Annotated in this window: 198 protein-coding genes and 2 pseudogenes (2 of these 200 running past the window's edge); 112 read left to right on the top strand and 88 right to left on the bottom strand. The window is 63.3% G+C overall.

Annotated features, from left to right (window positions below; genetic code table 11):
- Positions 1–1,155, top strand: the 3' portion of a protein-coding gene (acs, locus tag EBB56_RS05960; protein ID WP_045992824.1) for an acetate--CoA ligase. It extends 795 nt beyond the left edge of the window; 1,155 of the gene's 1,950 nt are visible here — the last part of the coding sequence; its start codon lies beyond the left edge, outside the window; it ends in the stop codon at positions 1,153–1,155.
- Positions 1,156–1,389: 234 nt separating this feature from the next.
- Positions 1,390–2,052, top strand: coding sequence for a response regulator transcription factor (locus EBB56_RS05955; RefSeq protein WP_045992823.1), 663 nt, complete (start codon positions 1,390–1,392; stop codon positions 2,050–2,052).
- A gap of 108 nt (positions 2,053–2,160) precedes the next feature.
- On the opposite strand, the gene EBB56_RS05950 is transcribed toward EBB56_RS05955, so the two are convergent.
- Positions 2,161–3,108: a LysR family transcriptional regulator gene (locus EBB56_RS05950; protein WP_108448215.1), complete on the bottom strand. Its 948-nt coding sequence runs from the start codon at positions 3,106–3,108 to the stop codon at positions 2,161–2,163.
- A gap of 248 nt (positions 3,109–3,356) precedes the next feature.
- On the opposite strand from EBB56_RS05950, the gene EBB56_RS05945 reads away from it, so the two are divergent.
- A complete protein-coding gene (locus tag EBB56_RS05945; protein ID WP_124803350.1) occupies positions 3,357–4,856 on the top strand; it encodes a CoA-acylating methylmalonate-semialdehyde dehydrogenase in 1,500 nt (499 codons plus the stop codon).
- A gap of 227 nt (positions 4,857–5,083) precedes the next feature.
- Positions 5,084–5,683, top strand: coding sequence for a peroxidase-related enzyme (locus EBB56_RS05940; protein ID WP_108448217.1), 600 nt, complete (start codon positions 5,084–5,086; stop codon positions 5,681–5,683).
- A gap of 2 nt (positions 5,684–5,685) precedes the next feature.
- Here the strand turns inward: EBB56_RS05940 and EBB56_RS05935 are convergent, their stop codons facing one another.
- From EBB56_RS05935 to EBB56_RS05920, 4 genes are all read right to left on the bottom strand, one after another.
- Complete coding sequence (locus tag EBB56_RS05935) at positions 5,686–6,357, bottom strand: hypothetical protein (RefSeq protein ID WP_045992819.1); 672 nt, start codon at positions 6,355–6,357, stop codon at positions 5,686–5,688.
- A gap of 179 nt (positions 6,358–6,536) precedes the next feature.
- Complete coding sequence (locus EBB56_RS05930) at positions 6,537–7,688, bottom strand: diguanylate cyclase (RefSeq protein WP_181248598.1); 1,152 nt, start codon at positions 7,686–7,688, stop codon at positions 6,537–6,539.
- 240 nt (positions 7,689–7,928) lie between these two features.
- Complete coding sequence (locus EBB56_RS05925) at positions 7,929–8,594, bottom strand: hypothetical protein (protein WP_124803348.1); 666 nt, start codon at positions 8,592–8,594, stop codon at positions 7,929–7,931.
- 114 nt (positions 8,595–8,708) lie between these two features.
- Entirely contained in the window at positions 8,709–8,993 is a 285-nt protein-coding gene (locus EBB56_RS05920; protein WP_071211119.1) for an XRE family transcriptional regulator, read from the bottom strand.
- Positions 8,994–9,316: 323 nt separating this feature from the next.
- On the opposite strand from EBB56_RS05920, the gene EBB56_RS05915 reads away from it, so the two are divergent.
- The 6 genes from EBB56_RS05915 (at position 9,317) to EBB56_RS05890 (ending at position 17,196) form a co-directional block, all read left to right on the top strand.
- Entirely contained in the window at positions 9,317–10,738 is a 1,422-nt protein-coding gene (locus EBB56_RS05915) for an APC family permease (protein WP_124803346.1), read from the top strand.
- Positions 10,739–10,904: 166 nt separating this feature from the next.
- Positions 10,905–11,900: a glutarate dioxygenase GlaH gene (gene glaH, locus EBB56_RS05910; RefSeq protein WP_124803344.1), complete on the top strand. Its 996-nt coding sequence runs from the start codon at positions 10,905–10,907 to the stop codon at positions 11,898–11,900.
- A gap of 142 nt (positions 11,901–12,042) precedes the next feature.
- Positions 12,043–13,245 carry an L-2-hydroxyglutarate oxidase gene (gene lhgO / locus EBB56_RS05905; protein WP_124803342.1) on the top strand — a complete coding sequence of 401 codons (1,203 nt, stop codon included), beginning with the start codon at positions 12,043–12,045 and terminating at the stop codon, positions 13,243–13,245.
- Between the two features lie 245 nt (positions 13,246–13,490).
- A complete protein-coding gene (locus EBB56_RS05900) occupies positions 13,491–14,453 on the top strand; it encodes a TAXI family TRAP transporter solute-binding subunit (protein ID WP_108132391.1) in 963 nt (320 codons plus the stop codon).
- Positions 14,453–15,052: a DUF1850 domain-containing protein gene (locus tag EBB56_RS05895; protein ID WP_124803340.1), complete on the top strand. Its 600-nt coding sequence runs from the start codon at positions 14,453–14,455 to the stop codon at positions 15,050–15,052. The genes EBB56_RS05900 and EBB56_RS05895 overlap by 1 nt, the downstream gene beginning before the upstream one ends.
- A gap of 140 nt (positions 15,053–15,192) precedes the next feature.
- On the top strand, positions 15,193–17,196 hold the full coding sequence (locus EBB56_RS05890) for a TRAP transporter permease (protein WP_108448224.1): 2,004 nt from the start codon (positions 15,193–15,195) through the stop codon (positions 17,194–17,196).
- A gap of 92 nt (positions 17,197–17,288) precedes the next feature.
- Here EBB56_RS05890 and EBB56_RS05885 read toward each other — a convergent pair whose 3' ends face one another.
- Positions 17,289–17,987 carry a YbaY family lipoprotein gene (locus tag EBB56_RS05885; RefSeq protein ID WP_108448225.1) on the bottom strand — a complete coding sequence of 233 codons (699 nt, stop codon included), beginning with the start codon at positions 17,985–17,987 and terminating at the stop codon, positions 17,289–17,291.
- A 249-nt stretch (positions 17,988–18,236) separates the two neighbouring features.
- Here EBB56_RS05885 and purE point away from each other — a divergent pair, with 249 nt between their 5' ends.
- The 3 genes from purE to EBB56_RS05870 all read left to right on the top strand — a co-directional run bounded on the left by purE (position 18,237) and on the right by EBB56_RS05870 (position 21,036).
- Entirely contained in the window at positions 18,237–18,758 is a 522-nt protein-coding gene (gene purE, locus EBB56_RS05880; RefSeq protein WP_045992811.1) for a 5-(carboxyamino)imidazole ribonucleotide mutase, read from the top strand.
- A 37-nt stretch (positions 18,759–18,795) separates the two neighbouring features.
- Positions 18,796–19,911, top strand: coding sequence for a 5-(carboxyamino)imidazole ribonucleotide synthase (locus tag EBB56_RS05875; RefSeq protein ID WP_124803338.1), 1,116 nt, complete (start codon positions 18,796–18,798; stop codon positions 19,909–19,911).
- Between the two features lie 135 nt (positions 19,912–20,046).
- Entirely contained in the window at positions 20,047–21,036 is a 990-nt protein-coding gene (locus EBB56_RS05870) for a BMP family protein (RefSeq protein ID WP_221621151.1), read from the top strand.
- A 110-nt stretch (positions 21,037–21,146) separates the two neighbouring features.
- Here EBB56_RS05870 and EBB56_RS05865 read toward each other — a convergent pair whose 3' ends face one another.
- Positions 21,147–22,157 carry a YeiH family protein gene (locus EBB56_RS05865; protein WP_124803336.1) on the bottom strand — a complete coding sequence of 337 codons (1,011 nt, stop codon included), beginning with the start codon at positions 22,155–22,157 and terminating at the stop codon, positions 21,147–21,149.
- Between the two features lie 201 nt (positions 22,158–22,358).
- On the opposite strand from EBB56_RS05865, the gene EBB56_RS05860 reads away from it, so the two are divergent.
- Positions 22,359–23,303 carry a LysR substrate-binding domain-containing protein gene (locus EBB56_RS05860; RefSeq protein ID WP_124803334.1) on the top strand — a complete coding sequence of 315 codons (945 nt, stop codon included), beginning with the start codon at positions 22,359–22,361 and terminating at the stop codon, positions 23,301–23,303.
- A gap of 258 nt (positions 23,304–23,561) precedes the next feature.
- Here the strand turns inward: EBB56_RS05860 and EBB56_RS05855 are convergent, their stop codons facing one another.
- Positions 23,562–24,362, bottom strand: a complete 801-nt coding sequence (locus tag EBB56_RS05855) for a TraX family protein (protein ID WP_124803332.1) — start codon at positions 24,360–24,362, stop codon at positions 23,562–23,564.
- Positions 24,363–24,545: 183 nt separating this feature from the next.
- On the opposite strand from EBB56_RS05855, the gene EBB56_RS05850 reads away from it, so the two are divergent.
- The 11 genes from EBB56_RS05850 (at position 24,546) to EBB56_RS05800 (ending at position 35,042) form a co-directional block, all read left to right on the top strand.
- Positions 24,546–25,505, top strand: a complete 960-nt coding sequence (locus EBB56_RS05850) for a LysR family transcriptional regulator (protein WP_045992806.1) — start codon at positions 24,546–24,548, stop codon at positions 25,503–25,505.
- Positions 25,506–25,760: 255 nt separating this feature from the next.
- A complete protein-coding gene (locus EBB56_RS05845; protein ID WP_124803330.1) occupies positions 25,761–26,336 on the top strand; it encodes a TRAP transporter small permease subunit in 576 nt (191 codons plus the stop codon).
- Positions 26,337–26,426: 90 nt separating this feature from the next.
- On the top strand, positions 26,427–27,749 hold the full coding sequence (locus EBB56_RS05840) for a TRAP transporter large permease subunit (RefSeq protein ID WP_045992804.1): 1,323 nt from the start codon (positions 26,427–26,429) through the stop codon (positions 27,747–27,749).
- 136 nt (positions 27,750–27,885) lie between these two features.
- The gene (locus EBB56_RS05835; RefSeq protein WP_045992803.1) at positions 27,886–28,944 is read left to right on the top strand and encodes a twin-arginine translocation signal domain-containing protein; all 1,059 of its coding nucleotides are present in this window, start codon (positions 27,886–27,888) and stop codon (positions 28,942–28,944) included.
- A 99-nt stretch (positions 28,945–29,043) separates the two neighbouring features.
- Entirely contained in the window at positions 29,044–30,423 is a 1,380-nt protein-coding gene (locus EBB56_RS05830) for a glutamine synthetase family protein (protein ID WP_124803328.1), read from the top strand.
- A 73-nt stretch (positions 30,424–30,496) separates the two neighbouring features.
- Positions 30,497–31,882 (top strand): aldehyde dehydrogenase family protein, encoded by a 1,386-nt coding sequence (locus tag EBB56_RS05825; RefSeq protein ID WP_124803326.1) that lies wholly within the window; start codon positions 30,497–30,499, stop codon positions 31,880–31,882.
- Between the two features lie 7 nt (positions 31,883–31,889).
- Entirely contained in the window at positions 31,890–33,068 is a 1,179-nt protein-coding gene (locus EBB56_RS05820; RefSeq protein ID WP_185696393.1) for an iron-containing alcohol dehydrogenase, read from the top strand.
- A 122-nt stretch (positions 33,069–33,190) separates the two neighbouring features.
- On the top strand, positions 33,191–33,925 hold the full coding sequence (locus EBB56_RS05815; protein ID WP_045992838.1) for a glutamine amidotransferase-related protein: 735 nt from the start codon (positions 33,191–33,193) through the stop codon (positions 33,923–33,925).
- Positions 33,926–34,053: 128 nt separating this feature from the next.
- Positions 34,054–34,338 carry a BrnT family toxin gene (locus EBB56_RS05810; RefSeq protein ID WP_124803324.1) on the top strand — a complete coding sequence of 95 codons (285 nt, stop codon included), beginning with the start codon at positions 34,054–34,056 and terminating at the stop codon, positions 34,336–34,338.
- Positions 34,307–34,576: a BrnA antitoxin family protein gene (locus EBB56_RS05805; protein WP_108132401.1), complete on the top strand. Its 270-nt coding sequence runs from the start codon at positions 34,307–34,309 to the stop codon at positions 34,574–34,576. Before EBB56_RS05810 ends, EBB56_RS05805 begins: the two co-directional genes overlap by 32 nt.
- A 211-nt stretch (positions 34,577–34,787) precedes the next feature.
- The gene (locus EBB56_RS05800) at positions 34,788–35,042 is read left to right on the top strand and encodes a type II toxin-antitoxin system Phd/YefM family antitoxin (protein ID WP_124803322.1); all 255 of its coding nucleotides are present in this window, start codon (positions 34,788–34,790) and stop codon (positions 35,040–35,042) included.
- 12 nt (positions 35,043–35,054) lie between these two features.
- On the opposite strand, the gene EBB56_RS05795 is transcribed toward EBB56_RS05800, so the two are convergent.
- Positions 35,055–35,306 (bottom strand): FitA-like ribbon-helix-helix domain-containing protein, encoded by a 252-nt coding sequence (locus EBB56_RS05795; protein ID WP_124803320.1) that lies wholly within the window; start codon positions 35,304–35,306, stop codon positions 35,055–35,057.
- A 140-nt stretch (positions 35,307–35,446) separates the two neighbouring features.
- Positions 35,447–37,783, bottom strand: a complete 2,337-nt coding sequence (locus EBB56_RS05790; RefSeq protein ID WP_260425298.1) for a cation-translocating P-type ATPase — start codon at positions 37,781–37,783, stop codon at positions 35,447–35,449.
- Positions 37,784–37,908: 125 nt separating this feature from the next.
- Between EBB56_RS05790 and cadR the strand changes: the two genes are divergently transcribed.
- Entirely contained in the window at positions 37,909–38,358 is a 450-nt protein-coding gene (cadR, locus tag EBB56_RS05785; RefSeq protein WP_124803318.1) for a Cd(II)/Pb(II)-responsive transcriptional regulator, read from the top strand.
- Between the two features lie 144 nt (positions 38,359–38,502).
- Here cadR and msrA read toward each other — a convergent pair whose 3' ends face one another.
- From msrA to EBB56_RS05730, 11 genes are all read right to left on the bottom strand, one after another.
- On the bottom strand, positions 38,503–39,012 hold the full coding sequence (msrA, locus tag EBB56_RS05780) for a peptide-methionine (S)-S-oxide reductase MsrA (RefSeq protein ID WP_045992797.1): 510 nt from the start codon (positions 39,010–39,012) through the stop codon (positions 38,503–38,505).
- Between the two features lie 2 nt (positions 39,013–39,014).
- Positions 39,015–39,461 (bottom strand): peptide-methionine (R)-S-oxide reductase MsrB, encoded by a 447-nt coding sequence (gene msrB, locus EBB56_RS05775; protein ID WP_045992796.1) that lies wholly within the window; start codon positions 39,459–39,461, stop codon positions 39,015–39,017.
- 115 nt (positions 39,462–39,576) lie between these two features.
- Positions 39,577–40,734 carry a beta-aspartyl-peptidase gene (gene iadA / locus EBB56_RS05770; RefSeq protein WP_108132403.1) on the bottom strand — a complete coding sequence of 386 codons (1,158 nt, stop codon included), beginning with the start codon at positions 40,732–40,734 and terminating at the stop codon, positions 39,577–39,579.
- Positions 40,735–40,795: 61 nt separating this feature from the next.
- Positions 40,796–41,578: a transporter substrate-binding domain-containing protein gene (locus EBB56_RS05765; RefSeq protein ID WP_083970403.1), complete on the bottom strand. Its 783-nt coding sequence runs from the start codon at positions 41,576–41,578 to the stop codon at positions 40,796–40,798.
- A 427-nt stretch (positions 41,579–42,005) separates the two neighbouring features.
- Positions 42,006–42,773, bottom strand: coding sequence for a transporter substrate-binding domain-containing protein (locus EBB56_RS05760; RefSeq protein WP_371931862.1), 768 nt, complete (start codon positions 42,771–42,773; stop codon positions 42,006–42,008).
- Positions 42,774–42,966: 193 nt separating this feature from the next.
- The gene (locus EBB56_RS05755; protein ID WP_108132404.1) at positions 42,967–43,698 is read right to left on the bottom strand and encodes an ABC transporter permease; all 732 of its coding nucleotides are present in this window, start codon (positions 43,696–43,698) and stop codon (positions 42,967–42,969) included.
- Positions 43,698–44,402 (bottom strand): ABC transporter permease, encoded by a 705-nt coding sequence (locus EBB56_RS05750; RefSeq protein ID WP_045992793.1) that lies wholly within the window; start codon positions 44,400–44,402, stop codon positions 43,698–43,700. Before EBB56_RS05750 ends, EBB56_RS05755 begins: the two co-directional genes overlap by 1 nt.
- Before the next feature lie 18 nt (positions 44,403–44,420).
- The gene (locus EBB56_RS05745) at positions 44,421–45,191 is read right to left on the bottom strand and encodes an ABC transporter ATP-binding protein (protein WP_045992792.1); all 771 of its coding nucleotides are present in this window, start codon (positions 45,189–45,191) and stop codon (positions 44,421–44,423) included.
- A 223-nt stretch (positions 45,192–45,414) separates the two neighbouring features.
- Positions 45,415–46,422 carry a succinylglutamate desuccinylase gene (locus tag EBB56_RS05740; protein ID WP_045992791.1) on the bottom strand — a complete coding sequence of 336 codons (1,008 nt, stop codon included), beginning with the start codon at positions 46,420–46,422 and terminating at the stop codon, positions 45,415–45,417.
- A 428-nt stretch (positions 46,423–46,850) separates the two neighbouring features.
- Positions 46,851–47,873, bottom strand: coding sequence for an SMP-30/gluconolactonase/LRE family protein (locus EBB56_RS05735; protein ID WP_045992790.1), 1,023 nt, complete (start codon positions 47,871–47,873; stop codon positions 46,851–46,853).
- Positions 47,874–48,001: 128 nt separating this feature from the next.
- Positions 48,002–48,598, bottom strand: coding sequence for a lipocalin family protein (locus tag EBB56_RS05730; protein ID WP_108448237.1), 597 nt, complete (start codon positions 48,596–48,598; stop codon positions 48,002–48,004).
- 155 nt (positions 48,599–48,753) lie between these two features.
- On the opposite strand from EBB56_RS05730, the gene EBB56_RS05725 reads away from it, so the two are divergent.
- The 4 genes from EBB56_RS05725 to EBB56_RS05710 all read left to right on the top strand — a co-directional run bounded on the left by EBB56_RS05725 (position 48,754) and on the right by EBB56_RS05710 (position 53,394).
- Positions 48,754–49,803 carry a class I SAM-dependent methyltransferase gene (locus tag EBB56_RS05725; RefSeq protein WP_124803316.1) on the top strand — a complete coding sequence of 350 codons (1,050 nt, stop codon included), beginning with the start codon at positions 48,754–48,756 and terminating at the stop codon, positions 49,801–49,803.
- Between the two features lie 663 nt (positions 49,804–50,466).
- On the top strand, positions 50,467–51,516 hold the full coding sequence (dctP, locus tag EBB56_RS05720) for a TRAP transporter substrate-binding protein DctP (RefSeq protein ID WP_045991706.1): 1,050 nt from the start codon (positions 50,467–50,469) through the stop codon (positions 51,514–51,516).
- Positions 51,517–51,571: 55 nt separating this feature from the next.
- Positions 51,572–52,081, top strand: coding sequence for a TRAP transporter small permease subunit (locus EBB56_RS05715; RefSeq protein WP_045991707.1), 510 nt, complete (start codon positions 51,572–51,574; stop codon positions 52,079–52,081).
- On the top strand, positions 52,081–53,394 hold the full coding sequence (locus EBB56_RS05710) for a TRAP transporter large permease subunit (RefSeq protein ID WP_045991708.1): 1,314 nt from the start codon (positions 52,081–52,083) through the stop codon (positions 53,392–53,394). The genes EBB56_RS05715 and EBB56_RS05710 overlap by 1 nt, the downstream gene beginning before the upstream one ends.
- A gap of 39 nt (positions 53,395–53,433) precedes the next feature.
- Here EBB56_RS05710 and EBB56_RS05705 read toward each other — a convergent pair whose 3' ends face one another.
- Positions 53,434–54,510 carry a tartrate dehydrogenase gene (locus EBB56_RS05705; RefSeq protein WP_045991709.1) on the bottom strand — a complete coding sequence of 359 codons (1,077 nt, stop codon included), beginning with the start codon at positions 54,508–54,510 and terminating at the stop codon, positions 53,434–53,436.
- Positions 54,511–54,683: 173 nt separating this feature from the next.
- Between EBB56_RS05705 and EBB56_RS05700 the strand changes: the two genes are divergently transcribed.
- Entirely contained in the window at positions 54,684–55,589 is a 906-nt protein-coding gene (locus EBB56_RS05700) for a LysR family transcriptional regulator (protein WP_108132410.1), read from the top strand.
- Between the two features lie 16 nt (positions 55,590–55,605).
- Here the strand turns inward: EBB56_RS05700 and EBB56_RS05695 are convergent, their stop codons facing one another.
- Positions 55,606–56,784, bottom strand: coding sequence for a TauD/TfdA family dioxygenase (locus EBB56_RS05695; RefSeq protein WP_260425297.1), 1,179 nt, complete (start codon positions 56,782–56,784; stop codon positions 55,606–55,608).
- 164 nt (positions 56,785–56,948) lie between these two features.
- On the opposite strand from EBB56_RS05695, the gene EBB56_RS05690 reads away from it, so the two are divergent.
- The 3 genes from EBB56_RS05690 (at position 56,949) to EBB56_RS05680 (ending at position 60,642) form a co-directional block, all read left to right on the top strand.
- The gene (locus EBB56_RS05690) at positions 56,949–57,827 is read left to right on the top strand and encodes a LysR substrate-binding domain-containing protein (protein ID WP_124803314.1); all 879 of its coding nucleotides are present in this window, start codon (positions 56,949–56,951) and stop codon (positions 57,825–57,827) included.
- A 236-nt stretch (positions 57,828–58,063) separates the two neighbouring features.
- Positions 58,064–59,401: a glycosyltransferase gene (locus EBB56_RS05685; RefSeq protein WP_124803312.1), complete on the top strand. Its 1,338-nt coding sequence runs from the start codon at positions 58,064–58,066 to the stop codon at positions 59,399–59,401.
- A 167-nt stretch (positions 59,402–59,568) separates the two neighbouring features.
- Positions 59,569–60,642, top strand: a complete 1,074-nt coding sequence (locus EBB56_RS05680; protein WP_124803310.1) for a sensor domain-containing diguanylate cyclase — start codon at positions 59,569–59,571, stop codon at positions 60,640–60,642.
- Between the two features lie 22 nt (positions 60,643–60,664).
- Here the strand turns inward: EBB56_RS05680 and EBB56_RS05675 are convergent, their stop codons facing one another.
- The 11 genes from EBB56_RS05675 to glcD form a co-directional block, all read right to left on the bottom strand.
- Positions 60,665–63,592 carry a hypothetical protein gene (locus EBB56_RS05675; protein WP_124803308.1) on the bottom strand — a complete coding sequence of 976 codons (2,928 nt, stop codon included), beginning with the start codon at positions 63,590–63,592 and terminating at the stop codon, positions 60,665–60,667.
- 279 nt (positions 63,593–63,871) lie between these two features.
- Positions 63,872–64,579 carry a TVP38/TMEM64 family protein gene (locus EBB56_RS05670; protein ID WP_124803306.1) on the bottom strand — a complete coding sequence of 236 codons (708 nt, stop codon included), beginning with the start codon at positions 64,577–64,579 and terminating at the stop codon, positions 63,872–63,874.
- Entirely contained in the window at positions 64,576–65,421 is an 846-nt protein-coding gene (locus EBB56_RS05665; protein WP_124803304.1) for a zinc-dependent peptidase, read from the bottom strand. Before EBB56_RS05665 ends, EBB56_RS05670 begins: the two co-directional genes overlap by 4 nt.
- A gap of 3 nt (positions 65,422–65,424) precedes the next feature.
- Complete coding sequence (locus tag EBB56_RS05660; protein WP_045991713.1) at positions 65,425–66,999, bottom strand: bifunctional GNAT family N-acetyltransferase/carbon-nitrogen hydrolase family protein; 1,575 nt, start codon at positions 66,997–66,999, stop codon at positions 65,425–65,427.
- A gap of 274 nt (positions 67,000–67,273) precedes the next feature.
- The gene (locus tag EBB56_RS05655; RefSeq protein WP_108132416.1) at positions 67,274–67,624 is read right to left on the bottom strand and encodes a hypothetical protein; all 351 of its coding nucleotides are present in this window, start codon (positions 67,622–67,624) and stop codon (positions 67,274–67,276) included.
- 533 nt (positions 67,625–68,157) lie between these two features.
- Positions 68,158–68,472 (bottom strand): hypothetical protein, encoded by a 315-nt coding sequence (locus EBB56_RS05650; protein WP_045991716.1) that lies wholly within the window; start codon positions 68,470–68,472, stop codon positions 68,158–68,160.
- Positions 68,473–68,654: 182 nt separating this feature from the next.
- The gene (locus EBB56_RS05645; RefSeq protein ID WP_108448247.1) at positions 68,655–69,551 is read right to left on the bottom strand and encodes a DMT family transporter; all 897 of its coding nucleotides are present in this window, start codon (positions 69,549–69,551) and stop codon (positions 68,655–68,657) included.
- Positions 69,552–69,692: 141 nt separating this feature from the next.
- On the bottom strand, positions 69,693–70,094 hold the full coding sequence (locus EBB56_RS05640; protein WP_045991718.1) for a heme-binding protein: 402 nt from the start codon (positions 70,092–70,094) through the stop codon (positions 69,693–69,695).
- A 57-nt stretch (positions 70,095–70,151) separates the two neighbouring features.
- The gene (gene glcF, locus EBB56_RS05635; protein WP_124803302.1) at positions 70,152–71,402 is read right to left on the bottom strand and encodes a glycolate oxidase subunit GlcF; all 1,251 of its coding nucleotides are present in this window, start codon (positions 71,400–71,402) and stop codon (positions 70,152–70,154) included.
- A 128-nt stretch (positions 71,403–71,530) separates the two neighbouring features.
- Complete coding sequence (glcE, locus tag EBB56_RS05630; protein WP_124803300.1) at positions 71,531–72,616, bottom strand: glycolate oxidase subunit GlcE; 1,086 nt, start codon at positions 72,614–72,616, stop codon at positions 71,531–71,533.
- A gap of 392 nt (positions 72,617–73,008) precedes the next feature.
- Positions 73,009–74,508 carry a glycolate oxidase subunit GlcD gene (glcD, locus tag EBB56_RS05625; protein ID WP_124803298.1) on the bottom strand — a complete coding sequence of 500 codons (1,500 nt, stop codon included), beginning with the start codon at positions 74,506–74,508 and terminating at the stop codon, positions 73,009–73,011.
- Positions 74,509–74,694: 186 nt separating this feature from the next.
- On the opposite strand from glcD, the gene glcC reads away from it, so the two are divergent.
- Positions 74,695–75,468 (top strand): transcriptional regulator GlcC, encoded by a 774-nt coding sequence (gene glcC / locus EBB56_RS05620; RefSeq protein ID WP_108132421.1) that lies wholly within the window; start codon positions 74,695–74,697, stop codon positions 75,466–75,468.
- A 46-nt stretch (positions 75,469–75,514) separates the two neighbouring features.
- On the opposite strand, the gene EBB56_RS05615 is transcribed toward glcC, so the two are convergent.
- A complete protein-coding gene (locus EBB56_RS05615; protein WP_045991723.1) occupies positions 75,515–76,174 on the bottom strand; it encodes a GntR family transcriptional regulator in 660 nt (219 codons plus the stop codon).
- A gap of 234 nt (positions 76,175–76,408) precedes the next feature.
- On the opposite strand from EBB56_RS05615, the gene EBB56_RS05610 reads away from it, so the two are divergent.
- The 10 genes from EBB56_RS05610 to EBB56_RS05565 all read left to right on the top strand — a co-directional run bounded on the left by EBB56_RS05610 (position 76,409) and on the right by EBB56_RS05565 (position 88,480).
- Positions 76,409–76,885, top strand: a complete 477-nt coding sequence (locus tag EBB56_RS05610; RefSeq protein WP_045991724.1) for a heme-binding protein — start codon at positions 76,409–76,411, stop codon at positions 76,883–76,885.
- A gap of 436 nt (positions 76,886–77,321) precedes the next feature.
- Positions 77,322–78,296, top strand: coding sequence for a TRAP transporter substrate-binding protein (locus tag EBB56_RS05605; RefSeq protein ID WP_045991725.1), 975 nt, complete (start codon positions 77,322–77,324; stop codon positions 78,294–78,296).
- Between the two features lie 62 nt (positions 78,297–78,358).
- Positions 78,359–78,925 carry a TRAP transporter small permease gene (locus EBB56_RS05600; protein WP_071211091.1) on the top strand — a complete coding sequence of 189 codons (567 nt, stop codon included), beginning with the start codon at positions 78,359–78,361 and terminating at the stop codon, positions 78,923–78,925.
- A gap of 13 nt (positions 78,926–78,938) precedes the next feature.
- Complete coding sequence (locus EBB56_RS05595; RefSeq protein WP_045991726.1) at positions 78,939–80,225, top strand: TRAP transporter large permease; 1,287 nt, start codon at positions 78,939–78,941, stop codon at positions 80,223–80,225.
- 28 nt (positions 80,226–80,253) lie between these two features.
- Positions 80,254–81,048 (top strand): enoyl-CoA hydratase, encoded by a 795-nt coding sequence (locus EBB56_RS05590; protein ID WP_045991727.1) that lies wholly within the window; start codon positions 80,254–80,256, stop codon positions 81,046–81,048.
- Positions 81,049–81,073: 25 nt separating this feature from the next.
- Positions 81,074–82,261: a CaiB/BaiF CoA-transferase family protein gene (locus EBB56_RS05585; protein ID WP_045991728.1), complete on the top strand. Its 1,188-nt coding sequence runs from the start codon at positions 81,074–81,076 to the stop codon at positions 82,259–82,261.
- Positions 82,262–82,439: 178 nt separating this feature from the next.
- Positions 82,440–83,663, top strand: a complete 1,224-nt coding sequence (locus EBB56_RS05580; protein WP_108448249.1) for an alanine--glyoxylate aminotransferase family protein — start codon at positions 82,440–82,442, stop codon at positions 83,661–83,663.
- Between the two features lie 65 nt (positions 83,664–83,728).
- Positions 83,729–86,737 (top strand): FAD-binding and (Fe-S)-binding domain-containing protein, encoded by a 3,009-nt coding sequence (locus EBB56_RS05575; RefSeq protein WP_124803296.1) that lies wholly within the window; start codon positions 83,729–83,731, stop codon positions 86,735–86,737.
- 101 nt (positions 86,738–86,838) lie between these two features.
- A complete protein-coding gene (ltaE, locus tag EBB56_RS05570; protein ID WP_045991731.1) occupies positions 86,839–87,867 on the top strand; it encodes a low-specificity L-threonine aldolase in 1,029 nt (342 codons plus the stop codon).
- A gap of 88 nt (positions 87,868–87,955) precedes the next feature.
- Entirely contained in the window at positions 87,956–88,480 is a 525-nt protein-coding gene (locus tag EBB56_RS05565; protein WP_045991732.1) for a gamma carbonic anhydrase family protein, read from the top strand.
- Between the two features lie 617 nt (positions 88,481–89,097).
- Here EBB56_RS05565 and EBB56_RS05560 read toward each other — a convergent pair.
- Positions 89,098–90,801, bottom strand: a complete 1,704-nt coding sequence (locus tag EBB56_RS05560; protein ID WP_124803294.1) for an L-lactate permease — start codon at positions 90,799–90,801, stop codon at positions 89,098–89,100.
- A gap of 357 nt (positions 90,802–91,158) precedes the next feature.
- Between EBB56_RS05560 and EBB56_RS05555 the strand changes: the two genes are divergently transcribed.
- The 3 genes from EBB56_RS05555 to EBB56_RS05545 all read left to right on the top strand — a co-directional run bounded on the left by EBB56_RS05555 (position 91,159) and on the right by EBB56_RS05545 (position 93,050).
- The gene (locus EBB56_RS05555) at positions 91,159–91,872 is read left to right on the top strand and encodes a glutathione S-transferase N-terminal domain-containing protein (RefSeq protein ID WP_108132429.1); all 714 of its coding nucleotides are present in this window, start codon (positions 91,159–91,161) and stop codon (positions 91,870–91,872) included.
- A gap of 390 nt (positions 91,873–92,262) precedes the next feature.
- Positions 92,263–92,466 (top strand): hypothetical protein, encoded by a 204-nt coding sequence (locus tag EBB56_RS05550; protein ID WP_124803292.1) that lies wholly within the window; start codon positions 92,263–92,265, stop codon positions 92,464–92,466.
- 227 nt (positions 92,467–92,693) lie between these two features.
- On the top strand, positions 92,694–93,050 hold the full coding sequence (locus tag EBB56_RS05545; protein WP_045991735.1) for a hypothetical protein: 357 nt from the start codon (positions 92,694–92,696) through the stop codon (positions 93,048–93,050).
- A gap of 185 nt (positions 93,051–93,235) precedes the next feature.
- On the opposite strand, the gene EBB56_RS05540 is transcribed toward EBB56_RS05545, so the two are convergent.
- Entirely contained in the window at positions 93,236–93,421 is a 186-nt protein-coding gene (locus EBB56_RS05540) for a hypothetical protein (protein ID WP_124803290.1), read from the bottom strand.
- Between the two features lie 345 nt (positions 93,422–93,766).
- A complete protein-coding gene (uraD, locus tag EBB56_RS05535) occupies positions 93,767–94,285 on the bottom strand; it encodes a 2-oxo-4-hydroxy-4-carboxy-5-ureidoimidazoline decarboxylase (RefSeq protein WP_045991736.1) in 519 nt (172 codons plus the stop codon).
- 438 nt (positions 94,286–94,723) lie between these two features.
- On the opposite strand from uraD, the gene uraH reads away from it, so the two are divergent.
- The 3 genes from uraH to EBB56_RS05520 all read left to right on the top strand — a co-directional run bounded on the left by uraH (position 94,724) and on the right by EBB56_RS05520 (position 97,232).
- The gene (gene uraH, locus EBB56_RS05530) at positions 94,724–95,077 is read left to right on the top strand and encodes a hydroxyisourate hydrolase (protein WP_045991737.1); all 354 of its coding nucleotides are present in this window, start codon (positions 94,724–94,726) and stop codon (positions 95,075–95,077) included.
- A gap of 77 nt (positions 95,078–95,154) precedes the next feature.
- Positions 95,155–96,387: a urate hydroxylase PuuD gene (locus EBB56_RS05525; protein ID WP_045991738.1), complete on the top strand. Its 1,233-nt coding sequence runs from the start codon at positions 95,155–95,157 to the stop codon at positions 96,385–96,387.
- A 110-nt stretch (positions 96,388–96,497) separates the two neighbouring features.
- Positions 96,498–97,232 carry a GntR family transcriptional regulator gene (locus EBB56_RS05520; RefSeq protein ID WP_083970245.1) on the top strand — a complete coding sequence of 245 codons (735 nt, stop codon included), beginning with the start codon at positions 96,498–96,500 and terminating at the stop codon, positions 97,230–97,232.
- Positions 97,233–97,550: 318 nt separating this feature from the next.
- On the opposite strand, the gene EBB56_RS05515 is transcribed toward EBB56_RS05520, so the two are convergent.
- The 5 genes from EBB56_RS05515 to EBB56_RS05495 form a co-directional block, all read right to left on the bottom strand.
- Positions 97,551–99,149 (bottom strand): inorganic phosphate transporter, encoded by a 1,599-nt coding sequence (locus tag EBB56_RS05515; RefSeq protein WP_045995036.1) that lies wholly within the window; start codon positions 99,147–99,149, stop codon positions 97,551–97,553.
- 377 nt (positions 99,150–99,526) lie between these two features.
- Positions 99,527–100,978, bottom strand: a complete 1,452-nt coding sequence (locus EBB56_RS05510; protein ID WP_045995181.1) for an NCS1 family nucleobase:cation symporter-1 — start codon at positions 100,976–100,978, stop codon at positions 99,527–99,529.
- A gap of 66 nt (positions 100,979–101,044) precedes the next feature.
- A complete protein-coding gene (locus tag EBB56_RS05505) occupies positions 101,045–101,818 on the bottom strand; it encodes an aspartate/glutamate racemase family protein (protein ID WP_221621150.1) in 774 nt (257 codons plus the stop codon).
- A 66-nt stretch (positions 101,819–101,884) separates the two neighbouring features.
- A complete protein-coding gene (locus EBB56_RS05500; RefSeq protein WP_108132433.1) occupies positions 101,885–103,246 on the bottom strand; it encodes an NCS1 family transporter in 1,362 nt (453 codons plus the stop codon).
- Between the two features lie 71 nt (positions 103,247–103,317).
- A complete protein-coding gene (locus tag EBB56_RS05495) occupies positions 103,318–104,076 on the bottom strand; it encodes an aspartate/glutamate racemase family protein (protein WP_045995183.1) in 759 nt (252 codons plus the stop codon).
- A 759-nt stretch (positions 104,077–104,835) separates the two neighbouring features.
- On the opposite strand from EBB56_RS05495, the gene puuE reads away from it, so the two are divergent.
- The 3 genes from puuE to EBB56_RS05480 all read left to right on the top strand — a co-directional run bounded on the left by puuE (position 104,836) and on the right by EBB56_RS05480 (position 107,268).
- A complete protein-coding gene (gene puuE, locus EBB56_RS05490; protein WP_045995184.1) occupies positions 104,836–105,777 on the top strand; it encodes an allantoinase PuuE in 942 nt (313 codons plus the stop codon).
- Between the two features lie 77 nt (positions 105,778–105,854).
- Positions 105,855–106,346: an ureidoglycolate lyase gene (locus tag EBB56_RS05485; RefSeq protein WP_045995185.1), complete on the top strand. Its 492-nt coding sequence runs from the start codon at positions 105,855–105,857 to the stop codon at positions 106,344–106,346.
- A gap of 79 nt (positions 106,347–106,425) precedes the next feature.
- A complete protein-coding gene (locus EBB56_RS05480; RefSeq protein WP_045995186.1) occupies positions 106,426–107,268 on the top strand; it encodes a bifunctional allantoicase/(S)-ureidoglycine aminohydrolase in 843 nt (280 codons plus the stop codon).
- 67 nt (positions 107,269–107,335) lie between these two features.
- On the opposite strand, the gene EBB56_RS05475 is transcribed toward EBB56_RS05480, so the two are convergent.
- Complete coding sequence (locus EBB56_RS05475) at positions 107,336–109,390, bottom strand: EAL domain-containing protein (protein ID WP_124803288.1); 2,055 nt, start codon at positions 109,388–109,390, stop codon at positions 107,336–107,338.
- Positions 109,391–109,971: 581 nt separating this feature from the next.
- Here EBB56_RS05475 and gcl point away from each other — a divergent pair.
- The 9 genes from gcl (at position 109,972) to EBB56_RS05430 (ending at position 119,692) form a co-directional block, all read left to right on the top strand.
- Positions 109,972–111,747 (top strand): glyoxylate carboligase, encoded by a 1,776-nt coding sequence (gcl, locus tag EBB56_RS05470; RefSeq protein ID WP_045994099.1) that lies wholly within the window; start codon positions 109,972–109,974, stop codon positions 111,745–111,747.
- 83 nt (positions 111,748–111,830) lie between these two features.
- Positions 111,831–112,610, top strand: coding sequence for a hydroxypyruvate isomerase (gene hyi, locus EBB56_RS05465; protein ID WP_045994098.1), 780 nt, complete (start codon positions 111,831–111,833; stop codon positions 112,608–112,610).
- Between the two features lie 19 nt (positions 112,611–112,629).
- Positions 112,630–113,541, top strand: coding sequence for a 2-hydroxy-3-oxopropionate reductase (locus EBB56_RS05460; protein ID WP_331281210.1), 912 nt, complete (start codon positions 112,630–112,632; stop codon positions 113,539–113,541).
- A gap of 582 nt (positions 113,542–114,123) precedes the next feature.
- Positions 114,124–115,599 carry a pyruvate kinase gene (pyk, locus tag EBB56_RS05455; RefSeq protein WP_045994096.1) on the top strand — a complete coding sequence of 492 codons (1,476 nt, stop codon included), beginning with the start codon at positions 114,124–114,126 and terminating at the stop codon, positions 115,597–115,599.
- Positions 115,600–115,761: 162 nt separating this feature from the next.
- On the top strand, positions 115,762–116,484 hold the full coding sequence (locus EBB56_RS05450) for a GntR family transcriptional regulator (protein ID WP_045994095.1): 723 nt from the start codon (positions 115,762–115,764) through the stop codon (positions 116,482–116,484).
- Between the two features lie 100 nt (positions 116,485–116,584).
- Complete coding sequence (gene modA / locus EBB56_RS05445; RefSeq protein WP_239452589.1) at positions 116,585–117,346, top strand: molybdate ABC transporter substrate-binding protein; 762 nt, start codon at positions 116,585–116,587, stop codon at positions 117,344–117,346.
- Positions 117,347–117,353: 7 nt separating this feature from the next.
- Positions 117,354–118,022: a molybdate ABC transporter permease subunit gene (modB, locus tag EBB56_RS05440; protein WP_045994094.1), complete on the top strand. Its 669-nt coding sequence runs from the start codon at positions 117,354–117,356 to the stop codon at positions 118,020–118,022.
- 2 nt (positions 118,023–118,024) lie between these two features.
- Positions 118,025–119,173 carry an ABC transporter ATP-binding protein gene (locus EBB56_RS05435; RefSeq protein ID WP_108448254.1) on the top strand — a complete coding sequence of 383 codons (1,149 nt, stop codon included), beginning with the start codon at positions 118,025–118,027 and terminating at the stop codon, positions 119,171–119,173.
- Between the two features lie 9 nt (positions 119,174–119,182).
- Entirely contained in the window at positions 119,183–119,692 is a 510-nt protein-coding gene (locus EBB56_RS05430; protein WP_045994092.1) for a DUF192 domain-containing protein, read from the top strand.
- On the opposite strand, the gene EBB56_RS05425 is transcribed toward EBB56_RS05430, so the two are convergent.
- Positions 119,689–120,585, bottom strand: a complete 897-nt coding sequence (locus tag EBB56_RS05425) for a DMT family transporter (protein ID WP_045994091.1) — start codon at positions 120,583–120,585, stop codon at positions 119,689–119,691. The two genes, EBB56_RS05430 and EBB56_RS05425, sit on opposite strands and share 4 nt — an antisense overlap.
- Positions 120,586–120,999: 414 nt before the next feature.
- Here EBB56_RS05425 and EBB56_RS05420 point away from each other — a divergent pair, with 414 nt between their 5' ends.
- From EBB56_RS05420 to EBB56_RS05410, 3 genes are all read left to right on the top strand, one after another.
- Positions 121,000–122,031 carry a DctP family TRAP transporter solute-binding subunit gene (locus EBB56_RS05420; RefSeq protein ID WP_045994090.1) on the top strand — a complete coding sequence of 344 codons (1,032 nt, stop codon included), beginning with the start codon at positions 121,000–121,002 and terminating at the stop codon, positions 122,029–122,031.
- A gap of 89 nt (positions 122,032–122,120) precedes the next feature.
- Positions 122,121–122,597, top strand: coding sequence for a TRAP transporter small permease (locus tag EBB56_RS05415; protein ID WP_045994089.1), 477 nt, complete (start codon positions 122,121–122,123; stop codon positions 122,595–122,597).
- Positions 122,587–123,882 (top strand): TRAP transporter large permease, encoded by a 1,296-nt coding sequence (locus EBB56_RS05410; protein ID WP_045994088.1) that lies wholly within the window; start codon positions 122,587–122,589, stop codon positions 123,880–123,882. The genes EBB56_RS05415 and EBB56_RS05410 overlap by 11 nt, the downstream gene beginning before the upstream one ends.
- A gap of 76 nt (positions 123,883–123,958) precedes the next feature.
- On the opposite strand, the gene EBB56_RS05405 is transcribed toward EBB56_RS05410, so the two are convergent.
- The gene (locus EBB56_RS05405; RefSeq protein WP_204248980.1) at positions 123,959–124,486 is read right to left on the bottom strand and encodes a macro domain-containing protein; all 528 of its coding nucleotides are present in this window, start codon (positions 124,484–124,486) and stop codon (positions 123,959–123,961) included.
- 11 nt (positions 124,487–124,497) lie between these two features.
- On the bottom strand, positions 124,498–125,364 hold the full coding sequence (locus tag EBB56_RS05400; RefSeq protein ID WP_052704464.1) for a carbon-nitrogen hydrolase family protein: 867 nt from the start codon (positions 125,362–125,364) through the stop codon (positions 124,498–124,500).
- A gap of 419 nt (positions 125,365–125,783) precedes the next feature.
- Here EBB56_RS05400 and EBB56_RS05395 point away from each other — a divergent pair, with 419 nt between their 5' ends.
- From EBB56_RS05395 to EBB56_RS05370, 6 genes are all read left to right on the top strand, one after another.
- Positions 125,784–126,767 (top strand): TAXI family TRAP transporter solute-binding subunit, encoded by a 984-nt coding sequence (locus tag EBB56_RS05395; protein ID WP_045994086.1) that lies wholly within the window; start codon positions 125,784–125,786, stop codon positions 126,765–126,767.
- Positions 126,768–126,980: 213 nt separating this feature from the next.
- A complete protein-coding gene (locus tag EBB56_RS05390; RefSeq protein WP_045994085.1) occupies positions 126,981–129,575 on the top strand; it encodes a TRAP transporter permease in 2,595 nt (864 codons plus the stop codon).
- A gap of 11 nt (positions 129,576–129,586) precedes the next feature.
- Positions 129,587–130,015, top strand: a complete 429-nt coding sequence (locus EBB56_RS05385; RefSeq protein WP_045994084.1) for a universal stress protein — start codon at positions 129,587–129,589, stop codon at positions 130,013–130,015.
- A 221-nt stretch (positions 130,016–130,236) separates the two neighbouring features.
- Positions 130,237–131,055, top strand: coding sequence for a DUF2189 domain-containing protein (locus tag EBB56_RS05380; RefSeq protein WP_045994083.1), 819 nt, complete (start codon positions 130,237–130,239; stop codon positions 131,053–131,055).
- A 242-nt stretch (positions 131,056–131,297) separates the two neighbouring features.
- On the top strand, positions 131,298–131,711 hold the full coding sequence (locus tag EBB56_RS05375; RefSeq protein WP_231498610.1) for a molybdopterin-dependent oxidoreductase: 414 nt from the start codon (positions 131,298–131,300) through the stop codon (positions 131,709–131,711).
- Between the two features lie 166 nt (positions 131,712–131,877).
- Positions 131,878–134,052 carry an ATP-binding protein gene (locus EBB56_RS05370; RefSeq protein ID WP_045994081.1) on the top strand — a complete coding sequence of 725 codons (2,175 nt, stop codon included), beginning with the start codon at positions 131,878–131,880 and terminating at the stop codon, positions 134,050–134,052.
- A gap of 66 nt (positions 134,053–134,118) precedes the next feature.
- Here EBB56_RS05370 and cra read toward each other — a convergent pair whose 3' ends face one another.
- On the bottom strand, positions 134,119–135,117 hold the full coding sequence (gene cra, locus EBB56_RS05365) for a catabolite repressor/activator (protein ID WP_045994080.1): 999 nt from the start codon (positions 135,115–135,117) through the stop codon (positions 134,119–134,121).
- 331 nt (positions 135,118–135,448) lie between these two features.
- On the opposite strand from cra, the gene ptsP reads away from it, so the two are divergent.
- The 5 genes and pseudogenes from ptsP to drt4 all read left to right on the top strand — a co-directional run bounded on the left by ptsP (position 135,449) and on the right by drt4 (position 143,862).
- Positions 135,449–138,337, top strand: coding sequence for a phosphoenolpyruvate--protein phosphotransferase (ptsP, locus tag EBB56_RS05360; protein ID WP_045994079.1), 2,889 nt, complete (start codon positions 135,449–135,451; stop codon positions 138,335–138,337).
- Positions 138,334–139,335, top strand: a complete 1,002-nt coding sequence (locus tag EBB56_RS05355) for a 1-phosphofructokinase family hexose kinase (protein ID WP_045994078.1) — start codon at positions 138,334–138,336, stop codon at positions 139,333–139,335. The genes ptsP and EBB56_RS05355 overlap by 4 nt, the downstream gene beginning before the upstream one ends.
- Positions 139,332–141,095: a PTS fructose-like transporter subunit IIB gene (locus EBB56_RS05350; protein ID WP_124803286.1), complete on the top strand. Its 1,764-nt coding sequence runs from the start codon at positions 139,332–139,334 to the stop codon at positions 141,093–141,095. The genes EBB56_RS05355 and EBB56_RS05350 overlap by 4 nt, the downstream gene beginning before the upstream one ends.
- 410 nt (positions 141,096–141,505) lie before the next feature.
- A pseudogene (locus EBB56_RS05345) lies at positions 141,506–141,676 on the top strand (antibiotic biosynthesis monooxygenase); the annotation flags it as partial.
- Between the two features lie 386 nt (positions 141,677–142,062).
- A complete protein-coding gene (gene drt4, locus EBB56_RS05340) occupies positions 142,063–143,862 on the top strand; it encodes an antiviral reverse transcriptase Drt4 (protein WP_221621149.1) in 1,800 nt (599 codons plus the stop codon).
- A 174-nt stretch (positions 143,863–144,036) separates the two neighbouring features.
- Here the strand turns inward: drt4 and EBB56_RS05335 are convergent, their stop codons facing one another.
- The 8 genes from EBB56_RS05335 to EBB56_RS05300 form a co-directional block, all read right to left on the bottom strand.
- On the bottom strand, positions 144,037–145,224 hold the full coding sequence (locus EBB56_RS05335) for a restriction endonuclease (protein WP_124803284.1): 1,188 nt from the start codon (positions 145,222–145,224) through the stop codon (positions 144,037–144,039).
- A 140-nt stretch (positions 145,225–145,364) separates the two neighbouring features.
- On the bottom strand, positions 145,365–145,826 hold the full coding sequence (locus EBB56_RS05330) for a hypothetical protein (protein WP_124803282.1): 462 nt from the start codon (positions 145,824–145,826) through the stop codon (positions 145,365–145,367).
- 66 nt (positions 145,827–145,892) lie between these two features.
- On the bottom strand, positions 145,893–146,720 hold the full coding sequence (locus EBB56_RS05325; RefSeq protein WP_124803280.1) for a TIR domain-containing protein: 828 nt from the start codon (positions 146,718–146,720) through the stop codon (positions 145,893–145,895).
- A gap of 1,268 nt (positions 146,721–147,988) precedes the next feature.
- On the bottom strand, positions 147,989–148,663 hold the full coding sequence (locus tag EBB56_RS05320) for an MAE_28990/MAE_18760 family HEPN-like nuclease (RefSeq protein WP_124803278.1): 675 nt from the start codon (positions 148,661–148,663) through the stop codon (positions 147,989–147,991).
- Entirely contained in the window at positions 148,656–149,762 is a 1,107-nt protein-coding gene (locus EBB56_RS05315; protein ID WP_221621148.1) for a DUF262 domain-containing protein, read from the bottom strand. Before EBB56_RS05315 ends, EBB56_RS05320 begins: the two co-directional genes overlap by 8 nt.
- 195 nt (positions 149,763–149,957) lie before the next feature.
- Positions 149,958–150,233 carry a hypothetical protein gene (locus tag EBB56_RS22315; protein ID WP_221621147.1) on the bottom strand — a complete coding sequence of 92 codons (276 nt, stop codon included), beginning with the start codon at positions 150,231–150,233 and terminating at the stop codon, positions 149,958–149,960.
- A complete protein-coding gene (locus EBB56_RS22310; RefSeq protein ID WP_409360201.1) occupies positions 150,170–150,385 on the bottom strand; it encodes a type I restriction-modification system subunit M N-terminal domain-containing protein in 216 nt (71 codons plus the stop codon). Before EBB56_RS22310 ends, EBB56_RS22315 begins: the two co-directional genes overlap by 64 nt.
- A 219-nt stretch (positions 150,386–150,604) precedes the next feature.
- Positions 150,605–150,835: a helix-turn-helix domain-containing protein gene (locus EBB56_RS05300; RefSeq protein WP_124803276.1), complete on the bottom strand. Its 231-nt coding sequence runs from the start codon at positions 150,833–150,835 to the stop codon at positions 150,605–150,607.
- A 101-nt stretch (positions 150,836–150,936) separates the two neighbouring features.
- Between EBB56_RS05300 and EBB56_RS05295 the strand changes: the two genes are divergently transcribed.
- Both EBB56_RS05295 and EBB56_RS05290 read left to right on the top strand, forming a co-directional pair.
- Entirely contained in the window at positions 150,937–151,527 is a 591-nt protein-coding gene (locus EBB56_RS05295; protein WP_124803274.1) for a hypothetical protein, read from the top strand.
- Positions 151,524–152,915 carry a DEAD/DEAH box helicase gene (locus EBB56_RS05290; RefSeq protein ID WP_124803272.1) on the top strand — a complete coding sequence of 464 codons (1,392 nt, stop codon included), beginning with the start codon at positions 151,524–151,526 and terminating at the stop codon, positions 152,913–152,915. The genes EBB56_RS05295 and EBB56_RS05290 overlap by 4 nt, the downstream gene beginning before the upstream one ends.
- A 236-nt stretch (positions 152,916–153,151) precedes the next feature.
- Here the strand turns inward: EBB56_RS05290 and EBB56_RS05285 are convergent, their stop codons facing one another.
- Genes EBB56_RS05285 through EBB56_RS05270 form a run of 4 tightly spaced genes read right to left on the bottom strand, consistent with a single transcriptional unit; the run spans position 153,152 to position 158,183 of the window.
- Positions 153,152–153,586, bottom strand: coding sequence for a hypothetical protein (locus EBB56_RS05285; protein ID WP_124803270.1), 435 nt, complete (start codon positions 153,584–153,586; stop codon positions 153,152–153,154).
- Positions 153,573–155,420, bottom strand: a complete 1,848-nt coding sequence (locus EBB56_RS05280) for a tyrosine-type recombinase/integrase (RefSeq protein WP_124803268.1) — start codon at positions 155,418–155,420, stop codon at positions 153,573–153,575. The genes EBB56_RS05285 and EBB56_RS05280 overlap by 14 nt, the downstream gene beginning before the upstream one ends.
- Positions 155,417–157,066, bottom strand: a complete 1,650-nt coding sequence (locus EBB56_RS05275) for a phage integrase SAM-like domain-containing protein (protein WP_260425296.1) — start codon at positions 157,064–157,066, stop codon at positions 155,417–155,419. The genes EBB56_RS05280 and EBB56_RS05275 overlap by 4 nt, the downstream gene beginning before the upstream one ends.
- Positions 157,026–158,183, bottom strand: a complete 1,158-nt coding sequence (locus EBB56_RS05270; protein WP_124803266.1) for a site-specific integrase — start codon at positions 158,181–158,183, stop codon at positions 157,026–157,028. The genes EBB56_RS05275 and EBB56_RS05270 overlap by 41 nt, the downstream gene beginning before the upstream one ends.
- A gap of 42 nt (positions 158,184–158,225) precedes the next feature.
- Between EBB56_RS05270 and EBB56_RS05265 the strand changes: the two are divergent.
- From EBB56_RS05265 to EBB56_RS05255, 3 genes and pseudogenes are all read left to right on the top strand, one after another.
- A pseudogene (locus EBB56_RS05265) lies at positions 158,226–158,636 on the top strand (antibiotic biosynthesis monooxygenase); the annotation flags it as partial.
- Between the two features lie 97 nt (positions 158,637–158,733).
- Complete coding sequence (gene nosP / locus EBB56_RS05260; protein WP_124803262.1) at positions 158,734–159,939, top strand: nitric oxide-sensing protein NosP; 1,206 nt, start codon at positions 158,734–158,736, stop codon at positions 159,937–159,939.
- Positions 159,923–161,335 (top strand): hybrid sensor histidine kinase/response regulator, encoded by a 1,413-nt coding sequence (locus EBB56_RS05255; RefSeq protein ID WP_231498611.1) that lies wholly within the window; start codon positions 159,923–159,925, stop codon positions 161,333–161,335. Before nosP ends, EBB56_RS05255 begins: the two co-directional genes overlap by 17 nt.
- 35 nt (positions 161,336–161,370) lie before the next feature.
- Here EBB56_RS05255 and EBB56_RS05250 read toward each other — a convergent pair whose 3' ends face one another.
- Positions 161,371–162,069 carry a response regulator transcription factor gene (locus tag EBB56_RS05250; protein ID WP_108132455.1) on the bottom strand — a complete coding sequence of 233 codons (699 nt, stop codon included), beginning with the start codon at positions 162,067–162,069 and terminating at the stop codon, positions 161,371–161,373.
- Positions 162,070–162,216: 147 nt separating this feature from the next.
- On the opposite strand from EBB56_RS05250, the gene EBB56_RS05245 reads away from it, so the two are divergent.
- From EBB56_RS05245 to phnX, 3 genes are all read left to right on the top strand, one after another.
- Positions 162,217–163,737: an aldehyde dehydrogenase family protein gene (locus tag EBB56_RS05245; protein WP_124803260.1), complete on the top strand. Its 1,521-nt coding sequence runs from the start codon at positions 162,217–162,219 to the stop codon at positions 163,735–163,737.
- A gap of 189 nt (positions 163,738–163,926) precedes the next feature.
- Positions 163,927–164,955, top strand: coding sequence for an alcohol dehydrogenase AdhP (adhP, locus tag EBB56_RS05240; protein WP_124803258.1), 1,029 nt, complete (start codon positions 163,927–163,929; stop codon positions 164,953–164,955).
- A gap of 148 nt (positions 164,956–165,103) precedes the next feature.
- On the top strand, positions 165,104–165,937 hold the full coding sequence (gene phnX, locus EBB56_RS05235; RefSeq protein WP_124803256.1) for a phosphonoacetaldehyde hydrolase: 834 nt from the start codon (positions 165,104–165,106) through the stop codon (positions 165,935–165,937).
- A gap of 3 nt (positions 165,938–165,940) precedes the next feature.
- On the opposite strand, the gene EBB56_RS05230 is transcribed toward phnX, so the two are convergent.
- The 3 genes from EBB56_RS05230 to EBB56_RS05220 form a co-directional block, all read right to left on the bottom strand.
- A complete protein-coding gene (locus tag EBB56_RS05230; protein WP_124803254.1) occupies positions 165,941–166,288 on the bottom strand; it encodes a DOPA 4,5-dioxygenase family protein in 348 nt (115 codons plus the stop codon).
- A gap of 176 nt (positions 166,289–166,464) precedes the next feature.
- Positions 166,465–168,510 (bottom strand): choline BCCT transporter BetT, encoded by a 2,046-nt coding sequence (gene betT / locus EBB56_RS05225; protein ID WP_124803252.1) that lies wholly within the window; start codon positions 168,508–168,510, stop codon positions 166,465–166,467.
- 416 nt (positions 168,511–168,926) lie between these two features.
- The gene (locus EBB56_RS05220; protein WP_124803250.1) at positions 168,927–169,553 is read right to left on the bottom strand and encodes a hypothetical protein; all 627 of its coding nucleotides are present in this window, start codon (positions 169,551–169,553) and stop codon (positions 168,927–168,929) included.
- Between the two features lie 279 nt (positions 169,554–169,832).
- On the opposite strand from EBB56_RS05220, the gene EBB56_RS05215 reads away from it, so the two are divergent.
- Entirely contained in the window at positions 169,833–170,429 is a 597-nt protein-coding gene (locus EBB56_RS05215; protein WP_124803248.1) for a LysE family translocator, read from the top strand.
- A gap of 27 nt (positions 170,430–170,456) precedes the next feature.
- On the opposite strand, the gene EBB56_RS05210 is transcribed toward EBB56_RS05215, so the two are convergent.
- On the bottom strand, positions 170,457–171,368 hold the full coding sequence (locus EBB56_RS05210) for an AraC family transcriptional regulator (protein ID WP_185696392.1): 912 nt from the start codon (positions 171,366–171,368) through the stop codon (positions 170,457–170,459).
- A 291-nt stretch (positions 171,369–171,659) separates the two neighbouring features.
- On the opposite strand from EBB56_RS05210, the gene EBB56_RS05205 reads away from it, so the two are divergent.
- Positions 171,660–173,183: a DUF3360 family protein gene (locus EBB56_RS05205; RefSeq protein ID WP_124803244.1), complete on the top strand. Its 1,524-nt coding sequence runs from the start codon at positions 171,660–171,662 to the stop codon at positions 173,181–173,183.
- Between the two features lie 280 nt (positions 173,184–173,463).
- Here EBB56_RS05205 and EBB56_RS05200 read toward each other — a convergent pair whose 3' ends face one another.
- The 7 genes from EBB56_RS05200 to EBB56_RS05170 form a co-directional block, all read right to left on the bottom strand.
- Positions 173,464–173,784, bottom strand: a complete 321-nt coding sequence (locus tag EBB56_RS05200) for a DNA-binding transcriptional regulator (protein WP_108132465.1) — start codon at positions 173,782–173,784, stop codon at positions 173,464–173,466.
- The gene (locus tag EBB56_RS05195) at positions 173,765–174,151 is read right to left on the bottom strand and encodes a type II toxin-antitoxin system RelE/ParE family toxin (RefSeq protein ID WP_124803242.1); all 387 of its coding nucleotides are present in this window, start codon (positions 174,149–174,151) and stop codon (positions 173,765–173,767) included. Before EBB56_RS05195 ends, EBB56_RS05200 begins: the two co-directional genes overlap by 20 nt.
- A gap of 265 nt (positions 174,152–174,416) precedes the next feature.
- Complete coding sequence (locus EBB56_RS05190; protein WP_045994066.1) at positions 174,417–175,124, bottom strand: response regulator; 708 nt, start codon at positions 175,122–175,124, stop codon at positions 174,417–174,419.
- Positions 175,121–176,560, bottom strand: coding sequence for an ATP-binding protein (locus EBB56_RS05185; protein WP_045994065.1), 1,440 nt, complete (start codon positions 176,558–176,560; stop codon positions 175,121–175,123). The genes EBB56_RS05190 and EBB56_RS05185 overlap by 4 nt, the downstream gene beginning before the upstream one ends.
- 148 nt (positions 176,561–176,708) lie before the next feature.
- A complete protein-coding gene (locus EBB56_RS05180; protein ID WP_260425295.1) occupies positions 176,709–177,836 on the bottom strand; it encodes a LacI family DNA-binding transcriptional regulator in 1,128 nt (375 codons plus the stop codon).
- A 182-nt stretch (positions 177,837–178,018) separates the two neighbouring features.
- Positions 178,019–178,945, bottom strand: coding sequence for a lysine exporter LysO family protein (locus EBB56_RS05175; RefSeq protein WP_124803240.1), 927 nt, complete (start codon positions 178,943–178,945; stop codon positions 178,019–178,021).
- 348 nt (positions 178,946–179,293) lie between these two features.
- Positions 179,294–179,983 carry a hypothetical protein gene (locus EBB56_RS05170; protein WP_124803238.1) on the bottom strand — a complete coding sequence of 230 codons (690 nt, stop codon included), beginning with the start codon at positions 179,981–179,983 and terminating at the stop codon, positions 179,294–179,296.
- 175 nt (positions 179,984–180,158) lie between these two features.
- Between EBB56_RS05170 and EBB56_RS05165 the strand changes: the two genes are divergently transcribed.
- From EBB56_RS05165 to yghU, 5 genes are all read left to right on the top strand, one after another.
- Entirely contained in the window at positions 180,159–180,716 is a 558-nt protein-coding gene (locus EBB56_RS05165; RefSeq protein WP_124803236.1) for a DJ-1/PfpI family protein, read from the top strand.
- Positions 180,717–180,853: 137 nt separating this feature from the next.
- Positions 180,854–181,438: a TetR/AcrR family transcriptional regulator gene (locus EBB56_RS05160; RefSeq protein WP_124803234.1), complete on the top strand. Its 585-nt coding sequence runs from the start codon at positions 180,854–180,856 to the stop codon at positions 181,436–181,438.
- Positions 181,439–181,722: 284 nt separating this feature from the next.
- Entirely contained in the window at positions 181,723–182,829 is a 1,107-nt protein-coding gene (locus EBB56_RS05155; RefSeq protein WP_045992035.1) for an alkene reductase, read from the top strand.
- A gap of 123 nt (positions 182,830–182,952) precedes the next feature.
- The gene (locus EBB56_RS05150) at positions 182,953–183,711 is read left to right on the top strand and encodes an SDR family oxidoreductase (RefSeq protein WP_045992034.1); all 759 of its coding nucleotides are present in this window, start codon (positions 182,953–182,955) and stop codon (positions 183,709–183,711) included.
- A gap of 178 nt (positions 183,712–183,889) precedes the next feature.
- Entirely contained in the window at positions 183,890–184,765 is an 876-nt protein-coding gene (yghU, locus tag EBB56_RS05145; protein ID WP_124803232.1) for a glutathione-dependent disulfide-bond oxidoreductase, read from the top strand.
- Between the two features lie 165 nt (positions 184,766–184,930).
- Here yghU and EBB56_RS05140 read toward each other — a convergent pair whose 3' ends face one another.
- Both EBB56_RS05140 and EBB56_RS05135 read right to left on the bottom strand, forming a co-directional pair.
- The gene (locus tag EBB56_RS05140; protein WP_124803230.1) at positions 184,931–185,875 is read right to left on the bottom strand and encodes a glyoxylate/hydroxypyruvate reductase A; all 945 of its coding nucleotides are present in this window, start codon (positions 185,873–185,875) and stop codon (positions 184,931–184,933) included.
- Between the two features lie 31 nt (positions 185,876–185,906).
- A complete protein-coding gene (locus tag EBB56_RS05135) occupies positions 185,907–187,313 on the bottom strand; it encodes a PLP-dependent aminotransferase family protein (RefSeq protein ID WP_108132471.1) in 1,407 nt (468 codons plus the stop codon).
- Positions 187,314–187,523: 210 nt separating this feature from the next.
- Here EBB56_RS05135 and doeA point away from each other — a divergent pair, with 210 nt between their 5' ends.
- The 8 genes from doeA to EBB56_RS05095 all read left to right on the top strand — a co-directional run bounded on the left by doeA (position 187,524) and on the right by EBB56_RS05095 (position 196,901).
- A complete protein-coding gene (gene doeA / locus EBB56_RS05130) occupies positions 187,524–188,723 on the top strand; it encodes an ectoine hydrolase DoeA (protein WP_108132472.1) in 1,200 nt (399 codons plus the stop codon).
- Positions 188,724–188,895: 172 nt separating this feature from the next.
- Positions 188,896–189,909: a N(2)-acetyl-L-2,4-diaminobutanoate deacetylase DoeB gene (gene doeB, locus EBB56_RS05125; RefSeq protein ID WP_124803228.1), complete on the top strand. Its 1,014-nt coding sequence runs from the start codon at positions 188,896–188,898 to the stop codon at positions 189,907–189,909.
- A 114-nt stretch (positions 189,910–190,023) separates the two neighbouring features.
- Entirely contained in the window at positions 190,024–190,509 is a 486-nt protein-coding gene (locus EBB56_RS05120; protein WP_045992028.1) for an Lrp/AsnC family transcriptional regulator, read from the top strand.
- 246 nt (positions 190,510–190,755) lie between these two features.
- Positions 190,756–192,225, top strand: a complete 1,470-nt coding sequence (locus EBB56_RS05115) for an NAD-dependent succinate-semialdehyde dehydrogenase (RefSeq protein WP_124803226.1) — start codon at positions 190,756–190,758, stop codon at positions 192,223–192,225.
- A gap of 109 nt (positions 192,226–192,334) precedes the next feature.
- On the top strand, positions 192,335–193,744 hold the full coding sequence (locus EBB56_RS05110) for an aminotransferase (protein WP_045992026.1): 1,410 nt from the start codon (positions 192,335–192,337) through the stop codon (positions 193,742–193,744).
- A 232-nt stretch (positions 193,745–193,976) separates the two neighbouring features.
- Positions 193,977–195,011 carry a hydroxyectoine utilization dehydratase EutB gene (gene eutB, locus EBB56_RS05105; protein WP_124803224.1) on the top strand — a complete coding sequence of 345 codons (1,035 nt, stop codon included), beginning with the start codon at positions 193,977–193,979 and terminating at the stop codon, positions 195,009–195,011.
- 56 nt (positions 195,012–195,067) lie between these two features.
- Complete coding sequence (locus EBB56_RS05100) at positions 195,068–196,027, top strand: cyclodeaminase (protein ID WP_124803222.1); 960 nt, start codon at positions 195,068–195,070, stop codon at positions 196,025–196,027.
- Positions 196,028–196,088: 61 nt separating this feature from the next.
- Positions 196,089–196,901 carry a DUF1206 domain-containing protein gene (locus EBB56_RS05095; RefSeq protein ID WP_045992023.1) on the top strand — a complete coding sequence of 271 codons (813 nt, stop codon included), beginning with the start codon at positions 196,089–196,091 and terminating at the stop codon, positions 196,899–196,901.
- A gap of 16 nt (positions 196,902–196,917) precedes the next feature.
- On the opposite strand, the gene EBB56_RS05090 is transcribed toward EBB56_RS05095, so the two are convergent.
- A complete protein-coding gene (locus tag EBB56_RS05090) occupies positions 196,918–197,790 on the bottom strand; it encodes a DMT family transporter (protein ID WP_045992043.1) in 873 nt (290 codons plus the stop codon).
- A 701-nt stretch (positions 197,791–198,491) separates the two neighbouring features.
- On the opposite strand from EBB56_RS05090, the gene dctP (EBB56_RS05085) reads away from it, so the two are divergent.
- The 5 genes from dctP (EBB56_RS05085) to EBB56_RS05065 all read left to right on the top strand — a co-directional run bounded on the left by dctP (EBB56_RS05085) (position 198,492) and on the right by EBB56_RS05065 (position 205,621).
- Positions 198,492–199,661, top strand: coding sequence for a TRAP transporter substrate-binding protein DctP (gene dctP, locus EBB56_RS05085; RefSeq protein WP_083970293.1), 1,170 nt, complete (start codon positions 198,492–198,494; stop codon positions 199,659–199,661).
- Between the two features lie 93 nt (positions 199,662–199,754).
- On the top strand, positions 199,755–201,950 hold the full coding sequence (locus EBB56_RS05080) for a TRAP transporter large permease subunit (RefSeq protein WP_124803220.1): 2,196 nt from the start codon (positions 199,755–199,757) through the stop codon (positions 201,948–201,950).
- A 292-nt stretch (positions 201,951–202,242) separates the two neighbouring features.
- Complete coding sequence (locus EBB56_RS05075; RefSeq protein WP_108132478.1) at positions 202,243–202,632, top strand: DUF4168 domain-containing protein; 390 nt, start codon at positions 202,243–202,245, stop codon at positions 202,630–202,632.
- A 362-nt stretch (positions 202,633–202,994) separates the two neighbouring features.
- Positions 202,995–204,893 (top strand): DUF294 nucleotidyltransferase-like domain-containing protein, encoded by a 1,899-nt coding sequence (locus EBB56_RS05070; RefSeq protein WP_124803218.1) that lies wholly within the window; start codon positions 202,995–202,997, stop codon positions 204,891–204,893.
- Positions 204,894–204,898: 5 nt separating this feature from the next.
- A complete protein-coding gene (locus tag EBB56_RS05065; RefSeq protein WP_045992020.1) occupies positions 204,899–205,621 on the top strand; it encodes a 3'-5' exonuclease in 723 nt (240 codons plus the stop codon).
- A 109-nt stretch (positions 205,622–205,730) separates the two neighbouring features.
- Here the strand turns inward: EBB56_RS05065 and EBB56_RS05060 are convergent, their stop codons facing one another.
- From EBB56_RS05060 to EBB56_RS05015, 10 genes are all read right to left on the bottom strand, one after another.
- Entirely contained in the window at positions 205,731–207,401 is a 1,671-nt protein-coding gene (locus EBB56_RS05060) for a BCCT family transporter (RefSeq protein ID WP_124803216.1), read from the bottom strand.
- 345 nt (positions 207,402–207,746) lie between these two features.
- Complete coding sequence (locus tag EBB56_RS05055) at positions 207,747–208,601, bottom strand: glycine betaine ABC transporter substrate-binding protein (protein ID WP_124803214.1); 855 nt, start codon at positions 208,599–208,601, stop codon at positions 207,747–207,749.
- Positions 208,602–208,707: 106 nt separating this feature from the next.
- Positions 208,708–209,541, bottom strand: coding sequence for a proline/glycine betaine ABC transporter permease (locus EBB56_RS05050; protein ID WP_045992040.1), 834 nt, complete (start codon positions 209,539–209,541; stop codon positions 208,708–208,710).
- A 5-nt stretch (positions 209,542–209,546) separates the two neighbouring features.
- Positions 209,547–210,749 carry a glycine betaine/L-proline ABC transporter ATP-binding protein gene (locus tag EBB56_RS05045; RefSeq protein ID WP_045992017.1) on the bottom strand — a complete coding sequence of 401 codons (1,203 nt, stop codon included), beginning with the start codon at positions 210,747–210,749 and terminating at the stop codon, positions 209,547–209,549.
- Positions 210,750–211,110: 361 nt separating this feature from the next.
- A complete protein-coding gene (locus tag EBB56_RS05040; RefSeq protein WP_124803212.1) occupies positions 211,111–212,241 on the bottom strand; it encodes a PQQ-dependent sugar dehydrogenase in 1,131 nt (376 codons plus the stop codon).
- A gap of 121 nt (positions 212,242–212,362) precedes the next feature.
- Positions 212,363–213,238, bottom strand: coding sequence for an AEC family transporter (locus EBB56_RS05035; protein ID WP_045992015.1), 876 nt, complete (start codon positions 213,236–213,238; stop codon positions 212,363–212,365).
- A gap of 16 nt (positions 213,239–213,254) precedes the next feature.
- Positions 213,255–215,516 carry an FUSC family protein gene (locus EBB56_RS05030; protein ID WP_124803210.1) on the bottom strand — a complete coding sequence of 754 codons (2,262 nt, stop codon included), beginning with the start codon at positions 215,514–215,516 and terminating at the stop codon, positions 213,255–213,257.
- Positions 215,516–216,379 carry an efflux RND transporter periplasmic adaptor subunit gene (locus EBB56_RS05025; protein WP_124803208.1) on the bottom strand — a complete coding sequence of 288 codons (864 nt, stop codon included), beginning with the start codon at positions 216,377–216,379 and terminating at the stop codon, positions 215,516–215,518. Before EBB56_RS05025 ends, EBB56_RS05030 begins: the two co-directional genes overlap by 1 nt.
- Entirely contained in the window at positions 216,380–216,598 is a 219-nt protein-coding gene (locus EBB56_RS05020; protein ID WP_108132484.1) for a DUF1656 domain-containing protein, read from the bottom strand. It lies immediately after the preceding gene.
- A gap of 88 nt (positions 216,599–216,686) precedes the next feature.
- On the bottom strand, positions 216,687–217,622 hold the full coding sequence (locus EBB56_RS05015; RefSeq protein WP_124803206.1) for a LysR family transcriptional regulator: 936 nt from the start codon (positions 217,620–217,622) through the stop codon (positions 216,687–216,689).
- 695 nt (positions 217,623–218,317) lie between these two features.
- Between EBB56_RS05015 and EBB56_RS05005 the strand changes: the two genes are divergently transcribed.
- From EBB56_RS05005 to EBB56_RS04985, 5 genes are all read left to right on the top strand, one after another.
- Entirely contained in the window at positions 218,318–220,195 is a 1,878-nt protein-coding gene (locus EBB56_RS05005; RefSeq protein ID WP_124803634.1) for a ligand-gated channel protein, read from the top strand.
- Positions 220,196–220,363: 168 nt separating this feature from the next.
- A complete protein-coding gene (locus tag EBB56_RS05000; protein ID WP_260425294.1) occupies positions 220,364–221,347 on the top strand; it encodes an ABC transporter substrate-binding protein in 984 nt (327 codons plus the stop codon).
- Between the two features lie 29 nt (positions 221,348–221,376).
- On the top strand, positions 221,377–222,345 hold the full coding sequence (locus EBB56_RS04995; RefSeq protein WP_260425305.1) for an iron ABC transporter permease: 969 nt from the start codon (positions 221,377–221,379) through the stop codon (positions 222,343–222,345).
- A gap of 2 nt (positions 222,346–222,347) precedes the next feature.
- Positions 222,348–223,463 (top strand): iron chelate uptake ABC transporter family permease subunit, encoded by a 1,116-nt coding sequence (locus EBB56_RS04990; protein WP_124803202.1) that lies wholly within the window; start codon positions 222,348–222,350, stop codon positions 223,461–223,463.
- 61 nt (positions 223,464–223,524) lie between these two features.
- Positions 223,525–224,400 (top strand): ABC transporter ATP-binding protein, encoded by an 876-nt coding sequence (locus tag EBB56_RS04985; protein ID WP_083970345.1) that lies wholly within the window; start codon positions 223,525–223,527, stop codon positions 224,398–224,400.
- 267 nt (positions 224,401–224,667) lie between these two features.
- On the opposite strand, the gene EBB56_RS04980 is transcribed toward EBB56_RS04985, so the two are convergent.
- A complete protein-coding gene (locus tag EBB56_RS04980) occupies positions 224,668–225,270 on the bottom strand; it encodes a hypothetical protein (protein WP_052704314.1) in 603 nt (200 codons plus the stop codon).
- A 384-nt stretch (positions 225,271–225,654) separates the two neighbouring features.
- On the opposite strand from EBB56_RS04980, the gene EBB56_RS04975 reads away from it, so the two are divergent.
- Both EBB56_RS04975 and EBB56_RS04970 read left to right on the top strand, forming a co-directional pair.
- Positions 225,655–227,358 (top strand): multidrug ABC transporter permease/ATP-binding protein, encoded by a 1,704-nt coding sequence (locus tag EBB56_RS04975; RefSeq protein ID WP_124803200.1) that lies wholly within the window; start codon positions 225,655–225,657, stop codon positions 227,356–227,358.
- A 314-nt stretch (positions 227,359–227,672) separates the two neighbouring features.
- Positions 227,673–229,781 (top strand): TonB-dependent siderophore receptor, encoded by a 2,109-nt coding sequence (locus EBB56_RS04970; protein WP_260425293.1) that lies wholly within the window; start codon positions 227,673–227,675, stop codon positions 229,779–229,781.
- 182 nt (positions 229,782–229,963) lie between these two features.
- Here the strand turns inward: EBB56_RS04970 and EBB56_RS04965 are convergent, their stop codons facing one another.
- Positions 229,964–230,530, bottom strand: a complete 567-nt coding sequence (locus EBB56_RS04965; protein ID WP_124803198.1) for a peptide-methionine (S)-S-oxide reductase — start codon at positions 230,528–230,530, stop codon at positions 229,964–229,966.
- Positions 230,531–230,580: 50 nt separating this feature from the next.
- Positions 230,581–230,686 carry the end of a Fe(3+)-hydroxamate ABC transporter permease FhuB gene (gene fhuB, locus EBB56_RS04960; RefSeq protein WP_124803196.1) on the bottom strand. It continues 1,901 nt past the right edge of the window, so only the last 106 of its 2,007 coding nucleotides appear in the window; its start codon lies off the right edge, out of view; its stop codon occupies positions 230,581–230,583.

The following is a 230,686-nucleotide window of genomic DNA, read 5'->3' as shown; positions in this document are numbered from 1 at the left end:
TCCGGCTCCACCGGCACCCCCAAGGGGCTCAAGCACACCACCGGCGGCTACCTGACCTACGCCAGCCTCACCCACCAGTACGTGTTCGACTATCACGAGGACGAGGTCTACTGGTGCACCGCGGACGTGGGCTGGGTCACCGGCCACAGCTACATCGTCTATGGGCCCCTGGCCAACGGTGCGGTGACCCTGATGTTCGAGGGGGTGCCGAGCTATCCGACCCACGGGCGGATGGGTGAGATCGTCGACAAGCACAAGGTCAGTATCCTTTACACCGCCCCCACCGCAGTGCGCGCCCTGATGGCCCACGGCGACAAGGTGATGGACTCCAGCTCTCGGGATAGCCTGCGCCTGCTTGGCTCGGTGGGCGAGCCGATCAACCCCGAGGCCTGGGAGTGGTTCTACCGGGTGATCGGCAACAGCAAATGCCCGATCGTCGATACCTGGTGGCAGACCGAGACCGGCGGCATCATGATCACCCCGTTGCCCGGTGCCATCGACCAGAAGCCGGGCTCCGCGACCCTGCCGTTCTTCGGTGTGCAGCCGGCGCTGGTGGACAACGAAGGCAAGCGCCTCGAGGGCGCCACCGACGGCAACCTGGTCATCCTCGATTCCTGGCCGGGACAGGCGCGCTCCATCTGGAACAATCACGAGCGCTTCATCCAGACCTACTTCTCCACCTACGAGGGGACTTACTTCACCGGTGACGGCTGTCGCCGTGACGAGGACGGCTACTACTGGATCACCGGCCGGGTGGACGACGTCCTCAACGTGTCCGGTCACCGCATGGGCACCGCCGAGATCGAGTCCTCGCTGGTGGCACACTCAGCGGTGGCCGAGGCCGCCGTGGTGGGCTTCCCCCATGACATCAAGGGGCAGGGTATCTATATCTACGTGACCCTCAACGACGAGGCCGAACCCACCGACGAGCTCAAGAAGGAACTGACCCAGTGGGTGCGCAAGGACATCGGCCCGATCGCCTCGCCGGATCATATCCAGTGGGCACCGGGACTGCCCAAGACCCGCTCGGGCAAGATCATGCGCCGGATTCTGCGCAAGATTGCCGCCAATGAGTGTGATGGCCTCGGCGACACCAGTACCCTGGCCGATCCTTCGGTGGTCGAGGATCTGATCGAGCACCGCGCCGCCAAGTAAGGCTCATGGCGTAACAGCAGGTCCCGCGGGCCGGCTGCCGGAAACTTCCGGCGCCGGCCCGTTTTTGCATAGTGACGGAGGCCGCAGAGTCGGCACCACGGGTAGCCGTTGAGGATGCTTGCGTCAGGGCGCTTGGGAAAGCCGGCAACCATGGGGTAACATGCTGTGCAAACAAGCGTCTTGCGTTGCGGCGTCCAGGCCTGACACGCTGCATCGGAATCCGGAGGAGAGTCCATGGCCTTTGCCCAGAAATTCATCGTAGCCGATGATCATCCGCTGTTCCGTGCCGCCCTGACGCAGGCGCTTCGCCAGCTCGCGCCCCAGGCCGAAATCATCGAGGCCGACACCATGGAGGCCACCTCGGACGTGGTCATTCGCCACCCCGACGCGGACCTGATCCTGCTCGATCTGCACATGCCTGGAGCCCACGGCTTCTCCGGGCTGATCCAGCTGCGTGGTCAGACCCCGGATGTGCCGGTGGCGGTGGTATCCGGCAGCGATGAAGTGCACGTCGTGCGCCGCGCCATCGACTACGGTGCCTCGGGGTTCATTCCCAAGTCCTCGTCGCTGGCGTTGATCGCCGAGGCGGTGGGCGAGATCCTCGACGGCGAAGTGTGGCTGCCGGAAGAGATGGCCGACGCCCTGGGTGAGGCCAACGAGGAAGAGGCGCGCTTTGCCGAGGCCATCGCCTCGCTGACGCCTCAGCAGTTCCGCGTACTCAACATGTTGACCGAAGGCCTGCTCAACAAGCAGATCGCCTACGAGCTGAACGTCTCCGAGGCCACCATCAAGGCCCACGTGACCGCCATCCTCAGAAAGCTGGGCGTGCACTCGCGCACCCAGGCGGTGATCGCCGCCCAGAAGCTCGAGGTCGAGCCACCCAAGGTCGAATCCTGACGCGGTTGCTTGCGCATCGACGACACCCCGCCCAGGCGGGGTGTCGTGGTTCTGGAGCGGGGGCCCAGTCCTATGCTGGCGCCGGCCCTGGTGGCAGCCAGCCGGTGTTCATTCGACGTCGTCCGGCAGCACCAGCCGGTCATGGCGTCCCATCAGAAAATCCTGATTCATTGCCAGCGCCTCGCGCAGGAAGTCCCACAGCAGACGCACCCGGGCAAGCTGGCGCTGCTCCTGCCGGGCGGTGATCCAGAACTGACGCACCACCGACACTTCGTCCTCCAGCAGCGGCATCAGCCCGTCTCGTCCCGCCGTCATGAAGCACGGCAGAATGCCCAGGCCTGCGCCGCTCTCGGTGGCCATCATCTGGGTCGTCACGCTGGTGCTGCGAAGCGCAAAGTGGGTCTGCTGCGCCTGTTGCACCTGCGGCGACAGCAACGGATCCAGGTAGTTGAGTTGCTCGCTGAACAACAGGTCGTCCACGTAGCCGATCAGCGGATGTGTGCCCAGCTGGGCAAGCTGCTGCGGTGCCCCGTGGCGTTCGACGTAGTGCCTCGCCGCGTAGAGCTTGAGCCGGTAGTCGCACAGTCGTGAGGTGACCAGGCCGGGATTGCCCGGTCGTTCGATGGTGATCGCCAGGTCTGCCTCATGGCGGCTGAGATTGACCACGCGAGGCAGCGCCAGCAGGTCCAGGGTGAGGCCGGGATGACGCCGGCAGAAGGCGCTGAGCAGCGGGGCCACCACCCAGGTCCCGAAGCCTTCGGTCACGCCAAGTCGGATCTGGCCCTCCAGGCGCAGGTTCTGATCGGTCAGGCTGTCGGCGGCCTCGTCGGCGTGTCGGGCCATCTGTTCCGCGTGGCTCTTCAGGCGTTCGCCGGCGGGAGTCAGGCGGTAGCCATGGGTGCTGCGTTCGAACAACTGGGTGTTGAGTCGCTGTTCGAAGCGGCGGGTTCGCCGCGACAGGGTCGAGTGGTCAACGCCCAGCCGTCGGGCGGCGTCGGACAGGCGGGCATGCCTGGCCACCTCGAGAAAGACCTGAAGGTCCTGCCAGTCGAGCAAAAATCACCTCCGCTGAGCGACGACGTCGTGGACTTCGATGTGTTTGTGGTTGTGCATCAGTGCACAAGCAATGTGCCTGGCTGGCCGTTGTTTGGCCATCCTACCTGTGTCTAGACTGGTCAGCATGGATAGCCGTGCCGTGGTGCACACCGCCACAGCGATCAAGGCGGCTGCTGGCATGGCAGTACGCCCAGTCCATCTCATACGACGCCACGCTCATGCACAACGACAACAGCCGGAGCACGCCCATGTCAGTCCGCGAAATTCCCATGATCATCGATGGCCAGGCCGTCCCCTCGCAGTCCAGCGAATGGCGCGATGTGATCAATCCGGCGACCCAGCAAGTGGTCGCGCGGGTGCCGTTCTGTACCCTGGAGGAGGTCGACCGGGCCGTTGCCAGCGCCCATCAGGCCTTTGCCACCTGGCGCAAGGTGCCGCTGGCCAAGCGCATGCGCATCATGCTCAAGCTGCAGGCGCTGATTCGCGAGCATACCCCGGAGCTTGCCGCCCTGATCACCGAGGAGCACGGCAAGACCCTGCCCGACGCCGAAGGTGAAGTCGGTCGTGGTCTCGAGGTGGTCGAACACGCCTGCTCGATCACCTCGCTGCAACTGGGGGAGCTTGCCGAGAACGCCGCCAACGAGGTGGATGTCTATACCCTCAACCAGCCGCTGGGGGTAGGTGCCGGCATCACCGCCTTCAACTTCCCCATCATGTTGCCCTGCTTCATGTTCCCGCTGGCCATCGCCACCGGCAACACCTTCGTGCTGAAGCCCTCCGAACAGGACCCGAGCTCCACCCTGCGCCTGGTGGAACTGGCGCTCGAGGCCGGTGTCCCCGCCGGTGTGCTCAACGTGGTGCATGGCGGCCCTGATGTCGCCAATCACCTGTGCGAGCACCCGGATATCAAGGCCATGTCGTTTATCGGGTCCACCCATGTCGGCACCCAGCTTTATCGCCGTGCCAGCGAGTCCGGCAAGCGCGCTCAAGCCATGATGGGCGCCAAGAACCACTGTGTCGTGATGCCGGACGCCAACCGCTCTCAGGCCATCAACAACCTGCTGGGGTCGGCCTTCGGCGCCGCCGGCCAGCGCTGCATGGCCAACTCGGTGGTGGTGCTGGTCGGCCAGGCCCGGGAGTGGCTCGATGATATCGTCGAGGGGGCTCGCAACATGAAGGTGGGGCCTGGCACCGACCGCGAGGCGGATCTCGGGCCTCTGGTGTCACCGGCGGCCAAGGATCGTGTCGAAGGCTTGATCGCCAAGGGCGAACAGGAAGGCGCTCGGCTGCTGGTCGACGGACGTGGCTGCCAGGTCGAGGGCTACCCCGACGGCAACTTCGTCGGCCCAACCCTGTTCGCCGGCGTGACGGCGGACATGAGCATCTATCGTGAAGAGGTGTTCGGTCCGGTGCTGTGCGTGGTCGAGGTGGACACGCTGGACGAGGCCATCGCCTTCGTCAACGCCAACCCCAACGGCAATGGTACTTCCATCTTCACCAATTCCGGCTGGGTGGCGCGTCGCTTCGAGAGCGATATCGATGTCGGTCAGGTGGGCATCAATGTGCCGATCCCGGTGCCGGTGGCCTACTTCAGTTTTACCGGCTCGCGCGCCTCCAAGTTGGGTGACCTTGGCCCCAATGGCAAGCAGGCCATCAGCTTCTGGACCCAGACCAAGACGGTGACCGCGCGCTGGTTCGAGCCGGAAAACGTCTCGAGCGGCATCAACAGCACCATCTCGCTCGGCTGATCCAGGGCCGAGCAGGCATGCTGACGCAGCGGCCACGTCCTGTCTGACTCGAGCTCTCGGGCCTGGCCCGGCTGCAGGCTGCGATGCCCCCATCAAGGGGGCATCGTCGTTTTCGGCAGCGGCGACCCGGCATTCGATCAAAGTACCAGAGCACTAAATTGACCTTTACGTTAACGTCAATGTATTGCCTGGCCCTTCTTCCATGCCCACGTCAGCCCGGAGCCCCCATGAGCCCCTCGATCAGCCCATCTCTCAGCCGCTTTCCCGTCCCCGAATCACTGAACGATCTGCCCGATGATATCCGTGACAGCATCCTGGCGGTTCAGGAGAAGGCGGGCTTCGTGCCTAATGTCTTCTTGATGCTGGCCCATCGGCCGGCGGAGTTTCGTGCCTTCTTCGCCTATCACGATGCGCTGATGGAGCGTGAGTCCGATAGCCTGACCAAGGCCGAGAAGGAGATGATCGTGGTCGCCACCAGCGCCCGCAACCACTGCCTCTACTGCGTGGTGGCTCATGGAGCGCTGGTCAGGATCTACAGCAAGGATCCTCTGCTCGCCGACCAGGTGGCGGTCAACCATCGCAGTTCTGGCTTGAGCGAGCGACATCGCGTCATGCTGGACTTCGCGCTGCACTGCGCAATCGATCTGGGCGAGCTGACCGATGAGTGGGAGCAACGTCTGCAGGCGGTGGGGTTCAGCCGCGACGATATCTGGGATATCGGTGCGATCTGCGCCTTCTTTGGGCTGTCCAACCGCCTGGTGACCTTGACCGGTACGCCACCCAACCCGGAATTCTACTTGATGGGCAGGGTGCCCAGAGACGTCTGAACTCAGCCCATCAGCTTCGACAGTGGTTGCTCTGCCAGATCGGCAAGCCAGTGGGTGAGGGCGGAGCGCTGGGCCGCATGAAGGACCAGGCCCACGGTGTCATCGCTGTCGGCGGGGGAGTCATCGTGGGGCAGGCTGACGGCGAAGTCGCCTTCTTCGAGGTGGAACTCGTGAATCTCGCGCAGGCCTACCGGGGTCTCGCAGCGAATCGAGCGGTAGCTGTCGTCTTCGCCATAGATGAGGCGATGGCAGACCTTGTAGCGTGTGTAGAGCGAGAGTCCGCCGGGGAAGGCCGGCCACTTCGCCGGGTGAAGGCGAATATCGCTATCCAGCCCCATGGCATTGGCCTCGGCGCTGGACAACGCCTCTTCCAGGGCCGGGGCGAGCAGTGGGTGTGACTGGGTGTGTGGTGCGGCGTTGATGAGGTCATGAGGGCGGTGGATGTCGGCGTCCCGGAAGTTCAGGGTGTGCTGTTCGCAGTCGCCGTTTTCCCAGCCATCGAGCAGTCGTAACGTCAGTCGGCCCTGGCGCATCGGCGCGAAGACCAGCAGATTGAGGGCCAGCAGTAGATGCAGGCGTCGCTCGCTGGTCTGGTTGTCGAAGGCGGTATAGGGCGAACTGAATAGCCGATGCAGGCGACCGGGCGCGTGTTCCTTGGCTTCATGGTAGGACATGGGGCATTTTCCTCGAGACCGTACGACAACCAGCACATGCCACCATCAGGACCTGGTTGAAGCAGGGGCGTCTGCCGAGCTTCCCGCATGCCCTGATCGAGGCTTTTTATTTTAGACCCAACTTTATTAGCAGAAATTTAAATTTTTATCGAGACAATGCCGAGCCAGGCGAGTGGAAGTCAGTGATCGTCACTCTGGGCGGCCGTTGAGCTGGTTGTCTTCTCTGCTGCCTGGGCGGGGGCTGGCAACGTCCTGGCTGAGGTCTTCGAGGCGGCCTCTGCGGCACTGCGCTTTCTGGCTTCCTTGTTGCGATACATCATGGCGTCGGCGGCGCGCAGCAGTTCTTCCTCGCGCAGGTAGTCTCGATCCCCGGTCTCGGCGACGCCCAGGCTGATCGAGAAGTTCGGGTACTTGCTCTGGAAGGCCAGTTCAATCTTGCTGCCGATGGTCTTGGCGCTCTTGGCGTCACAGTCTGGCAGGATACAGCAGAATTCATCCCCCCCGAGGCGGCAGCAGATGTCGCTGCTGCGGACCGTTTCACGCATGATCTGGCCGAAGGTGACAAGGATTTCATCACCCTTGTGGTGGCCGTGGGTATCGTTGATCTGCTTGAAGTCATCGATATCGCAGTAGATCAGGCTGACCAGCGAGTGACGTCGCTCGGCCATGCGGATCTCCCTGTTCAGGGCCTCGCTCATGCCTCGCTTGTTGAACAGCCCGGTAAGGGCGTCCTTTTCTGCGTAGGCGGCCAGCTCCTTGGTCTTCTCTTCCAGGTTGCGAGCGTAGAGCTCCATTCGGCGCTTGGCGCTGTGGACCTCGTTGAGCAGGGTATCGATATAGGTATCGAAGACCAGGGTGATATCGAAGTACATCAATTTGTCGAGGTTGTTCTTCGCCGACTTGGTCGCCTGCACGTCCTCGAGGTTCTCGTCGATGACGCGAAACAGGATTTCCTTGAGCGTGCGCATGGCGGCCAGAAACAGCTTGGGTTCGACGCCGATACGCTTGTGCACCAGACCGATGCGCAGCCGACTGTTGACGTATTCCGCGTCGTAGTAGCCGGTGAAGATGTCGAGGACGTACTGGCGCTGGGCCGAGCGCAGTCGCTGCAGGGTCTCGGAGTCGCCGATCAGCAGGCTGATCTCGTCGATCTCGGTCTGCCGCTCGTAGAACTCTTCGACGATGATCTCGATATGCTCGTTGATGAGGGGTTTGAGCGCTGCCAGATCGGCCAGGTCGGCTTCGTCGAGGCTCAGGAATTCCTTGCGACGCTGGATCTCGACCTCGCTGATGTGCATCTGTTCCAGCAGGGACTTGTCGATTGGCCTCATGGCAACTCTCACTGGATGGGTGCGACCACTGCGGAACGACATCGAGCCGTGCGGCCGCACCATGTCTTGAAGGCTACCTTCAAGATATATCGTGGATTGGAGACTCCTGCATCGCATTTTCGCGGTTTTACACGCAATTGACACACACCTATTCCACGCGGTGCGCGATCAAGTACACCATCCTAGGTATGCTGTGGATCTAGTGCTGGAGAGGGGGAAAGTTGGCGCCTGGCCCTAAGTCTATTGAATGACCGAACGCAACAGCTCACCAACGTTGCCACTCTGGGACGGCAATGCCAGCAGGGCAGGATCGGGCGACGTCGCCGTCAGGCTGGCCACCTGAAACTTGTCGCCAAAACGCAGAAGTCCGAGCCCCTGTTGCTCGAGCCTTGCCGCCACCGGGTCCGGTTGCCCCGACAGAATGCTCTGATAGCGGTCGACGACCCGTAAAAGCTCGATGACCTCCGGTCGCTGGCTGAGTACCAGTTCATCCTCTCGGCGATCGCCCTCCTGGGTAATCCAGTCAAGACGATAGACCTCGCCCTCGATGCCGGCGACGCTTTCCCGCGTGCCGACAGGCTCCAGCGACAGCACCTGCTGGGCCTGGTAACTGCCGAGGTCGGACAGGTCCGGGCCACCGAGTTGCCCGGCGATGGATTGAACATCGCGGATGCCCAGCACCACCGTCTGACCACCGAAGTTGGTGACCACGTGGCCCTTGCCGTCTCTCAACAGCAGATAGCCCTTGGCCGCGTGGCGGGGAAAGTCCAGGCGCAGTTGATCACCGATCCAGCGTGCGGTGACGGCGCTCTCGGGGTCGCCACTGCCATCGACCAGGGTGGCCTGGCCATCGGCCAGGGCGCTTGCAGACACACATAGCAGACAAGCCGCTAGCAGACGGCGCATCGATGATTCCTCATGGCATGAAGATCAAGGGGAAGGGCGGGGCAATGGCTCGCGCCAACAAGACGCGGCGCCCTGGCAGAATTGCCTTCCGGGGCGCCGTCCAGCACGGGCCAATCAGGAGAGTGACAGATGGCCATCGTCGATGATGCGGCGAATGGCCTGCAGCTCGTCGCAGGTGAAGTGTTCCAGTCGTCCCGACAGCAGATCACTGATCTTCTGCATGGGGAGACCCGCGCGGCGTGCGATCTCGCGGCTTCCGAGATCAGATACGGCGATAAGCCGCGTAACAATGCGCATCAGTCGTGTGCGCTGTTCCAGGTCCCTGACATCGAGGTCAGGGCATCGTCGAGGAGGCGGTTCGGAAGCGTCTGCTCGAGACAAGGAATCTGCGGTGCTCATGGTACTCCAATGGGCGTTTTCGACCCCTACAGCATGCAACCTTTTTTGCCCTCTTGCCAGTCCAATTTGGTGTCCGTTCTGGACGTGGCGCAGCGACGAAAACTCCTCATTCCGCAGACGCCGCGGGAGACTGCGGCTGACGGCGATGGCGCCATCTGCAGGCCCTACAAACTTAGACCAAAGAGGTATAAACGAAGGCTGCGGACGGCAAACATCCTCATGATAAGTTGCACGCGCGATTGATAAATTCAACGGTGCGTCCTGTCCCCGGTCAACAATCACTGTTCTGCGGGAACGCACCACTGCGGCGAGAGGTTTATCTCATGGACAATAACAGCAATGGCGGAGCCCAGCTGAGCCGAGTGCTGGCCCGCAAGGACGTCCTGGCGCTGGCCTTCGGTGCCATGGTCGGCTGGGGCTGGATCGTATTGACGGGTGGCTTCATCACCTCGGCAGGAAGCCTTGGCGCTATACTGGCATTCGTGCTGGGCGGCATGGTGATCGTGCTGGTGGGGCTGACCTACTCTGAGCTCGCTTCGGCGATGCCTCAGGTCGGTGGTGAGCACGTCTACAGCTACCGTGCCCTGGGCCATTTTGCCTCCTTCCTGTGTACCTGGGCGATCGTGCTGGGTTATCTCAGCGTGGTGGCCTTCGAGGCGGTAGCGCTGCCCACCGTGGTCGAGCATCTGTTCCCCGGCTACGCCGTCGGTCACCTGTGGACCCTGGCGGGCTGGGACGTCAAGGCCACCTGGGTGGCCGTCGGTGTGGCCGGCTCGGTGGTCATGATGGCCATCAACTATGTCGGCGTACGCACTGCGGCGCTGGTCCAGAAGGTGGTGACGCTGCTGATTCTGGCCGTCGGTGTGATGTTCATCACCGGCGCACTGTTCGAGGGTAGCAGCGCTTCGCTGACGCCGTTGTTCAACACCGAAGAGGGTGTGCTGGGCGGGATCACCATGGTGCTGATCATGGTTCCTTTCCTGTTTGTCGGCTTCGACGTCATCCCGCAGGCGGCGGAAGAGATCGACCTGCCGTTTCGCGAGATCGGTCGGGTTTTGATGCTGTCGGTGGTCCTGGCGGTGTTCTGGTACGCCTTCATCGTGCTGGGAACGGCCTTGATGCTGCCCAAGGCGGAGCTCGAGAACAGCTCCCTGGCGGTACCTGACGCCATGGGGGCGGTGTTCAATACCCCCTGGGCGGCCAACCTGATGGTACTGGCGGGTATCGCCGGCATCCTGACCAGCTGGAACGCCTTCTACGTCGGTGGCTCTCGCGCCATCTATGCACTGGCCCACTGTGGCATGCTGCCGGCCTTTCTGGCCAAGCTGCATCCTCGTCACAGGACGCCGGTCAACGCCATTCTGTTGATGGGAGCCTTGTCGAGCCTGGCGCCTCTGCTGGGACGCCAGGCCATGGTGTGGCTGGTGGTGGCCGGTGGTCTCGGCATCGTCATCGCCTACCTGTTCGTATCCATTTCGTTTCTGGTGCTTCGGCGCAAGGAGCCGGAACTCGAAAGACCGTTCAAGGTCAGCCATCCTCGCCTGGTCGGCTGGCTGGCGGTGGTGCTGTCGCTGGGACTGATCGGGCTCTACCTGCCCGGCAGCCCCTCGGCGCTGTCACCCATCGAGTGGGGGCTGTTCGCCGGCTGGATGGGTGCCGGGCTTTGCCTGTACCTGTGGTCCCGCCGCCGCTACGGCACGGCCTACAGCCAGCGACAGATGCGTCGTGAGCTGGAAGGCACCTGACGCCTTGACCGCAACGCCGGTCGGCGGCTTTGCCGGCCGGCGGACGCTTTTAGAACTCTGGACCTTGTCCCGAAAATCAGCACCCGGCGGCAGCCGGGTTTTTGTTGACTAAAAATAAAAATGTAGATATTTTGACAAAACGTCAAAACAAATACGGAGCCCTGCCATGTCCATCCTTGCCTCTGCCCAGCTTCAGGATCGTGATGATCAGACCACCGCCCCTGGCGCACGCGATCCGCGCGGGTTCACCCTGGTCCCGTCGACGTCTTCCGAGCGTCTGCAGGAGCTGCGTGTCGAGCGGTCGGTCGTCGCTGCCTTCCTCGACGCCTGTGCCGAATGGCCGATTCAAGCGCTGGAGTACAAGTCGATGCTGCGTTTTCGTGTCGCGGGGATACTCGATGAGCTGTGCGAGGGGACGCTCAGGCCGCGGCTGGCGAATATCCTGCTGGACCGTCACCAGGGAGCGCTGCAGGTCGTGCCGGAAGGGCTGGACCGGGTCGAGCAGGCCGAGGACATGGTCAAGTTTGCCACCGCCGTTGCCCACCTGATCGGACGATCCAACTTCGATGCCATGAGTGGTCAGTACTATGCCCGCTTCGTGGTCGAGAATGTCGACTCCTCCGACAGCTATCTGCGGGCGCCGCATCGGGTGATGGAGCTTCACAACGACGGCACCTTCGTCGAGCAGGTCACCGACTACGTGCTGATGATGAAGATCGACGAGCAGCACATGGAAGGCGGCAACTCGCGGCTGCTGCATCTGGACGACTGGCACGAGCTGGAGCGGTTCTGCCGTCACCCGCTGGCGTTCAGTGAGATGCGCTGGTCGGCTCCGCCCAGCAAGAATGTGGTGCGCGACGTCTTTCACCCGGTATTCGACGTCGACCGTGATGGCCGCCCGGTGATGGCCTACATCGATCAGTTTGTCCAGCCACGTGATCTGGAGGAGGGCAACTGGCTCTGCGAGCTGTCCGACTCGCTGGAGTCGAGCGACGGCGTCATCTCCCTGCCCAACCCGGTCGGAAGCTTCCTGCTGATCAACAACCACTTCTGGCTGCACGGTCGCGACAAGTTCAAGGCCCACCCGCAGCTCAGGCGCGAGCTGATGCGCCAGCGCGGTGTCTTCACCTGTGGCAGCACCCTGCGAGCGCGCCAGGGCTGAGGTGTCCTCCGGGGAAGAGGGGGGCAGCGGGGCCCGGCCCGACGCGGTACTCTAGGGTGATGGGCCCCGCGATACCCGGCCGCCCACGATGTATCCGGCCCCGTCCCGGCGGCGGGGCAAGACCAAGGACAACGAGACCCCCATGTACGACTTCATCATCATCGGCGGTGGCATTCTGGGCATGTCCACCGCCATGCAGCTCAAGGACGCCTATCCTGAAAAGCGCATGCTGTTGCTGGAAAAGGAGGACGGTCCGGCTCGCCATCAGACCGGTCACAACAGTGGCGTGATACACGCCGGGGTCTACTACACACCGGGCAGCCTCAAGGCGCGCTTCTGTCTGGAAGGCAACCGTGCCACCAAGGCGTTCTGCGAGACCCACGACATCGCCTACGACAGCTGCGGCAAGCTGCTGGTCGCCACCAACGAGGTGGAGTTGGGGCGGATGAAGGCCCTGTGGGAACGCACCGAAGCCAATGGGCTCGAGCGTGAATGGCTCGACGCCGGTGCCCTGGCAGAGCGTGAGCCCAACATCACCGGCGTCGGCGGCATCTTCGTGCCGTCCAGCGGTATTGTCGACTATGCCGAGGTCACTCGCGCCATGGCCGCCGAGTTCGAGCGACGCGGTGGCGAGATCCGCTACTCACGGGAGGTCACCGGGCTCGACGAACGTCGCCAGGAAGTGGTGGTGACCACCACCACCGAGACCTTCAGCAGTCGCTACCTGGTAAGTTGCTCGGGGCTGATGGCCGACCGGGTGGTGCGCATGCTGGGGCAGACCCCGAGCTTCACCATCTGTCCCTTCCGCGGGGAGTACTTTCAGTTGCCCGAGCACCGCAACGCCATCGTCAATCACCTGATCTACCCGATTCCGGACCCCAGCATGCCGTTTCTCGGCGTCCACCTTACCCGCATGATCGATGGCAGCGTGACGGTGGGGCCCAACGCCGTGCTGGCATTGGCCCGCGAGGGCTATCGCAAGCGTGATGTCTCGGCAGCAGATCTGGTCGGCATGGTCAGCCATCCGGGTATTCTCAAGGTGCTGTGGCGTCATCTGGGCCCTGGCATGCGCGAGATGAAGAACTCGCTGTCACGGCGTGGCTATCTGGAAGAGGTGCGCAAGTACTGCCCGAGTCTCACCCTCGATGACCTGAAGCCCTACCCGGCCGGGGTGCGTGCCCAAGCGGTGACACGAGACGGCAAGCTGGTCGACGACTTTCTGTTCGTCAACACGCCGCGCACCATCAACGTAGGCAATGCGCCATCGCCGGCGGCGACCTCGGCGTTGCCGATCGGTGCCCATATCGTCGCCAAGGTACGCGAGCAGGTCGACAGTCAACGCTGAGGCGTGAAAAGCCGGCGCGACGCCGGCTCCCTGAGAAGCGCGCCCTTCGGGGGTTCGACGGGCAGGATGGCGGGCCAGTGTCTCTAAGACCTTGTGAGAATTGCAGACAAAGATAAAAAACGTCGAAATGTCTGCAGTGGCAAGCGAGGCCGGCTCTTGCTAGCTTGCCTAGGCGATTGCTGTATCGACACTTCAATTCCGCACAATAAATTCTAAGCGGTTCCCACGAGGAACGGAGGAAGACCATGCGAGCACTGACCCTTGCCCTGACGGCATCCCTGCTGGTTGCCAGCCACAGCGCCGTGGCCCAGAGCCAGCTGTCGATCGCCACCGGTGGAACCGGCGGCACCTACTACCCCTACGGTGGAGGCCTGGCCGAGCTGATCAAGAAGCACGTCGACGGCTACGACGCCGTGGCTGAAGTGACCGGCGCCTCGGTGGAGAACATGGGACTGGTCTGGCGTGGTGACTCCGATCTGGCGCTGGCGCTGGCCGACACCGTCCACCAGGGGGCTACCGGTACCGGTGACTTCGAGGGGCGCAAGCTCGAGAACATTCGTGCCATCGCCTCCATCTATCCCAATGCGGTGCAGATCGTGACCATGGCCGACTCCGACATCGACTCGCTGGAGGACCTGGAAGGCAAGGTCGTGTCCGTGGGTGCGCCCGGCAGCGGCACCGAGCTCAACGCCCGCGCCATCCTCGAAGCCAACGGCATCAGCTATGACGACTTCGACCCGCGCCGCTTGAACTTCAACGAGACCGCCGACGCCCTGCGTGATGGCGATATCGATGCCGGTTTCTGGAGCGTGGGGCCGCCCACCAGCTCGATTCTGAACCTGGCCACCACCAGCGATGTTCGGCTGATCGGCCTCAGCGACGAGGAAGTCGCCAAGGCGCGCGAGGACGAACCGGTGTTTGCCCCGTATGAGCTCAAGGCCGGTCTCTACGAAGGCATGGAAGAAGCGGTGCAGACCCTTGGCGTACCCAACGTGCTGATCGCCAGCAGCGAGATGGACGAGGAACTGGCCTACCAGATCACCAAGACCCTGTTCGAGCAGACCGACGAGCTGATCGCCATCCATCCGGCGGCCAATGACACCACCGTCGAGTTCTCGGTGAACTCCACACCCATCGCCTTCCACCCGGGCGCACTGCGCTACTACGAGGAAGTCGGTGCCGAGGTGCAGGACAAGCAGCGTCCCTGATGGCGGGGCGTCGATTCATGGCAGGGCGGGCCTCCGGGCTCGCCCTGCCTGCGCTTGGGCTGGTCACGCTGATGACCGTGGCGGACGCTGGCCAGGCAAGTGATGCCGACTGCGATGCTCTTTTCACCTTGAGCGTGCGCGACGCCGAGGGCGCCGCGCTGGTGGAACTGCCGATGCCCGATGGCGCCGGCTGGTGCCTGGCCTGGAACCACTCGGTAGAAGGCTTCGAGGTGCTCGACTGCTATCGCAACCTCGGCGGTGCCATGGTGCTTGAACGCAGTCACCTGCCGGACTTTGCCGCGGGCCTCGACCATGTGCCCGGGCGCGGACGCCAGGTCAGCGACGGTCAGGGCGGCTACTGGATCGAGGACATCGACGAGCCCGTCCCCGGCAATCGCTATCGGCTGCGGGTCGGCGCCAAGCGCGTCGATCATCGCCTGGTCAGCCGTGGTGAGCCGACCCTGGAGACGTTGATCAAGGCGCGGGCCGACTGTCCGGACGGGGACTCCCTGGCCGTGCCGGCGGCCTCCACGCCCATCAGCCTGAGCGATCTGGCGGCGGGGCGTTTGGTCAGCGTTGGACTCGAGCGGCGCGACTAGCCTGTCGTTGGCCCAGGCTATCGAATAACGCCACCAACCGCGTGGGCACTTCGGCCCCTCGAGGGGCCTGCGACCTGCGACAGCATTCCGAATTATGCCGACCGGCCAAGCGCCGGCAAGGCCTGACGAGAATCACGACAATGAGCGAAACGGCAGCTTCACCGGTGGTGCCTGGCAGCCAGGCCAACCACCCCAAGACCATCCTATGGCTGATCACCCTGGTGGCGGTCGGCCTGTCGCTGTTCCAGCTCTACTCGGCGGGGATTCAGCCGCTGGGGCTGTTCTATCAGCGCAGCATCCACCTTGCGCTGGTGATGATGCTGGCGTTCCTGATGTTTCCGGTGTTCGGTCCCAAGCGTGACAGGGGCGTGCTGGGTGGGGCGATCGACCTTGTGTTCTTTACCGGAGCGATGATCACCGGCGGCTACATGGCGCTGTTTCTGGACGAGATCATCAATCGCGCCGGTTTCTGGAGCCAGACCGACATCACCGTCGGCATCATCGCCACCATCACGGTGCTTGAGGCCAGCCGTCGCGCGGTGGGTCTGGGCATGACCATCATCGGCCTGATCGCCATCCTCTACGCCTTTGCCGGGCCTCGTGGCGAGTTACCCTGGCTCGGCCAGTTCCTGCCCGGCATCCTCGAGCATCGCGGCTACAATCTCGATCGCCTGGTGGGCCAGCTTTACCTGGGGCAGGAAGGCATCTTCGGCCTGCCCATGGGGGTGGCCGCGACCTATATCTTCATCTTTGTGTTGTTCGGTGCCTTTCTCGAGATCACCGGGGCGGGCAAGTTCTTTATCGATCTTGCCTACGCTGCCACCGGCCGCCAGCGTGGCGGGCCCGCCAAGGCCGCGGTCATCGCCTCCGCCGGCATGGGCTCGATCTCCGGCAGCGCCATCGCCAACGTGGTCACCACCGGCGCCTTTACCATCCCGCTGATGAAGCGCCTGGGCTACAAGCCCCACCAGGCTGGTGGCATCGAGGCGGCGGCGTCGACCGGTGGCCAGATCATGCCACCGCTGATGGGGGCCGGTGCCTTCCTGATCGCCGAGTACACCCGGCTGCCGTATCTCGAGGTGGTCAAGGTCAGCATCCTGCCGGCCTTCATGTACTTCGCCACCGTCTATCTGTTCGTGCATATCATCGCCCTCAAGGAGGGCATGCAGGGCATGGCCAAGGACGAGCTGCCGCAGATGAGCGACGTGCTCAAGCACGGCTGGCACTTCCTGCTGCCGCTGGCGGTGCTGGTGTGGCTGTTGATGATGAACATGTCGCCGATGCGAGTGGGCTACTACGCCATCGTCTGCATGCTGCTGGTGGCGGTGCTGCGTTTTGCGGTGTGGTTCTTGTTCGTGGCGCCAGGCGAGGGGCAGCCGGTGACCGCCGAGCGTCTGGGGCTGGCCTGTCGCAACGGTCTGCTCAAGCTGATTGAAGGCCTCGAACTCGGTGCGCGCAACGCCGTGGCGGTGACCATGGCCTGTGCGGTGGCAGGGATCATCGTCGGGGTAGTGGGGCTGACCGGTCTCGGCCTCAAGTTCTCGGCCATGATGCTGGCTTTCTCGGGCGGTAACCTGCTGCTGGCGCTGATCATGGTGCTGCTGGCGAGTCTCGTGCTGGGCATGGGGCTGCCGGTGACGGCCAGCTATATCGTGCTGATCGTGCTGGTGGGACCGGCGCTGGCCAATGAGTTCGGGGTGCCGTTGCTGATCGCCCACCTGGTGGTGTTCTGGTATTCCCAGGACTCCAACGTGACGCCGCCGATCGCGCTGGCCGGCTTCGCCGGGGCCGCCATCGCCGGGGCCAAGCCCATGGAGACCAGCTTCCAGTCGTGGAAGTTTGCCAAGGGCCTCTACCTGGTGCCGCTGTTCATGGTCTACAACCCCGAGATCATCGTCGGCGGGCCGGTCTGGCTGCTGATCTGGAAGGGCTTCACCGGGCTTCTGGCGCTGGGCGCCTTCGCCGCCACCCTGGAAGGCTATCTGTTCACCCGCATGGCGATCTGGCAGCGCGTGCTGCTGCTGCCGGCGATCGTCGGGGTGTTCCTGCCGTCGCTGGTGTTCGACGTCGCCGGTGCCGCCGTCATGCTGGCGATCATCAGCCTCAACTTCTGGCAGGCTCGCCGCTCGCCGGCAACAGCTTAGCGGCGCCAGGGCAGCCGCCAGCAGCGACAACGCCGTGCCCTTGGGCACGGCGTTGTCGTATCGGGAGGAGCCGGTCCGTCGAGGGCGCTCGCTTACTGCGGCTGGCTGGACGACGTCTCGGTATTGGCACCGGTGTCGGCATTTTCGCCGCTCGCCGCGGCGGCGCCCTGGCTGGGCTCCTGCATGCCGGCGGCCTGTTCGGCCACGGCGTCGGCCTCTTCCACGGCCTGCTTCTCGGCGGCGGTGGGTTCATCACCGCTGGACAGCAGCGCCTCCTGGGCCTTCTGCATGCTGTCGCTCTGGGCATTGCCGTCGGCACCCACCGGGCGCAGCACCACCGACACCGGCGGCTGGTCGGCGTCGGCACCGACTTCCACCGGAGTGGCTTCGGTACTGGTCCACACCAACTGACCTTCGTCGTTGCGGATCTCGCCACGCAGGCTGTGGGTGTGGCGCGGGTTCACCGCGTCGCTTGCGTAGCTCAGCGAGAAGTCGGTCGGCGCCTGGCGCTCGATGGTCACCGTGGTTTCGGCGATGGTCCTGGCCGGGGCGTCGGCGAGGGCAACGTCGTTGAGCAACACCGTGGCCTCGGCATTGTCGGGCAGGCTCTGGCCGGCCTCGGCGAAGCTCAGGGTACCGTCAAGCGTCATTTTCTGCGCCTGTTCGGTGGTGCTCTGCTGGCTGGCGTTCGAGCCCTCCTGCGCGGTGCTGGCGGTGCTCTGTCCCTCATCGCAACCGGCCAGCGCCAGGCCGGAGGTCAGGGCGGCAATAAGCAGCAGGGTCGGTTTCATGGCTCTCTCCTTGGGTGAGCGGGTCGTCCTGTCAGGCGGCGTGGAGTGTCGGCGATGGCCGCGACAGCAGCGTTACCCTAGCAGGCCAATGCGCAGTCAGGGTGAAAGGCGCTGTCGCTGGCTGGCGACGTCTCCGCATAGGGAGAGGTACTGCTCCCCCGGCTCTGCTAGACTATGCCGCTTCCCGATTGTTCCCTTGTCGTGGCGATTTCTTTGCCGCGGCGCCGTCGTTTCTTCGAGGAGTTGCCGATGTCATCCACTTCCCCAGCGCCCCGGGTCGGCGTGATCATGGGTTCCAAGTCCGACTGGCCGGTCATGGAACACGCCGTGACCATGCTCGAGCGCCTCGGCGTGAGCTACGAGACCCAGGTGGTCTCCGCCCACCGCACCCCGGATCTGCTGTTCGACTACGCCAAGGGTGCCGCCGAGCGTGGTATTCAGGTGATCATCGCCGGGGCCGGCGGTGCAGCGCACCTGCCCGGCATGGTCGCCTCCCAGACCGCGCTGCCGGTGCTCGGCGTGCCGGTGGAGTCCAAGGCGCTCAAGGGACTGGATTCACTGCTGTCGATCGCCCAGATGCCAGGCGGCGTCGCCGTCGGCACCCTGGCCATCGGCAAGGCTGGTGCTACCAATGCTGGCCTCCTGGCAGCCCAGATCGTGGGGCTCGGGGACAGCCAGGTTCGCGAGGCCGTCGAGGCCTTCCGCGCCGAGCAGACCCAGACCGTGCTCGACAATCCCGATCCTCGTCCGCCCGAGTCTCGTCAGGGCTGAACGGCGTCGTGTACCCGCAGGAAAACAGGAGCAAGTCATGAAGATTGGCGTTCTCGGGGCCGGACAGCTCGGCCGTATGCTGGCGCTGGCCGGCTATCCGCTGGCCAACCGGTTCCGCTTTCTCGATACCACCGGCCACCCCAGCGCCGGGATCGGCGAGGTGATGATTGACACCGACCAGAAGCACGTCCAGAGCTTCCTCGAAGACGTCGACCTGGTCACCTACGAGTTTGAGCACCTGCCGGTGTCGCTGGTCCAGGCGATCGAAGCCGAGAAACCGGTCTACCCCGGCAGTGAGGCGATCCGGGTGTGTCAGAATCGTGCCGAGGAGAAGGCGCTGTTCGATCGACTGGGTATTCCGACGCCGGCCTATCGCCTGGTGGACAGCGCCGAGTCGCTGGAAGCCGCCGCTCGTGAGCTGGGCACGCCGGTGGTGGCCAAGTCGATCACCGAGGGCTATGACGGCAAGGGGCAGGCGGTGCTGAAGGACCCGGCGGAAGCTGCCGATGCCTGGAAGCTCATCAATCACCCGCGGTTGATCGTCGAGTCCTTTGTCGACTTCGTGCGCGAGGTGTCGATCATCGCCGTGCGCGGACGCGACGGAGAGGTGGTGTTCTACCCCATGGCGGAAAACGTCCATGTCGATGGCATCCTGCGTTACTCGCTGGCGCCGATGCCGGATCTCGACGATAGCGTCCAGCACACCGCCGATGAATACATCCGGGCGCTGCTGGATGAGCTGGACTATGTCGGTGTGCTGACCCTGGAGCTGTTCCAGTGCGCCGACGGCAGCCTGCTGGCCAACGAGATGGCACCGCGAGTGCACAACTCCGGCCACTGGACCATGGATGGCGCGGTGACCAGCCAGTTCGAGAATCATCTGCGTGCCATCCAGGGCCTGCCGCTGGGGGACACCAGTGCCCGGGCGCCGACCTGCATGGTCAACGTGATCGGACGCGAGCCCGAGCCGAGCCAGGTGCTGGCCATGCGCGACGCTCATCTTCATCGCTACGACAAGAGCGAGCGCGCCGGTCGCAAGCTTGGTCACATCAACCTGGTCGCCGACGATCACGCGAGCCTGCTTGAGCGGGTGCGCGAATGCGCCGCCCTGGTGCCGGACGCGCCCGAGGTGCGCTTCAGCTTCGAAGACTGAGCCAGGCGCTGTTTTGCTCCCTCCAGGACGGGCCCCAACACGGGGCCCGTCGTCGTTTCGGGGTGGCGATGACGCCACCGCGGCGCTAGAGTAGTTGATGCGTTCTGTATACAAAAATAAGTAATGAGGTGTTCGATGATTCGCAAAGTTGGATACATGGCGGCGCTGTGTGGTCTCTCGCTTTCGCCTTCCCTGGCCGTGGCGGATGCCTTCGAGGTGGCCATGCTATTGCCGGGGCAGAAGGATGACGGCGGCTTCATGGAGGCGGGTTACCGTGGACTCGAGCGCATCGAGGCCGAACTTGGCGCCGAGATCAGCTACGAGGACGGGATAGCGCCGGAGCCCGACGCGCTTGAGGCCGCCCTGCGGAGATTGGCGGATGCCGGGCCGGACCTGATCATCGCCCACGGCGGTCAGAATTCCGAGGCGGTGATGACGGTGGCCGCGGACTATCCCGAGGTGCTGTTCTCCGTTACCCAGGGGGATGTCACCGGCGACAATGTGTCGAGCTATGAGGTCCTTCAGGAGCAGTCCGCCTGGCTCGCCGGTGCAGCGGCGGGTCTGCTGACCCAAAGCGGCGTGGTGGGCCATATCTCGGGGATTCGCGTCACTCCGGGTCTCAAGGGTCGCGGGGGCTTCTACCACGGTCTGCAGCATACCCGGCCGGACGCCGACTTCCTCACCATCTTCGCCGGCGATCAGGACGATGTGTCACTGGCCCATGACGTGGCCAGCGCCCAGATCGAGGCCGGTGCCGATATCATCTTCACCATGTTGAATGCAGGTCGCCAAGGGGCCATCGAGGCGATGCAGGAGGCCGAAGGCGTTTGGCAGTTCGGCAATGTGCGCGAGTGGCATGAGGACTACCCGGAGGTGTTCGCCGGCTCCGCCATCGCCAACGTGTCCATGGCGGGTTTTGTTGCTGCCGAGGCGGTCAAGCAGGGCAGCTGGAGCTCGGGTGAGGTGGTGCGTATCGGCCTGGAGAACCCGGAGGCGGTGAGTCTGTCGCTGGCGCCCTGGGTCGAGGACGACATCGTCGCCGAACTCGATCGCCTCGCCGCCGAGATCGTCGAAGGAAGCATCGAGGTACAGACGTCCTACGACGGCGAGGAATTCTCTCTGTAGCAGGGGCAAGTCTCTCGCTGCTCAATGATGGATCAGCTCCACGCAAGAAGGCGGCCGCAAGGCCGCCTTCTTGGCTGTGAATCGGGTTCCTGCCCGTTACGTCGATCCGGTCAGCCCATCAGCAGGGCACTGGCCATTCCGCCACCGACCACCAGCAGCACAAACAGGATCAGGGCGAGCAGAAAGGGCTTCACGCCGAGCGCCTTGAGGCGCGACATCCGGGTGTTGATGCCAAGCGCGGCCATGGCCATGGTCAGGGCGATCTGGCCGGCCAGCACCAGGCCCGAGTGCAGCGGTGCGGGCAGGGTGATGACGCTGTTGACGCCGACCATGGCGATAAAGCCGAGGGCAAACCAGGGGATCACCAGCTTGGCCTTGTGTGCGCCCTGACCGCCTGCCTCGGCGCCTTCCTGGGTCGGCTGACGCAGCCACCATTGGCCGACCACCAGCAGGAAGGGCACCAGCAGCATCACCCGCACCAGCTTGACGATGACCGCGTTGGCCAGGGCATCCGGGCCGACGGCGTCGCCGGCGGCGACCACCTGGGCCACCTCATGCACGGTAGCGCCGATATAGACCCCGAACAGTCCCTCGTCCATGCCCAGCCACGGATACAGCAGCGGGTAGGTCAGCATGGCCAGGGAGCCGAACAGCACCACCGTGGCCACCGCCATGGACGCTGCTGCCGGCTTCGAGCGAATGGTCGACTCGGTGGCGAGCACCGCAGCGGCGCCGCAGATGGCGCTGCCGGCACTGGTCAGCAGGGTGGTCTCGCGATCCATGCCGAGCACCCGGGTGCCGATCTGGTAGCCGACCAGCAGTACCGCGGTGATGATCAGCGCGTCCAGCAGCAGCACCTTGGGCCCGAGCCCGACCACCTGAGCAAAGGTCAGCGACAGGCCGAACAGCACGATGCCGCCGCGCAGCAGCCAGCGGGTAGCGAAGGCGAGCCCCGGCTGGGCGCCCTCGACGGTGCGCTTGAGCGGCAGATTGCCGACCACGATGCCCAGCAGCAGGGCGAACACCAGCGGACTCACGCCTGCGTCGGCGATACCGGGCAGTCGGCTGATGGCCTGCCCGGCCAGCGTCAATAGTGCGCATAGCGCAAGTCCTTGCCACATGGGCGGATCTCCTCTTCGTGTCAGGGTATCGCCGCTACCGGCTCGTCTGGGTGGAGCCTGAGGCGTCGCTTCGATAGGGAGATTCTAGGCGTGGATATATCAGATGATTATCGTGTAATAACGAAACCTGTTATAAGCTGAGCCGATATAGGAGCCATTGTCGTTTCCCCGCCATCTTCCCTGCAACCGTCGAGCACCGTGATGAGTTTCTCGCCAGACAGTCCCACCCGCTCCCATATCACCCTGCGCCAGCTCGAGGTCTTCGTGGCGGTGGCCCGGCTGGGAACCGTCAGCGCCGCGGCCAGGCAACTGAGCCTGTCCCAGTCGGCGACCAGCCAGGCGCTGGCGGACCTGGAGCGTCAACTTGGTGTCACCCTGTTCGAACGCCCGGGGCGGCGGCTTGGCCTGAACGACATGGGCCATCGGCTGCTGCCGCGCGCCGAACAGCTGCTGGATGATCTGGGCGAGCTGATCGCCGCCGCCGAGGAACCGGGAGACGAGCTCCACGGCAGCCTGGCGATCTCCGCCAGCGCCACCATCGGTACCTATCTGTTGCCGCCGCTGGCTGGGGAGTTCGGCGGACTGCATCCGGGGGTCGACCTGCGCCTGCGACTGCGCAATACCGGCGAGGTGATCTCCGAGGTACAGCGCTTCGACGCCGACCTGGGGATGATCGAGGGGCGCTGTCACGAGCCGGGACTCGCCAGCGAAGTGTGGTGCGAAGACCATATGGTGATCGTCTGCGCGCCCGGGCATCCGCTGGTGGCCAAGGGCCGGGTCGAGGATGCTGATCTGGTCGAGCAGTCGTGGATCCTGCGCGAGATCGGCTCCGGCAGCCGGGAGGTGCTCGAGGCGGCGGTGCTGCCCCGGGTGCCGAGGCTCAAGGTACGCATGGAGCTGGGGCAGCACGAGGCGATCAAGCAGGCTGTGGCGGCGGGCCTGGGACTGGGTTGCCTGTCGCACCTGAGCGTGCGGGGAGAGCTCGAGCGAGGGGAGTTGCTGGCGCTGTTACATGACTTGCCGCTGACCCGCCACTTCTCGCTGGTGTGGCATCCGGACCGCTACCGCAGCCCGGCCTGGCAGGCCTTCAAGGTCTTCTTGATGGAACAGAGAAGCCGCTTCGCGCTGCCGGCGCAGGGCGCCTAGCGAGTCAAGGCGATCCCGATCTGCCATGTGGCCGGTGTTGTCACATTATCTGGGCGTTACCGGTCCACAGCAGAATGGCGGCGATCACCGCGAAGTGGGCCTGGGGGTACCAAGAGCAGGCGAGCCACCTTGGCGGGTTCACATTATCTGGGCGTTGCCGGTCCACAGCAGGATGGCGGCGATCACCGCGAAGTGGGCCTGGGGGTATCAAGAGCAGGCGAGCCACCTTGGCGGGTTCTTTGACCGTTGCCGGTGCCGTTACATGACCTGGGCGTTGCCGGTCCACAACAGAATGGCGGCGATCACCGCGAAGTGGGCCGGATACCACGCGAGCCACATCCGCCGCGGCATGACGATGCCGGGCGCGCGGCATAGCCGGTGAGCACCAGCGGCCAGCAGCAGCACCGCCAGGACCGTGGCCACGGTCACCGACTTGGCCATGTCGGAGCTGTTCATCATGCCTGCCACCAGCAGCAGCGGCAGGCAGCCGACCACCGCCAGCAGGCGCGAGAGCAGGGCGTCGTCGGTACGATGGAGTTGGCCCATGCCAAGCATGAAAAACGGCACCAGCAACAGGCCATGGTGGCCGTATTCGACCCAGAAGCCGGCAAAGTACCAGCCGGTTGCCACGCCGAGGGTCTCCAGCGCCAGGCGTACATGGCCGAGCTCTCCGGCCTCCTGTCGCCGGGTCAGTTGCTCAAGCCAGTGGCCGGCCATCAGCCCGAGCGCCAGGGTAAAGCAGATGTTGAGCTGAAACAGCGCCTCGCGGGGCATCAGTTGGTAGGGTAACTGGGCCAGCAGACCGATGATCATCACCCGGCGCGCGTAGCGCAGCGGATCACGGGTATTGAACAGCCCGTGCCAGGCGACCATGCCGGCGAACAGCGGAAAGGCGATACGGCCCACGCTCGAGTCGACCCAGCCAAGGTGCCAGGCATCGGTGGCCAGGTAGCGTGCCAGGTGGTCCAGGGTCATGGTGACAAGCGCGATCCACTGGCCCCAGCCGGTCCAGTGGGAGGACGGTCGTTCGTGGTAGCTGGCGCTGGCGACGTAGGTCATCGGACTTCCCTGTTGTTCGGCTTGCCAGGGTAGACTTGTGCCGGGCCGACAAGTTCCGCAGGAGTCAGAGTAGAGCTTCGACACCGACCAGGATCAGCACCGGGTCAAGGATCTCTGCGACAGCCCCTGCAAGAGCCGACAACAGCGCCGAGACAATAACAACATCACCACCGAGGAGACGCCATGAAGAATGGCTTCGGCTTCGACCTGCGCAGTATGGAAATCTTCGTCGAGACCCTGGAACGCGGTAGCCAGAGCGCCGCCGCCGAGGCGCTCGGCCTGACCCAGTCGTCGGTGTCGCATTGTCTGGCGACCCTCGAAGAGAGCCTGGGGCTGGCGCTGTTCGAGCGCCGCTCGCGGCCGCTGGAACCCACCAGCGCCGGACGCTTCTTTTATGACCGTGCCCGCCGTCTGCTGGGCGAGGCCCGGGATACCCGCCGCGAACTGATCACCGGCGCCTTCGGTCAATTGCATCAGATGCGCCTGGCGCTGGTGGATTCGCTGGCCACCGCCGTGGGCAAGCCGCTGATCGATGTCATCCGCCGCCACACCCGTGACTACACCCTGACCACCGGGCTTTCGCACATGCACGGCCACTCGCTGCTGACCCGGCACGTGGACGTGATCATCTCCGACGATCGGCTGGAAAACTACGACGGCCTGGAGCGTCACAGGGTGCTGGACGAGCCCTTTGTGCTGGTGTTGCCGGCGAGTTGGACGGGGCCTGCTGACAATCTGCGCTGGCTATCGCGTCAGCTCGACTTCGTGCGCTACGTGCCACAGTCGCTGATCGGCCAGAGTATCGAGCGCCACCTGCGCCTGGCCGGTGTGGAGCTGCCGGCGCGGCTGCACCTGGACAACACCTGCGCCTTGCTCAAGGCGGTGAGCGACGGCGTCGGCTTTACCGTGACGACCCCGTTGTGCCTGTATCAGGCGGGGCTCGATCAGCTAAGGGTGCGCATCGAAGCGCTGCCGCTGGCGCCGCTCAAGCGCTCGTTGACGCTGGTCGCCAGGCGCGACGAACTCGGTGGCTTGCCCGGGCAGCTGGCGCGGGACGCCCGCCGCCTGCTGGACGGCGACTTTCGTGCCACGCTCACCGAGGAGCTGCCCTGGGTCGAGGAGCAGATCGTCACTTCCGTCTGAGAACCTTCTCGGCGATGGCCAGTTTCGCTGCTGTCGCCGCCGTTCTCGTCCTCGGGTGAGCAGCAGATCGCCACTGCTGCCCACCGGTCGTTCCGGTGACGGCCCGTTTCGGTGCAGTGGCTGCTTTTCTCTGCACTTTGCTTGAGCAGTATCGAAAGCTTCGATAGTCATCACGTCGTTGAAGTCGATGCAACTGGCACGTCCGGCCAGGCTGGGCCAAGACTCAGGAGATTCCTCTTGTGTCCGGGAGCGCCCATGCCGGCAGCCATTCGTCTCTACGTCCGCTACGTGGACCGATTCAATCGGCGTATCGGTCGTATCGTCATGTACCTGATCTTCGTGATGATCGGGGTCCTGCTCTACGCCTCGCTCTCGCGCACCCTGTTTGATCGGCCGTTGATCTGGGGCGTCGAGGTCTCTCAGTTCCTGATGGTCGCCTACTTTCTGTTGGGCGGCGCCTACTCCATGCAGCTCGACGACCATGTGCGCATGGATCTCTTCTATACCCGACTGTCGCCACGGGCCAAGGCCATGAGCGACGTCCTGACCATGCTGCTGTTGCTGGTGTTCCTCGCCACCCTGCTGGCCGGCGGCATCTCCAGCACCAGCTACGCGATCAAGTACGGCGAGACCAACTACAGCTCCTGGGCGCCGCCGCTGGCGCCGATCAAGATCATCATGACCCTGGGGGTGGCGCTGATGCTCGCCCAGTGCCTCTCGACCCTGTTCAAGGATATCGCCGTGCTGAGAGGACACCCGCTCGAGCAGACCGAGGGGGAGAAGGACGGCAGGGAAGGGAAGGAACGGAAGGACGGGGAGGGCGATCGATGAGCTATGAAATGATCGCGCTTATGCTGCCCTTGTCGAGAGCGTCGATGATGTTGCTGTTTCTAAGCCAGAGCCAGGGACGGAGGGCGATCGATGAGCTATGAAATGATCGCGCTGACGATGTTCTCTTCGATGATGTTGCTGCTGTTGACCGGACAGCGGGTGTTCGGCGTCATCGGCTTCGTCGGCGCGGCGGCGGCGCTTTTGCTGTGGGGCGATGGCGGCATGGAGATGCCGTTCAGCGCTGCCATCCAGTTGATGAACTGGTATCCGCTGTTGACCCTGCCTTTGTTCATCTTCATGGGCTACATGCTGTCGGAGTCGGGCATCGCCTCCGAACTCTACGAGATGTTCCACGTATGGATGGGCGGGCTCAAGGGCGGGCTCGCCGTGGGTACCATCGGCCTGATGGTGGTGGTCTCGGCGATGAATGGACTGAGTGTGGCCGGCATGGCCATCGGTGCCACCATCGCCCTGCCGGAACTGCTGCGCCGGGGCTATGACAAGATCATGGTCACCGGGGTGATTCAGGCCGGAAGCTCGCTTGGCATCCTGGTGCCGCCCAGCGTGGTGCTGGTGCTCTACGGCATGATCGCGCGACAGCCGGTCAGCCAGCTGTGGCTGGCCGGCGCCATCCCCGGGTTGATCCTGGCGGCGATGTTCGTCATCTACATCGTGGTGCGTTGTCGCCTGCAGCCGAGCCTGGGCCCGGCGCTGCCGCCGGAGGAGCGCAACCTGTCCACCGCCGACAAGCTGAAGCTTCTGCGCGCGGGCATCATGCCGCTGGCGATCTTCTTCTTCATGACCGGGCTGTTCGTGATGGGCGTCACCAGCCTGGTCGAGAGCGCCGCGGTGGGGGCGCTGTCGGCAACCCTGGCGGCGGCGTTCAAGCGCCGTCTGACGCTGGCGGTGATCGAGACCACGGTGCGCCGCTCGCTCGGCATCACCTGCATGTTCATGTGGATCATCCTGGCGGCGCTGTGCTTTGGCGCGGTGTTCGACGGTCTCGGCGCGGTGCGCGCCATCGAGTCGGTATTCCTCGACCAGTTCGGCCTCACCCCCTGGCAGATCCTGGTGATGATGCAGCTGTCCTACATTCTGCTCGGCATGTTCCTCGACGACACCGCCATGCTGGTGATCGTGGCGCCGCTGTACGTGCCGCTGGTGATCACCCTGGGCTTCGACCCGATCTGGTACGGGGTGCTCTACACCATCACCGTGCAGATCGCCTACATGACCCCACCGTTTGGCTACAACCTCTTTCTGATGCGCGCCATGGCCCCGCCGGAGATCAGTCTCGGCGACATCTACCGCAGCGTCTGGCCGTTCGTCGCCATCATGCTGGCGGGGCTTGCGCTGATCACCGCCTTTCCCGAGCTGGCGCTATGGCTGCCGGGTCTGTTCAGGGACTACTGAGGCAAGACTGTCGCGGTCTTGGCCCGGCAGGCAGGGATGTGAAGCAAGGAGCTTTAAAGAAGGCAGGAGAAGACGACCACAGGCGTCCTTTACGGACGCAACGTCAGGCAACAACAACGAAAACGGGAGAGAACGGATGACCAATCGTCGCGACTTCCTCAAGAAGGCCGGTGTCGCCACCGCCGCCACCGTGGGGGCGGGCACCCTGGCCGCCCCCTACGTCCACGCCCAGTCGAAGACGCCGATCCGCTGGCGACTGCAGACCTACGCAGGACCAGCCCTGGCGGAGCACGTGATCAAGCCCTCCATCGAGGCCTTCAACAAGGCCGCCAACGGCGAGATGGAGATCGAGCTGTACTTCTCCGACCAGCTGGTGCCCACCGGCGAGCTGTTTCGGGCGATGCAGCGGGGCACCATCGATGCGGTACAGAGCGACGACGACTCGATCAATGCTCCGGTCGATGTCTCGGTGTTCGGCGGCTACTTCCCGTTCGCCTCGCGCTACAGCCTGGACGTGCCGACCCTGTTCAACCACTACGGCCTCAAGGAAATCTGGGAGGAGGCCTACGGCGAGATCGAGGGAGTGACCTGGCTCGGCTCCGGCAGCTGGGACCCCTGCAACTTTGTCACCCGGGAGCCGATCCGCAGCATCAAGGACCTGGAGGGCAAACGGGTCTTCACCTTCCCCACCGCCGGGCGCTTCCTGACCCGCTTCGGGGTGGTGCCGGTGACCCTGCCGTGGGAGGACATCGAGGTCGCCATGCAGACCCGCGAACTCGACGGCATCGCCTGGGCCGGCATCACCGAGGCCTACACCGTGGGCTGGGCGGACGTCTCCAGCTACTACCTGACCAACAATATTTCCGGCGCTTGGGCCGGCTCCTACTTCGCCAACAGCGAGCGCTGGAACGAGCTGCCGGATCACCTGAAGACGCTGTTCAGAATGTGCATGGACAGCTCTCACTACTATCGTCAGCACTGGTACTGGTGGGGCGAGGCCCACTACCGCACCCAGGGCGGCAAGCTGGAGCTGACCTCGATCCCGGAAAGCGAGTGGCAGACCATCGAGGACGAGGCGCTGAGCTTCTGGGACGAGATCGCAGGCCAGAGCGAGCGCAACGCCAAGGTGGTGCAGATCCTCAAGGACTATCGTCAGACCATGCAGCAGGCGGGACCTCCCTACCGCTACAGCTGACACTCTCGGTAGATATCGGGCGTTGCGGGCCGGCCCGGCAATCAAGGTCGGCCCGTTGTTTCTTCGCCCTTGTTCCTTCGCCCATGAGGAGGGTGATCGATGTCAGGACTCAATCCCAGGGACGTGCGCACGGCGGATGACGCCCGCCGGGTGGTCGAGGCGCGCAACCTCTCCCACGTCAAGATCGGCTTTCTCGATCTGGACGGGGTGATGGTCGGCAAGTACATGCACCGCGACAAGTTCTTTGCCGCCCTCGACGGCGGCTTCGCCTTCTGCGACGTGGTGCTGGGCTGGGACAGCAAGGACGAGCTGTACGACAACACGCGCTACACCGGCTGGCACACCGGCTATCCCGACGCCCAGTTGCGCGTGCTGCCGGAGAGCTGTCGCGAGGTACCCTTCGAAGGCGACATGCTGCTGTTCATGGCCGAATTCACCGAGCGGGCCGAGGCGATCTGTCCGCGTGGCCTGCTACGGCGGGTGCTGGGCCGGGCCGCCGAGATGGGCTTCTCGGTTCACGGCTCGCTGGAGTATGAATTCTTCATGTTCCAGGAGACGCCGGAATCGGTGCGCGAGAAGGGCTTTCGCAACCTGCGCCCGCTGACCCCGGACATGATGGGCTACTCCATGCTCAGGAGTTCGGTGCATGCCGAGCTCTACCACGAGCTGCTGGAGCTGTCCCAGCGCATGGACTTCCCCATCGAGGGGCTGCACACCGAGACCGGGCCAGGCGTGCTCGAGGCCGCCATCGGCGTCGACGAGGCGCTGGCCGCCGGCGACAAGGCGGCGCTGTTCAAGACCTTCACCAAGGTGTGGGCCCAGCGACGCGGCCTGATGGCCACCTTCATGGCCAAGTGGTCGCCGGACTATCCCGGCCAGAGCGGCCATATCCACCTGTCGATGAAGCACCTCGAGAGCGGCGAGTCGGCCTTCTACGACTCCGACGCCGAGCACTCCATGAGCGCCATCCAGCGTCACTTCGTCGCCGGCCAGCAGCGGCTGATGCCGGAGTTTCTGGCCATGTTCGCCCCCACCATCAACAGCTACACCCGGCTGATTCCCGGCTTCTGGGCGCCGACGGACGCCACCTGGGGCGTCGAGAATCGCACCACCGCCCTGCGCGTGATCCCCGGCAGCGCCAAGTCCCAGCGGGTCGAATACCGGCTCGGCAGCGCCGACGCCAATCCCTACCTGGCGCTGGCCGCGGCCATCGGTGCCGGCCTTTATGGCATCGAGCAGGGGCTCGAGCCCGATACCGCGGTTACCGGCAACGCCTACGAGCTCGACCATCCCGAGCACCAGGCGCTGCCGCGAACCCTGTGGGAGGCGGCCCAGCGGCTCAAGGCATCGACGCCTGCGCGCGGGCTTTTCGGCGACGACTTCGTCGAGCACTTTGCCGCCACCCGGGAGTGGGAGGAGCGCGAATTCCGTCGGCATATCACCGACTGGGAGCTCGATCGCTATTTCGAGATTATCTGACGCGGATGCCCGGTATCGAGATCATCTGACGCGGATGCCCGGCATCCCGCCAACCGACAGACGAGAGAACTGCATGGCCATTCAACAGACGATATCGCCGGTGGACGGCTCGGTGTACGTGGAGCGCGAGCAGGCCGGCGCGGCCGAGATCGAAACGGCCCTGGTCCGCGCGGTCGAGGCCCAGCAGGACTGGCGCGAGCGTGACGTCGCCGAGCGCTGCCGCCTGTGCAGCGCAATGGTGGACGCCTTCGTCGCCCGGCGCGATCAGCACGCCGAGGAGCTGTGCTGGCAGATGGGCCGGCCCATTTCTCAGGGCAGCGGGGAAATCGGCGGCTTCGAGGAGCGCGCCCGGGCAATGATCGCCATGGCGCCTGAGGCGCTCGCGCCGCTGCGCCTGGCCGACAAGCCCGGCTTTACCCGCTATATCCGCCACGAACCGCTGGGCGTCTCGCTGATCGTCGCGCCCTGGAACTTCCCCTACATGACCGCGGTGAACGCCGCATTGCCGGCGATCCTCGCCGGCAATGCGGTGATTCTCAAGCACTCCGCCCAGACCCCGCTGTGTGCCGAGCGCATGGTCGAGGCCGCCCGAGAGGCGGGTATCCCCGAGGGGGTGTTCCAGTACCTGCATCTGAGCCACCAGGCCACCGAGACCCTGATGGGTGACCCTCGCATCGACCATGTGTCCTTCACCGGCTCGGTGGGCGGTGGTCGCACCGTCGAAGCCGCCACCGCCGGGCGCTTTATCGCCACGGCGCTGGAACTCGGCGGCAAGGACGCCGCCTATGTGCGTGCCGACGTCGACCTGGACAGCGCGGTGGAAGGGGTGATGGACGGCGCCTTCTTCAACTCGGGCCAGAGCTGCTGTGGCATCGAGCGGATCTACGTCGAGCGCGCCATCTTCGATGACTTCGTCGAAAGGGCGGTGGCCTGGCTGAAGCAGCTCAGGCTCGGCAACCCCTGCGACCCGTCTACCAGCCTGGGGCCGGTGGTCAAGCCCGCCGCCGCCGACTTCGTACGGGGCCAGGTGGAGGCGGCAGTGGCCGCCGGCGCCCGCGCCTGGATCGACCCCGGCGACTATCCGCTGTCGCGCCCCGGCAGCGCCTATCTGGCGCCACAGCTGTTGACCGGGGTCGACCACAGCATGGCGGTGATGCGCGAGGAGAGCTTCGGCCCGGTGGTCGGGGTGATGGCGGTGGACGGCGATGACGAGGCCATCGCCTTGATGAATGACTCCGAGTTCGGCCTGACCGGGGCGGTCTTCACCCGCGACCTGGCCACCGGCGAAGCGCTGGCCGCACGGCTTCAGGTCGGCACCGCCTTCGTCAACCGCTGCGACTATCTGGACCCGGAGCTGGCCTGGACCGGCGTCAAGCATTCGGGGCGCGGCTGCTCGCTGTCGCGGCTCGGCTTCGACAGCCTGACCCGGCCCAAGTCCTTCCACCTGAAACACGCCTGAGGCAACCATGAGCGATATCAGCCGCTACACCACCAGCTGGAACTACCCCTCGGCCATCCTCACCGGCGCCGGTCGAATTCGTGATCTGCCAGCGCAGTGCCGAGAGCTTGGCATGACGGCGCCGTTGTTGATCACCGATCCGGGGCTCGCGGCGCTGCCGATGGTGCGCGAAGTGCTCGATCACTGCGCCGGCGAAGGACTCAGGGCGGGGCTGTTTGCCGAGATCAAGGGCAATCCCACCGGTGCCAACGTCATCGCCGGCGTCGATGCCTTCCGCCAGGGGGAACACGACGGCGTGATCGCCTTCGGCGGAGGCTCCGGACTCGACGCGGCCAAGGCGGTGGCGCTGATGGCCAATCAGCGCGACGGCCTGTCGCTGTGGTCGCTGGAGGATGTCGGCGACAACTGGAAGAACGCCGACGGCGACGCCATCGTGCCGCTGGTGGCGGTGCCGACCACCGCCGGTACCGGCTCGGAGGTGGGACGCGCCTCGGTGATCACCGACGAGGCCGAGCGGGTCAAGCGCATCATCTTCCACCCCGGCATGGTGCCGGCCCGGGTGATCCTGGACCCGACCCTGACCGTGGGCCTGCCCCCTGCGGTCACCGCCGCCACCGGTATGGATGCCCTGTCCCACTGTCTGGAGGCCTGGTGCGCGCCGGGCTATCACCCCATGGCCGAGGGTATCGCGGTGGAGGGCATGCGCCGGGTCCGTGACTATCTGCCCCGGGCCTACGCCCATGGCGACGACCTGGAGGCCCGGCTCAACATGCTGGTGGCATCGAGCATGGGCGCCACCGCCTTCCAGCGGGGGCTCGGCGCCATGCATGCCCTGGCCCATCCACTGGGGGCGCTGTACGACGCCCACCATGGCACCTTGAACGCCATCCTGATGCCCTATGTGCTCAAGGCCAACGAGCGCGCCATCGGTGAGCCCATGGTGCGCCTGTGTCGCTATCTCGATATTCGCCAGCCGGGCACCTCAAGTGCCATCGACTGGGTGCTCGAGCTGCGCGAGCGGCTCGCGATCCCCCACGACCTGGCGGCCATCGGCATCGACGACGCCGAGGCGGTGAAGATCGGCGAAATGGCGGTGGTCGACCCGTCCGCGGCCAGCAATCCCATCGCCTTTACGGCCGAGGATTATCAACGCATCTTCCTGGCGGCCCAGCAGGGCCGGCTATAGCGCTTGGTATAGCGTTGGTATAGCGCCCGGCCCCGCCCGATGACGTAGCCCTGGCGGCGCCCGGGTCGTCTCTGGCAAGGTGGCCGGCCAGCGTCAAGGGAGTACTGGTGATGGAGAACATCATGCGAATCGGTCTACTGCAGTGCGACGACGTGGCGCCGGAGCTGATCGACGCCCACGGCAACTATCCGGCCATGTTCGAGGCGCTGCTGGCGCCGGCGGCCTTTTCCCTGGGGGTCAGCCTCGAGTGGCAGGTCTACCGTTGCCTGGACGGCGAGATTCCCGATGACGTCGAGGCAGTGGACGCCTGGCTGACCACCGGCTCGAAGTTCGGGGTCAACGACGGCCACGCCTGGATCGCCCGGCTCGAGGACTTCGTGCGCGCGCTCTATCGCGCCGAGAAGCCGCTGGTGGGGGTGTGCTTCGGCCATCAGTTGATCGTCAAGGCGTTGGGCGGCGAGGTGATCAAGAGTCCCAAGGGCTGGGGCGTGGGGCTTTCCAACAATCGGGTCGGCGAGCGCGAGCCCTGGATGACCCCCTGGCAGCATGACCTCGACCTGCTGGTCAGCCACCAGGATCAGGTCGAGGCGCTGCCCGAAGGCGCCTCGACCCTGGGCGGCAGCGGCTTCTGCCCCCACTACCTGATCCGCGTCGGCCGCTGCTTTCTTGGCGTCCAGGGCCACCCCGAGTTTCGCCCCGACTACTCCCGCGACCTGATGCGACTGCGCCAGGGCCTGGTCGGGGAAGAACGGGTACGCCAGGGCCAGGCCTCGCTGGCCGGACGCATCGACGACGGCGTGATGGCCGAGTGGATACTGCGCTTCATGCGCGAGGCGATGGCGGTCAGGGAGGGGTGACGAGACGCAAGATGGAGGCCATTATTTGGTGGTGGCAGCCAAGGCACCTGGCAAGCATTAGTTTCGGCAACGAGTGCGTAGTGGGAGAACGAACCTTCTTGGCCTTTTTTTGTCCATACATTTAAAGCATGATCATCGACTTCAATCCGGGGAAGAGCGCTTGGAATGCCAGAGAGCGCGGCCTGCCCTTCAGCGAGGTGTCTCATTTCGATTGGGAAGGGGCGCTACTGACCGAAGACAAGCGCAACGATTACCCGGAGCGTCGGTTTGTTGCCATCGGGATGATCGGTCAGCGGGCCCACGTGGTGTGCTTCACGCCGATTGAAGGTGGAATTCGCGTCATCAGCTTGAGAAAGGCCAACGCTCGGGAGGTGCGGCGCTATGACAAGGCGACTCACGGACAGGACAGGTGAGGTCCGGGAACTCACCGATGAGGATATCGAACGTATGCGCCCCATGGATGAGGTGTTGCCTGCAAACCTCAAACGGGCCATCGGACAGCGGGGGGCGCAACGAACGCCGACGAAGGTGAAGACGTCGATCCGTCTGTCTCGGGACGTCATTGACCACTTCAAGCAGGGCGGTGATGGCTGGCAGCGCCGCATCGACCAGGCCCTGAAACAGTATATTCGAGAACATGGTAGCGATTGAGGTCTGGCCGCCAAATAGCTGGCGGACACGCCAGGCCAGGCCTCGCTAGCCGGACGCATCGACGACGGCGTGATGGCCGAGTGGATACTGCGCTTCATGCGCGAGGCGATGGCGGTCAGGGAGGAGTGACGATGACTGCAGCAAGCTGAATACGGCTATACGCTTGTCTCATGTCGCAGGCAGTTTGTCGTGACCAGGCGGGGGGAAGAGCATGCGATCCTTTGACATCGAAGAAGCCAGCACGCAATTGGTACAGCTCGTCGAGCGAGTCCGTCAGGGAGAAGGATGCTTCATTGCAATGGCGGGCAAGCCGGTGGTTCGGGTTACCTCCATCGAAAGACCAGAGCCCGAGCACCAGAGGCGGCTTGGCTTTCTTGATGGCCAGTTCAGCGTGCCGGAGGACTTTGATCGTATGTCGGTATGGGACACCTTCTCCCAGTTCGACTCGTCGCAAGGGATACCGTGATGGCGCGTCGGGTTATGGACTCACCGGTCGAGCAGGCGTCTTGTCGCGGGCCTGCTCGAACACGGCAAATTCGCTGTCGCTCAGCCTGGCCTGCTTGCCAAGATCGGCCAGCAACGAACCCAGCTTGACCTTGCCCTCGGGCGATACCGCCGTCTCGAGGATCTCGCGTACCTCCGCCTCCATGCTATGACCGTGTCGAGCCGCACGGATGCGCAGGGCGCGATGTACCTCGTCGGGAAGGTTGCGAACCGTCAGCATGGCCATAGGTAGTGTCTCCCACTGCATTCAGTGCATTCATCGTAGTCACCTGATTGCATGGCAACTAGGCGCGCTGTGGTGTTGGTCGGGAGTATGGGAGCTGCCTTCGCCAGAAGAGCCAGGCTCAGGTGCTCCCTCTTTGCCTATCAACCATCAAACCGCTGTCTGAGTATCCTCAGTCCGTTGCCGACGACCAGCAGGCTCGAGCCCAGGTCGGCAAACACCGCCATCCACAGGGTGGCGTGGCCGGTCAGCGCCAGGGCCAGGAATACCGCCTTGATGCCGAGCGCCAGGGCGATGTTCTGCACCAGCAGGCGGCGGGTGCTGCGGGCCAGGTCGATCAGCCTTGGCAGGCTGGCCGGGTCGTCGTTCATCAGCGCGATATCGGCGGTTTCGATAGCTACGTCGCTGCCTGCCGCGCCCATGGCGATGCCGATGTCGGCCCGGGCCAGCGCCGGGGCGTCGTTGATGCCGTCGCCGACCATGGCGCACACACCGCGGCGGGACAGCGCGTCCAGGCGCGCCAGCTTGTCCTCCGGCAACAGTTCACCGTAGGCCTCGTCGATGCCGGCTTCACGAGCGATGGCATCGACCCTGGCCTGGGCGTCGCCGCTGAGCATGCTGACGCTCACCCCCTGGCGATGCAGGCGCTCGATGGCTTGGCGGCTGGTGCTGCGCAGGGCGTCCCTGACCGCGAAGTAGGCCAGCAGCCGATCGTCGCGCCCCAGCCAGACGATACCGGCGTCGTCGTTGTCGGCGTCACTGTCCTCACTGTTCAGCTGGGCCTGGCTGACCCCCATCTCGCCGGCCAGGCGGGCGTTGCCGAGCCACACTGTCGCACCGCTATCGGCCTCGCTTGCCACCAGACCACGACCGCCGCGCTCCTCGACACCTTCCAGTGAGACCGCGGGCTGAGAAGCAGGCTGAGAGCCCAGCCCCTGCACCAGGGCGCGGGACACCGGATGGTTGGAGCGCTCCGCCAGGGCGAGGGCCAGGCGCTGTCCCTCGGCGTCGCTGCTGTCACCGAGCGCAGCTGAGCGCACCAGCCGTGGCTTGCCCTCGGTCAGGGTGCCGGTCTTGTCCAGCGCCAGGTGGGTGAGTCGGGTGGCCTGCTCGAGAAAGACCCCGCCCTTGATCAGGATACCCTGGCGTGCGGCGGCACCGAGGCCGCTGACCACCGTTACCGGGGTGGAGATCACCAGCGCGCAGGGGCAGGCGATGACCAGCAGCACCAGGGCGCGGTAGACCCCGTCGAGCCAGGGGCCGAGGCCGAGCAGTGGCCAGCCCAGCGCGACCAGCCCGGCCAGCACGAACACCACCGGGGTGTAGATGGCGGCGAAGCGATCGATGATGCGCTGCGTAGGCGCGCGACGGGACTGGGCTTCTTCCACCGCGTGGATGATGCGCGCCAGGGTGGTGTCATTGGCCCGCCGGGTGACGCGGTAATCGAAGTCGCCGGCCAGGTTGATGGAGCCGGCGTAGACGCTCTCGCCGAGGGAGCGATCACGCGGCAGGCTCTCGCCGGTGATCGGCGCCTCATCCAGGCTAGGGTCACCGCGCACGATCTCGCCGTCCAGCGCCAGACGCTCGCCGGCGTGTACCCTGACCAGATCACCGATGGCGACGTCGTCAGCGTCGATCTCGCGCCACTCGCCGGTGCCAGACTCTCCTTCATCCAGCACCCGTGCCCTGGGTGGGGCCAGGTCGAGCAGTCCTGAGATGGCCTGGCGCGCGCGTGCAAGCGACCTGGCCTCGAGGTGCTCGGCCAGGGTGAACAGCACGATCACCATGGCCGCCTCGGCCCAGTGGCCGATCAGCATGGCGCCGGTTACCGCCACGCTCATCAGCGCATTGATGTTGAGGGTGCCGTGGCGCAGCGCCACAAGGCCCTTTTTCCAGGTGGGAATGCCGACCAGGGCGATGGCGACCATGGCCAGCAGCGGCGTAAGCAAGCCTGCGGTCAGCCCGAGCCAGCCGATGGCCTCGGCGCCCAGGGCCAGAATGCCGGCCAGCGCGAGGCGCCCCCAGGGCGTCGTCGTGGTGCTGCGGGAATCATCGGCTTGGTCATCCTCGAAGCGAGGCGTCATGCCGGTGTCGCGGACACGGGCGGCCAAGGCGTCGCGATCGACACCGTGGTGATGGACGACCAGACGACGCTGCATCAGCTGGAAGCTCAGTGCCTCGACCCCGGGAAGATCGGCCAGCGCCTTTCTGAGCACGCCTTCTTCGGTGGGGCAGCACATCTCGTCGATGGTCAGCGCAAGACGACTGGCCGAAGGGGACGCTTCGCTGCTCTGTGGGGTGTCGGCAGTCTCGGCTGCCCCGCAGCAGGTGCTGGCCGCCGGCCTGGTCTCGCTTCTGGTTTCGGATTTGGCCTGGGGCTCAGTTCGGGATACTGCATCGAAAGCGCAGCAGCCGGCCTTGCTCGTACTTTTCGCGCTGCGCTCTTCAGGGGAATCTGCCATCTTGGGGGAATCTACCATCCTGGGAACTCCACTCGGGTCTCTGAGTCAGAGTTGACACCCTGTAGTCACTATAGGGTCAAGGGCTGGCACGAGACAGTCGATGCCTGGCCAGAATGGACGGACGTTTGGCGAGAGGAAAACCCATGAAGATCGGCGAGCTGGCAAGACGCAGCGGGGTCAAGGTGGAGACGGTGCGCTACTACGAGCGCGAGGGCCTACTGCCCGAGCCTGCGCGCAGCGAGGGCAACTATCGACTCTATCGTGAGGCCCACGCCGAGCGCCTGGACTTTATCCGTCACTGCCGCGCCCTGGACATGACGCTGGACGAGATCCGCGCGCTGCTGGTCTGTCAGGACGATCCCGAGCAGCCCTGCGATGAGGCCGACGCCCTGATCGAGGCGCACCTGGGGCACGTCGAGCAGAGGATCGCTCAGCTCTCCAGGCTCAAGGTCGAACTGGAAGGCCTGCGCCGTCGCTGCGCAGGTCAGGGCAAGGTCGGCGAGTGCGGCATCCTCAATGAACTGTCCCAGCCGGTCGATCCCCCCGAGACGCTGGAGCATGCCCACGTCGGTGGCGTCCATCCGCGGCGTTGAGCCCGGCTGGCGCAAGCCCGCGTCTCCCCTTGCAGAGAGCCCGGACAGGACACCAGGAGCCGGACACGACAGCGCCGCCCCGAGGGGCGGCGCTGGTGGGTGCCGTGATGCGATGGCCTGGTTGACGTTGTCAGACGACGCGCATCAGGCCTCTTCGGTGCGCCTGGGCAGTACCCAGTCCTTGCGCGGGAAGTGGCAGGTGTAGCCGTGGGGAATGCGCTGCAGGTAGTCCTGGTGCTCGGGTTCGGCCTCCCAGAAATCCCCCACCGGCTCGACCTCGGTGACCACCTTGCCGGGCCACAGACCCGAGGCTTCCACGTCGGCGATGGTGTCGAGCGCTTCACGCTTCTGCTCTTCATCCACGTAGTAGATGGCCGAGCGGTAGGACATGCCACGGTCGTTGCCCTGACGATTGGGCGTGGTCGGATCATGGATCTGGAAGAAGTACTCCAGCAGCTTGCGATAGCTGATCACGTCGGGATCGAACAGGATCTCGATACCCTCGGCGTGGGTGCCGTGGTTACGATAGGTGGCGTTCTGCACGTCGCCACCGGTGTAGCCGACCCGGGTGTACTCGACCCCTGGCAACTGGCGAATCAGATCCTGCATGCCCCAGAAGCATCCGCCTGCGAGAACTGCGCGTTGTTGTGCCATGTTCAGACCTCCTCGACTTGATTCAGATATTCGCCGTAGCCCTCGGCTTCCATGTCATCGCGATGGATGAACCTGAGCGACGCCGAGTTGATGCAGTAGCGCATGCCTCCCTTGTCCCTGGGGCCGTCGTTGAAGACGTGACCCAGGTGGCTGTCACCGTGGGATGAGCGCACCTCGGTGCGGATCATGCCATGAGACGAATCCACCAGCTCGTTGACGTAGGCCGGCTCGATCGGCTTGGTGAAGCTGGGCCAGCCACAGCCGGACTCGTACTTGTCCGACGAGGCGAACAGCGGCTCGCCAGAGACGATGTCCACGTAGATGCCGGGCTCCTGGTTGTGCAGGTGCTCCCCGGTGCCGGGACGCTCGGTGCCGCTTTCCTGGGTGACCCGATACTGCTCGCGGTTCAGTCGGGCGATGGCCTCGGGTGACTTTTCATAGGTTTTCATGGGCTCTCCTCGTGGGTGGGGGAGACGCAGGCTCGGCGCGATGGCTTGCCCTCAAGGTTACACGCCAGCTTGCGGGACCGTAATCAGTCGTGGTGATGGAGAGATCCTTACACGCCTAACGATTCGTGTCACGCCGATGCAGGCATTGGCCCAGCGCCCAGACCTGGTCGATGGCCCAGTCATCGTCGCCGAGCACCAGCAGGTCGGCGTCCTGACCGACCGCCAGACGTCCCTTGCGCTTGAGCCCGAGGGCGTCTGCGGCGTGGGTGCTGGCGAGGCCCACGGCGACCTCCAGGGCGATGCCGTGGTCGTTGACGCACTCGCCCAGTACCTCGAACAGGCTGTCCAGGCGGCCAGCCTCGAGGCCGACGAATCGCCCCTCGGCGTCAAAGCGGGGCAGGGAAGCGTTGGCGTCGGAGGACAGGCTGATGCGCGAAGGGTCGACGCGGGCCTTGAGCGCCCTGGCGGCGGCTTCTGACGCAGGCACCTCGCCGTCGGCCAGAAGCTCCTGCGTGGTGCTGGTGGTGAAGTCGATCCGCCCGCCGTCCCGGGCGAAGCGCAGGCCATCCTCGAACAGCGCCGCGGTGCGGTTGATGTGGGTCGGCATGAACTGGGCGATGGGCAAGGCCGTGGTGCGTGCTACCTCACGCAGGATCTCCAGGCCACCTTCGGCGTCGCCGGTGTGGATGAAGACGATCCCGGACTTGCCGGCGAGCATTCCTGCGGTGCGGCTCTCGGAGGCCAGCCGAGCAAGCTCATGGGCGCTGGGCTGGGAGCCGCGATGGTCGCTGATGGCGACCTCACCGACGCCGATGAACTCGGGGATATGGACGATATCCTCGGCCACCGAGCCGGTCAGGGTCACCGGCGGCAGCTGGTAGGAGCCGGTGTAGGCGTAGCAGCTCAGGCCGCCGGCGGCGAGCTCGCGTACCTTGCCGAGCAGGTTGGCCGGCGTGCGGGTCAGAGCGTCGGTGCCGAGCGCCCCCACCAGGGTGGTGACGCCGGAGGCGATGGCATCCTCGAGGCGGAGCTCGGGGGTGCGGGTGCCAAAGCCGCCTTCGCCACCACCGCCGGTCATGTGCACCAGCGGATCGACCAGGCCAGGGATGACCCGCCGGCCCTCGAGGTCGTGTACCTCGAGGCCGGGAAAGTGTTCATCGACGCTGGCCTCGGGCTCCAGCACCGCCGCGATGCGGCGGTCGGTGATCAGCAGGTGCTTCAGGCCCATCGCGGCAGGGGCGTAGAGGCGGGCATTCTTCAGAAGGGTCAGCATGGCGGCTCCCGAGACAGGGCCGGCCCTGGGGCAGGCCGGCCTGAACGATAAAGGGCAACGTTCACAGTTTGACGTCGTAGCTGAAGTACTCGTTCATGATCTCGTCGTAGGTGCCGTCTGACTTGAGCTCGGCCAGGGCCTCGTTGAAACGCTCGGCGAGTTCACGGTCGCGCTTGCGGAAGGCCACGCCGACGCCCTGGCCGAAGTAGGTCTCGGGCTCCTTGATGAAGTCGCTGATGCGCACGAAGTCGCTCTGTTCGGTATCGATGTCGATCATCGCCTCGGCGATCGGATAGTCCATGAAGGTCAGGTCCAGGCGGCCGGCACGCAGGTCGGCGACCACGTCGTCGGCACTGGCGTAGCGGCGCACTTCGAGCACATCGCCGTACAGGTCGGTGACGTAGCGATCCTGCAGGGTGGCGCGCTGCACGCCGACGCTCAGGCCTTCGAGGCTGGCCTTGTCGGCGATGTCGATGTCGCGGCCGCGCGGCGTGATCCAGGCGCTCGGGGTGGTGTAGTAGGGCTCGGAAAACAGCACCTGGCGGCTGCGTTCCTCGGTGATCGCCATGGACGACATGATGGCGTCGAACTTGCGCGCCATCAGCGCCGGGATCATGCCGTCCCAGGGCTGCTCGACCCAGGTGCACTGGATCTCGAGGCGCTCGCAGACGGCGTTGCCCAGGTCGATCTCGAAGCCGGTCAGGGTACCGTCGGCGGTCTTGTACTCGAAGGGTTCGTAGGGCACATCGACGGCCAGGCGAAGCGGCTCATCGGCGAGTGCTGGGCCTGCGCCGATCATCAGCGCGGACAGGGCGGAGGCGAGCAGCAGGGGAGAACGATTCATGGGGACTTCCTTGGACAAGAGTGAATAACCACAGCATATGACCCCTGCAGCGATGCATCAGCAGGGAGCTGCCTACACACAGGGGAATGTCGCCAGGGGAGGGCGAACAAGCAGAACTTTCAAGGCGTTGGAGTATACGCCGGGGACGCTATTCGTCGAACCATTCACTCAGGGCAAAGCCATCCAGCCAGGGCGGCCGGGGAAGGGACTCTGCGAAGATGGGGAGCCGGGTCAGGGGCACGAAGATGTCCTGTCGCTTCAAGGTGCTATCGAGTGTTCTAGCGAGTGCTACAGCAAGATTGCCAGCAAGTGTTCCAGCGAGTGCCGGTGGTGACACCGGACCCAAGAGGGTCCGGCGCGGTGCCTGCTCGAGGCGTTGGCTCGGGCAGGACTTGTTGCTTCAGCAAGATGCTTATTCAGCAAAGACTTATTCAGCAAAGTACTTGGCATGAATCTCTTCGTAGGTGCCGTTGTCCTTCAGGGTGGCGAGCGCCTCGTTGAAGGCCTTGGCCAGGTCCTCGTCACGCTGACGGAAGGCGATGCCGAAGCCGTCACCGAAGTACTCCTTGGGCTCGGTGATCTGCTCACCGACCACCTTGTAGTCGCCTGCCTCGCTGTCCAGCAGGGTCGACTTGCCGACCGGATAGTCGAGGAAGCCGATGTCGACGCGGCCGGAGTCCATGTCCAGCACCAGGTCGTCGGCGGTGGCGTAGCGGCTGACATCGGCCACGTCGCCGTACAGGTCGGTGACGTAGTTGTCCTGCAGGGTGCCACGCTGCACGCCGATGGTCAGACCCTCGAGGGACTCGACGTCAGGGTTGCCCATCTCCAGGTCGGTCGGGGCGAACCAGGCGGACGGCGGGGTGAAGTAGGGGTCGGAGAACAGCACCTGCTCACGACGCTCGTCGTTGATGGTCATGGAGGACATGATGGCGTCGTACTTGCGCGCCATCAGGCCGGGGATGATGCCGTCCCAGCCCTGAACCACCCACTCGCACTGGATGCCGACTTCAGCACAAAGAGCGTTACCCAGATCGATGTCGAAGCCGGTCAGCTCGCCGTCGGGGGTGCGGTATTCCATCGGCTCGTAGGGCACATCGACGCCGATGCGGATGTCACGAACCTCGGCCTGGGCGGTAGAAGCGAGAACCGCGGTGCCGATCAGGCCAGCGGTAAAGAGCTTGCGCAGTGTCATATAGGAAAACCTTGTTATTGATAAGCGGGTGTTGATGCGATGGGAGGGCGTCTTGTGGACGCATACCATCACCTTAGCGAATCGGGGCCCTCTCAGGAAGGGCAGGGCGGCAGAAATGAAACGCCAGTTCCCAACGCTTGTTTGACGATAGCGCGACGGCGCCGGAGGCGGTGGCCTCCGGCGTCACGACGGCTTAACCGGAGGCCGGCTTCAAGTGGGCCAGCAGGCGCTTTTCCAGATAGCGGAACAGGTACAGGATGGCGAAGGTCAGGCACAGGTAGATCGCCGCCACGAACAGGAAGGCGTCAAAGGGCGCGTAGTAGCGGGCATAGACGAAGCGAGCCGCACCGGTCAGGTCCATGATGGTCACTACGCTGGCGATGGCGCTGGCGTGGAGCATGAAGATCACCTCGTTGCCGTAGGCCGGCAGCGCCCGGCGGAAGGCGCTGGGCAGCACGATGCGGCGCATCATCAGCGAGTAGCGCATGCCGTAGGCCCTGGCCGCCTCGATCTCGCCACGCGGGGTGGCCTTGATCGCACCATGGAAGATCTCGGTGGTGTAGGCCGCGGTGTTCAACGAGAACGCCACCAGCGCCGGGAAGAACGGCTTCTCCAGCAGTACCCATAGCCAGGTGTCCTGGATGCCCTCGACGAACACCACGCCGTAGTAGATCAGGTAGAGCTGCACCAGCAGCGGCGTGCCGCGGAATACATAGGTGTAGAAGAAGATCGGCATCTTGATCCAGCGGCGCTTGGAACCTCGGCCAATGGCCAGTGGCACCGCGGCGATCAGGCCGACGATCAATGACAGGAACACCAGCTGGACCGTGGTGGTCAGGCCCTCACCGTAGTACGACAGGGTGTCGAGGGTGAAGATGGTGTTGTCGGCCAGCAGTGCTTCGATTGAGGCAAGCAGTGAATCCATCAGTCATGCCCTCCGAAGCCGACGTCGTAGCGCTTCTGCAGTCTGGCGAAGAACCACTCCGAGACGCTGGCGATCAGCAGATAGATGACCGCCACGATGATCATGAACAGGAAGGGCTCGCGGGTGGCCTTGGAGGCCTCCGCGGCGACCCGCACCATGTCGGACAGGCCGATTACCGAGACCAGGGCAGTGGTCTTCAACAGCACCATCCAGTTGTTGGACAGGCCCGGCAGGGCATGGCGCATCATCTGCGGGAAGCGAATACGGCGGAACACCAGGGCGTGGCTCATGCCGTAGGCGCGGCCTGCCTCGATCTGGCCGCTGTCCACCGCCAGAAAGGCGCCACGGAAGGTCTCGCCCATATAGGCACCGAAGATCAGGCCGATGGTCAGGACGCCGGCGACGAACTCGTTGACGTTGATGAAGATGTCGATACCGAAGCGGGCATACAGCCAGTCGGTGACCATGTTGATGCCGATCTGGCCGCCGAAGAACAGCAGCATCATCAGCACCAGGTCCGGTACGCCGCGGATGATGGTGGTATAGAGGGTGCCCAGGCGGTGGGCCACCCAGTTGCGCGACATCTTGGCGCTGGCGGTGACAAGGCCAAGCCCGATGGCCAGGATCAGTGACAGCACCGCCAGTTCGATGGTGACCAGCGCCCCCTCGAGAAGGCGTGGCCCGTAACCGTGAAGGTCAATCATGGGTCTCTCCTGGCCGCCTCAGCGCTTGGGTGCAAGGAATTGCTTGAGTCGCTCGGAGCTGGGGTTGCCCAGCACCTGGTCGGGCGGACCCGCTTCCTCGACCTGACCCTGGTGCAGGTAGATCACCTGACTGGAGACGTCGCGGGCGAAGGCCATTTCGTGGGTTACCACAATCATGGTGCGGCCTTCCTCGGCCAGGTCACGCATGACCTTGAGCACGTCGCCGACAAGCTCCGGGTCCAGCGCCGAGGTCGGCTCGTCGAACAGCATGACCTCCGGGTCCATGGCGAGTGCCCGGGCGATGGCACCACGCTGCTGCTGGCCACCGGAAAGCTGGGCCGGATAGTAGTCGGCGCGTTCGGCCAGGCCGACCCGCTTTAGCAGGGCGCGGGCGTGTTCGATGGCCTCCTTCTTCGACTTCTTGAGCACGTGGACAGGCGCTTCGATGACGTTCTCCAGAAGCGTCATGTGGGCCCAGAGGTTGAAGCTCTGGAACACCATCGACAGCTTGGCGCGCATCTGTACCACCTGGTTCCAGTCGGCAGGCTCGCGGCCGTGCTTGGTTTCCTTGAAGCGGATCTGTTCGCCGTGGACAAACAGCTCGCCCTCGTTGGGCTGTTCAAGCAGGTTCATGCAGCGCAGGAAGGTGCTCTTGCCGGAGCCGGAGGCGCCGATCAGGGTGATGACGTCCCCCTTGCGGGCCTCGAGAGACAGCCCCTTGAGCACTTCGGTGTTGCCAAAGCGCTTCTTGATATTGCGCACTTCCAGCGGAATTGGTGTATCAGCCATGAATCGGGCTCCAGATAGAATCGGCCGTGCCGGGTGGGCCGGCCGGATGGCGCGGGCTGGCGCGAAAAAAACGGGGGATTCTAACAGGCTTGGAACGGCGCAGCAGACGAAGCTGATCCGAGGGGGTATAGACCTTCGTCGAGTATAGGGGCGGGAGTTGTCATGCGTCTATCTCCAGGTTGTTGTTATGTATATATTTATTGTAAGTAAAAGAGGTGCGATCTCACGCTGATGTCAGCCTCACCGGGCGCACCAGCAGCGCCGCTCGAGCGCCGAGTTCTACCCTGGCGTTGGGGAACACCACCTTGAGCGGCTCGTCACCGATACGGGTATCGCCGGCCTGGGCGTCACGCGCCACCACGGTACCGGGGGCGAACTCGGTGAAGTTGGGAATGTCATCGGCAAAGCACAGCGCGAAGTCCTCGCTTTCACGGAACACTTCGACAGCCACCGCAAAGCCATCCAGCTGCTGGATCTCGCCCGACTCGGGCAATTGTCCGGCGATCAGCGACTGAATCAGCCGGCCCATGGGTTCAAGTGGCTCGAGATCATTGTGGCCGAACGGCAACGCCTTGCCGAGTTCCAGGGTAAACGCCTGGGCGCCGTGGTAGTGCTTGCTGTAGTGGGAGAAGGTCCAGCTATGCTGATGCTGCTTGAGCGCCGCCTGGATGCCCGCGCCGGCCATCCAGTGCCACTGCTCGCTATCGGTACGAGTCTCGGCGAAAGGGTCCACCACGAAGCGTGGGTAGTGGCTGTCGCGGATCGCGGTGTGCAGGTCGTAGTGCAGCCTTGGCAGCTGGCTGTGGTCGGCGAAGAAGGCATCCACCGCGGCCATCAGCTCACGCGCGCGGACGGCCTCGTCGCCTGGCTGGTCGAGTTCCCGCCGGAACAGCCGATTAAGGTTGGTCTCGACGAAGCGGGTGTTGCGACGAATCGCCTCGAGGTTGCCGAGGATCACCAATACCGGAGCACCGACAGAGGCAAGCCCTGCCTCCAGGCGCGCCAGGCAATCACCCAGCAGCTCGATCGGCGCGGTCTCGTTGCCGTGGATGCCGACGGACAGCACGCAGGCGCGTGCATCTGCGCCGACGGTGTCCGGGATCAGGCGCAGCAGGCCTGGCCCCTCGATCCGATAGCGGCCGCCTTTTAGCGAGCCTTCCCGGCCCTTGATCGGCCGGTCGGGGGACGACGCATCGGCCTCAAGACTTGCCGTCAGCCACTCAGCCAGCATGGCGACCTCCCGCCAGAGGCGAGGAACAAAGGGAACCTGAGTCGGGTGTCAGAACAAACGTCATCGGGAGTCTTCTTGTTGCCAAGGCATTTATCGAATTCTTGTCGCCGCACCATTGCGAGCCCCCAGGAGGACCCCGTTGCCTCTTATCGGCCCAGAGCTGGCCCACTACCTACCCACTAGCGACCCTCCGGGCCGACTCGCCAGCCGAGCTGGGGCGAACGGAAACAGGGCAGGGCGTGGCCTGTCAGCGGCCGATGGTCGGGCATTCGATCATCGCTGGAGGCGCGGATGCCGCTTCACCTTCTTAGGCAGCGAGGGACCTCGCAAGAGCGAGCGTCGATCTGGTGAAAACCGGGGGTGCGATAATGAAAGGCCCGGCAGCATTCGCCGCCGGGTTGGAGATGAGCGGCCACAGCGGCAGGCGCCTAGAGACCGCGAGCGCCGGTATAGAGGGTATACAGCGATTGACTGGCGGCCATCAGCAGACGGTTGCGCTTCTCTCCGACGAAGCAGACGTTGGCGCAGACTTCTGGCAGCAGGACGCGACCGATCAGGGTGCCATCCGGAGCAAACACGCTGACCCCATCCTTGCCCTCGCCCCCTGAGGTGCCGACCCAGAGGTTGCCGTCCTCATCACAGCACATGCCGTCGTAGCCCTCGCTGGTGCTTTCCACCAGCCTCTCGGCACCAGCCAGCGTCCTGTTCTCGGCGCTGAAGGTGAATCGCGTGATGGTAGCGGGCTGATCGGGATGGTGCGAAGGGGCGGTATCGGTGACATACAGCGAGCTGCCGTCCGGCCCCAGGGCGATACCATTGGGCTTGTAGAGCTCTGTGGTCAGACGGGTCGGCTCCTGCATGCCGTCCTCCCAGTAGTAGATGGCGGTCTCGAGTTCGAGCGAGCGCTGCTTGCCCTCGTAGTCGGAGTGCGCGCCGTAGCCGGGGTCGGTGAAGATGATGGCGCCGCCGGGCAGGGTGACCAGATCGTTGGGGGCATTGAGTGGCTTGCCGTCGAAGGTGCTGGTCAGCACATGGCGACTGCCGTCCCACTCGTAGCGAACCACCTGGGCCGGCGAGTGTTCGCAGGCGATCAGGCGACCACGATCGTCGAAAGCGTTGCCGTTGGAATGGCCGATATGATCACGCAGCACGCTGACCTGGCCGCTGGCCTCGTCCCAGCGCATCTGCCGGGCCCTGGGGATGTCGCTGAACACTGCGTAGCGACCCACGGCGTTCCAGGCAGGCCCCTCGAGCCAGAGTCCGCCCGTCCATTCCCGTTCCAGCGGGGCGTTGAACAGCATGTACTGCTTGAAGCGATCATCCACCACCTGCCAGGCGTCGATCGGATAGCGCTCGGGCGTGCCGCCGGCGTGGGCAAATAGCGACGGCGCCGCAGCGGTGGCGCCGATGGCCGCCGTGGCGGCAAGAAACTCTCGTCTTCCCAGTGACATTGCTTGACCTCCATGCAGTGAAAGGGCGACCGAGGTGGTCGCCCTTTCAGCGTATGAGGTGTTCACTGGTCTGTATGTTATACATTCTGACGAGGTCAGGCGGCCCTGCGGCAGCGCCTGACTATTGCTCAGCCCTGGCGATAGGGCTCGCACTCCTCGCCCTGTTCGACCTCTATCAGCTCCTCGACCGGGTAGTCCAGATCCTGTGCGCGCTGGACCAGCGAGCGGTAGGTCGCATCGTCAAGCTGGGGACTTCTGGCGAGGATCCACAGATAGTCGCGGTCCGGTCCGGTGACCAGCGACCATTGTCCGGCGTCATCCAGCGCCAGAATGTTGTAGCTTGCATAGAAGGGGCCGAAGAAGCTCACCTTCAGGCGGCCGACGTTGTCTTCCTCCAGCAGGTAGGCCTTGCCTTCGGCCACGTCGGGCTCGCCCTTGGACAGGTCGACGCCACGGTTGATCACCTGGACGCCACCGTCATCCCGGGTGGCGTAGTCGGCGGTGACGCAGTCGAGCCCTTCCTCGAAGCTGTGATCGAAGCGCGCGATCTCGTACCAGCGACCCAGATAGTCCTCCAGGGCGAAGTCATCGATGGGCTGGGTGCCAGAGGGCAGGCCTGTGCAGGCCGACAGCACCAGCGGGGCGCCAACGGCTGCGAGCAGGGTGGAGAGGCGCGTCGGCTTTCGAGCCGGGGCCGACGAAGGCCGGCGTCCTTGCGTATCCATGAGGGCTCCTGAAGGGTGGCAGGCGGGTGGAAGACGAGTCACCGCTGAATGTGTTGCATAATTTTCGTACAAGAAGTGTATGTCTTTTTTGCTGCTGTTGTCCAAGAGGCTTCCCGCTTGAGGTCGAGCAGCCATAAACGTGCAAGGAGCGCCGCATGACGCTAAAGGGGACACCCGGAGAGGCCGCGCAGGGAACGGCAGGTAGCCAGCTGGGCCAGCACTATGATGCCAAAGGAAGCCTGCTGGCACGGCTCGAGCGTGCCTTCGTCGAGGCGGGATGCGACCCCGACCATCTGAGTCACGACGAGATGGCCGGTATCGATCAACTGCATCTGGGGGGCAGGGCGGCCAGCCGGCGATTGATGGCCCTGGCGGGGGGAGATGCCGGCCAGTCCCCGAACAAGGGGGACGGTCCTCGCTTGGACGCGGTCGCGGGTGCGGGCACGGGTTCCAGCGGCGCAGCGCGCCTTCTCGATCTGGGGTGCGGTACCGGCGGCGCCAGTCGTCTGCTGGCCCGCGAGCTTGGCTACGAAGTGGTGGGGGTGGATATCACGCCGGGTTTCATCGAGGTCGCGACCTGGCTGAGTCGGGCCTGTGGACTGGAGGACAGTACCCGTTTCGTGTGCGCCGATGCTGCCGAGTTGCCGCTGGGGGATGCCAGTGTCGAGGCGGTGTGGTGCCAGCATGCCCTGCTCAATATGCCGGACATCGCCGCTGTGCTGAGCGAGTGTCGCAGGGTGCTCGCCCCGGGCGGCAGGTTGCTGCTCCACGAGGTGGTTCGAGGCGACAATCCTGCGCCGTTATCGCTGCCGGTGCCCTGGGCGAGAACGCCCGAGCATAGCCGACTGTTGTCCCTGAAGGATCTCGAGCAACACCTCCAGGCCGCCGGGTTTCAGCGCCAGGCACTGGAGGATGTCAGCGCCGAGGCGCTGGCCTGGCGCAGCCATCACCGGCGTCGCGAGCAGGGCGGGACCGACCGCCGAGCCCATGGGGGCAGCAACACGGACCAGGCGCAGCCGCCCAGGCAGGAGGGGGGCGAGTCGTCACCTCAGGCGTCAGGACCTGCTGCCCGTCCTCCCATTCGTCCCCGCTTGCCCGGGCCTGCGCTGATCTTTGGTGAGGTCTTCGTGGAGATGGGCCGTAACCTGCTCGATAACCTCAGCGACGACCGGGTACGGGTGGTCCAGGGGGTGTGGCAACACTAGGGCTTTTCTGAAAAGTGTCTGCACTCGGTAATACGGCGTTAAAAATCGCCTTAGAATGCTCATTTACACCCCGTAAACTGCGCTTTCTCGACGATTTTTGCCTTGTCTAACCTTCGCTCGTCGACTTTTCTGTGAAAGCCCAGCCATTGCCGCGAACCTGACAGTTTCTCCCTCCACTGCCGCTGTATGTCGTGCAGCGGAGTGCCTCCTCAAGGAGGCTCCCTCTCCCATGGTTGCCTCCTCAGGGGGCACGGGCTTGCCAAGCCTGCTGATGCTCTGTGCTCTGTGCTCTGTGCTCTGTGCTCTCTGGTCGTCTCTCTGCATTCTTCTCTCGGCATCCTTCTCTGTTTCCTGCCTTCCCTCCGTGCTTTTTTTTCTGTCTCTCTCGGCCGACGTGCGACGCCTTGGTACAGGGTGGCCTGGTGCGGTTGTGTCACGTCGAGTTGGCATGCGCCACCTGACCGGGTTCTGGGCTGACCGTTGTCGTGATGGATCACAGGGGCGGGCTTTCACGGCGCTCTTGCATTTGGGTATCCTGTAAATATATTTTATACAATCTACGTTTTGGCGGTGTTGCCTGAGTCTGGGCGTATCGGCCTGTCGAAGCGTTGGGGAATGTGGAATCTGGCGATGGGCGCTGGATACACCGATGGAGTCAATACAATGAACAACAAGGCCTTGAGTGCAGCAGCGATCGGAAGTCTGGTGATGGGGCTGGTGGCGCCTGCCCTGGCGGCTGACGTCGAGTGGAAGGTGCCGACCTCGGTACCGGCGGGCTCCCCTTTTTACGAGAACTTTCTGGAGCGGTTTGCCGACAACGCCGACACCCTCAGCCAGGGTCGGGTGGAGATCAAACCCTTCGGCGCAGGGGTGATCGTACCTGCGTTGCAGGTATACGAGGCCGTGCTGGAAGGCACCGTGGAGGCGGGGCACTCCACGCCCAGCTACCTGGTAAACCAGAAGCCCATCAACGCCATCTTTGCCGGCTTCCCCGGTGGCATGGGGCCGGAGACCTATATCAACTGGATCTACGAAGGGGGCGGTCAAGAGGCCTTGCAGGAGCTGCGCGCCAGCGAGGGGCTGCATTCCTTGATCGTCGGTATCGGCTCCACCGAAGTCTTCGCTCACGCCAACGTCAGGATCGATGGTGCCGACGATCTCGAAGGCTTGAAGTATCGTACGTCGGGCCCCTGGGCGGAGGTGATGCGTGAATACTACGGCGCAGTGCCGACCGTGGTGCCGCCGGGGGACACCTACACCCTGCTTCAGCGCAAGGGTGTCGACGCGGTGGAGTGGGCAACCCCATCGAGCAACCAGCCAGAAGGGTTCCATGAAGCCGCCAAGTACATCGTGGTTCCCGGCGTGCATCAGCCCACCTTCCTTTGGGAGGTTGTCGTGACCGAGGACACCTGGGCGGCCGTCCCAGACGACCTCAAGCCGCTGATCGAAGCCGCCGCCAAGCTCACGACCTATGAAGGCCTGAGCCAGTTCTATCACCAGGACATGCTGGCAATGGAGGCTTACCGTTCGGGCCGCAATGAAGTGGTGAGCCTGGACCCCGAGTTTGTCGAGGATCTGGCCCAGAGCGGTCGGGCCTGGATGGAGGCCACGGTTGAAGCGTCAGACGATCCTGCAATGCGGGCGCTGCTGGAAGACTACCGCACCTACCAGCAGCGCTGGAGCGAGCAGAACGACTACCTGATCCGCGACTGACCCCTCAACCGATCCTGGAGGAACGTCACCTCGGCCTGCGGGGTGACGCCTATTCATGAATACACTGATGAACCTCATCGACAGGGCGTCGACGCTGCTGGCGTGGGGCAGTCGCCTGGCGCTTGTCGCCCTGACCGGCGCCATGCTCTACGAAGTCATTGCACGCTATGCCTTTAATGCCTCGACCATCTGGGCCTTCGATCTGTCCTACATGGCCACGGGAACAGCCTTTGTTCTCGGCATCGCCTGGACCGCCAAGGTGGATGGCCACGTCAGGGTCGATGCCTTCAGTCGCCTGCTTCCGCCGCGTCTGGTCCAGCGCCTGCACGGTGCCGTCTATCTACTGCTGATGGTGCCGGTGGTGGCGCTGATGGCGCATCACGGATGGCTGCGCACCCTGCGGGCCTGGCACACCAATGAGGTGGAAATGGTCAGCGTATGGGCACCAAGGATGTGGCCGCTCTACGCCCTTATCGCCATCGGGCTTTCCCTCTTCGCCTGCCAGCTTGCGGTGGACGGAGTGCGGCAGCTTTGTACAGCACGCACCACCGAGGAGAGTCGCTGATGGATGCCCTCGTTGCCGGTCTGATGTTTCCCGGCTTATTTCTGCTTATCTTCCTGGGCATCCCCATCGCCTATTCGTTGACGTTGGTCTCGGTTGCCGCTGGCTGGTACGCCTTCGGACCGATGATCTTTCAGCAGCTGTACGGTAGCGTCTACAGCGCCGCCACCCACTATGTGCTGTCTTCCATCCCGCTGTTTGTGCTGATGGGAGGAATCCTCGAGAAGTCGGGAATCGCGCGTCAACTGTTCGATGCCATCCAGCTCTGGATCGGCCGACTGCCTGGGGGGCTGGCGCTGACGACGATCGCCATGGCGGCCATCTTTGCCGCCGCCTCTGGAGTGGTCGGTGCTGTCGAGATCATGATCGGTCTGATGGCGATACCCGCGATGCGGGCCTATGGCTATCGCAATAGCCTGATGAGCGGGACCATCTGCGCTGGGGGCTCCCTGGGCACGATCATTCCGCCGACCGTGATCGTGGTGGTGTATGCGGCCCTTGCCCAGCTTTCCATCGGCGAACTCTTTGCCGCCATCATTCTGCCAGGCGGATTGATGGTCTCGCTGTTTGCTCTCTACATTCTGGTGCGCTGCGCCCTGCGCCCCCAGGACGGCCCTCCGGCCGTGGAGGCGACACCCTTGCCGCTGGGCCAGAAGCTCGCGATCACCGCTAAGGCCCTGGTACCCCCGCTGTTGTTGATGTTTGCGGTGCTGGGCTCGCTGCTGATGGGCATTGCCTCACCGACAGAGGCGGCGGCGGTCGGCGTGGGCGGCGCCTTGCTGCTGGCTGTGATGAATGGCGGTATCAGCGTCCAGGCGCTAGGGGAGTCGCTGTCCCTGACGGTGCGCATCACCGCCATGATTCTGCTGATCGTGGCGGGGGGCACCATGTTTACCGGGATCTTTGCGGTCAACGGCGGCGGCGAGATGGTGGCCGAGATCGCTGAGCAGCTCGGCGGCCCCACCGGTGTCATACTGTTCTTCCTCGGCGTGACCTTCCTGCTCGGCTTCGTGCTCGACTGGACCTCCATCGTGCTGATCTGCGTTCCGATCTTCACGCCGGTGGTCAAGCAACTGGGCATCGATCCGGTCTGGTTCGCCACCCTGGTGCTGGTGACCATCCAGACCAGCTATCTCACCCCACCGATGGCATCGTCGATCTTCTATCTGAAGTCCATCGCCCCGGATGACATCACCTACGGTCAGATGTGCCGAGGGGTGCTGCCCTTCATCGCGATCCAGCTGGTGACACTACTGGCGGTGGCACTGGTGCCGAGTCTGGCGACATGGTTGCCAGAGCAGATCGTGGGGTTCTGAAGACCGGCCCGGCTCGAGGATGCCGGGCCGGCAGGGTGATCAGCCCTGGGCGATACGCTCGCTGATCGCGGCGCCCAGACGCTCGGTGGTGCCGTTGCCGCCCAGGTCCGGGGTCAGCACTTCGCTGTCGCCGTCTTCCAGCACCGCCTCGATGGCGGCCAGGATGGCGTCACCGGCGTCCTTGTGACCCAGGTGTTCGAGCATCATGGCGCCGGACCAGATCTGGCCGATGGGGTTGGCGATGCCCTTGCCGGCGATATCCGGGGCGCTGCCGTGAACCGGCTCGAACAGGCTCGGGAAGGTGCCTTCGGGATTGATGTTGGCCGAGGGCGCCACGCCGATGGTGCCGGTACAGGCGGGCCCCAGGTCGGAAAGAATATCGCCGAACAGGTTGGAGGCCACCACCACGTCGAACCAGTCCGGATGCATGACGAAGTTGGCGGTCAGGATATCGATGTGGAACTTGTCCACCTCGACGTCGCCGTACTGCTTGGCCATCTCGGCCACACGGCTGTCCCACCAGGGCATGGTGATGGCGATGCCGTTGGACTTGGTGGCCGAGGTCAGCTTCTTGCGCGGGCGGCTCTGGGCCAGGTCGAAGGCGTACTTGAGCACCCGGTCGACGCCGTGGCGGGTCATCACCGTTTCCTGGATCACCACCTCCCGGTCGGTGCCCTCGAACATGGTGCCACCGACGCTCGAGTATTCGCCTTCGGTGTTCTCGCGGACCACGTAGAAGTCGATGTCGCCGGGCTCGCGACCGGCCAGCGGGCTCTTGATACCCGGCAGCAGGCGGCAGGGGCGCAGGTTGACGTACTGGTCGAACTCGCGGCGGAACTTGAGCAGCGAGCCCCACAGCGAGATGTGATCCGGTACCTTTTCGGGCCAGCCGATGGCGCCGTAGAAGATCGCATCGAAGTCGATCAGCGTCTCGCGCCAGTCGTCCGGCAGCATCTTGCCGTGCTCGAGGTAGTAGTCGCAGCAGGCGAAGTCGAAGGTCTGGGTATCCAGGTCGATAGCGAAGCGCTTGGCGGCGGCCTCGAGGGCGCGCACGCCCTCGGGCATGACTTCGGTGCCGATACCGTCACCGGCGATGATGGCGATGCGATGGGCCATGAAAGCTCCTTGATCCTGTCTGCTGGCGTGTAGAGGGTGCCTCGCGCAGCGGCCACGATTGTGCTTGGTGTGAAGGGTGGCGGCGGCAAGGTGTAAGGTCAGTCTAGCTCTTTACAGCGAGGCGATAATGGGGCTCGATGGCAATTCATTGTTGACCTCAAGTGGAGAAAAGGGTGGCGTCACTCGATGATCTGGCGTTCTTTCGTCAATTGGCCCAGGCCGGCAACCTGACCGCCACCGCACGCGAGCTGGGACTGTCGCTGTCGGCGGTCAGCAAGCGCCTGAAGCAGCTGGAGGCGCGGCTCGGGGTGGAACTCGCCACGCGTACCACCCGGCGGCTTACCCTGACCGCCGAAGGTGAGCGTTACCTGGCAAGGGGAGTCGCGCTACTGGATGAGTTGGCCGAACTGGAAGAGAGCCTGGGCGAGGATCGCGAGGCGCTGGCGGGACCGCTGCGGCTCAACGCGACCTTCGGTTTCGGTCGCCGCCATGTGGCGCCCTTGCTGTCCGAGTTCTGTGCCTTGCATCCGGGCATCGAGGCGTCACTGGAACTCTCGAACTTTCCCGCGCCCTTGGTGGAGGGCGTGGATCTGGGCATCCGGATTGGCGAGCCCCCCGACTCGCGCCTGGTGGCCCGCCGTCTGGTGGCCAGCCGACGTGTTGCCTGCGCCTCTCCCGACTATATCGAGCGCTGTGGTCGGGCCGAGACTCCCCAGGCGCTGCAGCGCCACGCCTGTCTGGTACTGCGAGAGAATGACAGCGATTTTGCGCTGTGGCGATTCGTCGACGCCGACGGTGTCGAGACGTCGGTCAAGGTCGGCGGGCGCCTTACCAGCAATGACGGTGAGGTCATCAAGCGACTGGCGCTCGATGGTCACGGGGTGATGCTGCGCTCCTGGTGGGACGTTCACGATGAACTGAAGGAGGGGCGCCTTGTCAGCCTGCTGCCGGGCTGGCAGGGGGTGCGTGCCGACTTCTTCGCGGTCTACGCCCAGCGCCGGCACGTCCCCGCGCGCTTGCGTGCACTGGTCGACTTCCTCGCTCGGCGCCTGGCGGCCAGGATCCCGTCACTCGATTGAACGACTGCCGGCCCCGTCAGCCCTTGCGTGCCAGCACTCGCAGCCGGGATTCCAGCATGTCGCGGTCCAGGTAGGTGCCCTGGAGGTGACGCTCCCCGGTGGTGGGATCGAAGGCCTCACGTCCATGCAGTACCCGGCGGTTGTCGAAGGCCACCATCTGCCCGGGACGTAGGTCGAGGGCAATCTGATGCTGTGGTGCATGCAGCAGGGTCCAGAAGTGGTGGTAGGCCTCGTACCAGGGGGTGATCAGGTCGGCAGGCAGGTGCAGGGTGTCACGAATCCAGTTGTTGAAGCGAATCTCGCGGATGCGCCCATCCGTGCCGACGTCGATGACCGGCTCGCGGACGCTGATATCGTGTTCCTCGTCCTGGAAGCGAAAGTCGATGGCGGTCTCGGCCAGAAGCTGGAAGTGATCGGGGTTGGCCGCGCGCAGCGCCTCGGCGACCTGGATGCCGTCGGCGAAGATCGAGCCGCCGCCTTCGGCATCGTTCTTCAGGCAATACAGCAACTGCATGTCCGGCGGTTGGCGCCAGTTGGGCAGGTCCGTGTGCAGCGCCAGGGCAATCGAGGTGTAGGCCGCGTTGTTGGGCTTGGGCTTTGAAATGACGTCGAAGCGAGCCCCGAAGTTGGTGGCCTTGAGCGGGCCAATGCGCCGTGCCAGGCGACTGACCTCCTCGAGTTCCAGCGGCCCCTCGTCGAGCAGCACCAGGCCGTCGCGCAGCAACGCCGTGATCCAGGCCTTTTCGCCGTTGCCACCGGCTACCAGATCGGCATGCCGCATATGCTGGGGGGAAAACGGCGTCTGCCAGGCGACAGGCCGCGGCAGGCTGTCGATGGCGGCCTCGCCGGGGCGACGCTGGTGCAGCCAGCCGGCGGCGAAGCGGCTGTGGTGTCCGTCCTGCCAGTCAAGGTGGAGCTGACCGTGCTCGATGCGGGCCTCGTCGAGCCCTGGAACGGCGGCCATCGGTGTGACCAGGCGTTCCCGGGTCAGCGGGTGGCGGCACTGATCACAGGCGCAGTGATCGCGCAGCCACAACAGAGGAAATTGTCCTCGGTCGCCGTTGTTCCAGACCAGCGAGAGACGCAAGCCTTCAGCGGCCACGTCGGTCAGCGTCAGGTGCTGGGGCCAGGGGGCCAGTTCGTGCATATCGATGTGGCCGGCGTCGGCGGTCGAGGTCAACGAGGTGGTGCTCATGGATGGCTCCCAGGTGACGAGTGTTGACGAAATAGGTGACGAGTGTTGACGCCGATGGTGGGGGCTCGAGGCGATGGCGACAAACGACTAATATGACGCCTTAGGCCAAGCCTGGCTTATGACCGTCTTTTTCATCGTCGCTAAACCACAGGGCCAGAAACCACATGCACCGACTTCCTCCTCTGCATTGGCTGCAGGCCTTCGAGGCCTCGGCAAGAACCCTGAGCTTTACCGCGGCGGGCCAGGAACTGTCGGTAACCCAGGCTGCCATCAGTCAACGTATTCGGCTGCTGGAGGACCGCCTGGGGCAGCCACTGTTCGTGCGCCACCCGCGCAGCCTGACGCTGACGCCAGCGGGCCAGGCCTGGTTGCCGAGCGTCCAGGAAGCCTTTGCGCGGCTCGATGAGGGCACCCTGGAGGTGTTCGGCGTGACTCCGGATCGTTCAGTGACGCTGCGCACTACGCCGGCGCTTCAGAGCCAATGGCTGGCGCCTCGTCTGGCACGATTTCACCTTACCCACCCCGAGGTGACCGTGCGTGTGGTCAGCGCCGTCTGGAGTTCGGATTTCGGTGCCGAAGGGGCCGATATCGAACTGCGCTACGGCCAGGGAGAGTGGCGCGGCATGGAGTCGATCTCTCTGGGGGCGTCGTCGTTGTTGCCGGTCTGTACGCCGCCGATGGCAGAGCAGCTCGTCTCGCTGGATGCCCTGGCCGGGCAGACCTTGCTCCACGCGGCGGGCTTCGCGGCCGGCTGGCCGGCCTGGCTGGAGCATGCCGGGCGCAAGGATCTGTCGAGCCACTGTCACAGTCTGATCTGCGACAACCTGTCCATGGTGATGGCCCTGGCCCGGCAAGGGGCGGGGGTGGCGCTGGTGCACCGCTGCCTGCTGGAAGATCCCCAGGGGCTGGTTGCCCCGTTTGACATCGAGGTGCCCACCCGCGAAGGATTCTGGTTGTGTCGCCCGCGCAGTGCGCAGGGCAGTATCGAAAGCGAACGGCTATGGCGCTGGCTGGCGGGCGAAGTGGCGCCTGGGCCATCGTGACAAGTTTGTCGGCAAGAGGTCAGGCCTCGGCACTTTGCTCCAGGAGGGCTGGGGCTGAGCCGCTCGAGTCGGTATGATCGTGCCCGCCGATCGAGCGCTATCGCTGGCGGGCGCTGGCGCTCGTAAGAGCATAGAATTGAGAATGAGGGTGCCGTCCGGCTCCCGCCTGCACCGCACCCTGGGATTGTCGCCGCCGGGGTGCGGTCCATCATCTGTTTCGGGAGACTGCTGCCGCCGTGAATGTGTTGATGTTCACCAACACCTATGCGCCGATCGTCGGTGGTGTCAGCGAGTCCGTGCAGCGCCTGAAGCACCAGTTGCAGCGGGCGGGGCATCGTGTACTGGTGGTGGCGCCTCGGCTGGAGGGACAGCCGGAACACGAGCCGGACGTGGTGCGTGTCGTCGCGGTGCAGCATTTCAACGGCAGCGACTTCTCGCTGCCGGTGCCAATCCCCGGACAACTGTTCGACGCCATCGAGGCTTTCGAGCCAGACATCGTTCATTCACACCATCCCTTCCTGCTGGGCGACACCGCAGCGCGCGCGGCGGAAACCTACGGCCTGCCACTGGTGTTCACCCACCACACGCTGTACGAGCACTACACCCACTACGTGCCGGGGGATTCCTCGCGGATGCAGCGCTTTGCGGTGGCGCTGGCGACCCAGTACACCTGGCTGTGCGACGAGGTGATTGCTCCCAGCGAGAGCGTCAAGCAACTGCTGGTCCAGCGCGCCGGCAACCCGGACATGACGGTGGTGCCCAGCGGAGTGGACACTTCACGCTTTGCGACGGGCAAGCGTGATCGCTGGCGGGACCACTTCGCGATCCCCGCTGATGCCCGGGTGATCGGCCATCTTGGTCGGCTGGCCAAGGAGAAGAATCTGGCATTTCTGGCGGGCGCGGTGTGCCAGGCGCTGGTCGAGGATGCCGAGGCCTGGTGGCTGGTGGTAGGAGACGGTGATGCCCGAGAAGCGGTGGAAGCCGCCGCCGATCGTCATGGGGTGAGCGAGCGTGTCTGTTTTACCGGCTGCCTGCACGGGCAGGCGCTGATCGACGCCTACCACGCCATGGACGTCTTTGCCTTTGCATCACACAGCGAGACCCAGGGCATGGTGGTGGCCGAAGCAATGGCAGCGGGGCTGCCGGTGGTGGCCCTCGATGCCCCTGGCGTTCGCGAAGTCGTGCGAAATGGCGAGAATGGACGGCTGCTGGCGCATGAGGATGAGCAGGCCTTCGCCCTGGCCCTGGCCGAATGTACCGACGCACGATACTGGCCGGCCCTGCACGAGACCGCCCTGAGCACGGCCCAGGCCTACGACGAGGCTCGCTGCGCCGAGCGCTGCCTGCGGGTCTACCGCCTGGCGATCGCCCGCGGCGGCCCCTTCACCCACGCCGATGACGGCGGCTGGGAGCGTGTACGCAGCCGACTGGGCGCGGAGTGGCAGATGCTACGCTACCGTGGGAGGGTACTACGCCACCTGGTCCAGGAGGAGTGGCGTGAAGAGTGGCGTGAGGAGCGGCCATCCTGGTGGCCCGGCCAACACGAAGACGAACCCGAACTGCCGTCGAGGTGACGCCGCTTGGTGATTCAAGACACCTAGGTTTAAACGCACAAGATTTTCCGAATAGTGCGTTCATTCATTTTATGCTCATGTGACTCGGCTTCACCAGGAGAGCACGATAGAATCTCCAAAGGCTTCGTTTCTTCGGTTGGATAGAGCGACCAGCGCTCGGTGAGGGTATGACGTTGGAACAGACACGGCAGGACAGCAAGCGATCATCGTCGGCGCAGCGTGATGACGACGCCGTGTCCCTGCGCGCGGATCTGACCATCGAGTTACCGATACGCTTCGTGCATGAGCTGTCCGCGGCCGAATCGCTCCAGGACGTGCTGGATACGGTGGCACGCTGGTCAAGTACGGTGTTTGGCGCCAACCGCGCTTCCATCACTCTGGCGCAGTCCGAGACCGAGCTGACCCTGATCGCCATGGAAGGTAACAACGCCATCCCGATGGATCAGCCTGTGCCGATCTACGGCACCATGGTCGGACGTGTCTATCGCACTCGCCAGGCGGAGTACGCCGAGCGTTTTGACGGGAGTCCCGATCTCGACTGCCAGATGCTCAGTGCCAAGGGGCTGGGGTGCTGTCTCGATGTCCCGATGATCAGCGGCAGTCGCTGCGTGGGCACCATGAACATCGCCCACGAGAGCCCGAATGCCTTCACCGATGAAGATCGTGAGCGCCTGCAGGCCATGGCCCACTGGGTCGCCGCCAGCATACGCATCCATCATCAGATCGAGGAGATGGAAGTGCTGTCCGAGACCGACCCCCTGACCGGGGTGTGCAATCGTCGCGCCTTTGCTACCCGTTTTGCCACCCTGGCCAAGCGCTGGCAGCGCGGCAAGGGAGCGCTGGGTGTCGCGCTGGTCGATCTCGATCACTTTAAGTCGATCAACGATACCTACGGCCATGAATCCGGGGACAGGGTGCTGGTCGCCGTGGCCAAGGCGCTCGACGCAAGCTTTCGCAAGTCGGACCTGATCGCCCGCATGGGGGGAGAGGAGTTTTGCGTGGTCATGGCGGACGTCGACAAGCCTGCCTTGATGTCTGCCCTCGAGCGTTTCAACCTTGCCCTGTCCGAGCTGGAGATACCCGTCGCCGACAGCGTGATACGCGTCACCGCCAGTATCGGTGCGTTGCTGATCGACAGTGACAGCGCTGACCTCGACAGCCTGGTCAACCAGGCCGATCAGGCGATGTACAAGGCCAAGACCAATGGTCGAAACCGAGTCGAGTTCGTGCACGTGATCTAGTTGTCGAGGCTGCATTATTACCTCAACAGTCGCTTTCGTTCACCTCCTTCTCCACGACCAAATGGAAGTCTGATGGCTCCCCAAAGGGGACTACCTCGATTTCGAAGATATCATCGACTTCTGCGCAGAAAGTTGCACGCTCTTCCTCGTTATCCGCGTTGGTGCTCTCGGCAGCAATGTCGCCATCTTTTCGAATATACAAGTCAAGATCGGCTGTCATGTTGTCAAGTCTCACGTGATAGGTACCAGCCGTTTCGGCTTTATAGAAAAAGTTTCCCTGGGACTCCAAGGGGGCATCCGATTGAAAGGTCAGGTCGAGCGGCAGATATATTGGCTCTGTGGCGAGTAGTCTTATGGACACGTCACTTTCGTCGAAGCTATCCAAGTAGGGGCGGATAAGCAGTTGGTACGGTCCACCTTTCTGCAGGGGGGCGCTGGCCGTTTCTACTGCTGGGTCTTTAGCTGTTCCAGCACTTGCATCGTCAATATTGTCGTCGAAAATTTCCTCACTCTTAGAATTTAGCAAGTTAAGGGTGACGTCTGCGGAACTGCTGACAGTTGCGGTAAATAAACTAAAGGAATCGATGTTAAACTGGCAGGAGATTTCCTGGGAAGACTTTCCATCTATAGTCGCTGCTGCACCTATCTTTCCAGGTGTGAGAAGAGGTGGCACAGACTGAGCTGAAAGATATTGGGTTTGACCATCAATAGAACAGTATAGTGCCCAAGGCTTTTTGGTATCCAAGCTCAACCCAAGGGTATCGCTCTGGTCGCCAGTCCCTGTTGAAATTTTCGGTTCGAATAGGGTAAGGTCAAGTTGGTAGTCTCCTTGAGGGAGTCGTTGGGTCGTCCATTCTTGATGTCCTTCATCTCCGCTACCTATTTCTGCATTATCTCTCGTTCCGAGCCTGGTGTCCGGTACGCGAATGAGTTCGTCATCATCGCCTACCTGATATAAGCTCAGGCAGCCAAGGTCATCGGCTGAAAGGCTGGAAAATCTAATGCTGCCTTCTTCATCGAGTTGAATTCTTCGACTGAAAATGGCTGAGTTTTCCATATCCAGAGACCAGTCAAGCGGGGTGTCAATAGACAATTTCCCATCATGCGTTGAAGTCTCCTCTGAATTCTCATCTTTCCATATATAAAATCTGCTAACAGAAGGACTGATGGAGAGTGGGTGGTTGGCTGGATGATCAATAGTCGTCCATGTCCCATCGTCAGTATCCGGGGTCCAGTTGTACGCATGAAAATATGGAAGATTGCGGTTTTGAACGTTTTGTAGCGTTACTAGTCGTGTGCTGTTTGGCTGGATGCCATTTCTGGAAGTTTCGTCAATGTCATTGTCAGTGTCATTCAGACGTTGCATAATGATAGTTGTTGCTGGATCGGGCTCTGATATATTGGTTTGTTGGTTATCAAGTAGTGAAAGTTTACCAGAGGTTGTGTTTATTGTGATGAGTGTCTCTTGGTCGTCTGGAAGTGGATAGGTGTTGCTATAATGGCTTGTGTAGGAAATTCCATAGTCTTCTACTTTGCAAGAGTCAGGCAGCATGGTTACTCGGCGTGCTCTATCAGGAAGGGAATCAAGCTTCGTTGAATTCGCTGTGGTGCTGTTGGAATCCTGTCTGCAGCCTTCTGGTATTTCATATTCCACCAGATTTCTGAACTCTAGTCCGGAGTGGCATAGGGATTCGTGAATCGGTTTTGCCTCTTCCTTTGTCCACTGTCCTCCCTCTCTCATGGTTTCTGCCGCAATGGCCAGGTGTGGGTCGAGGGTAGCTACTATATGGGTCTGCAACGTTGTTTCAGACTGTGGTTGATCCCATGCATCCTGGCGAACAGTTGACTCAGCCATTGTATATGGAAAGTAGCTCATTAATGGATTTATACCACAGCGTTCTATCAAGGACCGCATCAGTGCTTCATTTCCATTTAAAATCGCATGGCTAAGGAGAGGTAACGAAGTAAACTTCTGATTAAGGTTTTGTGATAGAGATATTTCATCATGAAATAGTGCGCAGTTCGTAGGCTGATTATCTGAGAAAAAGTTTGGGTCAAGCGTTTCTAGAAATTTTCGGACGCGCAGACATTCGGTGGAGCCTTGCATATTCTCGTCGTCACAATAGATATCCCCTGTATCAATGCGCCTTAGGACCATGTTGATGAGAGGTTCGTTATTACTCCCTTCGACTGGTTGACCAAGAGAGAAGAAAATATCCTCGTTGTCAATATTTGCTCTTCTGAATAGCTCTATGGATCTGGGTGAAAGCAAATAGATGGCACTTTGTAGTGATGCCATGGAAAAGCTGAGACCAGCCTGACGAAGTTCTTCCTGTGCGATATCAGATTCGCGAATATCTTGACTTCGCCCAAGCGAGACAAGGAGAGCCATGAGGCCTACGATAAATAGCGGGACCAATACGCGAGAGGACAAGAAAAATGGCATGTGTTCATCAGTCGAGGGCCCGCTCTTGTTCGAAAATTCGCTGTCGGTCTCTTTCTGACAAAGTACAAGTAAGCAGTATATGGCTGCTAGAGAAAGTAACAGCATGAGAATGAAATAAAAAATCCATAGTAAAGGAGAGTTTACTGGAGGAAAATCTTTTGAAACATATAGAAGGTCGAATATTATTGCTAGAAGTAAAGAAATAAGTGGAAGAATGGAAAAAAAGTAAAGTGTCCCCCTGCTCGGATTTTTTTTGCAGTTTTCATTATTTTTTTTAGCTTGTGTTTTTGGTATGAATGTTGAAATGTAGGTATATATAAGTCCGGCGACAGCCATCGCCATAAGGCCGATCCCGAGGGAGAAAGCGTGCTTTAGATAGACCAAAAAAAATGGGTCTATTCGAAGAAAGATTTCAATGATCCCCCAGAGCGCCGCTACCGAAGCAGCGGAGTAAGCCGCCGTGGTGAAGATGGGATGGTTGTCAATGACGGGAGGGGAAGCCATGACTGTCTCCTTGCCACTGCTGAATTTGCCACCATGCTGTTCTATCGACGTCAAAGGCGCGTCAAAGGCTTGCTCGAGAGCGCATGGAACACCCTGATGCTCTAGAGCAAGGCCCGGGCGTAGGCCGAGCGGCAAAGAGCACAGATATTGTTCTCTTGAGTACAGTTTAGACAGGAGAGGGTAAAGTGTTGCTTTTTTTGTGCGGAACTCGGCGTAGGTTCGAGGTGCTCCACTTTATTCTTTTTATGATGCAAGTCTTATTTGGTGTGCGGAAGGACGCTAGCGACCGGGTTTTGGTTGATCGTCAGTCCGACCGGCCTTTCTCCCGTCGGCCCAGCGCTTGAGTCCGACCAGCAGGCCGACACCCAGCGCCAGGCCACCCAGCGCATAGAAGATCTCGCTGCGACTGTCAGCGGTGATCAACTCGCCCAACTGGCTGCCGAGCAGGGTGACCCCGGCCAGGCCCGGGGCGATGCCCAGGGTGGAACCGATCAGGTAGTCGCGAAAGCGCAGATGGAAGGCCCCGGCCATCATGTTGGTCAGGGTAAAGGGGGCCAGCGGCAGCAGGTTGACCAGCGTCATGGTGCGGATGCCGCGTCCCGACAGGTAGCGTGACAGGCCGTTCAAGCGCTTTCCCCCGTAGCGCAACAGCGCATCGCGGCCAAGCTTGCGACCGACCCACCAGGTCAGGCAGGAGGCCGACAGGGTACCGATCAGGGCGTAGCCGAAGCCCCACCAGGGGCCAAATACCAGCCCGGTCGCTGCCACCAGCAGACTCAGCGGAAACATCACAAGCGATAGCCCCGCATAGACCGCAGCCACCACGACGATGGCCCAGGGGCTGTCGCGCCACGCCGTGCCACCCTGGGAAAGCTTCATCAGGGTGTCGACGGTAAGCAGGTCATGCATGGCCAGCCACTGCCAGGTCAGTCCCAGCGCTGCCAGCACGGTGATGGCCAGGGTCGGCAGTAGCCAGCGCCTCGTCATCGGGGGGATTCCTGAGTGGCGGGTGAGGGTGCGGGATGGTCGTTATCGGCAGTCAGCGCCCATTTGAGGGGCTGCTGCTGAAAGTAGCGACAGAGCAGATCGTAGAGTCCCGGGTAGGCCTCCATCAGACGGTTGGGGGCGCTGAAGAATGTCTCGCAGCAGACGGCAAAGCACTCGCCGGGATGGCTCGCGGCGTAGTCATCGATGGGCGTGGGGTCGCCCGCTTCGATGTACCTTTGCAGGTCCTGCCAGACCGCCGTGAACTCGCGATGCCACTCCCTGGAGGCGATGGTGACCGGCAGTGGTGGAAATCCGTCGACGTCCTGAGAATTGCCCATGTCGAGCTTGTGGGCGAATTCATGGATGACCACGTTGAAGCCATCCAGGCCACCGCTCTCGACCAGATCGGGAAAGGCGATCACCACCGGCCCCTGGTAGAAGGTCTCGCCGGCGCGCTCGTCCTCGTAGACGTGTATCACCCCGGCCTCGTCCATCTCTTCGACCTTGCGACGAAAGGCGTCGGGCAACACCAGTACTTCGTGCACGTTGGCAAAGGCTTCCTGGTGCTCGTGCTCGCTCCAGCCGAGCGTCAACAGGCAGGCCTGGGCCGCCAGGGCCAGGCGTTCCTCGCTATCCAGTGCCGCAGGGTCCAGGTCCGGGTGCAGGCTCAGACGCTTGTCGTGAAGAAACCGCCAGGCGCGCTGACCCAGGCGCTGGGCCGAAGCCTCGGGCACCCGGGCCAGCAGGGGCAGCCGCGCCCGCGCGCCTGCCCAGGTGTCAGCGGGGAAGGGATGGCGGGCATCGAAGCGGGCCGCTCGCCAGCGCTTGAGTCGTGACAACACAGCCTAGCTGTCGTCCTGGTCCCTGGCGCCGGACTTCCACGACCAGTCGCGCAGGCGCAGGTCGAACAGGTCCTTGCGGCGGTCCTTGAGGTTGGTCACCGAGCCCTCGGCACGCACCACGGTCAACCGCGACAGATCCAGGTCGGAGAACATGATCATCTCGGTGTTGGGGGTGGTCTCTGCCATCACTGCGTCGTGGGGGAAGGCGAAGTCGGAAGGCGAGAACACCGAGGACTGGGCGTACTGGATGTCCAGGTTCTCGATGGACGGCACATTGCCGACGCTACCGCACAGCACCACGTAGCATTCGTTCTCGATGGCTCGGGCCTGGGCGCAGTGACGTACCCGCAGATAGCCGTTCTTGGTATCGGTCCAGAAGGGCACGAACAGCAGGTCCATGTCCTGATCGGCGAGCAGTCGGCCCAGCTCCGGGAACTCCACGTCATAGCAGATCAGGATACCGATGCGTCCGGCATCCGTCTGGAATACGCACAGATCCTCGCCGCCCTCGATCACCCAGTCGCGGCGCTCCTGGGGGGTGATATGCAGCTTGGCCTGGCGCTCGATGGAGCCGTCGCGGTGGCACAGGTAGGCCACGTTGTAGAGGCGTCCGTCGTCACCTTCCTCGATCATCGATCCGGCGATGATGTTGATGTTATAGGCCACCGCCATGCGCGACATTTCGGTCTTGAAGCGCTCGGTGAAGCCGGCCAGAAAGCGGATGGCCGCCATCTGGTCCTGCTGGGCGGCGCGGTCCTGAAGGCCCATCAGCGGTGCATTGAACAGCTCCGGGAAGACCGCAAAGTCGCTCTGGTAGTCGGACAAGGCATCGACGAAGTACTCGACCTGCTGCAGCACCGCCTCCACCGAGGCGAACTCGCGCATCTGCCACTGCACGGCGCCGACTCGAACCTGGGTCGGACGACTTTCCAGCATGCGTTCGGCCGGCTCGAACAGGATGTTGTTCCACTCGAGCAGGGTCGCGTAGCCCTGGGACTTCTCGTCTTCCGGCAGATACTTGCGCAGCAGGCGCTTGACCTGGAAGTCGTTGGACAACTGGAACGACAGGATCGGGTCATGCAGCTCCTTGCGCGAGACCTTGTCGATGTACTCGCTCGCCGACATGCTGTCGGCCACCCGGTGATACTCGGGGATGCGTCCGCCGGCCAGGATGGCCTTGAGGTTGAGCTGGCGACAGACCTCCTTGCGCGCCTCGTAGAGGCGACGGCCAAGGCGATAGCCGCGGTAGTCGGGGTCGATCAGCACGTCGATGCCGTACATGGCATCGCCGTCCTTGGCGTTCTGGATCGTCTCGCGCTTGCCGATCAGGTCGTCGTACTTGTGCGGGTTGGAGAACTCCTCGTAGTCGACCAGGGCGGTAAGCGCCACGCCGATGACCCGGCCGTCGTCCTCGATGACGATCTGGCCGTCAGGAAACTCCGCCACCAGCCTGTCGATGGTGATCCTGGGCCAGGCTCCGCCGATGTCGTGGTAGACCTTGTCCATCAGCCCCTTGAGCTGAGGGTAGTCGTCACAGGTGAGGTTGCGGAGATTGAGCTGAAGATCATCGAGGGACATGAAGCGTTCCTCCGGAAATGGACCGCATAGTCTAACATGCCGCCCTGGGCAAGGCGGAACGAGGTGTGCAGCATAGCGCAAAAGCATAAAGGCGATGCATCTAATGTTCGGAGGCGGCAGTGCACGTCAGGGGAAGCATGAAGCGCTGGAGAGAGCGCTGGAAAGAACGCGTCCAACAAACAGCGGGCCTTGCCACGACAAAGGCCCCGCCGTAGCGGAGCCTTGGGATGCTGCGTGCAAGCTCTGCAGCGCAGGTGTCCTGCAATCTGGAGGCTTAGACGTCGTTTTCCGGCTCGTTGGCCGAATCGACACCGCTGTCTTCCACCAGGTCGCCCTCGTCCAGCGCCGACTGGCTGTCGCTGGCGGAAGCGTCGTCGCTGGGCGCGTGGTTGGAGTCGACACCGCCATCCTTGACGATCTCGCCTCCGGGAATGGCGCCATCTTCGCCCTCGGCCTTCGCTGAATCGTTGGAGGAGTCGACGCCGCTATCTTCAGGCATGACCTGCTCCTGCTTCATCTCTTCGTCTCCCTCGGCGTGGTGATCGGCCAGGGCGGCGCTGGAGAACAGGCCGATCAAGCCGGCCAGGGCGAGGCGCTTCAGCAGTGTGGTCTGGTAGGTGTTCATCGTAGTACCTCCGGGTTGTAGCTGTTGATGATGCTCTGATGACGGCCCAACGGCATTCCCGTCGTCGACCTTTCATTGTCCGTCGCTTCATGCGGGGACTGAAGGGTGGGGGGCGGGGTGTGGGGCGGGTCGTGAGCAGGCCTGCTCGCGACATATTGCGTCACCTTCCTGGTGACGCCATCGAGTGGGTGGCCTGAGCCCTTCCGTGGGCCCTGTGTTCTTCCCTGTCGGTGTCGGGCACTGAGCCTGTCCGCTGGCTCTGTTGGGCTTCCTGCCCAGCGGTTCCTTCCGGGAACCTCTTGCGGCCATCCTGGCCGCTATCACGCGGCGATGACTGCCACGCGGCTGTTCGGGTCAAGGCCTGGGCCCTTCCGTGGGCCCCGATATCGTCCATGGGGATATCGGGCGCGAGCCTGTCCATCGCTCAGTCGTGGGCGTCCTGCCCTGCGGTTCCTTCCTGGAACCACCAGCGGCCATCCTGGCCGCCATGCCGTGGCGAGTCCCTGCCACTGTGACCATCCGTGGCCTGGCGATTATTCGGTGTCGTTGGCGGAGTCGACGCCGCTATCCTCTGCCAGCTCACCCTTCGGCTGGGTCTCGGACATGCTGTCGTCGGCTTGCTCGGCGCTGTTGGAAGAGTCGACGCCACCGTCTTCGACGAGGGGCTTGTCGGCATTCATGGCGCTGTCATCGGCCATGCTGGAAGAGTCTTGCTGTTCGGTCACATTGTTTGAGGTATCGACGCCGCTTTCCTGGGCTTCGTTTTCCTCATGGTGAGCGGCCATGGCCATGCTGGAGAACAGTGCCATCGTGCTCATGAGTGCTGCGGCCTTGACGATGTGTTTCATGCGGAACCTCTCGTCGCTGGATTTGCAGAGGCCGTTGGCGTCCTGTGCTCAACGGTTGTACTAAACCTATACAACGCATGGTGGTTTTGCAAATACGGACGTTATTCTTGTCTAATTATGGTTAGCCGTTTCAGCGACATCTTGACGTCCTCGGCCCTTGTGACGGGGCCGCGGGACGAAAGTCAGCGGGCCTCGCCGTGACGGCGGATCGGCTGCCGGAAGGTCTGGGCCGTCAGCACGCCGGCAAGCACCAGAGCGCCGCCGCTGAGGTGGTACCAGCCAAGCCGTTCGCCGAGCCAGAGCATGGCGATCAGGGCGCTGAACAGCGGCATCAGGTTGATGAAGATGCTGGCGCGGCTGGCGCCGATGTGGCGAATCGCGAACATCCACAGATAGGTGGTGATGATAGAGGCGGGGATGCCGGCGTACAGGATCAGGCCGGCGTTGCTTGTGTCGATCGGTGTCATTGGGCCCAGCAGGTAGGCCGGCAGCAACAGCAGGACGGCGAACACCGCTTGAACGTAGAGCATGACCCAGGGCGATATGGCAAGCGGCCAACGCTTGAGCATGACCCCGTAAAGGGCGTAGCAGGTCGCGGCCACCACCATCAGCGCATCGCCAGGAGCCACTTCCAGGTTGGCCAGGACGGCGATGTCACCTCTGCCGAGTAGCCACAGCACGCCCGCGAGAGCCATCACGCCGCCCAGGCAGCCGCCCCAGCTAGGTGGCTCACGCAGCACCAGGGCGCTGAGCAGAATCGTCAACAGCGGCACCATGGCCGCCAGAATGCCCATGTTGGTGGCGCTGGTAGAGGCCGCCGCGACGTAGGCCAATCCTTGCCACAGAGCCATGCCCAGCAGTCCCAGAAGCGCAAGCTTGGGCCAATGCGTGGCGATGGCGTGTCGCTCGCGCCAGCTCTGGCGCCAGACGAAGGGCGTCAACACGGCCACCGCCAGTACCCAGCGCAGGAAGGCGATGCTGCTGGGGGCGATGGTGCCGACGGTCAGCTGGTTGATGGTCATGTTGCCGGACCAGATCAAGACGGCGCCCAGGGGGGCCAGAAAGGGCAGGAGGGGCATCGGGACGGGTCCATGTCATCGAGAAGGTCTGGCGGAAAAGGCACCGCCGCCAGTCAAGGCGGCGGTCGATAACGCAATACCAGTTGTACAGCAGGCTTGTACAGGATTCGAGTGACGTATCACTGTGTCCTGCCCAGGCGTTTAGCCGATAGCGGCGGCACCGGCCTTGGCGACCTGGATGTCCTGGTCCGGCTTGACGCCGGAGATGCCAACGGCACCGGCCACCTGGCCGTCGATGATCACCGGCACGCCACCGGACATCAGGCCCTCCATGGGCGCCGACAGGAAGGCGTTGCGGCCGCCGTTGATCATGTCTTCGAAGACCTGGGTCTCCTTGCGACCGATGGCGGCGGAGCGGGCCTTGGCCATCGCGACGTCGGCACTGAACGGTGCTGCGCCGTCGAGGCGGCGCAGGCCTAGCGGGTAGCCGCCATCATCGCTGACGACGATGGTCACGGCGAAGCCATTGGCCTCGGCTTCCTTCTGGGCAGCGTCGAGGATGGCGTTGACCTGGGACTGGTCGAGGTAAGGCTTGGTCGGCATGGGGAGTCCTTGTGATTGAGGGTTGTGGTTAATATGGAAAATATTTTCGTTTTTAGTCTAGGCGCTCTGGGCCTGTCTGACCAGAGCCTCGTCGACGATCTCGATCCAGTGGCGCACCGGGGTGCGGTTGGTGGCGGCGAGATGGGTCTGGCAGCCAATGTTCGCGGTGACAACCACCTCCGGCTTGCCTTCCTCCAGCGCGTCCATCTTGTTGTCACGCAACTGGCGTGACAGTTCGGGCTGGGTGATCGAGTAGGTACCGGCGGAGCCACAGCAAAGGTGACCATCTCGCACCGGCGTCAGGGTGAAGCCCATCCTGGTCAGTACCGTTTCCACCGCGCCGTTGAGCTTCTGGGCGTGCTGCAGGGTGCAGGGGCAATGGAAGGCCAGGCGCTGGTCGGCGCGCACGTCGAGGGTTGTCAGGTCTTCCTGCCCCAGCACCTCGACCAGGTCCTTGGCGGCCTCGCTGACCCGGCGCGCCTTCTCGGCATAGTCGGGGTCGTCGGCCAGCACTTCGACATACTCCTTGACGAAGGCGCCGCAGCCGCTGGCGGTCTGGATGATGGCCTCGCAACCGGCGTCCAGGTGAGGCAGCCAGGCGTCGATGTTGCGTCTGGCTCGCTCGCGTCCGGCTTCCTGGGCGTTCAGGTGGAAGTCGATGGCGCCGCAGCAGCCGACCTCGGGGGCGGGCGTCAGGCCGACCCCCAGACGGTCCAGCACGCGGGCAGTGGCGGCATTGGTGTTGGGCGACAGGCCGGGCTGCACGCAGCCTTCGAGAATCAGCATCTGGCGCGGATGACGCTTGCCGTCGGGGCGTTTGCCAGCGTCGACCGGGGCCGGGGGCATCTTGCTCTTGAGCGCCCCGGGGACCAGCGGCTTGAAGGTCTGGCCCAGCGCCAGCAGGGCCTTGAACCGGCCGGGCTCGACCAGTGCCTTGCGCAGGCCGAAGCGAAGCGCCTTGTCGGAGGTGCTGCGCGGCACACGCCGCTCGATCTCGGCGCGGCCGATATCCAGAAGCTTGTGGTACTCGACGCCTGAGGGGCAGGTCGTCTCGCAGTTGCGACAAGTGAGGCAGCGGTCGAGGTGAAGACGGGTTTCCTCGGTGATCTGGTCGTCGTCTTCAGGGCTTTCGAGCATCTCCTTCATCAGGTAGATGCGGCCGCGCGGACCGTCGCGCTCATCGCCAAGCAACTGGTACGTCGGGCAGGTGGCATTGCAGAAGCCGCAGTGAACGCAGCTTCTCAGGACTCTGTCGGCCTCGCGAATGTGCGGTTTCTCGAGGTCTTTTTCGCTGAAATGGGTCTGCATGTTGTTATCCGCTAGTCATGGTCGAGGCCCGGACCGTCGCCGGGGCCAAACGTGGGATCAGGTCGTCTGTCGATGGCTGTCCGATCATGCCGCCTTCGCCGGGCGGCTGTGATCGTTCAGCGCCCGGTCTACCAGTCCGGATACAGTCGGCGCGGATTGAAGATGCCGTCGGGATCGAGCTTACGTTTCACCCGCTCGTGGTACTTGGCGACCACCGGCTGCAGTGGCGTGAAGGGCTCGGCGGTGCCCGGTGTGAAGCAGGTGGCGTGGCCACCTGCCTGGGCGACGGCGTCGCGCAGCGACTCGGCGTCGACTTGCCCCTTGAGCCAGCGCTGATTGCCGGCCCAGTCGAGCAGCAGTTGATGTGGCTCGACGCCGGCGATGTCCAGGCTCGGCGTGTTGGTCGGCAGGCTGATCCGCCACAGCGGCGTGCTTGCGTCGCTGAAGAAGGGCAGCGACAGCTCTCGGAGCTCGCGCCAGAAGTCGGCCTCGAGGGCGTCCCCGCCGATCGCCTCGCGGGTGGCGGCCACCGAGCTTGCACCGCCTTCGAGACGCAGATGCAGGGCGCCACTGTGCCAGGCCGCTGCGCTCAAGGGGAGCGGCTTGCGTCCCCATTCGGCCAGACGACTCAGAGCCTCTGACTGGGACATTTCCAGACGCAGGCTGGCGCTGGCGGTGGGTAGCGGCAGCACCTTGAGGGTGACTTCGGTGATCAGTCCCAGGGTGCCCTGGGCGCCGACCATCAAGCGTGACAGGTCGTAACCTGCCACGTTCTTCATGACTTCGCCGCCGAAGCGCTGTTCACGCCCATGGTGATCGAGTACCCGCAGGCCCAGCACGAAGTCTCGCACCGAGCCGGCCCAGGGGCGGCGGGGGCCGGACAGTCCGGCGGCGATGGTGCCGCCGACGGTGGCCTCGGCACCAAAGTGCGGGGGTTCGAAGGGCAGCATCTGGCCCTGGTCGGCCAGCGCCTCCTCGAGTTCGGAGAGAAGGGTGCCGGCACGCACCGAGACGATCAGCTCGACTGGATCGTAGCTGGTGATACCGCGGTGTTCGCGGGTGGATACCGGCGTACCTTCCACCGGGCGGCCATAGAAGGCCTTGGTGTTGCCGCCGACGATGCGAAGCGGACGTTCGGCACTTGCCGACTGGATCGCTTCGGACAGAGCCGCCAGGCCGTCGAAGGCGGAAGGGGAAACGTCATTGTTGGACATGGTGGTACCTGAATTCCGACAAAGAGGGACAAACGTCGACAAGGCGCGACACACGGAGCACGGCAGCGCTGCAAGGCGTCACGGTCGACGGCAGGAGACGAGGCTTGCCGCCTTCCTGTCTGAACCGTGACCCTTTCCTGCGGCGCCTGGAAGCGTGGCGGCTCCGGCTAGAACCTCGGCAGTTCCGGGTGCGGCAGCTCGTTGTTGTGCACCATGCATGGCACTGAACCTTGATCGCGCGCAGCGCGCCAGCGTCGGGACGCTCTCGTGGCTGTCATGGCTAGAACCTCGGCAGTTCCGGGTGCGGCAGTTCGTTGTTGTGCACGTGCATCGCACTGAACCTTGATCGCGCGCAGCGCGCCAGCGTCGGGACGCTCTCGTGGCTGTCATGGCTAGAACCTTGGCAGTTCCGGGTGCGGCAGCTCGTTGTTGTGCACGTGCATCGCGCCGAACTCGGCGCACCGGGCCAGCGTCGGGATGTTCTTGCCTGGGTTGAGCAGTCCTTCTGGGTCGAAGGCGGCCTTGACCGCGTGGAAGGCGGTGATCTCCAGGCTGTCGAACTGGGCACACATCTGGTTGATCTTCTCGCGGCCGACGCCGTGTTCACCGGTGATCGAACCGCCGGCTTCCACGCATAGCTCGAGAATCTTGCCGCCCAGTGCCTCGGCGGTTTCGAGCTCCCCTTCGCGGTTGGCATCGAACAGGATCAAGGGGTGCATGTTGCCGTCGCCGGCGTGGAAGACGTTGGCCACCTTGAGCCCGTACTGCTCTGACAGATCGCTGATGCCCTTGAGCACCCTCGGCAGCTCGCGGCGAGGAATGGTGCCGTCCATGCAGTAGTAGTCCGGCGACATGCGGCCGACCGCAGGGAAGGCGTTCTTGCGACCGGCCCAGAACTTGGCGCGTTCGGCCTCGTCGCGGGCGAGCTGAACGTCGCTGGCGCCAGCCTTGGCCAGCACCTCACGCACGGTCACGATATCGTCGTCCACGTCGGCCTCGACGCCGTCGAGCTCGCACAGCAGGATCGCCTCGGCGTCCACCGGGTAGCCGGCTCGGATGAAGTCTTCGGCGGCGCGGATGGCCAGGTTGTCCATCATCTCGAGGCCCCCGGGGATGATACCGGCGGCGATGATGTCACCGACCGCGGCGCCGGCCTTTTCCACGTCATCGAAACTGGCCATCAGCACCTTGGCGGTCTCGGGCTTTGGCAGCAGCTTGACGGTGATCTCGGTGACCACGCCGAGCATGCCCTCGGAGCCCATCATCAGCGCCAGCAGGTCGAAACCGGGGCTGTCGAGCGCCTCGGAACCGATGGTCATGCGCTCGCCCTCGATGGTCATCACCTCGAGCCTCAGCACGTTGTGTACGGTGAGGCCGTACTTGAGGCAGTGCACGCCGCCGGCGTTCTCGGCCACGTTGCCGCCGATCGAGCAGGCGATCTGGGAGGAGGGGTCCGGTGCATAGTAGAGCCCGTAGGGCGACGCCGCCTCGGAAATGGCCAGGTTGCGCACCCCTGGCTGGACCCGGGCGATGCGGGCGTCGGCGTCGATGTCGATAATCCGATTGAAGCGCGACATGACCAGCAGCACGCCTTGTTCCAGCGGCAGGGCCCCACCGGAAAGTCCGGTGCCAGCGCCGCGGGTCACCACCGGCACGCCGAGTTCACGACACTGCTTGAGCAGCGCCTCGACCTGGTCCAGGCGCTCTGGCAGGGCCACCAGCATGGGCAGTACGCGGTAGGCCGACAGGCCGTCGCATTCGAAGGGGCGCAGGTCTTCCTCGCGGTGCAGCAGGGTGAGGTCGGGGACCACGCGGGTGAGTTCGGCGAGCACCTCGTTCTTGTCGCGGCGTGGCAAGGCGCCGTCCAGGCGTTCGTCATAGAGGATGTTCATGACGCTTCCTCGGTTGAGCTAGCACGGTCGTGCGGCTAATGATGGTTATTGTCTGCACTACAATCTGCGTTGTCTTGACCTCGGTGTCCAGATTTTGGTTTGCTGGTCTGACCAGTTATTGGCAGATGTGCTCGGTTCAGGGCATCAATACGGACGACGAACCACGCACGCTGCGGGAGGCAGGACATGTGGGACAACGAAGAACGACTGGCACCGAGCAGCACCTCCCAGGCCATCGCCTCGAAGCTGGAGACGCTGATCCTTGACGGTGTCTTTCGCCCAGGCCAGCTGTTGCCCTCGGAACGGCGGCTGTGTGAGCGGCTGGGGGTGGGGCGTTCCTCGCTGCGCGAGGCGCTTGGCAGCCTGCGAAGCAAAGGCGTGATCGTGACTCGCCAGGGGCGTGGCTCCGAGGTGGCGCCACTGGTGGAGGCGCCCCATGCCACGCCCTTGATGCACCTGTTTCGCGAGCACCCGCGCACCCTGTACGACCTGCTCGAGGTGCGTGCGCTGCTGGAAGGGGAGTCGGCGAGCCTGGCCGCGAGCCGCGGCACCGCCTCGGACAGGGTGCTGATCACCCGACGCTATCGCGAGATGGCGGACTACGTGGAAAAGGCGGACCCCCTCGAGGTGGAGCGTCTGGCGCGACTCGACCATGCCTTTCACCTGGCGATCTGCCAGGCGTCGCATAACCCGGTGCTGGCGCATACGCTGCAGAGCCTGACCGATCTGCTGCTGAGCTCGGTGTTCGCCTCGGTCAAGCACCTCTATCATCGCCCTGACGCCAGGGACATGATCAACCGCCAGCACGCCCGCCTGCACCGAGCCGTGGTAGAGGGCAAGCCACAACTGGCGCGGCGGGTGGCGCTGGAGCACCTGTCCACCATCGGTGACATGCTGCGCGAGATCGAGGCCGAGGATCAGCGTCTGGAGCGCTCGGCCATGCGCCTGGAAGAGTGGTAAGTGCCGGGACGACGGCAGAGACTTCTGCGCGCCGTCCCGGGACCTGCTATTCCTCGTCGATGATGCCGCTGACGGCGGCTACCTCGAGCTTGTGGCCGAGGTGCGCGCGCAGGATGTCGCCCAGGCGCTTGCCATCGCGGGCCTCGATCGCCTCCAGCATGGCCTCGTGATCGTCGACGGCCTTGGCCCAGTTGGCCGAGCCCATCTCGACGCTGTAGCGAATGCGCTTCACCCGTTGGCTCAGGTTGTTGTACATCTCGATCAGCACGTCGTTGTTCGACGCGGCCAGGATGCACTCGTGGATCTGCTGGTTGACCTCGAAGTAGGGGGCCAGCTCCTGGCGCTGGTAATGGCCCAGCATCAGCTGATGCAGACGACGGATCTCCTCGACGTCGGTATCTGTCAGGTGCTGACAGGCCAGCTCACCGGACAGGCCTTCCAGGGCGCCCATGACGTCGTAGGTATTCTTGACCCCACGCCGGGTCAGGCGCACCACGCGGGAACCTCGGTTGGGCAGGTTCTCGACCAGCCCTTCCGAGGTCAGCACCTTGAGGGCTTCTCTGAGCGGGGTGCGTGACACACCGAAGGTTTCACACAGGGCCTTTTCGGCGATCTTCTCGCCGGGCAGCAGGCTGCCTTGCTCGATCAGGTCGCGGATCCTGTCGGCCACTTCCAGGTACAGGCTACGCGGCTGAATCTTTTCCATAGCGGATTTCCCGGGCTCATCATCGTTTGACGGTCGAACGCTTGACGGTTCAACTTTTCCGTATTATGAATTCATTATTCAAATTATGCGAGTGTTGGCGAGCGTATTTGGCCAGGCACTCGGGTAACCCTGTGAGGCAGCGGAGGGTGGGGCCGAATGGCATCGATCGGATTCCGGCCGCTGTCTTGCTGCCTGCCTTTTCTGTCTTCTCTCATATCTTGCGCTGGAGTTGCTATGGCCGGAAACGTATTTCTTGCACAGGTACAATTGTCGCGTCAGTCGGCGCGGCAATTGCTCGACGCCGCCTTCGCCTTTGCCCGCAAGGGCGAACTGCCTCCTCTGACCGCGGTGGTGCTGGACGCCGGCGGCAATCCGGTGGCGGCCGAGCGTGAAGACGGCTGCAGCCCGCTGCGCTGGCCGGTGGCCAACGGCAAGGCCTACGCGGCGCTGGGTATCGGGGTATCCAGTGGTACCACCGGCGAGCGTAACCGCGAGCGTCCCGCCTTCCTGGCGGCGGTGGCCGAGGCCTCCGGGGGCCGCTTCGTGCCGGTGGCGGGGGGCGTGCTGATCCTCGATGACGACCAGCGCATTCTGGGGGCGGTCGGTATCAGTGGCGCCTCTTCGGCCGACGATCAGGCCGCCGCCATCGCTGGCATCGAGGCGGCAGGCTGGCAAGCCGGGCTGGAGCCCGAGACGGTCTCAGATCCCTGATTTCGGTCTGGCAACTGTCTGGCAAAAGGGACGGGTGCTGGACCGGCCAGCAAGCGACAGAGCGAGCCTTCGAGCTCGCTTTTTTTGTGTATGTCTCCAGGGATGCAGCAAGGGAGCGAGTGGCTTGGATAGCTCGTTGTTTCGATATAAGACACTGAAAGTTAAGAAATAAATATTCTCTAAGGCGAGTTTGCGAAAGACAAAAGTATAATACCTAATTTTGAATTATGTATCCATATTGACCCTGACCCAGCGGGAAGCGACTCCTGTCCCCAGGCCCTGAACGCCCTGGAAACGGAAAGCTCAAGTGACGGAATCCGCGACTGACGGAACCGTTACGTGAAGAGCACGCCAGCTCCCGTTGAGGCTTCCTCCAGGGTGCCAGTCGGCGCCCACCGCCAGACCACGATGGACAACAACAATCGGAGTGAGGGTTATGAAACTGCTGAAGACCGTACTGGCCGCATCCGTACTGGCGCTTGGCGTCGGTGCCGCTCAGGCCGACGAGGTGCAGATCAAGTTCGGCCACGTCGGTGGCCCGGGATCGCTGTTCGAGAAGACCGCCAACGAGTTCGCCCGTCTGGCCAACGAGCGCCTGGAAGGCGAGGCCGAGGTGGTGACCTATGGCTCCAGCCAGCTGGGTTCCGACGAGCAGATGCTCAACAAGCTCAAGCTCGGCACCATCGATCTGTCGCTGCCGTCCTCGATCATGAGCAGCGTGGCGCCGGAATTCTCGCTGTTCGAGATGCCCTACCTGATCGAGGACCGGGAGCACCTCGCCCGAGTCCGCGACGAGGTACTGCGCGATGTCCTGTATCCGGTCGCCGAAGACAAGCGCTACCGCATCATCGGCATCTGGGAGAACGGCTTCCGCCAGATCACCAACAACGTCCGCCCGATCGTGGTCCCTGAGGATCTGGACGGCATCAAGCTGCGTACCCCCAACGGTGTGTGGCGGGTCGAGATGTTCAAGAGCTACGGCGCATCGCCGGCGCCCATGGCGCTGTCCGAGGCCTTCGTCGCGCTGCAGACCGGCGCCATGGACGGTCAGGAAAACCCGCTGGTACAGATCTATTCCCAGCGCTTCCAGGAGGTCCAGGACTACCTGTCGCTGTCCAATCACGTCTATTCCCCGGCCTATGTGCTGGCAGGTGCCAGTTGGACCCGCCTGCCCGAGCACGTCCGCGAGGTGCTGATCGAGACCGCCGAAGAGGTCGAGGCCTTCGCACTGGAGCAGGGCGCCTCGCTTGACGAAAGCCTGGTCAGCACCATGGAAGAGGAAGGCATGGAGGTGAACGAGGTCGACACCGACGCCTTCGTCGAGGGTTCCCGCGGGATCTACGAGAAGTTCGCCGCCGAGGTGGAAGGTGGTGAGGAACTGTTGTCGCGGGTGGAAGCACTGCGCGAATAACGCCTGTCCACTGCGGCCTCTCCACTTTCGGTGAGGCCGCATCCACCTTCGGAGGATGCTCTGTGCTTACCACCATTTCCGCGGCCTACCAGAAGATTCTGGAGGTCATCGTCTTTCTCAATGTGCTGGCGCTGACCCTGGTGGTGACCATCGGGTTCGCGTCACGCCTGTTGGGCTCTCCTTTCAGCTGGTACGACGAGGTCGCCTCGATCGGACTGGCCTGGCTGACCTACTACGGCGCCGCCCTGGCCGCCCTCAAGGGCGCCCATATCGCCTGTCCCAGCGTGATCAACATGGTTTCGCCGTCCATTCGCCTGCCCATCGCGCTGCTCGCCGAGGCGATCACCATCGGCTTCTTCGTGCTGCTCGGCGTCACCGGTTTTCAGGTGGTGCAGATTCTTGAAGGCTCCACCCTGGTGAGCCTGCCCAGCATCTCGGTGCAGTTCACCCAGTCGGTGATTCCGATCGGTGCCGCGATGTTCATTCTCGCCCAGCTGCTCAGGCTCCCCGAGGTCATCCGGGCGGCCAAGGGAGCCGGCTTCGTCGATCACGAGCTCGAAGAGGCCGGTGTGCTGGCCGACGACGTGCGTACCGACGATTCACCCACCGGTCCGCAGCGCGCCAGCTGACGAGGAGAACCCCATGATCATTGCTTCCATGTTCTTCGGCCTGATCGGGCTGATACTGATCAACGTGCCGGTGGCCATCGCCCTCGGCCTCGTCGGCGCCCTGGCCACCGTGGCCAGCTACGGCACCCTGGCCCTGCCCAATGTCGGCATGGTGATGTTCGACGGTGCTACCAAGTTCCCGCTGATCGCGATACCGCTGTTCATCCTGGCCGGCGCCATCATGAACGCCTCGAGCATCTCGCGCCGTCTGATCGATCTGGCCTCGGCCATGGTCGGCTTCATCAAGGGCGGTCTCGCCATGGTGACCATCGGCGCCTCGATCTTCTTTGCCGAGATCTCTGGCTCCGCCGTCGCAGGTGTCTCGGCGATCGGCTCGATCCTGATTCCGGCCATGCGCAAGAAGGGCTACTCTAAGGAGTTCGCCGCAGCCATCTCGTCCTCGGCGGCGAGCCTGGCGATCATCCTGCCGCCGTCGATCCCGATGATCCTCTACGCGGTCATGTCCGGCGAATCGGTGGTCAAGATGTTCGTCGCCGGCATCTTCCCTGGGCTGCTCGGCGCCCTGGGGCTGGCGGCCATGTGCTACTTCCTGGCGCGTCGTCACAACCTGCCGGCGGAGCAGAGCTTCCAGGCCTCGCGTCTGTGGGAGGCCTTCAAGGGCGCCATCTGGGCGCTGCTGATTCCGGTGATCATCCTCGGCGGCATCTTCGGCGGCATCGTCACCGCCACCGAGGGCGCGGCGCTGGCGGTGGTCGTGGCGATCTTCATCAGCGCGGTGATCTATCGCGAGTTCAGCCTCAAGATCTTCTACAAGGCCTGTCTCGATGCTGGCGTGCAGACGGCGGTGGTGATGCTGCTGGTGGCTTCCTCTGCGGTGGTCGGTCTGTATCTGACCGAGACCCAGATTCCCCAGCAGCTGGCCAACTCGATCGCCGAGATGACCGACAACAAGTACGTGGTACTGGCGCTTCTGAACGTCATCTTCCTGGTGCTGGGCATCTTCCTGCACTCGGCGGCGGCGATCATCCTGGTGGTGCCCATCGTGCTGCCGCTGGTGACCGCGGTGGGCATCGATCCGCTGCACTTCGGTCTGATCGTGACGCTGAACCTGGCCATCGGCCAGCAGACCCCGCCGGTCGCCAGCGTACTGATCGCTTCCTGCTCCATCGCCAAGGCCGACATCTGGGCCACCACGCGCACCAATCTGTGGTTCCTGGCGGTGCTGTTCGTGATCCTGCTGATCAACACCTACGTGCCCGCCGTAGCCCTGGCGCTGGTCAACCTGATCTACGGCGTGTGATCGCGACCACCACAAGGAGAACAACGACATGAGCGACAACGATCAGGGCCAGGTGCACTACCACAGCGAAGATGGCGTCGCCTGGCTGACCTTCGATCGCACCGCAAGCCGCAACGCCATGACCTGGCAGATGTACGACCAGCTCGAGGCCCACTGCGAGACCATCGAGAACGACCCGGAGCTAGTGGCGGTAGTCATGCGTGGCGCCGGCGGAGAAGCCTTCGTCGCCGGCACTGACATCAAGCAGTTCGCTGCCTTCGACAAGGGCGAAGACGCCATCGCCTACGAGCGTCGCATCGACCGGGTGGTCGGGCGGGTGGAGACCCTGCCGCTGCCGACGCTGGCGCTGCTGGAAGGCTTCTGTGTCGGCGGTGGCGCGGCCATCGCTCTGGCCTGTGACTTCCGCCTGGCGACACCGAGTCTCAAGTTCGGTATCCCCATCGCCAGGACGTTGGGCAACTGCCTGTCGATCACCAACGTCTCGCGGCTGGTCGAGCACGCCGGTATCGCCCGGGCCAAGCAGGTACTGATGGCGGGCGAACTGGTACGTGCCGAGGAGGCCCTGGCCCTGGGGCTGGTCGGCGAGATCGTCGACGCCGAGGCCATCGAGGCGACGGTGGTCGAGCGGGCGCAGGCGTTCAAGGAGCGTGCCCCCTTGACCGTGCGGGCGGCCAAGGAGGTGATCCAGCGGGTCATCGAACAGCGCCGCCCGGCCTTCGACGCCAGCGACGACTGGATCGCCACCTGCTACACCAGCCGCGACTTCAAGGCCGCGGTGGACAAGTTCGTCAACAAGACACCCTTCCGCTGGCAGGGTCAGTAAAGGCCCTGAGGCAAGGAGAACCACAATGCTGCCACTCGATGGGATCAAGGTACTCGACGTTTCGCAGATCATGGCCGGCCCCTACTGCACCATGGTGCTGGGAGACATGGGCGCCGAGGTGATCAAGGTCGAGAAGGCCAACGGCGGCGACGACAGCCGCCAGATGGGCCCCTACGTCGAGGATGAATCGACCTGTTTCGCCCAGATCAACCGCAACAAGAAGAGCATTTCGCTCAACCTGAAAGAAGAGAAGGGCCGCGAGGTGTTCTATCGCCTCGCCAAGGAAGCCGACGTGGTGGTCGAGAACTATCGACCCGGCGTCACCCAGTCGCTGAAGATCGACTACGACAGCCTCAAGGCGATCAACCCGGGGCTGATCTACTGCTCGATCTCGGGCTACGGCCAGACCGGTCCGTCGCGTCACAAGGGCGGCTTCGACCTGGTGGCCCAGGGCATGAGCGGGCTGATGTCGATGACCGGCGAACCGGGCCGGCGTCCGCTCAAGACCGGGGTCGCCGTCTACGATATCGGCGCCGGCCTGACCGCCATCTACTCGATCCTGGCGGCCTATATCCACCGTCAGCGTAGTGGCGAAGGCCAGCACCTGGACATCGCCATCGCCGAGTGTGGCCTGCCCTGGTTCACCTGGGAGGCGGGTGCCTACTTCTCCGAAGGCCGAGTGCCCGAGGCCACCGGCTGGCGCCATCGGGTGTCCGCGCCCTACCAGGCGATGCGGGTACGCGACGGTTACATGATGCTCGGCTGCGCCAACCAGCGTACCTGGGAGCGCTTCTGCGAGGACGTCATCGAGCGCCCCGAGCTGATGGTCGACGAGCGCTTCAAGACCAACCTCGACCGCGGGGCTAACGTCGAGGCGCTGGAAGCCATCCTCGAGGACATCCTCGGGCAACAGGATCGCGCCTACTGGCTCGATCGCTGTGACGCCGCCGGGGTGCCGGCAGGGCCGATCAACGACTTCGACCAGGCCATGCATGACGAACACTACCTGGCCCGCGAGATGGTGCTGGAGGTCGATCATCCGACCATGGGGCGGATGAAGACCCTGGGCTTTCCCAGCAAGTTCTCGGCGACCCCGTTGGCGATTCGCCAGCCGGCGCCGCTGTTCGCCCAGCACACCGACGAGGTGCTTGGGGAGATCGGGCTGGCAGCGGACGAGATCGACGCGCTGCGTCAGCAGGGTGCCGTGCGCTGACACCGGCACCACCGTGATCGGCAGCTAGCGTCTGGCATGTCGCCGAATCGGTGGGGCGGTGTCACCATAAAAATTGCATTCATTATTACAGATTATTACAAGAGGGGCGTGGCAGCGCTTGGCGCCCGAACAGCTACCCAGGCGTCGCCCAGTGCGACGTCTGGCCAGGAGGCCTTACATGCTGAATCTCGACTTTCATCCCACCGGACGTCACTTCCTCCAGATCCCCGGCCCCTCGCCGGTGCCGGATCGTATCCTGCGGGCCATGAGCCTGCCGACCATCGATCACCGTGGCCCGGAGTTCGGCGCCCTCGGACGTGAATTGCTCGGCAAGGTCGGCAAGATCTTCAAGACCGACAAGCCGGTGATCATCTATCCGGCTTCCGGTACCGGGGCCTGGGAGGCCGCCCTGGCCAATACCCTGTCGCCGGGGGATCAGGTGTTGATGTTCGAGACCGGCCACTTCGCCTCGCTGTGGCATCGTCTGGCCCTGCGTCTTGGACTCGAGCCCGAGTTTCTGGGCCTGCCGGGGGCCGAGGGCTGGCGCCACGGTGTCCAGGCCGACATGATCGAGGCACGCCTCAAGCAAGACACCGAGCAGCGGATCAAGGCGGTGTGCGTGGTCCACAACGAGACCTCCACCGGTGTTACCAGCGACATCGCCGCGGTGCGCCGCGCGATCGACGCCGCCGGTCATCCGGCGCTGTTGCTGGTCGATACTATCTCGGGGCTTGCCAGCGCCGACTATCGCCACGACGAGTGGGGTGTCGACGTCACTATTTCCGGCTCCCAGAAGGGACTGATGCTGCCGCCGGGGATCAGCTTTAACGCGATCTCCGACAAGGCCCTGGCCGCCAGTCGCGAGTCGCGGTTGCCCAAGAGCTTCTGGGCCTGGGACGAGATCCTCGAGGCCAACCAGGGGGGCTACTGGCCCTATACCCCCAATACCAATCTGCTCTACGGCCTCAACGAGGCCATCGACATGCTGCTGGACGAGGGGCTGGATAACGTCCTGGCCCGCCATCAGCGCTGGGCGGCGGGTGTGCGCGCGGCGGTGAACGCCTGGGGACTCGAGATCCAGTGCCAGGACCCCGAGGTCTACTCGCCGGTGCTGACCGGCGTGGTGATGCCGGAGGGCGTCGACGCCGATGCCGTGCGCAAGCTGATCTACGAGCGCTTCGACCTGTCGCTCGGCACCGGGCTTGGCAAGGCCAAGGGGCGCATGTTCCGTATCGGCCACCTGGGCGACTGCAACGACCTGACGCTGATGGCGACCCTGGCCGGCTGCGAGATGGGGCTGAAGCTTTCCGGGGTGAGCCTTGCCGGCAGTGGCGTCGAGGCTGCCATGGCGTACTTCTCCGAGAACCCGGCGCCCCACGTGGCCCGCCTTGCTCGCGATTGAACCACCGCCCGCCCGTCGGCGGCGCTGTCGCCGACGGTCTACCCAGGGTTATCAAGGAGAGGGTGATGAACTCGTTGACGTCTGCCGCCAAGGGGCGGGATGCACGGATCCAGCCGCTGCCGGACTTTGCCGCGCGCCTGGCCAGGGAAATCCAGGGCGAGGTGCTGTTCGACGCCGCCAGTCGCGGCCGTTATTCCACCGACGCCTCGATCTATCAGATCACCCCGGTGGGCGTGGTGATCCCGCGCCATCAGGATGATCTGGCCACGGCCCTGGAGATCGCTCGTGGGGAAGGCATTCCGGTGCTGCCTCGGGGTGGCGGCACCAGTCAGTGCGGCCAGACGGTGGGAGAGGCGCTGGTGATCGACGCCAGCCGCCATCTGAACGGTGTGGTGTCCTTCGACAAGGAAGCGCGTACGGTGGTGGTCGAGCCCGGCATCGTGCTCGATCACCTCAACGCCTGGCTCAAGCCCCATGGCCTGTGGTTCCCGGTGGATGTATCCACCAGCGCCCAGTGCACCCTGGGCGGCATGGCCGGCAACAACTCCTGCGGCTCGCGCTCGATCCACTACGGCAACATGGTGCATAACGTCCAGGCACTGGACGTCCTGCTGGCCGACGGCGAGAAGGTGCACCTCGGTCTGGTCGACGAGCTGGCAGCCGGTTCCCGGGCGGCGCGGCTGGCCGAGCAGGTCGAGGCCATCGCCCGGCGTGAAGGCGAGTGCATCCGCGAGCATTATCCCAAGGTGCTCAGGCGGGTGGCGGGCTACAACCTCGATCTGTTCGACTGTCAGAACCCGCTGCCCTACGAGGCCGACGGTCGTGCCAACCTGGCCCATCTGCTGGTGGGGTCCGAGGGCACCCTGGCGCTGACCCGCCAGTTGACCCTGAAGCTGTCACCTCTGCCGCAGCACAAGGTGCTGGGGGTGGTGAACTTCCCCACCTTCTATCAGGCCATGGACCTGACCCAGCACATCGTGACCCTGTCACCGACGGCGGTGGAACTGGTCGATCAGACCATGATCGCGCTGTCGCTGGAGAATCCGTCCTTCCGTCCGGTGATCGAGAAGGCCCTGATCGGCAAGCCCGAGGCGGTGCTGCTGGTGGAATTCGCCGGCGAGAATCGCGACGAGCTGCTGGCGAGCCTGGCCCGGTTGAACGAGCTGATGGCCGACCTGGGGCTTCCGGACTGTGTCGTCGACATGCCCGAACCCAAGGCCCAGAAGGCGCTGTGGGACGTGCGCAAGGCGGGACTCAACATCATGATGAGCATGAAGGGCGACGGCAAGCCGGTGTCCTTCATCGAGGACTGTGCGGTGCCGCTCGAGCATCTGGCCGAGTACACCGACAAGCTCACCGAGGTGTTCCATCGTCACGGCACTGAGGGCACCTGGTACGCCCACGCCAGCGTCGGCACCCTGCACGTGCGCCCGATTCTCGACATGCGCCGGGACGGCGCCGAGAAGATGCGCGCCATCGCCGAGGAGGCCTCGGCACTGGTCAAGGCCTACAAGGGGGCCTACTCCGGTGAGCACGGCGACGGCATCTGTCGCGGCGAGTGGGTGGCCTGGCAGTTTGGCGAGACACTCAACGACGCCTTCCGCGAGGTCAAGGGGCTGTTCGACCCGGACAACCTGCTCAACCCCGGCAAGATCGTCGACACCCCGAAGATGGACGACTCGCGGCTTTTCCGCTTTCCCGGGGAGTACCAGCGCATCGAACTGACGCCGGTGCTGGACTGGTCGCCCTGGAACGTCGAGCGAGATCCCTTGAACGGCGAGCAGACCCCACCGGGTAGCGGCCGCGATGTCACCGGCGGCCTCGCCAGCGCAGTGGAGATGTGCAACAACAACGGCCACTGCCGCAAGTTCGATGCCGGCACCATGTGTCCTAGCTACCGCATCACCCGCGACGAGAAGCACCTGACCCGCGGCCGCGCCAATACCCTGCGCCTGGTGTTGTCCGGCCAGCTCGGTCGCGACGGCTTGGCCAGCGACGAGGTCAAGGAGGCGCTCGATCTGTGCGTTTCCTGCAAGGGCTGCAAGCGTGACTGTCCCACCGGCGTCGATATGGCGCGGATCAAGATCGAGGCCCGGGCGGCACGGGTCGCCAAGGAAGGGGTGTCGCTGCGCGAGCGACTGATCGGTGACCTGCCCAGGCGCGCACCGGTGCTGCGACGCCTGTCACCCTTGGTGAAGGCCATCGACGGCATGCCCTGGCTGGCCTCACCGCTGAAGCGGGCGCTGGGGCTGGCCGAGGAGCGCGCGCTGCCACGCGTCACCGACGACTACCTGGGGCGGGCCCGACAGGGCGAGCGACCGGCCGTTGCCGACCAGGCGATGAAGGAGGTGGTGCTGTTCGTCGACACCTTCAACAACTATATGGAAGCCGACAACGCCGAGGCCGCCATGCGCGTGCTTCAAGCCGCGGGTTACCGGGTGATCCTGGCGAGCGCTGCGGATCGTCGTCCGCTGTGCTGTGGGCGTACCTACCTGGCCAGCGGTCAGGTCGATCGGGCCCGGGCGGAGGCCGAGCGGACCCTGGCGGCGCTGACCCCCCACGTGGAGAAAGGGCTTGCCGTGGTCGGGCTCGAGCCATCCTGCCTGCTGACCCTGCGCGACGAGTTCCTGGGCTTCGGCCTGGGCGAGCCCGCCAAGCGACTGGCCGAGGCGAGCCTGTTGTTCGAGGAATTTCTGGTGCGCGAGAAGGATGCCGGCAGGCTGGAGCTTTCGCTCGAGGCGCTACCGGTGTCGCGGGCGCTGCTCCACGGCCACTGTCACCAGAAGGCGTTCGATGCCCTGACGCCGGTGCAGCAGGTGCTGTCCTGGATTCCCGAGCTCGAGGTGGAGACCATCCAGTCGTCGTGCTGCGGCATGGCCGGTAGTTTCGGCTACGAGCGTGAGCACTATGAGGCCTCCATGCAGATGGCGGAACTCTCGTTGCTGCCGGCGGTGCGCGACGCCGAGGATGCGCTGATCGTGGCCGACGGCACCAGCTGTCGTCACCAGATTCGTGACGGTGCCGCACGTGAGGCGCGTCATGTCGCCAGGGTGCTGGCCGAGGCGCTGGCCTGAGTCGTCGGGAGGGCAGGGGGCCAATGCGCGTGAGGGCAGTCCTCAGGTGAAGGCCGAACTGGCATACTCGGGGAAAGGGCAGCGCGAACAAGGAGAGCGCCATGATCGACCTACGCAGCGATACCGTGACCCAACCGACCGAGGCCATGCGTGATGCCATGGCCATCGCTCCGGTGGGCGATGACGTCTGGGGTGATGACCCCAGCGTCGCCGCCTTCGAGGCTGAGGTGGCCGATCGCGCGGGCTTCGCCGCGGCGGCCTTCTTTCCCTCCGGCACCCAGAGCAATCTGACCGCCATGCTGGTCCACTGCGCGCGTGGCGACGAAGTGATCGCCGGGCAACGCTCGCACATCTATCGCGATGAAGGCGGCGGTGCCGCTGTCCTTGGCGGCATCCAGCCCCAGCCCCTGGCCCAGCAGGCAGATGGACGCATGGCGCTGGAGGATATCGCCGAGGCCATCAAGGGAGACGATATCCATCATGCGCGAACCCGACTGATCGCACTGGAAAATACCTTTCAGGGCCGGGTATTGCCCCAGGACTATGTGCAGGAGGTGACCGGCCTTGCCGCCGAGAGAGGCCTGGCCTGTCACCTCGATGGCGCCCGCCTGTTCAACGCCAGCGTCGCCACCGGCAAGTCGCTGGCGGAGCTGTGTGCCGGTTTCGATTCTGTATCGCTGTGCTTTTCCAAGGGGCTGGGCGCGCCGGTGGGCTCGTTGCTGGTCGGCGGCGAGCGCTTTATCGCCGCGGCCCGTCGCTGGCGCAAGACGCTGGGAGGCGGCATGCGCCAGTCGGGGCTGCTGGCGGCGGCCTGCCGGCATGCCTTGCATCACCATGTGGAGCGACTGGCCGACGACCACCGTCATGCCCGCCAGCTCGCCGAGTGGCTGGGTGGTATTGAAGGCATCGGGGTGGCAGGTCAGGCCACCAACATGGTCTTTCTCGACGTGCCGGCTCCTCACTGCGCCGCACTGGAGGGCTTTCTTGCCGAGCGTGGCATCTTGATCGCGGTGAGGCCGCGCACCCGCCTGGTGACCCATCTGGGGGTCAGCGAGTCGGATGTACGCCGAGTGGCGACGGAGATCGCAGCGTACTTTGCCTCTCTCGCACAGGAACCGATAACGGAGTAGGCAGAGTTTGGAAACAGCGTCCACTATATAGGCAGGGTGGGCGCCCAGCGCCCCCCATCCACAAGGATAACCTCGTCAGGAGCGGGCCATGGCCATCTATCGTCTGGGTAACCATTCCCCCCATATTCATCGCACCGTCTTCGTCGCCGAGAGCGCCGAGGTCATCGGCCAGGTGAAAATCCATGAAGACGCCAGCATCTGGTACCAGGCGGTACTCAGGGGCGACACCGAATCACTTGAAGTGCGTGAAGGCAGTAATATCCAGGATGGCGCCGTGCTGCATGCCGACCCCGGCTACCCGCTGTCGGTGGGACCGGGCGTCACGGTGGGGCACCAGGCGATGTTGCATGGCTGCACCGTGGGCGAGGGCTCGTTGATCGGCATCCAGGCGGTGGTGCTCAACGGCGCGGTGATCGGCAAGAACTGCCTGATCGGGGCAGGGGCGCTGGTCAAGGAAGGCGCCGAGATCCCCGACAACAGCCTTGTCGTCGGCTCGCCGGGCAAGGTGATCCGGCAACTGGACGACAAGGCCATCGCCGCACTCAAGACCAATGCCGAGGGCTACGTGACCAAGGCGCGGCTACATCGTACCCGGCTGGCTCGCATCGGCTAGGTCATCAGAGCCTGCGCTCTTCGACGTTTCGGACAGCGCCTGGCCCCCCTTCGCAAGAGGCCACGGACACTTCGCCGCGCTGTCTGTGGTCTGTGGGCAACTCGTCATCACCCTGGAGGGAGCAGCGTCCCCGGCCTAGAGATGTCGTCGGGTCGGCCTTCTGTGCCGCTTGACCCTGTGTGGACCGGGAGCCTTGTGCCTCAGCAACAGCATGGATTCCGAGGATCTCGCGCCGTTGGTAATCACCACGACGGCGATCACGGTGATCATGGCAAGCAGCAGATAGGACATCTGAATTTCCCCTGGTCGAGAGTCGTGGCCCTTGTCGAGGCCATGCGTCCGTGGGCGCTCACGAAGAGCCATCCCCTGGTCAGCACGCAGGCGACGCGCCTTGCCGGTGAACCTGAAAGCAAGAATGCTGCACGTGCGTACTACACTGAATTAACTCTAGGCGCAGGGTATAAGGGTCGCCATATCAGCACAGAGGTAGTCAAACTGTGCTTAGAGTGGCGCAGTTCTCGAGCAAAGGTGGCGCCTGTCGCCAACAAGAAGGGGGTGTCATCGTCGATGACACCCCCTTGTCGGTCAGCCAGGTGGCGCCTGGCTTGGCGTAGTGCCTACTGCAATAGCCCCATCAGCGGGTCGGAGATACCGACGACCTGCATCGCCACCAGCCCGATCAGCCCCGCCGCGAGCACATAGTAGATGGTCGGCAGGATGGTCTTGCGAATGGTGATGCCCTCGCGTCCCAGCAGGCCCACGGTGGCCGAGGCGGCTACCACGTTGTGGATGGCGATCATGTTGCCGGCGGCGGCGCCGACGGCCTGAAGCGCCACCATCAGCGCGGTGGACACACCGAGTTGCTGGGCCACGTTGAACTGGAAGTCTGCCAGCATCAGGTTGGACACGGTGTTGGAGCCGGCGATGAAGGCACCCAGCGCGCCGACGGCAGGAGCGAACAGCGGATAGATGTCGCCGACACCGTTGGCCACCGCGGTGGCCATGGCCACCGGCATGGAGGCCAGATCCGCGCCGTTGACGCCGGAGTTGATCAGAATGCGCACCATGGGGATGGTGAACACCAGCACGAAGCCGGCGCCCAGCAGGGTACGGCTGGATTCACTGAAGGCCGCCTTGAGCTGATTGCCGTTCATGCGATGCATCAGAGCGGTGATCAGCACCACCATCAGCAGGATTCCGCCGGGCAGGTAGAGTGGCTGCAGGCTGCCGGAGATACCGGCCTCACCCAGGATGTCGCTGAAGCCCAGGCTTACCGAGGTCAGTGCCTGCTTGAACGGCTCGATGGTACGTGACGCCACCAGCAGTACCGCCAGCAGCACGTAGGGCAGCCAGCCCATGAAGGTGCTCATCGGTGCGCGGCCCACGACCTCGTCGGCTTTGATGCTGAGCTTGCCGATCCAGTGGGCAGGCCAGCTGTCACTTTCCGGGAAGTCCCAGCTCTTTTCGGGAATCAGGAAACCGCGACGGGCGGCCGGGACCACGATGGCAAGGCCTACCATGGCGCCGATCATCGACGGGAATTCGGGGCCCAAGAAGACCCCGGCCAGGGCGTAGGGCACCACGAAGGCGACGCCTGCGAAGATCGCGAAGGGAGCAATCGCCAGGCCTTCCTTCCAGGAGCGGTTGGCACCGAAGAAGCGCACCATGACGCTGACCATGATCAGCGGCATCAGCACGCCGACCACGGCATGCACCACCGCGACTTCTCCGGCAATCAGGCGGAAGTACTCCATCCAGGTGGAGCCGCCGGCTTCCAGCGTCTCGGTGATGCCGACCCTGTCCAGGCCTCCGGCGACACCGACCACGATGGGAGTACCGACGGCGCCGAAGGACACCGGGGTGGACTGGATCATCATGCCCACCACCACGGCGGCCAGTGCCGGGAATCCCAGCGCGACCATCAGCGGGGCGGCCACCGCCGCCGGCGTGCCGAAGCCCGAGGCGCCCTCGATGAAGCAGCCGAACAGCCAGGCCACGATGATCGCCTGGACGCGGCGGTCCGGGCTAATGCCGGAGAAGCCATTGCGAATGGCGGCGATACCGCCGGAGTGCTTCAGGGTGTTGAGCAGCAGGATGGCGCCGAAGATGATCCACAGGATCGCCACGGTCAGGATCAATCCTTGCAGGGTCGAGGCCAGGACCCGTGTGAAGGTCATGTCCCAGGCCACCAGGGCAATCAGCGCGGTGACCAGAAAGACGATGGGCATGGCGACCTTGGCGGCCATGCGCATGCCGATCAGCAGGATGCCGGCCAGTATGAGCGGCACAAAGGCTATCAAGGCTAGAGTGGTGTCGGTCATGGTGTTGGGGTCTCTTGTCGTGTCCTTGTTTGTAATATCCGTTGTGTCGAAGTTGGCGGTCTCACGCCGGGGTAAGGCTCGGACAAGGCGGCACGATAAGCCGACTAGCGAAATCGTTCTAGACTGGGATATTGGTCAGACCAATGCGGTGCTGACGACTCCTCGTCCGATCATTCTTCAAATTTATTGTTTAACAGTAGGTTAGAGGCGACAAAGACGCTGGAGGCGGGTGCGAACGAGGCTAGTTTCTTAGACTAATGGACAGGTTTGTCTCCATCCCTCAGGAAATCATGGCGTTGGCGAGGTGGGCGGTTGATGGCACTATCGGCAGACATTCCCCTTCTAGAGGTATCTGGCATGGCCCTGGTGATGTACGACCTGTGTGGCATCGACGAATCACTGCGTTTTTCTCCCTTCTGCTGGCGAGCCAAGCTGGCCATCGCCCACAAGGGGCTCGAGGTGGAGGCGCGGCCCTGGTGCTTTACCGAAAAGGAAAAGCTCGAATTCACGGACCATGACAAGGTCCCGGTGCTGATCGATGGCGACGAAGTGATCACCGACAGTTTCGAGATCCTGCGTTACCTGGATCGTGCCTACCCTGAGGCCCCGACGCTGCTTGGCGGTCCCTTGGCCGAATCCCGCGCCCGCTTTTTCAAGCACTACAGCGAGCGTGCCCTGCAGTTGCCGATCCTGCGCACCATCGTGATGGACCTGATGAACGCCATCCATCCCAAGGACCGCGACTACTTCCGCACCACTCGTGAAAAACGCCTGGGCATGACCCTGGAGCAGTTCCATTCTCCGGCCAAGGGGCTCAGCCAGCTCGATAGCGCCCTGGAGCCACTGCGTGGCCAGCTGTCGGGAAGCGACTTCATCGATGGCGATGCGCCCGGTGCGGCGGACTACCTGGTGTTTGCCAACTTCATGTGGGCGCGTTCGGTGTCCACCGCGGATCTGGTGTCCAATGCCGATCCGGTCTACGCCTGGATCGAGCGGATGCTTGATGCCAATGGCGGTGTCGGCCGCAACGCGGTGCGCATCTGTGATATCGAAGGCGCCTATCGCGCCTGATCCTTGCTGCCGAGCGAGGCGGCACCCTGATATCGTCGTCTCGCTCTTTGCTCTTTGCTCTTTGCTCTTTGCTCTCTGCTCTCTGCTCTCTGCTCTCTGCTCTCTGCTCTCGACTCCTCGATGCGCCTCCCTCCTCAGTTTCCTTCGGTAAGCCTTCGCCTTTAGTCTGCTGCGATCATGACCCCACGGTTATTACCGCATGTCGATCATGGCTTTAGAGGATCGCCGGCAAGGGCCCTCGTCTTGGCTAATCTTCCAGATATCTTTTGGAAGGGCATCGGACAACGCTGCGGTAGCTGTACCGAGCTGGTGAATCTGCGTGCAAGTTGCCCCGGTGGTCCGTCGGAAATGGCGAAACAGCGGTTCTGTGCTTGATGACGAAGCTGTCGATTGTCGCTACTGCCGATTGTCGCTGCTGTCGATTGTCTCTATCGGCAACCGTCGTTATTGGCGATTGTATTTGTCGTTATTTCTTACAAAAGCGTGTTTATTGTGATTCTGGAGCTGGCGCCGCTGCTGTCATCAGAGCGTCAATCATCTACTGCTATGGTGCGAATGGTGCGCCGCTGGGTAGATGCTGAGAATGCTGGGTGACTATACCCGCGTTAGTGTAATTAGTGGCTCGTATATGCCTTATATGATGTTGCGGTGCAGCAAGGTGCGTTCTAGTCTTCACATGCGAGACGATTCTGTGCTCGTTTGAAGACGATATGTAACCGGTGCAGCACAAGATACTGCCAGGCTGCCTCGTCTCGTCGTTGTTACGGCGATCAGGCTGCCCGTGGGCCGAGCGTGCTGGCATACCTATAGGGAGTACCAACATGAGCGAGAACAAGGCAATGCCGACAATGGAAAACATGATCCCCTCCATGGACAAATTGTTGAGTCCGTGGCGTGAGGGGAGCCTGCTGACGCTGGAATATTCCCAGAAGATGCTGGATGTGCGTTTCAAGACTATGGACTCCGCCATGAAGGCAGGTATCGCACAGGCCCGGTCCTGGTGCGAAGTGCGCGATGCCGAAAGTCTGAAGAACGCCAGCCAGTCCCAGCAGGAAACCCTGTCGGTGATCGGAGAGAGCCTGCGCGAGGAGAGCGAGACGTTGCTCAAGTTGAGCAAGGAGTACCAGGAAAAGTGTCAAGGAGTGGCCAAGGAAGCGCTGGATTCGGCCAAGGAGTAGCGGCGAAGCTGGTACGTTCTGGACGCCAGGGGCGTCGGCTGGAGACATCGGCTAGCGTCATCGGCGAGGAATATTGCCCGCAGACACGGCCCGGATACATGGCTCGGTGATGTGGCTCGGCGATATGGCCCGGCGATATGGTCCGGAGAAATCGACGTCGACAGTCGATGATGACACCGGCAGGCTCAAGCAGCGATATCAAAAAAGAAGAATGGAGCCAGCAGGAACGTCACCAGCAAGCGTTTAGCTAGCAGGAAATTAGCTAAAACGAAATTAGCTAAAAAGAGATTAGTCAGAAATAAATAAAGCAGTAAAAAAGGGTGCCAGGCCCCGAGCGACAGGCGCTGCGCAAGTCGCGGAAAGGTGGGCACGAGCGTAATGGTCCCGCCTTGGGTGCAGTTTCAGCATGGTCGTGAGATGAGGTAGTGCAACTCAAGCGAGAGCGACGAGCCCCAGAAGTGAGGTAGCGCAACTCTATTGTCGTGCAGCTGGCAGGGTCCAGAGCATGACTCGGTGGTTCGCTGAACGTGGCCGATGGGCACCGCGTGAAAGGGTCTGGTAGGCCGCCATCCACATGGGGCCGTTCATCCACGACCAGCCCGGACGCGAAAAGCGTGACGATTTCAGGATGACGAGAGCGCCAAGGCCTCTGGTCATCGACGTAGGGTTTGGCGGCCGGTCACCAGGTGACCGGCCGTTTTTGTGTGCTTGCTACTTCAGCTAGCGCGATCTTCCAGTCGGAACCGAGCGATCCGATTGATCTGCACCACGGCTTCCTGCCTTTCCTGCTCGGCTGAGTTGTTCAGGCGCTGTTCGAAGGCGGCGAGGATGGTGTGCCGATTGCCGCCCTTGACCGCCATGATGAAGGGAATACCAAAACGCGCCTTGTAGCTTTCGTTGAGGCGGGTGAAGCGCTCCAGCTCCTCCGGGGTGCACTGGTCCAGCCCGGCCCCGGCCTGCTCGCGGGTGGAGTCGTTGGTCAACTCGCCTGCGGCGGCAGCCTTGCCGGCAAGATCAGGGTGCGCCCGGATGACCTGCAGCTGTTCCTCCGGGGAGGCGTCGCTGAGGACCTGGCCCATGTGCTCGGCAAGACGTACCGGGTCGTCATGCTGCTCGTTCAGGCCACGATCGAAGGCACGCTCCGCCACCCAGGGTGAGTGCTCGAAGACGTCTCCGTAGGTGGTCACGAATTGGGTCTTGTCCATCTGGCTGGGGCGTTGGGTGAGGCTAGGCATGGGGAGTGGCTCCTGTCATGACGGCAAGGTAGATGGGGACGAGCATAGCTCTGATGACTCGTTGGTGTCGGTCACACCTTGTTGGCAGCGGGCGTAGGCGCAGACGGCAAGAGGTCGGTCGAGCCTTTGTTGCTGTCGGCAAACACCAGGCAGCTATGCATGCTCAAACTGTATACAAAAAATAGTTTGAAATGTACTCTTAATTTGGTCAATGATGTATGTTGTCATGGTTCCACACCACCATGCACTGGTTCCGCCATGCCGGCATCGCTGAAGTCATCTTCGTGTTGCTGCAAGCCACGACCGGCGAAAGCCTCTGGCCAGGTGTGACGAGAGACGATGATGCTCCATATCAGTGATTCACTTTAGCCAGTCCAGGACTGGATACATTGACCCGCTGATCGACCCGCTGATGACCCGCGAGAGGGGAGGACACTTATGGGACGCCTGACCACCCATGTACTGGATACCGCGCTTGGCCGCCCAGGCCAGGGGATTCGTATTGAGCTCTTCCGCATCCTTGGCGACGAACGTCAGCGCCTCGGGGAGACGATGACCAACGATGACGGGCGCTGCGATAGCCCGATCCTCGAAGGCGACGACTTCGTCGAAGGAGAGTACGAACTGCTGTTTCACGCCGGTGACTATCTGCGCGCCCTGGGTGTCGAGGCCTCGGAGCCGCGTTTCCTCGATCGGATTCCCCTGAGATTCGGCGTGGCGGATGCCAGTGAGCACTACCATGTGCCGCTCTTGCTGTCGCCTTATAGCTACTCCACCTACCGCGGCAGCTGAGCGTCATTGAGCACGATCAACCAGGCAGCCATCGATATTGACTGCCTTCCAACAACAACTGAAGTCGAGATAGGGCCATGTCATCGTACCTGTTGGACGTGAGCAATTTTCTGCTGCGCTGGCTGCATGTCATCGCGGCCATCGCCTGGATAGGCGAGTCGATCTACTTTGTCATGCTGGACAACTCGTTGAAGACCCCCAAGGACGAAGAAGACCGCGGCAAGGGTGTGTTCGGCGAAATGTGGGCGGTCCACGGGGGCGGCTTCTACCACAATCAGAAATACGCCACGGCGCCGGCCAAGCTGCCGGACGATCTGCACTGGTCCTTCTGGAAGGCCTATACCACCTGGCTGTCCGGTTTTGCGCTGTTCGTGATTCTGTACATGGCCAACCCCAGTTTCTATCTAGTCAACCCCCAGAGTCCCTGGGAGTGGGCCGCCAATCTGTCCGGCTGGCAGGCCAATGTGGTGGCTCTGCTGTTCCTGCTCGGTGGCTGGGTCGTCTACAACGAGATGTGCAAGCGTGTCAGTCCCAACATGGAGCGCGATGGCCTCTTGAGCCTGGGTGTCGCCGTCATGATGGTGGTGGTGGCCTACCTCAGCGTGCATATCTTCGCCGGACGTGCCGCCTTCCTGCTGACCGGTGCCGTCATGGCCACCGCCATGTCCGCCAACGTCTTCTTCTGGATCATTCCGGGTCAGCGCCGCATGGTGAAGGCGATGAAGGCGGGCGAGACGCCCAACCCCCTGGATGGCAAGCGCGGCAAGCAGCGCTCCGTGCACAACACCTACTTCACCCTGCCGGTGGTGCTGCTGATGATCAGCAACCACTATTCCTTCGCCTATACCAGCGACTGGGCCTGGGTGATCATGGCGCTCTTGATCTTTGCCGGCGCCCTGATTCGCCAGTACTTCGTGCTGATGCACAGCGGTCAGCACAAGCCGAGCTACCCGGCAGCCGGGGTGGCGCTGATTCTGGTGGCCTTCGCGGTGGGGGCTCCGAGCCTGACGACCAGTCCGGCCGCCGACAACGCCAACAGCGGCAGCAGTGCACCGGTTGCATCCGACGCTTCGCCGTTGGCCCAGGTGCATGCCGTCATGCAGGAGCGCTGTGTCAGCTGCCACGCCGCCCAGCCCGCCCACGCCGGATTCACCGCTCCGCCCGCCGGTGTGGCGCTTGAAACCGAGGCCCAGGTCGAGCAGCAGAAGGCCGCGATCCAGCAGGTGGTCGCCAGCGGCTATATGCCGCTTGGCAACCTGACCCAGATGACCGACGAGGAGCGTGCTCTGGTCGCCAACTGGGGCGAATAGAGGACCAGGATGAGCCGCAGTTGCCCCGGCGGGATGCGGGGAACTGCGGTTCTTTCCTGTCGGTATATCTCGTATACAATGGGGATATATTGCATCCGAGGACAGTGTCGATGAATCAGCGCGTGAAGCCTTCGCCCCCCGCCTCACCGGCCCCCAGACAGGGCAAGAACGGTGACGGCGCCGAGCGTCACGAGGCCATTCATCGCTCGATCAGCGACGCCATCATCGAGCACCGGCTCAAGCCGGGCGCACGTTTGCGCGAGGATGCCCTGTCCGAGGTGTTCGGGGTCAGTCGTACCGGCATTCGCAAGATCCTGCAGCGCCTGGCGCTGGAGCAGCTCGTCACCCTGACGCCACGCCGTGGCGCCAGCGTGACGCGTCCTACCGCTGACGAAGCCAAGGACGTGTTCGACGCCCGCCAGATGGTCGAGTGCGGGCTGATGTCGGATATCGCCAGGCGCATCACCCAGGACGACATCGTCACCCTCAAGGACATGGCCCAGCGCGAGCGGGAAGCGCTGCGCAGCGGCGAGCAGAGCGTTGCGATTCGCCTGTCCGCCGACTTCCACACCTATCTGGCCCGGGTCTCCGGCAACCGCACCCTGGCGGATTTCGTCGAGCGCCTGTGTTCGCGCAGTTCGCTGATTCTGGCGGTCTATGGCAACGCCGGGCACCTGGGCTGCGAGTCACACGACCATCAGGATCTGATCCAGTACCTGGAAGACGGCAAGGGCGAGCGCGCCGCCGCCTTCATGGGCCGCCACCTCAAGGCCATCGAGGCCTCGTTGTCGATCGTCGAGGAAGAGGACGAGGCGCCCAACCTGTTCGATATCTTTGCGCCCTGACGGCGACAAGTGATCTAGCGGCGGAGCAGCGGCCACTCGACCGCTGGTAAACGCCCGGATTTGACAGGTTTCGGCCCCGCTGACGCCATGGTGTCAGCGGGGCCGTCTTGCGTATGGCCGTGGCCTGAAACAGCTCGCTTTCTTTAATCGCAACAGCCTTACCCAGGGCTAGGCGCTGTCCGAAAAGTCGACGAGCGAAGGTTAGACAAGGCAAAAATCGGTGAGAAAGCGCAGTTTACGGGGTGTAAATGAGCAATTTGATCCGATTTTTTAACGCCGTATTACCGAGCGCAGGCACTTTTCAGACAAGCCCTAGTCCTAGCCAAAGATTGTGCGCAACGTCACGAAGGACACCGCACTGATGGCCCCTGCTGCCGGCAGCGTAATGATCCAGGCAAGGCCGATCGGCTTCATCAGGGTCCAGTTGGTCTGGTGGTTGACCAGACCAATCCCCAGCACCGCGCCGATCAGAATGTGCGTACTGGAGACCGGAAGACCCATGATCGTGGCAAGCATGACGACTCCGGCAGCCGCCAGTTCGGCGGCGAATCCCGAGGCCGGATGCATGGCCGTCAGGTTGTGGCCCACCGTCTGGATCACCTCCTTGCCGATAAACCAGAGCCCGACGATCAGCGCTACCCCGAAGGTGATCATGGCTACCGGAGGAATCGCCGCCTCGCTGCCGATGGCACCATTACGCAGTACGTCGAGGATGGCCGCGAAGGGACCGATGGCGTTGGCGATGTCGTTGGAACCATGACTGAAGGCGAAGCCGGCGGCGGTGAAAACCTGCATCCAGCTGAACATCAGGAAGGTGGAACGTGACAGCGAGTTGCCCTTGAGGGTCTTGGCAAAGATGAAGGTTGCCATCCACACGACGGCCCCGATCATGCCCATGATCATGTAGTTGTTGAGGGTGGTCAGACCCAGTTCCAGGTGCTTGAAGCCCTTGAACAGAAGCATGGCGGAAATGATCATGGCACCACCGGCGGCCACCATCGGTACCCAGTTCTGCAGGGCTCGGTGGGCGTCGACATCTTCGCGCTGCTTCTCGATGCGCGAAAGCTCCTTGAAGTAGTCCGACTCGAACTCGGCGCTTTCGTAGTCCTGGTCGTGGTAAGCCTGGACATCACGTGTCATGGCGTGGGTATAGGAGATCTTCTGGATTTCCGAGAGTCGCTCGAAGGCCTCCTTGTGGCGGCGGTCGTTCTCGTACTTCTGGCGCTTTATCTCCTTGAGGCGATTCTCGGCTTCGTCGTTGTAGCTGAGGATGTGCTTCTTGATCAGCCCGAACAGGGCGTAGGAGACCAGACCGCCCAGTACCGGCGACAGCACCCAGGACACCGCGATCTGCCAGATCTGGTCCCACTGCACCAGTTCCATGCTGTGGACGCCCGGAGTCAAGGCGCCGAGTACCAGCGAGGAGCCGACGATGGCGCCGATGATCGAGTGGGTGGTGGAGACCGGATAGCCTTTCTTGCTGGCGAACAGCAGCCACAGGGCGGCGGCGATCAAGGCCGACATCATGATGTAGACGAAGTCCATCGGCGCGACAGTAAAGCCGGATAGGTCGACGATACCCTTGCGAATGGTGTCGGTGACCTGGCCGCCGGCGATCACCGCACCGCTGACCTCGAACACTGCTGCCACCAGCAGTGCCTGCTTGATGGTAAGGGTGCCGGCGCCGACGCTGGTGCCGAAGGAGTTGGCGACATCATTGCCACCAATATTGAAGGCCATGAACACCCCGAACAGGGTGGCCAGTCCAAAGACCAGGGGAAAATGGCCCTGAGTGTAGCCAGACCCCCAGAACAGAAAGTAGCCGACGGTGGCAAACAGCAGCACGGCGAAGGCCAGGCTGAGGCCGGAAGGCCTGAATCCCGACGATGTCGATACGGAATGACTGGGTGTTGTCATTGGATGTCCTCATGTTGGGCCGGCCTGAAGAAGATGGACGGCGGGAAGAGGACGACGATGGAGGGGGCGCTTTACGGATTTGTTGCAATGTGATGGAGCACTATACTCTATCGCGTTTTTTGCGCTGTTTTGCGCGCAAATAGGGTGAAGGTGTAGGTGATGGCGCGAGACTTGAAAGACTTTTCGTACCCACCTTTCGCAGCTAGCCTACCGCCTGACGACGGTAGGCTAGCTGCGGCCCTGTAGTGCGGCCCTGTAGTGCGGCCCTGTAGTGCGGCCCTGTAGTGCGGCCCTGTAGTGCTGTGGCTTAGTCGTACGGACTGGCAGTACGACGGCGGCTCAGCAGGGCCAGTGATGGTCTGCCGTCTTGGCTCCCATCAGGCCGTCACCACCTGCTTGTGCTGGCGCATCAGCGCGTAGTAGATGGCGCCACCGAGTGCTGCCCCCATCATCCAGCCGAAGCCGGCCAGTCCTTGCAGGGCCGGCACCACTACCGTCGCCAGCGAAAAGATCGCGGCCAGCGCAAAGGCCACCACGGCGCGCAGGTTCCAGCCGTTGGTGTAGGTGTAGGCGTCGCCTTCACGGGACGAGAACAGCGCCTGGACGTCGAGTCGGCGGCCCTTGATCAGGTAGAAGTCGACCACGATGATGCCGTAGAACGGAGCGACGATGGCACCCACGGCGTTGACGAAGCCGGGCACGCCGATCTGGCTGATCACCGAGACCCACAGCGCGCCGACGAAAAAGGCCACGCAGGCGGTGATCAGGCCGCCGACCTTGAAGCTGATCACCCGGGGAAAGAGGTTGGCCAGGTCGTAGGCCGGGGGAATGAAGTTGGCCACCAGGTTGATGCCGACGGTGGCGGCGAAGAAGGTGACCGCCGCCAGCAGCGTCAACGGCAAGGCGTCGACCCGTTCGACGATATCGGTGGGGTTGGTCAGGGCCTCGCCGAACAGCACCAGGGTACCGGCGGTGATGATCAGCGCGATAAAGGAGAAGAAGGCGACGTTGAGGGGAAGCCCCAGCAGGTTGCCAAGCTTCATCTGACGTTCGGTTCTGACGAAGCGGGTGAAGTCGCCGAAGTTGATCACCACGGCGGCGAAGTAGGCCACCATGGTACCGACCACGGCAGCGAAGGCGCCGATGCCACCACCGCCTTCCCCGCTGGCCGAGAAGATGGTGCCCACCGCCGGCAGCAGCTCGCTGCCGGCCTGCCACCAGACCACCACCATCAGCGCTACCATGACCACGTAGACCAGCGGCCCCGCCCAGTTGAGGAAGTGCTTGATACGCTCGATCCCCGACCAGAAGATCGCGATCTGAAACAGCCACACCAGCACGAAGGACAGCCAGGCGACCGGTGACAGACCGAGCATGCCGGCCCCGCCGTCGGTACCGATCAGGGCGGTGATCATCAGGGTGACGGCGGTGGAGGCGAAGTAGGTCTGCACGCCGTACCAGAAGATCCCGACCAGGGCGCGCAACAGCGCCGGCAGGTTGGAGCCGCGCACGCCCAGGCTCGCCCGCACCATGACCGGGAAGGGGATGCCGTAGCGCACGCTGGGGGCACCGGTCAGATTGACCAGAAACATCACGATCACCCCGGCCAGGATGATCGCCGCCATCACCGCCCAGCCGCTCAGGTTGTAGGACAGAAACAGCGACGCGGCCAGGGTGTAGCCGAACAGGCTCTGGATGTCATTGGACCAGACGTTGAAGATCTCGAAGGCGCCCCAGTTGCGCCGAGCGTGGGGCAGCGGGGCCAGGTCCTCGTTGTACAGGTCCGGATCGACCCGGGAGGTATCGAGGCTTAGATCGTCATGGGACATAAAGGTGTCTCTTTCTTGTTTCTGTTGTTGTTTCAGCCGTCGTGACTATTGATGCAAAGGACTCGCTCAGTCGCGGCCCAGGGCCGCGACCGCCGCCCTGGCCGCCGCACTGACGGCTATCACCAAGGGCACTTCGGTACTGTCCTGAAGGCGAATGGCGGCATCTGACAAGGGCCCCCCGCCCATGATCACGGCTTCGGCGCCGTCTTCGTCGACCGAGGCCTCGATGGCGTCAGCCAGGGCGGTATCGAGTGCCTGCGGCGAGTCGAGCAAAGCAACCGGATCGCCGGGGGTGACGCGGGTGCCTCTGTACTGATCCTGATAGCCCAGAGCCTCGGCCTTGGCGGCAAAGGACTCGATCAGTGCCGGGTCAGGGGTGATGGTGGCGATACCGAAGGGGCGGCCATCGCGCGCTGCCTCGTGGAAGACCTCTTCGCCGATGCCGAATACTGGAATGTCGACGGCTTCGCGCAGTTGATCAAGTCCGGGATCGCTGAAGGCCGAAACGATAATGGCGCCGGTGGATGGGTCCTCGGCGGCCTGGCGGCCCAGTTCGACTACGCCTTGGCTCGCCGCGACCATATCCTCGGGGGTGGTCAAGAGGCGAGGCGCCGAGGTATTGCTGACCCCGACGACCCTCGCCTTTCCCTGGGCTTCCCGCTCGGCCAACGCTGCCATGGCTTGGGTGGCGGTATCGCTGGAGTTGGGGTTGATGAGCACGATGGTGCTCAGGGGTGCCGATGCTGGTTTTTCGGCGCTGGCCATCGGCGCAACGGCCATCATCAGGGCGAGCCCGGGAATGGCGACAGCCTGGAGCAGGGAAGGAAGAGAGAGTGTCATCTTGTTGTCCTCGGAATTCGACGAGTGCGAGGCGCCCGACCAACTGGGGGCGGGGCCTCGCCTTGTTCACTGAGTAAAGCGCTGGCAGCCCTTCCAGTAGCGCATCAGCAGCAGGTAGGTGAGGCCCGCAGGGATCAGGCTTGCGTACCAGGACACTGTGGGCATGCTGAAGGCGGCGACGACACCCACCGCGGTGGCGATGAAGGCGGCCAGATTGACGCCTCGGTAAGGCCCGTTCTCGTCGTACAGCTTGTCCAGATCCAGGGTGCGGCGGCGAATCAGGTAGTAGTCCACCACCAGCACCGCGAAGATCGGGCCGAGGAAGGAGGAGTAGGTCTGCACGAACACCTGCAGGCCGGCGGCAGACTCGTCCTTGACCAGCTCCCAGGGAAAGGTCGCGAAGGCCAGCAGGCCGACGACCACCGTCGCCTTGCGGAAGCTCATCTTGAAGGTGTCCATCAGCACGTAGGTGGGCGGCACCACGTTGTTGAGCACGTTGGTGGTGACCTGGGCGAAGGCGATGAACAGCAGGGTCGTCATCAGCAGCGGAGTGTTGTCCACGGCGTTGGCGAAGACCTTGATCGGGTCGGCCACGCCGGTGGCCTCGGACACCATGTAGCCGATCAACCCCATGAACAGCGTGCACGGCAGGATCGACATGGCGTAGATGGTGGTCAACAGACCCGGCCCGGTGCCCTTGACGTGCTCGCGGGAGTAGTCGCTGACATTGAGCATCATGGTCGAGTAGATGCCCAGAAACAGCATGGTGGCACCCCAGAAAGGCAGCCCCCAGGAGCCTTCCATGGTCAACAGGTTGGCCGACAGGGCATCGCCGTAGCGGACCACGGTGCTGTAGAACATATAGACCAGCGAGGCCAGGATGAAGGCGCTACCCACGTTCTCCAGCCACTTGATGCCCTGGAAGCCGAGCACCGACAGGCCGATCTGCAGAAACTGAAAGCCGATGAAGAACACGATCAGATTGTCGTAGCCGAACAGGGTGGCCGACACCAGGTTCAGGGCGCCCGCTCCGATCCAGCTCTGAAAGCCGTACCAGACGATGGCCGGCACCGCCCTGACCAGTCCTGGCAGACGAGTGCCCTGGAAACCGAAGGCGCTGCGCGCCTGGACCATGAAGGGAATGCCGTACTTGTAGCCCGCGGCGCCATTGATGGCCAGGGCGATGCCGATGACGAAACAGCCGATGGCGATGGCCACCGTGGCCTGGATCAGGTTGAGGGTGCCGACCACGCTGGAGCCCATGGTGAAGGTGCCGATCGAGACGCAGCCACCGAACCAGGCCAGCAGGTAGGAGGTGCGCCCCATGATACGGGTCTTCTGGGGAGCCAGCGATTCGTCGCCGACGCTCTTGGTGGTGGCCTCGGCGACGCCCTGGGGCTCGCCTGGCCGGGAAGTGGAAGTGGTCATCTTGGACCTCGCTCGTTGTGGATTGTTATGGGTCAAGCCTTGTCATGCGGTCAGGGGGCAGAGGGAAGGGGTCAGCGGCCGGTGGTCTCCAGATCCAGATGGGACAGATGCTGGAAGGTGCCACTGAAAGCCTTGGGTCGGGGAAAGGCGAGGTCACCGGTCTTGCAGGTGCCAAGGCCCAGCCCTACCAGTGCCTCGCTCAGCTTCACCGCCGCCGTCACCCCTTCCACCACCGGCAGGCCCACCTCGCGGCTGATGGTTTCGGTCAGATCGGCCATGCCGCCGCAGCCCAGCACGATGGCGCCGATGCCGTCCTCGTCCCTGGCACGACGGCTCTCCTCGATGATCTTGTCGAGCGCGCAGTCGCTATCGTCTTCAAGGTCCAGCACCGGGATCTCGGCGGCACGCACTCGGCGACACTGGTGACGGAAACCGTACTGGTCGAGCAGGTGCTCGGCGATGATCACGGTGCGTCCCAGGGTGGTCACCACCGAGAAGCGCGTGCTGATCAGGCTGGCCATATGGAAGGCCGCTTCGGCGATGCCGATCACCGGTGCACGGGTGGCTTCTCGCGCCGCCAACAAGCCCGGGTCGCCGAAGCAGGCCACCACGTAGGCATCGACCTGGGCTTTCCTGTCCATGCGCAGGACCTCCTCGACCACGCCCACGGCGCTGATCGCCTCATCGAAATGGCCCTCGATGGAAACCGGGCCACTGACCGGCTGGGAGGCGGTGATGCGCGTGCCTGGCGCGGCGATGGCACTGCCGGCGAGGCGAATCGTCTCGGTCATGCCGGCGGTGGTGTTGGGGTTGATCAGGTGGAGATGCATGCCTGTATCCTTCGTGGACGAGGAATCAATGTCTTTGTACACAAAATAGATCGATATCGGATACGCATCAAGGGCTGAATTGGTCGAACGCGGTTGGCGGGGAAACGCCTTAAAAAACAGTGTATTGAGTATTTTTGTGGTGCGAGGGTCACGATCATGAGGAGTGTGAACTGTAAGTGAATACTGGGTTATCGATATAGTCAGTACAATATAATGGTTATTGTTGTATACAGTTCTTCGTGCATGGACTTCATGCGGCCTGTCGTCATGAACGGTATGGGCAGTGAGGGGAGGGCGTGGGCGTTGCTTCGCGGCGAGTTCTGCGGCGAAGTACGATGTGCCTTTTTCCCCTGGTAGGGGATCGATGAAGGTGTTGCCAAGAAAGTGAGTACAGTCTATTTTTAGTTTGTATACATAATGGCGTGCGGTGACGTCACGCACGGCGCGCGAAGACAGGCGCAAATGCTGCGCCCGGAGGGTAGCGTTCAGCGGAAGTGCCTCGTTGAAACGATCGGCTGAAGCGCGCTGTTCAGGGAGCTCCAGGCGTCGTTGCTCATGTGTCTGGCTAAAAGCGCCTGGTCCCGTGTGCCTGCCACCACGACCCGAGCACCAGGTTCCAGAAACCGTGTTTCAGCTGACCATTCAACCGCAGGCGCCCGGGACCGCAGGTACGCCACCTTGCTCTGTCGCCTATGTACTTGCACGCTCGCACGGCAGTGGTGGCCCCGGCCATCGCCCGACTTTCAGGAGAAGCTACCCATGACAACAACATCCTATCCGCGTGATCTGATCGGCTATGGTCGCACGCCTCCCCATGCCAACTGGCCAGGCAAGGCCAGGATCGCCGTGCAGTTCGTGCTCAACTACGAAGAGGGCGGCGAGAACTGTGTACTCCATGGTGATGCGGGCTCCGAGCAGTTTCTGTCCGAGATCATCGGTGCCGACAGCTATCCCGATCGCCATCTGAGCATGGAGTCGATCTACGAGTACGGCTCCCGTGCCGGGGTCTGGCGAGTGCTGCGGGAATTCGAGCGGCGGGGGCTGCCGTTGACGGTATTCGGAGTCGCCATGGCGCTGGAACGCCACCCTGAACTGGCCCACGCCTTCAAGGAGCTGGGGCACGAGATCGCCTGTCATGGCTATCGCTGGATCCACTACCAGCAGGTCTCGGAGAAGGTCGAGCGGGAGCACATGCGCAAGGCCATCGAGATCTTCGAGCGGCTCTACGGCGAGCGTCCTCAGGGTTGGTACACCGGCCGCGACAGCCCCAACACGCGGCGGCTGATACTCGATGAAGGCGGTTTCCTCTACGACAGCGACTACTACGGCGACGACCTGCCGTTCTGGACCTGCGAGGCCGACAGCCAGGGCCAGCACCATCCGCATCTGGTGGTGCCCTATACCCTGGACAGCAATGACATGCGCTTCGCCGCGCCCCAGGGCTTCAACACTGCCGATCACTTCTTCACCTATCTGCGTGATGCCTTCGATGTGCTCTACGCCGAGGGCGAGGACTCTCCCAAGATGCTGTCGGTGGGCCTGCACTGCCGCTTGATTGGCCGTCCGGGACGTTTTCGCGCCTTGCAGCGCTTTCTCGACCATATCGAGGCCCACGATCGGGTCTGGGTTACCCGGCGGATCGATATTGCCCGCCACTGGGCGGAGCAGTTTCCCGCGCCGACGCCGGCGCCGATCGGCTGACGCAAGCCATCGCCCTGATCTCCCCGAGTGTCGACCGCCTCGGGGAGCCCTTTCTCGCCCGTACTTCAGGAAATACCATGCTCGAATTGACCGCACATCCCCTGACGGCGGAGGCCTTCGCCCCCTTTGGCGAGGTCATCGACGCGCGCAACTCCGCCTCCTTTCCGATCAATGCTGGTCGCACCCAGCGCCACCATGATCTGGTGCCGATCGAGACCCTGGGCGACAACGCGCGGCCGATGATCAGCCTGTTCGTCAGCCAGCCCATCGAGTTGCCGCTGACGCTGTCCTTTCTGGAGCGCCATCCTCTCGGCAGCCAGGCCTTCATGCCGCTGCATGAGGAACGCTTCATCATCGTGGTGGCTCCGGCCGGCGATAGCATCGACCCTGCCGAGGTCCGTGCCTTCGTCACCGACGGCCGCCAGGGCGTCAACTACCGCGCCGGTACCTGGCACGCCATCCAGTCCGTGCTGGAGCGTGAAGGCGAGTTTCTCGTCGTCGATCGCGGTGGTGACGGCAACAATTGCGATGAATACCCCCTCGAGATTCGCGTCACCCTGGGTGAGTGACGAGCCCCGTCGACCGGGCGAAAGACACGGCTTAGCGATACAGCTGCATGGCATATGGGCCAACAACAAGGATTTTTCAATGAGCGCTTCCCAACCGACACGACACTACTATGCGCCCCGCGGTGGGCATCCGGACCAGAAGGTGATGACCACCGACAGGGCGATGTTCACCGAAGCCTTCGCGGTGATCCCCAAGGGCGTCTATCGGGACATCGTCACCAGCAAGCTGCCCCATTGGCACAACACCCGGCTGTGGGTGCTGTCACGGCCGCTGTCGGGCTTCGCCGAAACCTTCTCTCAGTACATCATGGAAGTCGGCCCGGAGGGCGGCAGTGAACGTCCGGAGCCCAACCCTCAGGCGGAAGGCGTGCTGTTTGTTGTCGAGGGTGAGCTTGAGCTGACCCTGGCGGGCCAGGTGCACGTGATGGTGCCCGGCGGCTACGCCTTTATCCCTCCCGGCAGCGACTGGCAGGTGCACAATCGCAGCAAGGAAGCCGTGCGTTTCCACTGGATACGCAAGGCCTACGAACGCGTCGACGGTATCGATCTTCCCGAGCCCATCGTCACCAACGAGAACGATATCGCGCCGACGGTGATGCCGGATTGCAACGAGGTGTGGGCGACCACCCGCTTCGTCGATCCCGACGACATGCGTCACGATATGCATGTGACGGTGGTGACCTTCCAGCCCGGCGGAGTGATTCCCTTCGACGAGACCCATGTCATGGAGCACGGCCTCTATGTGCTCGAGGGCAAGGCGGTGTACCACCTCAACCAGCAGTGGGTCGAGGTCGAGGCGGGAGACTACATGTGGCTGCGCGCCTTCTGCCCGCAGGCATGCTACGCCGGTGGTCCCGGTCCGTTCCGCTACCTGCTGTACAAGGACGTCAATCGGCACATGAAGCTGCCGACGCTGGACTGAGCGACCAGGGCCTCGACCCGGAAAGCGAGCTCGATCGAGGCCCCTGACCCCGCCCCCCTCTCGCCCCTTATAGGGAACCTGCTGCGTGCTGCTCCTGGCGCAGCAGGGTTTCCAGCGCGGGGGCCTCCATCGGGCGGTAGAGCAGGAAGCCCTGCATCAGGGTGACGCCGATCCGCTCGAGGCGAGCCTCCTTGGCGTCCTTGTCCACGCCCTCACAGATGACCTGCAGGCTCAAGTGCCGGCACAACTGGTACACCGATTCGACGACACTGGCCTGGCGGGGCAGGTGGATATTGTCGATCAGCGTCTTGTCCAGCTTGATGAAGTCCACGCCAAGCTGGCTCAGGTAGTTGAAGGAGGAGTATCCGCTGCCGAAGTCATCCAGTGCGAACTGGACGTCCATGGATTGAAACAGCTTGATATCGGAAAGCGTTCGGGGAAGGTCCTCGAGCAGGGCCTGTTCGGTGATCTCGATGCCCAGCGAGTTGATCGGGCAATCGTTGAGCGCATTGAAGAAGCATCGCCGGACGTTGCCGCTGGAAAAGAACAGCGGCGTCACGTTGATGAACAGACGCTTGGAAAACCCCGCCTCATTCCACTGCCGCACATGGTGAGCGGCAGTCCTTATCACCCAGCATTCGATGCCTTCCATGACGCCGGGGTGGTGGCGCAGCACGTCCAGAAACTGCGGGGGATGCAGCAGGCCCTGGGCATCGCGATAGCGCAGCAGGGCCTCGATGTGCTTGATGCGGTGAGTCCTGACGTCGACGATGGGCTGGAAAACCAGTTCGAGCTGGCCTTCGTTCAGCCATTTCAGGGTTCGGTCTGCCTGCTTGATACGACTCCAGCGGCTGACGTTCTCTTCCATCAGCACGATATCCAGGGCGTCATCGCCAAACGCCGAGTCGCTTGCATTGCGCGAGGGAAAGACCGGGTATTCATCCTTGCTGGAGCGCTCGCGGTGGACATAGCGGCGCCACGCCACGCTGTATATCAGCACCCCGCAGCCGATACAGGTCAGTTGCAGCAGCATCGATGGCAGGTAGACGCCGTCGAAGGCCAGGTAGCTCGAGATCAGATAAGGCACCGCCCAGTGGACGCTGTTGGGTGGCGGCGCCACCCAGCCCATGGACATGGCGGCGTAGGCCAGGCTGGCATTGATCGTCGGCACCGAGATAAAGGCCCAGGCCATACGCAGGTTGAACACCAGCGGTATGCCAAAGACCAGAGTCTCGCTGATGTTGAACAAGGTCAGCGGGGCGGAGATGCGCGCCAGCGACTTGTACTCCCGGCGCGAACTCACCACCAGCATCACCAGCATCAGGCACAACACCGAGCCCGCCCCACCCGGGGTGGCGTAGAGGGTGAAGAATTCCGGCGAAGGCAGCCCCAGCACGTCGCTCTTGTTCTGCAGGTATTCGAACACCCCCAGCATGGTGGCGTAGCCGTGGATGGCGAACAGCGACAGCACCTGCAGAAACATCACGAACAGGATGACCTCCAGGTGATAGGGAATACGGTCGACCAGCAGCGCATAGATGTCCTGGGCGTAGCGATCGGCGAGGGCGACGAAGACAAAGCGCAGCACGATGGCCAGCATTACCGCGATCACGCCAGGCAGCACGTAGCGCAGGTTGAAGGTGATCATCTGGCTCATGACCACTCGCTGGGGATGGCTCCGGGTGTTCTCCCGGGCGAACAGCTTGAAGGTGGTGTGGGTCAGCAGGATCGCGGGGTAGATGGCGATGGTCGACCCCAGGCTGCGGGTCTGCTGGCCGACTTCGGCGTAGAGCTGGTCCCAGCCACACAGGATCCAGAACACCGGCAGCGACACCAGCATGACGGCCGGCGCTCGGATACGGTTGTGGCTGTTCAGTGACCAGCTCAACGACAGCAGGATCACTTCGGGAAACAGCTCTCCGAGATAGCGTGCCAGGTGGCTGACATAGACGGCGATGCCGGTGTCGATGCCAGCGAAGTGAAACAGATTGGCGGCCACGGTCACCGCTGCCATCACGATGACGTAGGGCAGGATCGACAGATAGGCGTTGCGAATGGCCAGCAGGGTGCGATGCGCCGACAGGCTGGACAAGCGCTCATCGATATCGCGAAAGTTGGCCATCGTGTCGATCACCGTGGCAGTCGATCTCGAGCGCCCGGTGACGCTTGCGCGCAGGAGAGCGGGGCAGGGGCAAGAGCAAGAGCAAGAGCGTCATTGGCTGGCGCACCGTGAACCGCTGGGCAAGGTTGCCTTCCCTTCTGGTCATCAGAGGCGAATAGGGCGGGTGCCCGCCAATCCGGCGGCCTGTCGTGCTTTAGACCGCACAGTTTATCGAGTATAGCCCGTTGCTGTGCGGGTGAGTGTTGCTGTTCCGCTCACTCTTGTCTTGACGTTTTCTCTGGTTCGAAAGCACGGCGCCGTGCTTTCGAACCTTTCTTTGTCCGCGCGACCGCCAGTTGTCGCGCGATTCTCCCCGATGGGCGACGCCCGCTACGGCACATCTCACCGATCACTCGTTGTTTCAGGGACTTGCCGATGCAAGTTTGCTGACGTCAACAGCTTGATGGAAAAAATTTCCAAAATTGTTTGCGGGGTGCTTGTCTGGCTGCTAGAAATAATGGAAAGAAATTCCAAAAAATCATTTCCGTATAATGTTGCAGTGCAAAAATGTATACAGTAATAGATAACTCAGGAGATGCATCATGACTCGCATGACTGCTGCCGACGCCGCTGTTCACGTACTCATCAAGGAAGGTATCGAGGTGGCCTTCGGCGTGCCCGGGGCCGCGATCAACCCCTTCTATTCGTCGATGCGACGCGTCGGCGGGATCGACCATGTGCTGGCGCGCCATGTCGAGGGCGCCTCCCACATGGCTGAAGGCTATACCCGCACCAAGGCCGGCAATATCGGGGTCTGCATCGGCACCTCCGGGCCTGCCGGGACCGACATGATCACCGGGCTCTACTCCGCCAGCGCCGACTCCATACCGATCCTCTGCATCACCGGTCAGGCCCCGGTCAGCAAGCTGCACAAGGAAGACTTCCAGGCGGTGGATATCCAGGCCATCGCCGGGCCCGTGACCAAGTGGGCGATCACCGTGCGGGAGGCGGCCCAGGTGCCGCACGCCTTCCAGCAGGCCTTCCAGATCATGCGTTCCTCGCGTCCGGGGCCGGTGCTGATCGATCTGCCCATCGACGTCCAGTTGACCGAGATCGAGTTCGATGTAGACGCCTATGAGCCCCTGGCGGCCTACAAGCCGCGGGCCAGCCGTGCCCAGTGCGAAAAGGCCCTGGGTATGCTCAATGAGGCAGAGCGCCCCTTGCTGGTGGCGGGAGGAGGCATCATCAACGCCGACGCCGCCGGCGAGCTTCAGACCCTGGCCGAGCTGCTCGGAGTGCCGGTGATTCCGACCCTGATGGGCTGGGGCGCGGTGCCGGACGATCACCCGCTGATGGCGGGCATGGTGGGGCTTCAGACCTCCCACCGCTACGGCAACGCGACACTGCTCGAGTCGGACTTCGTGATGGGGATCGGCAACCGCTGGGCCAACCGTCACACCGGCAATCTCGAGACCTACACCGAAGGCCGCACCTTCGTGCATATCGATATCGAGCCGACCCAGATCGGGCGTATCTTCGGCCCCGACTACGGTATCGTTTCCGACGCCAAGGCGGCGCTCGAGACGATGGTCGAGGTGGCCCGCGAGTGGCGTGAACAGGGGCGGCTCAAGGATCGCAGCGGCTGGGCCGAGTCCTGTCAGGAGCGCAAGCGCACCATGCTGCGCAAGACCCACTTCGACGATGTGCCGGTGAAGCCCCAGCGGGTCTACGAGGAGATGAACAAGGTCTTCGGCCGCAACGCCCGCTACATCAGCACCATTGGCCTGTCACAGATCGCCGGTGCCCAGTTCCTGCACGTCTATCGGCCACGCCACTGGATCAACTGCGGTCAGGCTGGCCCCCTGGGCTGGACCATTCCTGCCGCCCTCGGTGTCTGCCGGGCGGATCCCGAGGCCGAGGTGGTGGCGCTGTCGGGAGACTATGACTTCCAGTTCATGATCGAGGAGCTGGCGGTGGGCGCCCAGTTCAAACTGCCCTACGTCCACGTGCTGGTGAACAACGCCTATCTCGGCCTGATTCGCCAGGCCCAGCGCGGCTTCGACATGGACTACTGCGTGCAGCTCGCCTTCGAGAACATCAACTGCGAGGAGATCGACGGCTACGGCGTCGACCATGTGTCGGTGGTGGAGGGACTGGGCTGCAAGGCGCTCAGGGTCAGCCGGCCCGATGACATTGCGCCGGCGCTGGAGCAGGCCCGCGAGATGGCCCGCCAGCACCGGGTACCGGTAGTGGTCGAGGTCATCCTCGAGCGGGTCACCAATATCGCCATGGGCACCGACCTGACCGGTATCAACGAGTTCGAGGCGCTGGCCGAGAACCTCGAGGATGCACCGAGTTCCATCGCTGCTCTGACCTGATTCAGCTCTAACTGAGAGCGACGGCCGCCGTGGTCTGGCGGTCGTCGATCGACGAAGTGTCTTACGCGCAACAGGAGATTTTCATGGCCAAGTTTGCCGCCAACCTGAGCATGCTGTTCACCGAAGTGGACTTTCTCGATCGCTTCGAGGCCGCCGCCAAGGCCGGCTTCCAGGGTGTCGAGTACCTCTTTCCCTATGACCATCCCGCCGAGGAGATCAAGGCGCGGCTCGACGCCCATGGCCTGACCCAGGTGCTGCACAACCTGCCGGCCGGCGACTGGGCCGCCGGAGAGCGCGGTATCGCCTGCCACCCGGATCGCGTCGAAGAGTTTCGTGCCGGCGTCGACACCGCGATTGAGTACGCCACCGCCCTGGGCTGCGGTCAGGTCAACTGTCTGGCCGGCATCGTGCCCCAGGGCGTCAGTCAGGACGAGGCTCACCGTACGCTGGTCGACAACCTGCGCTACGCCGCCGAACGCCTGGCCGACGCCGGTATCGTGCTGCTGGCCGAGCCGATCAATACCCGTGACATCCCGGGCTTCTTTCTCCATCGCACCGAACAGGCGCTGGCGCTGTTCGATGAGGTGGGCAGCGACAATCTGAAGCTGCAGTACGACATCTATCACATGCAGATCATGGAAGGGGATCTGGCGCCGACGATGGAGCGTCATCTCGCACGCATCGCCCACGTGCAGCTGGCGGACAACCCCGGACGTCACGAGCCGGGCAGTGGCGAGATCCACTATCCCTTCCTGTTCGCCCACCTCGACCGGATCGGCTATCAGGGCTGGATCGGCTGCGAGTACAAGCCGGCCACGACCACCCAGGAAGGCCTGGGCTGGTTCGACCAGGCCAGGGCGTGATCCCGATATTCGTAACCCCCTGAAATATCAGGCAAGGAGAATCACAATGAGCAAGATCGGTTTTATCGGATTGGGCATCATGGGGCGTCCCATGGCGGGACATCTGCTGGATGCCGGGCATGAGCTGGTCAGCGTCAAGCGCGGCAAGCTCGACGCGACCCTGGCGGAAAAGGGGCTCAGTGAGGTCGCAAGCCCCAGGGCCGTGGCCGAGGCCAGCGAGGTGATCATCACCATGGTCCCCGACACCCCGGATGTCGAAGACGTGCTGTTCGGCGAAGACGGCGTGATCGAAGGGCTCAAGCCCGGCACTCTGGTGATCGACATGAGCTCGATCGCGCCCCTGGCGACCCAGGAATTTGCCCGTCGTATTCACGAGGCCGGAGGCGAGTACGTCGACGCGCCGGTATCCGGCGGCGAGGGGGGCGCCATCAATGCCGCCCTGACGATCATGGTGGGCGCCACCGAGGAAGGCTTCAAGCGTGCCTTGCCGCTGTTGGAGGTGATGGGCAAGACCATCACGCATATCGGCGGTCACGGGGCCGGGCAGACCTGCAAGGTGGCCAACCAGATCGTGGTGGCGTTGACCATCGAGGCGGTGTCCGAGGGATTGCTGTTCGCCTCCAAGGCAGGTGCCGACGTGGCCAAGGTGCGTGAGTCGCTGCTGGGTGGTCTGGCCCAGTCGAAGATCCTCGACGTGCACGGCGAGCGGATGATCCAGCGGACCTTCGATCCTGGCTTCCGTATTCGCCTGCATCAGAAGGATCTCAATCTGGCACTGGAAGGAGCACGAGGGCTCAATCTGGCGCTGCCGGGTACCGCCAACGCTCAGCAACTGTTTCAGTCCTGTGCCGCCCTGGGTGGCAGCGACTGGGATCACGCCGGTATCGTGCGTGCCCTCGAGGCCCTGGCCGATCACGAAATCGGGCAGTAGACGGGTTCGAGCCCTCGGGCCGGCAAGGTCCGGGGGCCGGGCAGGGAGATGACTGCTCCCTGAACGGCGGGTGTGAGGTCGTCACTCGTCGGGATCGCGCAGGCGATCCTTGCTCGCCGATGGGCCCCCCCCATTTTTCCCATCGGTGAGCTCTTTTTGCTGACAGGCGACGCTTGATGCCAGGCGATGCTGACCTGAGCCCTCTCTGCCTTTCGTCCTGGGCATCTCTGTCGTATCGACGGAAAGAGGGATTGCGATAGCCTCTTGAGCAAGGCAGCCTTGAACAGGTATCACTGCTGGCGAGCCCCGCTATCACGAAAGTTTTGTAGTTTAATTACAGGCCGCGATCAAATTTTCCTGCGCTGGAATTGGCGTGCTCGAATTCCGTGATGATCCTTGTCTATCATCAGGTTGCGCCTAACCTTGGCGCATTGTATAGGTGGCGGCACCAGCATCTTGGCCTTTAGTGGTGGTCGCTACAGCGATCATTTTGTAGTAAAATTACAGGATTCGGATCTGGATGCCATCGAAGTGGCTTCCACCTATCCTGCTTGCGTCATTTTCGAACCAGTCGAGGACAGCATGAGCCAACTCCCGCATACCCCCGTACGTCGTACCAAGATCGTTGCCACCCTCGGGCCCGCCAGTGATCGTGAAGGGGTCCTGGAGGAGATGCTGCGTGCCGGCGTCGACGTGGTTCGCCTCAATTTTTCCCATGGCAGCGCCGACGACCATCGCCGCCGCCTGAACGAGGTCCGGACCATCGCCGATCGACTCGGTCGCAGTGTGGCCGCGCTGGGGGATCTTCAGGGACCCAAGATCCGCATCGCCCGCTTCGCCGAGGGGGCGGTCAATCTGGAAGAAGGCGCTGACTTCGTCATCGATGTGTCGATGGATTCCCAGGCCGGCGACGCCACTCGGGTCGGCTGCGACTACAAGGAACTGGCCGACGACGTGGCCGGTGGCGACCGTCTGTTGCTGGACGACGGCCGCGTGGTGCTGGACGTGGACCGCGTCGACGGCAGCCAGATCCATACCCGTGTGGTGGTCGGCGGCAAGCTGTCCAACAACAAGGGCATCAACAAGCAGGGCGGTGGCCTGTCGGCGCCGGCACTGACCGACAAGGACAAGGAAGACCTCAAGACCGCCATCGATATCGGCGTCGACTATCTGGCCGTGTCCTTTCCGCGTACCGCCGAGGACATGCTGGAGGCGCGTCGCCTGCTGGGCGAGGCCGGTGCCGAGATCGGCCTGGTCGCCAAGCTCGAGCGCGCCGAGGCGGTGGCCTCCGATGAGACCCTGGATGGCATCATCGAGGCCAGTGAGGCGGTGATGGTGGCGCGTGGTGACCTGGGCGTCGAGATCGGTGACGAGAAGCTGATCGGTACCCAGAAGCGCATCATCAAGCATGCCCGCAGCCATAACCGCGCGGTGATCACCGCCACCCAGATGATGGAGTCGATGATCGAGTCGCCGCTGCCCACCCGGGCCGAGGTGTTCGACGTGGCCAACGCGGTGCTGGACGCTACCGACGCGGTGATGCTGTCGGCCGAGACCGCCGCCGGCGACTACCCGGTGGAAACCATCGAAGCCATGGATCGCGTCTGTCTGGGCGCCGAGCGCGAGCGTATCGCCCAGGAGTCCGGGCACCGCATCCACGAAGGCTTCGAGCGCATCGACGAGACCATCGCGCTGTCGGCGATGTACGCCGCCAACCATCTGGAGGGGGTGGCCGCCATCGCCTGCATGACCTCCACCGGTTATACGCCGCTGATCGCCTCGCGCATCCGCTCGGGCCTGCCGATCGTCGGGCTGGCCCACAACCCCATCGCCCAGCGGCGCATGGCGCTGTATCGCGGGGTCATCTCGCTGCCCTTCGACACCAGCGAAATGTCCGCCTCCGAGCTCAACGACCGCGCCCTGGAGCGTCTGGTCAACCACGGCGTGGCCGTGCCGGGGGACCACGTCATCCTGACCCGCGGCGACCACATGAACGCCCACGGCGGCACCAATACCCTGAAGATCCTGGACGTCAACGACGGTCACGTCGCTGGCTGAACCTTCACTCAGCCCGATGCACAGGTTCCGCGCCCGATCCAATGGATCGGGCGCGGTCGTTGTGGGGTGCCACCACTGGTGTATACATATGATGCGCCGAATGTGGTGCAATGGCAGAAAACGTGAGAAGGTCAAGCTTTCCAAGATGATGGGTAGGCAGCAATGAGCAACGCCTGGCAGCAAGAGGTGCTGGCCGAGATCAAGGCCGGGGGACGCATCAGCGATGGGGATATCGTACGCCAGGTTCGCCGAGCCGTGTTGGCCCAGCGGCTGCCGCCGGGCACTCGACTGCCCGAGGTGACGCTGGGCGAGGTGTTCGGCGTGAGTCGTTCGGTGGTGCGCAAGGCGCTGACGCGTCTGGCCTCCGAGTACGTGGTCGACCAGCGTCCCAATCAGGTGGCGCGGGTGCGCTCACCGGACGTCGACGAAACCCGCCAGACCTTTGCCGCCCGGCGTCTGGTGGAAGGTGAGCTGGCGGCGCTGACCGCCGGCACGCTGCCATCGACGGTACTGCTGCAGATCGAGGATCGTGCCGACCGTGAGCGTCAGGCCTTTCTCGCCAATGATGAGCCTTCACGCATCGAACATTCCCTGGCGATCCACCACCTGCTGGCGGAGCATTCTCCCAACCGGGTGCTGGGCACCATGCTCACCGACCTGATCCTGCGCACCTCGATCGTCATCGCGCTGTACAAGCGCCAGGGGCTCGGTAGCTGCTATCTCGAGGGCGATCACCACCGTCTGCTCGAGCACCTGCGCAGTGGCGACGCCGCAGCCAGTCGCAACGACATCGAGCATCACCTCGACAGCCTGATGGGCCTTCTCGACCTGGGACCACGGGACAGCCGTATCGACCTCAAGTCGATCCTGGGCGGCGAGGGTTGAGGCGAGACTCCTTTCTTCCTGATTGCCGCCGCGAGCCGTGTTGATCATGCGTTTTCCCTTGTCGATCCTTCTCCTTGGACTGTCTCTCGGACTTGCACCGATGTCCGCCGTGGCCGACCGGGTTCACGTCGCGGCGGCGTCTTCGCTACAGCTCGCGATGCCCTCCTTGATCGAGCGCTTCAAGACGAGCGACAGCGACGCCAGCAAGGATGGCGACATCGACCTCAGCGTCACCTTCGGCGCCTCGGGCAATCTTCAGCGCCAGATCGAACAGGGGGCGCCCTTCGCGTTGTTTCTGTCGGCGGACGAGCGCCGCGCCCGGGACCTCGAGCAGGCCGAGCTTACCCAGGGCGAGGGCGTCGACTATGCCCAGGGCCGGCTGGTCTGGCTGCAGCGTGACGGCCGACCGCTACCGCCGCAGGACGCACCGCTTGAGGCGGTGCGCGAGGCGGTCGCAGGGCTTGAGCAGGGAGGCCCTGCGCGGCGTATCGCCCTGGCCAACCCGCGCCACGCCCCTTATGGCATGGCCGCCCGCGAGGTGCTCGAGCGCCAAGGGCTGTGGCAGGCAAGTGAACCCCTGCAACTGTTGGGTGAAAACGTCGCCCAGGCCGCCCAGTTCGCGCTGTCCGCCGAGGCCTCCGGTGGCCTGGTCGCCTATTCCCTGGTCAAGGCGCCACGCCTGGCCGAGCGCGCTGCCTGGCGGCTGATCCCCGCAGACTGGCATCGACCCCTGGTACAGCGCATGGTGCTGCTCGAAGGGGCGGGCGCCGGCGCCGAGGCCTTCTTTGACTTCTTGCAGACGCCCGAGGCGCAGGAGATTCTGCGGGATTATGGTTTCACTGCGCCCGTGACCGGCGAGTAGCCGCTTTATGGACGCTCTGGCGCTGGTCGTCTCGCTCAAGCTGGCCTTGCTGACCAGTCTCTTGTTGTTGGCACCGGGTATCTGGCTAGGGCGGCGCCTGGCCCACAGCCGGTCACGCTGGCGGCCGCTGGCGGAATCCCTGGTGGCACTGCCGCTGGTGATGCCGCCCACCGTCATGGGCTTCTACCTGATGCTCGCCTTCAGTGCCGACGCCCCGCTGGGCGGCGCCTGGCAGGCGCTGACCGGCACCAGCCTGAATTTCTCCTTCAGCGGCATCCTGCTGGCCTCGCTGGTGGTCAACATCCCCTTCGCGGTACAGCCGATCCAGCGTGCCTTCGAGGCCTTGCCGGACCACCTGCGTGAGGCCGCCTGGTGCAGTGGGCTATCGACCTGGCGCACTTTTATGACCATCGAATTGCCGCTGGTGATGCCTGGCGTCATCTCGGCGCTGGCGTTGACCTTTGCCCACACCCTGGGGGAGTTCGGCGTCATCCTGATGGTCGGCGGGGCCATCGATGGCGAGACCCGCACCCTGGCGATTTCCATCTACGACCACGTCCAGGCCTTCGACGAGGGGGCCGCCGGGGTGATGTCAGCGCTGCTGCTGGTGGTCTCCTTCGTGACCATTGCGGTGGTCTACGGGCTGGCGGCGCGCCGCCGCTGGCGGGGGCGTTGAGCATGCACCATCACCAGGATGTCCATACGGGACTCGACGTCGACCTGGCCCAGCCCGGGCCGATCCCGCTCGAGGCGCAGTTCGCCTGCCGTCCCGGGGAGTTGCTGGCGCTGGTCGGACCTTCGGGCAGCGGCAAGTCGACCCTGCTGCGCGCCATCGCGGGGCTCTATGCTCCCGCCTCGGGGACGGTGCACTGTGGCGGTGAGCGGTGGTTTGACGCCGAACAGGGGGTCGTGTGGTCGCCGCAGCGGCGCAGGGTGGGGCTGGTGTTTCAGGACTATGCGCTGTTTCCTCATCTCGACGCCGCCGACAATATCGCCACCGCCCTGGGCCACCTGCCGCGGCGTGAACGTCGCCTGCGAGCCGCGCACTGGCTAGAGCGAGTCAACCTCGAAGGGCTGGAGCGGCGCCTGCCGCGAGAGCTGTCCGGCGGCCAGCGTCAGCGGGTGGCCTTGGCCAGGGCGCTGGCCAGGGAGCCACAGGTGCTGCTGCTCGACGAACCCTTCTCGGCGGTGGACCAGGTGACGCGCCGTCGGCTTCAGCGTGAGCTGGTGCAGTTGCGCGAACGCCTCAATATCCCCATCGTGCTGGTCACCCACGACCTCAACGAGGCCAGCGCCCTGGCCGATCGCCTGTGCGTGCTGCATGGCGGCCGGACCCTGCAGCAGGGCACCCCGAGCGAGCTGTTCCGGCGCCCCGACAGTCCCGAGGTGGCGCGCCTGCTGGACCGGCCGAACATCTTCAGCGGGCGAGTGGTCGATACCGCCCAGGGACTGCGCCTTGGCTGGGGCGAGTGGTGTCTTGAGGTGGCCGCAGGCCTCGAGGGACTCGGCGAGGGAGCCAGGGTGACCTGGTACCTGCCGGAATCCGATATCGTGCTGCAGCGCCGCGACCGGCCCTCCCGCGGGGTGCGGGAAAACCTGGTCACCGCGCGGGTAGACGAGCTGCTGGTGCTGGGCGGACAGAGTTCCGTGACCCTGAGGGTGCCTCACGAAAGCCAGCCCCTGCGCTTTGATATCTCGACCCACGCCGCCAGGCGCAATGGACTCGAGCAGGGTGCCTGGGTCAATGTCTCGTTGCTGGCTGCTGGCATCCACCTGATGCAAGCGGATAAGCTGCCTGCCTTGCCTGCCGATGACCATCCTGACTGAGAGGCCTCCATGACCCTGACTCGCCGTCGATTCCTCAGCTCCCTGGCGCTCGCGCCGGTGGCGTTTTCTACTCCCTTTCTGGCGACGTCGGCCTTTGCCGCCGCCGACAGGGAAGAGGTAACCCTGGTGGTCCATGGATCCCAGGGGCCGAGTCGTCTGACGGTCGAGGTGGCCGACGAGGCGGCGGAGCGCAACCGTGGGCTGATGGGGCGCGAGCGACTGGCCGATGACGCCGGCATGCTGTTTCTCTACGCCAGTCCCCAGGGGGTGCATAACGGCTTCTGGATGTATCAGACCCTGCTGGCGCTGGATATCGCCTTTATCGGTGCCGACGGACGCATCCAGGAGATTCGTCGCATGGAGCCCTGCCAGGGCGAGGCCCAGGAATGTCCGACCACCCGCCCGGCGTCGCGCTACCACGCTGCCCTGGAGGTCAAGGCCGGGACGTTCGAGGCGCTGGGCGTCGGTCCCGGCGACTGTGTCAGCTGGCCGGGCAGCAGCGAGAGCTGCAGCGGCTAGGGGTCCTTGCTGGGGGCGGTGGGTACCGGCGGGGTGGCGGGAGCACGACGAGGCCCGAAGCGGATGACGATCAGCGCCACCCCGGCGACCACCATGCCACCACCGCCCAGCTTGTAGGCGTTGACGCTGTCACCCAGCAGCACGATGCCGAGGATCACCGCCAGCACCGGCACCAGCAGCGTCAGCGGTACCACCCGGTTGACGTCGTGGCGCCGGATCAAGCCAAACCAGATGCCGTAGGCCAGGATCGAGGACATCAGGGCGGTGTAGAGCACCGCCCCCCATCCCGCAAGGCCAGCATCCTGCAGCGCCTGCCAGTGGTTGTCCTCGAACCACCAGGAGGCCAGCGCCAGCTGTGGGGTGGCGAACAGCGCGATCCAGCCGGCCATCGCCATCGGCGAGACCTTGGGCCCGAGCTTGATCAATAGCTGGGATACCGCCCAGCCCAGGGCGCTGGCCAGCAGCAGTGCGGTAGGCAGCGGCGCCGGCAGGGTCGGCCCTCCGGCCAGCACGCCGATGCCACCGAACGACAGCAACAGTCCCACCAGGCGTTTTGCGCCGAGCCGCTCCCTGAGAAAGATCACCGCCAGCAGGGTGGCGAAGGGCGTACCCATCTGCACCAGCAAGGCACCGGTACCCGCCTCGGCCTGGCCGAGCCCGATGATCAGCAGGGCGAAGTTCATCACCCCGAAGGTCACCGACAGCAGTGCCAGGAAGGGCAGCTGATGGCGCGCCACCGGATGAAAGGGCACCAGCAGCGCGGCCACCAGTGCCAGGCGCAGGGTAGTCAGGAGCAAGGGCGGCATGTCTGACACGCCAAGCTTGATGACGATGATATTCAACGCCCAGATGGCGATGACCAGGAGGCCGAGGAGGAGGTCGCGTAGGGGCACCGGTCGTCCTTGATGGGTAAAACGAGCAGCATAGCAGAGCCCCTGGGCCGGTCCGAGGGGCGCCTTCGTTCGACTGCCTTGTTCACCGCGTCATGCTAGCACCCCCTTCGCAGACGTTTGGTGTCCACGCTCTCACAAGCTCCAGCCGTGCAGCCCTCGCACGAACGACATGGCGAGGACATCTGAGCGTGCGTGTCCGAAGGCCGACGGGCCTTTCGCGCATCGCGCGGCACTTGTCGCGGATTACCGTTTGCAGGCATATTGAAAAGTCGACAAGATCAATACGTTTCTCCCTTAATCACCACACTCGACCCCCAGCCTTTGCCAGGCTAGATCCGGCTTCTGATGCAGCGCTTGTGTCAGGTACCGCTCAGCGTTGGCCTGGCCAAGGGGGCATCAATGCAAGGACACGTCATGACATCTCTGTTCGGCTCGCGCTCGCCGTCTCGTTTCTCTCTCACCCTGGTCGGTGCGGCCATCGCCCTTGGCTCGCTGGCCGCCTCGGCGGACGTCGAAGCGCGGGAACTCAAGGTCTCCACGGTGCTTTCCGATGCCTTCCCCTGGGGCCAGGCCGCTCAGAAGTGGGCTGACCTGGTCGAGGAGCGTTCCGACGGCGAGCTGACGCTCAGGGTCTTTCCCAATTCCCAGCTGGTCAGCGGTGACCAGACCCGGGAGTTCTCGGCGATGCGCTCGGGGCTGATCGACCTGGCGGTGGGCTCGACCATCAACTGGTCGCCCCAGGTGCCGGAACTCAATCTGTTCTCCTTGCCCTTCCTGATGCCGGACGAGAGCGCGGTGGACGCGATCACCGAAGGTGAGGCCGGCGAGCTGGTGTTCCAGGCGATCGAGTCGCGGGGCGTGGTGCCGCTGGCCTGGGGCGAGAACGGCTTCCGCCAGCTGTCCAATTCCCAGGGCGTGATCGACGAGCCGGCGGACCTGGAAGGCCTGAAGATCCGGGTGGTGGGGTCGCCGCTGTTCCAGGACACCTTCAGCGCACTGGGCGCCAACCCGACCCAGATGAGCTGGGCCGACGCCAAGCCGGCGCTGACCACCGGCGCGGTGGATGGCCAGGAGAACCCGCTGTCGGTGTTCGACGTGGCGCGTATCGACCAGGTCGGCCAGGAGCACGTAACGCTGTGGAACTACATGAACGATCCGCTGATCTTCGCCGCCAACCAGCAGGTCTGGAGCACCCTGTCCGATGACGAGAAGGCGTTGCTGCGTGAGACCGCGGTCGAAGCCGGCGCCTGGGAGATCGCCATGACCCGCGAGCAGGAGAGCGAGCGCCTGGCGGCCATTCAGGAGCGTGGTGTGACCGTCACCGACTTGAACGAGGAGCAGCACGAGGCGTTCGTCGCGGCGACCGAAGGGGTTTACGAGAAGTGGGTACCGCGCATCGGCGAGGACCTGGTCGAGGCCGCCCGAAGCGCCATCGACGCGCGCTGAGCAACCGCTCTGACGCGGCGGTAAACCTTGTGCCGACCCTCATGATCGAGGGTCGGCGTTGATTGACTCCCTACCGACGCCCTTTCTCGATGAAACGTCCTGATGCACGAATCGAGCGCACCCTGGCCACCCTGGCGATCCTGATCATCGGTGCGATCAGCCTGGTCAATGTGGTGGTGCGCTACATCACCGGTGGTTCCTTTGCGTTCACCGAAGAGTTTTCTGTCTTTCTGCTGGTCATGTTGACCTTCGCCGGTGCCTCGGTGGCTCTGCGAAGCCATCGCCATATCCGTATCGGCCTGCTGGAGCGGGCGCTGCCGCCGCTTGGCTATCGCCTGCTGGTGATCTTCCAGGGCTTGTGCGGGCTGCTGGTGCTGGGCCTGATCACCTGGTTCGGTGCGCTCATGACCTGGCAGGAGTACCAGTGGCAGTCGTTGTCGCCCGGACTTGGGCTGCCCCAGTGGTGGTACCTGATCTGGCTGCCGCTATTGTCGGGGCTGATGTTCCTCCGCCAGTGCCAGGCGAGCCTGGAGCGACTGCGCGGAGGTGCTCACGATGACGCCTGATGTATGGATGCTGATCGCCTTTCTGGTGCTGCTGATCGCCGGCGTGCCGGTGGCCTTTTCGCTGGGCCTGTCCGGCGCCGTGGGCATCGTCACCGGGCTGTCGCCGGCGATGCTGGCGACCCTTGGCACCAATACCTACAACAGCGTGGCCAAGTATCCGCTGATCGCCATTCCGCTATTTATCCTGACCGGGCTGATCTTCGAGCGGGCGGGGGTCGCGGCACGCCTGGTGCGCTTCGCCCAGGCGCTGATCGGGCCTCGCCATGGTGGCCTCGCGGTGGTCGCGGTGGTGGTGTGCATGATCATGGGGGGCATGAGCGGCTCCGGCCCCGCCGACGCCGCCGCGGTGGCGATGGTGATGCTGCCGAGCATGACCCGCGCGGGCTATCCGCGGCCCTTCTCGGCGACCCTGATCGCTTCCTCGGCGTCTACCGCCATCCTGATCCCGCCTTCGGTGGCCTTGATCCTGTACTCCATCGTGGTGCCGGGAGTGGATCTGCGGGCGCTGTTCGCCGCCGGACTCTTTCCCGGGGTGCTGGCCGGCGCTTCGCTGCTGATTCCGGCGTTGTGGCTGTCCCGGCGCTATGGTTGGGAAGACCCTGCCGAGATGGAGCGCCCACCCATCGGCAAGAGCTTCCGCGAGGCGCTGCCGGCGCTGTTCGCGCCGGTGATCATACTCGGCGGTCTGCGCAGTGGCCTGTTCACGCCCACCGAGGCGGCGGTGGTCGCCGTGGCCTACGGCATCCTGGTCGGCCTGGTGCTGACCCGTGAGCTGTCGCTCAAGGACCTGTGGGGGCTGATGGGCGAGGCGGCGGTGGTGTCCGGGGTGGTCATGCTGATCATCGCCCTGGCGGGCATCTTCGCCTGGTCCGGGACCATGCTCGGCACCTTCCGTCACCTGGCAGAGTGGGTCATCGGGCTATCCGACAACGGCACCTTGCTGCTGCTGTTGATCATGCTGGCGGTGCTGGCCGCGGGCATGCTGCTGGACGCCATCTCGATCTACCTGATCATGATGCCGATCCTGATCCCGGTGATGCAGCACTTCGGCTGGAATCCGGTGTGGTTCGGCATCCTGCTGGCCATGAACATCGCCATCGGCCAGTTTACTCCGCCGGTGGCGGTCAACCTGATGGTGACCACCGAGGTCGCCAAGGTCAGGCTGGAGCAGACCCTGGGCTGGGCCATGGTGTTCGTGGCGGCGATGGCCTCGGCGCTGGCATTGGTGGTGATCTTCCCGGAGATCGCGCTGTGGCTGCCTCGGGTGCTGGGTTACAACGTCTAGGCCGCCTGGGGCAGTACCCTGGGCAGTGGGGGCACAAGGCGCGAGCATGGCTCGCGCCTTGTTGTGTTCATGGTCTTCAGTCGTTGTCGGTCAGCGTCTCGAGCCAGCGTTGATGGACGTCTCGGCTGGCCTCGTCGAACAGCACGAAGCGTACCAGTTCGATATCGGGGCAGGCGGGCAGGGTGGTCAGGACCGTGGACACGGCAATTTCCGCCGCCTCGTTCAGCGGGTAGCCGAATACGCCGGTGGACAGTGCCGGGAACGCCACTCGACGGATGCCTTGCTGCTGGGCCAGGCCCAGCGCCTCTCGGTAGCAGCCGGCGAGCAGTTCGGCGCTCGGTTCGTCGACGCCGTAGACCGGGCCGAGGCAGTGGATCACCCAGGCGTTGGGCAGCGCAAAGCCTTCGGTGATGACCGCCTGGCCGGGGCGAATCGGTGCCAGCGGCCGCCCGGCCTGGGCCAGCTCCGGGCCGGCGGCACGGTGAAGGGCGCCGGCCACACCGCCGCCGCTTTCCAGCTGGGCGTTGGCTGCGTTGACCACCGCCTCGACGTCGGCCTGGCGGGCGATGTCACCGGTAATGCATTCGATCAAGGGATAGTCCATGGAGACTCCTGTCATTGGCTTGCGGTGGTAACCGTCGGTGACGGTAGCGGCCCTGTGGCCAGCCGGTCGATGTCCTGACGGCGGTCGCCCGCCAGTGGAAGCCGCTTCCTGGCACGCTCCAGGGTGTCGCGCTCGAGCTGCCAGCTGACCAACGCTTCCTCTTCGCCCAGAACCTCTGGCGACGCCTCGGGGGTGACCAGTGGCGGACACAACAGCGAGTGCCCCCAGCCGTTACCGGCCCGGTTGAGGCTTAGCCAGTAGCATTGGTTTTCCATCGCCCGGGTGATGACGAAGCTGTGCCAGCTGGTGAAGGAGAAGTCCCGAGTGAAGGCCACCGGGTGGATCATGAGGTCGACGCCCAACCGGCGGTAGCGGGCGGCCAGCTCACCGAACCTGAGGTCGTAGCAGATCATGAAGCCGACGCGCCAGCCGGCGATATCCAGCGTCACCAGGCGCTCGCCCGGGCTGAAGTGGGCCGCCTCGGCGCTGGCGCCGAACTGGGCGCAGTGCAGCTTGTCGTAGGCTCCCGCCAGTTGCCCCTCGGCGTCGACGACCACCTGGCTGATATGGCGCCAGAGGGAGCCGTCGGCCCGGCGTGATCTGCGCGCCACGCCGAAGGCGATCGGGCACCTGAGTTCCCGGGCCAGCGCGCAATAGTGTGCTGTCACAGGCCCTTGCAGGTCGTCATCGAGTTCATCCATCGCCTCGAAGGCCTGCTCGCCGTACTCCTGGGACGACAGCTCCGGCAGCACGATCAGCTGTGGGCGTTGCTGCGACGCGGCAGTGCGCAGGCGCCCGGCCAGGGCGTCCAGGTGGTCGCGCTGGTCGAGCCGATTGCGGGTCGCCGGGATTGTGGTCTGGCAAGCCAGCAGGCGCATGGATTCCTCGCAGTTGGCGAAAGAGGCAGGGTAACCCGAATCGACAGCGCGACGACATGGGCGGCAGTCGATTGCGTCAGCGGTGCCAAGGGCTATGCTCACGGTAGACCGACGACGCTCGATTTCCGCTCCGCGAGTGTCAGTGGTCGAGCGCCTTAAGTCCTCGTTGTGTACCTGGCCATCGTTGCAGGCCGACGGGGAGGGAAGGGATATTTCTCCACGCCCTGAGGGGCGTGCAGAAAAAATTAACGCCCACTAAACGTTAGCGGTAGCTAAACTCTCGTTTTACAATGATTCGGCCTGGTCTCTCCAGGTGAATTTATCGCAAAAGGAATGACTGGTGGATCTTTTGCCGGCCCAGGAGGGGCAAGGCACGAGTCCATGCCGTCAACGTCGACAATACCAAAAGAGGTGTGACCATGAAGCGCCATGCTTTCTCCGCCGCTGCACTGTCCAGCGCCATTCTCGGAGCCGCCATGTTCACGTCCCCGGCCATGGCCCAGGACGAAGAACAGTTCATCACCATCGGCACCGGGGGTCAGACCGGCGTGTATTACGTCGTTGGCCAGTCTGTCTGCCGCTTTGTGAATCGCAACAGCGAAGAGACCGGCATCCGCTGTAACGCGCCGTCCACCGGTGGCTCCGTGGCCAACGTCAATGGTATTCGCAGTGGCGAGCTGACCATGGGTGTCGCCCAGTCTGATGTGCAGTATCAGGCCTATAACGGTACCGGCAACTTCGAGGGCGAAGCCTACGAAGACCTGCGTGCCGTGTTCAAGGTGCATGGCGAGCCGCTGACCATCCTGGCCCGTGCCGACGCCGACATCGAGAGCCTCGATGACCTGGCCGGCAAGCGCGTCAACATCGGTAACCCGGGTTCCGGCCAGCGCAACACCATGGAAGTGGTGATGGACGCCAAGGGCTGGACCGAAGACACCTTCTCGCTGGCCTCGCAGCTCGACGCAGCCGAGATGGCATCTGCCCTGTCGGACAACAACATCGACGCCATGGCCTACGTCGTCGGCCACCCCAATGGTTCCATCCAGGAAGCCACCACCACCGTCGACGCCAAGCTGGTGCCGCTCAACGACGACGCCATCAAGGGCCTGGTCGAGGAGTATCCGTACTACTCCATGTCCACCATTCCAGGCGGTCTGTACAAGGGCAACCCGGATGACGTCGAGACCTTCGGTGTCGCCGCGACCTTCGTGACCAGCGCCGAGGCCGACGACGAGCTGGTCTACCAGACCGTCAAGGCAGTGTTCGACAACTTCGATCGCTTCAAGCGTCTGCACCCGGCCTTCGAAAACCTGGATCCGCAGGACATGGTATCCAACGGTCTGTCCGCACCGCTGCATGAAGGTGCCGCTCGTTACTATCGCGAGCAGGGCTGGATCGAGTAAGGGTTCTTCCCCTCTCGGGGGAATAGCCAGCTAATCTCTGCGCGGTCGGCCGTTGGGCGGCCGCGCAGTGCGTTGTGGCCCGTCGATGGATCGACACCGGACGTTCGGTAGAGACCAGACAGCGCCAGCACGACTGGCCCGCGAAAGCGGGCATTCGGGGATGGAGGCGAAGCCCTCCATCATGACGATTCCTCTTCCAGGCAGGGCACGCTTATGACTGAGGACAACAAGAGATCCACGCAGTCCGAAGTGGATCTCGAGGACATGGTCGCCTCCAGCGACTCCGGTTCGCGCAACCCCTTGGGTGCGCCCGGCAAGCTGCTGGTAGGCGTTGCGGCGGCATGGTCGCTGTTCCAGCTATGGATTGCTTCGCCGTTGCCGTTCATGGCCGGCGTCGGCGTCTTCAACGCCACCGAAGCGCGCTCTATTCACCTGGCCTTTGCATTGTTTCTGGCCTTCATGGCCTACCCCGCGACCAAGCGCTCGCCGCGGGACCGCATTCCTCTTCAGGATTGGGTGCTGGCGATTCTGGCCGCTTCCGCCGGGGCTTACATGTTCGTGTTCTACGAACAGCTGGCTGACCGTCCTGGCGCACCCATCCTGCAGGACGTCATCGTCGGTGTGACCGGCCTGATTCTGCTGCTCGAGGCAACACGGCGGGCGCTCGGGCCGCCGCTGATGATCATCGCCTCGATCTTTATCTTCTATTCGCTGGCGGGGCCCTGGATGCCGGGTATCCTCGCTCACCGTGGCGTCAGCCTTTACGGCCTGGTCAATCACCAGTGGCTGACCACCCAGGGTGTGTTTGGTATCGCCTTGGGCGTTTCGACCAGTTTCGTCTTCCTGTTTGTGCTGTTCGGCGCGCTGCTCGACAAGGCAGGTGCCGGCAACTACTTCATCAAGGTCGCCTTCTCGTTGCTGGGCCACTACAAGGGCGGGCCCGCCAAGGCCGCCGTGGTGGCCTCCGGCATGACCGGCCTGATCTCCGGCTCGTCCATCGCCAATACCGTGACTACCGGTACCTTCACCATTCCGATGATGAAGCGTGTCGGCTTCTCCTCGGAGAAGGCCGGTGCGGTGGAGGTGTCCTCCTCGGTCAATGGCCAGATCATGCCGCCGGTGATGGGCGCCGCCGCCTTCCTGATGGTGGAGTACGTCGGCATTTCCTACGTGGAGGTGATCAAGCACGCCTTCCTGCCGGCGCTGATTTCCTATATCGCGTTGATCTACATCGTTCACCTCGAGGCGCTCAAGGCCAACATGGAGGGGCTGGAAAGCTCCAACCCGCCCAAGCCGCTGGTACGCAAGGTGATCGGCTTCCTCGGTGGTCTGCTGCTGATGATGGTGGTGGCGCTGGGTGTCTACTACGGCCTGGGCTGGCTCAAGCCGGTACTGGGTGATGCGACTCCCTGGGTGGTGGCCGTGGCGCTCTCGGTGGTCTACGTGGCGCTGTTGAAGCTGGGTGCAAACTATCCCGAGCTCGAGCTCGATGATCCCAACGAGCCTATCTACAAGCTGCCCCAGACCCGACCCACGGTGCTGGTAGGCCTGCAGTACATCCTGCCGGTGATCGTGCTGATCTGGTGTCTGATGGTGGAGCGCCTGTCACCGGGACTGTCCGCCTTCTGGGCGACGGTGTTCATGATCTTCATCATGCTGACCCAGCGCCCGATCATGCACGCCTTCCGTGGGCGGGGTGATCTTGGCAAGGATCTGCGCGAAGGCTGTCTGGACCTGTGGACGGGGCTGGTGACCGGCGCGCGCAACATGATCGGTATCGGTATCGCCACCGCCACCGCCGGCATCATCGTGGGTGCGGTCTCCCAGACCGGTGTCGGCCTGGTGCTCGCGGACGTGGTCGAGATCCTGTCCATGGGCAACCTGATGCTGATTCTGTTCTTCACCGCCATTCTCAGCCTGATCCTGGGCATGGGGCTGCCGACCACCGCCAACTACATCGTGGTGTCGGCGCTGCTGGCTCCGGTGATCGTGCAACTGGGTGAGCAGAATGGTCTGCTGGTACCGCTGATCGCGGTGCACCTGTTCGTGTTCTACTTTGGCATCATGGCCGACGTCACGCCGCCGGTGGGCCTTGCCTCCTTTGCCGCCGCGGCGGTTTCTGGAGGGGATCCGATCCGCACCGGCTTCCAGGCGTTCTACTACAGCCTGCGTACCGCCGCGTTGCCGTTCCTGTTCATCTTCAACACCGACCTGCTGCTGATCGATGTGGCGCCCTTGCAGGGCGTATTGATCTTCGTGGTGGCGACCATCGCCATGCTGATCTTCGCCGCGGCGACCCAGGGCTACATGATCACCCGCAATCGCTGGTACGAGAGCATCCTGCTGCTGCTGGTGGCCTTCACCCTGTTCCGCCCGGGCTTCTGGATGGACATCATCCATGATCCTTATCGCAGTGTGCCGCCGTCCGAGTTCGTCGAGGCCTACGGCAACGTGGACGAGGACAGCACCCTGCGTCTGCAGGTCAAGGGCGAGGACGCCTTCGGCGATCCGCTGACGACCTACATGACGCTGCCGGTGGCAGACGGCGAGACCGGTGAGGATCGCCTGCTCAATCTCGGTCTGGAATTGATCGTCGAGGACGGTCGCGCCATCGTCGACATGGTGACCTATGGCAGTCAGGCTGCGGATCTCGGCTTCGACTTCGATCAGGAGATCGTCGAGATTCAGGCACCGGTGGACCGCTGGCCGAAAGAGCTGATGTGGATTCCGGCGCTGCTGCTGTTCGCCCTGATCGTGTTGGCACAACGCCGTCGCCGGCCCCCTGAAACCACTGAGGCCACGGCCTGAGGAGGTCCGTCATGTACCAGAAGATCCTGTTACCGGTCGATCTCAATGAGCCATCGTCGTGGGAGAGGGCACTGCCGGTGGCGCTCTCGCTGTGCCGCAACTTTGGTGCCAGCCTGCACCTGGTGACGGTGTTGCCGGACTACCGCATGCCGCTGGTGGGGTCCTACTTCCCCAAGGACTTCGCCAAGAAGGCCCATGAAGCGGTACAGAAGGCGCAGCATGACTTCATCGTCGAGCACGTGCCGGAGGACCTGACGGCCCAGGCGATCATCGCCGATGGCTCCCCCTGGGAAGCCATCATCAAGGTCGGCAAGAAGATCGATGCCGACCTGATCGTCATGGCCTCGCATACCAAGCGCAAGTTCGCCGACTACGTGATCGGCCCCAACGCCGAGCACGTCGTCCATCACAGCAAGTGTTCGGTGATGATCGTGCGTTGACCCAGACGACAAGCGCTAGCGCCATCGACGCCCCCTCACATGAGGGGGCGTTTTCGTAAGCTTGCGTAGGTTGAAGGCGAATCCAGGGCCCATCAACTACAGTCAAATTAGAGTCGATGGGCGCCGGCGATGGCGTGAAGGAACCTCGCATCTTGCCCCTTGACTCCCGTGACAGGTGGGCGGTGGCAACCGTCATCCGTGGGTACAAGGGGGAGTAGATGATGAGTGCAGCAGCATCACGACACGACAAGGAGTCGAGCGGGGCCAGAGTAAAGATCTCCATCAAGAACGTCGGTATGGGGCGGCCCAGGGTGTGGTTATCTTCGGGTTTCGAGGATTTTAGGGCCGCCACTGCGGTCAGCCTGTCCTATGGCATGTTCTGGGTCGGGCTCAGCATCGCCGTCACGGCAGGGGCGCTGACGCTGGGACTGTGGCATTGGCTGTTGCCGCTGGTGGCCGGCTTCATGTTCATCGGGCCGTTGGTGGCGGTGGGCTCCTACGGGATCAGCAGGGCGCTGGAAGAAGGCCGCTCCCCGACGTTGGGGGATGCCTTTGGCGCCTGGCGCGGCCACACCGGGCAACTGGCCATGATGGGCGTGATGATGATGATCTTCTTTCTCGCCTGGATTCGCCTGGCCACCTTGCTGTTTGCCCTGTTCTTCGGTCTCCAGTCGCCGGATCCGTCCACGGTCTATGCGTCACTTCTGACCACGCCGGAAGGCCTCGGCATGCTGGTGGTGGGGCTGGCCTTTGGCTGTGTGCTGGCGTTTGGCGCCTTTTCCATCAGCGTGGTCGCGATTCCAACCCTGATGGATCAGGACCTGACGTTCATGGAGGGCATCGAGGCCAGTATTCGTTCGGTGGCACGCAATTTCCGACCGATGCTGCTGTGGGCAGCGATTCTCACCGGCTGCGTACTGGTGGGGATGGCCACCTTCTATATCGGGCTTGCCTTGATTCTGCCGGTACTGGGGCACGCGAGCTGGCACGCCTACGAAGACCTGGTGGTGTGCGAACGGCTGGACGACCCCGGCGCCTGAGGGCGGCAACCTGGTCCGCGAAGACGCCCCGACAGGGGGCGTTTTCCTGAACCAGCAAAGCTCGAGGGGCCCGCAGACTGACCTTTGGCGCTCGATCACGTAATCTACTCCTGCAGAAAGAGTCAGGAGACGTCATGCGGGTGCCAGCTTTCCTTTGCCAGGTGGGTGTCCTCCTGGGGCTGTTGGTAGCAGGGGGAATCGGCCAGGCCCATTCCCAGCCTCTGCCAGCTCCGGAGGGGCCTGTGCTGCTTAAAGTATCGGGCAATATCCAGAACACCAATGTGGATGCACAGCTTCTGCTGGATCGTGCCATGCTCGACGATCTGGAGAGTCGTGCGCTGGTGACCGATACCCCGTGGCATAGCCAGGCCAGCCGTTTCGAGGGGCCGCTGCTCCGCAGCGTGCTGGAATCCGCCGGTGTCACTGCCGACAGCATTCGCGTGCACGCCTTGAACGGCTTCGTGGCCGACATCCCGGTCTCCGATGCCTATCGCTATGACGTCATCCTGGCCATGAAGCAGGACGGCGAAGCGATGTCGGTGCGAAACTTCGGCCCGCTGTTCGTGTTGTACCCTTTCGATGATCATCCAGAACTACTTAACGAGTCGGTCCAGTTTCGCTCGGTGTGGCAGGTAGATGCCATCGAGGTCCCGTGATCAATGTCACCGGGAGATCGGTCGAAGGCCATCAGGAGGCAAGGCAGGGAGTGCAGCGCCCCAATACCATAGTGAGTGATCCCGGTGTATCGGCTGGTGTCGACCCGAACATTCTGCCAGCAGATTCCCGACCCAAGGAGGAGGGTGCTCGGCGCATCCGTTCCGTATGCGACGCTATCCTCTGAGACTGGTATTCAGCGCCGTGGCGGCACTGGCCTTCTTTGCCGCCGCCATGGTGGTGATCGGTCTGGTCGCCTGGCGCCATGACAATCTTTCCCACCAGGTGGTGGAGGATATCACCTGGCATTCCTACAAGCTGGACCGAGACGTGGTGTTGCTGCGCAATCACCTGTTGTTCGGGGAGCATGGCCCCGAACAGCTGGCCGGCTTCAGGCTCGAGTTCGACCTGTTGTTCAGTCGACTGAACCTGTTTCGCCACAGCGACATTCACGAGCTGGTCGAGGAGGCTCCGGCCGCGCGTCGCCAACTGTCGATCATCATCAGCCTGATGCAGGACCTGGATGCCGAGGTCAGTGCCCTGGCGTCCCTCGATAGCGAGGCAGAAGCCGTTCTTGACCAGCATCTTGCCGCGCTATCCACCGAGACCGAAAGGTTGATCATGGCCGTCAACGGCCATCTGGCCGAGATCAATACCGCAGAGCGTGTTCGTCTGCAGCGACTGTACCTGTTGCTGCTGGTGATGATCCTCGGTATGAGCCTGGCCGGAGGGGTCATGCTTGCCGTGCTTTTCAAGGAAGCCCGTGATAACGAGGCCTCGCGCAAGGCACTGGAGACGCTGAGCGGCGAACTGGAAATCAGTGCCCGGCGCGCCCAGTCCGCCAGTCAGGCCAAGTCCGACTTTCTGGCCACGGTGAGCCACGAGATCCGCACGCCGCTCAACGGCGTCATCGGCATGAGCGAACTGTTGCGTGATCTCGAACTGTCGGAGCCCGCCAGCCGCTACTCGCACACCATTCATGACAGCGCCCGCCAGCTGATGGGCATGATCGATGACATCCTCGACTTCTCCAAGATCGAGGCAGGACGCATGGAGCTGGATGTTCAGCCGGTGGCACTCGATGCCTTGATCGAAGATGCCCTGGAGCTGTTTCGTCCGCGCGCACTCGACAAGCGGTTGCGCTTGCTTGGCCACGTGGACGAGACGCTGCCGGCACGACTCCAGGGGGACCCGGGCCGGCTTCGACAGGTGCTGCTCAACCTGCTGGCCAACGCCATCAAGTTTACCGACCGCGGCATGGTGAGGCTGTCGGTAGCGCCTGTGGACGAGGGCTGGGTGCAGTTCGACGTGGTGGATACCGGTCAGGGCGTCGAGGCGTCCCTGCTGCCTCAGTTGTTCGAGCCCTTCCGCCAGGGCGATGCCTCCGTCGCCCGGCGCTATGGCGGCACCGGTCTGGGCCTTGCGATTTCCAAGCGCCTGGTAGTGGCCATGGGGGGCGAGATAGGGGTCGACAGCCGCCGAGGCAAGGGCAGTCGCTTCTGGTTCCGATTGCCGCTGGTGCCCTGTGACGAACCCCGCCGTCAACCGCTGACGGTGGCCAGGGCGCGCGCCCATCCCAAGCAGCTCGCCGAGGCGGATCTGCTGGTGGTGGAAGACAATCTGGTCAACCAGGAAGTGGCGATCGCGATGCTGGAACGCCTCGGCTGTTCGGCTACCCTGGCTTCCTGCGGCAAGGAAGCGCTGGCTCTCTGCTCACAGCGCCGTTTTGACCTGATATTGATGGATATCCAGATGCCTGACCTCGATGGTCGCGAGGTCACCCGACGCCTTCGCAGCTTTTCCGACTGGCGTAGTGAGGTTCCCGTGGTGGCGATGACCGCTGGTGGCGCCAGTCACGATGAGTCGGACTGCATGGCCGCCGGCATGAACGACTATCTGACCAAGCCGCTGTTGATGGGCACGCTGCTGATGGTGCTCAAGCGCCACCTGCTGGGAGAGTCCGAGACCTCGACGACTCCGAGGGGTATCACCTCACTGATCAATGCCGATACGCTCGATGCCCTGGACGAAGGGCTTGGGGGCGAGCGCCGGGATGCCCTGGTGGACCTGTTCGGGCGACAGGCGCGCGAACGCTTGCCGGAGATCCAGAGCGCCTACCGGCGAGGCGAGGAGGAGCCGCTGGCCCAACTGGCCCATCAGCTCAGGGGCGAGGCCGCCGGCGTCGGCGCCATGGCTCTGGCCGAGGCGGCGCGAGCGCTGGAGCGTTGTGCCCTGGATGGCTGCATCGAGGATGCCAGAGGCGTCATCGATGCGCTGCCTGAGCTGCTTGAACGCACCCTGGCGGCCTTTGCCCGCAGCGAGAGGCGCGCCTCCCAGACCTGAGGTCGGCTTCGGCGTCCCGCTGTGTTGCTGAGCTGTACTGCTCAGTTGTCGTGGGAAGGTGCCGTTTCAGTTGCCTTGGGGACGGGGACGCCGCCAGCGCGGATGTCGTGGCACCACCACCCGTTGAGCCCGGTATTCACCCCGCACCGCATCCATCGCCAGCGCCAGGGCCTGCTCGGCGATGCCCCGATGATCCTGGACGGCGGAGTTGACCGCCAGCGGCAGGAAGTCCAGCAGGCGGTTGTCGCCGAAACTCGCCATGGCCAGACGCGGGGGCAGGCCGCCGCGTGCAATCAATTCGTCCAGGGCGCCTTCCAGCAGAATGTAGGACGCGGTTACCAGGGCGTCGGGCAGTCCCTTCTTTTCGATATAGTCAGCCAGCAGCCTGGCGCCTTCCTCGCGGGCATAGTGGTCGCCGCTTTCCAGAGTGCACTCGAGCTCGCGTCCCTCCACGCCTGCGCGGAAGCCGGTGCGGCGCTCTTCGGTGATCGAAAGGTGCGGCACCGCATCGAGCCATAGCACGCTTTTGACTGCCGGCGTCATCAGCGAGCGTGTGAGCTGTTCGGCGGCCTCGCGGTCGTTGCTGACGACGCTGGCGAAGCTCGCCTCGGGCAGGCCCCGGTCGATGGCGATGATCGGCAAACCCTCGTGCATCAATTCGGTATAGAAGGACTCCGGCTGCGCCAGACAACTTGCCACGATCAACGCCTCGCAGCGTTGGGCGCGCAGTGACAGGGCCAGGTCCCGCTCGCTGTCGGGCTGGTCGTCGGAGCCGACGATCAGCAGCTGGTAGCCCTGGGCCCGCGCTCCGCGTTCCAGGTGCTTGGCCAGGCGGGCGTAGCTCGAGTTTTCCAGGTCCGGCACGATCAGCCCCAGGATGCGGCTGCTGCCGCGCCGCAGGGCCGCCGCCTGGGCATCGACACGGTAGCCATGCTCCGCCACCACCGCCATCACTCGGTCCACGGTGTCCTGACGAATACGGCGCTCCCTGGCCTTGCCATTGACGATGTAGCTGGCGGTGGTGCGGGAAACGCCGGCCAGGCGGGCAATTTCGGCCAAGGTCATGCGGGTGTCTCCATTGAAGGCGTCGGGCGTGGTCACGGCGACAAGGTGTCAATTCCCTCTAGTCTACCTGGCATGGCAGCAGTGTCCCCCTGCCAAAGTCGTAGCTTTTGCGACTTGCCATGTGCGCTGAATCGTACCAGCATTGTGGCATGGTGAGGTGACACGATTCAGCTTTCGAGCAATTTGCATTTGCCGAAGCCAGGTGATCCCAGCATCCGGTGTGCGCTGTATCTGTTGCATCCCGGCAGTGCCGGGGCGCTGGACCTCCTCGCCGACACCGTTCAACCGATACCGGTGAGGAAACGCTGCACCTCACCCAGGAGAGCCCTTCATGCTGACGCTGAACGCCGACGACATCCTGCTGGATTGTCGTGCCGAGAGCTGGCGCCACGCCCTCGACGCCGCCTTTGACACCCTGAAGGCGGCCAGCCTGGTCGATGACGGCTACCGCCAGGGCCTGGTCGATCGGGAGTCCCAGTCCTCTACCTGGCTTGGCAATGGCATCGCCATCCCCCACGGCACCCCCGAGAGTCGAGGCGCGGTGCGTCGCACCGGGGTGCGGGTGCTGCAGTTCCCCGAGGGCGTGCGCTGGCACGACGGCAACCTCGTTCATGTATTGGTGACCATCGCCGCCCAGAGTGATGAGCACCTGGATATCCTCAGAAGCCTGACCCACGTGCTCGACCGGGACGGTGTCTCCGAACGCCTGGCCCAGGCGAGCAGCGCCGAGGAGATCACCGAGCTGCTGGCTCGGCCGGTGGTTCGCCCGCGACTGGACCAGGACACCCTGGTGCTGGGCCATCGCGCCGACGACCTGCTCGATCTGGCGCTGGCCGGGGCTCAGCGGCTGCGCCAGCTGGCATTGGTCGATACCGCCTATCTTGCCGAGATGGTCACCTCCATGCCGACGCACCTGGGACGGGGGCTGTGGCTTGCGTCCAGCGAAGCCGGCGTGTCCACGCCGGCACTCGCTGCGGTGACGCCGGCCAAGCCCGTCCAGCATCAGGGCAGCGACGTCGAGGCGGTGTTGTGCCTGGCCTCCCATGGCGAGGCTGGACGCCCGCTGGCCGACGCCATCGTGTCGCTGGTGGCGTCACTGGATGAGTCCGACGTCGCCCATCTGCGCGAGCGGGACGCCGACGACTGGCTGGCGCTGCTGGCTGGCGAAGGTGGCTCGGCCCAGAGTCGTCGCGTACGCCTGCTCAACGCCCATGGGCTTCACGCGCGTCCGGCCAAGGTGCTGGTCCAGAAGGCACGCGAAAGCGGGGTCGCCGTGCAGGTGCGCCTGGCCGAGGGCAGCGGACGCCCGGTGTCGGCGGCGTCGCTGACCAAGGTGATCGGTCTTGGTGCCAGACGAGGACAGGAGCTGATCCTGTCGGCGCGAGGCGAGGGTGCCGAACAGGCGCTGACATCGCTGGTCGAGGCGATCAACGATGGTCTGGGGGAGCAGGTGACGCCACTGGCGTCTTCGGCTGTGTCGCAAGGCGAAGCCGAGCAGGCGGTCGCGGAGCCGGTGGCGGCAAGCATGCCGCCCGCCGACCAGCCGCTGGAAGCGGTGGCCGCATCGCCGGGACTCGCGGTGGCGCCGCTTTTCGTGATCAAGACCCCGGACTTCGACTATCCCCGCGAGGCGGCGGACTCCGCGTTAGAGCGACAGCGCCTCGAGCGGGCCATCGCCCAGGGCGGCGAGCAGCTCAAGGCCCTGATCGCCCGGACCGCCGGAGGCGAGGTCGCCGCCATTCTGTCGATGCATGAGGAAATGCTCGAAGACCCGGAACTGGCCCAGGCCGCGCGCGAGGGCATCGACGAGGGGCTTTCCGCCGAGGCCGCCTGGTGGCAGGCCATCGACGTCGCCGCCCGCGCCCAGGAACAGCTGGCCGATCGCCTGCTGGCCGAACGAGCCGCGGATCTGCGTGACGTCGGCCGTCGTGTGCTGGGTATCCTGTGCGACGTCGAGCTGCCCGAGCCGCCGGCCGTGCCTTACCTGCTGGTGACCGACGATATCGGTCCGTCCGATGTCGCCCGCCTGGACACCGAGCGGGTTCGCGGCATCCTCACCGCCCGGGGCGGCGCCACCGCCCACAGCGCGATACTCGCCCGGGCACTAGGGATACCGGCGGTAGTCGGTGCCGGTGCCGGCGTGCTGGCGCTCGAAAATGGCACTGAGATGCTGCTCGACGGCGATGAAGGCTGGGTCGTGCCGGCACCCTCGCAAGCGCGTCGCGAGCGCTTCGAGGCGCGCATGGAAGCGCTGGAGGCGCTCAAGGCACGTGCCTGGGACGCTCGCTTCGAGGACGCCCGGACCGAGGATGGTACCCGCGTGGAGGTGGTCGCCAACCTGGGCAATACCGCCCACGCCCGCGACGCCGTATCGCGCGGCGCCGAGGGGGTGGGGCTGCTGCGTACCGAGTTTTTGTTCATGGCCCACGCCTCGCTGCCGGACGTGGAGACCCAGGAGCGCGAATATCGCGAAGCCCTGGACGCTCTGGACGGCCGCCCGCTGGTGGCGCGGACCCTGGACGTGGGTGGCGACAAGCCGCTGGCTTACTGGCCACTGCCCCAGGAGGACAACCCCTTCCTCGGCCTGCGTGGCATTCGTCTGGCCCTCAGGCGTCCCCAGGTGCTGCGCGATCAGTTCAGCGCCCTGGTGAAGGCCGCCGACGGCCGGCCGCTGCGCATCATGCTGCCCATGGTCAAGGACCTGGATGAGTTCCGCGCCGCCCGTGCGATCTTCGATGAGGTGCTGCGCGAACTCGGCGTCAGCCGAGACGGCGACCGCCTGCAGCTGGGCGTGATGATCGAGGTGCCGTCCTGCGCGCTGCTGGCGCCGAGCCTGGCGCCCGAGGTCGACTTCTTCTCCATCGGCACCAACGACCTGACCCAGTACACCCTGGCCATCGACCGTGGTCATCCTGAGCTTTCCGGGGAGTCCGACGGCCTGCACCCGGCCGTGCTGCGGCTGATCCAGATGACCGTCCAGGCGGCTCATGCCCATGGCAAGTGGGTCGGCGTGTGCGGTGAGCTGGCCAGCGACCGCCAGGCGATTCCGGTGCTGGTTGGCCTCGGCATCGACGAGCTGTCGGTGAGCGCCCGCCAGGTACCCATGGTCAAGGCACGCCTGGCGTCGGTCTCCACCACCCGGGCCCGGGAACTCGCCGCCCTGGCATTGGCCGCTCCCACCGCCCGGGACGTGCGCAGAGAGCTGGAGGCGAACCAATGAGCGAGATATCCGGCAATGCCGTCAAGCCACCGGTGCTGACCATTTCGGCCAACCCGGCGCTGGACCTGTCTGTCGCTGTGGACCGGCTGACGCCAGGTGCGCTGCACCGCGCCGAGTCAGTCGAGCTGACCGCCGCCGGCAAGGGCGTCAACATGGCGCGGGTGCTCGCCGCCCTGGGCCACCCGGTCTGTGTCACCGGCTTTCTGGGCAGTGACAACGACTCGCCCTTCATCGATGCCTTCGCCGAGATGGGGGTCGAGGACGCCTTTGTGCGATTGCCCGGCGCCACCCGCATCAACACCAAGCTGAGCGAGGCCGACGGTCGCGTCAGCGATATCAATGCGCCGGGACTCAGCGTCGATGCCGACGCCTGGCAGCGCCTGATCGCCACCATCGAGGCGCGCCTGACGACGCCTGCGCTGCGCCCCGCCGCGGTAATGATCGGCGGCAGCCAGCCACCGGGAGTCGGCGCTTCGGCGCTGGCCGAACTGATCACTCGGATCAAGGCCACCGGCGTACCCGTGTGGGTGGACACCAGCGGCGAGGCGCTCAAGGCAGCGGTCAAGGCGGGGGCCGACGCGGTGAAGCCCAACCTGGAGGAGCTGGCCGACTGGGCGGATCGTGACATTGCAACAGACGTCGACGTTCAGCGTGCAGCCCTTGAGCTTTACGCCGCCGGCGTCGGCGACGTGCTGATTTCCGCCGGTGCCGACGGTGTGACCTGGCTGGGTCCGCATGGCCTGTGGCAGTCGCTGCCTCCTGCGGTCAGGGTGGCCAATACCGTATGTGCCGGCGATACCCTGTTTGCCGCCATGCTGCACGGCGTGCTGTGCGAGGCGCCTGTGGAACAGGCGCTGAGGTTTGCCACGGCGCTGTCCGCCGAGGCGGTGCGCCACACCGGCGTGGGCCGGGCCGACGCCTCCGATTTCACCGACCTTCTTTCCGACACCAGGGTGCGGCGCCTCAATGACGTCGAAGCCCGGGGAGTACTTGCATGAACGTGATCCTGTTGACGACCTGCCCCGGCGGCAGCGTCACGAGCTACCTGGCCGCCCAGCGCCTGACCCCTGCCGCCGAGGCCAAGGACTGGCAGCTCTCCACCGAGGTGCACTCGAGCCTGGCGCCGGTCGAGACCCTGTCCCACCAGACCCTGGCCGCGGCCGAGCTGGTGATCGCGGTGGGCGAACCCATCGCCGGGGCCCACCGCTTCAGCGGCAAGCGCCTGTATCGTGGCAGCCTGGAAGATGCCCTGAGCGACCCGTCGGACTTTCTCGAGCGGGCGGCCCGTGACGCCCAGGTGTTTACCCCCCTCAATGATGAGGCGGCCAGCGCTTCAGGGAATGGCCCCGTGGCTGCAGACGTCAGCGACGAGGCGCGCATCGTCGCGGTGACCGCCTGTCCCACCGGGGTCGCCCACACCTTCATGGCCGCCGAGGCACTGGCCGAGGCAGGGCGTGGGCTCGGCCATCAGGTACGCGTCGAGACCCAGGGCTCGGTGGGCGCTCAGGATCAGTTGACCGACGACGAGATCGCCCAGGCGGACCTGGTCATCCTGGCCTGCGATATCGAGGTCGATCCCACCCGATTTGCCGGCAAGCGGATCTACCGCACGTCCACCGGCAACGCCCTGAAGAAGTCGCGCCAGACCATCGAGGCGGCGCTGATCGAGGCCCAGGTGGAAAGCGCGGATGGTGGCGCCAGGGCCGAGTCTGCCAAGAGCTTCAAGGAGAAGGGCGTCTACAAGCACCTGCTGACCGGGGTGTCCTTCATGCTGCCCATGGTGGTAGCCGGGGGCCTCTTGATCGCGCTGTCCTTCGTCTTCGGCATCGAGGCCTTCAAGGAGGAGGGCACCCTGCCTGCCGCCTTGATGGAGATCGGTGGGGGCACCGCCTTCGCCCTGATGGTGCCGGTGCTGGCTGGCTACATCGCCTATTCCATCGCCGATCGGCCCGGCATCGCCCCGGGCATGATCGGCGGCATGCTGGCGTCGAACATCGGTGCCGGCTTCATCGGAGGTATCCTGGCGGGCTTTCTGGCCGGCTACGTGGCCAAGGCGGTGACCCGCTACGTCAAGCTGCCTTCCAGCGTCGAGTCACTCAAGCCGATCCTGATCATCCCGCTGGTCGCGAGTCTGGTCACCGGTCTGGTGATGATCTATGTGGTCGGTGAGCCGGTGGCCGGGGTGCTCGAGGCACTGACCGCCTTCCTCGAGAGCATGGGCTCCACCAATGCGGTGCTGCTGGGGATTCTGCTTGGGGCGATGATGTGCTTCGACCTGGGGGGACCGGTCAACAAGGCGGCCTACACCTTCGGGGTGGGCCTGCTCGCCTCCGAGACCTACGCCCCCATGGCGGCGATCATGGCCGCCGGCATGGTGCCGGCGATCGGCATGGGCATCGCCACCTTCGTCGCCGGGCGCAAGTTTGCCGACCCCGAGCGCGAGGCCGGCAAGGCCTCCTTCGTGCTGGGGCTGTGCTTCATCAGCGAAGGCGCGATTCCCTTCGCCGCCAAGGACCCGCTGCGGGTGATTCCCATCAGCATGCTGGGCGGCGCCATCACCGGTGCCATCTCGATGCTGGTGGGCGCCAAGCTGATGGCCCCCCATGGCGGCGTATTCGTGCTGTTGATTCCAAATGCGATTACTCCAGTGTTGTGGTACCTGCTGGCGATCGTCGCGGGCTCGCTGGTGACCGGGCTCGGTTATGCCGCCATCAAGCGCGGCGAGGCCGCCGCCATGCCGGTGGGCGAGGGGGCCTGATATGGGGGGCTCGGCACTCACCGGCGGTTGACGGCCAGCAAGGTGCAGGTGGCGCCCTGGGTGCCTCTCACTGGTGCACGATGAAGGGTGTTGCTCAATGGCCCGGCCTATAAGGCCGGGCCATTTTTTTGTGTTCTTGACCCTTTGGCGAAATGATCGACTGGTATTTTGCTGGATTCTCAGTAAAAAGACGGAAAAATTCCGAGCGCATGGCATAATGGCGCGCTTCTTGCCTCATGCTAGGCAGGACCCGGAGCAGGTGGCGACCCCACCTCAGCCGGGACAGGGCCTTACCGGGCCCAGGCGGCCCCCACCCGGGGCCTGACAAGGACGACCGTTTTCTTGTGAAGGCCGGCGAGAGTCGGCGCTAGCTGGCACGAGGCGGTACGTCCGATTGATGAGGAGATCCCATGTCAAGCGAACCCGTGACTCTCATGGTGGCCCGCCGCGTGGCGCGTGGACGCTACCGCGACTTCACCCTGTGGCTCGATGAAGGCCGCGAGCTGGCGGCGGACTTCCCCGGCTATCTCGGTTCCGGCATCCTGGCGCCGCCCCCCGGCGACGACGAGTATCAGCAAATTACCGCAATCAATATCATGTTATAACGTCTTAAGGTATTGATTTAACTGACTAGTCTTCGATGTAACAGTTTTAGAATGTTTTGTGCCAAAATTCCGGGGTTGTTAGGCTTTTTTGATCTATATTTGGAGCTGTAGGCTTGGACATTACACGTCGAATGCAGCTCCCATCAGCACAGCCTCAAGTACCTCATCCGACCACCGCCAGCCGGAGATGGTAGGCAGGATCGTTTTCGGCCAGAAGCGGACGCTCACTTTTCTAGCCCCTCCTAGCCCGAGCCCAGCGCGATGACGTCTGTAGCAATGAGATCCAGTGCCATGTGGTATCGAGTTACCCCAATCGCCCTGCCGCAACTAGGCCCGAGCCCTTTAGAGTAGCGTTTAGCTTGATGGTAAACTGCATCCGCCCTGCTTCAGCACTCACACAGGCACCACTGCACGCAGCAAAGATCGATGGCCTCATGGTAGGGATGAGCGAAAGCCCATTTGGCTTCGCAACTTCTCATATAAAAAAACCAACCTTTGGAAGGCATAAACTAGTGAGAGAACTTACGAATCCAACATCAAATATTGCGACACTTCTCGACACGGAAAGACATTTCTTAGAAGCCCTGACTCGCTGGAACTACTTCCCTAATCAAAAAGACTCTTCAACTGAGCTTCCTCCATGCTTCTCAACCAGAAGATTTACTCCAGAGATTGCTGAAAAACTTTCAGAAATAGAATTATCCAATAGCCGAAAAAAATCTCAGTTCGACCTAACAGAATACAAGGCAACGCGATTCAACAATGTACCTAGAGCTTTGGGCCTAATACATCCCCTCGCGTACTCGAAGATATTTTCCACTCTAAAGGCTCATAGAGAAAAAATATTCGAACTCATGGATGATAAGAACAGCGCAATCAAGGCCGAGCAGCACAATGACGGCAGAATATTCATCATGAACTATGATGATCATGAAATAAAAACTAAGAATACGTTAGATCTCAGCTTTAGCGCTCGGTTTAGAGCTCATGCAGATGTAGCCAATTGCTTTGGCTCCATCTATACACACTCGTTGGAATGGGCAATCCAAGGATATGATGAGGCAAAGAGCAAGCTTCAGACCTCTTCCCCCGAAAAACACTGGAGCTCAGTTCTCGACACAGTGCTCCGAAACGCAAAACGTAAAGAGACGATAGGCCTTCCTATCGGCCCCTGCACCTCCAGCATCGCCGTGGAAATAATACTGGCCGCAGTAGACAAAGAGCTGTCAGGTAAATTTAAATTCGTTCGGTATATCGACGATTACACCGCCTACTGCTCGACGCACTTAGAAGCCCAAGAATTTATTCGAGCCCTCAGCATAGCTCTGTCAAAATACCGCTTAACCCTAAATCTAAACAAAACCAAGGTAACCGAACTTCCAGAGCCATTAGTCGACTCTTGGGTTACCAAACTCAACAATGCTATACCATGGAAGATGGATGCCAATGGGACTCTGTCGCTTTATACCCATGACGCCATAAACTTCTTAGACTTCGCCGTCCACCTAAATACAGCCGAGCCTGACGGTAGCGTCTTGAAATTTGCAGTAAGCTCCATATGCGGCCTAGCTAAAGGCGATACTGCCGCCACAGTATTCCAGTATATTCTGAACCTCAGCTGGCATTATCCTATCCTATTGCCTTTGCTTGAAAAGATTGACGTCACATCCGACCACTACGATAAAAATTCCGTGATCCATAAGCTCAACAGTATCTTGGAGATCAATGTGTTGCATCGACGATCTGATGGCATGTGCTGGGCGTTGTATTACCTTAAGCAACTAAACGCTCAGCCGACGCCGGAAAACGTCACGCAAGTAATAGAGACACATGATGCTACTGCTATCGCACTACTTAGTAGCTTCGAGACTGGAGAGGAACATGCGATTGCTCATGCAAATGAGATTATTCACAGTCGCGACCTTCACGAGTTAGATCGGTCCTGGATCCTTTTGTATCAGCTCTTCTTCCACGAAAAGATCGCGAATCCATATAGCGATGAGACAGCATTCGACATCCTCAAAAAGTATAATGTTCAGTTCCTGAATCCTCCTAGTGATAACTCTATAGCCGAGGAATATTGCTTTTACTACTCCAACCCTTTTAGAGAAGCAGGGGAAAACCTGGTGAGCTTCGAAACCTATTATGAAGACAATTTGTGACTTCTCGCCCTAATTCATAGCAGCGTCTGCTTCTGACCGAGAGACTCCTGTCACTGCAGGTTGGAACCGACCAGAAGCGGACTTTTAATCCTCTCTGATATAACGCCCGCATTTACGGCTGGTTTGTAGCGCAGCGGAAAACCAGTCCGACAACATGCGCTTGTTATATCTTTCTCAACGAAGCCCAAATTCTGCAATTAACGATGGGCGACTAGATAACAAACGTTCCAAATGGCTTTCCGGCCACATTTCTATTCTCAAACCACTATCAGACTGATTATGTTTTTCGACTAAAGCTACAGCATCTGACGTAAACCTGCCTGAAGTGGCGATTACATGAATATCAACTTTCGGCGGCTCCCAAAGTTTCATTTGCTCCTTAAGCTCTGCTATATCGGATACGGAAACGCTCTTCGACAACCAGTGCTTACATTGAATAATTGTTCGATGCCTAAACACACCACCAAGAGGGTCGTTATGCACTCTCAATACGGATAAATCTCTCCCTCTGTCAGGAGCGTTCGTTTTCATCAGCCACTCGGGGTTTTCATACCCTTTTTCAGAAGAAATCAGAGCAAATATTATTCTCTCAAAGTCATCTGGAGAGATGTCTTCCCAATTAAGCTCTGTAACAATGGGACCTGTCGGCTTGCTAGAGACTAAACTGCCAAGATCTTCTATTTCGATAGGTATCGGCTCCTTCTCGCCATACAGTGATTTTCTAATGCTACTTTTTACGCTTGGCCAGTCATGCTTAATGATATCTTGAAGATCTCCAAGCAATCCGAAATGCAAGTGTCGGTGGAGATCTGTCCACCTGCTAGGGCGAGGCTCGCTGCCTAATAGCGTATCAATTTCAGCCACATGGGACTTTAAATCATCAAAGCTGGTTCGGGTAACGTCATCATGGATTTCAGATTCGCCTTCGAACTCAATTGCGAGATCTCTCAAGTCTTCATCTATGCTATCAATAGCCGACTGCAATGCATCTCGCACTAGCTCACGCCTTTTGCGATCGAACGTATACCTATACTCGCGAATTAACTTGGCTGGTTCGTTTATCTGATTTTCAACTGAAATTTGACACTCGATTTCGCCAACTTCCATTGCATCAAGCCTGCTCTGTCCTATCTCATTCAAGCTCAACAAGTAGATCTCTGGTTTCCACCCATCGATTTTGGGGAGAGAAGCCAAAAGATTTTCGAAATCCATGCAATTGCTTTCATAGCCAGAATCTTCTAAAAACGCCACCCCATTTGGAATTACTGATTCCATTTCCAGCCAGAGCTTCTCAAGCTTTACTAGATTTGCTTCTGCTGCTTCAAAAATTCTCAACGCAGAATTTAAAGGGCTTTCTGTCATAGATTTACTCGAGTCCTAGTGAGATATAACGCCTTCATCACAGGAGACAACGGTGCAGAGCGAATTATGGTAAGGTGCGCGGAACGCACCACAATTTAAGGCGCTTAGTTGACTTCCTGTGCATGCACTTGTTAGGCACTTCAAGATACTACATTGATTAAAGTTCTCGGTTCAGAGACTATTTTATTCTCTGTTTTTCCATGAAAAGTGGCCATTCCTACCATTGTTTTGGCATCGTTCTGAACCGTAAAAACATAGGTTCCGGTATCAAAGCCTACACCCTTAGCATCCTCAAAAATCAGGGTTATCTGATGGCCGTTGATAAAGCCGTGATAATGAAATTTTCTTTCTGATTTTTTCCCATCTCGAGTTTTTGTTCGGGTACTTGTACCCTTAACAATGCGGCCTTTCTGAGTCAGATCAATTTTGCCTACCTTAATATTCTTTCCATTGCGTAATTCGGTTATCTCCCATGCACCCACCACTCGAATTCCGTTATACAAGCACCGATCTTTGAAACTTGGCCAAATCCATTTAACTATGATGGCTATCACTGCTGTAGCTACGATGCTAGCGAGAACACCCATTAAAAATTCATTCATGTATCTACTTTATCCTCGATAGCTAAGGATTCGCATTGCCTAGTCTTGTTAGGCTTATCGCCTTAATTATAAAATGGAGCCAATCGAATAGCCGCATGCCTTTAACTCTCTAGCAACTTCATTCTTCCAAGCACCAAAATCATCGAGCGGTACATACACGACTCCACTTATATCATTTGGCGTTTCTATTTTCCCCTTGACTAAAGAGCACACATTCTCCCTGCCAAGCTTGGCCATCAAATAACCATGTTCAAAGACAACATTTTGTCGTGCTCTATCCCTTGCTGGGACCTTTGTTTCATATGCTCCACGGCCTTTATCACAGGCTGTATATAGCACCAAGGCAAAGTCAGCATCATTTGAGTAATGCTCGATCTTTTCGATAATGGTCATTCCTGAACTGGCTTGTTCATGTAAGATAATAGCTTCCAGCCCTAAGCTCTCGATAAATCTACTAACTTCTTGCTTTGCTTCATTATCTCGACCGTGAACTACAAATACTTTTCTTTTGTTCCGGGTTGCTGGAGTTTGTTGCGGCGCAGGATTACTTAGATGTGGAGCTGTAGTTGAAGGGATCGGCGCTGCGGACGCTGATTGAATTGATGTGCCAAATTCAAGCGCGTCAAGCAAATGAGTAAATTGCTCTGATAAATAGGTTCTGCGCTCAGCGTAAGTTGGAAACTTCGGCTGAATAAAACCCCAAAACGAATCTAAATTTCTATGCTGCCTTACCAATGATGGTAAATGTGGTGCGATAGCGGGATTACTGAGCAAATCTTTTCGCAGTGCCTCATATTCACTAGAATCAGAAGCCATTCCAGTAGCTCTAGCAGTCAACACATTCGCTAGATAGCTAACTTTATCAAAATCAGTTTCTAAAAATTCGATGCTCAAATCTTAGCCTTCCTATCTATTTTAACGATACTCAATGGGAGCCTAACATATATTCTTGTGCCGGCTGCATAACACGGCTGAACCAGCATGCCGCTTTCGCCGAGATGTCCGCTTTGGGTCGTAAGCAGTCTCCGGGCCAGTCAGGCCTTTGTGAGAACATATTGTTGCGAACTTGGCATAGATCTACTCTTTCCGCCACCGACGCTACTCCAACGCGTCGCATCCTCATCATAAATTCGCATGATTCCGCATGAGTTCTGGTGTACCTCTATCACCGGCAGAGCCCCGTAGTGGTGCGTGCTGGCGGCCAGCACATGAGTGCATTAAAACCGACAGGTTTAGCGCGGAGGCGGGGCGGGGTGTCGACAGCGCGCCAGGGTGCCGGACAGGGGACGGGGGATGATGGCAACTGGGCGCCGGTGAGCGAGGGGAACGCTTTACTCGAGGACGCCCAGAGCAGCGCGTTTGGTAGGGATCGAAACGGATCAACCCCGCCGTATGGCGGGGTTGATGGGTAGGGAGCTTGTAGTAACTGCCCTTAGGTTGAAGCGCTTGCCAGCGCGGCCTCCAGTTCCTTCAGTCGTCTTGCAGCTGCCATGCTGTTTTGGATGGCCTCTCTCGGTATTCCACCGCTTAGCGGTGGGATCTTTGTTTTATGCTCATCGCAGGCATTAGGTAGCGGTAGCAGCTTGAGGAAGAGAGCACCGATAGCGGCCAACTGTCTTCGCTCAATCTCATGTTTGGCCTGTTGGGTTTCCTGCCGGTCGAGGTCGCGAAAAGCTCCTCTACGGGCTGCTTGCTGTTGTCGGTCTGGTGGCCGGTGTCAATCTTGTGTGAACACCAAACTGGGTCATAAACGAGGCTTGGGTCATCTTCGAGCAGCAGGATTGATGAGGTGCAAAAGTACGGTTGAGCCCGGGCAGGAAGGGCTTGCAGCAACATCCAGGAGCAACAGTCGGGGCAAAAAGCGCCGGAATGTCAGGGGAGGGGGCATGGATCGCAGATCTGACATGGCGCCCTCTGCAAGATTCGATAAAATTCATTAACAGTCTGTTTTGTATAGATTTCCTAGTTTGTTGAGATTTTTATTATACCATTCGCTATACCAGCTTCTCTCAACATACAGCTGTGCATGCCTTTTCAGCGAAGGGCACGCCCCCGGTCCACTTTCGGCCATAAGTGGACGTTTAGATTTTACTAATATTCAGCGCGGGGGCTCAGCCGCCGGTTTGGAGGCCAGCGAAAATCCGTTCGGTTGTAGTCCATAGTTATACAGTAGCATTTGAGTGGCCGGCACATTCAGTGTTTTCATCAGAACATTGTGAATAAATATTTTCTTGAAAAGAGTCAGAAAGTAAAAGCAATAGATCTTGAGTTAGCTGAACATGGTTCTCCAAATCAACTGAAGACAAATCTGGATCATCACCATGGGCAACGCTATGCCTCCAGCCAACTAGTTCTTTATCAATACGGATGCGAAATTTCTGGAAAGGCACTAAGTCAAACCCCAGGATATCGAAGTTCTGTTTCAGTTTTTTGAAATCAAGGTTAGAGCGAGACATAACCACATTTGCGTCAAACTCACTAAACCCCTTATCCATTGTGGCTCTCAAGCCATCAACAAACTGGCTCTCTGCTTCACTTGAGTGATTTCTGTCTCTTAGCTTCTGTAGATTTGGCTTCAAAACGCCTACTAACATTGACCATGAAACCTCTCTCACTTTTTTATTATGTGACTCTAAAGAATCTATGAAATGGCGCACGCATTCGTTATAAAACCCTTCCCAGTGGGCGTAAGCTAAAACAATTACTGCCTTTGAGTGAACTCCATAATTTGAAAACTTTCCAGCTTCAGTCATCCTTACCTTAAGTTCAGAGAGCTCCTTTGCCCTTCTGAGCCTGAGGCCATCTATTTGGTCAACATTCTGTGATAAATCATTCATCTGGGCGGAACCAATTCTCTCCAAAAGGAATAGTACGCTGTATTCGAGTCGTTCCTCGAAGACCTGACGCGCTCAAGTCAGCCACTTCCTTTTGTCGCCAGAATTCATCGATTCTTCTACTAATAAACTCTTCTGGATTTTCTAAAGAAGAAATTCTGTCTTTGTTTCTTGCAATCCCTACGAGTACACCCTCCAATGCTCTCAAGGAAAATCTTTTTGAAATGCCTTCATGGGCCTCGTCATGAGGCAATAGCGCTTCTTGACCGAACATTTTATCGAGGGTCCTTACGCTCCAAGAAACACTGTCGATAATATGATCAACATTATCATCAACAACAATCTTGAGGATTGTTCTGTCTAAGAACTCCTGAACATCCATTTCAGCGTTGAATTCTTCACCCGTATGAACTATGGCTCTTACTAGGTACTCAACATCTTTCTGCTTATACTGCTGTTCTGCGGTAACGTTGACAATTCGCCCAAACTGGTCCGACTTGGCTATCTCTTTAATCCTTCGCGTAGCCTCTTTATTTGCAAGAACCATGGAGCATGTTCTAACCTCTTGTTCGTTGGCATATTCCCCGCCCCTATTTAGCCGCTGAAACAAGTCAAACTTAGTCTTTGGGTCGCTTGGATGCTTTAATACCTGAAAGTCAATGCGCGCTCGCCGGAAAAACAATTGCAAAGATTTTTCTAAAGCTGACTGACCCGCTTCTTGAGAAGACCAGCGAGTACCTTTTAGTGATGGTAAGTAGACCGCTTCACAGAGTGCCGAAGCTGGTAAAATTTTTGTTCTATCTTCCGGGTCTCGAAGGATGCCCAAAAATTCAAGAATGGTCGAAATTCGTTGCAGGCCATCTATTAATTCCCAAGTGCCATCACTGTTTTCAAAGGCGAATGCTGGGGGGACAGGAATACCAATTAGAATTGATTCAATAAAAGCTGTCTTTTTCTCAACAGTCCAACGAAAAAGTCTTTGAAAGTCAGGGATTATGTCAAGCTCCTCCTGGCTATACATCGACGCAATTTCACCTATTGATATCTGGATGCTATCTGTAGTGACGTTTCTTTTGGCTTCTTCTAGTTCATCTCGTAGCACAAGCAACCACCCTAAATTTTAGTTTCATGAAATGCATGGAATAATAGACATTAGACAACGCGCGCGTTCAATAATGTTATGCCGCTCGCATGCCCCCCCTAAAGCACTTAAATAAAATACGTATAGTTCGGCAGTATAACACTGATCATCGTGCTTACGGCCCTTGCCGGCACGTCCGCTTTGGGTCGAAACCGGTCATTGTTCAAGCCTTTGTGTGGTTTGACGGGACCTGTCTGCTATCAGCTTGAGAATCAACAGAGTAAACTGCCTACCCGTTTCCTCATTCTCCAGCAACGGCATGCTGAGCTTCTCGTGCTCGCTGAAAGCATCAAGAACGGCGTCGGTGACCTTTTTCGGGAAGAGACCATGCATCACCTGATCCTCGCTGTGGTTGTGGATCTGGGCCATCACCGTTTGGTCGCGTTCGATACGGTCGGCGATGCCGTTGGCGAAGTGCAGCTTGTCGCGCACCGTCTCGGGTTGGCGTGGTGGGCCTGGGCATCGTCGAGTACCGCAGCCTTGGTGGGCTCCATTACGCACTCTAGGCGCCGCAGCAGGGTAAAAGGCAGGATGATGCGGCCGTACTGGGACCACTTGAAATCGCCGCGCTGCAGGTCCGCCACGGACCAGATGAAGGCCGCCAGCTGAGAGTGACTTTCCACGTTCACGATGCTTCCCCGCGTTCTTTGTACTGATGGTGATGTATGAGGGCCATCATACACAGCGAAGCGGAGTGAGGGACAAGGCAGGCAGGCCGCGTTGAGAAGGTGGTGCCTGTCCTACATCGCCTGTCAGTGATCTCCTACTACGTGACGCTGAATGCCTCTATGACGCGTCAGGGGCTAGCTGACCTCAAGCTCCGTCATGCGAGGAAGAAGCGACGCCGGGTCGCACATTAGCACACCGGCGATGAGGTACAGCTTCTCGACCGTGATGTTTACCTCGCCACGTTCGATGCGTCCTATGTAGCTGCGGTCAATGCTGCAGGCCAGCGCCAGTGCATCCTGAGAGAGCCGACAGGCTTTTCTCTGTGTCCGGATGCGTGCCCCCAACGCTTTTGCCAATGGATCCATGACTGCCTCAATTTCATTTGAGGCAGTACTATCGTGTGTTTGCGGACTCACAGGCCACGGACTATAATCCGCATTTTTGTGACAACCGCTTAGGTGCCTGCATGAAAACCGTCTCGTTCATCTTCGACAGGCGACTGTATGACATTCTCCAGAAGGAGGGGCGCACGCAATTCACCACCCGCGAATTGCGGGATGCCTACGCCAAGCATCTTGAAGGCACCGACTTTCGTCTCGGCGATGTGCGCCGGTATGTGTATGAGCAGATTCGGCGCCTGCTCAGGGCTGGCTGGCTCGTACCTGACAAAGAGCGCCGCAAGCGGGGGCAGGTCTACCACCTACAACCCATCCCGCCGCACCTGCATTTAGAGCTGATCGACAACGGCTTCGAGAATAGCCTCAAGCCCGCGCCTAAAGAGGAACTGACATCGTCAACCCCCGAGCCGAGTGCCACGCCACCCGCGTCGTCGTCCGATGCGCAGACGTATCTAGAAGGCCTCCTCAAAGAGGTTCAGCTCGACTTCCTGTCGTCGATGGGCGAAACGGAGCGCTACAAGCAGCTCCTCGATGACATGCCCCATTTAAAGGACCAGGTTGAGAGCGAGTATCGGGGGGCCAAAGACCGCAGTTCGCGCCTGTTGGGACATCTTCGTGCCGTCGAGAACACACTCAAGGCGGTGGCCTCTCAGCGATGACGGCATCGCTGAGAGACTGGCAGCGCCGGTGTATAGACACGGCGTTGGAGAACTTCCTTTCCACGTCGCATTTCTTCTGCCAGGCGACCCCCGGTGCCGGTAAGACACGCATGGCGGCGGAGCTGACACGATGCCTGCTTGACCAAGGCAAGATCGATCTGGTGCTCTGTTTCGCACCGTCGTGCCAAGTCGTTGATGGCTTTCGTTCGACCTTTTCGGCGGTGCTCGGCAAGCGTCTGGACGGCTTGCTCGGCGCGGTGGGGGGGGCTTACACCTATCAAGCCATGGAGTACCGCGATGAGATCTTCTGGCGACTGCTCGACGACTATCGCGTGTTCGTCGTCTTCGACGAAATCCATCACTGCGCCGGCTATGATCCCCTGCTGAGCAACGCCTGGGGTCAACAGATCCTGCAGAAGATCCAGGATCGGGCCGTCTTCACCTTGGCGCTGTCCGGCACGCCGTGGCGCTCTGATGACCGCGCCATTGCCCTGGCGCGCTACCTATCTCCCAAGGGGCAGCTGATCTGCGACTATCGGTATGGTCTGCAGGAAGCCATCGCGGACGGAGTGTGCCGTTCGCCCCGCATTCTGCTTCTGGACAACCAACAAGTTGCGCTCACGGAAGCAGTCGAAACCGAGAACACTGTTAGGTTGTTCCCCAATATCGCCGAGCTGCTGGGGGAGTCGCCTGTCACTTACGAAGACTTGTTGCGCCATGACGAGGTGATCGAACAACTGCTCGCGCGAGGAAGCGACAAGCTGGACACGCTTCGCCGGAGCCAGCCAGAGGCGGCGGGCCTGGTAGTTGCCACCGATATCGAACATGCCCAGCAGATAGCCCAGGCGCTTGACGCTATGGGGGAAAGTTGGTGTGTCGTGACTAACAAAACCCCGAATGCCCAGCGGGTCATCAATGCATTCCGACACAGCAATTGCCGCTGGATCGTCGCAGTCGGGATGATCAGCGAAGGAACCGACATCCCCCGCCTGCAGGTATGCTGCTTTCTCAGCCGCATCCGTACCGAGCTACACTACCGGCAGGTCTTGGGGAGAATCCTGCGTCGCATGGGCGAAGCCGATGATCAAGCTTGGCTGTTCATGCTGGCGGAAACGACGCTACAGCGATTCGCGGAACGCATTGCCATTGATCTACCGGAGGATCTTGCCGTGCTGAGCCAGGTACCGGTGCCTGCGGTCGAAGCTAGCCCGGCGTCGGGCGGCAGGGGTGCTGACGACGATGCGGATGGCGGCAATGACGGTGATTTTGAACAAGACTTGGAGGAGGCTTCCCCGAGCGCTTACGCGCTCGGGGATTTTGCTGATGAACCGAGCTATCACATTAGCTTTTCGCAGCACTACAGGCAGTTGCTGCTGACTTGCATCTGAAAGATTAGCTCCAAGCCTTGTTGCTCGAAAAATGGCATCCAGATTTTATTTTGGATGCCCCCCTTCCCGATCAGGCATGAAAGTGTCTACTAAAACCGGCAAAGATAAGCTGGAAAACTAGACCTTTTAGGTGAAGCTCAAAGTTTTTCCTGATTACCGAAAGAGAGTGGGGAAGAGAGAAGCGAAGTGCCCCATAGGCGAAGGCCTACAAGTCCACACCAACCAGAAAACCCGGTTTATCTAGTTTTTTTCGAGGGGAACCCGGCCACTTTCTCGTTCTCCGCGATGGATCGCAGGCGCTGGTTTTCAGCAACCAGTGAGGCCATTTCAGAAGCCATATCTTGGCTGAGTTTTCGGATATCAAGATGCTCTTGCCTAAGTGCTGTGTACTTGGCTCTGAGCTCTTTAAGCTCGTTATTCTTTTCGTCCCGTTGTGCCCGAACCGCCTTATTACTTGCCTCCCGAATACGCTCAGCAAGACCTGGGTGATTGTTGTGAATGGTGGCTCGACTGACCCCAGCTTCCTCAGCCACCGACTGGATGCTGAGCTTGCGCCCAGGTTTGACTACCTTGGGACGTCCTTTTTCTATCCGCACAATAGCCTGGCGTATGGCCTTTGCAGTCAATTCTCCCCGCGTAAGCGGCTGGGCGGTATCATCAGGTTGCGACATCAGCCAAGTCCTCTCCCGTTGCTCCAAGCCCCTTCAGGACTACCTCGCAGCGTTCTATGTCACGTTCGACTCGCTCAGTGCCTCCGGGCCCAATATCTGTGAGATCACGCAATTCGAGTTGCTGGGAATAGATCCCTTGCCAAACGAACTTGCGTGATTGATCGATGACGGCATTGCCACAGTCTGCACAACGTGTCTTCTCGATACCCTGGCCGCCGTTACAGCCTCCCGTGTCGGCGGTACACCACGCGACGCCGGTGGCCCGCAGGTGAACCAAGGGGCTGATTGTTTTGGCCATCTCAGCGCGCCCTTCCTTAGTGGCAAGCGCTTCGCTTTTCGTGCGGAAGGCCTGGATCGGGTCGGCACCACCACCCACCAGGATTGCATCAGGCTCTAGCCAGTGCTCCAGTAGGTCCATTTTGATGCTCTGTGCGGCTAGGCCGATGCTATCGTAAAGATCGGCATCCTGCTGCCGGGACATGGCGTACAGCGTGGTCATGTCTAGCGACCAGTGCTTGAAATGATCCCGTAGGTAGCGAAGGTCTCCAAAGGCGCTGTGAGCGACGTAGACTGCGAAGGTGCGACGAAACTGATGCGGCGTAAAGCGCCATTCCAGCCCGCACTGGGCAGCAAATGTATTGAGGCGCTTAATGATAGAACTGATTGAAAGCGTTTCAACCCCGTATTTATGTTTCTTTCCCACAGCCAGGAACAAGCGATGGCTATGCTCACGCATTTGGGGGATGTCGACGTCTTTCGGATTGTCTGTTCGCAAGGCTGAAATACGCTGCTCCAGGTTCGCTTGTAGTGGTTGCGCAAGGCGCTCAGCCACGACAAGGGCGCGGTGAGTAATCTCGGCCACCAGCCACTCGCAGTCTCCTACGCCCGTCTTGTAGGAGGTGCCACGCACCCAGTGAAAGGGTTCACCCTCTTCATCCAGAGTTTTGAAGGCGCACTGATTTTCCAGTGAGCACAGTTCAGATACGCGGATACCGCTGGTAATCAGGACGATGCTCATACACGCAGTTTGCAGGTGTCTCTCCGCTTCGCTTAACTCACTTTTTGTCCAACCCAACTTATTCAAGCGCGCTCGGATGGGCTTCCGGCTCATACCCTCTGACTGCCACGCTTCAATTCGCTCGCGGACACTGATGATGTCATCGGCCCGGTCTAGCCAGTCCACTGTCGACTGGAACAGCGGTCCCAAGATGTCATCCGGGATGGTTTCAGTCTTAGCTCCTTGGTGAAAAAGTTTACTAGTCCCTGAAAGTTGATATGCTGAAGATTCCTGCCAAGGGTAAGGCATGGCGTCACTGGACTGTTGGCTGAGGATATGGAGGTTTTGTACAGCCGAAAAAAGCCGGTTCAAGTATGAACCTGAAAGCGGTTCTCCCTTATGACCCTTAAGTTTCTTGCAGAACTCTACATACTGTTGGCAGATCAGTGGTGTCACATTGCTCAGCCGGGATACTCCCCGATCATTAAGCCAGGTAAGAAAAGCTGTCGCCTGATAGAAAAATTGACGAATCGTATTTCCTTTGGGCGGGGAGCTTCCTTCAACTCCTTTCAGGATGTAAGACGTCACGCAGATCTTGAATGTATCTCGAAACGGCAGCGGCACCCGCAAGAAATTTAATAGTTTTTGGTTGTTACTTGTCCCGGCAGTGAAAAGACTATCAGGGAGAGTCACGACATCATCGCCACAATAGCTCAAAACATGGTAACTACCATCTTCCAGCTGAACCCCGGTTAGAACAGCGTGTGGATTTAAGGTCCCTGCCTCGGAGGCTTGGAGGGCTTTCATCTGCTCGGCGCGAAATCTGACTTCGTTCATGCGATGTCCTCTAACCGTTCCGGATTACGCCAGAAGGGGTGCGGGTCGACTTTAGCCCGTTGCCTTTGAATGCTTACAAGCTCTGCATCAAATTGTGGGGTGACCTCTCGGTCGATGATCCGGATGATGTGGCCGTAAACCTGTTTCCAAGCACTCGCTCCCATGCTTTGGCGCATCTTAACCAGCCCCCAGTAGAGGCTGAAGATACGGTATAGGTCATCTCCCGTCACAACGAAGGACCGGCAACGAAAGCAAGCCAGGAACTTCTGGCAGTGCTCGCCATTTTTGGGTGCACGCTCTCCGTTCAAGGTGTCCCGACAACTGGCTACCGGCGTTTTCTGGGTTGGCCCTAACTCTACTTTTTCATGGTTAAGCAGTTCCTCGGTGCGAACCTCGCCCATGAGGCGCCAGTCTTTCTCGGCGCGTTCCGGAGCCTCCAGGTAGTGGTTGTCGGACACCTTAGGGGTATGACCTCCGAGCCTGGCGGTCAGGAACGGATCCTGGCCAGACAGAGTGAACAACCGGTTCTCAAATGTCTTGCGCAGTCGCATGACGTTGAGCTTCAGCGGCTGGCCATCGGCATCTTTTATCTGGTGGCGGTTGAGAAATGCCTTTATGCCTCGGGCGAGTGTGTTCATCGTCATGCGACTTATTTTTCCGGCGTTTACAAAATCACGATTCACGTAGACAAATAGCCGCTGTGGGTAATCGCTCGCCTGTCGTGGCGAAACATTGCGAACACGCACAAGATCAATGATGCGTGCTACGTCAGGCAGCGCCGACACCATCGACTCAATATCGCCGGTACGACGCAGGCTCTGGATGTGCGTGGAGCCGCGGCGACGCTTGAAACTGACCAGCACGTATCGGTCTTTCTTGATGGGATGGGGAATGAGGCAGTCAATCAGGAGTTCCGAGGCTGGCGTCGGATTGATACCTGTTCTCGCTGCAATGGCCAGCAGGCAGGTGACCAGCTCATAAGAGGTTAGCGGTCCACTTCCTTTGATGATCTCCCGCATGTCGGCTTTCATAGCCCGCAGAACGCTTTGGCGTTCTGACTCACTCAGGGCGGTCTGGCCCTTCTGTGATCTATTCGAGTTCGGGAAGGGATTGCGAGGGAAAATATCGTTGGCAATCCAGCCTGACTGCCCCATTGCTACCAGTATCGACTTGGCGCATTGGTATTTACTTTTCTGGGTAGTTAAGCGATTCCCCATCTGCCGCAAATGGGCAATGAAGTGGTCGATGAACTGGCGGTCGATATCATCCAGTCGCAGTTCGCGCCCCAGCGCGGAGGCCATCGTAGCGCAGAATGGAAGAAAGGATGACACTCCGTTACTGAAAAATGAGTCGAGACTAGCCGCGCTGTGCGTTTTTCCGCCGCTTTCAATAGAAGCTTTGGCCATGCGAGCCAGAACACGTTGAGTTGCATATACCACTACATCGCAGTCGTTTCCGTAGTGCTTTGCGAAATTTAGTTTACGCGAGTCCGTGGCACCTTCGGGCAAGGACACGACCATATTGGCGGGAGGAAGGCTAGTGATATCCAGCGTTTCGTCATTGGTGACTTTGCCAGGACGGGGGGTCGTGGATTGTAGCTTTTTTTTAGGCATCGCCAATTTCTCTGCTGATGAGGTCAATTTCACTCTGGTAGTCGTTCATCAGCGCATCCTCAAGCTCTGAGAGGCAGTGCAGATACTTCTCGGTGGTTGTGACCGAGGCGTGGCCCATTCGGTCGCGCACGTACAGCAAGGCATTGGTCTGGGCCTTGGATTGCATCATTGCGTACAGCGTGTGCGTGGCGTAGGTATGTCGCAGGAGATGGACGTTGATGTAAGGAATACCGGCAACCTCTCCAGCCTTCTTCACAATACCCAGAAAGGCTGCCCCGTCGTTCGCGTAAGGTTGGCCGGATTCCTTCAGGAACAAAACAGTCTGGTGTTGCCCTGAAATGCTCTCATGCTGGTGGCGACGGTCCAGGACGTATTGCCAGAGGGCTTCCATGACTGTGCGGGGCACGTCGATCCCTCTGGGCTGATTGCCTTTGATGGTCATATCGCGTGGATCAAGGTTGACCCGGATGAAGGAGCGGTGCTTGGTGTAAGTCGCCGGATTGATCACGTACTTCAGCGGAAACGTAGCTAGTTCCTCTCTGCGCAGCCCTGTCGTGAGCGCCAATCTGACGATCAGCTTGTGCGTGGGATTGGTGATGGTATTCAGGAGATCTAGCGACTGATGCTTGCTCAACACCCGAATGACTGTTCGGGGCGTCTTCAGCATGATGTCTGGGCTCGTTTGCTTCCCACCACTCGCATCGACGTGAGCCAGGAACCCTTTCGGTTGTCTCACCGTGACCGTTTCCATGGCATACGGAACAGTCGTCACCCAACCACAGTTGGCAGCATACCGATAGAAGGCGCAGAGGAGTCGTAGCCGGGCATTCACCGTTGCTGCGGCAAGGCTCCCTCCCTCGGGACTCAGGTTCCAGTCGCGGAACTCCGCCAGGATCGTAGCTTCCCGGTCATTGCCCACGTCACGCCAGTCAATGCCATTTACCTCGCACCAGCCAAAGAACTGATACAACGCTTTTCCGTAAGTAACCCATGACTTCTTGGATTGAACCCTGCCACGTTTGATCAGGTGCGCTATGCAAAAGTCCAGCGCTTCCTCAATAACCTTCCCTTCTGCAGAAACAAGGATGGGAAAGCCTGAGTAGCTGAAGCCGTCTAGTTTGAATTTTTCCGTGCTGAAGAAGAGGTCCATTTTGAGATCCTATCAGATGGTATCACTTTGACAAGCGGTAATCAGATCATCTTTCGCTTTCAGGACACCGATACCCTCGCACGCTGGGAGCATTCCGCCTCGCGCCGTGCCTGGCTCGAGCGTGGTGCCGGCCTGTTCGAGGCCCCCCAGGAGCGGCGTGCCCTGGGACTCGACAGCTGGTTCACCAGCCCCGGCCCCAGGGTGCCGCCGCGCTGGAAGCAGGCGATCGCCATCTGGCTGGCGTTCTTCCCGGTGTCGCTGATGTTCCAGTGGCTGCTGGGCGATACCCTGGAGACCTTGCCGCTGGTTCCTCGGGTACTCGCCAGCACCCTGATGCTGACCCCGGTGATGGTGTTCCTTTTCATCCCCCTGTCTACCCGCCTGCTGGCGCCCTGGCTTCAGGCGCCGCCCGGACGTGGCGCTCGCCTGAGCCTGCGTCTGCGCCGCAGCTGAGGCTGACAGGCGGCCCTCCCGGCTCGCATTGAGTCTGGCCACTGCTCGCGCCTACACTCAGGTCATGCGGCGTTGCCGCGGATCTTGAGGACAGCCCATGGGCAGTGCGAGCACGGCGCCCCGCGTGGAAGGCGACATCACCGCGCGGGAGCGCCCTACACCAGAACAACAAGAGCTTGCGTCGCTGGGACTCAAGGTGGCGGCCAGCCGCCACCCCAAGGCTGAACAGGCGGCGTGTGAGCTGCATCACGAGCTCTATCATCCCGACCTGGGTTTCGTGCTGTTCTTCGTCAGCGCCGAATACGCGCTGGACCCCCTGGCCCAGGCCCTGGAGTCGACCTTCGGTGGGCTGCCGCTGGCGGGTTGCACCACGGCGGGTGAGATCACCCCGCTGGGGTACGAGCGCGGGTCCATCGTCGCCATCGGGTTCGATCGCCGTCATTTTGGCGTGGCCACCACCCTGCTCGAGGACCTCGAGAGCGTCTCCCTGATCGACGCCCAGCGTCGGGTGGAGTCGCTTCTTGCCACCGCCAGGGGGCATCTGGATGGCGAGGCCTTCGCGCTGACCCTGCTCGATGGGCTGTCGGCCAGCGAAGAGCAGGTGCTGACCACTCTGGACGCCGCCCTGGGTGGTATCCCGAGCTTTGGTGGCTCGGCCGGGGACGACAACCGACTGGCGCATACCCACGTGTTTGCCGGTGGGCGCTTTCACAGCGCGGCGGCGGTGGTGGTGCTGATCACTACCCACCATCCCTTCGAGGTGTTCTCGACCCATCACCTGGCGGCACGCCGTGACAAGCTGGTGGTCACCCGCGCCGATCCTGCGGGCCGGCGTGTGCTGGAGCTCAATGCCCTGCCCGCGGTGGACGAGTACGCCCGGCTGGTCGGTGTCTTGCCAAGCGAGCTCGATGAGGGCGTGTTTGCCCGCCACCCGTTGGCGGTCAAGCTGGGCGACGCCTACTACGTCCGCTCGATCCAGCGTGCCAACGCCGACGGTAGCCTCAGCTTCTACTGCGCGGTGGAGACCGGCATCGTGCTGACCGCCATGGCCGGCACGCCGATTCTCGAGGCCCTCGACGATACCCTGGGGGGCCTTCAGCGCCGGCTGGGGAAACCGCAGTTGATCATCGGCTGTGACTGCTTTCTCAGGCGTCTGGAGTTCGAGGCGCTCGAGCAGATCGGCGACGCCTCTGAGCGACTTTCCAAGGCCTCGGTGGTGGGCTTCAACACCTACGGTGAGCAGCACCACGGCATGCATATCAACCAGACCTTCACGGGGGTGGCGATTGGATCTGGTCGGTGAGCCAAGGCAGGATCGCGCCAGCAGTGCACTGGAACAGGAACTGCTGGAGGAAAACCATCGGTTACGCCGGATCTGCCAGGCGCTGATCGAGCGGGTCGAGTCCGCCGGGGCGGGCGGGGCACCCTATGGTGCCTTCGAGCACGCGGTGCTGCTCGCCGAGCAGGTGCGCGAGCGCACCGAGACCCTGCACCGTACCCTGGATGAACTGGCCGAAACCAATGCCCGTCTGGAGGAGGCCCGGCGCGACGCCGAGGCCGCCAATGCCTCCAAGACCCGCTTCCTGGCGGCGGTCAGCCACGACCTGCTGCAGCCGCTCAACGCCGCGCGGCTGTTTGCCAGCGCCCTGGAAGAGCGAAAGCTGCCGGAAGAATCCGGTCGCCTGGTGCAGCGTATCGATCGCTCGCTCAGCGACGTGGAATTGCTGCTGGGGACCCTGGTCGACATCTCGCGGCTGGATGCCGGGGTGTTGACCCCGGATGTGGCCCCCTTCGCCGTCTCGCAGCTGCTGGATGCGCTCGCCGAGGAATTTCGTCAGATGGCCGGCGCCCGCGGGCTGGCGTTTCGCTATGTGCCGAGTTCTGCCTGGGTCGAGTCCGACCTGGCGCTGCTGGCCCGGGTGATTCGCAACCTGATGTCCAACGCCGTGCGCTACACCGAGTCGGGGCGGGTGCTGCTCGGCTGTCGCAGACGTCGGGTCGGCCAGCAGTACTGGCTCGAGATCCTGGTGGGGGATACCGGTCCGGGCATCGACGAGGCTCGCCGTGACGAGATATTTCTGGAGTTTCGCCGCGGCAACGCCGCAGCCCCGGGGCAGGAGCGCGGGCTGGGGCTGGGGCTTGCCATCGTCGATCGCATCGCCCGCCTGCTCGATCACCCCATCACCCTCAATAGCCGACCCGGCCAGGGCGCCCAGTTCTCGGTAAGCGTGCCCTGCGCTCGCCCGGCGCGTGCGGTGGCCCCGTCGGCCTCGACCCTGCAGCAGGCCGGCACGCGTCAACTGCAGAGTACCGAGGTATGGGTGCTGGACAACGATCCCGCAATCCTCGAGGGCATGAGCGCGCTGCTGGGTGGCTGGGGATGTCGGGCGCGCCTGGCGTCGCGAGTGGTTGAACTGGAACAGAGCCTGGCCGAGCGCCACGAGACACAGGGCATGGATAGGCCGTCGCCAACGGTGGTGATGATCGACTACCACCTGTCCAGCGACGAAGAAGATGGCCTGGCGCTGGCGCAGCGCCTGGCCGGCTCTCATGTAGACCTGGCCCCGATACTGATCACTGCCAACCACGACGCCGAGATCAAGCGGCGTTGTCGTGAGCTTGGCTTCCCCTGTCTACTGAAGCCGCTGAAGCCCCTGCGCCTGCGTCAGGCACTGATACACCTGCTCGACGCCGGTTGAGCCGTCTTGCCTTGGTCAGCGAGACGTTCTGCCTTCTAGCGCGCCCGCCGCCTGGCCAGGCAGGCCAGCAGGGTGGGCTCGTCGGCTGCCAGGATCGCCTGGACGCGGCTGCCGACGCCAAGCTTCTTGAGGATCGCCGAGACGTGGGTCTTGACCGTGGTCTCTGCGATATCGAGCTCGCGGGCGATGACCTTGTTGGAGGCGCCGCGAATCAGCAGGGACAGCACCTCGAGCTGCTTGACCGTCAGTTGCTCGAGTGCGCCGGCATCGGCTGGACCCGTCATCCCCTGTGTCGCCCCCTGCGTCACAGGCGGGGCACTCGAGGCCTCGGCCGGGCGGCGCATGATCTCGGCGGGCAGATAGATCTGGCCGTCGAGGATCTGCTTGATCGCCGCCAGCAGGTCCGGGCGTGGCGTGGACTTCGGCAGGTAGCCGATGGCGCCCAGATCCAGGGCGCCGAGCACCGTGGCGCGCTCGCTTTCGGCCGACAGCACCGCCACCGGCACCGCCGGAAAGGCCCGGCGCAGTTCGCGCAGTCCGTCCAGGGCCGAGGCGTCGGGCAGATTCAAGTCCAGCAGTACCAGGTCGACGTCGTCGTCGGCGTCGAGGGCGCTGGTCAACGCGGCGAAACAGTCCGCCTCGCGCAGCTCGGTGCCGGGCAGGCCCGATTGAATGACCGCGGCAATGGCGTCGCGAAAGAGCGGGTGATCGTCAGCCACCATCAGGCTGTGCATGTCTGGCGTCCCGGTTGTCTGTGTCCTTGGTCGGTCTCCTACCGAAGGAGGAGGCGCTCTCCTGCCAGGGCAGTATGTCGCAAGCCAGGTTCCTGACCAAGACTGGAGTGGCAGACAACTACAACATCCTTTCCAAGGAGACACGCCATGATCTACGCCAACCCCGGACAACCCGACGCCGTGGTCAGCTTCGACGAGCGCTACGGCAACTATATCGGCGGCGAGTTCGTCGCCCCGGTCAAGGGCCAGTACTTCGACAACGTAAGCCCGGTCAACGGCCAGGTGTTCTGCCAGATCCCCCGCTCCAGCGCCGAGGATATCGACAAGGCACTGGACGCCGCCCATGGGGCAGCGCCGGCCTGGGGGCGCACCTCCGCTGGCGAGCGCAGCAATATCCTGTTGAAGATCGCCGAGCGCATCGAGGCCAACCTGGAGGCGCTGGCGGTGGCCGAGTGCTGGGACAACGGCAAGGCGGTGCGCGAGACCCTGAACGCCGATATTCCGCTGGCGGTGGACCACTTCCGCTACTTCGCCGGCTGCATTCGTGCCCAGGAAGGCACCGCCGCCGATATCGACGCCAACACCGTGGCCTATCACTTCCACGAGCCACTCGGCGTCGTCGGCCAGATCATCCCCTGGAACTTTCCGCTGCTGATGGCCACCTGGAAACTCGCGCCTGCGCTGGCCGCCGGCAACTGCGTGGTGCTCAAGCCCGCCGAGCAGACCCCGGCTTCGATCCTCAAGCTGATGGAGGTGATCGGTGACCTGCTGCCTCCCGGCGTGGTCAACGTGGTCAACGGCTTCGGCGCCGAGGCGGGGGAGGCCCTGGCCACCAGCAAGCGCATCGCCAAGATCGCCTTTACCGGTTCCACCCCGGTGGGCTCGCACATCCTCAAGTGCGCTGCCGACAACATCATTCCTTCTACCGTGGAGCTTGGCGGCAAGTCGCCCAACATCTACTTCGCCGACATCATGAACGCCGAGCCGGAGTTCATCGACAAGGCCGCCGAGGGGCTGGTGCTGGCCTTCTTCAACCAGGGTGAGGTGTGCACCTGCCCGTCGCGGGCGCTGATCCAGGAGAGCATCTACGAGCCGTTCATGGCCAAGGTGATGGAGCGGGTCACCACCATCAAGCGTGGCAACCCGCTGGACACCGAGGTGCAAGTCGGCGCCCAGGCCTCCAAGGAGCAGTTCGACAAGATCATGTCCTACATGGACGTGGCCCGGGAGGAAGGCGCCGAGTTCCTGACCGGTGGCAACCAGGCCAAGCTCAATGCCGATCTGGACACCGGCTACTACATCGAGCCGACGCTGCTCAAGGGCAACAACAAGATGCGCGTCTTCCAGGAAGAGATCTTCGGCCCGGTGGTGGCGGTGACGACCTTCAAGGATGAGGAAGAAGCCCTGGCGATTGCCAACGACACCGAATTCGGCCTTGGCGCCGGCGTCTGGAGTCGTGACATCAACGTGGCCTTCCGCATGGGGCGTGGCATCCAGGCCGGTCGCGTATGGACCAACTGCTACCACCAGTATCCCGCCCACGCCGCCTTCGGCGGCTACAAGAAGTCCGGTGTCGGACGCGAGACCCACAAGATGGCACTCGAGCACTACCAGCAGACCAAGAACCTGCTGGTGAGCTACGACACCAACCCCCTCGGTTTTTTCTAAAGGGAGTCGATCCGGGCCCGGTACCGCCGGGCCCGGGAAGCTTCACCCCAGTGGCCTGACGCCGTTTGGCTCTCAGCGCCACGCCCCTTCACCGGGTGTCCCCGGACACCTTTCTCCTCTGTACCGTCCTTCCTTGATAGCGGGCGGATAGAGACCCTTTTTGCCCGGATCAGGGCAAGGAGTATAACAATGCAAAGCACCATGGAAGCCGCCGTCGTTCGTCAGTTCGGTCAGCCCTTGACCATCGAGGAGGTCGAGGTACCGCGTCCTGCCAGGGGCGAGGTACTGGTCAAGATCGCCGCCTCCGGGGTCTGCCATACCGACCTGCACGCCGCCCACGGCGACTGGCCGGTCAAGCCCAACCCGCCATTTATTCCCGGCCATGAAGGCGTCGGCGAGATCGCTGCGGTGGGTGAGGGCGTCAACCATGTCAAGGAAGGCGATCGGGTGGGGATTCCCTGGCTTTACAGCGCCTGTGGCCACTGCGAGCACTGCCTGGGTGGCTGGGAGACCCTGTGCGAGTCCCAGCAGAACACCGGCTACTCGGTCAACGGTGGCTTCGCCGAGTACGCCATCGCCGACGCCGGCTTCGTCGGCCATCTGCCGAGCAACGTCGGCTTCGTCGAGATCGCCCCGGTACTGTGCGCCGGTGTCACCGTCTACAAGGGCCTGAAGATGACCGATACCCGCCCGGGGCAGTGGGTGGTGATCTCTGGCATCGGTGGTCTTGGCCATATGGCGGTGCAGTACGCAGTGGCCATGGGCCTGAACGTGGCGGCGGTGGACGTGGCCGACGACAAGCTGGAGCTGGCACGACGGCTCGGCGCCACGGTCACCGTCAACGCCTTGAAGGAGGACCCGGTGGCGGCGATCAAGCGGGACATCGGCGGCGCCCACGGGGCCCTGGTCACGGCGGTCTCGCCGAAGGCCTTCGAGCAGGCCCAGGGCATGGTCCGGCGTGGTGGCACCATCGCCTTGAACGGCCTGCCGCCGGGAGACTTTCCGTTGCCGATCTTCGATACCGTGCTCAACGGCATCACCGTGCGAGGCTCCATCGTCGGTACCCGTCAGGACCTTCAGGAGGCGCTGGACTTTGCCGGTGAAGGCAAGGTCAAGGCCACCGTCTCCACCGACCGTCTGGCCAATATCAACGACATCTTCGGCCGCATGATCGATGGCAAGATCGAGGGTCGAGTCGTGCTCGATATGCAGGGCTAGGTTGACTGAGCAGCAGCGGTCGATACAGCAGGGCAGCGACACCGGGTGTCGCTGCCCTGTCATCTTGATGTGATGTCCTTGTCATCCTTGCCTACGCTGGTGTCGCGGCACCATCCATGGCATCTCGAACCCGCAAGGAGCCGACCGCATGAGTACCGACCATCACGCCCCTCTGGCCCTGGAGGCCGTCATCTTCGACTGGGCCGGGACCCTGGTCGACTTTGGCTCCTTCGCCCCGACCCAGGTGTTTGTCGAGGTGTTCGCCGAGATCGGTGTGGCCGTAAGCCTCGACGAAGCCCGCGGCCCCATGGGCATGAGCAAGTGGGACCATATCCGCGCCCTGTGCGATCTGCCCGACATCGCCGAGCGTTTTCGCCAGGCCTGTGGCCACTCGCCGAGCGACGAGGACGTCGACGTGCTCTATCGGCGGTTCATGCCGTTGCAGGTGGCCAAGGTGGCCGAGCATTCCGCGCCGATTCCCGGCGCGCGGGAATGTCTCGCGGGGCTGCGGGGCAGAGGACTCAAGATCGGTTCCTGCTCCGGCTATCCCGCCGAGGTGCTGGCGCCGGTGCGCCGTGCGGCTCGCCAGGCGGGGCTCGAGGTGGACCACGCCGTCGCCGGTGACGAGGTGGTGCGCGGGCGACCCGGGCCGGCCCAGGCGCTGGCCAATGTGGTGGCGCTCGGTATCGGCGATGTGGCGGCTTGCGTCAAGGTCGATGATACCGCTCCCGGCATCGAGGAGGGGCGCGCCGCCGGCATGTGGACGGTGGCGGTGACCGATACCGGTAACGCCATGGGGCTGGATCTCGAGGGTTACCAAGCGACCCCGCCGGATGCGCTCGAGCGGCGCCGGCGCCACGTAGCCGAGCGACTGAGCGCCTGTCGCCCCCACTACCTGATCGCAAGCGTCGCCGAGCTTGACGGTGTGCTGGATAAGATCGCGGCTCGGCTCGCCCGGGGCGAGCGGCCCCAGGCCTCGTGAAGGTCAGCTCGGGGAAAAAACGGACAGGTCGAGTTCGTGGCTGCGTCCCAGCCAGATGACGCCCTGGGTATGGTCGAAGAGGTCGTCGTCGGTGCCCAGATGCACGAAGATGTCCAGCTCGCCTCGGTGGATGGCGAGCCAAGGCACGATCTCGCCGAAGGCCTCGGCCGCGAAGGATAGCTGGCAGCTCCAGCGCGGATGCGGCCCCACCGGTTGTTGATGAAAACGCCCCACCTGAACTACAAAGCGCGACTGGCATTGCTCGGCCAGGGTCCTGGCCTGGGCAAGCCCTTCGGCATCGTCGTAGTAGAGGTGGGCGTGGTAGTAGCGAATCTGCTCGACGTCGGGCATGGGACTCTCCTGGGCGCTCTGCTGATGACGTCGACAAGGATCGCGTCCCTGGCGATGCATGGCAATCGCGGTGTCACGCCCGCCTGCCCACCAGCGTTACATACCAAAGCGGCGGCCCTGGGGCCGCCGCTGTCACTTGCTCCGGCGTCGTCGGTGACGACCTTGCCGGGTCACGCTCAGGGTTCCTGGGTCGTGCCCTGGGGTGGCTCGCCGATAAAGCCCGGCATGGCCGGCGTCGGCGTGCCCTGGCGGGCGATGGCCAGGAACTGCAGGTGGCGCTCGTACTCGCCGAGCACGTCATCGATGACCTGACCCCGGGTGTAGCCATTGAGGTTCTGACCCACGCCGCCTTCGGCCAGATGCACGTCCAGGCGCAGGTAGTAGTCATCGTCCGCCGGCAGGAAGCTCGGCGTGCGCATGCGATGGGGGCGGACCTGGTAGACAAAGCTCTGCATCGCCTCGAAGTCCACCTGCAGGGTCAGCCGCGGCAGCGGTTCGCCCTCGATCTGCTCTTCGCTCAGGGTGGCCGACTGGCCGCGACGCTCGAGCTCCTCGACGAACTGTTTCAGGCCCGGGCGCAGGGCGTGCTCCATGGTCGACTCGGCACCGGCGCGGTTGGAGGTGTCCAGCGCCCGATCCAGGCGTTCCTTCCAGTTGCCGCCTTCGCCGCTGGCCGCGACCAGCTTGCGCGCGTCGGCCTTTTCCTTCTCGGTGCGCAGGGCCCGCGCGAGTCCCACCATGATGGCGAACATCACCAGCGAGAACGGCAGGGCGGTGATCACCACCGCGCTTTGCAGGGCGTCGAGGCCGCCGGCCATCAGCAGGGCGATGGTAATCAGGCCGATCACCGCCGCCCAGAAGATGCGCAGGCGGATCGGCGCGTCGTGGTTGACGTCGCGCAGAATCGAGGTGAAGTTGGCCAGCACCAGGGCGCCGGAGTCCGCCGAGGTAACGAAGAACACTACTCCGAGCAGGGTGACCACCGAGGCGGTGACGCCGATGTAGGGGTACTGCTCGAGGAAGGTGTAGATGGTGGTCTGGGGAGTGGCCAGCGCCTGCTCGCCGAGCACCGCCAGGCCGTCATTGGCGACCATGTCGATGCCGGCGTTACCGAAGATCGACATCCACGCCATCATGAAGCCCAGCGGAATCAGGAGGGCGCCAAGGGCGAACTGACGAATGGTGCGCCCGCGCGAGATGCGCGCCAGAAACAGCCCGACGAAGGGCGTCCAGGCGATCCACCAGCCCCAGAAGAAGATGGTCCACCAGCCTTTCCACTGCTGGGCGTCGCTGCCGGCGAAGGCGTAGGTGTCGAAGCTCTTGCCGACGAAGCCACTGAAGTAGTCGCCGACGTTGAGCACCAAGGCGTTGAGCAGCGCCAGGGTGTCACCCTGGAACAGCACGAACAGCAGCAGGGCGGCGGCCAGCAGCATATTGAACTCGGAAAGCCGGCGAATGCCCTTCTCGACGCCGGTGACCACCGAGATGGTCGCCAGGATCACCACCAGCACGATCAACACCACCTGGGTCGACAGGCTTTCGGGTACGCCGAACATGAAGCTCAGGCCGTAGTTGAGCTGGATGACGCCGATACCGAGGCTGGTGGCGATGCCGAACACGGTGGAGATCACCGCGGTGATATCGACGGCATTGCCGATGGGGCCGTAGATGCGCTTGCCCAACAGCGGATAGAGGGCGCTGCGGATGGCCAGCGGCAGGCGATGGCGATAGCTGAAGTAGGCCAGCGCCATGCCCATCAGCACGTACATGCCCCAGCCGGTCAGGCCCCAGTGGAGGAAGGTCTGAGGCACCGCCTGCCTAAGGGCGGCGGCGCTTTCCGGGGCCATGTCCGGGGGCGTCAGGTAGTGCGACAGCGGCTCGGCCACGCAGAAGAACAGAAGGTCGATACCGATGCCTGCGGCGAACAGCATCGAGGCCCAGGACAGCAGCGAGAATTCCGGGCGAGAGTGGTCCGGGCCGAGGCGAATGTTGCCGACCCGGGACAGGCTGATGACCAGCACGAACACCAGATAGGCCACGGCGGCCAGCATGTAGTACCAGCCGAAGGTGTCGTTGACCCAGGCAAGACCGCTGTCGAACAGGGCACCGGCCCGCTCGGTGAAGGTCATGGTGAAGAACAGAAAGACCACGATGCCGGCTACCGCGCCGTGAAAGACGACGGGGTTGAGGCGATCGCGGGAGGCGCTCTCGTGATGTGACATGCACGTGCTCCCTCGAGGATGAAGTGAGACAGAGCCTGCCCGGCGAGGCTATCGCCGTTCTCCACGATGCCGTCCTGGCATCCTGATGCTGCTTCCGTGAGCGTTACGCCATTTTGTTAATTGACCGACCAATTAACAAAATGATGATGGCGGAGTGGCCGAGTCGTGGCTCGGCACCTGTGGGCGGCTCTTGCGAAGGGTCTGGGTGACCCACCGCGGCCAGGGGCGCGCGGTTATTTTATTGATTGAACGTTCAATAAAATACAGAGATGGGGAGCATCTTTCAACCCGAGGGGGAGAAACGGCGGGCAGGGGGCGCACGAAAACGCCATGCCCGAGGCTCGGACATGGCGCGTTGGTATGGGGCTTTCTGGTCCCCCGGAGCGGCGCCTATGGCCGAACCGGTGGCGTCAATATCAGGCCTCGGGGGCGTGATGCTTGTCGGAACCATGAGCGCGGTGCTCACCCGGACCACCGCGCGGGTGGTCGCCGTGGCCCGGCATCATGGTGTGCTTCAGTTCACGCAGCTGGCGCTCGTCGAGGATCTCGGCCAGCTGGTCACGGGTGGAGGACATCAGTTCGCGCCAGGCGTCATGACGGGCTTCGGGGTTCTCGAACTCCTGGGCCTTCAGCGCTTCGGCGCCTTCCTTGAAAGATTCGCGAGCGGCGTTGAAGGCTTCGCGCTCGTCGTCGGACAGCTCCCACTTGTCGACCAGGGCGTTGATGCGCTCCTCGCGCAGCTCGTGGCGGGCACGTTCGAGGGCGGCGACACCGTCTTCACCGAGGATCTCCATGCGCTGCTCGCGGAAATCATCGTTGAGTTCCTTGACCTCCTGACGGTGCTCCATGGCGGCCTGCTTCAGGGCTTCGCGGGTCTCGGCGTCGATGCCGGCGCGGTCAAACAGCTCGGCGCGCATCTCGCCCCCGTCGTGGCGCGGGCCTTCTGGGCGGTCGGGCGAGGCTGTTGCGGTCATGGCGACCGGCAGCAGGGCGGCAGAGACAGCGGCGGACAGCAGGGCCTTGCGGGCAAATGTCATTTTCATGGGTCGACTTCCTTCAGCGTTGATGCCTCGTCACAGGACGTGGCGTTATGGCGGGCGATGCCCTTGTTGACGTGATCCATCTTGACCCTGGCTCGTGCAAGGCTGATGCAGCCAATGTGCAGAGAAGCGGCAAGCGCAGACGAGTTCGTGCAACGCAGGGTTCGAATTTTCGATGGGGGAGTAGAGCAGCGGCCGAGGAGTCGGCGCCGGTGAAATTTTCTTCAATACCGAAGGCCGTCATCGCGTCAGCCTGAAACGCCATCCTGTGAGGCATGTGTGATGACGTTTTCTCTGGAAGAACTGCTGGCGATCTTCGCCTTCTCGCTGGTGGCCTCGATATCGCCGGGCCCGGTCAACCTGCTGATCCTGTCCACCGGAGTGGGTCACGGCTGGCGCCGAGCGATGCCCCTGGTGGTGGGTGCCAGCGGCGGTTTCACCCTGCTGCTGGGCCTGCTTGCGGCGGGGCTCGGGAGTGTCTGGCTGGCGCTGCCCGGGCTTCAGTGGCTGGTGCGGCTGGCGGGCCTGAGCTTTGTGGCCTGGCTGGCCTGGCGCCTGTGGACGGACGCAGGCGACTGGGGCACGGACCAGCGGCGTGAACCGCCGGGTCCCGCCACCGGCGCGCTGATGCAGTGGCTCAACCCCAAGGCCTGGATCGCCTCGCTGGCAGGGTTGGGACTGTTTACGGCGGGACGGGGAAGCGTCGATATCGCGCTGTTCACCCTGGTCTGGGGCAGCGTCTGTCTGGCGAGCGCCATCGGCTGGGCGTGGCTCGGTGGACACGCCCGGGGCTGGCTGTCGTGCGAGGCAAGACGGCGGGTTCTCCAGCGCCTGCTGGCGGCCTTGCTGATTTGCAGCGGCGCGCTGATGCTGCTGTGAGGCAGCTTGCGGCCACCGGTACGACGGTCAGGCGCGCTGCTTAAGGTGCTGAATCTGACCCTTCAACGGGCCTGGCATCTGATCTTGCATATAACCTTGCATCTGATCCTGCATATGACCCTGGATATAGTGCCCCGGGGTGGTGGCCAGCAGCTTCTTGAAGGTGCGCTGCAGGTGCGCCTGGTCGGCGAAACCGCAGTCGTTGGCGACCGCAGCGATGGGATCGCCCCGTCGCAGTCGTTGCCTGGCATGACGCACGCGCAGGTCGATCAGCGCAGCATGGGGGGGGGTGGCATAGTGACGTCGAAAGCCCGAAATCAGGCTGGTGGCGCGGCACTCGGCGGCGGCGCAAAGATCGTCCAGGCGCAGCTCTTGCTGCCAGTCGTCGTGAAGCCGCTCCCAGGCGCGCACCAGTCGCTCGGGAGGCGCGCCATGTTCTGCCTCGCCTTGCGCCGGCAGGTCGAGCAGGCCTGTCAGGCGCTCGGCGAGCCGCTCAAGCACGGTCTCGCGCTCAAGCAGGCTGGCATCCCCATCGGCAAGGGCGTCGGTGGCGACGCGAATGGCATGGTGAAGGTGGGGGTCTTGCGTCGTCAGTGCCGAGAACACCGCGCCGTCGTCGCCGTCGAGGCCGCAGCGCTCGGTCAGCCAGGCGCTGTCCAGGTAGAGCATGTCGTAGCCCCAGTCTCGCTCGCTCAAGGCGTTGCAGGCGTGGACGTCGCCGGGGTTGATCAGCACCACGTCTCCCTGGCGCACCTCGAGGGTACGGTGGCGGTTGAGGAAGCTCGAGTGGCCCTGGACGATCGCGCCCAGCGAGTGGGTGTCGTGGCTGTGGGGTGCGTGGCTGAGCCGGTGCCCGCCCCTGACCCGGCGCGCCTCGACCTGGGGCATCCGCGGGTCGCGCAGGTAGCGGGAAAAGGTGGCAGCGATCCTGGGGGGCATGACGGTCTTCCTGGCAAGACGCCGTGGCTGCGTCGAGGTCTTCACTCTCGTCGATCCTGGGATGCCAGGCAAGAGACGCCTGCGCTGGATCAAGGGAGAGGGGAGTTTGTCAGGCATTTTTGGCGTCGCAACCCTTGGCGAGGCCAAAGCCTGATAGCCGTCAACGAGGCCCGCGGGGGGCATTGTTAAGGTCTGTCATCTTTTTTCAAGGCGCGCTGTCAATTCGACGAACGGTCAGGGGGACTTGGCTCGGCATCGGACAGCAGCGTCACCTCAGACATCGAGATCCACATGACAGACACCGTGACGTCCACCCGGGAGGCCGGCGAGGCTCCCAGCTATCGCGAGATGCACCGCGATGCCAGCGAATTTGCCAGCCGTTCCGACTACCTCGAGCATGAACTCAAGATCATGCGTCCCCGGCGCTATGGTCTTAATCTGATCGGCCGGGACTTCCACTTCGAACTCGAGGACCTGGTACCGGCGATTGCCGGCACCATCGGCATCATCGCCATGTACTCGGCGGTGATGATGTCCTGGGCCAATGGCCTGTCCGCCGCCTGGCCCGATGTCACCCTGGGGCGCGAGTTCGCCATCGCCGTCTCGCGCCTGGAGATGCTGCTGCCGGTCCTGCTGTTCTGCGTGCTGGGCTCAGGTATCTTCAATCCGCGTGCCAACCTGGCCGGCAATCACGGCCCGATGATTCCGCTGATCGCCAGCATGGCCCTGGCTGGTGCCCACCCGCTGGCCCTGGCGCTGTGGATCGGCGCCTTTGGCCTCGGCCTTTCCTGGGTCAAGGGCGGCTCGCGCCTGGTCAACCTGACCTCCCAGGGCACCGCCGGTGGTCTACTGATCTTCCTCGGCTTTTCCGGCGCCATGAGCCAGATCGGTAGCCTCAAGGCGTGGGGCATGGGGCTCGAGGGCCAGATGGGTTACGTCGCCCTGGTGGTGCTAGCGGTCAATATCCTGCTGTACGCCGTGCTGGCGCGGTTGGGCAAGCGCTGGCTGGCGATTCCCGCCTGCGCGGTCACCGGCCTGGTGGTGGCGCTGGCGCTGGGTGCGGGCTTTGATCTCGAGTTCACCACCGAGACCGGCCTGCCGCCGCTCAGCCCGAGCTACTGGTGGGGCAGCACCGACCACGGCTGGATGCTGGGGCTGCCGAACATGCAGCACTTCATCGCCTCGCTGCCGTTCGCGATCCTGGCGGTTGCCATGTGGTCACCGGACTTTCTCGGTCATCGCATCTTCCAGGAGATGAACTATCCCAAGGGGACCGATCGGGTACTGATGGACGTCGACGACACCATGACGATGTGCTCGCTGCGTCAGGTGGTCGGTACCGCCCTCGGCGGTGGCAATATCACCTCGTCCTGGGGCACCTATATGATCCCGGCGGCCATCGCCAAGCGGCCGATTCCCGCCGGCGCCATTTTGCTGGGGCTGTTGACCATCGCCATCGCCATCCTCGGCTTCCCCATGGACGTGGCGGTGTGGCCTCCGGTGATGTGCGTGGCGCTTTTGGTCGGAGTCTTCCTGCCGATGCTCGAGGCCGGCGTGCAAATGATCAAGGAAAGTCGCGACGCCCAGGCCGCCGGCGTTTGTCTGTTCGCCGCGGCGGTCACCAACCCGGTGCTGGCCTGGGCGGTGACCATGCTGCTCGACAACAACGGCTGGATCGGTGATCGCGAACGCGCCACCCGGCTGTCGCTGGCCGACCGTCTGATCATCCCCGCCTCGGTGCTGGGGGTGTGTCTGTTCGCCATGCTGGCGGTGGGCATGTTCGAGGGACAGTACGGGATTCCCGCGCTGTTCTAGATAGGCCGCAAGTGCCATACGCAAGAGGCCGCCCTTGGGCGGCCTCTTGCGTTATCGGTGAGTCGGTCGAGACACTTCGCCGACCGGCTTGCTTGGTGCTGGCAACTGAATCTTCGGGCCTGCCGTCAGTCGAGGCGAAACAGTTAGAAGGGGCTCTCGATTACGGCCATGGCAGCGTGACAGAGGGCACAACGTGATATATGGCGGCCCCCTGAGTACGGTGCTCGATTCGCCTCTCCACGCAAGTGGCCCTTCCACCGGCAGGAATGGAGAGGCGCGCTCAGCAAGCGATGGCCTGAATGCCTTTTTTCTGGATGACTGCCAGTAGCCTCAGCGCGGGCCCTCCTGGACGCTTCACGCCGCGCTCCCAGTCTGAGACCAGGTTCTTGCTGACGTTGAGGTAGCGAGCGAAGACAGACTGAGAAAGATTTTCGCGCTCGCGCAGCGCTCTGATGGCGTCGGGGGAAATCATTTCTACCGTGGTGAGGCAGCTCTCATCGAAGTCGCGCATAGTTTGCTTGTCGACGGCGCCTACCTCGTGCAGAGCTTCCATGGTTTCATGGATCGCCGCCATCGCTTCGCTACGGTATTTCTTCGCCATCGTCTTCCACCTCCAAAAAATACCCCTTATGAATCAACTCGACCAGGTGCTCTTCTGACAGCTCGAGGATGTGTTGGGCGGCCCGTTTGAACGCAACCTTTTCCTCGTCGCTGATATTGCTCTGTTGGCTCTTGGCGAAGCCGTAAACGAAGAAGGCTCGGTGTGCCTGGCGGTAGAGGATGATCGTGCGGTAGCCGCCTGACTTGCCTTGCCCGGGACGAGCCACCCGCTGCTTGATCACGCCTCCGCCCAGGTCAGCATCGATCAAGCCCCGTTCCGCTCGCTGGATAGCGTCGCGCAGCGCGGCGGCGTCAAGTTTCTGTTTTCTGGCGAAGCGTTCAAACCAGGCGTTCTTGAAGATCCTCACCGGCCGTGTCCTTGCCATTCGTAGTGTACTACATAGTGTGACATCATGCGGCCCGCAGCAACTGTCCTGCCTGCAGCAGGGCGTTGCAGGGCAGTGTCTCCTTTTCGATGCATAAGACGCGGGGCATCAAGCAGATAAAGAGAAAGGCAGAGCGGCCGGGCGATGTCCAGCCGCCGAGGGACTGCTGCCGAGGGACGGTTGCCGAGGGACGGTTGCCGAGGGACTGCTGCCGAGGGACGACTGCCATGACAGGCAGCCCCGAGGATCACTCTTCCGGCTGGTACTTGTAACCCACGCCGTAGACGGAGCGGATGATCTCCCGCTCGGGCCAGATATCGGCGATCTTCTTGCGCAGCTTCTTGATATGGCTGTCCACGGTGCGCTCGGAGACGATGCGGTGGTCGCGGTACATGTGGTCCATCAACTGCTCGCGGGCGAAGATTCGCCCCGGCGAGTGCATCATCACCTTGAGCAACTGGAATTCCACCGCGGTGAGGCCAAGGTCCTGACCGTCGGCCAGGGCGCGCCAGCCGCTTTCGTCCAGCACCAGGTCGTGGTTGGCTTCGCTGTCCTGCTGGTGTGCCTGGCTGCGGCGCAGCACAGCCTTGACCCGGGCGACCACCTCGCGCGGGCTGAACGGCTTGCAGATGTAGTCGTCGGCACCCAGTTCGAGGCCCAGCAGGCGGTCTACCTCCTCGACTCGGGCGGTCAGCATTACCACCGCGATATCGGGCCAGCGCTGACGGATCTCGCGGCACAGGGTCAGGCCGTCGGTGCCAGGCAGCATCAGGTCCAGCAGTACCAGGCTGGGGCGCGACTCGGCCTCGCTGAGGTAGCCGACCACCTGGTCGCCGTGGTCGATATGGTGGGTGGCGTAGCCGCTGCCCTCCAGGTAGTCCGCCACCAGACGGGCGATCTTGGGTTCGTCCTCGACGATCAGGATGTCGTCGAGACTGGCGTCGGTGTCGTTCATTCATCGTCCTCGTGCTGCTGATGGTCCGGCAGGGCCGGAAAACGCAGGGTCCAGCATAACCCGCCAAGCTCGGAAGGGGAGGGGCGCATGTCGGTGTCGTGGGCGCGGGCCAGGGCGGTGGCGATGGACAGCCCCAGGCCGCTGCCGCCGCTTGAGCGGTTGCGCGAGCCTTCCACCCGGTAGAGGCGTTCGGTCAGCCGCGGCAGTTCGTTGACCGGCACCCCGGGGGCGCTGTCTTCCCAGCGCAGCACCCAGTCGTCGGCCTCACGCCGCAGCGATACCTTGAGGCGCCCCGGCGCCTGGGTGTAGGCGCAGGTATTGTCGATCAGGTTGTTCCATAGCTGGCGCAGGCGCTGCAGGTCGCCGCGAATCCACGCCGGGCCCTGAATATCGTGCTCGAGGGTCAGGCCATGATCGGCAAGCCAGCCCTCCGCTTCGTCCAGCCGGGTGGCCAGTTGCTCGCCCAGGTCCAGCGGTGCGAGCTGGACTTCCAGCGCGCCGGCGTCGCTCTGGGACAGCAGGCGCAGGTCGGCGACCAGGCGCTCTAGCTGGCCGACCTCTTGGGACAGCGAGCGCAGGTTGTCCTGGTCGAGGGCGCGAATGCCGTCCTGCATCGCTTCTATCTCGCCGCGCAGCACCGCCAGTGGGGTGCGCAGCTCGTGGGCGATGTCGGAGACCCAGCGGGTACGTGCCTCGCGGCTGGCCTCCAGGGTTTCCGCCAGCACATTGAAGTCGTGGGACAGGCTGGATAGCTCGTCGCGACCGCGCTCCGGCAGGCGGATGCTGTAGTCGCCCTCGGTCAGCCGGCGGGTGGCCAGCGCCATGCCGCGGGCGCGTCGGCCCATCCACCAGGACAGGGCGGCGGCCAGCAGCAGCGAGGTCAGCGCCAGGGCGATGACGATGATGGTCAGGTTGCGTTGCTGCTGGGCCAGAAACAGTCGGTCCATGCGTGCCATCAACTGCTCCGGCGGGCGATAGCCCAGGGTGCCGACCTGGCGGCCCGCGCTCATCACTGGCAGCCAGCGCAGCTCGGCGGCCATGTCGTCCTTGTCCGGGGGCAGGCCGATCACCGGCAGGCCGCTTTCGTCATGGAGCACGAAGTCCCTGGGGTCGCCCAGGTCGCCTTCGATGCTCATCGGCGGCAGGTTGTCGCCGGGCCAAAGCTGGCGGCGTACCAGGTGGTGCCAGGCGCGCGGCGACTGGCGCAGCCACTGCCAGTTCTGGCGTCGCGCCCAGGCCTCGCCGAGGCCTTCCGCCAGGGTCTCGGCGCGCTGGGTCTGGGAGCGGTCGAGGTACTCGATGAAGCCCTGGTCGAGGCTGCGCGAAATCGCCACGAACACCAGCCCGGCGATGGCCACATTGACCACCAGGATGATGACGAAGAGCTTCAGACCCAGACGTGAGAAGGCCGGGCGAAACAGGCGTTTCGCGGACATGCGACGATTCCTTGACCGAAATGGCGAAAAAGATGAACACAGCATGCCATCGTCGGCGCCAAAAAGGCGCCAATAACGGTGAAACCTTTGTGCAGCCTTCGCCGACGGATGAGTCGAGCGTTCACCTCAGTCCGTAGCGGTCATACCGTCAGGGACAGCTTTCCCCGATCAGCAGTCGCGTTCCCAATAGGCGGTTCTCGGCGGGTTCCAGACCCAGCACCATGCGCGCGGCGACGCGCCCCTTCTCGATGCTGTCCTGGCGTACGGTGGTCAGTCGTGGGGCTCGGTACTGGCCTTCTTCGATACCGTCGAAGCCGGTCAGGCGCAGGTCCTCGGGGACGCGGATACCACGCTGTTCGGCCAGGGTCAGGACGGTCAGGGCGATGCGGTCGGACATGCACAAAAGCAGATCCGGGCGCTGTTCTGCCGGCAGGTCGAGGATCTCCTCGATCACCGGGGCGCAGACCGCGTGGGTGTTCTCGTCGATGTTCCACACCGGGACGCTGGTGGGGTCGATGTCGTGTTCGTCCAGGGCGCGGTGGAAACCGTCCAGGCGCGAGCGGGTGATGGTGCGATGGGCATCGAGGCAGCGATGCTCGGCACTCACCGGGCCATTATAGGATTCATCGATCAAGCGCAGGCTGAGGATACCGACCCGCCGTGGACGTTTTTTCAGTGCGTGGCAGGCGATGGCGTAGCAGGCCGGTTCGTTGTCGATATGGACGGTGGGGCGGGCATCGATATGAAAGTCCACCCCGACCAGTGGACGCTGGGCCGGTAGCTCGTTGATCAGCCGATCCCCGGGCATCAGACCATAGACGACAAAGCCGTCGGCCATGCTGGCGGAGCCCGGGTGACAGAGTGCGTCGGCGTGACGGGGAGATTCGGGCTGACGTCCCGACAGCAGCAGCAGGGTGTGCCCGTGGGCGTCGAGCACCTCGGTGATGCCGGTCAGAAGCTCGCTTGAAACCGCGTCGTTGAGGCTGTAGGTCAGGGTCTCTGCCAGCACCACCGCGACGATGCGGGACTGCCCGGTACGCAGGCTGCGGGCCCTGGCGTCGGGGCCGCGGTAGCCCAGGCGTCGGGCCTCCTCGAGGATGTGCTCGCGCAGGGCGCGAGACAACTGGTCGGGGCGATTGAAGGCGTTGGAGACGGTGGCCGTAGAGACCCCAAGTCGCTGGGCCAGATTCTTCAGGGTGATGGGGCGGTCCTCAGGATTCACCACGGGCTTGTCTTCCTTGCTGCGTGCACTCGACAGCATAAAGCGCTGGGCCACCGGGCGTCACGGCTTGGCAGCACAACCGGGCATCTTATTCCAGCATCACAGCGCTACCGAAAAGCGCTGAATGAGTGGTTATCGTGATCCGGCATCATAGGGCGACCATAAAGCGCTGAATGAGTGGTTGTCGTGACCCGGCATCATAGTGCGACCAAATGAGTGGTTGTCGTGATCCGGCATCATAGTGCGACCAGAAACAGAATGAGTGGTGGTGACAGCAGCGACAGGATAAAGCCGCTGACCACGGCGATGGGCACGCAGCGCACGCCACCGTGCTGCTGGATCACCGGCAGGGTGAAGTCCATCGAGGTGGCACCGCCATAACCGATCGCCAGGGGTGCGTAGCGTCGCATGACCAGCGGAATCAGCACGAAGGCCAGCAGTTCCCGGGTCAGGTCGTTGAAGAAGGCGACGCCGCCCAGAGCCGGCCCCAGGTGTTCGCCGATCAGAATGCCGGACAGCGAGTACCAGCCGAAGCCCGAGGCCATGGCCAGGCCCTCGTTCCAGGCGAGCCCGAGCATCGGTGCCGCGGCGAGTCCACCGATCAGCGAGCTTGCCGCCAGGGTCATGGCGATGAACAGGCCATGACGATTGAGCAGGATCTGTTTGAGCGGCATGCCGGAGTTGCGCAGCTGGCAGCCGATCAGCGCCAGCAGTACGTAGAGCACCCATTCTGCCAGGTGTTCCGCCAGCTCGAAGGGCGTCGTCCCCCAGCGTCCCACCAGCATCAGCCCGATGACCAGTCCGGCGATCACCACCCCGACCAGTGACAACGAACCCGCCATGGCCGCCAGCTTGCTGGTCGGGGCGCCGTCGATCACGCGTTTTTCGCCAAGGTCCAGGCGCAGTCGACGCGACAGCCACCACAGGGCGGCCAGGTTGAAGGCCGAGATGACCACGAACAGCAACAGCGCCTGGCCGCCCATGCGCGACAGCTGAGTGCCCAGGTCGGGCAGGCCCGCCAGGCTCACCCCCATCAACAGCAGGATCAGGTAGATCGATGCGCTGACGCCGCGATTGATCCAGGCCATGATGCTTGCGCGGCGTACCGGTACCAGATAGCCCAGCACCAGCGGCAGCAGCACGATCAACAGACCGGTGAACATGAACGAACTTCCTTGCTCGATGGAGGCGGTGCGTGTCGGTCAGGCACCGCATCGATGAATTGCTGCGCTCGTGAGCCCGTCCGTCGAGGATGAGCAGGACAAATCGGTGGTCAACGGCGCGACCAAAAGCGCAATACTCTATGCAAGTTTCACAAGGGAGAAAAGACGACCAAAGCGTCAGTGGTCGGCAAGATCGGTGCCATACCTCAGACGTCGACAAGGCATCCTGGCAACGAGCCGCCGGACTCGGCGGGGCGGAAGGCCGGATGGTGGTGAGGCAGGGCGGCTGAACGAGCGCCTGACCAAGCGCCCAAAAAGGCGCCCGAGGAAGGGAAAAGCGAAGCAGCTTCAGTTGTTGGAAGTGGTCAAGGAGGTCAGGCTCAGCCGACTGACCCGCTCGCCGCGTTTGATGTAGTCCACCCCCAGCAGCAGGCCGGGCAGGTCCGGGTGGAAGGCCACGACCATGTGGCGGTCGTCCTTGCCGGGCTCGACCAGGCGGACCCGCAGGGCGTCCACCATGCGCCCGTTCACGTCGATGGCGGCGGTGGGCAGCGGGCTTGCGACCAGGGTCTCGATGTCGCCCTTGTGATCGAGATAGTGAATCTCGCAGCCGCTGGCGCAGCGCTCTCGCTGGACGCTACGTGACAGATCCACCAGTGCGGTCTGACGGTCGGGGTGACGCCGAAGCTGACGGTTGTCCAGTCGGTAGCTCTTGCCGATGCCCAGCAGCCGATAGCCACTGGAATAGCCCAGCGCACGCAAGCCGTCGCCGTTCTCGGCGAAGCGTGCGGTTTCCTGACCTTCGGCGATGGCCACCTGGGCGCGCATGTCGCTGCGCCAGTGATCGCCTTCGCGGTACACCCGATGATGCACGGTGGCATCGGGCCAGCCATCCACCGACAGGTGGTAGCGGGCATCGAAGCTGGCCATCGATGCGGCTTGTGCCGCAAACGGCAGCAAGAACAGTAGCCATAGCAGCCCCGCCGCGAGGCGCGGGCGAAGAGACGGCGAGCGGTAGACGATGGAGTTGCTGGGCATAGTAGCGTCCGCTGCTTGAGTGGCGTATGGAAACGAGCTGTCACCTTGGGAGGCCGGTGCGCCCTGAAGGTTCCCCGGCGGGCTGGCAGAAGCACGGTCCAGTGGTTACGCTGCATTACAGCATGGTCGCCATCATGACCCTGCGCCGCCCCTCAATGACCAAGGAGTTTGCCACATGGCACGTTTGCTGCTGCTCGCGGGAGATTTTGTCGAGGACTACGAAATCATGGTGCCCTTCCAGGCGCTGCAGGCCATGGGGCATCGTGTCGATGCGGTGTGCCCCGACAAGAAGGAAGGCGACAAGGTCAAGACCGCCATCCATGACTTCGAGGGCGACCAGACCTACACCGAAAAGGCCGGGCATCTGTTCGCGCTCAACGAGACCTTCGCCGACATCACCCTGGCCGACTACGACGCCCTAGTCGTCCCCGGTGGCCGGGCGCCGGAGTACCTGCGCCTGGACGAGCGCGTGCTGGAAGTGGTGCGCCACTTCGTCGACAGCGAGAAGCCGGTGGCCGCTGTCTGCCACGGCGCCCAGCTTCTGGCGGCGGCGGTGTCACTGTCTGGACATCGTATCTCGGCCTATCCCGCCTGTGCCCCCGAGGTACGCCTGGCGGGTGGCGAATTTGTCGACATCGAAGTCACCGACGCCATCACCTGCGGCAAGTTCGTGACCGCGCCGGCCTGGCCCGCGCACCCGGAGTGGCTGCGCCAGCTCAACGAATTGCTGTAGGTCCGACAGGCGGGCCCTTCTGGCCTGGGTACAGGCCCAGGCCAGGAGCGAGTCCAGTCCCCCTGGAAACCTGGCCGCTGGGCTCTTGGTAGAAAGCCACTTGACGACGACTAGACGACTGGTCTAGTGTCTGGGGCATGACAACCAAGGCTCCCACACGTGACCTGTTGATACAGGTCGGCATGAACACCTTTGCCGAGCACGGCTATACGGCGACGGGCATCAATACGGTGCTCAAGGCTGCTGGCGTGCCCAAGGGTTCCTTCTACCACTATTTCTCCAGCAAGGAGGCCTTCGGCCTTGCCGTGGTCGAGGTGTTCGCCGAAGACTACGACGAGCGCTTCCAGGCGCTCTTGGTGAATTCCCACAACGCCCCCGTTGCGCGCCTGCGCCACTATTTTGAAGACGTGCGCCAGGCGATGGCCGAGTGCGGCCACACCCGGGGTTGCCTGATCGGTACCCTGGGCCAGGAAATGTCTTCCCAGAGCGATTGCCTGCGCGATGCCCTGGACGCCATCTTCAAGCGCTGGGAAGGCTACTTCACCAGCTGCCTCAAGGAAGGCCAGGCCGACGGTAGCGTGCGTGACGACATCACGCCCCAGGCCATGGCGGCCTTTATTCTGGCCGGCTGGCAGGGGGCGCTGCTGCGCTCCAAGATGGCCAGAACCTGTGAGCCTCTAACCGAATTCGAGAATACGTTACTGGCCTGCATCAAACGCTAACGCATCGAGGTGAAGGCGTGGCAGGGTGGGTCCTCGATTCCCCTGCCGTTTTCTTGGCCCTAAGTAATAATAGACTGGTCTATAAAACCCTCTATTTTTGTACAAAACTGCTTGATATGTGATGCATGAGTTGTACGGTAAGGGCAGAACATTCGCTACAACGTTAGTCGAACACCTTGGGCAGCGGTTGGCGAGAGCCAATGAAGCGCCAGCCACCGTTCAGCCGTGCATCCTCGCTGAGGCCGCAGCGCCTCGTGGTATCAGCTTCACGACAGGAGATTTCCATGAGCGAGCAAGATCCCCTCTTTACCCCGCAGGTCCTCGGTGACATCACCCTGCCAAACCGAGTGCTGATGTCGCCGCTGACCCGTTCTCGCGCGGCCCAACCGGGGGACGTGCCCCAGGCGATGAATGTCGAGTACTACCGTCAGAGGGCCGGCGCGGGCCTGATCCTGAGCGAGGCCACCCAGATCTCGCCCCAGGGCAAGGGTTACGCCTTTACCCCGGGCATCCATAGCCAGGAGCAGATCGCTGGCTGGCGCCGTGTCACCGACGCCGTGCATGACGCCGGCGGTCGTATGCACGCCCAGCTATGGCACGTGGGAAGAATCTCGCATCCGGAGCTGCAGCCCGGTGGAGCCGACCCGGTGGCGCCCTCGGCGATCAAGCCTGAAGGCGCCAAGACCTTCATCAGCGCCGAGTCCGGCATGGTCGAAGTGCCGACCCCGCGTGCGCTCGACACCGACGAGCTTCCAGGCATCGTCGAGCAGTACCGCCAGGCGGCGATCAACGCCCGCGAAGCCGGTTTCGATGGCGTCGAGGTGCACGCCGCCAACGGCTACCTGCTCGATCAGTTCATCAAGTCCGACAGCAACGCGCGCACCGATGCCTACGGTGGCAGCCTGGAAAACCGCCTGCGACTGCCTCTCGAAGTGGTGCGTGCGGTGGTCGACGTCTGGGGCAAGGGCCGTGTCGGGGTGCGCATCAGTCCCACCGGCAGCTTCAACGATGTCCACGACCAGAAGCCCGAGGAGACCTTCCCGGCCTTCGCCGCCGCGCTCGACGAGATCGGCATCGCCTACCTCGAGGTCGTGGAAGATTCCTTCCAGGGCAACCACGAGAACGGTCGCCCCGAGTCGATCATCAGCGCCATCCGCGAGCGCTTCAGCGGTGTCTATATCGCCAATGGCGCCTACACCGCGGAGGAAGCACGTGAGCGCATCGCCGCCGGCAAGACCGATCTTGTGACCTTCGGTCGTCCCTTCATCGCCAATCCGGACCTGCCGGAGCGCTTTCGTCGCGGAGCAGAGCTCAATGAGCCGGACTACGACACCTTCTACGGCGGCGATGAAAAAGGCTATACCGACTACCCGTTTCTCGAAGATCGCTAGCGCTTGAAGATCGCTGGCGCGATGACATCTTTTTCTCGATGACCGCCAAGCGGTTCGCCGTCTTGCCAACGTCATCGATCTGGAACATTTCAAGGGGCCTTGGCGGCCCGACAGGAGGACTGCATGGACGTGAACAACCTGAATACCGACGGTATCAAGGACAAGGTCGTGATCATCACCGGTGCCAGCAGTGGGCTGGGTGAGGCCACCGCCAAGCGCCTGGCCAAGGGCGGCGCACGCCTGGTGCTTGGCGCGCGTCGCGAGGACCGCCTCAAGGCACTGTGCGACGACATCAAGGCTGACGGTGGACAGGCAGTCTACCGTGTCACCGACGTGACCAGCCGTGAGCAGGTCGAGGCCCTGGCCAAGCTCGCCCGCGACGAATTCGGGCGCATCGACGTGCTGGTCAACAATGCCGGGCTGATGCCGCTTTCGCCGTTGGACAAGCTCAAGGTCGACGAGTGGGAGCAGATGGTCGACGTCAACATCAAGGGCGTGCTCTACGGTATCGCCGCGGTGCTGCCGACCATGCGCGAACAGCACGAAGGCCACGTGATCAATCTGTCTTCGGTCGCCGGGCATGTGGTGTTCCCCGCCGCGTCGGTCTATTGCGCGACCAAGTTCGCGGTCAAGGCGCTGACCGAGGGCCTGCGTCAGGAATCCAATGGCGAGATTCGCGCGACCAATATCTCTCCTGGCGCGATCGACACCGAATTGACTCGGACGATCAGCGATGATGAGACCGCCGAGGGGGTCAACGAGCTCTACACACTGGCCATCGATGCCGATGCAGTGGCGCGGGCGATCGCTTTTGCGGTAGAGCAGCCGGGGGACGTCGACGTCAACGAACTGATCCTGCGCCCCACTCGCCAGGAGCTGTAAGGACTGGCGATCGACTGGCGTCGCCGTCCAGGGAGACGCCAGTCCGGCCGCGGCGCAATACGCCAGGTCGCTCCAAGGTGCTTCGTCTGACGCTATTTTTCGCTAGGCTTGTGTATCTTTACTGCATCAATGAACCCGGCGGTGCCGGGTGGTGCCCCACTCAACGAGAAGGAACATCATGAGCAACGATGCCGAGTATCAGCCGCCGAAGGTCTGGAAGTGGGAAGGTGAGAGTGGCGGCCATTTCGCCAGCATCAACCGTCCCATCGCCGGTGCGACCCACGACAAGGCGCTGCCGGTGGGCAAGCATCCGCTACAGCTCTACTCCCTGGCCACGCCCAACGGGGTCAAGGTCAATATCCTGCTCGAGGAACTGCTGGCGCAGGGCCACGATCAGGCCGAGTATGACGCCTGGCTGATCCGTATCGGCGAGGGCGACCAGTTCTCCAGCGGCTTCGTCAAGATCAACCCCAACTCCAAGATTCCGGCCCTGGTGGACCACACCACCACGCCGCCGACCCGGGTCTTCGAGTCGGGTTCGATCCTGCTCTACCTGGCCGAGAAGTTCGGCGCCTTCCTGCCGACCGAGCACAAGGCGCGTACCGAAGCGATGAGCTGGCTGTTCTGGCAAATGGGCTCGGCTCCCTACCTGGGCGGTGGTTTTGGCCACTTCTACGCCTACGCGCCGGAAAAGTACGAGTATCCGATCAACCGCTTCACCATGGAGACCAAGCGCCAGCTCGACGTGCTCGACCGTCATTTGGCCGAGCACGAGTACCTGGCCGGTGACGAGTACAGCATCGCCGACATGGCGACCTTCGCCTGGTACGGCCAGCTCGCCCTGGGGCGTCTATACGACGCGGCGGAGTTCCTGTCCGTGCACGAGTACGAGCACGTCCAGCGCTGGGCCAAGGCCATCGATGCGCGCCCGGCGGTACAGCGTGGACGCATGGTCAACCGCACCTTCGGTGAGCCCGAAGAGCAGCTCCACGAGCGTCACGACGCCAGCGATTTCGAACTGCGTACCCAAGACAAGATCGGCGACGACGCTTGATCCACTGAAATTCAAACGTCGCTTTCAGCACCGACAAGGGCGCCTCCGAGGAGGCGCCTTTTTTTGTGAATCAATCTGGGGCTTGATCCGGGGGCGGGCCAGGAGCGCGAGGCGATCGCCGCCTCGTTCCTTACCGGCCCTCGCTGGCACTTTCCGGCTCCTGGGTCAGTAGCCCGCGTCGGGGTCGACGGTCTCGATGTCCTCGCCCTTGTCCAGGGCATCGAGGCTTGCGGCGACCTGATCGAGCGCTTCGCTCAAGGGTGTCGGTCCTGCCATGTGAGGGGTGACGATGACCCGCGGGTGGCGCCACAGCGGGCTGGATTCCGGCAGCGGCTCTGTCGGGAAGGCATCGAGCAGCGCGCCCCGGAGGCGACCTTCCTGGCGCTGGTTCTTGTCGCCCAGCGCTGCGAGCAGGGCGTCCTCGTCGATCAGGGTGCCGCGCCCGGGGTTGATCAGGCTGGCCCCCTCGCGCATCTTGCCGAGTGTCTCGGCGTTGATGATGTGGCGGGTCGAGGAGGTATCGGGCAGCAGCAGCACCAGGGTCTTCACCCGCGACAGGAGCCGGTCGAGCCCTTCGTCACCGCTCAGACATTCGATGCCGTCGATGTCCTTGTGCGAGCGACTCCAGCCGAGCACCGGGAAGCCATCGGCGGCGATGGCCCGGGCCACCTTGGCGCCGATGGCGCCGAGGCCGAGCACGCCCACCGGCCAGTCCGGCTTGTCGATCACCTCGTGCTCACGCCACTCGCACTGCTGCTGCTGGCGAGCGTAGCGGTCGAAGTCGCGCTGGAAGTGGAAAAGACCGTAACGCACGTAATCGGCGATCAGCTCGGCCATGCCGGCGTCACGCAACTTGACGATGGGAACGTCGCGAGGCAGGGCCGGGTTGCCGAGCAGGGCGTCGACGCCGGCCCCCAGGTTGACGATGCCCTTGAGTCCGGTGCACTCCCGCAGCAGCGTCTCGTCTGGCTTCCAGGCAGCCAGGAAGTCCGCCTGGGCGCGCTGCTCGCGGTCGGCCTCCTGACTCTTCCAGATGGTGGCCTGGGGCAGCCGCTCGCTTAGCGCCTGCTGCCACTGGTCGGCCTGGTCGGTGTGTACGATCACCTTCATGACAATTCCGCTCCGGTCGAATGAATGGGGTTCAGTAGACAATCTGCATCATGGGCGGCGGAGCGTCATCCAGCAGGCTGGCAAGGCGCTTGAGGCCGTCCTCGAGACGTTCGATCTCGGGCTCCGCGCCGAGGCTCAGGCGCACTCGGCGTGGCGCCGGACTCTGTTCGACCATGAAGGGGGTCGCGGTGGTGATGGCCACCCCTTCCTGTTCGGCCAGCTGCTGGAGTTCCTCGGCCCGCCAGCTACCCGGCAGTGACAGCCAGACGTGCAGGCTGGTGGGGCGGGAGGCCCTGCCATGGCTGTGCAGGATGCGTGCGGCGAGCTGCTGGCGCTCTGCCAGCAGTTCGCGTTGCTGCTGGGCCATGCGCTCGATGGTGCCGTCCTCCAGCCATAGATTGGCGACCTCGAAGCACAGCGGTGTGGCCATCCAGGAGGTCGCCCGCAGGCGGGGCAGGGTGTGGTGCAGCTGACTGCGTGGCACCGTCAGATAGCCGGCGCGAAGCCCGGGCAGGGTGGCCTTGGTCAGACTGGTGACGTGGAACGCATGGGAAGGGATGCGCGCGCTGATCGGCATCAGCGGCTCGGGCTCGAGCAGGGTGTGGACGTCATCCTCGATCAGCCACACCCCGTGGCGCTCCAGAATGGCGGCGATCTCGTCGCGGCGCGTCTCGTCCAGGGTGGCCCCGGTGGGATTGAGCTGGCACGAGGTCAGGCACACGGCGCGCGGTTTGAAGCGATGACAGGCGGCGTCGAGGGCGTCGGGTACGATGCCCTGGCTATCGATGGTGACGCCACGCAGCTGGAAGCCCAGGGTACGCGACAAAGCGATCAGGCCATGGTCGGTCAGTGCCTCGGTAAGGACCAGGTCGCCGTGCTGTACCACGCTGGAAATCGCCAGCATGATGCCGTGGGCGCCACCGTTGGTCAGGATGCGGTCGTCCGCTTCACCGGGCATGCCCAGGCGCTCGTTCAGCCACCAGCTGGCGCGTTCGCGCTGATGGGGCAGGCCGGCGATCGGCCGGCAGGCCGTGAAGACGTCGGGATGTGCGCTGTCGGCCAGCGTTCTCAGGGCATCGCGAAAGTGCTGGTCATGGCTTGGGGGACAGACCGGATGGGCGATCGACAGGTCGATCACCGCCTGTTCGGTTCGCGGCTCGCCGGCCCTCAGGTAGGCGGATTCGCGGTTGTCATCGAGAGCGTTGATCCAGGTGCCGCTGCCGACCCTGGCCTGCACCAGGCCCATCTTTTCTGCCTGTGAATAGGCTCGTGACACCGTCTGGACGCTGACGCCTATGTGCTCCGCCAACTGTCGATGGGGCGGCAGTCGGGTGCCTGGCGTAAGCTCACCGGAACGGATCGCGCGAGAAAGTGCCCGCGCAATAGCAAGATACTTGGGTTGGCTATCATCCAGGTACGGCAGCAGGTCAATTGTCATGATCCAATAAAGCCTTTGACCGGTAGCTTATTCGTAGTGCTAGTATCAGCAAGACGGCATTGATCAGTCATTGTCATGACGCTGTTAAGAGCTTCTCATGACAATTGTGACCTGTCAGCACGCTACAGGGGATGCAATGTCGCTTCAAGGGCGCGCCGGACTCCAATGAGTCCGGTTTTTCGGTGATGACACTGTGTGGCGAGTGGTTTCATGATTCAGGTATCCCTGCCGTTCACTCGTGAGGAATACGCTCAGCGCCTGCAAAAGGTGCGTGCCGAGATGGCCATGCGAGGCATCGATGTGCTGATTGTCAGCGATCCCTCCAATATGGCCTGGCTGACCGGCTACGACGGCTGGTCATTCTATGTCCATCAGTGCGTACTGGTGGGGCTCGAAGGCGAGCCCGTGTGGTACGGACGACGTCAGGACAGCAATGGTGCCCTGCGTACCTGCTGGATGGACCCTGACAATATCACCTACTACCCCGACTACTATGTCCAGAATCCCGAGATGCATCCGATGGAGTATCTGGCACAGTCGATCATGCCGGATCGCGGCTGGTGCGAAGGGGTCGTGGGCATGGAGATGGACAACTACTACTTCTCCGCCAAGGCCTACCAGAGCCTGATCAAGGAGATGCCCCACGCGCGCTTCCAGGATGCCAACGCGCTGGTCAACTGGTGCCGGGCGATCAAGTCACCGCGTGAAATCGAGTACATGCGCATCGCCGCGCGTATCGTCGAGGGCATGCACTCGCGCATCCTCGAGATGATCGAACCGGGCCTTGCCAAGTCCAAGCTGGTCTCCGAGATCTATCGGGTCGGCATCGAGGGCTGGACCGACAGCGAAGGGCGCGTCTACGGTGGCGACTATCCCGCCATCGTGCCGCTGCTGCCTACCGGCAGCGACGCGGCTGCCCCCCACCTGACCTGGGACGACACGCCGTTTCGCGAAGGCGAGGGCACCTTCTTCGAGATCGCCGGCTGCTACAAGCGCTACCACTGCCCGTTGTCGCGCACGGTGTTTCTCGGCAAGCCGCCTCGGGACTTCGTGCGTGGCGAGTCGGCGCTGCTCGAAGGCATCGAGAAAGGCCTGGCCGTGGCCAAGCCGGGCAACCGGACCGCGGACATCGCCCTGGCGCTCGGCGCGGCCATGGACAAGTACGGCTTCGACCGAGGCGGCGCGCGCTGTGGTTATCCCATCGGCATCAGCTACCCGCCGGACTGGGGTGAGCGCACCATGAGTCTGCGTCCGTCTGACGAGACCATCCTGCAACCGGGCATGACCTTCCACTTCATGCCCGGGATGTGGATGGACGACTGGGGGCTCGAGATCACCGAGAGCATCCTGATCACCGAAAATGGCGCCGAGCCGCTGGCGGAGTTTCCACGACAGCTGTTCGTCAAGTAGGGCGGGGTCGGCTGAGCAGGGCTTGTCGATCAGGCTCTGTTGACTAGCCCTGTTGATTAGCCCTATGCAATCGGCCCTGTTGATTAGCCTTCTGTGATCGGCCCTCGGTGACCGACGTTGCCCAACACCACTACAATCCAATCTGACCGTTGTCCCTGTTTCTGGAGTCACCATGAGCAAGCGCAAGAGCCCCATCTCCGCCACCGTCGACTTCGACGCCCAGGGTGTGCAGCACGGCTTTCTGAAACTGCCCATTTCCAATGACGAGTCCGCCTGGGGCGCGGTGATGATCCCGGTGACCGTGATCGCCAACGGTGAAGGCCCCACCGCCCTGCTGACCGGTGGCAATCACGGCGACGAGTACGAGGGGATCACCGCGCTGCAGAAGCTCTCGACCTCGCTCAAGGCCGAAGACGTCAAGGGGCGGGTGATCATCGTACCGATGATGAACACCCCGGCGGCCCAGGTCGGCCGTCGCACCTCGCCGATGGACGGTGGCAACCTGAACCGCAGCTTCCCCGGTGACCCGGACGGCAGCGTGACCGAGAAGATCGCCGACTACTTCACCCGGGAGATGGTGCCCATGGCCGACGTGGTGCTGGACCTGCACTCCGGCGGCCGCACCCTGGACATCATTCCCTTCGGCGCCTCCCACGTGCTCGACAACCCCGAACAGCAGCGCCAGGCGCTGGAAGGGGCCAAGGCCTTCGGCGCGCCCTATGCGATGATGATGTTCGAGCTGGACGCCTCGGCGCTATTCGACACCGTGGTCGAGAACCAGGGCAAGATCTTCATTGCCACCGAACTCGGGGGCGGCGGCACCTCCACGCCGGAGAGCCTGGCCATCACCGAGCGCGGCATCGACAATGTGCTGATCCATTTCGGGCTCAAGGACGGCGAGGTGGCCATGCCCGAGACCCAGGTCTATCTCGATATGCCGGATGCCAGCTGCTATGTGCAAAGCGAGCACACCGGGCTTCTGGAGTTGACCTACGCCCTCGGCGACAGCATTGCCAAGGGCGACGTGATCGCCCGGGTCTACGACATGACCCGCAGCGGCGCCGAGCCGATCGAGTACCGTGCCGAGCGTGATGGTATCCTGGCGGCTCGACGCTTCCCCGCCCAGGTGAACATGGGCGACACCATCGCCGTCATCGCCGAGGTGGTCGAGACCCTGGGCGACTGAACGGGCCAGGGCTCGGGATACCGTCTTGCCCGAGCCCGCCCGCCGTTTCTCGTCATCAGCGCCCCGCCGAGAGCCTCTCGCGGGGCGGTCCCGTTCAACCACACAAGCCCGGCCATGAAACTCGACCGCTACGACCTCAAGATCCTCTCCATCCTGTCCCGCGACGGCCGCATCACCAAGTCCCGCCTGGCCGAGGCCATCAACCTGTCGGTGAGCCCCTGCTGGGAGCGCGTCCGCCGCCTCGAGAAGGCCGGCATCATCGAAGGCTACTGCGCCCGGATCAACGCAAGCGCCCTGGTCCGGCGTACCCCGGTGTGGGTTCAGATCGAACTCAAGGCCCACAATGCCGAGAGCTTCCAGCGTTTCGAGTCGCTGGTGCATGCCACCGACGCGGTCACCGAGTGTGTGGCGGTGGGCGGCGGAGTCGACTATCTGATCAAGGTCGAGTCCGAGACCATCGACGCCTACCAGCGCTTGATCGACGACTGGCTGACCTCGGATGTCGGCATCGAGCGTTACTTCACCTATATCGTCACCAAGACGGTCAAGGCTCCTCGCGAGGGAGTCGATATCGACGAGCTGGCCAACGGCGCGCTCTGAGCGCCACCGGCACAGGCCCGGAAGTTCCTGTCGGCTTGCAGGTTTTTGCTAAAACAGGCGTTGCAGAAAAAACCGCGTTTTCGCGGGCCTGGACAAAAAAAACGCCATCGACAGACGGGCGCTTCAAAAAGTCCGACCCTGGCTTCTCCCTTACCATGACGGCAGTACATGGCGCTGGCCATGACGTCGTTTTCGTGTTCCGCACCCCCTGACCTTGCGGCGGGACACACTTGGGGAGGTAGTGTCATGAAACTCAGCGATCCGCGCCTGTTCCGTCAGTACGCCTACATCGGCGGCAAGTGGACCCACGGTGACGAAGGCCGCGAGGAAGCGGTGGTCAACCCCGCCAATGGCGAGGTGATCGGCCATATCCCGCTGCTCGAGCCCGAGCAGATCCGCGCCAGTGTCGACGTCGCCGACGAGGCTTTTGCCCAGTGGCGGGCGCTGCGCGCCGACGAGCGTTGCGAGCGGCTGCTGGCCTGGTACGACCTGCTGCAGGCCCATCGCGAGGATCTGGCCACCATCATGACGCTGGAGCAGGGCAAGCCGATGCCCGACGCCCGTGGCGAGGTCGAGTACGGCGCCAGCTTCGTGCGCTGGTTCGCCGAGGAAGGCAAGCGTACCTATGGCGAGACCATCCCCAGCCACATCCCCAATGCGGCGCTGGGCACCATCAAGGAGCCGGTGGGTATTGCGCTTCTGATCACGCCGTGGAACTTCCCGCTGGCGATGATCACCCGCAAAGCCGCCGCCGCCATGGCGGCCGGCTGTCCGGTGATCGTCAAGCCGGCCAACGAGACCCCGTTCTCGGCGCTGGCGCTGGCGGAGCTGGCCGAGCGTGCCGGTATTCCGGCGGGCATCTTCAATGTGGTGCTGGGTGACGCCGCCCAGGTGTCCTCGCTTTTGTGTGCCGAGGAACGCGTCAAGGCGGTATCCTTCACCGGCTCGACACGGGTCGGCCGCCTGCTGCTCGAACAGTCGGCGCCCACGGTCAAGCGTGTATCCATGGAGTTGGGCGGCAATGCGCCCTTTATCATCGGCCCCGACATGGACCCCAAGGAAGCGGCCCTGGCCGCGGTGGCGGCCAAGTTCCAGACCGCCGGTCAGGACTGCCTGGCGGCCAACCGCATCCTGGTCCACGAGTCGATCCACGACGCCTTTATCGAGCATTTCACCGAGCGCATGGCCGCGCTGACCGTGGGCAACGGCATGGAAAGTGAAGTCGATCTCGGCCCGCTGATTCACCGCCGGGCGGTGGAAAATGCCCGCGCCACGGTGGATGACGCCCTGTCGAAGGGTGCCACCCTGGTGGCCGGGGACCAGTCCCAGGCGCCGGGCGAGAACTTCTTCATGCCGGTGCTGCTGACCGGGGTGACCCAGGACATGCAGGTGTGGCGTCAGGAGTGTTTCGCGCCGGTGGCCGGTGTCACCGCCTATCGCGATGACGACGAGGTGATCGCCCTGGCCAACGATACCGAGTATGGTCTTGCCGCCTACGTCTACACCCACGATATCCGCCGCATCTGGAAGCTGTTGCGGGTGCTGGAGTTCGGCATGGTATCGGTCAACTCGGTGAAGATGACCGGCCCGCCGGTGCCCTTCGGCGGCGTCAAGCAGTCCGGCCTTGGCCGCGAAGGCGGCGCGACCGGCATCGACGAGTATCTGGAAACCAAGTACTACTGCCTCGGCGCCCTGGGCTCCGTCTCCGGCAGCTGATGCCCTGAGCGGCAGTGATCGCCGGCCCGACAGCGGGCCGGCCACCTTTCGATGAACAGATGACGCCGCCCTCCCGGCGAGGGCGGTCCAAGGAAAAAAAGGAAACGAGATGAGCACCCATCAGGACCTGATCGACCGCGACCGCAAGGTAACCTTCCACGCCTCCACCCACCTGCGTGACTTCGCCCATGGCGACGCACCGGGCCGCGTGATCACCGGCGGCAAGGGCATCAACATCGTCGACAAGGACGGTCGCGAGTTCATCGACGGTTTTGCCGGGCTGTACTGCGTCAACATCGGCTACGGCCGTACCGAGGTGGCCGAGGCCATCTACCAGCAGGCGCTGGAGATGTCCTACTACCACACCTACGTGGGTCACTCCAACGAGCCGCAGATCGCCCTGTCCGAGCAGATCCTCAAGCTCGCCGGCCCCGGCATGTCCAAGGTCTACTACGGCCTCGGCGGCAGCGATGCCAACGAGACCCAGCTCAAGCTGGTGCGCTACTACAACAACGTGCTCGGTCGTCCGCAGAAGAAGAAGGTCATCTCGCGTCAGCGCGGCTATCACGGTTCCGGTCTCGCCACCGGCTCGCTGACCGGGCTCAAGGCCTTCCATGACCAGTTCGACCTGCCCATGGCCGGCATCCTGCACACCGAAGCGCCGCACTACTACCAGCGCAGCGCCGAGCAGGAAAACATGAGCGAGCGCGAGTTCTCCGCCCACTGTGCGGCCAAGCTCGAAGAGATGATCCTGGCCGAGGGCCCGGACACCGTGGCGGCCTTCATCGGTGAGCCGGTGCTCGGCACCGGTGGTATCGTGCCGCCGCCGGAAGGCTACTGGGAGGCGATCCAGGCGGTACTGAACAAGTACGACATCCTGCTGATCGCCGACGAGGTGGTGTGTGGTTTCGGCCGTATCGGTGCCGACTTCGGTAGCCATGCCTACGGCATCAAGCCCGACCTGATCACCATCGCCAAGGGCCTGACAAGCGCCTACCAGCCGCTGTCCGGGGTGATCGTCGGCGATCGCGTGTGGCAGGTGCTGGAGCAGGGCACCAGCGAGCTGGGCCCGATCGGCCACGGCTGGACCTACTCCGGTCACGCCCTGGGCTGTGCCGCTGCCCTTGCCAACCTGGCGATCATCGAGCGCGAGGACCTGACCGGCAACGCCCGTGATACCGGCGCCTATCTGCAGAGCCGCATGCAGGCCGCCTTCGGCGATCACCCGATCGTCGGCGAGACCCGCGGTGTCGGCATGCTGGCGGCGCTGGAATTCGCCGTGGACCCGGAGACTCGTCGTCCCTTCGATCCCAGCCACAAGGTCGGTGCACGCATCGCCGCCGCTGCGCTGGAGCAGAACCTGATCGCCCGGGCGATGCCCCAGGGGGACATCCTCGGCTTCGCGCCGCCGCTGGTCACCACCCGTGACGAGGTCGACGAGATCGTTGCCCGCGCCGAGCGTGCGGTGAACAAGGTCACCGACGAGCTGGTCAAGGAAGGCGTACTGCAGACGGCCTGATGCCTGGACCGATGCCTGGTCCGATGCCTGGTTGAGCCCAGGCCGGTGTCTGGCCTGACGCCCGCACCTTGGCAGGTGCAAGAGGGGCCGCTTCCTTGAAGGAGGCGGCCCCTGTCGGTTTTCATTCAGGTAGGCGAGCGCGGAACAGATAGGCGAGCGCCGAACCGCCGACAACGCCTGCCCTCCCGGCATTGGCAACCGGTCTTCACGATATGAGTTCAAGGAGAAGGTCATGAAGGTGGATTCACCCCCTTGCCCGAGTCACGGCGTGACCCTGAACGAGATATTCAAGGCCCGGGGACGCATCGCCGGTCAGGTAACGCGTACGCCACTGGTGTTGTCGCGGGCCCTGTCCGAACGCTTCGACGCCGAGGTCTATCTCAAGCTCGAGACGCTGCAGCCCACCGGCGCCTTCAAGCTGCGCGGTGCCACCAACATGATCGCCGCACTGATCGAGCGCCATGGACGCGAGGCCCTGGCCCAGGGCGTCACCACCGCCTCCACCGGCAATCATGGCCGTGCCGTGGCCTACGCCGCCTCCAGCCTGGGGGTGCCGGCGGTGATCTGCCTGTCGCGGCTGGTGCCGGCCAACAAGGTCGCTGCCATCGAGGCGCTCGGTGCCGAGGTGCGTCGCGTCGGCGCCAGCCAGGACGATGCCTTCGAGGAGGTGGCGAGGCTGGTGCAGGAAGAGGGCATGACGCTGATTCCGCCCTTCGATGATCCGCTGATCGCGGCGGGGCAGGGCACCATCGGCATCGAGATCCTCGAGGACCTGCCGCGGGTCGATCGGGTCATCGTCGGGCTGTCCGGCGGTGGTCTGCTCGGCGGCATCGGCGCCGCGCTGAAGGGCGTTCGACCCCAGGCCAGAATCAGCGGGGTCAGTCTGTCGGCGGGGGCGGCCATGTGCGAGAGCCTCAAGGCCGGCAAGCCGGTGGCGGTGGAAGAGGTCGAGAGCCTGGGCGACTCGCTGGGCGGCGGCATCGGCCTCGACAACCGCTGCACCCTGGCGCTGGTCGAAGCGGTGATGGACGACCACTGTCAGGTGTCGGAAGGCGCCATCGCCCAGGCCATGGTGGACATGCTCGAAAGCGAGAAACTGCTGGTCGAAGGTGCCGCCGCCGTGGGACTGGCGGCACTGGCCGAGGGCCACCTCGAGGTCAAGGGGGAGCGGGTCGTGCTGGTGCTTTCCGGCAACGGGGTGTCACTGGATACCCTCGATCAGGCGCGCCGCCTGGCGGCGGATTGTGCCAGTGACGGCCCGCGATAGATTCAAGGCCAACCACCGACAGACAAGCCCAGCAACAACCCGATCAGGAGCCAAGGATGCAACTCTACAAGCGTGAGCAGATCAGCCAGGCGGTCGCCATCGACCAGGACGCGCTGGCGGCGGTGGAAGCCGGTTTCGCCGCCCTGGGCCGTGGCGAGGTGGTGCAACCGCCGATCCTGTCCATGGCCATCGAGGAGGCCAACGGCGAGGTCGACGTCAAGACCGCCCATATTCGTGGCAACGAGCGCTTCGCCATCAAGGTCAGCCCCGGCTTCTTCGACAACCCCAAGCTGGGGCTGCCAAGCCTCAACGGGCTGATGATGGTGTTCTCCGCGCGCACCGGGCTGGTCGATGCGGTGCTGTTCGACGAGGGCTACCTGACCATGGTGCGCACCGCCCTGGCCGGCGCCATCGCCGCCAAGCACCTGTCGCGGGAGAACAGCCGCCGGGTCGCGGTGCTGGGGGCCGGCGAGCAGGCGGTCAAGCAGGTCGAGGCGCTGCGGCTGGTGCGCGACATCACCGCCATCGACGTCTGGGCGCGAAGGCCCCAGGCCGCCGAGGAATACGCTACCCGCATGCGCGCTGCGGGTCTCGAGGTCGCCGTTCACGACAGCGTGCGCGAGGCCTGCCGAGCGGCCGACATCATCGTCACCACGACGCCGTCGCAGACGCCGATCCTCGAGGCGGCGGACCTGCCGGAGGGCGTCCACGTCACCGCCATGGGCTCCGACAGTCCCGACAAGCGTGAACTGGCCGAGAGCGTGCTGACCCGGGCGGACGCCTTCGTCTGCGATACCCGGCCCCAGAGCGAGTCCAACGGCGAACTCAAGGCCCTTGCCGGTCGAGAGGTACCCTTCAAGGTCCACGAACTGGGCGCGGTCATTGCCCGCGGCGAGCGTCTGCGGCTGTCGGACGCCACCATCACGGTATGCGACCTGACCGGTACCGGTGTCCAGGACACGGCCATCGCCGGGTTCGCCCTGACGCGTCTGTCGGCTGAGGATTCGGCACGATAGGCTTTGCCGTATCAGGCATTTTTGGGGAGGATGGGGGACCCTAATCCCGACAGGAGCCCCCATGCCCTCGTTGCAGTGCCTGCTGCGCCACCGGCGCCGACTGATCGTCATCATCGCCCGCCTGGGCTATACCGCCAAGGGGCTGGTGTACCTGCTGATCGGCGTGCTGGCGGCTCTCGGCGCTGTGGGCCTTGGCGGCGACAACGTCGGTACCAAGGAGGCGCTGGCACACCTGGCTCGCCAGCCCTTCGGCACCCTGATGCTGGGAGCCCTGGTGCTGGGGCTCTACGCCTACGCCGCCTGGCGGGGCTTGCAGGGGCTGTTCGATGTCGAGCACCGCGGGCGTAGCTGGAAGGCCCTGGGCACCCGCCTGGCGCTGGTCATCAGCGGTGGCATCTACGCCAGTCTCGGCTGGTATGGTGTCGAGCTGCTGGACGATCCCCAGGAGACCACCGGCGGCGCAGAGGAGCGCACCGCCATGCTGATGTCGCACCCCGGCGGCGTCTGGCTGGTGGCGATTCTGGGGGCGATCTTTATCGGCGTGGGGCTGCGTCAGTCGTGGCGCGCGCTGGCGCGCAGCTATCTCAATCGCTGGCGTCAGCAGGACATGAGCCAACGCCAGCGTGATCTGGCCTCGGGCCTCAGCCGCTGGGGGCTGGCCGCCAGGGGGCTGGTGTTCGCGCTGATCGGCAGTTTCCTGCTGGTGGCCGCCTGGCAGGTCGATCCCGCCAAGGCGGAAGGGCTCGGCGGCACCCTGGATACCCTGGCCGCCCAGCCCTTCGGCCCGTGGCTGCTCGCCGCCGTGGCCGGTGGACTGATGAACTACGGTACCTACTGCGTCATCAATGCCCGCTTTCGCAAGGTGAAAGTGTAGCGCCTTAAGCGGCCGTTCAGGACGCCCGGGGCTTCTTGGCCCGCACGGTCAGGGCGACGCCGGCAATGGCCAGCGCCATGCCGATCAGGGATACCGGCGGCAGCCCTTCATCGAACAGCCACCAGGCCTCCACCGCGGTGACCGGCGGCACCAGGTAGAACAGGCTGGCGACGCGGGACGCCTCGCCACGCTTGATCAGCATCATCAGCAGCATGATGGCGGCGATGGACAGCACCAGCACCAGCCAGCCCAGCGTCAGCACAAAGGTCAGCGACCACTCCACCTCGCGGGTTTCCAGCAGCAGGCAGCCGGCGCCCAGCAAGGCCAGCGCCCCGAGGTACTGCACCACGGTGCCGCCGAGCAGCGGCATGCCGCTGCAATAGCGCTTCTGGTACAGCGTCCCCAGCGAAATCCCCACCAGCGCCACCAGGGTGCAGGCCAGCGCCGGCCAGCCAAACCCTTCGAAGGACAGCGCCGACAGGTCCATCTTGCCTCCCAGCACCAGGCTGACCCCGGCCAGCCCCAGGGCCAGTCCCATCCACTGCAGCGCAGACAGCCGCTCGCCCAGCAGGGGGCCCGCCAGCGCAGCGGTCAGCAAGGGTTGCAACCCCACCAGCAGGGACGCCAGTCCCGCCGGCATGCCCAGGCTGATGGCGTAGAACACGCCGCCCAGATAGCCGCCGTGAACCAGACAGCCGGACACCGCCACATGCCCCCACAGACGGGGACTCGACGGCCAGGCCGAGCGGGTCAGCCAGACGATGGGGACCAGCAGCGCCAGGGTGGCGGCGAAGCGAATGCTCAGGAAGGTGAAGGGCTCGGCGTAGGGCAGGCCGAACTTGGCACCGATGAAGCCGGTGCTCCACAGCACCACGAACACCAGCGGCATGGCCGGCAATAGCCAGGACGGCAGGGCGGGGCGGCTCACGGGCACCTCGCACAAGGTGCGGTAAGCGGGCACCCGACACACTGCGCGGTAGGCGGGCACCCCGAACAAGCTGCGGCAAGCGGCCACCCGACACACGATGCGGCAAGCGGGGGCTGGGCGGTGATCACTGAGGGTGGCATCGCGGGGACTTCCTTGTGGTTCATGTCATCGGCAGGGCGAGCGCCCAATCATGATGCCCTATCCCGCCTCCCTCAAGGAGGGGATTGCCAAGCGTTGCTCTCGTGCTTTGGTCGTAGGTCGTGGAGGGAGAGTGAGATTGGTCTGACCACGCCGATGCTTGTTTTTGCGCAGTTTATAGGCGAAATGGCCGCTGGTCAGACCAATAATGCAGACAGGTTGCGTTGAATGGGGCCGTTGGCCGCCGGGGGCCTTTTCGCTAGCTTTCTTTTCGATGACGCCCCGGGAGGGGGACGCCTCGCTTGCATCGAAGCGATGTCCCGTTCATGCCCCGAGGAGGTCCTCGCAAGGACGCGCACGGGCAACGCCCGGCTCAAGAGCGCAGCGGCGCAAATCGCTTGCAACAGGTGGGCCTAGCTTGCGGCGAAAGTGCCTCGAGCGCTCATGACGATGCCATGGATCGACAACAACAACACACCGGGTGCGGCAGATCGAGACCGCACCGATCCACCAGGAGTTATGCCATGTCCCGGCTAGACAAGCCCCAGCAAGACCTTGATACGGCCTCGCCAACGGCCTCCCTGTCCGAACGCATCGCGACCCCGGACCGCCGCCGCTTTCTGAAGGCTGCTGCGGTTGGTTCCGCCGCCGCGGTGGCGGCACCCTGGGTCGGCAACGTCCAGGCTCAGCAGGGCATCCGCATCCGCATGCAGTCATCCTGGCAGCCCGGCACCACCGGCTACCGCATCTTCGAGGAGTGGGCCGCCGGCGTCGCCGAGGCCACCAGCGGCGAGGTCACCATCGAGCCGTTCCCGGCCGGAGCCGTGGCCGGTGCCTTCGAGGTAGCCGACGCGGTGCGCAACGGCGTGCTCGACGGCCAGAACTGGTTCACCGTCTACTGGCCGGGCAAGATGCCCGCTGGGGTCTTTCTCACCGCCTATCCCATGGGCCTGTCGGTACCCCACCAGTGGGACATGATGTTCGGTGCCTACGGCGGTTTCGGCATCGCCAAGGACCTCTACCGCAAGCAGGGTCAGGAGCTGCTGGGCTACGTCCACCACGACCTCAACCTGATCCATTCCAAGGTGCCGCTGAGAAGCTTCGATGACTTCGAAGGGGTGAAGATCCGCATGCCCGGCGGCATCGTCGCCGAGACCTTCGCCAAGATCGGTGCGCGTACCACGCTGCTGCCGGGCTCCGAGGTCTACCCGGCGCTGGAGAAGGGCACCATCGACGCCGCCGACTACACCGGTGCGGCGGTCAACTTCGAGCTGGGCTTCTGGCAGGTGACCGACTACATCATCATGGGCCCGCCCTCGACTCCCTGTCTGCACCAGGCGGTCGACCTGATGGATATCGCGGTCAATCGCCGGGTCTACGAGCGCATGTCCGACCAGACCAAGGACCTGATGCATGACCTGGTCGCGGCCTACTCCCGCGAGCACTACGCCGCCATCCAGAAGGCCAACGCCGAGGCCTGGCCCAAGTACCGCGAGAAGGGCGTCGAGATCATCCACCTGTCAGAGGACGACGCCGACCGCTTCCGCGACGCCGCGATCCCGCTGTGGTTCGAATGGGCCAACAAGGATCCGGACGCGGCCAAGCTGTTCCGTGCCCACCTCAACACCATGCTCGATCCGTCGGTGGCACTGATCACCGAAGAGGACATCAAGGACTTCGAGCTCAACGCCTAGGCCTGCACGTGTCGACCGGGGCGACCCGGTCGACGTCGATGAATATTCCGTGGTCGCCTGGCGAAACGCCTGGCGACCAGCGGAGGAGCGTCAATGAATCTACAGATTGATTTCGTTCTGCCGCACTGGCTCTATTGGGCGGTGCTGGCAGGACTGCCGCTGATCGTGATGCTGCTGGTGGATCGAAGCTTCCGCCGGGGTGGCGAGGTGAGCGGTGGCGATACCGCCGAGACCCCCGTCGCGACGAGCGAGCAGGCCTACGCAGCGCCTGGCAATGTGGTGACCCGCGGCATCGACCGCATTTCCGGCTTTGCCGGGCGCTACGTGGCCTACTGGTCGCTGATCGCGCCCTTCGTGTTCACCTACGAGGTGGTGCTGCGCTACGCCTTCAACTCGCCGACCAACTGGGCTCACGAGTCGATGACCCTGATGTTCGGCATGCAGTACCTGCTGGCGGGTGCCTTCGCGCTGCGCGAGGGCGGGCATGTGCGCGTCGATATCCTCTACCAGCGGGCGGCGCCGCTCAACAAGGCCGCGCTGGACCTGGTCACCTCGATCTTCTTCTTCATCTTCACCCTGGCGCTGTTGACCACCGGCTGGCGTTTCTTCTCGCAGTCGGTCAGCGACGTCTGGTGGTTCGGTGACAGCTACGCCAACGAGGTGTCCTTCACCGAATGGGCGGTGCAGTACTTCCCGGTCAAGTTCATGCTGTTCTTCGGTGCCTTGCTGCTGCTGTTGCAGGGGATCGCGCAGTTGATCAAGGACCTCCAGGCCTATCGTCACCACCGCGAGCACCACGAAGGCTCGACGGTGTTTGCCAGCATTCTGGTGGTGCTGGCGGTGATCCTCGGCGCCTACACCATCCACGAAATCGTCAATATCGCCCTGACCGACTACGAGAGCCTGGCGCTTAGCCTTGAGAACTCGCTGTCCACGGTGGGTATCGGCGCGCTGACCCTGTTGATGTTCGGCACCCTGATGGTGGTGCTGGTAGCGGGGCTACCGCTGGCCTTCGTTACCGGCGGTCTGGGGGTGGTGTTCCTCTACCTGGTGGGCGATCAGCACATGCTGAACCTGATGCCTTCGCGCATCTTCCCGATGATGACCAACTACCAGCTCTCGGCCATTCCGCTGTTCATCTTCATGGCCTCGGTACTGGAGAAGGCCGGCATCATCGAAGAGCTGTTCGATGTGGTCTACAAGTGGATGGGCGGTCTCAAGGCGGGCCTGGCGATCGCTACCATCATCGCCTCGACGCTGCTGGCCGCCATGGTCGGGGTGATCGGCGCGGCGGTGGTGACCATGGGCCTGATCGCGCTGCCGGCCATGCTCAAGCGCAACTACCAGCCTGAGATCGCGCTGGGATCGATCATGGCCGGGGGCACCCTGGGTATCCTCATCCCGCCGTCCATCCTGGCCATCATCTACGGCGTCATCGCCCAGCAGTCGGTGGGCGAGCTCTACCTGGGCTCGCTGATTCCTGGCCTGTTGCTGGCCGGCATGTACGCCTTCTACTGCTGGCTAAGGGGCACCCTGAACGTCAAGGTGGCGCCGCCGATGCCGGAGGAAGACCGGGTCTCCACCGCCGAGAAGCTGCGCCTGCTGCGCAATATGCTGGCGCCTATCGCCCTGGTGTTGCTGGTGCTCGGCATCATCTTCACCGGGGTGGCGACCCCGGTGGAAGCGGCGGGTATCGGCACCTTCGGTGCGCTGGTGGTGGCGGCGATGCACAAGCGGCTGACCTGGCCCAACCTGCACGCCGCCTGCATGACCACCCTGGTGGCGACCGCCATGGTCATGTGGATCATCTTCGGTGCCAGCATCTTCGTCGGCTTCTACATCCTGCAGGGCGGCCAGACCTTCGTGCAGGAGCTGATCGCCGGGGCAGGGCTTGGCCCCTACGCGGTGCTGGCGCTGATGATGGTGCTGCTGGTGGCGCTGGGGATGTTCCTGGACTGGGTCGGTATCCTGCTGCTGGCGGTGCCGATCTTCGTACCGCTGATCAAGGGGCTGGACTTCACCGGGGTATTTGGCCTGCCCGGTGTGGACCCCGCCGACGTCTCGCTGTGGTTCGGGGTGATCTACCTGGTCAATATGCAGATGTCCTTCCTCAGCCCGCCGTTCGGCTATGCGCTGTTCTACATCAAGGGGGTGTGTCCGCCGCATATCACCATGGGCCAGATCTTCCGTTCGTCCTTTCCCTTCCTTGCGCTGCAAGCGGTGGGCCTGCTGCTGGTGATCATGTTCCCGGCGCTGGTCACCTGGCTGCCCAACCTGGCCTACGGCTAGTCGGGCGGTGTCATGACAACGCCTCCGGCCGACTTGGCCGGAGGCGTTTTTGCAAGATGTTCAGCAGTGGCAGGCAACACGCCTTTTTCGGTGCTTCGCCGAAGAATTGCGTGGCGTATCATGACGCTTATCCCCATGGCCTGCCGTGGCCTCTGGCGGTTGTCGCCGACCGGCGACGCGGAGGCGAAAATGGCTTGCATTTCGTAACACGATTGTGGGGAACCCTCATGCAACTGCGTCGTCACACTGTGCGAGCGATTGACGAATTCTCAACCACCTCCTGGAGGACTTCATGCAACGATTCACCGCCCTGATCACCGCCGCCCTGCTTTCTGCTGGTCTGATGAGCGCCACCGCCCATGCCCAGGAAGCAAACGCGCAGGCGTCAGGCAACGCTGACGTCGAGGCTGCCGCTCAGGCGCAGAATTTCTCTGATGCCCAGCTCGAGAAATTCGCCGACGCTTCCAAGGAGATCGCCGCGATTTCCCAGGACTACACCCAGCAGCTGCAGGAAGCCGAAGGCCAGCAGGCCCAGCAGGATGTGCGCACCGAGGCCAACCAGAAGATGGTCGAAGCCGTCCAGCAGAGCGGGCTCGAGGTCGAGACCTTCAACGCCATCGGTCAGGCTATCCAGCAGAACCCGGACATGATGAAGCGCGTACAGGAGATGGCGCAGTCGTGAGCTGACCGCCGCTCTCGCCAGTCAAAGAGACTGGCCGCCTAGATCGACGCCCGCCGCCCTCGAGGTCGGCGGGCGTTGTTGTTTGCAGTGCTGAAGATGTTTGCACAGGGCGAGGATTCGAGCGGCCGGTCGGGTGTGAAGTCGTGATCAACGAAGGATGGGTCGGTCATCAGGTCGCAGTGTCAGCAATGCCTGGCTCTCCGTGCCACGCTCGATGGCATCTGCGGCGTTTGGCGAGAGGCCGATCAAGATACTGCTAATGCTTTACAGCCGCTGGCCTCGGCTCCATGCTTCCGAGAGTCAGAGGGTGGGGGACCAGGGAGCGTCCTGCTGCCAGCCACGGCGACCGCGCGGAGGACACCATGGAAGCGGAACTGTTGGAAATCAGCCAGCATATGGGGCGCTTTGCGCCCTTTGACGGGCTGTCGGAGGAGTTGCTGGACGAGGTCGCCGGGCAGGTGCAGGTCAGCTACTTCAAGGCCGGCTCGTCCATTCTCGAGCTTGACGCCGTGCATCAGGAGTTCTGCTACATCCGCAGCGGCGCGGTGGAGGTCACCCGGCGCAACGGAGAGCTCTACAACCTGCTGGGGGAGGGCGACATCTTTGGCCACTTCAGCCTGCTGCGCCACAGTCGCGTGCGCTTCCCGGCCAGGGCGCTGGAAGACAGCCTGATCTACTTCATCCCCGAGGCGATGTTTCACCAGCTGTGCGAAGCCGACGAGCAGTTCGCCGAGTTCGTCGAGGTGGATCGCCCACGGCTCGAGACGGCGGTGGAAAGTCAGCGCAAGAACAACGACATGATGGTGACGCGGATCCGCAAGCTGCTGACCCGCTATCCCGTCATGGTCGAGGCGCGAGCCACGGTGCAGGAGGCGGCGCGCCAGATCAGCGAGTCCCAAGCCTCGGCGGTGCTGGTGCTGGACAAGCCCGAGAACAACCCGCGCTACACCTTCAAGGATAGTGAAGGTGGCTACTGGCAGGTCACCGGGATCCTGACCGACAGCGACTTTCGCACCAAGGTCGTGGCCGAGGGGCTGTCGCCGGATACTCCGGTGGGTGAGGTCGCCGGCCGCCGCCTGATCGCGGTGCAGTCCGACGAGTCGGTGCAGGAGGCGATGCTGTGCATGTTGCGCAACAATATCCACCACCTGCCGGTGATGCACCGTCGTTCGCCGGTGGGCATCGTGCACCTCTCCGACATCATTCGCTACGAGACCCAGAGCAGCCTCTATCTGGTCAGCAATATCTTCCATCAGCCGTCGGTGGAGTGTCTGGCCAAGCTGGCGCCGGACGTCCAGGCCGCCTTTGTGCGCATGGTTCACGACGGTGCCGACTCGCAGATGGTGGGCAAGGCGCTGTCGACCATCGGGCGCAGCTTCACCCGACGGCTTCTGGAGATGGCGGAAGAGGAGCTCGGGCCGCCACCGGTGCCGTACTGCTTCATGGCGCTGGGCTCGATGGCGCGCAACGAGCAGAGCATCGTCACCGACCAGGACAATGCTCTGGTACTGTCCGATGACTTCGATCCAGCGTTGCACGACGAGTACTTCGCGACCATGGCCAAGCGGGTCAGCGATGGCCTGGCCGCCTGTGGTTATACCTACTGCAAGGGGGACGTGATGGCCACCAATCCGAAGTGGCGCCAGCCGCTGTCGGTGTGGAAGGGCTACTTCACCGAATGGATCGAGCGGCCGTCACCGGAAGGGCTGCTGCACAGCTCGATCTTCTTCGATCTGGACACGGTCCACGGTGACAATCCGCTGGTGGAGGAGTTGCAGGACCTGGTCGCCACCAAGGCGTCGAAGCACAAGCGCTTTCTTTCCGCCATGGCGCGTAATGCGCTGAATCGGACGCCGCCGCTGGGCATCTTCCGCACCTTCGTGATGGAGAAGGACGGCAAGCACAACAACTCGATCAATCTGAAGCGTCGCGGCACGGCGCCGATGGTGGACCTGATCCGTATCCATGCCCTGGCCTGCGGTTCCCGCGCCCAGAACAGCTTTGACCGCCTGGACGATATCGATCGCACCCAGTTGCTGGCGCCCGGGGTCAGTGACAAGCTGCGCTACGCGCTCGAGTTTCTGTCCATGTCGCGGATTCGTCACCAGGTCATCGATCTGGAGCACGAGCACGAGCCCGACAACAATATCGAGCCGGAAAACGTCTCCAGCGAGGAGCGACACAATCTCAAGGATGCCTTCCAGGCGCTCAGCAACGCCCAGAAGTTCCTCAAGTTCCGTTATCCCCTTACCAGCAGGTAGCCGCCATGCCGTTGCTTCGCCCCAAGACTCGCTCGGCGCCGGATTGGCACGACTACCTGGTCGCCCGACGTCAGAAGAGCCGCCAGCAGGCGCTGGTGGACTTCTTCGCCGGGGCCGACCTGTCGCCGATCCTGCCGATTCAGGAGGCGCCGCTGATGGCACTGGACCTGGAGACCACCGGGCTCGATCCCAGGCGTGACGAGATCGTCTCGATTGGCCTGGTGCCCTTTTCGCTGTCGCGTATTCGGCTCGCCGAGCGGCGCTACTGGGTGGTGCGTCCCCATCGCACCCTGAACGCCGAGTCGGTGACCTTTCATCACATCACCCACGCCGATATCCAGGGGGCTCCGCGGATCGAGGAGGTGCTCGCCGATGTCTTCCGCGCCATGGCCGGCCACCTGCTGGTGGTGCACTTTCGCCATATCGAGAGGTCCTTTCTGGACGCCGCGGTACGAGCGGCCTGGAAGGAGTCACTGAGCTTCCCGGTGATCGACACCATGTCGCTGGAGGCGCGCATCCACCGTCAGTCGACCATGGCGCGCTTTCGTCGCTGGATGGGCCGACCACCCAGGTCGATCCGCCTGCACGACAGTCGGCTGCGCTACGGGCTACCGCATTATCATGGCCACCACGCCCTGACCGACGCCATCGCCACGGCGGAATTGCTGCAGGCGCAAGTAGCCGGCAACTACGGCCCGGAGACGCCCATCGGCATGCTGTGGAGCTGAATAAGGGAGTTGAGCTGCCCGTCGATACGTCAGCCATCTCGCCAAAAGAAAAGCGGCAGCCCGAGGGCTGCCGCTTTTTTCATGCACTTGCTGTCTGCACAAGGCTGGCCTAGACCGCCTTGGGCTCGCTCATCAGGCCCTTGATGATGGCGTAGCAGGCCACCAGCAGCACCAGGGTGAACGGCAGCCCGGTCGAGACCGCCGCCGCCTGCAGGGCGGTAAGACCGCCGCCCAGCAGCAGGGCGATGGCGATGGCGCCCTCGATGATGGCCCAGAACACGCGCTGCGGCTTGGGTGCGTCGACCTTGCCGCCGGCGGTGATCGAGTCGATGACCAGCGAACCGGAGTCCGAAGAGGTCACGAAGAACACGATGACCAGCACGATGCCGATGAAGGAAGTGATCGAGGCCAGCGGCAGCTCGCCGAGCATGGCGAACAGCTTGAGCTCGAGGGCGGCGTCCTGGACGCCCTGGAAACCATCGGTGATGTACTGCTCGATGGCGGTACCGCCGAAGGAGGTCATCCACAGCACCGATACCAGGGTCGGGACCAGCAGCACGGCGGTGAGGAACTCACGCACGGTGCGGCCACGGCTGACCCGAGCGATGAACATGCCGACGAACGGAGACCAGGAGATCCACCAGGCCCAGTAGAAGGCGGTCCAGCCCTGAACGAAGTTGGCGTCCTCGCGACCGAAGGGGTTGGACAGCGCCGGCAGCTCGGCCAGGTAGTGACCCAGGTTGGTGAAGAAGCCGGTGGCGATGGCCAGAGTCGGGCCCACCAGGATCACGAACGCCAGCAGCAGGAAGGCCAGCACCATGTTCACCTGGGACAGGCGCTGCACACCCTTCTCGACGCCAAGCATGATGGAACACAGCGCAACGCCGGTAATGCCGGCGATCAGCAGCACCATGGTGGTGTCGGTATTCGGCGTACCGAACAGCTCGTTCAGGCCGGCGGCAGCCTGAGAGGCACCAAGCCCCAGCGAGGTGGCCAGACCGAACAGGGTGGCAAAGACCGCCAGGATGTCGATCAGGTGGCCCGGCCAGCCCCATACGCGCTCGCCCAGGATCGGGTAGAACACCGAGCGCATGGTCAGCGGCAGACCCTTGTTGAAGGCGAAGATAGCCAGTGACAGGCCGACGATGGCGTAGGCCGCCCAGGGGTGCAGACCCCAGTGGAAGATGGTCGCCGCCATGCCGAGATCGACCGCGGCCTGTTCGTCACCGGCGGCGGCGCCCAGCGGAGCCCAGTCGGTACGTATGCCGTTTTCGCCAACCGAAGTGCCCCCGAGCGCGGTGGAGAAATGGGTCATCGGCTCGGACACGCCATAGAACATCAGACCGATGCCCATGCCGGCGGCGAACAGCATGGCAAACCAGCCCATGTAGCTGTAGTCGGGCGTGGCCTCGGCACCACCGATGCGGACCTTGCCCAGCGGGGTGAAGATCAGTACCAGTGCCAGCAGCACGAATACGTTGCCGCCGAGCAGAAAGACCCAGGACAGGTTGCTGGTCAGCCAGCCACGGATGCCATTGAAGAACGGCTCGGCGCCGCCCTGAAAGGCCAGGGTCAGGATCACGAAGACCAGGATCAGCAGCGACGAGACGGTGAACACCTTGCCGTGCAGGTCCACATCCACGCCGAAGGACTTGGTGACGATATTGTCCTGACCGATAACGTAGTCGGTATCGATCAGGTTGGCTGGCCCCTCCGGGGCCGGTACTCCTTCACTACCGGTATCGGCAGATGAAGGCTTGTGGTTGGGGTCTTTTTCCACGTGCGATCTCCCTTGCGTTTAAAAATGGTAACTGTGGCGTCACGCCATCGACTCGGAGCGGGGTCGCGGCTGGCTCGCCTGTCATCGACACCGTACGGTCCAGCCTGCCTGAAGTGTGGCCTGCCTGAGCCAGCTTGCCAGTTGTGCCGTCAACGGCATCTGTTCGAAGGCCGCCCGGGCACGTCTGGGTCAGCTTGCCACGATCGTCCGAGACCCAAGGTTCTGCCGGCGACCGCTTGCACCGCGTGGGCGACGCAGGTGCTGGCCGCAACGACAGCAGGGGCGCCCCGGGGCACCCCTGACCATTGCCACAGCATCATGACAGTGGCGTGGCATCTATCGGACTCAGGCTTCGCCGAGCCACTCCTTGACCACGTCCTGGTTGTCCTCGACCCACTTCTGGGCGTTTTCGTAGGGATCGGTGTCGTCTTCCTGATTCATCAGCATGACTTCACCCATCATTTCCGTGGTCCACTCGAAGTTCTCGAGGATGGCGTAGGCCTCCGGCATGTCCTCTTCGAGGCCCTGACGGACGATGGTGTGGATCTGTTCGGCACCACCGTAGACGCCCTGGGGGTCCTCGAGGTACTTGAGGTCCCAGCGGGCGAACATCCAGTGCGGGGTCCAGGTGGTGACCACGATCGGCTCGCCACGGTCGATGGCGCTTCCCAGTGCGGCGGTCATGGTGGCGCCGCTGCCGGTGCGCAGGTCCAGGTCGAGCTCGTAGGCGTCGACCACTTCCTCGGTCAGACGCATCAGGCCGGCACCGGGATCGATGCCGATGATCTCGCCGTTGAACTGGTCGGCGTGTTCATTGAGCTCATCAATCGAGTCGACCTCGGAATCTGCCGGGACCGCAAGGCCCAGCTTGGTGCCGTCGAGGTTGACGCCGGCATCGACCAGCTGGTCCTGGAGGCGCGCGTAATAGTCCTCGTGGGTGGTCGGCAGCCAGCCCGCGAGCAGAGCGTCGGCGTCGCCGCTGGCGACGGACTGCCACATGGCCGCGGCAGACAGTGCGGAGGTCTCGACCTCGTAGCCGGCCTGTTCGAGCACAGCACGAACCACGTTGGTCGACGCCACGGTGGACGACCACTCGACGTAGGCCAGGTGCACGGAGCCCTTGTCCTGGGCGTGAACACTGGTGGCGGCGGTGCTGATGGCCAGGGCCAGACCGAGAGAACGAGTTGCCTTGGGTGACATGGTGCGACTCTCCTTGCGATAAGAGGTATTAGCGTGAAGCAGGCGACAGTGTCTTGCAAATGCCGCCCCGCGGGCTCCCCCGGCCGAGGGAGCCCGCGTCGAGCGTTTACTGCTTGCGCTCCTTGCGCAGGGACTGGGTCAGGCGATCCAGCAGCATCGCCAGGATGACCACCGCGATGCCGGCCTCGAAGCCATCGCCCGGACGCAGTCGCTGGATGGCTCGCCAGACCTCGCTGCCCAGGCCATCGGCGCCGATCATGGCGGCGATCACCACCATCGACAGGGCCAGCATGATGGTCTGGTTGATGCCGGCCATCACCGTCGGCAGCGACAGCGGCAGCTGCACCTTGACCAGCTTCTGGCCGCGGGTGGCGCCGTAGGCATCGGCGGCCTCGATCAGCTCCACCGGTACCTGGCGGATGCCCAGGGTGGTGAAGCGAATGGCCGGCGGCATGGAGAAGATCACGGTGGCAAAGATCGCCGACACCGAGCCGATACCGAAGAACGGAATCGCCGGGATCAGGTAGACGAAGGCCGGCATGGTCTGCATGAAGTCCAGCACCGGCATGATCAGACGATAGAGTCGATCGGACAGCGCCGCGGCGATACCCACCGGCAAGGCGATGACCACCGCCACCAGGGTGGCGATGACCACCAGGGTCAGGGTCTCGATCATCGGGTCCCACAGATCGAGGTTCCAGATCAGGCCAAGGCCCAAGACCGCGCCGATGGCGAGCCTGGGGCTTGCCATCTTCCAGCACAGGCCGGCGATGATCAGCAGCAGGGCCCAGTCGGGCAGCCACATCAGGGCGTCATTGAGACCGTCGATACCGGTCTGGGTAATCCGCGAGATGCCGCGGGTGACGGCAGAGTATTCGGTGGTCAGCCAGCTCAGGCCGGTTTCGATCCAGTCACCGAGGGGAATGCGAGGAATCTCGATCGCCATTAGTGGTCTCCTGCCTGTGCCAGTTCATCCAGTACCGCGCCCTTGACCACCACGCCCAGCAGGCGTCGCTCGTCGTCGATGACGGCGATGGGGAAGCTCTTTTCGTTGAACAGCGCGAACAGATTGTGCAGCGGCTCGTCGGGACCCACGGTGCGGAAGTCCTGGGTCATCACGCTATCCAGTCGGTCCTGTCCGCTCTGGATGGCGCTGTTGGCGGCGTCGGCCTCGACCAGTCCCTTGAGCTTGCGATCGCGGCTGGTGACGTAGATCGAGTCCATGGCGTTTTCTTTCATCTTGCGCAGTGCGGTACGCGGGCCGTCGTCCTCGCGGGCGGTCGCGCGCACCGGGCGCATGGCGCTCTCGGCGGTCAGCACCCGGGACATGTCGACGCCCTCGATGAAGCGCTCGACGTAGTCGTCGGCCGGCTTGGTCAGGATCTCCTCCGGCGTGCCGATCTGCACCACCTCACCGTCCTTGAGCAGGACGATGCGGTCACCGATGTTCAGCGCTTCGTCCAGGTCGTGGGTGATGAACACCGTGGTCTTCTTCATGCGGTGCTGGAGTTCCAGCAACTCCTGCTGCATATCCTTGCGGATCAGCGGGTCGAGCGCCGAGAAGGCCTCGTCCATCAGCAGCACGGTGGAGTCATTGGCCAGCGCCCGGGCCAGGCCGACACGCTGCTGCATGCCGCCGGACAGCTGATTGGGGTAGGCGTCTTCCCATCCGTTAAGCCCGACCTGGGTCAGGGCGTCACGGGCGGTCTTGGCGCGGGTGTCGGCGTCGATGCCGCGAATCTCCAGCCCGAATTCCGCGTTCTGCTGCACGGTACGGTGGGGGAACAGGGCAAAGTTCTGGAAGACCATCGAGAAGTGACGGCGGCGGCACTCCAGCAGTGCCTTGTCGGAGAGCTGCGGAATGTCCTCGCCGTCGATGATGATCTCGCCTTCGGTGGGCTCGATCAGCCGGTTGAGGCAGCGGATCAGGGTCGACTTGCCCGAGCCTGAGAGGCCCATGATCACCAGCAGTTCGCCTTCATGGACGTCGAAGTCGATGTTCGACAGGCCCAGGGTCTGGCCGGTCTTGTCCAGGATTTCAGGACGCTTGAGCCCTTCATCGCGTAGCTTGAGTGCCTTCTTCGGCTGGTCGCCGAAGACCTTGCTCAGCCCGCGAACCTTGATCTTGACGGATCGGTTCTCGCTCATGGGTAGGGGTGCCTTGTTGGGTTGCGTAAACACGTCCAGCCGGTCGAACGATGAAGGTCGACGTCACGTGCATCCTGGCGTCGGCGTTCATCGTCCAGCGCTGGCGCGGCTGCGTCAGGGGCGGCACTCCTTGCCGCATCCCCACGGCTGAACAGCATGCCAGCTTTCACCGTTGAGGCGCAGAAAGGTGCAATACCCTAAAGGTCTTTGAAAGATCATTCAAATTCAGCATGGGCGCACGTTCACTGAATCGAGAAAGCCCCGGTGGGTGCGGTATTGGGTAGAAGTGGGGGAGAAGCCCATGCCGGAACGGCATGGGCAAGGGGAGTTATTTTCCTGTCGCGCTCCGTATCGGCGCCGCTCAGCGCACCCGCGTCAGCCGGATCAGACGACCGGGATCGCTGTCGGTCAGCAGGTAGATGGCGCCGTCGGGGCCGAGCCGCACGTCGCGGATGCGGCCGACCTCGCCATCCAGCACCACCTCGCGCTCGATGATGCTGTCGCCCTCGAGGCGCAGGCGCAGCAGTCGCTCGCCGCGAAGCCCGCCCGCCAGCAGATCGCCCTGCCAGGCGGGAAATTCTTCACCGCTGACCACGGCGAGCCCGGACGGCGCAAAGCGTCCTTCGAACACATGCACCGGATCGCGCATGCCCGGGGCACTGTCGACGCCCAGCGGCAGGTTGGTGGCGTAGTCGCGTCCGCGGGTCACCTCGGGCCAGCCGTAGTTCTCGCCGGGCAGAATACGATTGAGTTCGTCGCCGGTGCGCGGGCCGTGCTCGGTCGACCACAGGGTGCCGTCGGCAGCCTGGGCAAGGCCTTGAGGGTTGCGGTGGCCGATCGAGTAGACCTCGGGGGCCGCGTCATCGTCGAAGCCCGGATTGTCCGGCGCGGGATCGCCGTCTGCGGTCAGCCTGAGCAGGCTGCCGGCGTGGTCTGCCGTGTCCTGGGCGCGGCCTTTGCTGACGCCGCGATCGCCGATGGTCAGCCACAGCAGGCCCTGGTCGTCGAACAGCAGGCGGCCACCATAGTGGCGGCCTGGCGTGGAAAAGCGATTCTGCACAAAAATTGGCGTTATCGCGCCCAGGGCGTCGTCCTCGAATCTGACCCGTGATACCGCCGTGGCGTCGTCCGAGTCGCCGTCCTTGCCGGGCTGCGCCCAGCTGAAGTAGAGCCAGTCGTGGGTGCCATCGCCGAATTGCGGATGCAGCGCCAGGTCAAAGAGCCCACCCTGGCCGCGGTGTGAGACCTCCGGCAGGCCGTCGAGCCTCTGGACATCACCGTTATCCACCAGCGCCAGGGTCCCGGGCTGCTCGGCGACCAGCATGCGCCCATCGGGCAGAAAGGCCAGCGACCAGGGGGTGTCCAGCTCATCGGTGATCAGCTCGAGCGCGACCGGGTGATGAAGCCCCGGTACCTGCTCGGGCAACGACGCCGCCTGGGCGCCTGTAGGCAATGACAATGTCAGCAGGGCGAGGAAAAGGCTTCGCAACATGGAGACTCCGCACGGCAAGTATGGGTTTCCGGTGGCGGACCGCTTCCCAGTCCCGGGCATGCCGAGCGGCGATGGCGTGACAGGTCGGGGGAGACGCTTTTCCTGCCAAGGTCAACACGCGTTACAGCAGCAGCGCCAGCAGCACCGGTAGATAGATCAAGGATAGCAGTGTGGAACAGAACACCAGGCTCGCCACATAGGCGGGCTCGCGTTGGGACTTCTGGGCAAACAGATAGTTGAACACCGCCACCGGCATGCTCATCTGCAGCACCAGGATTGCCAGTGCCATGGGGGGCAGGTCAAGCCAGATGCCTATGCCCCAGGCCACGCCCGCCGCCAGGGGGATGCGCAAAAGGCTGAACCAGACACCCGAGCGCAGGCTTCTGACCTGGATGCTGGCCAGCGACACCCCCAGGGTGATCAGCATCAGCGGCACGGTGAAGCCTGAAATCAGATCGACGCTGTTCTGCAGCCACAGCGGCAGTTCGGTGTCGGTGAACAACAGCGCGATGGAGATCAGGATGGCGTAGACCGTGGGCGTCTTGACCAGCGACTTCAGCGGATTGCCACGACTGGCCAGCATGGTGCCCAGGGTGAACTGGAACAGCGACACCGTCACCATCACCGTGATGCCGAAGGCGAAGCCAGCCTCGCCGAAGGCGTAGAGGATCACCGGTAGCCCCATGTTGCCGGTGTTGGGGTACATGGTGGGAGCCAGCAGCACCCGCCAGTCCTTGCGCAGCACCAGCGCCAGCACGAAAGCCAGGGCGGCCATGGCGCACAGCACCAGGGCGGCCGCCAGCATGGTGCGACCGAAGCTCGAGGCGTCGATCTCGGCACCCGCCAGCGAGGCGATCACCAACGCAGGCGTACCGATGTTGAACACCAGTTTGGTGACGAAGGCCACCGGATAGTCGAAACCGCGGCGGATCCAGAAGAATCCGAGACCGGCGCCGGTGATCACCGGCGCCATCACGGCGAAGAGTTGGGCAAACATGCGAGGATCTATCTCCTTATCGGTCGACACCCGGGGCCTTGGCACCCTGTCGGTCTGGAGTACGCTGCCGGCCAGCGACGCCGACGGCAGGCGCGGCTTGCCTGGCCTGTCGAGAGCGATCGGCCTGGCGCTCCAGCGACATCGTCAAGCGCTCGATCAGGCCCGCCATCAGCCGGTATTCGGCGCTGTCATTTGTCTGTCGTTCAAGCGTCCGCAGCAGCCGGTTGCCGTATTCACGAGCTCTATCTGGTGCGTGGCCTCTGGCGCTGGCGCCGTAGTCGTCGGCGAGGGCGGCGGCAAGGTCGTCAAGGGCGAGGTCGAGCGCGTCACTGCGCCCGCCCAGGCGCCGCCGCAGATTGAGGCTGGCGTAGCCAAGGTCCAGCCCCACCAGGCCCAGCGAAAATAGATAGCGGCGTTCTTCCGGGAGACTGTCGTCGTGATGGGCGAGCCTGAGTAGGCGGTCCGCCATGGTACCACCGAAGCGTGACTCGGCTTCATGCAGGCTACGCCGGTGAAGCCCGTGGAGGTCGCCTACCGTGGCGCTGACCAGCCGGCGCTTGCGAATGGTGGTGGGGAGTCCTGGCGCCAGGCGAAAGGCCATCACCACGGTGGAGAGCCCGAGCAGCAGGGCGATAGCGCGGCCGAGAAAGCCATCGATGGAAAAGTCCATGCCATTGCCGGGCATGGTCAGCAGGATGTTGCCGATGGTGAAGGCCAGGCAATAGCCCATCAAGCGGGGGTTGGCGGCGCCCAGCAGACCAAGGAACAAAGGCGGCATGAACACCAGCGCGAGGGTGACAAAGTCGTTGGCCTGGGCCAGCAGTACATGGCCGAACAGCAAGGCGCTGGGCACCGCCGCCAGCATGCCCTTGAGGAAGGTGGCGGCGACCGCTGCCGGGTTGTCGCGGGTCGCGAAGAAGGCCGAGAACAGGGTGCCGACCAGCATCGCGATCTGACCATTGTCCCAGGCGGTGTAGCGCCAGACGATGGCCAGCAGGGCGAACACCAGCCCGGCTCGCAGTCCGTTGAGGGCGGCTTCCAGATGATCCCGGTGAAAGGCCAGCGCCGGCGCCTTGAGGCGGCGTTTGCCGGGGGTGTGGATCGCCTCCCGCGCATCGAGGATGACCAGAGCGTGGCCGAGGGCCTCGCGCAGGCCGAGATGGATGCGCCGTTGCAGCAGCGCCTCTGGTGACTCGGTAGTGCGTGTCGGTGCGGGATCGCTGGTGATGGGCCCACTGGCGCTGCGCCCGCACCGGGCTGTGGTTTGGCCTGGGGTCTGGTCCGAGGCCAGGTCTGGGGCCAGGTCTGGGGCCTGGTCTAAGTCCGGGGCTATGCCCTCGTCCAAGTCTGCGGCCATGCACTGAAGGGCCCGATGCCTGAGCGCCTGCAGCCGCTGGCGGGCCTGGGCCACACCGCTGCCCTCGGCGCTGCGGCGCAGGTCACTGGCCATGTCCTCGATCAGGCGTCGGGTGGACGATGGCAGCTCGCCGCCGTGGGAGCGCAGCAGTTGCTGCAGCGCGTGGAGGATCGCCAGCAGGCGGGCGGTGCGCACCGTCAGCACATGGCTGGCGCGTAGCCGGCCGATGCCTTCCGGGCCTTCGTAGCGTGCCGCCTGACTGTCGGTTTCCAGCTGGGTCAGGGGTTGCAGACTGGCGGTCAGGGTGGCTTGCAGGGCAGCGATATCGGCGCTGTTGTCCAGGCGCAGGGCGCCGTGCAGGAAGGCCTGATTGACCACCTGATCGGCCAGGCCGGCGAGATGATCACGGACCTGAATCGGCCACAGCAAGGCGCTGACCAAGGTGGCGCAGATGGCCCCCAGCGCCAGCTCCGACAGGCGCGCCACGGCCACCGCGAACAGACCCGTGGGGGCGCTGGCGGTGATGACCACGATCAGCATGGCGGTGACGGCCGCCATGATGCAGCCGAAGGAGGCGTTGTTGCGGGTCACCGAGGCGGCGTAGGCGCACAGGATGATCCAGGCGGTCAGACAGATCAGTGCCGGTGTCGGCGACTGCACGAACAGCGACATGATGGCGATGCCGGCGAGGCAGCCGACGACGGTGCCGGTGATCTGGCTGATGCCTTTCTCCAGCACCATGCCGCTCATCGGGCGGATCTGCAGAAAGGCGGCGGAAATCAGCGCCCAGTAGGGACGATCGAGGTCGCACCAGAGAGCAATGTACAGCGCCAGGGCCATGGCCAGGGTGGCCTTGATGGCGAACTTGACCGCACTGGCCGGCGGCGTCAGGTAGGCCTGCCACCATACCGAAAAAGGCATCAGCGAGGCTCGGGCCGGACCCGCACCGTGGCGGTCATGCCGGCGCTCAGGTCGAGGTTCGTCGGCACCTCGTCGAGGGCGATGCGTACCGGGATGCGCTGGGCCAAGCGCACCCAGCTGAAGGTGGGCTCGACCTGGGGCAGCAGCTGGTCGTTGGGGGTGGCGTTGTCATTGGCGATGGCTCGTCCAATGCTGTCGACGTGGCCATCCAGCTCGAGGTTGCCGCTCATCAGAATGACCTTGGCCGGATCGCCCACCGCCAGGGCAGGGCGCTTGGTCTCCTCGAAGTAGGCGGTGACGTAGTAGGAATCTTCCACCACCAGCGCCATGACCGAGGTGCCCCGATTGACGTAGTTGCCCTGAGTGAGCTGGAGGTTGATCAGGTGCCCCGAGGCCGGGGCGGTGACCTCGGTGCGCTCCAGGTCCAGGCGGGCGCTGGTCAGGTCACTGCGGGCCTGGTCGAGGGCGGCGGCGGCGACATCGCGGTCACGATTGGCGCTTTCGCGATTCTCGGCGCTGATCGCCTGGCGGCTGAGTTGCTCTCGCCGCGACGCCTCGTGTTCCTTCAGTGCAAGCTCGGCCTCACGCTGGGCGACGATGGCAGAGGCCTTGGCCAGGGCGGCCTGGTAGCGAGCATCGTCGATACGAAACAGCACCTGGCCTTTTTCCACGTGGTCGTTGTCGTCGACCGCAAGGGCGATCACCCGGCCCGACACGTCGGGGGCCACGGTGATGATGTCGGCGCCGACTCGGGCGTCACGGGTCCAGGGGCTGTACAGATAGTAGCGCCACAGCCACAGTCCGGCCGCCACGGCGGCGGCGACCACCGCCAGGGTGATCAGCACGCGCAGGGTCTTGCGCATTCAGGCGCCTCCGCTGGCAAGCGCACCCCACCAGGCGACCCCGGCGGTGCACAGAACGAAAAGAGAGGTGTCCAGCCACGCCTCGTACCACAGCCGAGAGGTGCCGCACAGGCGGTGCAGGGCGAAGCGTAGTACTGCGGCGAGCAGCAGTCCGATCAGGGCGTAGACCAGCAGTGGGCTGAAATAGATACCGCCAAGCGCGACTTCCTTGAGCGCCATGCTGGGCCTCCCCGGGATTCAACCGTGCGGTTGTGAATCGTGTAACCGAGACCAAGCGTAGCAAACATGCAAGCAAGGCGGGAGGGGCTCACCCCGCCTGACGGCGGGGCAGGGCTGTGGTCTCCAGGGCTCGCCAGGCGTCCGGCACGGCGTCGCGCAGATGGTCGAGCAGGGCGCTGACCTTGCGCGGCTGATGGCCGAAACCGTAAAGCAGGGTCACCGGCAGCGGTGCCAGCGACCAGTCTTCCAGGCAGCGCACCAGTTCGCCGGGGTGATGGCGTTCGCGGGCTTCGGTGGTCCACACCGGCAGGATGCCGAGCCCGCGTCCCCGGGCGATGGCGTCGATATGCAGCATCGACTGGTCGACGCGAAAGCGTGACGCCGGTGGCTGGAAGTGCACCGTGCCGCCGTGACGGTGGGACAGGGTGATGCCGCCCTGACTGTCGCCCATCAGGTCGATCCATGCGTGATGGCCAAGGGCGTCGGGAGCCTCCGGGGTACCGTGCTTCGCCAGATAGTCCGGATGAGCGTAGATGCCGCGCTCCAGCGCGCCGAGGCGCTCCTGGCGCAGGTTGCCCTCGTCGGTTTCGCCAAGCCATACGCAGATGCCCTGGAAGTCGGGATCCCGTGGCGCCGTTTCGCCGGTGCTCAGCGTCAGGCGTATCGCCGGATGACGTTCCAGAAAGGTCTCCATCACGCCGCCCAGCCAGCTTCGCGTCAGGGTGCGATGGGCTTCGACATGAAGCTCGCCGCTGACGTCCTCGCGCAGGCTGTCCAGGGTGCGCTGACCCTGTTCGGCGAGTTCCAGGATTTCCCGACTGATCACGTAGTAGCGCTGTCCGGCCTCGGTGGGCAGGAGCTGGTTGGCCTGACGCTTGAGCAGCGGCTGGCCCAGCCGCGACTCGAGCTGGCTGATTCGCCGGCTCAAGGTCGACTTCGCCAGACCCAGCTGGATGGCGCTCTGGGTCAGGCTTCCGGTCTCCATGACGCGGTTGAAGGCAAGCAGTTCGTCGAGATCTGGCATGGCATCACGCAAGCGGGAAGAGGGGCAACACGAACCGCCAGTATGCCACGGGATCGTGCGGATGAAAATCATTCTCCCTTGTGCTGACAGCCTCTACCGCATGCCAGCCGTGCACTTCCTGCGCGTGGAGCGACGCAAGCCGGGAGGGCAGGCGGGCAAGGCGAGTAGGGGCGGGCGAATCAGGCAGGAAAGCAGGTAAGGCAGGCAAGGCAGGCAAGGCAGGCAAGGCAGGCAAGGCAGGCAAGGCAGGCAAGGCAGGCAAGACAGGCAAGACAGGCAAGACAGGCAAGACAGGCAAGACAGGCAAGACAGGCAAGACAGGCAAGACAGGCAAGCCAGCTTCGGGAGGGGGTTGCGAGAGTTGCAACGTCACGTTCACGAGCAATTGTGCAACTTTAATGGAAGAATCTAAATGATAAATATTCACATTCGTTGTTATGCGCAGGTCGTCTCGACCCAGGGCGGCGGTCCTGAAACGCCAGCCATTGCGCGTGCCACCGGGTGGCTTGCCACCCCTTTTCGGAGTCATGAAGAAGATGTTGCCTCAGCGCTTGTCAGCTCAACCCCTGTCATCTCACAGCCTGTCACCTCGTTCCCTGTCGCTTCACCCTCTGTCGCTTCACATTCGCCGCCTGGCGGCGGGGCTGTCGGGGATCGCCCTGTGTGGCGCAGTGCCGGCGCTCGGCGCCGAAGACATGGCGCTTGATGACGTGGTGGTCACCGCCTCAGGCTTCGATCAGAGCGTGGCCGATGCGCCGGCCTCGATCAGCGTGGTGACCCGGGAGGATCTGGAGAAGCGCTACTACCAGGACGTCACCGACGCCCTGCGTGACGTGCCCGGGGTGATCGTCACCGGCGGCGGTGGTGGCGACAACGGCTACGACATCAGCATGCGCGGCATGCCCGCGGAGTACACCCTGCTGCTGATCGACGGGCGCCGTGTCAGTACTCGTGAGACCCGCCCCAACGGCAGCGCCGGCTTCGAGCAGGACTGGCTGCCGCCGCTGCAGGCCATCGAGCGCATCGAGGTGGTGCGTGGTCCCATGGCCACCCTGTACGGCTCCGATGCCATCGGTGGGGTGATCAACGTCATCACCCGCAAGGTGGCCGATGAGTGGCACGGCAACCTGCAGCTCGACACCATGCTGCAGGAAGACAGCTCGTCCGGCGACAGTCGCCAGGCCAACTTCTATACCTCCGGTCCGCTGGTCGAGGGGCTGGCCGGGCTGACCCTCTACGGCCGTGCGACCCAGCGCGATGAAGACAATATCCTCTATGGCTACGAGGACAAGCAGGTCCAGAGCCTGACCGCGAGGTTGTCGCTGACACCCAGCGTCAACCACGACCTGGCGCTGGAGGCCAGTCGCACCGAGCAGCAGCGCGAGGCGCTGGTGGGCAACAGCGTCGATCCGGACGGTTGTCGTGGCGGCTGTGAGGACAGCTTCGACGACTACACCCAGGAGTACGTCGCCCTGACCCATACCGGGCGTTTCTCCTTCGGCACCAGCGAGACCTATGTCCAGCGCGAGGTGTCCGAGAACGAGAGCCGCGAGATGGAGATCACCAACACCAACGCCAAGTCGAGCCTGGTGGTGCCGCTCGGTGCCCATATCGTCACCGTCGGCGCAAGCTTCGAGGAAGAGGAGCTGGACGATCGTACCTCGAACCAGATCTCGGATCTCACCAATGTCCGCAACAGCCAATGGGCGCTGTTCGCCGAGGACGAATGGATGCTGCTCGACGACTGGTCGCTGACCGGTGGCGTGCGCATGGATCATGACGAGAACTACGGCTCCGAGATCAGCCCACGGCTTTACAGTGTGTGGCACATGACCCAGGACTGGACCCTCAAGGGTGGCGTGTCCACCGGCTATCGCTCGCCGGACCTCAGGGAAATCACCCCGGACTGGGGCCAGGTCAGCCGCGGCGGTGACGTTTACGGCAACCCGGATCTCGAGCCGGAGACCTCGCTCAACAAGGAGCTGGGCCTTCTCTATAACGGGGCTGGCGGGTTGTCGGCCAGCGCCACGCTGTTCCACAACGACTTCGACGACAAGATCACGCGGATCGAGTGTCCGGCCGACGTCTGTACCGACGGCCCCAACCAGTTCGGCAGCAACCCCACCTATCGGGTCAACGTCGACGAAGCGGTCACCCAGGGGGTGGAGCTGTCGCTGTCGACGCCGCTTGGCGACTCGCTCGAGCTGTCGGCGAGCTACACCTACACCGACTCCGAGCAGAAGAGTGGCGAGTACGAGGGCGAGCCCCTGACCCAGCTGCCGGAGCACGAGTTCTCGGCCAGTCTCGACTGGGAGATCAACGATCGCCTGTCCCAGTGGACCCGGGTCACCTACCGTGGCGACGAGAGTCAGCCCACCACCGGCCCGTCCCAGAGTGAAATCGTCGCGCCGGACTACACCTTCGTCGACACCGGCCTCGGCTATCAGTTGACCGACGCCGCCCGCGTCAACGTCGGCATCTACAACCTGTTCGATGAAGACATCGACTACGACGAGTATGGCTACGTCGAGGATGGCCGCCGGCTGTGGCTGGGCCTGAACGTCGATTTCTGATCCCTGGGGGACCAAGGGAAGAAATGGGAATGCCTGTCCGCCATGATCGAACGCATCGTTGCGCGAGCCTGGACGAGAAGGGCAGATATTCTCAAACGAGATTGATTACTATAAGCGTCAATAGTGATGCCCCGCCCCATTGCGGGGGAACCGACAAGGAAGATGAGCATGCGTGGAATGTCACCCCTGGCCCGAGGCGCCGTCGCGCTGGGCCAGAAAGTAGGTCCGGGGATCGGCCTGGCACTCGGACTCAGCCTGGTCACCCTGGGGGTGGCCAGCGCCCAGGAGGAACCTCGCGTCCTCGACACCGCCTTCGGTGAGGTCGAGATCCAGGGCCAGCCCGAGCGGGTTGTCACGCTCTACGAAGGGGCACTGGACACCTCCCTGACCGCCGGGGTGACGCCGCTTGGCGCGGTGGCGACCCGTGCCGCCGAGGACGTGGCCGACTACCTGAAGGATGAGGTGCCCGATATCCAGATCGTGGGCACCGCCGGCGAGGTCAATGTGGAAGCGGTGGTCGGGCTCGAGCCGGACCTGATCCTGGCTTCCTCGCGACTGTCCGAGGATACCTACGCGCTGCTGTCGCAGCTTGCTCCCACCGTGGTACCGGCGACCGAGGGCTTCGACCCCGAGGCCTGGAAGGACGAGGCGCGGCTGTTCGGCAGGGCGCTGGGCCACGAAGGCGAGATCGATCGCGCCATCGAGACGGTCGAAGCGCGCGCCGCCGAGCTCGCCGCTACCTTCGAGGCAGAGACGTCCCAGGACAACGCCTTCCTGATTCGCTGGATGCCCCAGGGGCCGCTGGTGATGTCCACCGAGCTTTTCACCACCGGCCTGCTCGCCGCCGCCGGCCTCGACGTCCAGGACGATCAGCTGGTGCCGCAGGGACGGCCCCACAGCGACCCGCTGAGCCTGGAGGCGCTGTCCCGGGTCGACGGTGACTGGCTGTTCGTCGCGACCCTGGACGCCAACGGGGCCGAGGCGCTGGATCAGGCGATGCAGAGCGACGCCTTCAAGCGTCTGGCGGTGGTCGGCAACGACCGTGTGGTGGCGGTGGACGGCCAGTTGTGGACCAGTGCCAGCGGTCCCATCGCTGCCCAGGCGGTGCTCGATGACATCGAGCAGGCCCTGGAGGGCGTCGTGACACCGTGAGTGCAGAGCACAGCTTACCCGCAGGAATACTGTTCGGCCTTGTCGTTCTGCTTGGGCTCGCCATCATGGCGAGCCTTGTCGTGGGTGCCGGGGAGATCGGCCCGGTGCTGTCGTTCCAGGCGCTGCTGGGCCTGGGCAACGAGGAGGCACGCTTCGTGGTGTGGGACCTGAGGCTGCCGCGGACCCTGGTCGGCCTGGTGGTCGGGGTGGCGCTGGGCGTCTCCGGTACCCTGCTGCAGTCGATCACCCGCAATCCCCTGGCCGAGCCGGGCCTGCTCGGCGTCAGCGCCGGCGCCGCCTTTGCCGTCGCGCTGATGTTGCTGCTGGGTGGCAGCCTGCTGGAGCTGCGCATCGGCGTCGCCCAGCTGGGGGCCTTGTTCGGCTGTCTGTGCGTGCTCGGGGTTAGCCGCATCCGTGGGCTCGGCGCCGATCCGGTGCGCCTGGTGCTGGCGGGGGCGGCCTTTTCGGGGCTGCTTGGCGCGATGACCTCGTTGATCCTGATCACCGACCGGCGCGCCGCCGACGAGATTCGTTTCTGGGTGGTGGGTAGCCTGTCGGGACGGCGGCTCGACGACTTGCTGGCGGTACTGCCCAGCATGGCGCTGGCGGCGCTGGTGCTGGTGATGGTGGTGCGGCCGCTGGCCAGCCTTGCGCTGGGCGAGCGCGCCAGCGCCGGTCTCGGTCACCATCCGGGGCGACTGCGGCTATTGGCCATCCTGATCGTCGCCCTGCTGGTGGGCGGGGCCACCGCCATCGCCGGGCCGATCGCCTTCGTCGGCCTGGTGGTGCCCTTTATCGCCCGTGCCATCGCCGGCCCGGAGCTGCGTCGCACCCTGTGGCTGTGCCTGCCGCTGGGGCCTCTACTGGTGCTGACCGCCGACGTGATCTCGCGCCGCCTGGTGGCGCCCTCGGAGATGCCGCTGGGGGTGCTGACCGCGCTATGCGGGGCGCCGGTGCTGATCAGCGTCGTCCGCGCCCGCCGTCTGCCGAGCCTGTGACCATGCTGGATGATCGTTCCTTGTCTGCCGCCGCCACCCGCTCGTCGGATGAATATCGCGACTGTCACGACCGTCGCGATGCCAGCGCCATCCCCGACGGCATGTGGCTGCTGCGCGGTGGGCGGTTCAGCCTGCTGGTCGATCGACGCCAGCTTTTCGGCGCCCTGTTGCTCGCTGTCTTGCTGGTCGGGGCGAGCCTGGCCTATCTGTGCCTCGGCGAGAAACCGCTGTCGCCGGGTAAAATCTGGGCGGTCATCCATGGACAGGGCGCGATACTCGATACCTTCGTGGTGGAACAGCTACGCCTGCCACGGCTGTTGGCGGCGCTTGCCAGCGGTGCCGCCTTTGGGCTGTCGGGGTGCCTGATGCAGACGCTGGCGCGCAACCGTCTGGCCACGCCCGGCATCATCGGCATCGACAACGGCGCCACCGCCTTTGCGGTGGCCTCGGTGGTGGGGATGGGCTTGAGCCTGGCGCCTTCTGCCATGGCGTTGACCGGGGCGGCCACCGCAGCGGCCCTGACCTTCGGTCTGGCCGCCGGGGGCGGTGCAAAAGGCGGTGCCAAGGGCTATCGCTTTATCGTCGCCGGCATCGGCGTCGGGGCGATCTTCGCCGCGGTGACCCAGCTGATAATGTCGCGTGCCGCCATCGATGCGGCCAACGCCGCCTACCCCTGGACCGTGGGCACCCTGAACTCACGGCCGGCCGGAGCCGTCGTCGTTCTCGCCATCGGTCTTGCGCTGCTCACCCCGGTGGCGCTGTGGCTGTCGCGCTCGCTTAGCCTGATGCGTTTCAGCGATGCCGTGGCACTCGGCCTGGGGACGCCGCTCAGGCGTCGCAGGCTGCAGGTGCTGGTGGTATCGGTGGCGTTGACGGCGCTGGCGGTATCGGTGGCGGGGCCGGTCGGCATGGTGGGGCTTTTGGGTCCGGAAATCGCGCGCCATCTGTGCGGCAACCGTCAGGTCCCGCTGACCGCTGCGGCCCTGGCCGGGGCGGCGGTGATGGTGCTGGCCGACCTGGCGGGACGATTGATGCTGGCGCCGCTGGAGCTGCCGGTGGGCATCGTCACCGCCGTGGTCGGTGGCCCCTGGCTTCTGTGGATACTGATTCGCCGCTGAATTCATATTGACCCGCTCCCGGGCCAATGGCGGCCGGGGGCGCTTGTGCAAGGGGACCTTGATGTCACTGACGCTGTCTTCACGATCCGATGGGATTCCCCGGGCCGAGGTGGCTTCGCACCCGGATTCGGGCCAGCAGCGGGACACCGCAGTGCCGCATCCCTATGTGGTCGAGGACCTGGTGCTCTGCCACGGCCGTCACAAGGTCATCGATGGTCTCGACCTGACGATCCCGCGGGGCAAGCTCACCGCCATCGTCGGCCCCAACGGCTGCGGCAAGTCGACGCTGCTGGCCGGGCTGTCCCGCCTGCATGCACCAAGTGGCGGGCGCGTCTGGCTCGAAGGCCAGGACCTCAAGCGGTTTGCGGCGCGCAAGCTGGCCCGCTGCATCGCCCTGTTGCCCCAGGAAGCGTCGGCCCCGGAGGGGCTGAGCGTCAGCGACCTGATTCGCTTCGGGCGCCAGCCCCACCAGGCCTGGTATCGCCAGTGGAGCGAGGAGGACCAGGCGGTGGTGGCGCGCGCCATCGCCGCGGCGGGGCTTGAGGACCTGGCCGAACGCGCCCTCGATACCCTGTCCGGCGGTCAGCGCCAGCGCGCCTGGATCGCCATGACCATCGCCCAGCAGACACCGATCATTCTGCTCGACGAGCCCACCTCGGCGCTGGATCTGGGTCATCAGCTGGAGGTCTTCGAACTGCTGCATCGGCTGGTGGAGCGAGGGCGTACGGTGATCATGGTGGTCCACGATCTTTCCAGCGCCTGCCGCTACGCCGACCACCTGGTCGCCATGCGCGATGGGCGCCTGGTGGCAGAGGGCGAGCCGGAAAAGGTGGTGACGCCGGCACTGGTCAGGCAACTCTATGACGTGGACTGCTCGCTGGTGGAAGACCCGCTGACCGGCAAGCCATTGCTGGCCGGGCTTAGTCGGAGAGCTTAATCGTCGGCAGGTCTTGGTCGGCAGGTCTTGGTCAGAAGGGCCTAGTTGGCGCGAGGCCTAGTCGCCAGGTCTTGGTCGGCAGGGCCTGGTTGGCGCGAGGCATAGTCGGCGCGAGGAATAGTCGGCGGCGGGTCCTGGTCGGCGGGGCCGAACGGGTATGCAGGCCTTTAGGGAAGCGAATTCGGGGAGCCAGACGCAACACACCCGGCGCGAAGGCCGGGTGTGTTCGCTGACTGACGGGTGCTGCCCGTCAGCTTCGGATCGCTCTTAGTTGGTAGCGTCCTGAGCGGCGTCCTGGGCATTGTCGCCCGCACCTTCGATGGCGTTGCCGGCGCTGGTCAGGGCGTTGGCGGTAGCAGACTTGGTGGTCTGCCAGGCGCTCTGGGCGCCTTCCTTGGTGTCCATCCAGGCCTGCTGAACGCTGGACTTGGTCTGGTTCCACCAGGTATCGGTGTATTCGGGCAGCTGGGACACCTCGTCCTGAGTCATGTCCAGATGAACGCTGTACTCGATGTTGTCGAGGCTGTCGCCGTTGGCAGTCTGCACGGTGAAGTTGCCGGTTTCGACCACATACTCGCTGCCGCCGAGGTCAAGCAGGTCGCCCGCTTCGACGACGATGGCGCGGACCTTCATATCATTGTCGAGAAGGATGTCCTCGACTTCGCCCACTTCATCCTCGCTCGAACCCTTGGCGAAAACGTCGGCGTCCATCAGCTCATCGGCGGAGTAGAGGCCCTGAGCCTGCTGCTGGTTACCGGCGCCATTATTCTGAGCGGTGTTCTGCTCGGCGAAGGCGTTGGTGCCCACGGCCATGGTGCCGGCGAAGACGGTGCTTGCGATAGCGGTAGTCAGCAGATTCTTGCGGATCATTCCATTTCTCCTTCTCGCGGATGGTTCCAGCGATGTCATCGGTCGCAGCGGGTTCCTGTGCTGCGACTTGCGATGTTGCACGAATCATTGTGGAGGTTATGTACAAGATTTCAAGCCAGTCTTGTGAAAGAAACATGCAAGGCTCTGTTGCCTATCGATGACGCCGCCATAGAGCTTGTTTCAAACGTGCACGAAAGAGCCGACCTGGCGCTATTTCAGGGATGATCCCTGTTTGAAAAGTCAGGTGCGCATGCGGCTTTCCATGGTGTGTTGCCTCTGGGACAATACCGGCCTCTTGCCCGCATTATCATGGCCAGGGCGACGATCGACACCGTTTAAGCGGTGCGAAAGCGCCGTCCGGCCCGCCCCTCGAGGTCCTGTTTCGTGGAATTGTTGAGCGTCGTCTTTCGTCATTATCGCTGGCCCTTTATCGGCGTCATGCTGCTGAGCCTTGCCAGTGCCGGACTGGGTATCGGCGCCATCGCCTTTATCAACCGCCGCTTGATCGAGGTGTCCGGAGATGCGCTTGGCGTGCTGCCGCAGTTTCTCGGGGTGATCGTGGCATTGCTGGCCGTGACTCTGGCCTCTCAGCTGGCCTTGACCACCCTGGGCCATCATTTTGTTTATGGCCTGAGAGGCCGTCTGGTCAAGCAGATCCTCGACACCGATATCGAGCGCCTCGAACGCCTGGGCAGCGCCGAATTACTGGCCAGTCTGTCCAGCGATATCCGCAATATCACCATCGCTTTCGTACGTCTGCCCGAGCTGGTTCAGGGCATCGTGCTGACGCTGGGCTCGGCGTTGTATCTCGGCTGGCTGTCCCCCGGGCTGCTGTTGGTCACCGCGCTGTGGGTCACGCTGACCATGGCAGGAGGGGCCTGCCTGGTAGGGCGGGTCTACCGCCATCTGGCCCAGGTTCGTGCGACCGAAGATTCGCTCTATCGCGACTATCAGGCGGTCATCGATGGACGCAAGGAACTGGCGCTCAATCGCGCCCGGGCGCGGACCCTGTTCGAGGACACCTACGATCGTGATGCCCGCCGCTATCGTCACCACGTCATCCGCGCCGACACCTATCACCTGAGCGCGGTCAATGTCTCCAATATCATGATGCTCGGCGCCATCGGGGTGGTGTTCTATCTGGCCAATGGGCTTGGCTGGGCCACCACCGAGGTGGCGGCGACCTTCTCGTTGACCTTGTTGTTCCTGCGTACCCCGCTGATCTCGGCGGTGGGCGCACTGCCGACGCTGCTAAGCGCGCAGGTGGCCTTCGACAAACTGCGTGGACTCGATCTGGCCGAGGCCAAGGGCGACTTCGGGGTGCAGGAGGCAGATGGCGAGCCTTGGCAGCGACTGCAACTTGAAGGCGTGGCCTTTCGCTACCCCGAGCCCGCTAAAGCGTCCGACGAAGAAGACGGGGCAGGGCGAGCGTCGAAAGGCCCGGGCTTCGCTGTGGGGCCGCTGGACCTGACCCTGCGGCGTGGTGAACTGGTATTTCTGATCGGCGGCAACGGCAGCGGCAAGTCGACCCTGGCGAAGCTGCTGACCGGTCTCTACCGGCCCCACCAGGGGCGTCTATTGATCGACGACGAGGAGGTGGGGGCCGATGAGCTGGGCGCCTATCGCCAGCGCTTTTCCGCGGTGTATACCGACTTCCACCAGTTCGACACCCTGATAGGCCCTGGCGGTGACAAGGCCGACCCCGCGCTGGTCGAGGACTGGCTCGAGTACCTGGCGATGCGCGAGAAGCTTCACTTCGACGGCCAGCGGGTCACCAACCCGGAGCTGTCCCAGGGGCAGCGCAAGCGGCTGGCGCTGTTGATGGCGGTGGCCGAGGAGCGAGATATCCTGCTGCTCGACGAATGGGCCGCCGACCAGGACCCGCAGTTCCGACGGGTGTTCTATCGTGAGCTGCTGCCGCGACTCAAGGACATGGGCAAGACGGTGTTCGCCATCAGCCACGACGATCACTACTTTCAGCACGCCGACCGGTTGTTCGAGATGCGCTCGGGGCAGCTTGTCGAACTCACCGGGTCCAGCCGCGAGGCCGCCAGTCGTGATGCCGTGGCCCGGCTCGATCCGCTGTAGGGCGATTCGCTCAGCCGGTAGAGCGCTCTCGCCACCATCCAGCGGTTCATCCATCCCCCCTGCCTGGCTCCCTCGCACCCGAGCACGGCTGGTTCGGGCTTTCGTGTGCCTGTGGTTAATGGGTCGCTCTGGTGTCGCTGATGGCGCGAGGTGGTTTCGCAGCCCTTGATCGACATCGGCCTTTGGCGGGATTTCTGTAAATGAAAGCTGGTCTTGATTGCGTGTAAAAATGAAAACAATTAGCATATCGAACATGTTTCACGAACGTTCAACGTCGTTCGTTGTCGTCTTCGATGCGCTCCGAGGCCCACCGCATGCAACCCGCCAGTCCCCGTCCATCCGCCAGTCCACGGTTCACCGACTTCCTGCCCGGCAGGCCTGTCTCCCGTCGCCCGCTTGCCATCGCCGTGCGCCTCGCGCTGGGGCTGGCCCCGCTTGCCGGGGCGGGGATGGCGTTTGCCCAGGAGGAGTCTGCGTCCTATGTCGCGCAGGACGACATGGTCGTCACCGCGACGGCCCTGAAGGTGGATACACCGCTGCTCGAGACGCCCCGCTCGGTATCCAGCGTCGACAGAGAGGAGCTCGACGAGCGCAACGTCCAGCAGATCGATGAGGCCTTTCGCTACCGCGCCGGTGTTCTGTCGGGTCACTATGGCTCCGACAACAACACCGACTGGTTCAAGGTGCGTGGTTTCGATCAGGCGACCTATCAGGATGGTCTGCGCATCTACCGCGAAGGGTTTTACCAATGGCTACCGGAGCCTTTTGGGCTCGAGCGCATCGAGGTGTTCAAGGGACCTGCATCCATCCTCTACGGTGAGGCGCCCCCTGGCGGCCTGATCAACGCCGTCAGCAAGCGCCCCACGGCGGAACCCCAGGGCGAGATCCAGGTACAGGTGGGCAATCGTGATCACCGTCAGATTGCCTTCGACAGCTCTGGTCCGGTGACCGAAAGCGGCGATGTGCGCTATCGCTTTGTCGGGCTCTACAAGGAGCGTGATGGTGATCTGGACGATACTTACAACGATCGCTACTACATTGCTCCGAGCCTGGAATGGGACCTGTCGGACGACACCCAGTTGACGCTGCTGACCAGCTTCCAGAAGGATGACGGTGTTCCGACCAACCCCTTCAAGACGCCCTACGGCACCGTGCAGGATACGCCGTTCGGTACCATCGACCGGGACACCAACTATGGTGAGCCGGGCTACGACAAGGATGAACATACCCAGATGTCGCTGGGTTACGAGTTCCGCCACCGCTTCAGTGATACCTGGCGTTTCGAGCAGGACCTGCGCTACAGCGAGCTCGACCTCGACCTGCGCAGTACCTACATGGTCTTTGCGGACTCTCCGACCACTGGCGCACGTGGTCACCTGCAACGTGACGGTGACATCGACAGCTTTACCGTGGATAACCGCATGGTGGGGACCTGGTTCACCGAGCGTACCGAAAACACCCTGCTGATGGGGCTGGATTACCAGGATCTGAGCCTCGAGGGAGAAGAGACCGATGTCTTTCCCTTCGGCGACTCCATCGACCTGTTTTCGCCCGAGTATGGCAATTTCACGGCACCCACCAGTGACCAGGCCAAAGATCGTGATATCGACAAGGACCAGTTGGGCATCTACGTGCAGGACCAGCTGCGTATCGACGATCGCTGGGTGCTGCTGGGGGCGGTGCGCTACGACGATGCCGAGACCGACAACGAGGTTCGCGGCGAAGCGGTGCAGCGTGCCGATGACAGCGAAGTGACCTGGTCGGGCGGGGTGATGTACCTGAGCGATATCGGTCTCAACCCCTACCTCAGCTACACCGAGTCTTTCCAACCGCTGGCCAGGACCGACGATGGCGGCTCGCTTTATGAGCCACTGGAAGGAGAGCAGTGGGAACTCGGAATGAAGTATGCGCCTCCAGGCTGGGATGGCTATGTGTCGGCCGCCTATTTCGATCTTGAGGAAAGCAATAGCCTGGTATCAGGGCCTACCGGGACGCCGATCCAGAAGGGGGAGCGAGAGTCCAAGGGGATCGAGCTCGAAGGGGTTGGCTACTTGACCGACAACCTGCAGCTCACCGCTGCCTACACCTATACCGATGCCCGAGACGAGAACGACGATCGTGCCTCGCTGATTCCTCGCCATCAGGCGTCTGCCTGGCTGGATTACAGTTTTGTGGGCGGACGGCTCGATGGCCTGGCGCTTGGCGGTGGTATCCGTCACGTCGGCGAGTCGGTGGATGGTGACATCAATGTCACCGACTACACCGTCTTCGATGCCATGGGGCGCTATGACTTTGACGAGCACTGGCGCGCCCAGGTCAACGTCTCCAACCTGACCGATGAAAAGTACGTCGCCTCCTGTGACTACTGGTGCTACTACGGCGAATCGCGAAGCGTGATCAGTAGCCTGAGCTATCGCTTCTAGAAAAGGCCGAAAGAGTTCGATCGACAAGGTCGATGCAAAGACGCCCGACCGGGTTTTCCCGGTCGGGCGTCTTGGTGTGAAGGCTGCCGGTGGAAGAACAGCGGGCCTAGGCGGTCCGAGTGTTATCGCTATTCCTGTCTTTCTATAGCCATATCTCTCTATCTTTCTATCTCTCTAGCTCTCTAGCTCTGGCCCTGGCCGCCCTCCGCCGTTACCCCGGCCCGGGCCAGGCGCTCGCCGTCGGCGACGTCGCCGAAGCGCTCGAGCAACAGTTTTAGCTTGGGGGTGATCCAGCGTTCGCAGAAGGGCCGCGACGGGTCGCTGTAGAAGTAGTCCTGGTAGTCCTCCTTCGAGGCGCGAAAGTCCACCAGCGGCAGTACTCGGGTGAGCAGGGGCGCGTCGAAGTCATCCTGCAACTGGGCCAGGGTGTCTCGAGCAGAAGCTGCCTGAGACTCGGTCAGCACATAGACCGCAGAGCGATAGCGGTCGCGGCGCTGGTGGTCTGCGGTGGCCCGGTGGGTGTAAAGGTGGATCTCGATCAGCACGTCGAGGGGCAGGCGAGAGGGGTCATAGTCCACCACTACGGCTTCATGAAAGTCCGAGTGCTCGCCGTCGGCGGCGACCCAGCCCTGGTGGACGGATTCGACCCCGCGCAGCGACTGATAGACCGCCTCCAGGCACCAGTAGCAGCTACCGCCGAGGGCCAGACGGGCGAGGGAAGGACGGAGCAGGGGCAGGCTGTCGTGCATCGGGATTCCCTCGTTGGCGGAGCGGCTTTGTCACCGAAGACGCCTTTAGCTTACAACTTTCGCAGCCCCCACATGAAGTAGCTGCCGCCGATCAGCGAGGCGACCAGGCCTGCCGGGATCTCTTGGGGAAACAGCAACTGGCGGCCGACCCAGTCG

Source organism: Halomonas sp. YLB-10, assembly GCF_003856855.1.
GTDB classification, from domain to species: Bacteria; Pseudomonadota; Gammaproteobacteria; order Pseudomonadales; family Halomonadaceae; genus Halomonas; species Halomonas litopenaei.
This window is presented reverse-complemented; position numbering and strand designations above follow the sequence as displayed.

Excerpts from the sequence above, each read along its gene's own strand:
- EBB56_RS05095 (WP_045992023.1), top strand. The coding sequence starts at position 196,089 with ATGCCCTCGTTGCAGTGCCTGCTGCGCCACCGGCGCCGACTGATCGTC.
- EBB56_RS05605 (WP_045991725.1), top strand. The coding sequence starts at position 77,322 with ATGAAACTGCTGAAGACCGTACTGGCCGCATCCGTACTGGCGCTTGGC.
- EBB56_RS05795 (WP_124803320.1), bottom strand. The coding sequence starts at position 35,306 with ATGGCCATGCTGACGGTTCGCAACCTTCCCGACGAGGTACATCGCGCC.
- cadR (WP_124803318.1), top strand. The coding sequence starts at position 37,909 with ATGAAGATCGGCGAGCTGGCAAGACGCAGCGGGGTCAAGGTGGAGACG.
- EBB56_RS05840 (WP_045992804.1), top strand. The coding sequence starts at position 26,427 with ATGAGCTATGAAATGATCGCGCTGACGATGTTCTCTTCGATGATGTTG.
- EBB56_RS05810 (WP_124803324.1), top strand. The coding sequence starts at position 34,054 with ATGATCATCGACTTCAATCCGGGGAAGAGCGCTTGGAATGCCAGAGAG.
- EBB56_RS05745 (WP_045992792.1), bottom strand. The coding sequence starts at position 45,191 with ATGGCTGATACACCAATTCCGCTGGAAGTGCGCAATATCAAGAAGCGC.
- EBB56_RS05355 (WP_045994078.1), top strand. The coding sequence starts at position 138,334 with ATGAGCGAGATATCCGGCAATGCCGTCAAGCCACCGGTGCTGACCATT.
- drt4 (WP_221621149.1), top strand. The coding sequence starts at position 142,063 with ATGGTAAACTGCATCCGCCCTGCTTCAGCACTCACACAGGCACCACTG.
- EBB56_RS05000 (WP_260425294.1), top strand. The coding sequence starts at position 220,364 with ATGCGTGGAATGTCACCCCTGGCCCGAGGCGCCGTCGCGCTGGGCCAG.
- EBB56_RS05730 (WP_108448237.1), bottom strand. The coding sequence starts at position 48,598 with ATGGATACGCAAGGACGCCGGCCTTCGTCGGCCCCGGCTCGAAAGCCG.
- EBB56_RS05870 (WP_221621151.1), top strand. The coding sequence starts at position 20,047 with ATGATTCGCAAAGTTGGATACATGGCGGCGCTGTGTGGTCTCTCGCTT.
- EBB56_RS05495 (WP_045995183.1), bottom strand. The coding sequence starts at position 104,076 with ATGCATCTCCACCTGATCAACCCCAACACCACCGCCGGCATGACCGAG.
- EBB56_RS05040 (WP_124803212.1), bottom strand. The coding sequence starts at position 212,241 with ATGTTGCGAAGCCTTTTCCTCGCCCTGCTGACATTGTCATTGCCTACA.
- EBB56_RS05520 (WP_083970245.1), top strand. The coding sequence starts at position 96,498 with ATGAATCAGCGCGTGAAGCCTTCGCCCCCCGCCTCACCGGCCCCCAGA.
- ptsP (WP_045994079.1), top strand. The coding sequence starts at position 135,449 with ATGCTGACGCTGAACGCCGACGACATCCTGCTGGATTGTCGTGCCGAG.
- puuE (WP_045995184.1), top strand. The coding sequence starts at position 104,836 with ATGACAACAACATCCTATCCGCGTGATCTGATCGGCTATGGTCGCACG.
- EBB56_RS05415 (WP_045994089.1), top strand. The coding sequence starts at position 122,121 with ATGAAACGTCCTGATGCACGAATCGAGCGCACCCTGGCCACCCTGGCG.
- EBB56_RS05190 (WP_045994066.1), bottom strand. The coding sequence starts at position 175,124 with ATGAACGACACCGACGCCAGTCTCGACGACATCCTGATCGTCGAGGAC.
- eutB (WP_124803224.1), top strand. The coding sequence starts at position 193,977 with ATGAAGGTGGATTCACCCCCTTGCCCGAGTCACGGCGTGACCCTGAAC.
- EBB56_RS05075 (WP_108132478.1), top strand. The coding sequence starts at position 202,243 with ATGCAACGATTCACCGCCCTGATCACCGCCGCCCTGCTTTCTGCTGGT.
- EBB56_RS05185 (WP_045994065.1), bottom strand. The coding sequence starts at position 176,560 with ATGTCCGCGAAACGCCTGTTTCGCCCGGCCTTCTCACGTCTGGGTCTG.
- EBB56_RS05930 (WP_181248598.1), bottom strand. The coding sequence starts at position 7,688 with ATGAGGCCAATCGACAAGTCCCTGCTGGAACAGATGCACATCAGCGAG.
- EBB56_RS05800 (WP_124803322.1), top strand. The coding sequence starts at position 34,788 with ATGCGATCCTTTGACATCGAAGAAGCCAGCACGCAATTGGTACAGCTC.
- EBB56_RS05395 (WP_045994086.1), top strand. The coding sequence starts at position 125,784 with ATGAAGCGCCATGCTTTCTCCGCCGCTGCACTGTCCAGCGCCATTCTC.
- EBB56_RS05885 (WP_108448225.1), bottom strand. The coding sequence starts at position 17,987 with ATGAAACCGACCCTGCTGCTTATTGCCGCCCTGACCTCCGGCCTGGCG.
- EBB56_RS05875 (WP_124803338.1), top strand. The coding sequence starts at position 18,796 with ATGAAGATTGGCGTTCTCGGGGCCGGACAGCTCGGCCGTATGCTGGCG.
- hyi (WP_045994098.1), top strand. The coding sequence starts at position 111,831 with ATGGCCAAGTTTGCCGCCAACCTGAGCATGCTGTTCACCGAAGTGGAC.
- EBB56_RS05370 (WP_045994081.1), top strand. The coding sequence starts at position 131,878 with ATGCGACGCTATCCTCTGAGACTGGTATTCAGCGCCGTGGCGGCACTG.
- EBB56_RS05750 (WP_045992793.1), bottom strand. The coding sequence starts at position 44,402 with ATGATTGACCTTCACGGTTACGGGCCACGCCTTCTCGAGGGGGCGCTG.
- modB (WP_045994094.1), top strand. The coding sequence starts at position 117,354 with ATGGACGCTCTGGCGCTGGTCGTCTCGCTCAAGCTGGCCTTGCTGACC.
- EBB56_RS05155 (WP_045992035.1), top strand. The coding sequence starts at position 181,723 with ATGAGCGAGCAAGATCCCCTCTTTACCCCGCAGGTCCTCGGTGACATC.
- EBB56_RS05680 (WP_124803310.1), top strand. The coding sequence starts at position 59,569 with ATGACGTTGGAACAGACACGGCAGGACAGCAAGCGATCATCGTCGGCG.
- EBB56_RS05755 (WP_108132404.1), bottom strand. The coding sequence starts at position 43,698 with ATGGATTCACTGCTTGCCTCAATCGAAGCACTGCTGGCCGACAACACC.
- EBB56_RS05420 (WP_045994090.1), top strand. The coding sequence starts at position 121,000 with ATGACATCTCTGTTCGGCTCGCGCTCGCCGTCTCGTTTCTCTCTCACC.
- EBB56_RS05135 (WP_108132471.1), bottom strand. The coding sequence starts at position 187,313 with ATGACAATTGACCTGCTGCCGTACCTGGATGATAGCCAACCCAAGTAT.
- EBB56_RS05090 (WP_045992043.1), bottom strand. The coding sequence starts at position 197,790 with ATGCCGCTGGTGTTCGTGGTGCTGTGGAGCACCGGCTTCATCGGTGCC.
- EBB56_RS05590 (WP_045991727.1), top strand. The coding sequence starts at position 80,254 with ATGAGCGACAACGATCAGGGCCAGGTGCACTACCACAGCGAAGATGGC.
- EBB56_RS05475 (WP_124803288.1), bottom strand. The coding sequence starts at position 109,390 with ATGGCCAACTTTCGCGATATCGATGAGCGCTTGTCCAGCCTGTCGGCG.
- EBB56_RS05955 (WP_045992823.1), top strand. The coding sequence starts at position 1,390 with ATGGCCTTTGCCCAGAAATTCATCGTAGCCGATGATCATCCGCTGTTC.
- EBB56_RS05765 (WP_083970403.1), bottom strand. The coding sequence starts at position 41,578 with ATGAATCGTTCTCCCCTGCTGCTCGCCTCCGCCCTGTCCGCGCTGATG.
- EBB56_RS05100 (WP_124803222.1), top strand. The coding sequence starts at position 195,068 with ATGCAACTCTACAAGCGTGAGCAGATCAGCCAGGCGGTCGCCATCGAC.
- uraD (WP_045991736.1), bottom strand. The coding sequence starts at position 94,285 with ATGCCTAGCCTCACCCAACGCCCCAGCCAGATGGACAAGACCCAATTC.
- nosP (WP_124803262.1), top strand. The coding sequence starts at position 158,734 with ATGGGCAGTGCGAGCACGGCGCCCCGCGTGGAAGGCGACATCACCGCG.
- EBB56_RS05005 (WP_124803634.1), top strand. The coding sequence starts at position 218,318 with ATGGCGCTTGATGACGTGGTGGTCACCGCCTCAGGCTTCGATCAGAGC.
- EBB56_RS05210 (WP_185696392.1), bottom strand. The coding sequence starts at position 171,368 with ATGCCCCCCAGGATCGCTGCCACCTTTTCCCGCTACCTGCGCGACCCG.
- ltaE (WP_045991731.1), top strand. The coding sequence starts at position 86,839 with ATGATCGACCTACGCAGCGATACCGTGACCCAACCGACCGAGGCCATG.
- EBB56_RS05020 (WP_108132484.1), bottom strand. The coding sequence starts at position 216,598 with ATGGCGCTCAAGGAAGTCGCGCTTGGCGGTATCTATTTCAGCCCACTG.
- EBB56_RS05645 (WP_108448247.1), bottom strand. The coding sequence starts at position 69,551 with ATGCCCCTCCTGCCCTTTCTGGCCCCCCTGGGCGCCGTCTTGATCTGG.
- purE (WP_045992811.1), top strand. The coding sequence starts at position 18,237 with ATGTCATCCACTTCCCCAGCGCCCCGGGTCGGCGTGATCATGGGTTCC.
- EBB56_RS05220 (WP_124803250.1), bottom strand. The coding sequence starts at position 169,553 with ATGAAAATGACATTTGCCCGCAAGGCCCTGCTGTCCGCCGCTGTCTCT.
- EBB56_RS05300 (WP_124803276.1), bottom strand. The coding sequence starts at position 150,835 with ATGGATCCATTGGCAAAAGCGTTGGGGGCACGCATCCGGACACAGAGA.
- glcC (WP_108132421.1), top strand. The coding sequence starts at position 74,695 with ATGTGGGACAACGAAGAACGACTGGCACCGAGCAGCACCTCCCAGGCC.
- EBB56_RS05165 (WP_124803236.1), top strand. The coding sequence starts at position 180,159 with ATGGCACGTTTGCTGCTGCTCGCGGGAGATTTTGTCGAGGACTACGAA.
- EBB56_RS05660 (WP_045991713.1), bottom strand. The coding sequence starts at position 66,999 with ATGTCCCTCGATGATCTTCAGCTCAATCTCCGCAACCTCACCTGTGAC.
- EBB56_RS05915 (WP_124803346.1), top strand. The coding sequence starts at position 9,317 with ATGGACAATAACAGCAATGGCGGAGCCCAGCTGAGCCGAGTGCTGGCC.
- EBB56_RS04970 (WP_260425293.1), top strand. The coding sequence starts at position 227,673 with ATGCAACCCGCCAGTCCCCGTCCATCCGCCAGTCCACGGTTCACCGAC.
- EBB56_RS05735 (WP_045992790.1), bottom strand. The coding sequence starts at position 47,873 with ATGTCACTGGGAAGACGAGAGTTTCTTGCCGCCACGGCGGCCATCGGC.
- glcF (WP_124803302.1), bottom strand. The coding sequence starts at position 71,402 with ATGCAGACCCATTTCAGCGAAAAAGACCTCGAGAAACCGCACATTCGC.
- EBB56_RS05945 (WP_124803350.1), top strand. The coding sequence starts at position 3,357 with ATGTCAGTCCGCGAAATTCCCATGATCATCGATGGCCAGGCCGTCCCC.
- EBB56_RS05525 (WP_045991738.1), top strand. The coding sequence starts at position 95,155 with ATGTCATCGTACCTGTTGGACGTGAGCAATTTTCTGCTGCGCTGGCTG.
- EBB56_RS05400 (WP_052704464.1), bottom strand. The coding sequence starts at position 125,364 with ATGCGCCTGCTGGCTTGCCAGACCACAATCCCGGCGACCCGCAATCGG.
- glcD (WP_124803298.1), bottom strand. The coding sequence starts at position 74,508 with ATGAACATCCTCTATGACGAACGCCTGGACGGCGCCTTGCCACGCCGC.
- EBB56_RS05565 (WP_045991732.1), top strand. The coding sequence starts at position 87,956 with ATGGCCATCTATCGTCTGGGTAACCATTCCCCCCATATTCATCGCACC.
- EBB56_RS05215 (WP_124803248.1), top strand. The coding sequence starts at position 169,833 with ATGACGTTTTCTCTGGAAGAACTGCTGGCGATCTTCGCCTTCTCGCTG.
- EBB56_RS05030 (WP_124803210.1), bottom strand. The coding sequence starts at position 215,516 with ATGCCTTTTTCGGTATGGTGGCAGGCCTACCTGACGCCGCCGGCCAGT.
- EBB56_RS04965 (WP_124803198.1), bottom strand. The coding sequence starts at position 230,530 with ATGCACGACAGCCTGCCCCTGCTCCGTCCTTCCCTCGCCCGTCTGGCC.
- dctP (WP_083970293.1), top strand. The coding sequence starts at position 198,492 with ATGTCCCGGCTAGACAAGCCCCAGCAAGACCTTGATACGGCCTCGCCA.
- EBB56_RS05435 (WP_108448254.1), top strand. The coding sequence starts at position 118,025 with ATGCACCATCACCAGGATGTCCATACGGGACTCGACGTCGACCTGGCC.
- EBB56_RS05815 (WP_045992838.1), top strand. The coding sequence starts at position 33,191 with ATGCGAATCGGTCTACTGCAGTGCGACGACGTGGCGCCGGAGCTGATC.
- pyk (WP_045994096.1), top strand. The coding sequence starts at position 114,124 with ATGAGCCAACTCCCGCATACCCCCGTACGTCGTACCAAGATCGTTGCC.
- EBB56_RS05485 (WP_045995185.1), top strand. The coding sequence starts at position 105,855 with ATGCTCGAATTGACCGCACATCCCCTGACGGCGGAGGCCTTCGCCCCC.
- dctP (WP_045991706.1), top strand. The coding sequence starts at position 50,467 with ATGAACAACAAGGCCTTGAGTGCAGCAGCGATCGGAAGTCTGGTGATG.
- lhgO (WP_124803342.1), top strand. The coding sequence starts at position 12,043 with ATGTACGACTTCATCATCATCGGCGGTGGCATTCTGGGCATGTCCACC.
- EBB56_RS05205 (WP_124803244.1), top strand. The coding sequence starts at position 171,660 with ATGACAGACACCGTGACGTCCACCCGGGAGGCCGGCGAGGCTCCCAGC.
- EBB56_RS05615 (WP_045991723.1), bottom strand. The coding sequence starts at position 76,174 with ATGGAAAAGATTCAGCCGCGTAGCCTGTACCTGGAAGTGGCCGACAGG.
- EBB56_RS05150 (WP_045992034.1), top strand. The coding sequence starts at position 182,953 with ATGGACGTGAACAACCTGAATACCGACGGTATCAAGGACAAGGTCGTG.
- EBB56_RS05175 (WP_124803240.1), bottom strand. The coding sequence starts at position 178,945 with ATGTTCACCGGTCTGTTGATCGTGCTGCTGCCGCTGGTGCTGGGCTAT.
- EBB56_RS05450 (WP_045994095.1), top strand. The coding sequence starts at position 115,762 with ATGAGCAACGCCTGGCAGCAAGAGGTGCTGGCCGAGATCAAGGCCGGG.
- EBB56_RS05640 (WP_045991718.1), bottom strand. The coding sequence starts at position 70,094 with ATGCCGACCAAGCCTTACCTCGACCAGTCCCAGGTCAACGCCATCCTC.
- gcl (WP_045994099.1), top strand. The coding sequence starts at position 109,972 with ATGACTCGCATGACTGCTGCCGACGCCGCTGTTCACGTACTCATCAAG.
- EBB56_RS05820 (WP_185696393.1), top strand. The coding sequence starts at position 31,890 with ATGAGCGATATCAGCCGCTACACCACCAGCTGGAACTACCCCTCGGCC.
- EBB56_RS05045 (WP_045992017.1), bottom strand. The coding sequence starts at position 210,749 with ATGAGCGAGAACCGATCCGTCAAGATCAAGGTTCGCGGGCTGAGCAAG.
- EBB56_RS05705 (WP_045991709.1), bottom strand. The coding sequence starts at position 54,510 with ATGGCCCATCGCATCGCCATCATCGCCGGTGACGGTATCGGCACCGAA.
- EBB56_RS05120 (WP_045992028.1), top strand. The coding sequence starts at position 190,024 with ATGAAACTCGACCGCTACGACCTCAAGATCCTCTCCATCCTGTCCCGC.
- EBB56_RS05655 (WP_108132416.1), bottom strand. The coding sequence starts at position 67,624 with ATGAACACCTACCAGACCACACTGCTGAAGCGCCTCGCCCTGGCCGGC.
- EBB56_RS05055 (WP_124803214.1), bottom strand. The coding sequence starts at position 208,601 with ATGTCACCCAAGGCAACTCGTTCTCTCGGTCTGGCCCTGGCCATCAGC.
- EBB56_RS05295 (WP_124803274.1), top strand. The coding sequence starts at position 150,937 with ATGAAAACCGTCTCGTTCATCTTCGACAGGCGACTGTATGACATTCTC.
- EBB56_RS05280 (WP_124803268.1), bottom strand. The coding sequence starts at position 155,420 with ATGAACGAAGTCAGATTTCGCGCCGAGCAGATGAAAGCCCTCCAAGCC.
- phnX (WP_124803256.1), top strand. The coding sequence starts at position 165,104 with ATGAGTACCGACCATCACGCCCCTCTGGCCCTGGAGGCCGTCATCTTC.
- EBB56_RS05650 (WP_045991716.1), bottom strand. The coding sequence starts at position 68,472 with ATGAAACACATCGTCAAGGCCGCAGCACTCATGAGCACGATGGCACTG.
- EBB56_RS05500 (WP_108132433.1), bottom strand. The coding sequence starts at position 103,246 with ATGACCACTTCCACTTCCCGGCCAGGCGAGCCCCAGGGCGTCGCCGAG.
- EBB56_RS05560 (WP_124803294.1), bottom strand. The coding sequence starts at position 90,801 with ATGACCGACACCACTCTAGCCTTGATAGCCTTTGTGCCGCTCATACTG.
- EBB56_RS05690 (WP_124803314.1), top strand. The coding sequence starts at position 56,949 with ATGCACCGACTTCCTCCTCTGCATTGGCTGCAGGCCTTCGAGGCCTCG.
- EBB56_RS05895 (WP_124803340.1), top strand. The coding sequence starts at position 14,453 with ATGGCGGGGCGTCGATTCATGGCAGGGCGGGCCTCCGGGCTCGCCCTG.
- EBB56_RS05580 (WP_108448249.1), top strand. The coding sequence starts at position 82,440 with ATGCTGAATCTCGACTTTCATCCCACCGGACGTCACTTCCTCCAGATC.
- EBB56_RS05025 (WP_124803208.1), bottom strand. The coding sequence starts at position 216,379 with ATGCGCAAGACCCTGCGCGTGCTGATCACCCTGGCGGTGGTCGCCGCC.
- EBB56_RS05080 (WP_124803220.1), top strand. The coding sequence starts at position 199,755 with ATGAATCTACAGATTGATTTCGTTCTGCCGCACTGGCTCTATTGGGCG.
- EBB56_RS05890 (WP_108448224.1), top strand. The coding sequence starts at position 15,193 with ATGAGCGAAACGGCAGCTTCACCGGTGGTGCCTGGCAGCCAGGCCAAC.
- modA (WP_239452589.1), top strand. The coding sequence starts at position 116,585 with ATGTCCGCCGTGGCCGACCGGGTTCACGTCGCGGCGGCGTCTTCGCTA.
- EBB56_RS05505 (WP_221621150.1), bottom strand. The coding sequence starts at position 101,818 with ATGACACTCTCTCTTCCTTCCCTGCTCCAGGCTGTCGCCATTCCCGGG.
- EBB56_RS05200 (WP_108132465.1), bottom strand. The coding sequence starts at position 173,784 with ATGGCGAAGAAATACCGTAGCGAAGCGATGGCGGCGATCCATGAAACC.
- EBB56_RS05035 (WP_045992015.1), bottom strand. The coding sequence starts at position 213,238 with ATGTTTGCCCAACTCTTCGCCGTGATGGCGCCGGTGATCACCGGCGCC.
- EBB56_RS05670 (WP_124803306.1), bottom strand. The coding sequence starts at position 64,579 with ATGACGAGGCGCTGGCTACTGCCGACCCTGGCCATCACCGTGCTGGCA.
- EBB56_RS05805 (WP_108132401.1), top strand. The coding sequence starts at position 34,307 with ATGACAAGGCGACTCACGGACAGGACAGGTGAGGTCCGGGAACTCACC.
- EBB56_RS05390 (WP_045994085.1), top strand. The coding sequence starts at position 126,981 with ATGACTGAGGACAACAAGAGATCCACGCAGTCCGAAGTGGATCTCGAG.
- EBB56_RS05925 (WP_124803348.1), bottom strand. The coding sequence starts at position 8,594 with ATGCGCCGTCTGCTAGCGGCTTGTCTGCTATGTGTGTCTGCAAGCGCC.
- msrB (WP_045992796.1), bottom strand. The coding sequence starts at position 39,461 with ATGAAAACCTATGAAAAGTCACCCGAGGCCATCGCCCGACTGAACCGC.
- EBB56_RS05740 (WP_045992791.1), bottom strand. The coding sequence starts at position 46,422 with ATGCTGGCTGAGTGGCTGACGGCAAGTCTTGAGGCCGATGCGTCGTCC.
- EBB56_RS05335 (WP_124803284.1), bottom strand. The coding sequence starts at position 145,224 with ATGACAGAAAGCCCTTTAAATTCTGCGTTGAGAATTTTTGAAGCAGCA.
- glcE (WP_124803300.1), bottom strand. The coding sequence starts at position 72,616 with ATGTCCAACAATGACGTTTCCCCTTCCGCCTTCGACGGCCTGGCGGCT.
- yghU (WP_124803232.1), top strand. The coding sequence starts at position 183,890 with ATGAGCAACGATGCCGAGTATCAGCCGCCGAAGGTCTGGAAGTGGGAA.
- EBB56_RS05835 (WP_045992803.1), top strand. The coding sequence starts at position 27,886 with ATGACCAATCGTCGCGACTTCCTCAAGAAGGCCGGTGTCGCCACCGCC.
- EBB56_RS05115 (WP_124803226.1), top strand. The coding sequence starts at position 190,756 with ATGAAACTCAGCGATCCGCGCCTGTTCCGTCAGTACGCCTACATCGGC.
- EBB56_RS05480 (WP_045995186.1), top strand. The coding sequence starts at position 106,426 with ATGAGCGCTTCCCAACCGACACGACACTACTATGCGCCCCGCGGTGGG.
- EBB56_RS05715 (WP_045991707.1), top strand. The coding sequence starts at position 51,572 with ATGAATACACTGATGAACCTCATCGACAGGGCGTCGACGCTGCTGGCG.
- EBB56_RS05015 (WP_124803206.1), bottom strand. The coding sequence starts at position 217,622 with ATGCCAGATCTCGACGAACTGCTTGCCTTCAACCGCGTCATGGAGACC.
- EBB56_RS05350 (WP_124803286.1), top strand. The coding sequence starts at position 139,332 with ATGAACGTGATCCTGTTGACGACCTGCCCCGGCGGCAGCGTCACGAGC.
- EBB56_RS05920 (WP_071211119.1), bottom strand. The coding sequence starts at position 8,993 with ATGAGCACCGCAGATTCCTTGTCTCGAGCAGACGCTTCCGAACCGCCT.
- glaH (WP_124803344.1), top strand. The coding sequence starts at position 10,905 with ATGTCCATCCTTGCCTCTGCCCAGCTTCAGGATCGTGATGATCAGACC.
- EBB56_RS05845 (WP_124803330.1), top strand. The coding sequence starts at position 25,761 with ATGCCGGCAGCCATTCGTCTCTACGTCCGCTACGTGGACCGATTCAAT.
- EBB56_RS05860 (WP_124803334.1), top strand. The coding sequence starts at position 22,359 with ATGAGTTTCTCGCCAGACAGTCCCACCCGCTCCCATATCACCCTGCGC.
- EBB56_RS05760 (WP_371931862.1), bottom strand. The coding sequence starts at position 42,773 with ATGACACTGCGCAAGCTCTTTACCGCTGGCCTGATCGGCACCGCGGTT.
- EBB56_RS05695 (WP_260425297.1), bottom strand. The coding sequence starts at position 56,784 with ATGAGCACCACCTCGTTGACCTCGACCGCCGACGCCGGCCACATCGAT.
- EBB56_RS05825 (WP_124803326.1), top strand. The coding sequence starts at position 30,497 with ATGGCCATTCAACAGACGATATCGCCGGTGGACGGCTCGGTGTACGTG.
- doeB (WP_124803228.1), top strand. The coding sequence starts at position 188,896 with ATGAGCAAGCGCAAGAGCCCCATCTCCGCCACCGTCGACTTCGACGCC.
- EBB56_RS05405 (WP_204248980.1), bottom strand. The coding sequence starts at position 124,486 with ATGGACTATCCCTTGATCGAATGCATTACCGGTGACATCGCCCGCCAG.
- EBB56_RS05865 (WP_124803336.1), bottom strand. The coding sequence starts at position 22,157 with ATGTGGCAAGGACTTGCGCTATGCGCACTATTGACGCTGGCCGGGCAG.
- EBB56_RS05830 (WP_124803328.1), top strand. The coding sequence starts at position 29,044 with ATGTCAGGACTCAATCCCAGGGACGTGCGCACGGCGGATGACGCCCGC.
- cra (WP_045994080.1), bottom strand. The coding sequence starts at position 135,117 with ATGACCTTGGCCGAAATTGCCCGCCTGGCCGGCGTTTCCCGCACCACC.
- EBB56_RS05330 (WP_124803282.1), bottom strand. The coding sequence starts at position 145,826 with ATGAATGAATTTTTAATGGGTGTTCTCGCTAGCATCGTAGCTACAGCA.
- EBB56_RS05380 (WP_045994083.1), top strand. The coding sequence starts at position 130,237 with ATGAGTGCAGCAGCATCACGACACGACAAGGAGTCGAGCGGGGCCAGA.
- EBB56_RS05070 (WP_124803218.1), top strand. The coding sequence starts at position 202,995 with ATGGAAGCGGAACTGTTGGAAATCAGCCAGCATATGGGGCGCTTTGCG.
- EBB56_RS04980 (WP_052704314.1), bottom strand. The coding sequence starts at position 225,270 with ATGATCCGCAAGAATCTGCTGACTACCGCTATCGCAAGCACCGTCTTC.
- EBB56_RS05510 (WP_045995181.1), bottom strand. The coding sequence starts at position 100,978 with ATGTCCCATGACGATCTAAGCCTCGATACCTCCCGGGTCGATCCGGAC.
- uraH (WP_045991737.1), top strand. The coding sequence starts at position 94,724 with ATGGGACGCCTGACCACCCATGTACTGGATACCGCGCTTGGCCGCCCA.
- EBB56_RS05290 (WP_124803272.1), top strand. The coding sequence starts at position 151,524 with ATGACGGCATCGCTGAGAGACTGGCAGCGCCGGTGTATAGACACGGCG.
- msrA (WP_045992797.1), bottom strand. The coding sequence starts at position 39,012 with ATGGCACAACAACGCGCAGTTCTCGCAGGCGGATGCTTCTGGGGCATG.
- EBB56_RS04990 (WP_124803202.1), top strand. The coding sequence starts at position 222,348 with ATGCTGGATGATCGTTCCTTGTCTGCCGCCGCCACCCGCTCGTCGGAT.
- EBB56_RS05575 (WP_124803296.1), top strand. The coding sequence starts at position 83,729 with ATGAACTCGTTGACGTCTGCCGCCAAGGGGCGGGATGCACGGATCCAG.
- EBB56_RS05855 (WP_124803332.1), bottom strand. The coding sequence starts at position 24,362 with ATGACCTACGTCGCCAGCGCCAGCTACCACGAACGACCGTCCTCCCAC.
- EBB56_RS05270 (WP_124803266.1), bottom strand. The coding sequence starts at position 158,183 with ATGGACCTCTTCTTCAGCACGGAAAAATTCAAACTAGACGGCTTCAGC.
- EBB56_RS05610 (WP_045991724.1), top strand. The coding sequence starts at position 76,409 with ATGGCCGGAAACGTATTTCTTGCACAGGTACAATTGTCGCGTCAGTCG.
- EBB56_RS05595 (WP_045991726.1), top strand. The coding sequence starts at position 78,939 with ATGATCATTGCTTCCATGTTCTTCGGCCTGATCGGGCTGATACTGATC.
- EBB56_RS05245 (WP_124803260.1), top strand. The coding sequence starts at position 162,217 with ATGATCTACGCCAACCCCGGACAACCCGACGCCGTGGTCAGCTTCGAC.
- EBB56_RS05385 (WP_045994084.1), top strand. The coding sequence starts at position 129,587 with ATGTACCAGAAGATCCTGTTACCGGTCGATCTCAATGAGCCATCGTCG.
- EBB56_RS05900 (WP_108132391.1), top strand. The coding sequence starts at position 13,491 with ATGCGAGCACTGACCCTTGCCCTGACGGCATCCCTGCTGGTTGCCAGC.
- EBB56_RS04985 (WP_083970345.1), top strand. The coding sequence starts at position 223,525 with ATGTCACTGACGCTGTCTTCACGATCCGATGGGATTCCCCGGGCCGAG.
- EBB56_RS05160 (WP_124803234.1), top strand. The coding sequence starts at position 180,854 with ATGACAACCAAGGCTCCCACACGTGACCTGTTGATACAGGTCGGCATG.
- EBB56_RS05285 (WP_124803270.1), bottom strand. The coding sequence starts at position 153,586 with ATGTCGCAACCTGATGATACCGCCCAGCCGCTTACGCGGGGAGAATTG.
- EBB56_RS05430 (WP_045994092.1), top strand. The coding sequence starts at position 119,183 with ATGACCCTGACTCGCCGTCGATTCCTCAGCTCCCTGGCGCTCGCGCCG.
- betT (WP_124803252.1), bottom strand. The coding sequence starts at position 168,510 with ATGTCACATCACGAGAGCGCCTCCCGCGATCGCCTCAACCCCGTCGTC.
- EBB56_RS05545 (WP_045991735.1), top strand. The coding sequence starts at position 92,694 with ATGAGCGAGAACAAGGCAATGCCGACAATGGAAAACATGATCCCCTCC.
- EBB56_RS05790 (WP_260425298.1), bottom strand. The coding sequence starts at position 37,783 with ATGGTAGATTCCCCCAAGATGGCAGATTCCCCTGAAGAGCGCAGCGCG.
- doeA (WP_108132472.1), top strand. The coding sequence starts at position 187,524 with ATGATTCAGGTATCCCTGCCGTTCACTCGTGAGGAATACGCTCAGCGC.
- EBB56_RS05710 (WP_045991708.1), top strand. The coding sequence starts at position 52,081 with ATGGATGCCCTCGTTGCCGGTCTGATGTTTCCCGGCTTATTTCTGCTT.
- EBB56_RS05675 (WP_124803308.1), bottom strand. The coding sequence starts at position 63,592 with ATGGCTTCCCCTCCCGTCATTGACAACCATCCCATCTTCACCACGGCG.
- EBB56_RS05555 (WP_108132429.1), top strand. The coding sequence starts at position 91,159 with ATGGCCCTGGTGATGTACGACCTGTGTGGCATCGACGAATCACTGCGT.
- EBB56_RS05850 (WP_045992806.1), top strand. The coding sequence starts at position 24,546 with ATGAAGAATGGCTTCGGCTTCGACCTGCGCAGTATGGAAATCTTCGTC.
- EBB56_RS05935 (WP_045992819.1), bottom strand. The coding sequence starts at position 6,357 with ATGTCCTACCATGAAGCCAAGGAACACGCGCCCGGTCGCCTGCATCGG.
- EBB56_RS05320 (WP_124803278.1), bottom strand. The coding sequence starts at position 148,663 with ATGAATGATTTATCACAGAATGTTGACCAAATAGATGGCCTCAGGCTC.
- EBB56_RS05110 (WP_045992026.1), top strand. The coding sequence starts at position 192,335 with ATGAGCACCCATCAGGACCTGATCGACCGCGACCGCAAGGTAACCTTC.
- EBB56_RS05170 (WP_124803238.1), bottom strand. The coding sequence starts at position 179,983 with ATGCCCAGCAACTCCATCGTCTACCGCTCGCCGTCTCTTCGCCCGCGC.
- EBB56_RS05515 (WP_045995036.1), bottom strand. The coding sequence starts at position 99,149 with ATGACAACACCCAGTCATTCCGTATCGACATCGTCGGGATTCAGGCCT.
- adhP (WP_124803258.1), top strand. The coding sequence starts at position 163,927 with ATGCAAAGCACCATGGAAGCCGCCGTCGTTCGTCAGTTCGGTCAGCCC.
- EBB56_RS05140 (WP_124803230.1), bottom strand. The coding sequence starts at position 185,875 with ATGAAGGTGATCGTACACACCGACCAGGCCGACCAGTGGCAGCAGGCG.
- EBB56_RS05065 (WP_045992020.1), top strand. The coding sequence starts at position 204,899 with ATGCCGTTGCTTCGCCCCAAGACTCGCTCGGCGCCGGATTGGCACGAC.
- EBB56_RS05230 (WP_124803254.1), bottom strand. The coding sequence starts at position 166,288 with ATGCCCGACGTCGAGCAGATTCGCTACTACCACGCCCACCTCTACTAC.
- iadA (WP_108132403.1), bottom strand. The coding sequence starts at position 40,734 with ATGCTGACCCTTCTGAAGAATGCCCGCCTCTACGCCCCTGCCGCGATG.
- EBB56_RS05410 (WP_045994088.1), top strand. The coding sequence starts at position 122,587 with ATGACGCCTGATGTATGGATGCTGATCGCCTTTCTGGTGCTGCTGATC.
- EBB56_RS05585 (WP_045991728.1), top strand. The coding sequence starts at position 81,074 with ATGCTGCCACTCGATGGGATCAAGGTACTCGACGTTTCGCAGATCATG.
- EBB56_RS05725 (WP_124803316.1), top strand. The coding sequence starts at position 48,754 with ATGACGCTAAAGGGGACACCCGGAGAGGCCGCGCAGGGAACGGCAGGT.
- EBB56_RS05940 (WP_108448217.1), top strand. The coding sequence starts at position 5,084 with ATGAGCCCCTCGATCAGCCCATCTCTCAGCCGCTTTCCCGTCCCCGAA.
- EBB56_RS05250 (WP_108132455.1), bottom strand. The coding sequence starts at position 162,069 with ATGCACAGCCTGATGGTGGCTGACGATCACCCGCTCTTTCGCGACGCC.